Raw genomic sequence first — 177,015 nt, forward strand, 5'->3', positions numbered from 1 at the left:
CGACGGTGCTCAGACAGCTCTTCACGCAGACGAATCGTGGCTTCAAGATTCTGGCCCCACTCCAGGTTCGACTGGAGATCGGCAAACTGCAGTTCACGCTCGCGCACCAGGTAGCGAATACCGTACAGCGCCACGCGGCGATAGTCACCGATGATACGGCCACGACCATAGCCGTCCGGCAGACCGGTCAGCACGCCGGATTTACGGCAGCGCAGCATATCCGGAGAGTAGGCGTCGAATACGCCCTGGTTATGGGTTTTACGCAGTTCAGTAAACTGGTATTCAAAATCAGCATCCATCTCACGACCATAAGCATCAAAAGAGCTTTTGATCATGTTGATGCCACCAAACGGATGCAGAGCGCGCTTGAGCGGCTTATCCGTTTGCAGACCAACGATTTTTTCCAGTTCTTGTTCAATATAACCCGCATCATGCGCGGTTATCGTGGTAGCAATATTAGTATCGAAATCAACCGGCGCGTGCGTCGAGTTTTCAATACGGATGCCCGCCATCACTTTTTCCCACAATGCAGTGGTCGCAGGCGTTGCTTCGGCGAGGAAAGATTCATCCCCTTCATAAGGCGTATAGTTGTGCTGAATAAAATCACGGACATTAATTTCTTCTTTCCAGTCCGTACCTTTAAAGCCATTCCAGGCTTCGGCATACAGCATATCGCTGGTATCGATATTTACCTTCATGAAAAATAATCTCTCTGCTGAAAATTAATTATGCAAATGCTACTGGAGTATTAATTTTGCCTAACGCAATGGCATCACGTGCAATCATTTTCTCTTCATTTGTGGGAATAACCGCACAAATAACACGAGCATCTTTATTTGAGATAATTCTTTCACCATGGGAATTTGGCAGACTATTCATTTCGTTGTCGATATTCACGCCTAAAACGGCAAGGTGCTCAATAACCAGACGACGAATTAATACCGAGTTCTCACCTATTCCACCAGTGAAAATAATCCCATCAAGACGATGCAACGATGCGGCATGCCCGGCGATATGACGCGCGATACGATGCACAAACGTTTTAATCGCCAGCTGCGCACGCTCATGTCCCTCGTGCCAGGCTTTTTCTAACGTACGTAAGTCAGAGGACAAACCGGAAATACCCAGTAAACCGGACTCTTTATTCACTACGCGCTCAAGGTCGCTCAGCGTCTGGTTGGTTTCGCTGGCAATCCACGCCATCGCGCCGAAATCGACGTCGCCGCTGCGTGTCCCCATCATCAACCCTTCCAGCGGCGTCATGCCCATTGAGGTATCAACGCTCTGCCCGTTACGCACCGCACAGATTGACGCACCGTTCCCCAAGTGAGCCACAACCAGACCCGAGTCATCACTCTGCAGGTCAAGAAGGTTATGCGCTTGCTGAGAAACATAGCGATGCGACGTGCCGTGGAAGCCGTAACGACGAACGCCCAACTCTTCGAAATATTTCCACGGTAAACCGTACAAATAGGCTTCAGGGGCCATCGTCTGGTGGAAGCTGGTATCAAATACCGCGACCTGCTGTCGGCCAGGGAAAAGGTGCTGAGCAGATTCGATCCCACTCAGGTTCGCATAATTATGTAACGGAGCTAAAGGCGATACCCGGCGGATATTATCGATAACTTCGTCAGTAATAATTGCTGATTCGGTAAAGATATTTCCGCCGTGGGCAATGCGGTGGCCAATTAAGGCCACGCTGTCCATTAAATTACGTTTCTCTAGTTCAACGGCAATTGCTTTTAATGCGTCTTCGTAGCTGTGGTGAGCCAGCTTAGCTGGCTCTCCTCCATTAATTGCTATGAACGCATTTTCAGAGTTAATACCGTCCGCGATTCCCGCCATTAAAACTTCACAGTTAGCTGCATCCAGCACTGAGAATTTAATGGAAGACGAACCACAGTTAATAACCAGTACTACCGGAAACTCATTCATTTCACTACTCCGCTCATCCTGAGCTTAAGGATTAAAACAGTTTGTAGACAATGTTCAGGATGGTCAGCAGACCAATCACGGTAACAAACACGTTATCCAGACGGCCACGGTATTTCGCCAGTGATGGCGCTTTACGGATGGCATACATCGGCAGCAGGCAGAGCAGAGAGGCAATAATCGGCGCGCCCATTGCTTCAATAAGGTCCAGGATGTTCGGGTTGGCGTAAGCCACAACCCAGGTGGAGCCCATGATGAAGATCATGCTGATGGTGTTCAGTTTGCCGGCGGAAACTTTGGTCTTATCGCCTTTGTAACCAAACTTCAGCACCAGACCGTTCAGACCTTCCAGCGTACCCAGGTAGTGGCCGAAGAACGATTTGAAGATAGCAACCAGGGCGATAATAGAAGCACCGTATTCCAGAACGGTCGCGAAGGTGGACTTCGTCCCGGACAGTGAAGCGAAGTGGTTCGCCAGATAAGACAGTACTGGAATGTTCTGCGCTTTCGCATCCGCCATGTTTGCCGGAGACAGCGTGAACAGGCAGCTAAAGGCGAAGAACATTACCACCGCAACCATCAGCATACTGGCGCGGGAGATGATTTTAGAACATTTCTGCTCGGTAAATTCGCGACCGAAATCTTTCTCATACTCTTCGCGTTTAGAGACCACGAAGGAAGAAACGATTGGCGAGAAGTTGAAAGAGAACACCATGATGGAAATACCCAGCCATACGGTAACCAGGATGCCGTCATGGCCAGTCAGAGCGATATTGCTGATATCAACCTGATCGATAACCGCTGAGTTCCAGTAAGGAATCAGTGACAGAGAGATAAGCACCAGGCTGGCAATGAACGGCCATACCAGGTAGCTCATCACTTTAACCATCAGATCTTTACCAAACCAGATGACGAATGCCATCAGCAGCAACAGGAACAGCGCCACGAAGCCACGGTTCAATGCTGGCATTTGCAGCTGGTTTTCCCAGAAGGTCATAAAGGTGTTGGTGATGGTGACGCCATAAATCCACAGCAGCGGACAAATCGCAAAGAAGTAGAGGAACGTGATAACCACGCCGCCCGTTTTACCAAAGTGCTCTTCAACCGTTTCTGTGATGTTACCGGAAGGATTAGAACCGGAAAGACACAGGCGTGCCAGCGCACGGTGGCAATAGAACGCGATGGGGTATGCTAACACCAGCATGATCAGAATGGGGATCAGTCCGCCAAAACCTGCGCGGATAGGGAAGAACAGCACCCCAGCGCCGATGGCTGTACCAAATAAACCCAGTGTCCAGGTGGTGTCCGATTTGCGCCAGGACGACTGTTTTGTCTGGCTGGATACAATGCTATCAGTAGTACTCATATCCTATCCTCAACGAAGTATATTAAGCGTCAACTAAACCAGTAATTTGAGATACACGAGAAAGGTCGATATTACCGCCAGAAATAATGCTGACTGTTTTTCTGTTCTGGATATAGCTATCTAATTTCCCGCTTAATAATGCTGCGCATGCCAGCGCACCGGCACCTTCAGTTACAACTTTATTTCGCTGAATTAATGCCACCATGCTGTTGCGAATTTCATCTTCGCTGACCAGGACAATGTCATCCACCAACTCACGAACGATTTCATACGTTAAAGTACCCGGGCGAGAGACGTCACAACCATCTGCCAGGGTGCCGGTCGTTCGGTGCGTGGTTATTTCTCCAGCGTGGAAAGAAGCCGCCATGCCGTGAACGTTTTCAGACTGCACGCCAATAATTTTAATGGTCGGGTTAATAGATTTAATTGCCACCGCAATACCCGCAATCAGTCCACCACCGCCAATTGGCACAATCACGTTATCGACATCGTACAGATCTTCCAGAATTTCCAGACCAATAGTGCCCTGACCAGCAATAACTTTCGGGTCATCATATGGTGGAATAAAGATACGGCCTTCCGTTTCCACAATCTCGCTAACCTTAGCGATGGTGTCGTTGAAGTTGTCGCCATGCAGCACAACTTCCGCGGAATAATCGCAGGTTGCCGCTACTTTAGACTTCGGTGCGCCTTTCGGCATCACCACTTTGCCGTCGATACCGAGCATAGCGCAGGAGAGAGAAACCCCTTGCGCATGGTTACCTGCAGAGCAAGCCACCACGCCCTTCATTCTTTCGGCTTCTGTTAAGGAACTGAGCTTGTTAAAAGCGCCACGGATTTTAAATGAACCGGTACGCTGCATGTTTTCAAACTTGAGGAAAATTTCCCCTTTGCAACGTTCACTAAAATAGTTAGAGCGAGGCATTCCCGTTTTATAAATTTTCCCCGCCAGTCTTTTTTTCGCTTCGAGGATATCTTCAATTGCAACTGGGAGATCGTATGTAATGTGCATTAGAACCTCTTACTAGGGTATTAAAGTAAATAGATAGCCGTGACCATTGTCAGATATAGACAGATGGCGTTTATTTTTTGTTAAAACAATTTCAATCTTTAATCAATTTCAATTAATTGCCTTCGTCTCCGACAATTATATGATGAATACTCTTTGGCTAATTCCACCAAAATAGATGCTGCTTTTTTAATTCGATAATTTTTCGACCACACGGCGGCATAACGCGCGACGGGTAAAGTTTCTTGTACCGGGATAGTAATAAACTGGTTTGAGCCAAACGGTGTGGTCATATCGCAGGGAATTACTGTTAAGAAATCAGCATTGAGAACAAGATTATAAATGGTGACGACGGAGTCAGTATTAACGATGTTTTCACTGCTGATGCCATTATTCTGTAACGTGGTAAGAAGTTCGCTGTAGTACCCCATATTCGTTTGTGGCAACACCCACTGTTCGTTTTTCAACGCGCTCAGCGAGGTGATGCCGGTGCATGTTCGGGACTTGCTGGCAACCAGGATAAAGTCTGACTCAAAGAGCGGCTCCACATGCAGATCGTGCAATTTCATCTCATCGCTCAGCGTACCGATGGCAAAATCCAGACGCCCGTCACGGATTGCCGGTAAGAACGAGGAGAGCTGAGCTTCATACATAGAAACCTGTGCTTTCGGGAATACCTCTTTGAATTTTTTAATCATGCCGGACATGATGGTGAAGGCAATCAGTGAAGGAAAACCAAACGACACATCAACGACCGCATTGCTCGTCATGCTGTTCATCTCATCAACCATGTTTTTCATTTCACGGGTAATTGATTCAGACCATGAGAGCATCACCTGACCTGCCTGAGTCAATGTCACACCAGTATTTTTACGCACAACTAACTCAATACCAAAATAAGCCTCAACATCGTTGATGATTTTACTGACAGCGGGTTGAGTTAAACCTAATTCTTTTGCAGCTGAGCCGATAGAACCGCTTCTAATGACTTCCTGAAAGACCACTAAGTGCTGTGTTTTAGGGAGTGTAATAGTATTCATATCGACCTGCGTTAATTACTTTGTTGACGGCAGGAAGTGTATCAAATTAAGCAAACAAGGATATGTGCTACCCCTCACAAATCCCCTTGACTTACATTTTGTAAGACTATTATGAGAATTGAAATCCTTTATTAATCAGATAGATATTAAATACCAATCTCACTTTACCCTGACTTTAATCAAAAAAAGATGGGGGGATAACGATTTTTTATGGCTATAACATCGCCATTTTATCTGTTATTTCTAAAAACCAGGAAAGGCTATATTTCAATCAATTACAGCGCAATTATCGGGCAGAATGACACTTAAATTTAATGAGTAATTTATCAAATATAATTATATTTTACCGTTTGTGGTGATTAAATAACGCCATGCATCACATTTTTTCGCCATATTTGTTTGTAAAGAAACATTGCGTTTATTAAAATTCAATCTATATAATACAAATAATTATCATATGCAACATCATATTAACACTAATTTTGTACACTTTATTAGCGCGTAATTTTGTGATGGCGATCGATTGCGTTCGATTATTCTCGATAAAAACGTATCGCGCAGCGTTTTGTGCTAGTCATCACAAAACCAGAAATCTCTTTTAGAGACCTATATACCATTTGTATCCAAATCGTCTCAATTATCATCTTCCGGCAGTAGTTACTCAAAAAAGAAAGCTACCAGGAAATGAGTGCGGAATAGAGTCACGAGAAAATTTCCATGTCAGTTAACATGCGCACCTGACGACGCTAACGGTGATGGAGGGGTATGGCTAATTGGCGAGTGTTTCTTTACGGCAACAGAGGGTTCCCCCCATCGGATAATCGTTAGTCCCTCGCCCCTTTACTGATACTCGCAAGAAGACAAAGTTTGCTCAAGTCAATGCTTTTTAAAGTCATTTTCTTTACATGGATAAAATACCTCTATAGGGGGATATACATTCTAATTTTTAAGTGTTCTAAAAATTCATTTCACACATTTCCTTTTTAGCTAAGTTTTTGAAATTCGCATCTGCTATTATTTATTTAGGGAGACAACTGAATAATAAAATATTGAATATGATTTATTCAGCAAATGATTCATCCCTATCAGTTGCTATGCCGATTTTAGCGGTTATCCGCATTTATATTTTATAAGGATTAAGATTAATGAAACTTGTCAAATCAATTAACAATATTCACTTAGGAAAGGATTTCAAATTAAAGTTTGGTGAAAACGATCTGACACTGGATCAAGGTTTCATGTCCGTAGGCGGTAAACTGCCAGCAGCACACGATCTGGTGACTCCAGAACTGGATGTTTTTAAATTACCGAAAGGTGTTAGGAAGATTATTTACACCGTACCATCACTAGATACACCAGTTTGTGAAACCCAAATAAAACAACTCAGTGAGTCTCTAACTCATGAGGATATTAGTACTACAAAATATTATGTCATTAGCATCGATACTCCATTTGCTCAAAGTCGATTTATCAAAGAGAACAATATCAGTCCGAAAATCCAATTTGTCTCGGATTATGCAAACCATCGCTTTATGATTGAAACAGGATTGCGGATTATTGAATTAAATCTTTTCGCCCGCTCAGTGATTGAGTGTGATGAAACCGATACAGTTCTGAACGTCACAATCCCTGTCGACATCACCCATATCCCTTAAGTTATTTGCGTACTCCTGGTTGTACAACGCCCGACGACGCATCATAAGACGGTTGAATTCATTTTGAATTTCAGGTTCAACGATATTACCGGGCCTGATCGGGCGTTTTTTAATCGCATGTATCTTTTTTACTCTGTATGCATGGCTTCCATCACTCATAAAATCCCCTCACACCATTCAGAAGATATCTTTCGTTGATCGTGCTTTTTTATGACAACTGAGATGGCCATAACTCAAATATTGAGGTTTTAGTTAATGCAATACTACAGCACCAACTCTGCATATTAATATCAGCTGTAATTTTTTCACTATCAGACCAACCCTCTCAAATAACCATAGAAAAAATCATTACTTGATAATATGTATATTAACCACATAAAAACAAAGGTGCTGCAATGCAAAATTCGATGAACCAAAGAAAATGTTCAGACATGGTCAATTGTAAACAACAAAGTGTGAGTAATAGTAACTATTATCAATCAACCGAAGGCGTAGTTTTAAATCATCTCTACGTTGCCAATACAACACTCATCAAATTAAGCAAGGGAGAACTCACCATTAACTCCAGCAATAATGATATGCTGAAATGCACTGGAGAAAGCCTTATTCTTATCGAGAAAAACCAAACAATTAACATAAAGTGCAGTGATATCGATAATCATTTAGAATTCAAACTAATCGATATTTCATATGAGTTAATGAGTAAAATGTACTCATTGCTGATCACCGGTAACAAACTGGAATATATGTCAGGCGCGCACAAAAGCATAAGCTCGCGCATGCTTTGTTCACCGTTGCGTCCAGGGATGAATGAAGCCTTTGACAATGTTTTTGGCTGCCTGCAAAAATCAGAGCGCAGTGAGTGTGGGCATTGCACACGCTGTGACACCGGAACTGAAGGTTCACCGCTGGATTTTACGTTAATGTTTCTGCTTTCGGCCTTTACCGTTCACGAGGACGGTATTGGCATACTAACTCGTACGGTTAAATCAAGCCTGAGAGAAAAAGTATATAATATGGTGAAAAATGCTCCATCCAAATCATGGAGCCTGGACGATGTTGCAGCCAGGCTGTATATGAGCCGTTCCACACTAAAACGTAAACTTGCGATAGAACAAACATCCTTCAGCGAGATCTATCTCGATGCCAGGATGTGTATGGCTGCAAGGCTACTACGTACAGGCGATTATAATATTACTCAGGTTTCGGTAATGTGTGGATACAACCATACGTCTTATTTTATCACCACATTCAAGAAATACTTCCAGATGACCCCTTATACTTTTATGAGTCTGGTAAACCACTGAAAGTACGCTTCACTATCAATACAATGGCAAACGTTAATCTAGTAGAATTGTCTTCATCAAGACCCTTGACCTTTCCATTCCTACAGTAACTAAGCACCCTCATCATAGCCAGAACCCCGTTAATAATTATACTTTAGCGGGACGAGGGCATTCGCCACCTTCTCCTTCATTATTGGCTCCAGACCAACTAAACAGGCAATAGATAAATCGACGCACTTTCATGTCGATGCTCATTACCCTATCAACTACAGATTCTCACATTTTCTATTTGTCAATCTGGTAAGCCTTATAAGCTAAGGAGGTTAATATCTTCAGTGCTCATACTATTAAAAATAACATACCAGAATGAAACGCAAAATATTACACATTTAGCCCAATCCTCTGTTGAGCCATTGTCATTCACCATTCAAAAGATAATATGACCACATCCCTTAAGTGCGCTGATTAGCACTTACAGGTAATCACAAAAAGTTAATCCCTGGAGTTAAAATGAAAAAACTATTTATTCTTGGAGCACTGGCTTCGGCGGTAGCATTCTCTTCTGTCGCATCAGCAAACAGCGGTACAATTAATTTTACCGGTACGATTACCTCTGCAACCTGTACGGTAAGTCCGGTTGTGGGAGGTGGTGTAGCAAGCTCAATCGATTTGGGAACACCGGGCACGGATTTAACCGCAGCCAAAACCGTCCAATTTTCACTGACGCCAGCAGGCCCTTCTGCCGCCGACTGTCTGGCTAAAACCGCTGCTGACGTGAGCTGGAGCGCACCAAACATGGATGCAGCAGGACTGGGTAACAGCGGCGGTTCGGCAACCGGCGTATCCCTGCAGCTAAAAGCCAAGAATGCCGCTACAGCTGACGAACTGGTGACCGACACCAACCGTACTATTGCATATGCAGGTACTGGCACCCCAGCCACACCTTTGACAACGTTTGACTATGAAGCTCAGTTGGTTAAAACGGTTAAAAGCGGTACGGTCAAGGCCGGTAGTTTTGCCACTTCAGCATCCTATACCGTAGCCTATAAATAATCGTATTACCCTCATGCGCCTTTGGGCTGCATAAAATATGCAGCCCGTTTATTTTACAGTTGAAATAATATATAACATGCTTAAAAATAAAATATTATTGCTACTGATTTGCTCTGCATTACAGCCTGTATTTACTGTAATGGCAGATGACGAATTTAACATGAGTTTTATTCGTGGTGGTGCACAGGATGAATTACCAGAAGTCTTTGATAAAAACGTTAACTTTGTTCCTGGTGAATATCTGGTTGACGTTGAGGTTAATGGCGAAAAGGTCGGTAGCGGTTTTATTACCGTTACCGACAGCGAAAAGCAAGCTCTTTGCCTGGCAAACGAATGGTTAAGCGAACAAGGCGTTTTTATCAAGGAGGACTTTTATGCACAGGAATTCGACGCAACCCGAAAGTGTTATGTATTAAGCAATAATAAAACAACAAAAGTTGAGCTGGATAATAGTACACAAACGCTGAAATTACGTATTCCTCAGGCAGCCTTGTTGTCTGGTGAACGTAGTCAACGCCCTTGGGATTATGGCAATTCCGGATTTCAATTAGCATACAACGCGAACACCAGTAAAAGCTCAGGGCAACAGCGTACTAACTATCTGGGTGTGAATGGTAATGCGAACATTGGCAAATGGGTGCTTTCATTTACCGCAAATGCCACCGATGAAAGTGGTTTTAACACCAGCGATCTACGTTTAACCCGTGCGCTGGAATCCATTAAGGCCGATCTAAGCATTGGGCAGGCACAGAGTACCTATAGCCCGTTAATGAATGGTTTTGGTTTTCGCGGGATTCAGTTGACCTCGAATGCGAACATGTCGTCATGGTTAAGCAGAACCTATGCACCTAAATTGCAGGGAATTGCAACCAGTAATGCCAGGGTGACCGTAGAGCAAAATGGGCGCGTATTAGAATCTATTGTTGTCCCCCCGGGGCCGTTTGAAATTAACAATCTGGGCGCAATCAATAGCGGGGATCTGATTATGACCATTACGGAGGAAAATGGCAGTAAAAGAACAGAACATTTTCCTGTAACCATAATGGGTAACCTCCTGCGCCCCGGTGCCATGGATTATGGTTTGGCCGTGGGTAAAAAAATGGCGGGCAATAATAAAAGTTCCGCCGATGGTACCTTCGGGCTGGGCAGCCTGGATTACGGCTTCAACTATGCAACGTTTAACTCAGCATTGTTGTTGAGTCAGAACTATCAAAACATGGGCATTGGTAGCACCCATTCGCTCGGATGGTTTGGCGCATTATCGACCAGTTTGAACCTGTCAAAAGCCAGGTTTAAACAGAAAGATGAACAGAAAGGGTATAGCGCTTCCGTTAAGTATGCTCGCTCACTAACCGATACGACAGATTTACAGTTAATCGGCTACCGGTTTACGGACCGCGGATATGTCGAGTATGCCAATTATGATTACCTGAGCTACAGCACGGATGAGTTTAAGTCAAAAAATCGCTATGAGGCGATCCTGGCTCACCGTATACCGGAACAAAATATTTATCTCAGTATGAACGGATGGATGCAGCAATATTGGGATAAGCCACAGGAGAGTGGAGTGAATTTTATGCTCAGCAAGTCATTTAGCCGCTTTTCGGCCTCGCTGAGTGGAAGCTACAGTAAGAGAGGGGAGAATGGCGGAGAATATATGACCAGCCTCTCCTTTAACATCCCGTTCAGTGCATTCGATGTGATGCATTATAGTAATACCTCGATGACCTATACCCGTGAAGGCGGAATGAGTTATATGGCGGGTAGCTCTGCAAATCTTAACGATCGACTGAGTTACAACGTTAGTATGAATCGAGACAATAACGGAAATAATATTTCGTTATCCACTGGCTATGCTTCGGATTATGCCCAATTAAACAGCATGTATTCGAAAGGTTCTACCAGCCAAAACCTGAGCTTGCAGATGAGCGGATCAGTACTGGGGGTTTATGGTGGTGGGCTGATGTTATCACAGAATAGTAATGGTACGCTGGCAGTGATTGACATGGATGGAATTAGTGGTGCGGTAATTAATGGCGGCCTTCCGACAGACAGCAACGGGAGAGCGGTGATCTCTCTGGCGAGTTATTCACCGAACTCTATTAATATCGATGTCGATAAGTTGCCAACAGATATTGAAATACAGGGCAATGTGATTAATGTTATACCAACCGAGAAAGCTATTATCTACAGGAAGATAAAGTATCGTCGTGTTCATCACTATATATTACGCATTTTTAGTAAAAATAAGTACGTCATTCCTATGGGAACAATTGCAAAGGATGATGCAGGCAAGGAAGTGGGTTTTGTCAGTAATGGTGGCGTATTGTTACTTAACGTTGATAGTAAAGTAAAAAATATCACACTCGATCAGTGTGTCATTAATTTAGAAAAATTGAGTCCAACCAAGAGAACAATTCAAGATGTTTACTGTAAATAACAAAATCAAAGCTTTTATTGCTGTTGCCATGCTATCTGTAAGCCTGAGCAGTAATGCCGCGTTTAGCCTTAATGGGACTCGCTATGTTTATGAAGGTGGGAAAAAAAGCCTGTCCGTAATGGTCTCTAATGAAAGCGAGCAAAAATATGCCGGACAGGTATGGATTGATAATGACAACGAAAAAGATAAAGACGTTTACTTCACAACCAGTCCAACATTTTTTAAAGTAGACCCGAAAAGCAGACAGACGATCAGGATTCTGGATATCAACCCTAATCTGCCGCAAGATCGTGAGACGTTAACTTGGCTTAATGTACAGGAGATCCCACCGGCCCCTAAATCAGGTGGAAATGTTCTGGCTATTGCGTTGAACACTCGCGTTAAGTTGATTTATCGCCCACAAACGCTGGTCGATGGACGTAAAGAAGCAGAAAAGCAGGTCAGGCTGTTAAAGACTGATGGAAAATATTTTCTTGAAAACCCCACTCCCTACTATTTTGCTATTACCGGGATAAAAGTGAATGGTAATGAGGTAAAGCTCACTAAAAATGAAGGGGCACAGCTAGCCAAATTTGCGCCGTTTAGCAAAGTACAGATCAGCAACTCATTAACCGGAAATGTGTCGGTGAACGCGATTGATGATTACGGCGCAAATAATCAATATCAGGTTAAGTAAATGAGAAAAATATATTTTTGGGTTTTCTTGCTATCAATACTAGCAGCACCTTCAGCATATGCAGGGTGTTTTGCGGCGGGCAATGCAGCTTACTATTGGGGATCGCCTTCTAGCAAAATAGAGGTTTCTTACTCGCAAAGCACCCTCACGACAGAGACTGCTGCGGGTACAAGGATAGGAACAATGAAGGTAACCTTTAGCTGCCCATATTATGTCGGACCAAATTCCTGGCAAATTGATCAGTACTTAGGAGGTTCCGCAGGATATATATATGTACCACTTCCAGAATTTAACTTTATCAATAATAATAGATTAGAGCATAACAGTGGATGGATATATTTAGCGCCAGAAGGAATAGCATCTTCTAAAGCTAAATTCTTTGATAGAAATGGTAACTCTTGGAATTTCCCAAATATTTTCTTAGGATTTTCAGATGCTCTGGGTGGAAACCCAAGAAACAATACTGGTCCGACATTTACTTATGGCATATATACCAACAGAAGTATTGGAGGTAATGTCGCATCCAATAGTAAAATTATATCAATGATGACTTCAGCTACCGGAAACCAAATAACCTACAGATCAGGCGGGCTTATCCCAGGTAATAGATCCGTAACACCTACAGTAACAAATAATAGTGTTACGCTGAATTATACAAATACAGTAACATGCTCTATCACAAGTAATACAAACAACCTGAATTTAGGAGTGGTTAATATTCATGGTGATTTAAACACACCATTGGCGACTATTGTTTTGACGATGAAATGTGGCTTGGGGCCTAGTGGTGGGAATATGACATCAAATTATCCATCATTCATTATTGCAGGGTCTGCCAGAATGAATTCAGTCACACCAAAAAATGCCACTAGTGAGTGGCTGGCAGCATCAAATAGTGTTGGTCTTCGCTTAGGGAATGGATGGGGGCTACGATTTAGAACAGGGGATGCTGTAAATATCAATAGCTTAAATAAGATCTCAATACCTGTTTATCCGTATAAATACGGTTCGACTCAAGGAAATAGTGTTGACTGGAATGGCGCTGTGAGCTTTGAAATTGCCTATAACTAAACGGAGATACTGTAATGCGCGTAATACTTGTTTTACTATCTTTACTATGCATCATCACCATCGAGGCATCCGCTAAAGTAACAAGTACTACGGTTGCTCTCTCGGTTAAATTCCGAGAATTTACATGCAATATAGCCTCCAGCAGAGGGAATAATTTAAGCTTTGGTGATGTTAATATTACAACCTTAACACTTACTGAAGGACCGGAAATCGAAGCCGATTTGACGTTAACGTGTCGTCTTGATAGCGCCACGCCAGAGTTAACCGGGAATAACGCAGTCACAGCTTTGCAATCGGCGAATTTGCGTTTCACCTCCCCCGTAAGTACCGGGGGGTCAGGAGGCGCTTTTTTAGATGCCGGGCATAATGTTGCGATCCTTCCCTTTTTCAATAATTCCCGGATGCAGTTTAACTCCGATTATAATTTAAAAGCATTGAGTGGTTCGGGTTATAAATTAAAATTTAAACTTGTTAAAAAAAGTAGCAGTGGAACGATATCTTCAGGTTCGGTATCCGTCGTACTTAACGCTGAGCTGACTTATACATAGAGTGCAAATATGACAAGAGTATTCCTGTTTACACTGCTGCTATGCGGTCATAGCGTCTCGGCCAAGACCAGCACATTAAGCATAACCGTAGGGGCAAGCCTAATTATTCCGACCTGTACATTAACTGCCCCTGCGGTGATTAATTTTGGGGATATTAACAGAAATGATTTTTTAAATGGTAATCCAGATTTACGAATCAGGAATTTTGATATTACCGCATCTTGCCACAATGCTTCACGGGTCGAGTTAATGTTTATTCCACGAAATGGCATAGTAAGCGGTAGAAATGATGCAGCATTAACCAGTAACGCCAGTGTAATGTATACAGTTTCATTGACAGCCCTGGGGGTTAATAATGTTAACTTTAACAGTAATATAGTTTGGCCATCACCAGGGACGACATCTGTCAGGATGCTCTTGGGTGCAAATGGTGCGATAACCAAAGGGGTTTTTAACACCTCAATGACAATTCAGTTAACTTATATCTAATATAAGGATGAAATATGAAAAAAGTAATTCCGGTCGTTTTTCTGCTGGGTATATCTCCTTATTCTTATGCCAAAACGGCGGATACAACTGTCGCAATTAAAGCCAGCGTAACAGGCGCTACCTGTAATATTGTACCAACGCCTACTGAAATTAACTTTAATACCCTGACCGCAGGAGATATCGGCAATAACAGAATTGCCGCCAAAGAGGTAAGTCTTGCCCTGGACTGTGACTGGATTGCTAAAAATGTAAAAGTGACATTTACCCCTACGGAAGGTACCGTTACCGGCAACACCAGCGTAATGCGCTCGGGTAAAACGGGTTTAGGATTCAAGCTCCAATTTGCTAATACTGCGGGAGGTACATTAACTGATACCCCCTTTGGCGTAGAGCAAACCTGGGCAAGTACGACGACAACAGCATCACCTTACAATTTAGGTGGTAAAATTGCGCTTAAACCATTCTATATCAGCGGCGAGGATATCGCAGCCGGTAATGTTGATACCAACCTGGCCATTAGTGTTCAGTATGATTAAGGAAGAATATGAAAAGAATAGGAATGATAATTTCCCTTTTTTCATCCTCTGTATTTGCATCTACGGCAACGGTAAATGTCCCTGTGAAAGGTACCATAACGTCTACCACCTGTACCTTCACAGCAGACTCAGAGGTTAATTTTGGTTCTATTACCGCATTAAATGTTAATAACAATACCGTTCCAGAGAAAGATATTAATATGACGGTAAACTGTGACTGGACGGCAACCAATATTAAACTTACTTTTATTCCAGGTGCAATCGTGACGGGTGATCCGAAAATAATGAAATCCGGATTAGCGGGTGTTGGATTTAAATTGCCTACTATGGGTAGCATTAGCAATTTATCATTTAATACTGAACATATCTGGTCTTCCGTGGGGATCCCAAACGGCGGTCAACGCTCGATGCCGGTCAAAATTAAACCGGTAAAAATACCTTCAGAGGATATTGCTGCTGGTAATATTGATACGACTTTAATCATACGCCTGTCTTACGATTAGTGATAACCCTGGCAAGGAATTTAAGCAATGCCATTCAGAGTATATTTCTTTGTTGCATTTTTTTTTGCTTGTCTCGCTAACGCACAGCAAACGGATACAGTTGTTAATATAAATGGTGCAATTACCGAAGCTACCTGTTCCATTAGTATCTCTTCTGAGGTTAATTTTGGCTCTGTTTCTGCACATGATCTACTTGCTGGAAAGGTAGAAAAGTCAATTAAATTCACACGTAACTGTGATTTGGCCGAGGCAAATACTAAGATGAGGTTTGTTCCCGCACAAGGGATCGTATCAGGTCAAACAAATTTCGGGAAATCAATAATGAAATCAGGGCTGAATGGTATTGGTATTGGTGTAATGAAAATGGGGTTGTATGGTGCCCTAAATTTTAATGAGGATTATCCTTATCATGAAAAAACTATTGACCTTAAATTCAAGTTATTACCAATAACGGCTGAACAGATGGCAGCTGGAAATATTGATACGTCTGTTATTTTAAGGCTGAGTTATGATTAAACAGGTGCTGTTACTATGCTCGATAATTTTATTGTCATCACTATGCTCATCAACTGCGATCGCTGGTAACAGCACATCCAGTATCGGGGTAAAAATGAAAATCACCCATGCTAATTGTACTGTTAATGGCGGAAAAGGTATTTCTGGAGCATATAACTTGCCGCTAATGAACGAAAGCGGTAACGTCACTGATCGCGTTAGCGCTACTGATGTACCGCTCATTATCGACTGCAGCAAAGGCGTCAAGCCCAGCGCACTCACGATTTCTTTTACTGCCGCGACCCCTGGTTTTCAGAATGCAGCGAAAGGTTTGGTGAATACCACAATGGCAAACATTGCTCTCCTTACCCGTTGGAAACGTAATGGTGCAAGCGTGATTGATTTGTCCACTGCTACAGATATATTGTCAGTTAAAGATGCTGAGATTCAACCCAGCATATATGATAGCTCGTTTAAAGTATATCCAACTGTTATCAATACTGCTTCTGCATCATTAACTCCGGGCCGCTACCAGGCTGATTTGACAATTAACATCACCTATTACTAAACATTGTTCTGTTTACGGGGAACTAAATGCAAATGTCATTTCATAGCAATGATTCAATTGACAGTTATATCCATAAAATGGACAAACTATTAAATAAAGAAATCAACAAGGAATGGCGAGTCATTGAATCAGTGTGTGTTGATGAGGGAGAATATCTTCTTATCCTTGAAAGTAACATGCAAAAAATCATGGCGCGGGTATTATCAACTCACGCACCTAATCCCATGGATATTTTATCACCAACATCGAGGAAACTATATACTATTAACAACATTAGCCAGCAGATGCTCAGATTTATTAGTGCAATAGAGTTAAATTATAATGAATGGTGCACATTAACGCGATGACTAATTATATATTATTAGGCTATGAATTTTAACGAAAGTCTGAAACCGTTCGACTTGAGATAATATGAACAGACAACATTTTATGTGCCCTATTATTTTTGGCACAATGATACTGCTTTCCGGATGTACGATATTGCCAGGACAAGGGCTCCCTGTTCAGGGGAAAAATGGCACTGGTTTGCCGCACAATCGTGATGCACTGAATGACAGGATCAATATTATTATGCTGACTCCCGGACTTGTCGACACACTGCGTCCGGCTAATATCGTTTCTCGTCCAAACCCTCAATTAGAAAAACAGTTGCTGTCTTATAACTATCGTATCGGTGTGGGTGATGTCTTAATGGTTACCGTCTGGGATCATCCGGAGCTGACTACGCCAGCGGGCCAATATCGTAGTGCCAGTGATACTGGCAACTGGGTCAGTGCTGACGGCACTATTTTTTATCCTTACGTCGGGCGCCTGCATGTGGCAGGTAAAACCTTAAATGAAGTTCGCGACGCCATATCTACCCGCCTGAATGCATTTATCGAGAACCCACAGGTAGATGTCAGTATTGCCGCCTTCCGCTCACAGAAAATATACGTTACAGGCGAAGTGATGCGTTCAGGTGTGCTACCTGTTACCAATATTCCACTTACGGTAATGGATGCAGTCAACGCTGCAGGTGGTCTGACTGCAGACGCCGACTGGCGAAATGTCACTCTCACCCATAATGGACAGAAATCTCACCTTTCTTTATATGCACTATTACAGCGCGGTGATCTGACGCAAAACCGTCTGCTTCATCCTGGTGACATTTTATTTATACCCCGTAATGATGATTTGAAAGTTTTTGTCATGGGTGAGGTCGGCAGACAAGCCACCCTCAAAATGGACAGAAGTGGAATGACGCTGGCAGAAGCGCTGGGAAATGCCGAAGGTATGAAGCAAGAGAGCTCAGATGCAACCGGTATTTTCGTGATTCGGGCGTTGAAAGGAAAGCCCGATGGCAAAATAGCCAACATTTATCAACTGGATGCTCAGGATGCTTCCGCAATGGTACTCAGTACCGAATTCCAGTTGGAACCATACGATATCGTCTACGTAACGACAGCGCCTCTGGCACGCTGGAATCGGGTTATATCACAGTTACTGCCCACCATTGTTGGTGTGCGCGATTTGACTGAAACCACGCGGTATATCAGAACATGGGCCCGATAAATTTCACATCGATATTGGTGCTGTGTACTGGGAACATTTGCCGTTCGGTCATTGCAGAACGCTTACTATGCCAATTTTTGCCACCAACAATTTCTGTCACCTCTGCCGGGATCCATGCCCATCATGGGCATCCGGCGGAAAACATGAGCGCGGCAGTGGCGTTCGAACATGGCGTGTCACTGAGCGGACACATCGCGAGAAATGTCACCCTGGAAATGCTACGTGACTCCGGGCTTATCCTGGCGATGGAACCAAAGCATATTACGTTTGTTACATCAATGGCGCCAGAAGCCAGAGGCAAAACATTATTATTCAGCTATTGGTCCAGTAAACAAGCAATCCCCGACCCTTATCGAAAAAGTCATGATGTTTATGAGTATGTGTTTCAACAACTGGAACTGGGTGCACAAAGATGGGCCCAACATCTGGTGTAAAAAAGGACAGTTTAATCTTGAATGAGAATTCGAAATATCCGCGCACTTCCTCGGCGGAAAAAGAATTGGATCTTATCCAGCTACTGCATATTTTATTTTTGCAATGGAAAATAATCCTCTGCATAACCATCGCCTTTACCCTGGCTGCATCACTATACACTTTTTTATCTCCCACAGTGTATCAAGCAGATGCCCTAATTCAGGTTGAGCAAAAGCAAAATCAGGCATTTTTGAACCGCTTGAAGAATATTTTACCAACCGACACATCTGCTGTATCAGCTGAAATTGAGTTGCTTAAATCACGAATGATTCTGGGAAAAACAGTTGATGACCTTAATCTAAGAATACAATCGGAACAAATTTATTTTCCTGTCACAGGATACCTCTGGGCTAAGCTGAAGGGAGAATCATCAGCAGAAATTACAATACAAGATCTCAGTTTGCCGCAGACTAACGATCAAAACTCGGAGGTTATTCTTACAGTGCAAGAGAAGGGATTATTTCATCTACAAGGAACAAACTTTTCTTTAGAAGGTAAGGTTGGAGAGCGACTGAAGAAAGAGAATATCATCATTGAAGTTAGCAACATACATGCTGTCCCTGGCTCTCGATTCAAGCTCCGTAAAATAAGTAAACTGGAAGCTATTAGCAATTTGCAACTGCAAATTGACGTGTCCCAACAGGGTAAAGAGAGCGGAATGATCGCACTTCGTATCACGGGACATAACCCAAATGAAATCGCACGCATTCTCGATACGGTAATGAACAACTACGTTCAGCAGAATATCAATCGTCAGGCGGCCCGCGACGCCAACAGCCTGGCTTTTTTACAACGCCAGTTGCCGAAAGTGCAGTCTGAACTGGATGATGCTGAAAGCAAACTTAACGTTTACCGACAGCAACAGGATTCTGTTGATCTCAATTTGGAAGCAAAAACGGTACTTGAACAGATGGTGAACGTAGAGAACCAACTCAACGCGTTAACCTTCCGGGAAGCAGAGATCTCGCAACTTTATAAGAAAAGCCACCCAGCCTACCGCGCATTACTCGATAAACGCCAAACGTTGGTGCAGGAAAAGGACAAACTTAACCAGCGTATATCTGCAATGCCATCCACTCAACAAGAAGTTCTGAAGTTGAGCCGTGATGTTGAAACAGGAAGAGAGATCTATTTACAGCTTCTAAGCCGTCAGCAGGAACTCAACATCTCCCGCTCCAGCAACGTGGGGAATGTACGCATTATCGATCCCGCAGTGACCTGGCCTTCACCTGTCAAACCTAAAAAAGCATTGATTATCATGCTTGGGACGATGCTTGGTCTGATCAGTTCATCGGGTCTGGCTATTGCTCGCGTAGCCCTGCGTCGTGGGATCGAATCATCAGAAACATTAGAAAATGCGGGAGTTCATGTGCTGGCAACTGTGCCGGTGTCTAAATCTCTGGAAAAAAAATATCGGCATCAGCAAAGGTCTTCAATCGTTAACTTCTTCCGACGAGATACGTCGCCACGATTTTGTCTGGCATTTGAAGAACCAGCTGATATTTCCATAGAAGCTGTTCGCGGATTGCGTACCACACTGCATTTTATCATGAAGGAGACACCGAACAGAGTGCTGATGATTTCTGGCGCAACAATGGGATGTGGTAAAACATTTATCAGCAGCAGCCTTGCGGCTGTTATTGCTCAGTCCGGCCAGCGCGTACTTTTTATTGATGCCGATATGCGGCGTGGATACACCCATATTTTATTCAACGTTGAGAACAAAAATGGCCTCTCTGATTTTCTAAGTGGAAACACAACATTAACGGAAAGTATTCAATATTGCCTGAAAGGCCAATTCGACATACTTACCCGTGGAACATTACTTTCTAGTCCTGTGGATCTTCTGGCGAACGAGCGATTTAAGCAGCTATTGAAATGGGCAAACAATGAATATGACATGGTGATCGTCGACAGCCCTCCAGTTCTCGCGGTTGCGGATGCAATCATCGCTGGGTACGAGGCAGGAACTTGTCTGGTAGTTACGCGCGCAAATCAGGATAGCTTGCAACAGGTGAACCGATGCCTGCGAAAATTTGAGCAAAATGGAATAAACGTGAAAGGCGTTATTCTTAATGGTATCACACGGGAAGATGCAAATTACTACGCATATGAATACACCACATCTTAGTGCCGTCTCAATAGAAATATGCTGTTCGTTCTAATGCAAAATCTATTATTTTCACACATTTATACTAACGATATGAGAGCAAACATGATACAAAAAATATTATCCTTTGTTGTTCTGGCATTCTGTACCTTTAGCGTTAGCGCTTTTCCTGTAGCGGAAGGTCAACAATATTCACGAATGGGAAGACCAGTTAAAGAAGCACCTATGGTAGTCGAGTTTTTTTCGTTCTATTGTCCACCCTGCATGGCATTTTCTCGTGAATATAAAGTGAGTGAGGCCATAAACCAGGTACTACCTGAAGGGACAAAAGTTGAAAAGTACCATGTTGGCGCAATGGGTAGTCTGGGACAAAATCTGACAACAGCGTGGTCGGTTGCAATGGCATTAGGAGTAACAGATAAGGTTGAGCATCCTCTATTTATTGCCGTACAGGATAAAAAATCTTTGCGCAATGAAGAAGATATTCGCCAGGTATTTATTGACGCAGGAATTTCAGCCACAGAATACGATGCAGCAAAAGACAGTTTTGTGGTTAAAGCGCTAACACAAAAACAGATACACGCCGCCCAAAGTTTTGAGGTTCAAGGCACACCATCATTCTATGTTAATGGTAAATACATTTTAAATAACAATGGGACAGGAGAAACGTCTCCAGGTAAGTATGGCGCTACCGTTGCTCAAATCGTGAAGGCTTTGCTTTTGGGCAAAGAATAGTGATAACAAAAGATACGACAGATTTGCAATTCTATGTTGTATCTTTTTGCTAACCCTGATCAATCTGCAACAAAACTGTATTAGTCGAAAGAGAAAAATTCATGTCCACACCGAAGCTATAATATTATAGCTCTTATGACTAATTCTATAGCTCAAACTTAACCCCCCTTAATTTTGCATGTATTATAATAACCATCAAATCTCGAATTTATATTAATCAATCATCAATTAACAATGAATAAATTAGCAGGCGAGCTCATGGCTGTATTATTTATATCACACTTTACATTGCGTAAAACAGCAAGAAAAAAATCATACTGGACGAAAGTTCGTTAATAATCGCATCTAATACTATGAGCATCAATAATTGGAAAAATCTAATCAATACTCACACCCGTCATTTATTACTGAATAAATTTCAAGAAAAATTTTATTTTTGGCATTATTTAAATTAAGATTTGTTTAGCCAGGAGCCTATGAAAAAGAAATTGCTTGCTGATATCATCCATTGGATCGAGGATAACATCGACGAAAAGATCTGTAGCTCAACACTTGAGAATATTAGTGGATATACTATTAGACACTTATCAAACATATTTATGCAGTATACAAACTTAACTCCAGCAAAATATATTAGACAACGAAAACTTTGTCGCGCTGCTTTTTTACTACGATTAACAAACCTCAAGATAATGGATATCGCATATCAATTGAAATTCGATTCACAGCAATCCTTCAGCAGAGAGTTCAGTAAATTATTCGGATATTCACCTCGCCAGTATCGAAAATCCAGAGAGTGGGATTTTAAATCTTTACAACTTCCAATTCAGCCAGAAAATGTACCTGATATAAAATTCGAGTATTGCATTTTAGAATCAAAAAAATATCATGGATACCGCTTTAGCTTTGAGCAGCAAATGTATTTCATTAGAGAAAAGGAAACCATCATCAGATATCAAAAGATCATTGATATCATGATGAAATATCATTCAGATTTATTTATAAGCAGCACTTTTTCTCCTCACGCTCAGAAAGATCGCCATTTGATCGTTAACTCATTCTTAGGTTTTCACGCTAAAAATGATCTTTTGATATCAACCGATGAGGAATTCACATCTGAAGATGGTAAGTATATAAAATTTTCATTTAATGGCAGCCTCAATGAATATATATATTTCCCAAGGAGCGTTTATTATTATTTACTTCCTAAACTTAGATTGAAAAGACGAGAGGGATCAGACATTGAGATTTTAAAATATATAGATACAGCATGTCCAGGTACAATATTTTGTGATTATTTTATTCCTGTAGTATAGCTAAAAATAGAAGAGGTTATTTAATGCATAAACAATACATTATGGATATTGTCAGAAACTATGGTTTTATAGAATGTGCTGATATATTATTCTTTTTGAAATATCTGAATAATGAAAAAGTTGAGCAAACATCTTTATCATGGATTTCATCGAAACTCAATGAATGTCTGGTTAATCATGATGATGGTAAAGATTATTTTATAGCATTACGGAAACTTAGAAACGATATAATTAATTTAACACATCACACTTAATTAAGTGTGAAAAATTAAGTTAGAAAAGGGAGATTATTTATTGTCGTACCAAATTACTATTATACAAAATAAAAAACTACCGAAGCGGGGTTTTATAAAGAGTGAAGCTGACCGATAAGCCGCGTTCTTTTGAGTATAGCGTCGTGGACAGTCATTCATCTGGCCTATCCGGAAAGCAAAAAACCCGCCGAAGCGGGGTTTCATAAAGAGTGGAGCTGACCGATAAGCCGCGTTCTTTTGAGCATAGCGTCGTGGACAGTCATTCATCTGGCTTATCCGGAAAGCAAAAACCCCGCCGAAGCGGGGTTTTATAAAGAGTGAAGCTGACCGATAAGCCGGGTTCTGTCGTGGACAGTCATTCATCTAGGCCAGCAATCGCTCACTGGCTCAAGCAGCCTACCCGGGTTCAGTACGGGCCGTACCTTGTGAACCCCTATTTGGCCTTGCTCCGGGTGGAGTTTACCGTGCCACGGACTGTTACCAGCCGCGCGGTGCGCTCTTACCGCACCCTTTCACCCTTACCTGATCCCACTTGCGTGGGCCATCGGCGGTTTGCTCTCTGTTGCACTGGTCGTGGGTTTCCCCCCCAGGCGTTACCTGGCACCCTGCCCTATGGAGCCCGGACTTTCCTCCCCTCCGCCCGTCTCCCCCGAAGAGGACGACGACGAAGCGGCGACTGTCTGGTCAGCTTCGGCGCGCAGTATAGAGGGTTTGCGGGGTAATGTCACCCCGCACTGCGCATTCCTATCGCTAACGTGGCGGCGATGTTTCTTGAAGCGCGATAAATATTATCAAATGCCCCACGGAAGGCCTCTTCCAGCGTGCTGATGCTGGTCAATACGCTAAACACCGCATCGATACCATATTGATGCACCACTTCCACATCGCGCGTCAGGCTGCCGCCAATACCAATTACCGGTTTGTAGTATTTCTTCGCGACATTCGCCACGCCAACCGGCACTTTGCCGTGAATACTCTGGCTGTCGATGCGTCCTTCGCCGGTCACCACCAGCGTACAGTCGTGAATATGCTCTTCCAGATTGAGGGCCTGAGTCACAATCTCTATCCCACTGCGCAGCTCCGCGCCTAAAAATGCCATTAACGCGGCGCCCATACCACCGGCAGCCCCCGCCCCGGGAACATCCTTCACGTCTACCCGCAGCGATTTTTTAATGATGTCGGCGTAGTGAGAAAGATTGCGGTCCAGTTCGAGAATGCGTTCTTCCGTCGCCCCTTTCTGCGGGCCGAAGATGCGCGAAGCGCCAGTATCACCTGTGAGCGGATTGGTCACATCGCAGGCCACGCGAATGGAGCAGGTTTTTAATCGCGGATCCAAACCGGAAATGTCGATGCTGTTGAGGCTCATCAGACTACCGCCCCCGTAGCCAATCTCTGTCCCGTTAGCGTCGCAAAGTTTCGCGCCCAGAGCCTGCACCATACCCGCGCCACCATCGTTGGTTGCACTACCGCCAATGCCGATAATAATGCTCTGCGCCCCGCTATCCAGCGCCTGCAAAATCAATTCCCCGGTACCACGTGACGTGGTGACTAACGGGTTACGCTTATCAGGAGGTACTAACGCCAGACCACTGGCTGCCGCCATTTCGATAAACGCAGTTTTACCATCTCCGGACATGCCCCAGCAGGCATTCACTTTTTCGCCCAGCGGCCCCGTTACCCACGCGGAATATTCACTCCCTTGCGTGGCGGCAATCATGGCTTCGACCGTTCCTTCGCCGCCGTCGGCCACCGGAACTGAAACATATTGCGCATCGGGAAATATTTCCCGAAATCCTTTTTCTATTGCCTGAGCGACCTCAGTGGCAGATAGACTTTCTTTATAAGAGTCTGGGGCAATTACGATTTTCATAGTTATGTAGCCTGACTGTGCCGCGCAAGGCAAGAAATACAGGGCGCACATCCGCGCCCTTCTTGTTAGCGTGTGACTTCCACTTTCGCCAGTTTTTCGTAGTAGCATGCGAGCGCGCTGTGATCGGCGGTGCCCAGCCCATCTGCGCGAAGTGCCTGCATCATCTCCATGACTGCAGCAGTCAGCGGCAACTGCGCGCCGACCCCATGAGAAGTGTCCAGCGCATTCGCCAAATCTTTGATATGCAGGTCAATACGGAAACCTGGCTTAAAGTTGCGGTCCATGACCATCGGCGCTTTCGCGTCCAGTACGGTGCTTCCCGCCAGCCCGCCACGGATCGCCTGATACACCAGATCCGGGTTCACACCCGCCTTGGTCGCCAGCGTCAGCGCTTCAGACATCGCCGCAATGTTCAGCGCCACAATCACCTGGTTCGCCAGCTTAGTGACGTTACCCGCGCCAATGTCACCGGTATGTACCACTGAACCAGCCATCGCTTTCAGCAAATCGTAGTACTTGTCGAAAATCGCTTTATCACCGCCAACCATCACCGACAACGTACCATCAATCGCTTTTGGCTCGCCGCCGCTGACCGGCGCATCCAGCATATCCACGCCTTTCGCTTTCAGCGCCTCGCTAATTTCACGGCTGGCCAACGGTGCAATGGAGCTCATGTCGATCAGCACAGTGCCCGGTTTCGCACCTTCAATAATTCCGCCTTCACCCAGCGCCACTTCCTTAACATGCGGAGAGTTCGGCAGCATGGTGATGATCACGTCGCACTGCTCAGCAATATCTTTCGCCGTGGCGGCGGTTTCTGCACCTGCGGCAATGACTTCCGCAATGGATTCCGGGTTACGGTCAGCAACCACCAACGAGTAACCTGCCTTGAGGAGGTTTTTACTCATTGGTTTACCCATGATACCGAGGCCAATAAAACCAACTTTCATTGTCATGTCTTTATCTCTCTCTACTGTCGATGGTGGTTATTTCTTAAAAGAATCAGCCAGTTTCTGCGTGGCTGAACGGAACACGCCAAGGTCGCTGCCAACGGCAACAAAGGTCGCGCCCCACTCCAGATAACGACGCGCATCCGCCTCTACCGGGGCCAGAATTCCGCTTGGTTTGCCATGTGCTTTCGCGCGGGCAAAAATGTGCTGGATAGCTTTCTGCACATCAGGATGTGACGCATTGCCGAGGTGGCCTAGCGCCGCAGCCAGATCGCTTGGGCCGACGAAGACACCGTCTACGCCTTCGGTCGCCGCGATGGCGTCAACGTTATCAACCCCCTGCTGACTTTCGATCTGCACGATGATGGTGATGTTCTTATTCGATTGCGCAAAGTAGTCCGGTACGGTGCCAAACATATTGGCGCGATGGGAGACGGACACGCCGCGAATACCTTCAGGCGGATAGCGGGTCGACGCCACGGCGTTTACCGCCTCTTCTTGTGTCTCAACGAACGGGATCAGGAAGTTGTAAAACCCAATATCCAGCAGGCGCTTGATAATCACCGGCTCGTTGGTCGGTACGCGTACGACCGGCGCGCTGGCGCTGCCTTTCAGCGCCATCAATTGCGGGATAAACGTCGAGATATCGTTCGGCGCGTGTTCGCCGTCCAGTACCAGCCAGTCAAAACCCGCCAGGCCTAAAACTTCGGTACTGATTGGGCTGGCCAATGCAGACCAGCAGCCAATCTGAATCTGTTGCGCCGCGAGGGCCGCTTTAAACTTATTCGGGAAAATCGTGTTATTCATCGCCTATACCTTTGTTTATTTCTGCAATTCCATACGTTTAATGTCACCGACAATAAACAGGTAGCAAACCATTGCCATCAGCGCCGAACACCCTACAAACATCAGCGCAGCATTAAATGAGTGCAGCTCACTCACCAGATAACCAATCACCAGCGGAGTGACGATAGAGGCTACGTTGCCAAATACGTTAAATACCCCACCGCACAGACCGACTATTTCTTTCGGTGCGGTATCGGAGATCACCGGCCAACCCAGCGCGCCGAATCCTTTGCCGAAGAACGCCAGCGCCATCAGCGCAACCACCAGAGTGGTGTTATCGGTGTAGTTACACAGAATAATGGTCGACGCGAGCAACATTCCGAGCACAATCGGCAGCTTACGTGCCAAAGTGATGCTGAAGCCACGTTTAATCAGATAATCAGAGAACACACCGCCGAGTACACCACCGGCAAATCCGCACAGCGCAGGAATCGACGCCACCAGACCGACTTTCAGGATCGACATGCCTTTTTCCTGTACCAGGTAAATCGGGAACCAGGTAAGGAAAAACCAGGTGATGGTGTTGATAAAATACTGTCCGAAGAACACGCCAAGCATCATGCGGTTGGTCAGCAACTGCTTGATATAATGCAGTTTAGGACCACCTGATTTCACATCGCCGGGCTTTTGATGGTCCATATCCACGACCGCGCCGTTTTCAGAGATAAACTTCAGCTCTTCCTGCGACATACGCGGGTGATCGGTTGGGTTATGAATAAACTTTACCCACAGGCCGGTGAGCACAAAACCGATCACGCCCATCACGGTAAAGACGTGCTCCCAGCCCCAGGCAAAGGTCAGCCAGCCCAGCAGCGGCGAAAACAGCGCCAGGGAGAAATATTGTGCGGAGTTAAAAATCGCAGATGCCGTACCGCGCTCTTTCGTCGGGAACCAGGCGGCCACAATACGGGCGTTCGCCGGGAAGGACGGTGCTTCCGAGAAGCCCAGCATAAAACGCATGATGAACATTGAAATACCCGCCCAGGCCAGCGGGAACATATCGACAAAACCCTGCAGAAAGGTGAACAGCGACCAGAAGAACAGACTGTAAGTGTAGACTTTCTTCGAACCGAACTTATCCAGCAGCCAGCCGCCAGGGATTTGCATCAACAGGTAAGCCCAACCGAAGGCGGAGAAAATGTAACCCATTGAGATAGCACTGAGCTGCAACTCTTTCGCCACTTCCGTGCCAGCAATAGATAGCGTGGCACGGTCCGCGTAGTTAACGGCGGTAACAATAAATATTATTAGCAATATTAAGTAACGGGTGTGCGTACCTTTCTTTTTCTCGACAACTGTATCCAGTATCATTCTAATTACCTCGGGTACATAAAAGTTTTTATTATTATTTGGCAGATATCCCTGGTGATAAATCACCGATAATAAAAACGTATAATAATTTATCAGACGCAATGAAACCGTGATTTAGTATAATCAGCAGTGCAACGTTAATCATTGTGCAAGCGCTCATTAAACATGCGTCATGAAAATAATTTTTTGGGCATATGCACACATGCATGGGCGCTAATCCACACATTTACGTATTGCTACCCCTGCTGGTGCGGTCTTGCTGAGTTTAAGTGATCATTGTCACATTCTTCACGATAAACTCCTGACATTCTTATTTCACGATACCGAATCTTTATTACTGACAATGAGATTCAAAATATAAATATCCACACTATTATCACCACTTGTTGGAGAATACTGGACAATGGCCGACATCGAAATTAGACAAGAATCGCCAACGGCGTTTTATATTAAAGTTCACGAAACAGATAATGTGGCGATAATTGTCAATGACAATGGTCTGAAAGCCGGAACGCGTTTTCCGGACGGACTGGAACTCATTGAACATATTCCCCAGGGTCATAAAGTGGCGCTCGTGGATATTCCTGTTCATGGCGAAATCGTGCGTTATGGCGAAGTGATAGGCTATGCCGTTCGCGATATCCCACGCGGCAGTTGGATTGATGAATCAATGGTTGAGCTGCCCAAGGCTCCGCCGCTGGAGACGCTGCCGCTGGCAACTAAAGTGCCTGAGCCGCTGCCGCCTCTCGAGGGTTATACCTTCGAAGGTTACCGCAATGCTGACGGTAGCGTTGGCACCAAGAACCTGCTCGGCATCTCCACCAGCGTGCACTGCGTGGCGGGCGTGGTGGACTATGTGGTGAAAATCATTGAACGCGATCTGCTGCCCAAATACCCGAATGTTGACGGTGTGGTGGGGCTCAATCATCTGTACGGTTGCGGCGTGGCGATTAACGCTCCAGCCGCCATCGTGCCCATTCGAACTATTCATAATATTGCGCTGAACCCTAACTTTGGCGGTGAGGTAATGATCATTGGCCTCGGCTGTGAAAAACTGCAGCCAGAGCGCCTACTGGAAGGTACGCACGATGTAAAAAGCATTCCGGTCGACAGCGCCAGCATCGTCAGCCTGCAGGATGAAAAACACGTCGGCTTTCAATCGATGGTTGCCGATATTTTGCAGGTGGCCGAACGCCATCTGGCAAAGCTCAATCAGCGCCAGCGTGAAACCTGCCCGGCATCAGAACTGGTGGTCGGCATGCAGTGCGGCGGCAGCGATGCGTTTTCCGGCGTGACGGCCAACCCAGCGGTAGGTTATGCCTCCGACCTGTTAGTACGTTGCGGCGCGACAGTGATGTTCTCCGAAGTAACTGAAGTGCGCGATGCCATCCACCTTCTGACCCCGCGCGCGATTAACGAAGAGGTGGGTAAACGCCTGCTCGAAGAGATGGCCTGGTACGATAACTACCTGGATATGGGCAAGACTGACCGGAGCGCCAACCCATCACCGGGCAACAAGAAAGGCGGTCTGGCAAACGTGGTAGAAAAAGCGCTGGGTTCTATTGCGAAGTCGGGCAAGAGCGCGATTGTCGAAGTCTTGTCGCCGGGCCAGCGTCCAACCAAACGTGGCCTGATTTACGCTGCCACCCCCGCCAGCGATTTTGTCTGCGGTACGCAACAGGTTGCTTCCGGGATCACAGTACAAGTCTTTACCACCGGTCGCGGTACGCCGTATGGCCTGATGGCCGTGCCGGTGATTAAAATGGCGACACGCACCGAGCTGGCCAATCGTTGGTTTGACCTGATGGACATCAACGCCGGTACCATCGCTACCGGAGAAGAAACCATTGAAGACGTGGGTCTGAAACTGTTCGAGTTTATTCTCGACGTCGCCAGCGGACGTAAGAAAACCTTCTCAGATCAGTGGGGACTGCATAACCAGCTGGCGGTGTTTAACCCGGCGCCAGTGACCTGATTATCGAAACGAAAGCCAACGAAAAAACGGGGATTTGTCCCCGTTTTTGATGTCGATGCTTCAACAAATATAGTGATAACGTTCGCATTTTAAGAGGTTTTTTTAAACATCTATTTTTTTCGATTCAAACCTACCAAATGAACCTAACGACATGAAATTAAAAGAAATAATACCACCATTGTTTTACGTTATATTTTCGTTTTGATAAAAGAGAAACCTACCGAAAGACGACCTTGTTTTAATGCGATAATCCCCTCTTTTTTACTGCTTTGACTTTCTCCGGTGTAAAACAGATTATTCATAGGCTCCTGTAATTTACCTCATAAGCATTCTGACCTGAATAAAGAGGGAAGTTATGTATACCCTGAATAAAAATAATGTCGCATTGGCTTGTCTTATTTCCTGTTTACTGGCAACTCCTGTCTTCGCGAGTGCTGGAGGCCAGTCGGACGCAAAGCCTGTTAAATTACGCTACACGTTATGGGACCGTAATCAACTCCCTGGCGAACAACAGCTCGTTAATGAATTTGAAAAAGACAACCCCGGAATTAAGGTCGAAATTGAACTAACTCCTTATGACCAGTATTTTATCAAACTCAGTTCAGCAGTCGGTGGAAATGTAGCACCGGATGTATTCTGGATGAACATGCCTAATTTCCAGCAATATGTGAAAAATGGCATGCTGGAACCACTAAGTAGTTATCTGAAAGATAAATCAGCGCCGAAACTGGATGATTTTGTTAAAAGCTCAGTCGATGCCTACCAATACCAGTCGCAACAATATGCCATCCCAAGGGATATTGATGCAATTGCCGTCTGGTACAACAAAAAAATGTTCGATCAGGCTGGTGTGAGTTATCCCGATAAAAACTGGACGTGGAACGATCTAAAACAAAAATCAGATCAGTTACGTAAAGGGCTGGATAAACAGTCTTATCCACTGGCAATGGAATTCAGCAGCGGACAGGATAGTTACTTTAACCTGCTATTACAGGCCGGGGATAAGATTGTACTACCTGAGGGCAAAACGGATGTTGCCAATGACAAAGCTATCGCCGTCTATCGCGATGTTCAAGGCATGCTGAACGCGGGACTAATCCAACCGCCAGGCGAGATGGAAGCCTCAGACGTCTTCCAGTCAAACCGGGTAGCCATGGTCTACGCAGGCTCATGGTGGGCATTACCCTTCTCTCAAAACGAGTTGATTAAAGATCACATCGGCGTAGTGCCAATGCCAAAAATGGCAGAGCAGGCAGGTGTATCCCATAGTCTGGCATTTGCTATGTCAGCCAAAAGTCAGCATAAAGATGCGGCGTGGAAGTTCATTGAGTTCATGAGTTCTGAGCATGCGCAGCAGACTCTGGCTACGGGAAAAGTCGTGATCCCCGCTAACCAAAAAGTGGCCAAAGAGTGGGCTGAAGGCTTTAAGGATATTGATGTTTCAGCCTATATCGATTCGTTGGCTTTCTCACATAAATATCCAACCGCGGGCTCCAATACCGCTAAGTGGAACAGCATTCTGAATGATGGCTTGAAAAAAGTGTGGACGGGTACTGACCCAGAGAAAGTCATGCCTGGTGTTGCTAAACGCGTTGAACGAGAAATGCAGAAATAATCCTGAGGGAGCCATGCTCCCTCTCGCTTTCGCCCGCGCAATATATTTTGGTTGCACAGTGAGTACCCCGGAGTCTGTATGAGCTATTCAGATGAAGCTGCATCCCCACAATTACCGGCCAGAGAAGTGCAAAAAAAATCCCTGACCAAGCTGGAAAAAGAAGAACGCTTCTGGGGATGGATAATGATTATGCCGTTACTGGCGGGGTTAATTGTTTTTTACTTTACTCCATTCTTCCAGAACGTTTTTTATAGTTTCACTGACCTGGGAGAGTTTCAGATCTGGACGACGATCAGCTTAGATAACTATATTAATTTATTCAGCGATGATGAGTTTCGTTCAGCAATATATAACACCTTGGCCTATGTTTTTATTTGCGTACCAATAATCACCGTTTTGTCATTACTGCTCGCAATTGGCCTGAATCAGGCGATTCGCGGTCAGTGGTTGTTTCGCACGCTGTTATTTCTGCCCGCTGTCACTATGCCTGCGGCTATTGCTATGGTCTGGCAGTGGTTGATGAACCGAAACTTCGGCTTAATTAATCAGATCCTGGCCTTTTTCGATCTTCCGGCCATCGGTTGGTTATCCGATCCCGATGTCGTCCGCCTGAGCGCCTCGTTGGTTATCATCTGGTCGGCTATTGCGCTGAAGATGATCATTCTGCTCGCTGGATTGCAGGGGATCCCCAAACAAATTTATGAAGCGATGTCGCTGGATGGCATCAGCAAATTGCGTGGATTCTGGTCTATTACCTTACCGCTAATGATCCCCACGTTGTTTTTCGTACTGGTGATCTCTTTTATCGAAACGCTGCAAATTTTCGATGTGGTTTATCTGCTGTTTGGCAGTTCATCCATGGTGGACGATCAGACGATGACTATCGCCTATCTCTTCTATAAATACGCCTTTATCTACCATGAAAAAGGGTATGCCTCAGCGATCGCCGTGGTGATTTTCGTTATCACGATGGTCCTGACGCTGCTGCAAATATGGATTGGTAAACGACTTAAAGCACAGTGAGGCAACCACGATGTTCATGACTAAACGTGAAAAATGGCTAATTTACGGCTTGATGATCCTCGCGACGCTGGTAACTGTGGTTCCCTTCATCTGGATGATCATCACCTCTTTTAAAACCCAGGCAGAAAGCATCGCCTTTCCGCCGATCCTGCTACCTGCCAACCCAGGGTTTCAGGCTTACGGTAAAATCTTGCATGAAATGCCTTTTGGCAGCTTTTACTTTAACTCGATCGTCTCCACGTTGGTCATCGTCATTTTGCAGACGCTGATTGCGGCAATGGCAGCGTACGGTTTCTCCCGACTGCGTTTTAAAGGGCGAGATGTCCTGTTTATGCTGTGTATTTCAATTCTGATGGTGCCCGGTCAGATCTTTTTAATCCCACAGTTTTTAACCGTTGAAAAAATCGGTTTGCTGAACTCAATTCCTGGACTGGTGCTACCGGGTTTATTCAGCATATATAGCGCCTTTTTATTGCGTCAGTTTTTTCTGTCAGTACCTAAAGAACTGGAAGAGGCAGCCATTATGGATGGGTATAACCATCTGACTATTTTCTTCAAAATTATGCTGCCATTAATTAAACCAGGGCTGATTGCCTGCGTCATTATTAACGGATTGTGGAGCTGGAATAACTTAATGTGGCCGCTGATCGTCAACACCTCCATGGATAAAATGACATTACCGGTGGGGTTAGCCTCACTTTCCGGACGCTCAGGCGTGGAATATCCGATGTTAATGGCGGGCGCATTGCTGGCGATTATCCCGATGTTGTTACTTTATATCTTCTTCCAGCGCTATTTTATTCGCGGCATCGCTGGTGCCGGAATTAAAGGATAAGGGGCAGTGTTATGTCAGGTATTCAATTACAGGCAGTAAGCAAAGTCTATCCCAATGGCTTCCAGGCGATCCATGGCGTTGATCTTGAAATCCACGATGGCGAATTCATGGTGTTTGTCGGGCCATCAGGCTGCGCCAAATCAACGCTGCTGCGCATGATTGCAGGTCTGGAAGATATCACTCATGGTCATATCGCAATCGGAGAGAAGTGCGTCAACGACCTGCTACCAAAGGAGCGAGGCGTTGCCATGGTCTTCCAAAATTATGCCCTCTATCCCCACATGACGATTTATAAAAATATGGCATTCAGTCTGTTAGGGAAAATGAGCAAAGAAGAGATTGATATCCGCGTACGGGAAGCTGCACACAAGCTGGAAATAGAGACATTACTCGATAAAAAGCCCGGCCAACTTTCGGGCGGTCAATGTCAGCGCGTTGCCGTTGGCAGGGCCATCGTGCGTAAGCCAGACGTTTTTTTGTTTGATGAGCCACTTTCCAACCTGGATGCAAAGCTGCGTGTTTCAATGCGCGTGCGGCTGACAGAACTGCATCGACAACTGCGTCACGAAGGCGTGAGCGCAACCATGGTGTACGTCACGCACGATCAGATTGAAGCGATGACGATGGGAGACAGGATTTGCGTTCTTAATGGCGGTCGTATTATGCAGGTGGATACCCCAGGAAATATCTACCATCACCCCAGGAATAAATTTGTTGCTGGTTTTATTGGTAATCCGGCAATGAATATTATGCTGCTTGATATTGAACCCGGCACTCGTGGTCTGCGCCTGGCTGATAATTTAATCCTGCCATTAAATACACGCTTGAGTAACCTACTGGAGCAATATCCGCACTCCAGCGTCTGGTTCGGCATCCGGTCAGAGGCCATTCAGTTAGCCTCGCAGCATGACGTCTCTGCGTTCGATGCGCACATTACCAACGTAGAAAGGATGGGCAACGAAGACCTTCTGCATTTTGATATTGGTGAGCAACATATGATCTTACGTATTAACTCCTCACCCGACTGGGCCCCTCTGCCCGGCGAATCTATCAAAGTGAAATTTAATCTGGAAGCCGCCTTTTTGTTTGATAAAAAAAATGAAGAAAATTTGGCCTGACCGTTATTCAGGCTAAGTGAAAAATGAGAGGTTTATATGTGTGCGAATAAAGTGACCGTATTAGTTGTAGGAGCCGGTGCGCGCGGAGAAATATATGCTCGCTATGCGCTTGAACACCCAGACAGAATGCAGGTAGTAGGCGTTGCTGAGCCCAGAGAGGCGTATCGCCAGCAGTTTGTCGCACAGCATAAGATTGCCCCAAATAACGTATTTTGCGACTGGCAAGAGGCTGCGGCCCAACCCAAAATGGCCGACGTAGTACTTATTTGTACGCAGGATAATATGCACAAAGATCCTGCCGTGGCGTTTGCCAATCTCGGCTATCACATTCTGCTGGAAAAACCGCTCGCCCCTACGCCAGAAGATTGCCGGATCATTATTGATGCGGTTAAACGCAACAACGTATTACTGGCCGTCGCGCACGTCCTGCGGTACACGCGCTATACGCAAAAGCTGAAATCACTGCTTGATGATGGCGTAATTGGCGATATTGTCAGTATGCAGCATCTCGAACCCGTAGGTTACTGGCATCAGGCGCACTCGTTTGTACGTGGTAACTGGCGCAATGAAGCAGAATCGTCATTTATGTTATTACAGAAATCCTGTCATGATTTGGACTGGATCCGCTACATCATGGGCGACAACTGCAAGGACGTAGGATCATTTGGCAGCCTGAGCCACTTTGTGAAAGAGAATCAGCCTGCTGGCGCCGCCGACCGCTGCCTTGATTGTCAGGTTGAAGCAACCTGCCCCTGGTCTGCCTGCAAAATTTATCTGGGTGAAAACCACAAATGCACTCCTCACTTCCGTCGGGTGCTGACTGCAGATCCCAGCGAAGAAAATGTCCGCCAGGCGCTGCGCGATGGGCCTTATGGTCGCTGCGTTTATCGTTGTGATAATGATGTGGTGGATCATCAGGTTGTTAACTTACGTTTTGCCCACCAGCAGACGGTGACCTTTACCATGACCGCATTTACCAAAATGGAAGATCGAAAAACGCGCCTGTTTGGCACCAGAGGTTATCTGGAAGGCGATGGCGAGCAGATCCGGGTGTTTGATTTCCTGACAGACAAAGAAACAGTGCATCAGATCGAGGAGATCGCCGCTGGAACACAAACCCAGATGGGGGGACATGGTGGTGGCGATTACTACCTGATGGATCGTTTTATCCATGCAGTGATGGCCAACGATCAAAATATGATCCTTTCTGGCCCGGATGAGTCACTGGAAAGTCACTTAATGGTCTTTGCCGCAGAACGCGCTCGCAAGGAAAACAGTCTGGTTACGCTGTGAAGCCGGAGGAGATGAGGCATGTTTTACGGTGTTGATATTGGTGGAACCAAAACTGAAATTGTCGCTTTTGATAAGGAAATGCAGGTTTGCTGGCGTAAGCGCGTTGCCACGCCAGTTCAGGATTATGAACTCTTTCTTTCGACCTTTACTTCACTTATTGATACCGCCGACTGGGCGACAGGAACGCAAGGAAAAATTGGCATCGGCATGCCCGGTCTTATGGACAGACATACCGGAAAACTACTGTCATCTAACGTGCCTTGCCTTACTGGACGCCAGGTGATGAACGATCTGGCCCACCGCCTCAATCGTTCGGTTGAACTGGACAATGATTGCTGCTGTTTTGCACTCTCGGAAGCCCATACCCAGCAGGCTCGCCAGTTCTCCAGAATTTTTGGTGCCATTATTGGCACCGGCATGGGTGGAGGGTTAGTCATTGACGGTCAGCTGTATCGGGGTCGCAACCGAATGGCCAGTGAATTTGGCCATTTACCGCTTCCGGCAACGTTTATGCGTCGTTATCATTTACCGGAACTGAAGTGCGGTTGTGGCTTACAAGGGTGTCTGGAACGCTATCAATCCGGCCCCGGTTTACTGTGGCTCCACAAACACTTCAGCGGAGAACAACTCAAAATGGAGACCCTGCTGGAGCATTATCGTCATGGCAATGCCAGCGCCGTTACTACCATAGAAGCATGGATTGATATGTTGGGTTGTACGCTGGCGCAATTGCAGTTGATTCTGGATGTCGATGCTTTTGTTCTCGGCGGTGGGGTTTCCAACATCGAAGAGATTTATACGTTGCTGCCGCAGGCCATGTCACGTTATTTGTTCCCGGGATTAGAACCTGCCCGCGTATTCCCGGCCATCCATGGCGCATCCAGCGGGGTTCGCGGTGCCGCATTGCTGCTGGTTGAACAGGGTACGCAGACCCACTAAAAAACTGCTGGCGGGGGAAACTCGCCAGCAATTTCAGTTATTCATCCGCAATCACCACATCCACCCCAAGCTGGATTAACGTCCGGTGGTAATTTTCTGGGATCCCGCTGTCGGTAATCACCCGGTCAATCCCGCTGATTTCGCTAATCATACAGAAACTTTTGCGGCCAAACTTGCTGGAGTCAGCGACCACCGTGACCTCCTGCGCAACTTCACACATTACCTGATTCAAATGTGCTTCTCCCGGATGTGGCGTGGTAATACCCGCTTCCAGGCAGAATCCGTCAACGCCTAAGAAAAGCTTATCAAACCGGTATTGTCTAAGCTGGTGTTCTGCTGAAGGGCCATACAATGAATAGACGCTTTGCCTGACATTCCCTCCCAGAATCATGACGTCTACGCGCTCAAAATTCGCCAGTTCCCATGCAATGTTGAGCGCATTGGTCATCACCACCAGATCGCGGCGATTTTTTAACATAGGAGGAATGAGCGTGGTGGTCGAACCGGAATCGAGGATTAACGTGTCACCATCTTTCACAAAGCTGGCCGCTTTTTCGGCAATACGCGTTTTCACATCGCGATTCAGCCGGTCCTTATCCTGCAAAGGCCGGTCAAGGGCAAAGTGCTGATTGAGAACCGCCCCGCCGTAGGAGCGCATGACACATCCCTTCTGTTCCAGATAACGTAAGTCGTTGCGGATCGTAACCGATGACACACCAAAATGGACGCTCAGTGGCTCGACACGAACGCTACCCTGATCGCATAGCAGATCAATTATTTGCTCGCGACGTCTTAAGTTATCCAGCATTTCTATTGCTCCATCAAATATTCATGTTGTTTTGTTTTAGCGCTTTAGCACTTTCGTTTTCTTTTGAATATATTACATCAGAAGCAATAAGGTGAATTTGTGCGCACTGGCCCAGCGTTGAATTTAACAAAAATTGACTATTTTCTTTCGTTTTAGCAAATCGAAACGAAGAAAACCGAAAAAATGAAAAGACTCAAAATGGGTAAGATGCGAGAAAGAGGCGGGAAGCATGCGAAAAAACGAAAGCGAGCTACTAAAAAAGCTCGCTTATGGTTTGTTTTTGTTTAATTGAAAGGGATCACATTTTTGAATTTTAGAGCGGGACTACTCAACAATGATCACTTCAACACCGCTGCGGCGTAGTTCCTGCAAGCTCTCCTCAGGGATGCCTTCATCAACAATGATGGTATGGATCCTCTGGGTATCAATGATCTTATGCAGGCTGGAGCGGTTAAACTTCGTCGAGTCGGTAACGACAATGATACGTTCAGCCACTTCACACATCCGGCGGTTGAGACGCGCCTCATCTTCGTTGTGCGTGCTAACACCACGCTCTAAATCGATAGCATCAACGCCAAGAAACAGCATGTCGAAGTGATAATTTTGTAGCGACTGCTCAGCCTGATCGCCATAAAACGATTGTGACTGACGACGCAAATGACCGCCGGTCATCAGCAGCTCAACCCCTTCGGCTTCCAATAACGCATTGGCGACATTCATACCGTTGGTCATAGCAATGACATTAGTATGCTGGCGCATCAGGCGGGCAATTTCATAGGTCGTGGTGCCGGAGTCAAGGATCACGCGGTGTCCCGGTTGAATTAACTCTGCGGCGGCTCTGGCAATACTGCGTTTTACTGCCGTATTAAGTGAACTCTTATCTTCTACAGAAGGCTCCACAACAGGCGCATTGCTCTCGCATATTAGCGCTCCGCCATAGGCACGTACCGCAATCCCCTGCTTTTCCAGAAAGGCGAGGTCGTTGCGAATAGTGACCGTGGAGACGCCAAAAAATAAGGAAAGATCGTTAACCTGAACGCTTCCCTGCTGCCGTAACCGCTGGATGATCTGCTCACGTCTTTCGCTGGTGCCAATAACGCGCTTGTCTGCAGAGGACTCGGTGTTACTCATAAGAAATCCTTTAGTTGAACCTTTCGTTTTATTTCGTTTTGTCTATTAACGCCTTTCTTTTGCGCGAATGCAAGCCCCGCAAGCAGCGAAGAGCCGGACGAACTTACGCTGAAACCTTTCATTGTGTTTCTTTTGTGAAACAGATCGGAAAACTATTATCTTTCGTTTTATTTTTATAACACCATGATGCAGTATTAAATGAAACAAAACGAAAGATTGATGTCGCAGTAATCTGACCTGGAGAGGAAAGTGAAACATCTAACTAAAATGGTCGAACAGCATAAACGGGGGAAGGCAAACGGGATTTATGCCGTTTGTTCCGCGCATCCAATCGTATTGGAAGCCGCAATACGCTACGCCCATGCAAACCATACACCGCTGTTGATCGAAGCAACCTCTAATCAGGTTGACCAGTTTGGCGGCTATACGGGTATGACACCAGCCGATTTTCGCAGTTTTGTCTGCCGTTTAGCCGACTCGCTTGATTTTTCTCAGGATATGCTGATTCTCGGCGGAGACCATCTCGGGCCAAACCGTTGGCAAAATCTGCCTGCGGAACAGGCAATGGCCAATGCAGACGATCTGATCAAGAGCTATGTCGCCGCAGGCTTTAAAAAAATCCACCTCGATTGCAGCATGTCTTGTGCTAACGACCCGGTTCCACTGACGGATGAAATTGTCGCTGAGCGCGCCGCACGCCTGGCAAAAGTCGCCGAAGAAACCTGTATGGCACATTTTGGCGAGTCTGACCTGGTCTATGTGATTGGTACAGAAGTTCCGGTTCCTGGTGGTGCCCATGAAGCGTTAACCGAACTGGCGGTAACAACGCCCGATGCCGCACGCGCAACGCTTCAGGCCCACTATCACGCCTTTGAAAAGCGCGGGCTGGAAGGTATCTGGCCGCGTATTATCGCCCTGGTGGTGCAACCTGGCGTTGAATTCGACCACACGCACATCATTGATTATCAACCGCAGAAAGCCGTGGCGCTCAGCAAAATGGTGGAAGACTACGACACGCTGGTTTTTGAAGCGCATTCTACCGATTACCAAACGCCACAGTCCTTGCGCCAACTGGTGATAGATCACTTCGCTATCCTGAAAGTGGGACCTGCGTTGACCTTCGCTCTGCGTGAAGCACTGTTTTCACTGGCCGCGATTGAAGAAGAATTACTGCCTGCAAAAGCTTGTTCAGGCCTACGACATGTGCTGGAAAGCGTGATGCTTGATCGCCCAGAGTACTGGCAGAGCCACTATCACGGTGATGGCAACGCACGCCGTCTGGCTCGCGGATACAGCTACTCCGATCGTGTTCGTTACTACTGGCCGGACAGCCAGATTGATGAAGCATTCGAACGTCTGGTACGTAACCTGGCGGATGACCCCATTCCACTGCCGCTGATTAGCCAGTATTTACCCTTGCAGTACGTAAAAGTGCGCGAGGGAGATCTCAGCGCCACGCCGCGAGAACTCATCATTAACCATATTCAGGACATACTGCAGCAATATCACTGCGCCTGCCTGGGTGCTCCAGCTCGTAACGCATAACAAAAAAGAGAAAAATACCATGCCAAACATTGTATTAAGTCGCATTGATGAACGTCTGATTCACGGTCAGGTTGGTGTGCAATGGGTCGGGTTTGCGGGGGCAAACCTGGTGCTGGTCGCTAATGATGAGGTGGCTGAAGATCCAGTGCAGCAAAACCTGATGGAAATGGTACTGGCAGAAGGGATCGCCGTACGCTTCTGGTCACTACAAAAAGTGATCGACAATATTCACCGTGCCGCCGATCGCCAGAAAATTCTGCTGGTCTGCAAATCGCCTGCGGATTTCTTCCGTCTGGTCGAAGGCGGTGTTCCTGTTAACCGTATCAACGTTGGCAATATGCACTACGCCAACGGCAAACAACAAATCGCCAAAACGGTTTCTGTAGACGCTGCCGATATTACGGCGTTCAACGGGCTCAAAGCCGCTGGAGTGGAATGCTTCGTTCAGGGCGTTCCAACAGAACCCGCCCAGGACCTCTATAAACTTCTCTGAGGGATTCACAATGGAAATCAGTCTGTTGCAGGCTTTTGCGTTGGGTATTCTCGCCTTTATTGCAGGCCTGGATATGTTCAACGGGTTAACGCACATGCACCGCCCGGTTGTTCTCGGGCCGCTGGTCGGCCTGATTCTGGGCGATCTGCATACTGGTATTTTAACAGGTGGTACGCTGGAACTGGTGTGGATGGGTCTGGCCCCACTGGCAGGAGCTCAGCCGCCAAACGTGATTATCGGCACTATCGTGGGAACCACGTTTGCCATAACGACCGGAGTGAAACCTGAAGTTGCCGTAGGTGTGGCGGTACCGTTCGCCGTAGCAGTACAGATGGGGATTACCTTCCTGTTCTCTGTGATGTCCGGGGTGATGGCTCGCTGCGATCGCATGGCAGCGAATGCCGATACAGCCGGGATTGAGCGGGTCAACTATCTGGCGTTGCTCGCGCTGGGGACCTTCTACTTTTTATGCGCGTTCCTGCCAATTTACTTTGGCGCGGAACATGCCAAAACCGCGATAGATGTTCTGCCGACGCGTCTGATTGACGGCCTCGGCGTGGCAGGCGGCATCATGCCAGCTATCGGCTTCGCCGTACTGCTGAAAATCATGATGAAAAACGTCTATATCCCCTACTTCATCCTGGGTTTTGTCGCCGCAGCCTGGCTCAAACTCCCTGTGCTGGCAATCGCCGCCGCAGCACTGGCAATGGCGCTGATCGATTTTCTGCGTAAATCACCTGAACCTACAGCTCCCGCAGCACAAAAAGAGGAATTCGAAGATGGCATCTAATCAAACGGCTCTGCCGAACGTTTCCGAAACCGAAGAAACGCTGCTGTCCGGCACCAATGAAAACGTCTACGAAGACCAGAATATCGGTGCCGAGCTGACGAAAAAAGATATCAACCGTGTTGCCTGGCGTTCAATGCTGTTGCAGGCCTCTTTTAACTACGAACGTATGCAGGCATCAGGATGGCTGTACGGCCTGTTACCTGCTCTGAAAAAGATCCACACCAATAAGCGCGATCTGGCGCGTTCGATGAAAGGCCATATGGGCTTCTTCAACACGCACCCATTCCTGGTCACGTTTGTTATCGGGATTATCCTGGCGATGGAACGCTCCAAGCAGGATGTGAACAGTATTCAAAGCACCAAGATTGCCGTGGGTGCGCCACTTGGCGGTATCGGTGATGCCATGTTCTGGTTAACGTTACTGCCTATTTGCGGCGGTATCGGGGCCAGCCTGGCGCTGCAAGGCTCTATTCTTGGCGCTGTTGTCTTTATTGTTATGTTCAACGTGGTTCATCTTGGTCTGCGCTTTGGGCTGGCACACTATGCTTATCGAATGGGCGTTGCTGCCATCCCGCTGATTAAAGCTAACACCAAAAAGGTTGGACATGCGGCATCCATCGTTGGGATGACGGTGATCGGCGCGCTGGTAGCGACCTATGTTCGCCTGAGCACTACGCTGGAAATCACTGCTGGCGATGCAGTGGTGAAACTGCAAACAGATGTGATAGACAAGCTGATGCCTGCTTTTTTACCGCTGGTCTACACATTAACCATGTTCTGGCTGGTCCGCCGTGGCTGGAGTCCTCTGCGCCTTATCGCCATTACCGTGGTGCTCGGCGTCGTAGGTAAGTTCTGTCACTTCCTGTAAACATAAGGGGTTGTAGATGTTAGGTATTATTTTGACGGGTCATGGCGGGTTTGCCAGCGGAATGGAAAAAGCGATGAAACAGATTCTGGGTGAACAATCACAGTTCATCGCCATCGACTTTCCGGAAACCTCAACCACCGCCTTACTCACATCGCAGCTTGAACAGGCGGTGAGTGAACTGGATGCGCAGCAAGACATCGTGTTTCTGACAGACCTGTTAGGCGGGACACCATTTCGCGTCGCTTCCACCCTGGCCATGCAAAGGCAAGGCACCGAGGTGATCACCGGCACTAATCTGCAACTACTGCTGGAAATGGTGCTGGAGCGCGATGGCCTGACCAGCGAAGCATTTCGCTTGCAGGCGCTGGAGTGCGGGCACCGTGGTTTAACTAGCCTGGTGGACGAACTGGGACGCTGTCGTGAGGAAAAGCCCGTTGAGGAAGGGATATGAGACAGCTACTTCGCGCCAGACGTCTACTGACCGAACGAGGCTGGCTGGACGATCATCAAATACACATTGAAGACGGCATCATTGCAGAAATAGAGCCAATCCCCTCTGGCGTTATGGTCCACGATGCAGAGCTGCTTTGTCCGGCTTACATTGATATCCACGTGCACGGCGGTGCGGGCGTCGATGTGATGGATGAAGCACCGGATACGCTCGACAAACTGGCGATGCACAAAGCACGTGAAGGGGTAGCCAACTGGCTACCCACTACCGTCACCGCTCCACTACCAGATATTCGCAAGGCGCTTGAGCGTATCGCCCATCGTTACCATTCCGGAGGGCCCGGCGCACAGGTGCTGGGCAGTTATCTTGAAGGCCCGTACTTTACGCCGCAGAACAAAGGGGCGCACCCGCCTGAGCTTTTCAGGGAACTGGAACTCAGTGAACTGGATGAACTGATTGCGATTTCCCAGCAAACATTGCGCGTCGTTGCGCTGGCACCAGAAAAACCCGGTGCATTACAGGCCATCGAACATCTGAAGCAGCGCAACGTACGGGTGATGCTGGGACACAGCGCTGCTACCTGGGAACAAACCCACGCGGCCTTTGACGCCGGTGCTGACGGACTGGTGCACTGCTATAACGGTATGACCGGCTTACATCATCGGGAGCCAGGAATGGTTGGCGCAGGGTTAACCGACCCTCGCGCCTGGCTGGAACTTATCGCTGACGGACACCATGTCCACCCAGCGGCCATGAAGCTCTGCTGCTGTTGCGCCAAAGACAGGCTGGTGCTGATCACCGATGCCATGCAGGCTGCAGGAATGCCAGACGGGCGCTATACGCTCTGCGGTGAGGAAGTGGAAATGCACAGTGGTATTGTGCGTACCGCTTCCGGTGGTCTGGCTGGTAGCACGCTCTCGGTTGATGCCGCCGTACGTAATATGGTCGAGCTCACCGGGATAACGGCAGAAGAGGCAATTCATATGGCCTCTCTCCACCCCGCACGTCTGTTGGGTATCGATCGCCACCTGGGATCGTTAGCAGTGGGAAAACGTGCCGACGCGATCGCGCTTAATAGCGGGCTGCATTTACAACAGATCTGGATTCAGGGTCAGGCTCTCCCCCTTTGACCTTTCATTTTGTCTCGTGTTGGCCTGCGGTCTTCGATCGCAAGGCCTTTCTTTTCCTTTCGCTTGAGTAAATACCTAACCATCATACAACAAGCGTACTTCTTATAGATCAATAAGATAATCATTCCTTTCGTTCTCACGATCACAAATTTCGTTTTATTTCATTTTGGATCATTGCTCTTTCGATTTCTTTCATATAAATTTTAATCAATCGACAAGATGAACAAGTGAAACGAAACGAAAGATAGCGACATTCTTGCCAGCGTCTTATGTGGAATTTACAAGACTAAGGACTTAAGTTATGCCAGAAACCTATACCCCTGTTACCGCGGTAACGGGCACCTGGACCGAAGAAGAGATCCGTCAACAACCTGCCAGTTGGATCCGTTCCCTTACGAATATCGACAACATTCGCTCTGCCATTGACAGCTTTCTCGCACCATTACTGCGCAAAAACGATCTGCGGATCATACTGACCGGGGCCGGAACATCAGCATTCATTGGCGACATCATCGCCCCCTGGCTGGCAAGCTATACCGGTAAAAACATCAGTGCTGTGCCAACCACCGATCTGGTCACTAATCCGATGGATTACCTGAATCCCGCACATCCGCTGCTGCTCATTTCTTTCGCTCGCTCAGGAAACAGCCCTGAAAGTGTTGCGGCAGTGGAACTGGCTAATCAGTTTGTACCTGAGTGCTATCACCTGCCAATCACCTGCAACGAAGCAGGTAGCCTCTATCAAAATGCAGTCGCAAGCGACAATGCCTTTGCTCTGTTGATGCCCGCAGAGACACATGACCGTGGTTTCGCCATGACCAGCAGCATTACCACCATGATGGCCAGCTGCCTGGCAGTATTCGCCCCGGAAAAAATCAACAGTCAGACCTTCCGCGACGTGGCCGATCGGTGCCAGGCGATTCTGACTTCACTGGGTGATTTCAGCGACGGCGTATTTGGCAATGAACCCTGGAAACGGATCGTTTACCTCGGTAGCGGTGGATTACAGGGAGCTGCGCGGGAATCGGCACTGAAAGTCCTGGAACTGACAGCAGGCAAACTGGCCGCATTCTATGACTCCCCTACAGGCTTTCGTCACGGTCCAAAGTCGCTGGTTGATAATGAAACGCTGGTAGTGGTCTTTGTTTCCAGCCATCCCTATACACGTCAATACGATCTCGATCTGCTGGCAGAGTTACGCCGCGATCGGCAGGCATTGCGGGTTGTCGCGATTGCCGCACAAACCCATGAGACGATTGAAGCTGGCCCACATATTCTGCTGCCACCAGCACGCTCTTTCATCGATATGGAATTGGCATTCTGCTTCCTGATCTACGCCCAGGTCTTTGCTTTGACGCAATCCATCAATATCGGCAATACACCGGATACGCCTTCTGCCAGCGGCACTGTGAACCGCGTTGTACAGGGCGTTGTTATTCATCCCTGGAACGCCTAAAAGGATCGTTTTATGAGCATTATTTCCACGAAATACCTCCTGCTGGATGCCCAAAAAAAGGGTTATGCCGTACCCGCCTTTAACATTCATAACGCCGAGACGATCCAGGCGATCCTTGAGGTGTGCTATGAAATGCAATCGCCGGTGATCCTTGCCGGAACACCGGGCACCTTTAAGCATATCGCGCTGGAAGAGATCTACGCGCTGTGCAGCGCTTATTCCACCAGCTACGGTATACCGCTGGCGCTGCACCTCGATCACCATGAGTCGCTGGACGATATCCGTCGTAAAGTGAATGCAGGAGTGCGCAGCGCAATGATCGACGGCAGTCACTTTCCGTTTGAAGAAAACGTGAAGCTGGTGAAATCCGTTGTGGATTTTTGCCATGCCAAAGATTGCAGCGTGGAAGCTGAGCTGGGCCGCCTCGGTGGCGTAGAAGATGATATGAGCGTGGATGCAGAAAGCGCCTTCCTTACCGATCCACAAGAAGCTAAACGGTTTGTTGAGCGTACCGGCGTAGACAGCCTTGCCGTAGCCATCGGCACTGCACACGGGTTGTATACCAAAACGCCCAAAATCGATTTCCAACGGCTGGGTGAAATTCGTGAAGTGGTGGATATTCCGCTGGTACTACATGGCGCAAGCGATGTTCCTGACGAATACGTCCGCCGCACGATCGAGCTTGGCGTGTGCAAAGTTAACGTCGCTACTGAACTGAAAATCGCTTTTGCCGATGCGGTCAAGGCGTGGTTTGCGGAGAATCCGCAGGGCAACGATCCTCGCTATTACATGCGGGTCGGTATGGATGCGATGAAAGAAGTGGTGCGTAGCAAAATCACTGTATGCGGGTCAGCAAACAAATTGGTGGCCACCTGCGAATTATCGTGACCGTCGTTAGATTTCAATTTTTATTCACGAGTGCTATCTGCGTAATATCAGGTAGTGCTCATTGTTCAAATAAAATAGATGTATGATTTTTAAATCACGCTGAATAAATTTATGAAGTTGATGCTGCAACAATAATATATTTCAATAATCTATGTCATTCAATCTTTTTATGGTGAGGATTTAAATATGAGCAGTCCAAATATTCTATTAACCCGCATTGATAACAGATTAGTCCATGGGCAGGTTGGCGTGACATGGACATCAACAATTGGTGCTAACTTGTTAGTCGTTGTTGATGATGACGTTGCTCAGGATGAGATTCAGCAAAAATTAATGGGTATCACTGCCGAAACCTACGGTTTTGGCATCCGCTTTTTTTCCATAGAAAAAACAATCAACGTTATCGGTAAGGCCGCACCACATCAGAAAATCTTCCTGATTTGCCGGACGCCACAAACGGTAAGAAGATTGCTTGAAGGCGGTATTAAGCTGAACGACGTCAACGTAGGCAATATGCATTTTTCTGAAGGCAAAAAACAAATCAGTAGCAAAGTTTATGTTAACGATCAGGATCTTGAAAATCTTCAGTTTATTAAGAAACAAGGCGTTAATATTTTTATTCAGGATGTCCCTGGTGATCAAAAAGAACAGATTCCTGAGTAAGGAATAAATCAGATTTTTCATAATAAAAGGATTTATTTATTTGAGGTATCCGACATGCATGAAATAACACTACTTCAGGGTATATCCCTGGCTGCATTAGTCTTCTTCCTTGGAATAGATTTTTGGCTGGAAGCCTTGTTTTTATTCCGGCCAATCATTGTATGTACGCTAACCGGCGCTATTCTCGGCGATATTCATATTGGCCTGATAACAGGTGGTCTGACAGAACTGGCTTTTGCCGGTTTGACACCTGCAGGTGGTGTACAGCCACCTAATCCAATCATGGCTGGTTTAATGACCACGGTAATCGCATGGTCTACCGGTGTGGATGCTAAAACAGCTATCGGTCTTGGCTTACCTTTCAGCCTCTTGATGCAGTACGTCATATTGTTTTTTTACTCAGCCTTCTCATTGTTCATGGCAAAAGCCGATAATTGTGCGAAAGAAGCAAACACAGGCGCATTTACGCGTCTGAACTGGCTGACAACGCTGATTGTTGCTTCTTCTTACGCCATCATCGCCTTCCTGTGTACGTATCTGGCACAAGGTGCTATGCAGTCACTGGTAAAAGCCATGCCCGCCTGGTTAACACATGGATTTGAAGTGGCCGGGGGCATTTTACCCGCAGTCGGTTTTGGTTTGTTGCTCCGCGTGATGTTCAAAGCACAGTACATTCCATACCTGATTGCTGGCTTCCTTTTCGTTTGCTACATCCAGGTTAATAACCTTCTGCCCGTCGCCGTATTAGGCGCAGGCTTCGCCGTATATGAGTTTTTCAATGCGAAAGCCAAACAGCAGGCTCAACCTCAGCCTGTCGCCAATAAGAACAATGAAGAAGAGGACTACAGCAATGGGATCTGAAATCAGTAAAAAAGACATTACTCGCCTGGGGTTTCGATCATCCCTTCTTCAGGCTAGCTTTAACTATGAGAGGATGCAGGCGGGAGGTTTTACCTGGGCGATGCTCCCGATCCTGAGAAAAATCTATAAAGATGATAAAGCCGGTCTGAGCGCGGCGATGAAAGATCATTTGGAATTTATCAATACCCACCCAAACCTGGTTGGCTTCCTGATGGGACTACTAATCTCAATGGAAGAGAAGGGAGAAAATCGCGACACGATTAAGGGCTTGAAAGTGGCGTTGTTCGGACCCATCGCCGGGATCGGCGATGCCATTTTCTGGTTCACCTTGCTGCCCATTATGGCGGGGATCTGCTCTTCTTTCGCCAGTCAGGGGAACATCCTGGGGCCAATTCTGTTTTTCGCCGTTTATTTGATGATCTTTTTTCTGCGTGTCGGCTGGACGCACGTTGGTTATTCGGTCGGGGTTAAGGCTATCGATAAAGTGCGGGAAAACTCGCAGATGATCGCCCGCTCAGCAACGATCCTCGGGATAACCGTTATCGGTGGGCTCATCGCCTCCTATGTGCATATCAATGTTGTAACTTCCTTCGCGATCGACAGTACCCACAGCGTGGCGTTACAACAGGATTTTTTCGATAAAGTATTCCCGAATATTTTACCGATGGGCTACACGCTGCTGATGTACTACCTTTTGCGGGTGAAAAAAGCACATCCAGTATTGTTAATCGGCGTAACGTTTGTACTGTCAATTATCTCGTCAGCACTTGGCATTCTTTAAACGAAAAGAGGATGAAGCGGCCTGCAACATCCTCCTTCAAAAGGACTCGAAAAATGCAATATACCCAGTACTGCGACAATTATGACGTATTGAGCGATCGCGCCAGCGAGCAGTTAATTACGCTGATTCAAAAGAAGCCTGATGCCACCATCTGTCTGGCAACAGGAGGCACGCCGCTTCTCACCTATAGCTACTTTGTCGAGAAAATTAACCAGCGTCAGATCAATATTGAGCAGGTAGTTTTCGTAAAACTGGATGAGTGGGTTGGCATTCCCCTGAACTCTCCAGCAACGTGCGAATATTTCCTGCAACAACACATCGTTCAACCATTGGGTTTACGAGCAGAACAGCTGGTCGGTTTTCAATCTGAAAATGTTAACGAGCAGGAATGCGAACGCATCACAGAGATTATTGCCAGCCGGGGCGGCCTCGATTTATGTCTGCTCGGAATCGGCAAAAATGGCCATTTGGGGTTGAATGAACCCGCGGAGTTACTGGAACCGTTTTGCCATATCAGCGTACTTGATGAGAAAACGCGCCATCATGACATGTTAAAAACGGCCGCTAATCCTGTAACTCGCGGCATTACGCTCGGGCTGAAGGACATTCTGAATGCAAAAGAGATCTTGTTGCTGATAGCAGGTGAAGGGAAGCATGATGCGGTAGAAAAATACCTGGCGGCCACCGTTACAACAGCCATTCCTGCTTCATTTTTATGGCTACACTGCAATGTGGGTTGCCTGATTGACGGCTCACAATACTCTGATAAATAAAACTTACAGCACCCGCCACATCCCTCCTTTCGTCGAGCCAACACGTTGCAGTTTACCTTTTAGCTGCAACGCTTTCAGATAGCGTTCAACTGTTCGGGGTGAGATTTCACACTCATCAGCAATACTTTTGGCGGTTCTGCCTGGTTGGTTCGACAAAATCTGTAGAATGCGCTTTTCCATATCCAGTAAATCAGACGGCATTTCTTCCGACATTTCTTCCGACATTTCTTCCGACAGGGTCGATGATTGTCCTAATCCCTCTTGCAAAGCAGAGATAATGTTTTCCAGAATAAATTCTATAAATGGCGTACAGCTGCTTTGCCGATCGCACACTCCTAGCACCTGGTAATAGCGATCCTGCTGGTAGTGGATCAGCGTTTCCACCGGCAACCAGGCTAATTCTGAACGCCACTCACTCAGGATTAATGTCTGCCACAATCGCCCCATCCGTCCATTGCCGTCGGCAAAAGGATGAATAAATTCGAACTCATAATGGAATACAGCACCAGCGATAAGCGGGTGAAGTTCTGTCGTTTTTAACCAGTCCAGTAAGTCATTCATCAAGCGAAGAACTTGTGAGACCGGCGGGGCCATATGAATCAGCTGTTTTTCCCTGTAAACACCGACATTGCCAGATCGCAATTGGCCCGGGTTATCGACAAGCCCCATCATCAGGACTTGATGTGCCTGTAAAAGATCGGAGAGTTTTTCACTTTTCCACTCCGACATTTTTTCATATGCCAGAATCGCATTTCTGACTTCCTGTATATCTTTAGCCGGAGCCAAAATACGCTTACCGTCCATCAGGGCTGTAACCTGATCCTTCGTCAACGAATTATGCTCAATCGCTAAAGAAGCCTGGATAGTACGAATACGGTTCTCTTTGCGCAAAAGAGGAGATATCCTGCCCGCCATCGCCGCCCAATGCCCCATCAGCTCACCAATCTCAATGACTTGATTGAGGATCAATGGCGTAACGGTAAAAGGCGGTTGGTAGGTGCTCACGTCTACTCCCCCTGCTGTTCCAGTGCGTGCTTATACAGTGCATTCTTTTTCACGCCGTGGATTTCAGCGGCCAGCGCGGCGGCCTTTTTCAGCGGCAGTTCTGCCTGTAATAAAGCCAACGTACGCAGCGCATCGGCAGGGAGATCGTCTTCCTGCGCTTTATGCCCTTCGACAATCAGCACCATTTCACCTTTACGACGGTTTTCATCTTCCTTGACCCACGCAAGCAGTTCGCCGACCGGTGCGCCGTGAATGGTTTCCCAGGTTTTGGTCAGCTCGCGCGCCAGCACCACGTAACGGGATTCGCCCCAGACGGCAACCATGTCTTCCAGGCTATCCAGCAAGCGGTGGGTTGATTCATAAAAAATAAGCGTACGCGGCTCTGCCTCAATGGCTTTCATCGCATCACGACGCCCTTTCGATTTGGCAGGCAGAAAACCTTCATAGCAAAAGCGGTCTGAAGGCAAACCAGCAGCGCTCAGGGCAGCAATCGCCGCACAAGGACCTGGCAGCGGAACAACGCGGATCCCCGCTTCGCGACAGGTGCGCACCAGATGGTAGCCAGGATCGTTAATCAGCGGCGTTCCGGCATCGGAAACCAGCGCAATGTTTTGCCCTTCTTTGAGCTTCGCCACCAGCGTTTCCGCTTTTTGTTGCTCATTGTGATCGTGTAACGCGAACAAACGGGCGTTAATCGCGAAATGTTGTAACAATAATCCTGTATGACGAGTGTCTTCAGCGGCAATCAAATCAACGACTTGTAAAACTTCGAGCGCTCGTTGGGTAATATCAGCCAAATTTCCTATAGGAGTAGGTACAATAAAGAGTTGGCCTTGAGAATTATCCGCCGATTCGTGTTGTTTCATTGTGTCGTCCGTATTGCCGATTTAATATTGAGCATTGAGTAAAAAAATATCACTGGATACAGTATGGTACCCTCAACATTTTCTCGTTTGAAAGCCGCGCGCGCGCTACCAGTCATTCTGGCAGCACTGATTTTCGCAGGCTGTGGCACCCAGGCGCCAGACCAGAGTGCAGCCCATATGCAGGGCACTGCACAGGCTGATTCCGGCTTTTATCTGCAACAAATGCAGCAAAGCTCAGATGATAGCAAGACCAACTGGCAATTACTCGCCATTCGTGCACTGCTGAAAGAAGGCAAGAGCCAGCAGGCTAGCGAGCTGTTCAACCAGCTGCCGCAGAAACTAAACGACACTCAGCGTCGTGAGCAGTCTCTGCTGGCCGTCGAGATCAAGCTCGCACAGAAAGATATCGCTGGCGCTCAGGCCCTGCTGGATAAACTCACTCCTGCCGATTTCGATCAAAACCAGCAGGCCAGATACTGGCAGGCGCAAATCGACGTCAACCAGGGTCGCCCATCGTTGACACTACTGCGCGCCCTGATCGCTCAGGAACCGCTGCTGTCCGCGAATGCTAAGCAGAAAAACATCGATGCCACCTGGCAGGCGCTGTCATCCATGACCCAGGAGCAAGCACAGGCACTGGTCATCAATGCGGATGAAAACGTGCTGCAAGGCTGGTTGGATCTCCAGCGCGTCTGGTTCGATAACCGTAACGATCCAGACATGATGAAAGCCGGTATTGCGGACTGGCAGAAACGTTATCCGCAAAACCCGGGCGCAAAAATACTGCCAACGCAGTTGGTTAACGTCCAGAGCTTTAAGCCCGCCTCCACCAGCAAAATTGCGCTGCTGCTGCCGCTGAACGGTCAGGCCGCTGTATTTGGCCGGACTATTCAGCAAGGCTTTGAAGCGGCAAAAAATATGGGTACTCAACCCGTAGCGGCCCCTGCTGTAGCTGCGCCTGCGGTGGATACAACATCTGCGACGACCACAGAACAGCCGCAAACGACTGACGGCGTTGCCAGCCCTTCTCAGGCGTCAGTCAGCGATCTGACTAACGAGACGCCAGCACAGCCGGAAACACCTGCTGCGCAGCCCGCAGCACCCGCTCAGCCAACAACCGCCAGCGCACCGGCGAATCCATCAGCAGAGCTGAAAATCTACGACACTTCATCACAGCCTCTGAACCAAATTCTGACTCAGGTTCAGCAGGATGGTGCCAGCATCGTGGTTGGTCCGCTGTTGAAAAACAATGTTGAAGAGCTGATGAAAAGCAATACGCCATTAAACGTGCTGGCACTTAATCAGCCGGAGTCGGTGAAAAACCTGCCGAACGTCTGCTACTTCGCTTTGTCGCCAGAAGATGAAGCGCGCGACGCCGCGCGTCACATCCGCGATCAAGGAAAACAGACGCCGCTGTTGTTGATCCCTCGGAGTTCATTAGGCGATCGCGTTGCCAACGCCTTTGCACAGGAATGGCAAAAGCTGGGCGGCGGCGTAGTGTTGCAGCAGAAGTTTGGCTCCACCGCCGAGCTGAAAATGGGCGTCAACGGCGGCTCGGGAATTTCCCTGACGGGCAGCCCGGTGGCCTCCTCTGTACCTGCGCAACCTGGCGTGACGATTGGCGGCCTGACGATTCCGGCTGCGCCCACCGATGCGCAGATCACCGGCGGCAGCGGCCGTGTTGATGCCGTGTATATTCTGGCGACGCCGGAAGAAATTGCCTTTATTAAGCCGATGATCGCTATGCGCAACGGCAGCCAGAGCGGAGCGACGCTGTACGCCAGCTCCCGTAGCGCGCAGGGAACTGCTGGCCCGGATTTCCGTCTGGAGATGGAAGGCTTGCAGTACAGCGAAATACCGATGCTTGCAGGTGCTAACGCTCCTCTCATGCAGCAGGCGCTTGGCGCGGTTCGTAACGACTACTCACTGGCACGTATGTATGCGATGGGCGTCGATGCCTGGTCACTTGCCAACCACTTCTCGCAAATGCGTCAGGTACAGGGTTTCGAAATTAACGGCAACACCGGGGCCTTAACCGCAACGCCGGATTGTGTGATTAACAGGAAGTTATCATGGCTCAAATACCAGCAAGGACAAGTCGTCCCCGCCAGTTAACGAGTAAACAGACCGGTGACGCGTGGGAATCCACCGCGCGTGACTGGCTGCAAAGCAAGGGACTGCATTTTATCGCCGCCAACGTGCGTGAACGTGGCGGCGAAATCGACCTGATAATGCGTGAAGGCAGCACCACCGTCTTTGTTGAAGTCCGCTATCGGCGCTCGGCCCAGTTTGGCGGCGCAGCGGCGAGTGTGACCCGGAGCAAACAACACAAATTATTACAGACCGGCCGCTTGTGGCTTGCGCGCCACAATGGGAGTTTTGATACTGTGGATTGCCGGTTCGATGTGTTAGCCTTCACCGGAAATGATGTTGAGTGGTTTAAGGACGCGTTCAACAACCGCTCATAGTTGAAGATTCAGAGCCTGGTTCTTAAGGATTAGCGTGTTAGATAGAATTAAAGTCTGCTTTACTGAAAGCATTCAAACTCAGATAGCTGCGGCTGAAGCACTTCCGGATGCGATCTCCCGTGCCGCCATGACGCTGGTTCAGTCCCTGCTCAATGGCAACAAAATTCTCTGTTGTGGTAATGGGACGTCCGCTGCCAACGCACAGCATTTTGCTGCCAGCATGATCAATCGTTTTGAAACAGAACGCCCAAGTTTACCTGCGATTGCACTAAATACTGATAATGTGGTCTTAACTGCGATTGCCAACGATCGCCTGCACGACGAAGTTTATGCAAAACAAGTCCGTGCGCTGGGACATGCAGGAGATGTTCTGCTGGCAATCTCTACGCGTGGTAATAGCCGCGATATCGTAAAAGCCGTTGAAGCCGCCGTGACACGCGACATGACAATCGTCGCGCTGACCGGGTATGACGGAGGGGAACTGGCCGGATTACTGGGGCCGCAGGATGTTGAAATCCGTATCCCCTCACACCACAGCGCCCGCGTTCAGGAAATGCACATGCTGACGGTCAACTGCCTTTGCGATCTCATCGATAACACGCTTTTCCCTCACCAGGATGATTAAGGAGTACACATGAAGGCATTTTCGCCGCTTGCTGTGATTATCGCTGCACTGCTGCTGCAAGGCTGTGTCGCTGCTGCCGTTGTCGGAACTGCTGCTGTCGGCACCAAAGCCGCGACGGATCCTCGCAGCGTCGGCACCCAAGTAGATGATGGAACCCTGGAATTACGCGTCAATACGGCGTTGTCGAAAGATGCCCAGATCAAGAAAGAAGCGCGAATCAACGTGAGCGCATATCAGGGTAAAGTGCTGCTGGTCGGTCAGTCGCCAAATAGCGAACTGTCTGCACGAGCAAAACAGATTGCGATGGGCGTAGAAGGTACGACTGAGGTCTTTAATGAGATCCGTCAGGGCCAGCCAATCGGTCTGGGCGATGCGTCCAACGATACCTGGATAACCACCAAAGTACGTTCCCAGTTACTGACCAGCGATCAGGTGAAATCCTCTAACGTGAAAGTCACGACCGAGAATGGAGAAGTGTTCCTGTTAGGTCTGGTGACCGAACGCGAAGCGAAGGCGGCGGCAGACATCGCCAGCCGGGTAAGCGGCGTGAAACGCGTCACGACGGCCTTTACGTTTATTAAGTAATACTGATGCCGGATAGCGACGCCTGAGCGTCTCATCCGGCCTACAGGACGTTATCGTTTGTAGGTCGGATAAGCGTCAGCGCCATCCGGCATTTTATTTAGCCCTTTCGCGTAACTCGGAAGAGGTCAGGATCGAAACCCCTTCATGCCCAGGCGCCAGCGCTTCTGCCAACATTGCCCGCGCAACATCGCGCGCTTCAATCGACTTCCAGTTACCCGGCAGCAGCCTGAACAACGGCGCTAAAAACATCTCATTCGCCCGCTGTTTGTCCCTATCACCCAGTAGCATTGAAGGCCGGGCAATGGTCAGCCGAGGCCAATTCTGCGCAATCAGCGCCTGCTCCATTTCACCTTTCACCCGGTTATAAAAAAACGGTGAATTGGCATTAGCGCCCATCGAACTCACCACCAGCATATGCTGTGCCCCCAGCCGACGCCCCGTCAGAGCTGTATCCACTACCAGCGTATAGTCAGCGTGGATAAATGCTTCTTTGCTGCCCGCTTCACGTCGGGTCGTTCCCAGACAACAAAAGACAATATCGACCGGATCGGTAACCTGCGCCAGAGCATCGGTTAGCTGCGGATCGTGGGGATTATAGATGCCAACCGTATCAGCCAGCGGTCGACGCGTCGGCGCCGTAATGGCATTGATCCGGGGTTCATTCAGTAGCATCCGCAATAAATGTCCACCCACCAGACCCGTTGCACCGGTTATTAACACCTGACTCATCGTTTATTTTCCCCTGACGCTTCAATCACTCTTTTAACTATAGATCACGTAGCCAGTGCATCTTTTTACCGAAGCCCAGCGTGTTGTCCGTAAATTTGACTTCATCCAGTCGAATCTCCCACACGGGCGCTGGCAACATTCTGGCGACGGGGAAACGGCGGTTGTAGGCGTTACGCGCGGCTTCACTCTCCTGCCCTTCAAGACGGCGAATCTCCCCCTTAAACTGCACGCCACGAATCAGGGCGACAGTTTTGGGCTGACCATTTACCGTGCCGGCAATCGGTGCACACGGTCCCGACATCTGCGCATGGCGCGTTTTATCTTCGGTCAGCACATAGAATGCCATCTTCTGCGCATCAAACAGGTAAAACGCATTGGCGCACCACAATTCACCTTCGTGGTGTACGCACCAGGTCACGACGTGCTGTTTTGCCAGCCAGCGAGACACTGCAGTCAGTGTTTCCATTTCTGTTCTCTTTTATACTGTAGGCCTGAAAATTATCATGTCGATGGTGACAATGACACCCTGGTATCTGTACCTGATCCGTACCGCTGACAACGCCTTATACACCGGAATAACCACCGATGTGCAGCGCCGCTATAAGCAGCATCAAAGTGGGAAAGGCGCGAAGGCGCTACGTGGAAAGGGGGAACTCACGTTGGCATTTGCGGCGCAAGTTGGCGACCGTTCGCTGGCCCTGCGCATAGAGTATCGCGTCAAACAGCTCACAAAGCGTCAGAAAGAGCGCCTTGTAGAAGGCGAAGGGCTTGAGGCTCTACTGAACAGCCTGCAAGCCCCGGATGTTAAAAACGATTGAAGTGGTCGTGGTATTCCACCAGGCCCGTCACGCCCTCCAGCGCATCGTCCGCCAGGCGATGAACCTGGAACGCGCTTTCGGTGCCCGGCCAGCGGCAACGCAGGTCATGATGCGCTGCCAGCTCAAAGCCAAAGCGGCTGTACAGTGCCGGATCGCCCAGCGTAACCACCGCGGCGTAGCCAAACTCGTTCAGGGAATCGAGTCCTTCATAGACCAGTTGACGCGCCAGGCCCTGCCCCCGGTAGTTTTCATCCACCGCGAGCGGCGCCATGCCGACCCATTGCAGATCTTCACCCTGAACATCGACAGGGCTGAACGCGACGTAACCCACTACCTGACCTTCATCATCGGTAGCAACCAAACCCAGCGTTAAGAAACCATCTTCACGCAGGTCGTGCACTAATTTTGCTTCCGCATCGCTCTCAAATGAACGGCGCAGCAACGCATCAATACCAGGGGCATCAATGGGAATCTCAACTCGAATCAGCATGGCTCACCTACCGAGGTCTGTTTGGTTTCTGGCGACGTTTTCATCCCCGCCTCAACAAAATCCGCCAACTGCATCAGCATGACGCGCAACGCTTTAGGCATCTGCTCCAGTTCGATGGCATCCATCAGATTTTTTACGTATAGCCCTAATTCTGTATCACCTTCAATCACCAGGCGACGCTGGAAGAAAAGCGTATCCGGATCCTGCTTGCGGGCCACGATCATCAGGAGATCGCTGGCATCGGCGCTAAAACTCACATCCGCATCTGCATTCTGGCTGACGATAAGTTTATCGTTTTCAACAGAGGTATACCATTTGAGGTCAATGTCACGCACATGAATGCTCAGCCAGCGACCTTCGAGAAACTCCAGCTCCCCATCGGCCAGCGCCTGACTAAACTGCCAGCTCAGGACCTGCTCCAGAACCTGGCGCTTCAGCGCAAAGGGCGTCAGTTTAACCGGTACACTCATCAGAGAAGGACCTAAATGTACTAAGCGTGAACGCAGTTTATCCAACACGAGCTTTACTCCCTGTTTCAATAGTCCTGCTATTTTGCCATATCAAATAAACGACATAGCGGCATAAATCAACAATTCGCTACGAAATTGTTACCTCTTTATTGGTGTCACCAATACGACTTTAACTGCCTCAAATCAAAAATTGTCTCAGCAAGGTTAACTAAAATCCCTCTTCGTTAACATTTCTGCGCCCTACATGGCGCAACGTTCAGGATAAATTATGGAGCTGCTCTGCCCTGCCGGAAACCTCCCGGCGCTTAAGGCGGCCATCGAGAACGGCGCTGATGCTGTCTACATCGGGCTGAAAGATGATACCAACGCCCGTCATTTCGCCGGCCTTAATTTTACCGAGAAAAAATTGCAGGAAGCGGTGGGTTTCGTTCATCAACATCGCCGTAAGCTGCACATTGCGATTAACACCTTTGCGCACCCGGATGGTTACGCGCGCTGGCAGCGTGCCGTTGATATGGCTGCGCAACTGGGTGCAGACGCGCTGATCCTCGCCGACCTCGCCATGCTTGAGTATGCCGCAGAGCGCTACCCGCATATTGAGCGCCATGTCTCTGTTCAGGCATCTGCAACCAATGAAGAGGCGATTAATTTCTACCATCGCAACTTTGACGTCGCCCGCGTGGTTCTGCCGCGCGTGCTGTCTATTCATCAGGTGAAGCAGCTTGCTCGCGTCACGCCAGTTCCTCTGGAAGTGTTCGCCTTTGGCAGCCTGTGCATTATGGCGGAAGGCCGCTGCTATCTTTCGTCTTACCTGACGGGCGAATCTCCTAATACCGTCGGTGCCTGCTCCCCTGCCCGTTTTGTTCGCTGGCAGCAGACCCAACAAGGGCTGGAATCCCGTCTTAATGAAGTGCTGATCGACCGCTATCAGGATGGAGAAAATGCCGGTTATCCGACGTTATGCAAAGGCCGCTATCTGGTTGATGGCGAGCGCTACCATGCGCTGGAAGAACCCACCAGCCTGAATACGCTAGAGCTGCTGCCGGAACTGCTGGCAGCCAATATTGCCTCGGTGAAAATCGAGGGACGTCAGCGCAGCCCGGCCTATGTCAGCCAGGTGGCGAAAGTGTGGCGTCAGGCAATCGACCGCTGTATGGCCGACCCGCAAAACTACGTCCCGCAGGCCGCGTGGATGGAAACGCTCGGTTCAATGTCCGAAGGCACACAGACCACACTTGGCGCGTATCACCGTAAATGGCAGTGAGAGAAGCAATGAAATATTCCTTAGGGCCGGTGCTATGGTACTGGCCGAAAGAAACGTTGGAAGATTTTTATCAGCAGGCCGCCGTAAGCCAGGCCGACATTATCTATCTTGGCGAAGCGGTATGCAGTAAACGCCGTGCCACCAAAGTAAGCGACTGGCTGGATATGGCGAAATCACTCGCTGGCAGCGGTAAACAGGTAGTGCTGTCGACGCTGGCGCTGGTGCAGGCCTCTTCTGAGCTGGGAGAACTGAAGCGCTATGTTGAAAACGGCGACTTCCTGCTGGAAGCCAGCGATCTCGGGGTGGTAAACATGTGCGCCGAGCGTAAGCTGCCGTTTGTCGCCGGGCATGCGCTCAACTGCTACAACGCAGTAACCCTGCGTTTGCTGCTCAAGCAGGGCATGACGCGCTGGTGTATGCCGGTAGAGTTATCCCGCGACTGGCTGGTAAACCTGCTCAACCAGTGTGATGAGCTGGGTATTCGCAATCAGTTTGAAGTCGAGGTGCTGAGCTACGGGCATCTGCCGCTGGCATACTCCGCCCGCTGCTTTACCGCACGCTCTGAAGATCGTCCAAAAGACGAATGTGAAACCTGCTGCATCAAATACCCGAACGGACGCGATGTGCTGTCGCAGGAGAATCAGCAGGTCTTTGTGCTCAACGGGATCCAGACCATGAGCGGCTACGTTTACAACCTCGGCAACGAGCTGACATCGATGCAGGGTCTGGTTGATATTGTGCGCCTGTCCCCCTCGGGCAGCGAAACATTCGCCATGCTTGATGCGTTCCGCGCCAATGAAAATGGCAGTGCTCCATTACCGCTTGCCGCCCACAGTGACTGCAACGGCTACTGGAAGCGACTGGCTGGTCTGGAGCTGCAGGCGTAAAAAAGCTCACTTTGTTAACAACGGTAATCAAATTTTAATGCAGTATTAAAAGATTAACCGGTAACAAAGTGAGCCGTTATGACTGACAAAACTATTCCGTTCTCGGTGCTGGATCTGGCGCCAATCCCTGAAGGGTCTTCGGCAAAAGAGGCCTTCACGCACTCGCTTGATCTCGCCCGACTGGCCGAAAAGCGCGGCTACCACCGCTACTGGCTGGCAGAACATCACAACATGGTCGGTATCGCCAGCGCGGCAACTTCAGTGCTGATTGGCTATCTGGCTGCCAATACCACCACGCTGCATCTCGGTTCCGGTGGCGTGATGCTGCCCAACCATTCGCCGCTGGTGATCGCCGAGCAGTTCGGTACCCTGAATACGCTGTATCCGGGACGCATCGATCTTGGGCTTGGCCGCGCGCCGGGGAGCGATCAGCCAACGATGCGTGCGCTGCGCCGCCATATGAGCGGTGATATAGATAACTTCCCACGCGACGTCGCTGAACTGGTGGACTGGTTCGACGCCCACGATCCTAATCCCCATGTACGCCCGGTTCCCGGCTACGGCGAACAGATCCCGGTCTGGTTATTAGGCTCCAGCCTGTACAGCGCACAGCTGGCGGCCCAGCTCGGCCTGCCGTTTGCCTTCGCCTCGCATTTTGCTCCGGATATGCTGCATCAGGCGCTGCATCTGTATCGCACCCAGTTCAAACCCTCAGCGCGGCTGGCAAAGCCGTATGCGATGGTGTGCATCAACATCATTGCCGCTGACAGCAATCGCGATGCCGAGTTTCTTTTCACCTCGATGCAGCAGGCGTTTGTGAAACTGCGTCGTGGCGAAACCGGCCAGCTACCACCGCCGGTAGAGAATATGCATCAGCTGTGGTCCGCTTCTGAACAGTACGGCGTACAACAGGCGCTGAGCATGTCGCTGGTTGGTGATAAGGCAAAAGTGCGTCACGGTCTTGATGCCATTTTGCGTGAAACCCAGGCCGATGAAATTATGGTTAACGGCCAGATTTTTGATCATCAGGCACGTCTTCATTCGTTTGATTTGGCGATGGATGTGAAGCAGGAATTGTTGGGGTAGCGCGCTTTGTGCCGGATGGCGGCTACGCCTTATCCGGCCTACACGGTACTGTAGGCCGGATAAGCGTAGCGCTACCGGGCAACGGTTTTACTGATAGACCGGTAACAGATCCACGCTCGACAGAATATGGATAACCGCGTTGCCGATACCGAACACCAGGATCAGCGCAATCATCGGCTTACCGCCCCAGACACGGAATTTCGGGCTACCGAAACGCTCGCGGGATTTACGTGCCAGCAGCGCCGGAACAATGGCAGCCCAGATGGTTGCTGCGAGTCCTGCATAGCCAATGGCGTACAGGAAACCGTTCGGCCACAGCAGGCCACCGATAATTGGCGGGACAAACGTCAGCAATGCCGTTTTGAAACGTCCCATTGCCGAGTCATCAAAGCCAAACAGATCCGCCAGATAGTCAAACAGACCGAGCGTAACGCCGAGGAATGAACTCGCCACCGCAAAGTTGGAGAACACCACCAGCAGCAGATCCAGACTGCGGCTGTTTAGTACGCCGCTCAGCGCCTGTACCAGCACATCAATGTTACCGCCCTGTTGCGCAATACCGATAAATTCTGGACGCGGAATGTTGCCCATCGTTCCCAGCAACCATACGGTATACAGCACCAGCGCCAGCAGCGTGCCGTACACCAGACACTTAACGATGGTCTTCGGATCTTTGCCGTAGTACTTCATCAGGCTCGGAACGTTGCCGTGATAGCCGAATGAGGCCAGACAAAACGGCAGCGTCATCAGCAGGTACGGCGTATAAGAAGCATTGCTTTCCGCCACGTTAAACAACGTTGTGGGCTGAACGTGTCCCAATAAACTGCCGAAGGTCAGGAAAAAGGTAATTACCTTCGCACCCAGCACAATCGCCGTCATGCGGCTAACCGCTTTGGTGCTTAACCACACCACAAATGCCACCAGCAGCGCAAAGCCAAGACCCGCCGCGCGCGCCGGAACATTCAGCGACATCTCCGAGAAGGTGTGATGCAGAATCGACCCGCTCGCTGAGATATAGGCGTAGGTCAGGATATAGAGAACGAAGGCGATCGAGATGCCGTTCACTACGTTCCAGCCTTTACCCAGCAGATCTTTCGTGATGGTGTCAAAGCTGGAACCAATGCGGTAATTGAGGTTAGCTTCGAGGATCATCAGTCCGGAATGCAGCATGCAGAACCAGGTGAAGATCAGCGCCGCCATTGACCAGAAAAACCACGCCCCGGACATGACCACTGGCAGAGAAAACATCCCCGCGCCAATAATGGTGCCGCCGATAATCACCACGCCGCCGAGCAGCGAAGGTGACGTTTGGGTGGTGGTTAGTGTTGCCATTTAGCCATCTCTCCAGTCATTTATATTGTGACTACATCTCAATGTGCTGCACTGTACCAGTACACGAGTACAAATGAAATAAAAAAAGCCCCGATTGTTGAGATCGGGGCTGTATATATTACTTTACGCTTTTATACCGTGAGGCTTATGCGTCACCGCCGAAACGACGACGACCAGCGGAGTCATCACGACGCGGAGCAGAAGAATCGTCACGACGCGGACCACGGTTGCCTTCACGACGTTCGCCGCTAAAACGACGACCATCGCCACGACCGCCTTCACGACGTTCACCGCTAAAGCCACGACCTTCACCGCGACCGCCTTCACGACGCTCACCGCTGAAACGGCCACCGCCACGACGCTCACCACCGGTGTGCGGAACTGCATCGCCAACCAACTGCATGTTCATCGGCTTGTTCAGGATGCGAGTACGGGTAAAGTGCTGCAGCACGTCGCCCGGCATACCTTTCGGCAGCTCGATGGTGGAGTGGGAAGCAAACAGCTTGATGTTACCGATGTAACGGCTGCTGATATCGCCTTCGTTAGCAATCGCGCCAACGATATGACGAACTTCAACACCGTCATCACGGCCCACTTCAATGCGGTACAGCTGCATGTCACCAACGTCACGACGTTCACGACGCGGACGATCTTCACCACCACGGTCATTACGGTCACGAGGGCCACGATCGTTACGATCGCGCGGACCACGGTCATCACGATCGCGGAATTCGCGTTTCGGACGCATCGGCGCATCTGGCGGCAGAATCAGCGGACGTTCGCCCTGAGCCATTTTCAGCAATGCTGCTGCCAGCGTTTCGATATCCAGCTCTTCTTCCGGCTGCATTTTTGCCAGCAGAGCACGGTACTGATCCAGATCGCTGCTTTCCAGCTGCTGCTGTACTTTAGCGGCGAATTTTTCCAGACGGCGTTTGCTCAGCAGGTCTGCGTTCGGCAGTTCTACTTCCGGAATAGTCAGCTTCATGGTGCGTTCGATGTTACGCAGCAGACGACGCTCGCGGTTCTCAACGAACAGCAGCGCACGACCCGCACGACCCGCACGACCAGTACGGCCGATACGGTGAACGTAAGACTCGGAATCCATCGGGATGTCGTAGTTAACAACCAGACTGATACGCTCAACGTCCAGGCCACGGGCCGCAACGTCGGTAGCAATCAGGATATCCAGGCGGCCATCTTTCAGACGTTCCAGAGTCTGCTCACGCAGGGACTGGTTCATGTCGCCGTTCAGTGCAGCACTGCTATAACCGCTACGCTCCAGCGCTTCTGCCACTTCCAGGGTCGCATTTTTGGTACGAACGAAGATAATCGCTGCATCAAAATCTTCTGCTTCCAGGAAACGCACCAGCGCTTCATTTTTACGCATGCCCCAGACAGTCCAGTAGCTCTGGCTGATGTCAGGACGCGTGGTAACGCTGGACTGAATGCGTACTTCCTGCGGCTCTTTCATAAAGCGACGGGTAATACGACGAATCGCTTCCGGCATGGTTGCAGAGAACAGAGCGGTCTGATGACCTTCCGGGATCTGCGCCATGATGGTTTCAACGTCTTCGATGAAGCCCATACGCAGCATTTCGTCAGCTTCGTCCAGTACCAGACCGCTCAGTTTGGAGAGGTCCAGAGTACCGCGCTTCAGGTGATCCAGCAGACGGCCCGGCGTACCGACGACGATCTGTGGTCCCTGACGCAGGGCACGTAATTGCACGTCATAACGCTGGCCGCCGTACAGGGCAACCACGTTCACGCCGCGCATGTGTTTAGAGAAATCCGTCATGGCTTCTGCTACCTGAACCGCCAGTTCGCGGGTCGGTGCCAGCACCAGAATCTGAGGTGCCTTCAGCTCAGGATCCAGATTGTTGAGCAGCGGTAAAGAGAACGCTGCAGTTTTGCCGCTACCTGTCTGGGCCATACCCAGAACATCGCGGCCGCCCAGCAGATGCGGAATGCACTCTGCCTGGATTGGAGATGGTTTTTCGTAACCCAGATCGTTAAGGGCTTCAAGGATAGGAGCCTTCAGGCCCAGATCTGCAAAAGTGGTTTCGAATTCAGCCATGTAGTACGTGTGCCTCAAAATTAATGGCGGCCAGTCTACATAACTCATCATGAAATTGATCTGCAATTTTCATTGAAAAGTGTGAACCGGCTCAAAGTAGGTGTATTAACGAACAACAACGCCCTCACCCGTGAAGGTGATGGCAATCAAAAAAGATTACGGGCTGATGTGTACGTCAGCTATTGCTGGTCCGATTCTGCCAGGTCATCTTGGTCCTGGCCCAGGAGCGATAATTCCAACAATGCGTATCGGTGCTCAACAAAGTTATGAACGTTGTTAGCCACCGCCAGTTTGAACAATGCCGTAGCGTTGTCCAAATCCCCCAGACTTAGGTAGTACTTACCTAAATAGAAGTTGGTTTCACTGAGATGCTCAGCGAGCGAGGTGTTATCCGTTGCGTCCGCCTTCAGGCGTTCCATCAGCGTTGCTTCGCTAATGTTGCCCAGGTAGAACTCGACAATGTTCCATCCCCATTGCTCTTTATCCGATTTCTCAAAGCGTTGCTTCAACGCTTCTTTAGCCTGCTTCTCATCGAGCTTCTGCTCGGCAAGATAAAGCCACAGACTACGGAAAGGATCATTGGGATCGTCTTGATAAAACGCTAGCAGATCATCTTGCGCTAACTTGTCGCGACCGCCGTAATACAATGCGATACCGCGATTTAAGTGCGCGTAGTTGTAAGTTGGATCAAGCTCAAGTACAGAATCAAACGCTTCATAGGCAGCATCAAAATTGCCTGCCTGCGTTAAATATATACCTAAGTAATTGAATACTTCAGGCATATCTGGTCGGATTGCCAGCGCTTGTGAAAAATCATTTCGCGCCAGTGCCCTCAGACCGAGACTATCATACAACACTCCGCGCTCATATAAAAGCTGTGCGCGTTCGTCATCGGTTAAAGCCCGACTGGCAAGAATTTGTTCCATACGTGCCAGAATCACTTCCTGCTGCAAAGTCGGTTGCAATGGTACTGCGAGGACTTCACTCTTTCGCCAGGCGGAATTACTGCATCCAGCCAGCGTGAGTGCTGTCGCAACGAAACACCAGCGCAAAAAAGGCTTCATTTCCCACTCCCGAAGACAACGATTGAATGAACGTCCAGGTTCCCCGGTTGCTAACAAGGCATCCTGCCGGGTTAAAGGCCCTCCGCTTTCACGGAGGGCAATGGCAACCTTACTCGCCCTGGCTTGCCGGAGCTTCCGGTTCGCCTGCAGGCTGAGACTGCTCAGTTGCTTCTTTAATGCTCAGACGTACACGGCCCTGGCGATCAACTTCCAGAACTTTGACCGGTACTTCCTGGCCCATCTGCAGGTAGTCGGTCACTTTCTCAACGCGCTTATCAGCGATCTGAGAGATGTGTACCAGACCTTCTTTACCGCCACCGATGGCAACGAATGCGCCAAAGTCAACGATACGGGTCACTTTACCATTGTAGATACGGCCTACTTCGATCTCTGCGGTGATCTCTTCGATACGACGGATAGCATATTTCGCTTTTTCTCCGTCGGTCGCAGCAATCTTCACGGTACCATCATCTTCGATTTCAATGGTGGTGCCGGTTTCTTCGGTCAGAGCACGGATAACAGAACCGCCTTTACCGATAACGTCTTTGATCTTGTCCGGGCTGATCTTGATGGTGTGGATACGCGGAGCAAATTCAGAGATATCGCCACGCGGTGCGTTGATCGCTTGTTCCATCACACCCAGGATGTGCAGACGCGCACCTTTAGCCTGGTTCAGAGCAACCTGCATGATCTCTTTGGTGATACCTTCAATTTTGATATCCATCTGCAGTGCAGAGATACCATCGCGGGAACCCGCCACTTTGAAGTCCATATCGCCCAGGTGGTCTTCGTCGCCCAGGATGTCAGACAGAACAACAAAGTTGTCGCCTTCTTTCACCAGACCCATCGCGATACCCGCAACGGCGGCTTTGATCGGCACGCCTGCGTCCATCAGCGCCAGGGAAGCACCACATACGGAAGCCATGGAAGAAGAACCGTTAGATTCGGTGATTTCAGAAACCACACGCACGGTGTACGGGAATTTATCCAGTTCCGGCATTACTGCCAGTACGCCACGTTTCGCCAGACGGCCGTGACCAATCTCACGACGCTTCGGAGAACCGACCATACCGGTTTCACCTACGCAGTACGGAGGGAAGTTGTAGTGGAACAGGAAGTTGTCAGTGCGCTCGCCCATCAATTCGTCAAGGTTCTGCGCATCACGAGTGGTGCCCAGGGTCGCAGTAACCAGCGCCTGAGTTTCGCCACGGGTGAACAGTGCGGAGCCGTGGGTACGCGGCAGAACGCCAGTACGCACGTCCAGACCACGGATCATGTCTTTTTCACGGCCATCGATGCGCGGCTCGCCTGCCAGTACGCGGCTACGAACAACGTTTTTCTCGATAGCGTGCAGGATTTCACCCAGTTCGTTAGCGTCCAGGGTTTCGTCTTCAGCCACCAGAGTCGCGATGGTTTCAGATTTGATTACGTCAACCTGAGCATAACGCTCTTGTTTGTCGGTGATGCGGTAAGCATCGCTCAGGCGAGCTTCTGCCAGTGCGGCAACGCGTGCGTTCAGCGCTTCGTTGACGGCTTCTGGCTGCCAGTCCCAACGCGGTTTGCCAGCTTCTTTCGCCAGCTCGTTGATAGCCTGAATCACAACCTGCTGCTGTTCGTGACCGAACACAACAGCACCCAGCATCTGATCTTCGCTCAGCAGTTCTGCTTCGGATTCAACCATCAGTACAGCTGCTTCAGTACCCGCAACAACCAGGTCCAGCTTGCTTTCTTTCAGTTCGTCCTGAGTCGGGTTCAGTACGTACTGGTCATTGATGTAACCAACACGTGCAGCACCGATCGGGCCGTTGAATGGAATACCAGACAGAGTCAGCGCAGCAGATGCACCAATCATTGCCACGATGTCCGGGTTAACCTGCGGGTTAACGGAAACAACGGTCGCGATAACCTGAACTTCGTTAACGAAGCCTTCCGGGAACAGCGGGCGAACCGGGCGGTCAATCAGACGCGCGATCAGGGTTTCGCCTTCGCTCGGACGGCCTTCACGACGGAAGAAGCTACCCGGGATACGGCCAGCAGCGTAGGTACGCTCCTGATAGTTAACGGTCAGCGGGAAAAAGTCCTGGCCTGGTTTCGCTTTTTTCTGGCCAACAACGGTAACGAATACCGCGGTGTCATCCATGCTAACCATAACAGCGGCAGTCGCCTGACGCGCCATCATGCCGGTTTCCAGCGTAACGGTATGCTGACCGTACTGGAATTTACGAACGATCGGATTAAGCAAAATAATATCCTTTCTCTATTTTTTTGACGGCACATTTTGCGCCATCGTTAATACCCGATCTTCTGCGCATCCTCGCGACTAATGACAACCCTAACCCATAAGCATGAGTAAAGCCTCTCATTAGCCGCGCGAACCTCTGCAACGGAAGATCATTCTTAGCAACAATACATTAGTTTCCAGCGAATTGCTGCCATCTGCTGGAAAAAAGGGGCCATGAAGGCCCCCTCTTTCTGAAACTCGAAAGAATTAGCGACGCAGGCCCAGACGCTCGATCAGCGCGGTGTAACGTGCAACATCTTTACGTTTCAGGTAGTCGAGCAGTTTACGACGCTGAGAAACCATGCGCAGCAGACCACGACGGCTGTGGTGATCTTTTTTGTGCTCTGCAAAGTGACCCTGCAGGTGGTTAATCTGTGCAGTCAACAGAGCAACCTGAACATCGGTAGAACCGGTGTCGTTTGCATCACGACCAAACTCAGAAACGATTTTAGCGGTAGCTTCAGTACTTAGAGACATTTTAAAACTCCAAAGTGATAAGAATGAAAGGATGCCGATCTCTAATTCAGCTATCCCAGTGTATACACTTTATCCTTCAAACTGACTCTGCGTTGGCTGCGTCCGCTCACCTCAGTCACTTACTTAAGTAAGCTCCTGAGGATTCTCAGACTTGCCGCCTTGATGCAGCTCGAATGATTTTGTGTATACGTCGCGTAGATTGTTAAACAATTTACGCGACGTTAAGCGGCAGTATTCTACTCGCAGCGCCCTTTTATCGCAAGACAGAGAGCGCTATGCAGGATACTCAACCACCAGGCGACGGGGGGCGACACGACCTTCATCGTCCATCTCCCCCATGCCAATAAACTTGCCGTCATCGCCTTCCGTCACGCGGACCAGCCCTTCCAGCGGCGCGCCTGATGTCCGTACCGGGTTACCGTTTTTAAAGTAAACCGAGGATGTTAAAGGCAAATTAACAACAGGATAGTCCGATGCAGGACTGTCCATTGGCATCAGCAAAGGATCAAGCAGCTGTGCCGCCGGAATGTTCTGCTGCTCGGCCTGTTCAACCAGCTCACGCAGATGTTCCAGCGTCACCATTCGATCCACCGGATACTTGCTGACCGTCAAACGACGCAGATACGTGACGTGCGCGCCGCAGCCCAACTTCTCACCGAGATCGTCAACAATGGTGCGAATATAGGTGCCTTTGGAACAGTGAACTTCCAGCTCCAGTTCGTTACCTTCGTGACGGATAAACAGCAGCTCATAGACGGTAATCGGTCGCGCTTCACGCGGCACTTCAATACCCTGACGCGCATATTCGTACAGCTTCTTACCCTGATACTTCAGCGCCGAATACATTGACGGGATCTGCTCGATATCGCCGCGGAAAGTTTCCAGCGCGCTCGCCAGTTGTTCTGCGGTGAAGGTTACCGGACGTTCCTGCACGATTTGCCCATCGGCATCGGAAGTGTCTGTACGCTGGCCCAGACGGGCAACCACACGATAGCGTTTGTCAGAATCCAGCAAATACTGTGAAAACTTAGTCGCTTCACCGAGGCAAATCGGCAGCATGCCTGTCGCCAGCGGATCCAGCGCGCCGGTATGTCCTGCGCGATTGGCATTGTAGATGCGTTTTACTTTTTGCAGTACATCATTGCTGGACATGCCCTGCGGCTTATCCAGCAGCAGGACACCGTGAATGTCGCGACCACGACGACGAGGACGACTCATCAGTCCTCCTTGCTGTCGTCCGCTGGGTTCACACGACGCTCATCGTCATGTTTCACCACGCTGGTCACCAGGTTGGACATGCGCATCCCTTCAACCAACGAGTTGTCGTAGAAGAAGGTCAGCTCAGGCACGATACGCAGACGCATGGCTTTACCCAGCAGAGAACGGATAAAACCAGAGGCTTCCTGCAGTGCCTTGATGCCGTTTTTCACAGCAGCTTCGTCCTGATCGTTGAGGAAAGTCACGAATACTTTGGCATATGCCAGATCACGAGACATCTCAACACCCGATACGGTGGTCATCATACCAACACGCGGGTCTTTGATTTCGCGTTGCAGGATGAGTGCGATCTCTTTCTGCATCTCTTGCGCGACACGCTGCGGGCGACCAAATTCTTTCGCCATAATAAATTCTCCAGAATAAAGACAAAAAAGGGGCTATCAGCCCCTTTTTAAATTTCTTGCCGGGTGGCGCTTCGCTTACCCGGCCTACACCTAATCATCTTCTAAGGATTTTGGGCTGCAAATTGCGGCCCAAAAGACGACGAAGATTAAGCGATAGTACGTTGGATCTCGATAATCTCGAACACTTCGATCATATCGCCAACGCGAACGTCGTTGTAGTTCTTAACGCCGATACCACATTCCATGCCGTTACGGACTTCGTTAACGTCATCTTTGAAGCGACGCAGGGATTCCAGCTCGCCTTCATAGATAACCACGTTGTCGCGCAGAACGCGGATTGGGTTGTGACGTTTAATCGTGCCTTCGGTAACCATACAGCCTGCGATAGCGCCGAATTTCGGTGATTTGAACACATCACGAACTTCAGCCAGACCAATGATCTGCTGTTTCAGCTCCGGAGACAGCATGCCGCTCATCGCTGCTTTCACTTCGTCGATCAGATGATAGATGACGGAGTAGTAACGCAGATCCAGGCTTTCAGATTCGATAACTTTACGTGCAGAGGCATCAGCACGGACGTTGAAGCCAACCAGAATCGCGTTGGATGCCGCAGCCAGGGTCGCGTCGGTTTCGGTGATACCACCTACGCCAGAACCGATGATCTTCACTTTGACTTCGTCGGTAGACAGTTTCAGTAAAGAGTCGGAAATCGCTTCTACAGAACCCTGAACGTCAGCCTTCAGGACGACGTTCACTTCGTGAACTTCGCCTTCGGTCATGTTAGCGAACATGTTCTCGAGTTTAGATTTCTGCTGACGAGCCAGTTTAACTTCACGGAATTTGCCCTGACGATACAGTGCAACTTCACGGGCTTTCTTCTCGTCACGAACGACAGTAACTTCGTCACCTGCAGCCGGAACACCGGACAGACCGAGGATTTCCACCGGAATGGACGGACCTGCTTCCAGTACTTCCTGACCCAGTTCGTTACGCATAGCACGAACGCGACCGTATTCGAAGCCACACAGTACGATGTCGCCTTTGTGCAGCGTACCTTCACGCACCAGTACGGTAGCAACCGGACCACGACCTTTATCCAGGAAGGATTCGATAACCGCACCGCTAGCCATACCTTTACGCACAGCTTTCAGTTCCAGTACTTCGGCCTGCAGCAGGATAGCGTCCAGCAGCTCGTCGATACCGGTACCCGCTTTCGCAGAAACGTGAACGAATTGGCTCTCGCCGCCCCACTCTTCCGGCATGATGCCGTACTGGGACAGTTCGTTTTTAACGCGATCCGGATCCGCTTCCGGCTTATCGATTTTGTTGACTGCAACCACCACCGGCACACCCGCCGCTTTCGCGTGCTGGATAGCTTCGATGGTCTGTGGCATCACGCCGTCGTCTGCTGCAACAACCAGAACAACGATATCCGTTGCCTGAGCACCACGAGCACGCATGGAGGTAAACGCGGCGTGACCCGGGGTATCCAGGAAGGTGATCATACCGTTGTCAGTTTCAACGTGGTACGCACCGATGTGCTGAGTAATGCCGCCCGCTTCACCAGAAGCCACTTTCGTGGAACGAATGTAGTCCAGCAGGGAGGTTTTACCGTGGTCAACGTGACCCATGATGGTCACAACTGGTGCGCGCGGTTCAGCCGCAGCACCGGTGTCACGGTCGCTCATTACCGCTTCTTCCAGCTCGTTTTCACGACGCAGGATAACTTTGTGGCCCATCTCTTCGGCAACCAGCTGTGCGGTTTCCTGGTCGATGACCTGGTTAATGGTAGCCATTGCGCCCAGTTTCATCATCGCTTTGATGACCTGAGAGCCTTTAACTGCCATTTTGTTCGCCAGATCGCCAACGGTGATGGTTTCGCCGATCACAACGTCACGGTTAACGGCCTGAGCTGGCTTCTGGAAGCCCTGCTGCAGAGCGGAACCTTTACGCTGCTTACCGCCTTTACCGCCGCGAACCGCTGCACGTGCTTCCTCACGGTCAGCTTTAGATTCAGCGTGTTTGTTGCCTTTCTTCGCCGGACGCGCTGCTTTAGCGCTGCGAGTACGACCACGACCGCCTTCGACTTCACGATCGTTCTCGTCTTCAGCCTGGCGAGCATGCTGAGAAGTTGTGACGTGATAATCGCTGGTGTCTTCGACAGGTTCAACGTTATTCACACCATTTTTCTCGTTTTCTTCCGCCATACGGCGAGCTTCTTCCGCTACGCGGCGCGCTTCTTCTTCAAGCTTGCGACGTGCTTCTTCTTCCGCTTTACGCTTCAGTTCTGCGGCTTCATTTTCACGGCGGGCTTTTTCGGCCTGGGCGGTTTTAGTCATATCGTCGGTCTGTTGATTGCTCACTTTGTCTTTTTCCGCAGCTTCACGTTTCGCTTTATCAGCGGCTTCACGCTTAGCTTGTTCTGCGGCCTCACGTTCGGCTTTTTGTTGCGCCTCGCGTTTGGCAGCTTCTTCTGCCTCACGACGGGCTTGCTCTTCCGCTTCACGCTGCGCCTGCTCTTCCGCGGCAAGGCGTTCAGCCTCTTGCGGATCGCGTTTCACAAAGGTGCGTGTCTTGCGGACTTCGATTTGTACCGATTTGCTTTTTCCACCGGTACCTGGAATATTGAGAGTACTGCGCGTTTTACGCTGCAATGTCAACTTATCCGGCGCTGAGCCGTTTTCACGGTTCAAATGCGCCAGTAAGGTTTGTTTCTCTTGTGCGGACACAGAGTCGTCAGCAGACTTCGGGATACCGGCATCAGCAAATTGCTGTACCAGGCGATCCACGGAAGTCTGTATCTCTGCAGCCAGCGTTTTTACGGTTACATCTGTCATACTGTTCCTTCCTGCTACAGTTTATTACGCTTCGTCGCCGAACCAGCAAATATTACGGGCAGCCATAATCAGCTCACCGGCTTTTTCGTCGGTCAACCCTTCGATATCAGCCAGATCATCAATGCCCTGTTCAGCGAGATCTTCCAGCGTACAAACACCACGGGCCGCCAGTTTGAAGGCCATCTCACGATCCAATCCTTCCAGATTCAGCAGATCGTCAGCCGGTTTGTTATCACCGAGGCTTTCTTCCTGGGCCAGTGCCAGAGTGGTCAGTGCGTTTTTAGCACGCTCGCGCAGCGCTTCAACGGTCTGTTCATCCAGGCCGTCAATTTCCAGCAGCTCTTTCATTGGCACGTAGGCCAGTTCTTCCAGCGTCGCAAAACCTTCTTCCACCAGAACGGTCGCGAAATCTTCATCGATATCGAGATATTTGGTGAAGGTATCGATGGCTGCATGTGCTTCAGCCTGATGCTTCGCCTGCAGGTCATCAACGGTCATCACGTTGAGTTCCCAACCGCTCAGTTGTGAAGCCAGGCGGACGTTCTGACCATTACGTCCAATCGCCTGAGCCAGGTTACCGGCTTCAACCGCGATATCCATGGTGTGCTTGTCTTCATCCACCACGATAGAAGCAACGTCTGCTGGCGCCATTGCGTTAATCACGAACTGCGCCGGGTTATCATCCCACAGGACGATATCGATACGCTCGCCGCCCAGTTCGGTAGAAACCGCCTGAACGCGCGCACCGCGCATACCAACACAGGCGCCGACCGGATCAATACGCTTGTCGTTGGTCTTAACGGCGATTTTCGCACGCGATCCCGGATCACGGGCAGCCGCTTTAATTTCGATAACTTCTTCGCCAATTTCCGGTACTTCAATGCGGAACAGCTCAATCAGCATTTCCGGTTTGGAACGGGTTACAAACAGCTGCGCACCGCGCGCTTCCGGGCGTACAGAGTACAGAACACCACGAATACGGTCACCTGGGCGGAAGTTTTCACGCGGGAGCATGTCTTCACGCAGGATAACAGCTTCAGCATTGCTGCCCAGATCCAGAGAAATGTTGTCGCGGTTTACTTTCTTTACCACACCGGTGACGATTTCGCCTTCGTGTTCGCGGAACTGATCGACAACCATTGCGCGTTCAGCTTCACGTACTTTCTGTACGATAACCTGTTTCGCGGTCTGGGTGGTGATACGGTCAAAGGTGACAGATTCAATCTGATCTTCAACATATTCGCCCACGTTCAGACTTTCGTCTTCGAAGCGTGCCGCTTCCAGCGTAATTTCTTTGGTCGGCTGAGTAACTTCTTCTACGATTACCCAACGACGGAAGGTATCGAAATCACCGCTTTTACGATCGATTTCTACGCGAACGTCGATCTCTTGCTCATATTTTTTCTTTGTTGCTGTAGCCAGCGCACTTTCCAGTGCTTCAAAAATTTTCTCGCGTGGCAGCGCTTTTTCGTTGGATACGGCTTCAACAACAGCCAAAATTTCTTTGTTCATCGCGGGCTTTTCACCTCAATCCAGACTGTTAAAAGTGGGGAACCAGGTTCGCCTTCTGGATATTACTCAGCGCGAACACTTCATCTTTGCCTTCGACTGTGACCGTGATCATCTCACCGTCCACCGCTTTGATAACGCCCTGCCATTTACGACGGTTTTGTACCGCCATACGAAGAACCAGCGTGACTTCTTCACCCAGGAAACGCACGTAGTGTTCAGCTGTGAACAGAGGACGGTCGAGACCCGGAGAGGAGACTTCCAGGTTATAGGCAACGGTGATTGGGTCTTCGACATCCATCACGGCGCTTACCTGATGGCTCACATCAGCACAATCATCAACATTGATGCCATCTTCACTATCAATATAGATGCGCAGTGTGGATGTGCGACCACGAATAAATTCGATGCCGACCAGTTCGTAGCCCAGGGCTTCAACTGGCGCTGTAATCATCTCTGTTAATTTTTGCTCTAATGTGGACAAGCCCACCCCCAAGACATAAAAAAAGGGCCTAAAGCCCAGTTATTCTGTAGTCAGATAACAAAAAACCCCGATAAATCGGGGCTTTAGATAACTGAACCCTATAACCGCACCTGCGGTTCGGAGAACCTTCCGAAAGAATTTTTTTCAAATCCAGCTACGAAGGCCTAAGTCTTCACAGTATATTTGAAAAAGAACTCTAAGGGAAAGTGGTTGCGGGGGCCGGATTTGAACCGACGACCTTCGGGTTATGAGCCCGACGAGCTACCAGGCTGCTCCACCCCGCGCCTGAAACGTGGCAAATTTTACTCGTTTTGGGTAAAAAATGCAAATACTGCTGGGATTTGGTACCGAGGACGGGACGTAAAATCTGCGCACAGTATATTGATTCAATATGTGTTATGTCAACCTTGTTACGACTATGCAAATCAATGAATGCTGCCCAGCACTAGCCCAGCAAGATAAATATGCCACCCACGCCGTTATTTAACGAAATTATCACTAAACTCTTCCTGTCATCCAGAAAAGATGATTAAATGAAAACTCATTTATTTTGCATAAAAATGCAATTAGCATAATAAGCGACCTCTTCACCAGTCTATCAAGCAGGGTTTTATTTTATGACGACGATTCTCAAGCATCTCCCGGTAGGTCAACGTATTGGTATCGCTTTTTCCGGCGGCCTGGACACCAGTGCAGCACTGCTGTGGATGCGACAAAAAGGGGCTGTCCCATATGCATATACTGCGAATTTGGGCCAGCCGGATGAGGATGACTATGACGCCATTCCTCGCCGTGCAATGGAATATGGTGCTGAGAATGCTCGCCTGGTAGATTGCCGTAAGCAGCTCGTTGCCGAAGGGATCGCTGCCATTCAGTGCGGTGCATTCCACAACACCACTGGCGGACTGACCTACTTCAATACCACCCCGCTGGGCCGTGCCGTGACCGGCACCATGCTGGTTGCCGCCATGAAAGAAGATGGCGTAAATATCTGGGGTGACGGTAGCACCTATAAAGGTAACGATATTGAACGTTTCTATCGTTACGGTCTGCTGACCAACGCCGAACTGCAGATTTATAAACCATGGCTGGATACCGATTTTATCGATGAACTCGGCGGTCGCCATGAGATGTCCGAATTTATGATTGCCTGTGGTTTCGACTACAAGATGTCCGTTGAGAAAGCGTACTCAACAGACTCCAATATGCTCGGGGCGACCCACGAAGCAAAAGATCTGGAATTCCTGAACTCAAGCGTCAAAATCGTCAACCCAATTATGGGCGTGAAGTTCTGGGATGAGAGCGTGAAGATCCCGGCAGAAGAAGTGACCGTGCGTTTTGAACAGGGTCATCCGGTTGCACTGAACGGTAAAACCTTCAGCGACGACGTTGAGATGATGCTGGAAGCCAACCGTATCGGCGGTCGTCACGGTCTGGGTATGAGCGATCAGATTGAAAACCGCATCATTGAAGCGAAGAGCCGTGGCATCTACGAAGCCCCGGGGATGGCATTGTTACATATCGCATACGAGCGTCTGCTGACCGGTATTCACAACGAGGATACCATCGAGCAGTATCACGCACATGGTCGCCAGCTTGGTCGTCTGCTGTATCAGGGCCGCTGGTTCGACTCTCAGGCGCTGATGCTGCGTGACGGTCTGCAGCGTTGGGTTGCCAGCCAGATTACCGGTGAAGTGACGCTGGAACTGCGCCGTGGTAATGACTACTCGATCCTCAACACCGTATCTGACAATCTGACTTATAAACCAGAACGTCTGACGATGGAAAAAGGCGATTCCGTATTCTCTCCGGACGACCGTATCGGTCAGTTGACCATGCGTAATCTGGATATCACCGATACCCGCGAGAAGCTGTTCGGCTATGCGCAGTCTGGTCTACTGACCGCTTCTTCCACAACCGGCCTGCCGCAGGTTGAGAATCTGGAAAATAAGGCGAAGTAAAGATACACCATCTTAAGGCCGCGAAAGCGGCCTTTTTTATGTGCGGAATATAGGCCTGATAAGCGTAGCGCCATCAGGCGTTGTAATAATGTCGGATGGCGGCGTAAACGCCTTATCCGACCTACTGGGCCGCAGAGCTACAGGACAGCCAAAAATAACAGACAAAAAAAAGACGCTTTGCAGCGTCTTTTTTTTGGAATTTGGTACCGAGGATGGGACTCGAACCCACAAGCCCGTTAGGGCACTACCACCTCAAGGTAGCGTGTCTACCAATTCCACCACCTCGGTACAGAATACTTAGCGTGGGATATCGCTGGTCGGCTGAGCCGGAGCATCTGGCTGAGTTTGCTCGGTTTTCGCCGGTGCACTCAGATTTTCCCACTCACTTCCTTTATTGGTCTTGTTGCTGTTCATGTTACCCAGCACCAGACTGATGATGAAGAACAAGGTTCCCAATACAGCTGTCATACGGGTCATGAAGTTACCAGAACCACTTGAACCAAACAGAGTACCAGAAGCGCCTGCGCCAAAAGAGGCTCCCATATCAGCGCCTTTGCCTTGCTGCAGCATGATCAAGCCTACCAGGCCAATTGCCACAATAAGGAAAACTACTAAAAGAGCTTCGTGCATAATCAACCTGTTCCTTGCGGAGTTGCCGCGTACAATGCTTCGACCATTAAAGCGGGAATATTTACTGTTTCCCACTGAAGCGGGTGTGAATACTAACCAAAGCGAATAACCTTCGCAAGGGCAATTTGTTAGCATTGTATCAACTGCGGAAAAAATCGCCATATCAATCAAAAACGCAGCAACTTCTCCCAGCATCTCTGCATGACGGCGCGTTGATCGTCAAGATTCGCCCATACCACAACGGGGATTTCACAAATCAGATCTGCATTTTGTGGCCAGCAGTGAATAATTTGCTGATTCACCAACTCTTCCGCCACCATCGATTCAGGTAACCAGGCCATTCCCATATGGCGCAACACCATTTCTCGTATCGTTTCGCTTAAACCAGTCTCAAACACTTTCTTCAACCGTGGTCGCACTCGTTGTTCTGCAAGATCAATAATACGTCTGACAAAGGTATAGTCGCTGTAACATAGCCAGGGGATCGGAGTATGCGGATCGTCAAGCGTATCCACCAACTGTGCAGAAATCACAGGAATAAATCGCTCATACCGCCATAGTGAACGTTTTAACCCTCCGGCAATCTCCAGCCCTGGTTGTGAAGAGGGTAAATCGTAAGTCACCAGCATATCAATTTGCCGGTTTATCAGGGCATTGAAGTGGTTGTCTATCCCCTGGATACTTGCGTTTACCGTAAAGTTTAGCTGCGGCTCACTCTGTCGCAGGTAGTTGATCATATCCGGCAGGATATTCACCGACAGCGTATGCAGGCTGACCATCACCAGCGTGTTATCCGTTGCTGGCGTCATCGCCGACAGCTCATGGCGTGCCTCTGTTAACGTACTGAGGACGTGCCGGGCATAAGGTTCAAAGCGTTCACCATAGCGCGTCAGCGTGACGGGGGTCGTTGTCCGATCAAACAAAGGCACGCCCAGCACCTCTTCAAGCGCCTTTATACGCCGACTCAGCGCAGGTTGAGTAATATGCCGCTGCGCCGCGGCCTGAGAGTAGTTTCCATGCTGGCTCAAGGCCAGAAAATCCTCCAGCCACTTACAATCCACGTTGTGCTCTCCGCCATGCCATAACCGCATCCTCCAATAACAAATCGGTAATAGTCATAGTTATAGTAATGGCTTTATGGTGGGCATCATAACAACAATATTCCGTTTCACCTGCCGACTCTCACCTTCGACGTTTGACAGGACCGCTATGTTTACTTTATTGACCAATGCCCGTGTTTTTTCTCCTGAGGATTTAGGCCTCTGCTCCCTGCTCATTCATGCCGACCGAATTGTGGCGGTAGAAAAAGATATTTCATTGTTTGATGGCGTCAACGAGGTCATCGATTGTCGGGGTAAATGGGTTATCCCTGGCATCATCGATCAGCATGTTCATCTTACCGGTGGCGGTGGCGAAGCCGGATTTGCCAGCCGGACACCCGCCGTCAAGCTGCGCGATCTGATTCAGGCGGGTATTACCACGGTGGTTGGCGTGTTAGGCACCGATGCCATTTCTCGTTCGCCCAAAGACCTCTACGCTAAAATGCAGTCTCTCAACCTTGAGGGATTACGCGCGTTTATGCATACGGGAGCCTACGCCGTTCCCAGCCCAACCATTACGCGATCCATCCGCGATGATATGGCCTTCATTCCGGCAATTCTTGGTGTAAAAATCGCCCTCGCCGATCACCGCGGCTCTTACCCCTCTTTCCAGGAGTTGCTGAGGATAGTGAGCGATATTCGCGTCGCTTCCCTGCTGGCAGGGAAAAAAGGCTTGCTGCATGTGCACCTGGGGAATCTGCCGGAAGGGATGTCGCAACTTATTGAGTTGTGTGATGCGGGTATTCCGATTCACCATATTTCACCGACCCATGTTGCAAGAACAGAGCCCTTGTTCGAACAGGCTATTGCTTTCGCCCATCGTGGCGGCCATATCGATGTTACGTCTGGTGGCAGTCGTTTTATGCCTCAGGAGCAAGCGATTCTCCACGCACTCGAAGCACAGGTTCCGGCGGAGCGCATCACGATCAGTTCTGACGGCAATGGCAGCGTTCCGCGCTTTAACGCTCAGGGTATCGTTGAAGGTTTAAGCGCGGCACCGGTCGCAGGCAATCTTAACCTACTTCCTCGCCTGATTGATGTCGGTATTCCGGTGCCGCAGGCCATCGCAATGCTGACGGCAAACGTTGCACGCTCGCTGGGTATTTCCGGGGGTGTGCTCTGCGCCGGAGAACGTGCCGATATCTGTGTACTCAATGATGATCTCTCGCTGGCCCATCTGTTTGCCGCGGGTAAACCGTTGCTGCGGGATGGCGAGTGCCTGGTTACCGGCAACTTCGAGTAAGGGGGCAAGAATGTCATTACTACTGGCGCTAATCGCCATCATTTTTGCCGGACGTCTGATCCTCAAAAAATATCACCCCCAGTCGGTACTGTTATTGACCGGGATTGTGCTGTTGCTTATTGCGCATTTTAGCGGAATGACCTCACTCAGTGGTCTGGTGAAAAAGAGCACCGGATTTGGCCCCTTTGACGCCTTTGAGTTTATTCGCGATACCCTGAGCGTGCGTCTCGGCGGCCTCGGGCTGCAAATTATGCTGATTGGTGGTTTCGCCACGTACATGTCAGCCATTGGCGCAAGCCAGGTACTGGTTCGGGTAACATCTCGTCCTCTACAACGGCTGAACTCGCCTTATCTGCTGCTGGGACTGGCACTGCTATTAGGCCAATTCCTGTCGCTGTTTATCAGCAGCGCCACCGGATTGGGTCTGCTGTTGATGGCGACGCTTTACCCATTGCTTACCCGTCTTGGCTGTAGCCGCGCCGCAGTTGCCGCAGTTATCGCCAGTACCTGTGCGGTTGAGTTTGGCCCAGGATCCGGCAACTCGGTTCTCGCCGCCAAAACCGCAGGTATTGAGGTGGTGAACTATTTTGTGCAGGATCAGTTGCCGATCGTTGTGCCCGTCATTCTTTTCATCGCCCTGTTGCATATTGTTGTGCAACGCTTTTTTGACCGTCGGGAAAGTGGCGACAATGCAGCTCAGCAGATGCAGACATTAACGGCAACTGATGAAGCCGACGCACCTATCGCCTGGCTGTTTCTGCCCATGCTGCCGCTGGTATTGATGTTGGTGTGTAGCGATTTAGTATTTAGCTCGCTTAAGATTACGCTGGATACCGCCGTACTGATAAGCCTCGCTATTACGCTGGTTTTTGAGTACTGCCGTCATCGCAAAGCGCGCGAGGTGATGGCTGGCGTACAAAAGGTTTTCGACAGCATGGGCAGCGTTTTTGCCACCGTCGTGACGCTGATTATCGCCGGTGAAGTTTTTTCCGCCGGGCTGAAAGCCATTGGCGCCGTCGACGCGCTGCTGTCGCTTTCTGGCGAATTTGGCCTCAGCGCCGCCTCTATTATCCTGCTGATGACCCTGATCACCTTCGCTATTTCAGCGCTGATGGGCTCCGGGAATGCGGCATTTTTCTCCTTCGCACCCATGGTGCCGGAGATCAGCCGTCATATCGGTAGCGATATCGCAGTCATGATGTTGCCTATCCAGATATCGGCGGGTATTGGTCGTACGTTATCGCCGATTGCCGGCGTCATCATTGCTATCGCAGGGATTGCAGGCGTCTCGCCTGTGGATATTGTTAAGCGCACCGCGATTCCGATGCTGGGCGGTTGGCTACTGATGATTGCGCTAACTTTTGCCCGGTCTGGGCATTTGCTGGCGGTTCTGCCGTGGCTGGCAGTCCTTGTACTACTGATGGTCGGTGGTTATTTCTGGCAGCACCGACGTAAACAGCCGCTTGCCGTATAGTAAAAAAAAGCCGGAGTCTCAGACTCCGGCTCTCACTTTCTTCGGGATTACGCCGCTTTCACAGCATCGGCAATACGGTGGGCGAATTCAGTCACCTGCGCTTCGTCTTCACCTTCAACCATCACACGAATTAACGGTTCGGTACCAGACTTACGCAGCAGGACGCGTCCACGGTTACCCAGTGCCGCTTCCACTTCCGCCATCACCGCTTTCACATTTTCATGTTCCAGCGGATCGCCGCTACCTGCGGTGTAACGTACGTTAACCAGCAGCTGTGGGAACATTTTCATGCCGCTGCACAGGTCGTGCAAACTCATATGGTTACGCACCATCGCCGCCAGCACCTGCAGGCCCGCCACAATGCCGTCACCAGTGGTGGTTTTGTCCAGCAGGATCACATGACCAGAGTTTTCGGCACCGATACGCCAGCCTTTTTCCTGCATTTTTTCCAGCACATAGCGGTCGCCAACTTTCGCCCGAGCAAAAGGAATACCCAGCTGTTTCAGCGCCAGCTCGAGGCCCATGTTGCTCATCAGCGTACCTACCGCACCACCACGCAGCTGTCCCTGACGCAGGGCTTCACGGGCGATGATGTACATGATCTGATCGCCATCGACCTTATTGCCTTCGTGGTCAACCATAATAACGCGGTCGCCATCGCCGTCCAGCGCAATACCCAGATCGGCTTTTTCCGCAATCACGCGCGCCTGCAGGGCACGGACGTCAGTGGCGCCGACTTCTTCATTGATGTTCACACCGTTTGGCTCACAGCCAATGGCAATCACGTTTGCACCCAGCTCACGCAGTACATTTGGTGCAATGTGGTACGTTGCACCGTTAGCGCAATCCACCACAATTTTAAGCTCACTCAGACTCAGTTCGTTCGGGAAGGTGCCTTTGCAAAACTCGATATAGCGACCGGCAGCATCAACGATACGGGTAGCTTTACCCAGTTCAGCCGAGTCCACGCAGGTGATCGCTTTTTCCATTTCGGCTTCGATAGCTTCTTCAACCGCATCCGGCAGTTTGGTCCCATCGATGGAGAAGAATTTAATCCCATTGTCATAGAATGGGTTGTGCGAAGCGGAGATAACAATCCCGGCCTCAGCACGGAAAGCACGCGTCAAATAAGCAACAGCAGGTGTTGGCATTGGCCCTGTGAATGAGGCTGAGAGTCCGGCGGCTGCCAGGCCCGCTTCCAGCGCGGACTCCAGCATATAGCCGGAAATACGCGTATCTTTACCGATAATAATTTTACGTGAACCATGACGAGCCAGCACTTTCCCTGCAGCCCAGCCCAGCTTGAGCACAAAGTCAGGAGTAATTGGGGCATCACCTACGCGACCGCGGATCCCATCAGTGCCAAAATATTTACGATTACTCATAGCGTTTTTTTTCCTTTGCAGACAATGTGGCTTCCACCACACGCATCGCTTCTACGGTTTCTTTGACGTCATGGACACGAACGATCTGCGCCCCCTGCATTGCGGCAATCACCGCGCACGCCAGACTGCCACTCAGGCGTTCGGATGGCCCCACATTCAGCAACTGGCCAACCATTGATTTTCGTGACATCCCAACCAGCAGCGGCAGATTAAAATGATGAAACTCCGCCAGACGTGCCAGTAATGTGTAGTTGTGAGTGAGATTTTTACCGAATCCGAACCCGGGGTCGAGCAACAATTTATCTTTTGTGATTCCAGCCCGCTCGCAACGTGCTATTTGCTCAACAAAGTAACGATCTACCTCAGCAAAAACATCCTCATACTTTGGCGCTTCCTGCATGGTTTTCGGCTGCCCCTGCATATGCATCAGGCAAACCGGCAATCCGGTCTCCGCTGCGGCTTCCAACGCTCCAGGCTCCGAGAGTGAGCGAATGTCATTGATGATATGCGCGCCAACTCTGGCGCATTCGCGGATCACTTCGGGCTTTGAGGTATCAACCGAAATCCACACTTCAAAACGCTGAGCAATCGCCTCCACCACAGGGATCACTCGCTGCAACTCTTCTTCAACACTCACATCAGCCGCGCCCGGACGCGTGGACTCACCACCCACATCAATGATAGTCGCCCCGGCGTTAATCATCAGGTTTGCGTGTTTTACCGCCTCAACCAAAGAGTTGTGCGCTCCACCATCGGAAAATGAGTCTGGCGTGACGTTCAAAATCCCCATGACGTGCGGATGGCTGAGATCCAGTGAAGACCCCTGAGCAAAGAGTTTCATAGTTTTATCCCTGGTAAAATCTTGAATATGCAGATAAGAAAAACCCCGGAGCAAGCCCCAGGGTTTTCAATTAAAACACGGTCATCATCAACGATAACTTATTTGTCGCCCAGCTGCTCTGACATAGTGCCAGAGTCCGGCGCACGCGGTTCATCAACCGGACGCGGTGCACTCGGCTTGCCGGTGCTGCCAGAGTTGTTGTTAGAAGAACCCGGTTCTTCCCAACCCGCAGGCGGACGCACATCGCGGCGAGCCATCAGATCGTCAATCTGCGGCGCATCGATAGTCTCATATTTCATGAGCGCATCTTTCATCGAGTGCAGAATGTCCATGTTTTCGTTCAGCAAACGACGTGCACGGTCATAGTTACGCTCAATCAGCAGTTTAACTTCCTGATCGATAATGCGAGCGGTTTCATCGGACATGTGTTTCGCTTTCGCCACAGAACGTCCCAGGAACACTTCGCCTTCTTCTTCAGCGTACAGCAACGGACCGAGTTTATCGGAGAAGCCCCACTGAGTAACCATGTTACGCGCCAGGTTAGTCGCGACTTTAATGTCGTTCGACGCACCGGTAGAAACATGTTCAGCACCGTAGATGATCTCTTCCGCCAGACGGCCACCGTACAATGTGGAGATCTGACTTTCCAGTTTCTGACGGCTGGCGCTGATTGCATCGCCTTCAGGCAGGAAGAAGGTCACACCCAGCGCACGACCGCGCGGGATAATCGTCACTTTGTGCACCGGATCGTGTTCCGGCACCAGGCGACCGATAATCGCGTGGCCAGCTTCGTGATACGCGGTAGATTCTTTCTGCGCTTCCGTCATCACCATGGAGCGACGTTCCGCACCCATCATGATTTTGTCTTTCGCTTTTTCGAACTCAACCATCGACACTACGCGCTTGTTGCCACGAGCAGCAAACAGTGCCGCTTCGTTGACCAGGTTCGCGAGGTCCGCACCGGAGAAGCCAGGCGTACCACGTGCAATGATTGCCGCATCGATATCCGGAGACAGCGGCACGCGACGCATATGCACTTTCAGGATCTGTTCACGACCGCGAACGTCCGGCAGACCAACCACAACCTGACGGTCGAAACGGCCTGGACGAAGCAGCGCAGGGTCAAGAACGTCCGGACGGTTAGTCGCTGCGATAACGATAATACCTTCGTTACCTTCGAAGCCGTCCATCTCAACCAGCATCTGGTTCAGCGTCTGTTCACGTTCATCGTGACCACCGCCCAGACCTGCGCCACGCTGGCGGCCTACGGCGTCGATTTCATCGATGAAGATGATGCACGGTGCCGCTTTTTTGGCTTGTTCGAACATGTCACGCACACGAGATGCACCGACACCCACGAACATTTCCACGAAATCAGAACCGGAAATTGTGAAGAATGGAACCTTCGCTTCACCTGCGATAGCTTTCGCCAGCAGGGTTTTACCCGTACCCGGAGGACCGACCATCAGGACGCCTTTCGGGATTTTACCGCCCAGTTTCTGGAAACGGCTCGGTTCGCGCAGATACTCAACCAGCTCAGCGACTTCTTCTTTTGCTTCGTCACAACCCGCAACGTCAGCAAAAGTCGTTTTGATCTGATCTTCCGTCAGCATGCGCGCTTTGCTCTTGCCGAACGACATGGCACCTTTGCCACCACCGCCCTGCATCTGACGCATGAAGAAGATCCAGACACCAATCAGCAGCAGCATTGGGAACCAGGAAATGAAGATAGAAGCCAGCAGGCTCGGCTCTTCAGGTGGTTCGCCAACAACCTTGACGTTTTTGGTCAGCAGGTTATCAAGCAGCTTCGGATCGTTAACCGGGATGTAGGTCGTGTAACGGTTACTATCTTTCTTGGTAACGTTAATCTCACGTCCGTTGATCTTCGCTTCACGAACCTGGTCCTGATTGACCTCTTGCAGGAAGGTAGAGTAATCAACCTTACGGCCATTAGACTCGCTGGGCCCAAAGCTCTGGAATACTGACATCAGCACAACGGCAATGACCAGCCAGAGAATTAGGTTTTTCGCCATGTCACTCAAGGGATTAACCTCATATTACAACTGTGTTAAAAACAGCGTCAGGATACTCTATATCCAGTTTCTTTCAAACTTTCGTTTGAAATCTGCCGGTTATAGTTTACGCCCGGTCGCTACAATATACACTTCACGCGAACGGGCGCGAGAAGAGTCCGGCTTACGAACTTTGACCTTCGTAAACAGGGAGCGAATCTCTCTTAGATACTCATCGAAGCCTTCGCCCTGGAACACCTTCACTACAAAACTACCACCTGGCGCTAATACATCACGAGCCATTCCAAGCGCCAGCTCTACCAGATACATGGCCCGGGGAATATCCACCGCCGGTGTTCCACACATATTTGGCGCCATATCAGACATGACAACTTGTACTTTACTGTCACCTACGCGTTCAAGTAACGCTTTCAGGACTAATTCATCACGAAAGTCGCCCTGAAGGAAGTCCACACCAACGATTGGATCCATAGGTAAAAGATCGCAAGCGATAATGCGGCCGGTGTTGCCGATCTGCGTAACTGCATATTGCGACCAGCCACCGGGTGCAGCACCGAGATCAACTATCGTCATCCCCGGTTTAAAAATTTTGTCACTTTGCTGTATTTCATCAAGTTTAAACCAGGCACGGGAACGTAACCCCTTTTTCTGCGCCTGTTGAACATATTTATCGCTAAAGTGTTCCTGAAGCCAGCGACTCGAGCTGGCAGAACGCTTTTTACCTGTCATTTCACATTCCCAAAGGGCAGTTCATCGTAACCAATGGTGTAAATTTCTACACAGCTATTTGGTGATATATGGGAGATGGCGGTAGAATGACCCGTTTTCAATCCCAACGTAAGCAAAAATATACGATGAATCTGAGTACTAAACAAAAACAGCACCTGAAAGGTCTGGCACATCCGCTCAAGCCTGTAGTTATGCTTGGCAACAATGGTTTGACCGAAGGGGTACTGGCCGAGATTGAACAAGCGTTAGAGCACCATGAACTTATCAAGGTGAAAATCGCCTCGGAAGATCGCGATACTAAAACCTTGATCGTGGAAGCTATCGTACGCGAAACCGGCGCCTGTAATGTGCAGGTCATCGGCAAAACGCTGGTACTGTATCGCCCGACTAAAGAACGTAAAATCTCGCTGCCACGCTAAGAATATCCCAAAGTTGCACACGAAGTTTGTGTAAAACGCGGGGTTTTCCGCTAGCAGGAGAGCAAAATGCCACGCTCTCTTCGTTGATAAAAGGCCGCTATGCGGCCTTTTTCCTTTCTTTACAATGTATCAACATCTTAACCAAGATGCGAATTACAGGTATTCTACCTTCGTCACTTCATATTCCACTTCGCCGCCCGGCGTTTTGATAACCACGACGTCATCCTGCTCTTTACCGATAAGGCCACGAGCGATAGGCGAGTTCACTGAAATCAGGTTCTGTTTAAAATCGGCTTCATCATCGCCGACAATACGCCAGGTCTGCTCTTCATCGTTATCGAGATTCAACACGGTAACCGTCGCGCCGAAAACAACGCGGCCATTGTTCGGCATTTTAGTAACGTCGATTACCTGCGCGTTGGACAGTTTAGCCTCGATATCTTTAATGCGTCCTTCGCAGAAACCCTGCTGTTCGCGCGCCGCGTGATACTCCGCGTTCTCTTTCAGGTCACCGTGCTCACGCGCTTCAGCGATAGCGGCAATAATTTCAGGACGGCGCACAGATTTCAGAAAATCCAGCTCTTCGCGCAGTTTTTCAGCACCACGTAAGGTCATCGGGATAGCTTGCATTTGTTATACCTCTTGAACATTCCTGTAGGGGGCAGTTGCTCTCACCCCGGCTGCTAAGCCCACCCTGGCGAATGTCATGCCAGAGTCAGAAGCAAAAAAATACCGACCCGGGGCTCAAGGTCCCAGGTCAGCTACAATTCTCTATTTGATGATCATTTTACCCTGGAGTTCCTTATGGGTCATCGTTTACTTTTTGGGGCGTTGCGCCGTAGTATGACGGCCTGTTTCCAGGTTGTTAGCGCGAGATTATGCGATTTTCCAGATTTACCATCGGATTGACTGCCAGTATAGCGTTCAGTGTTCAGGCTGCGAACGTCGACGAGTATATCAATCAGCTCCCTGCCGGGGCCAACCTCGCCCTTATGGTACAGAAGGTTGGCGCACCTGCACCCGCTATTGATTTTCATAGCCAGCAGATGGCGCTGCCGGCCAGTACCCAGAAAGTGATCACCGCGCTGGCGGCATTGATTCAGCTCGGGCCTGACTTTCGTTTTACCACTACGCTTGAGACTAAAGGCAACGTGGAAGGCGGCGTATTGAAAGGTGACTTAGTGGCACGATTTGGTGCTGATCCGACGCTAAAACGCCAGGATATTCGCAATATGGTGGCAACCCTGAAAAAATCAGGCGTGACGCAAATTGCCGGAAATGTCCTGATCGATACCTCTATTTTCGCCAGTCATGATAAAGCGCCCGGTTGGCCCTGGAACGACATGACGCAGTGTTTTAGCGCACCGCCCGCAGCGGCTATTGTCGATAGAAACTGTTTCTCGGTTTCACTCTACAGCGCGCAAAAACCCAACGATCTCGCCTTTATTCGCGTGGCATCTTATTACCCGGTCACCATGTTCAGTCAGGTGCGTACTCTCGCCCGAGGTTCTGCGGAAGCGCAATATTGTGAACTGGATGTGGTTCCCGGCGATCTCAACCGCTATACGCTGACCGGATGCCTGCCCCAACGAGCCGATCCGCTGCCGCTGGCGTTCGCCATTCAGGACGGAGCCAGCTATGCCGGGGCGATTATCAAAGATGAGCTAAAACAAGCAGGTATCACCTACAGCGGTACGCTGCTGCGCCAGACGCTGGTCAACGAGCCGGGAACGGTGGTCGCCAGTAAGCAGTCAGCGCCACTGCATGACCTGCTTAAGATTATGCTGAAAAAATCGGACAACATGATTGCCGATACCGTTTTCCGTATGATTGGTCATGCCCGATTTAACGTGCCAGGCACCTGGCGGGCGGGTTCTGATGCCGTACGCCAGATTTTGCGTCAGCAGGCGGGCGTTGATATCGGCAACACCATTATTGCCGACGGTTCAGGCCTCTCCCGGCATAACCTGATTGCTCCGGCGACCATGATGCAGGTGCTGCAATATATCGCTCAACACGATAACGAGCTGAACTTTATCACTATGCTGCCTCTGGCGGGGCACGACGGCTCCCTGCAATACCGTGCGGGTCTGCATCAGGCTGGTGTGGATGGCAAAGTATCGGCGAAGACAGGCTCGCTGCAAGGAGTCTATAACCTTGCCGGCTTCATTACCACGGCAAGCGGCCAACGCATGGCATTCGTGCAGTATTTGTCTGGTTATGCGGTAGAGCCGGCTGACCAGCGTAATCGCCGTATTCCGTTGGTGCGCTTCGAGAGCCGGTTGTACAAGGATATTTATCAGAACAATTAGATGGGTAGTTTGATTGCCGGATGGCGGCACTAACGTGCCTTATCCGGCCTACAGAGAAACCTGAAAACAATAACCCCGGCAACATGGCCGGGGTTTTTCATGCGATTAACGCTTGTAGATGAACTCGACGCCTTCGTCGTCTTCTTCGTCCCAATCGTCATCCCAGTCATCTTCCGCTTCGTCTTCGACTTCAGCGAGCTGCTGGCGGTGATAATCATCCCACATGAACTCAACTTTCTCTGGCTGTTTCGCTTCTTCAGCCTGAACAATCGGGTTCTCGATGATAAAGGTCATCACATCCCAGCAAAGATCCTTCACGCCCAGCTGGCTGGCGGCAGAGATCAGGTAATATTTACCTTCCCAGCCCAGCGCTTCGGCGATCGCTTTCGCTTTCTCTTCCGCTTCAGCCTTGTCCATCAAATCAATTTTGTTGAACACTAACCAGCGCGGTTTAGATGCCAGATCCTGACTGTATTTTTCCAGTTCGCCAATAATGATACGGGCGTTTTCTACCGGATCGGAACCGTCAATCGGATCGATATCGATGAGGTGCAGCAACACGCGGCAACGTTCCAGATGCTTCAGGAAGCGGATACCCAGGCCTGCGCCTTCAGCCGCACCTTCAATCAGACCCGGAATGTCGGCAACCACGAAGCTCTTTTCGTTGTCCATACGCACCACGCCCAGGCTCGGCACCAGGGTGGTGAACGGATAATCAGCGACTTTCGGCTTCGCCGCAGATACTGCACGGATAAACGTCGATTTCCCGGCGTTTGGCATACCCAGCATACCCACGTCTGCCAGCAGCATCAGCTCCAGCATCAGATCGCGCTTATCACCCGGCGTACCCATTGTTTTCTGACGCGGAGTACGGTTAACCGATGATTTGAAACGGGTGTTGCCCAGACCATGCCAGCCGCCTTTAGCGACCATCAGACGCTGACCGTGTTTGGTCATGTCGCCCATGGTTTCGCCCGTGCCCTGATCGATAACACGCGTACCAACAGGCACTTTGATCGTGACGTCTTTGCCACGCTTACCGGTGCAATCACGGCTCGCGCCATTCTGACCACGTTCCGCACGGAATGATTTTTCAAAACGGTAATCGATCAGCGTGTTCAGGTTTTCGTCGGCTTCCAGCCAAACGTCACCACCGTCACCACCATCACCACCGTCCGGACCGCCTTTTGGGATGTACTTTTCGCGGCGGAAGCTGACGCAACCATTACCGCCATCACCTGCAACGACCAGAATCGATGCTTCATCAACAAACTTCATTTTACTCTCCGTAAATCATTCGCCTGAGCGGGGTTGCGAAACCACCGTTTCATGCTTACGTAAACCGCCCCAAATTCGATGACCAATGGCGGAATACATCGCGCCCGCAACCACGATAAACGCACCGAGATAACCTAATAGGTTTAGCATCGGTCTGGCGAAGAAATCGGGCCAGGCCAGTGATAATAAATCTGAAAATAACAACGTAAACAGCGGTGTGAGCGTGATAATAGCGCTCACCTGCGCCGCCTGCCAACGCGCCATCGCTTCCGCAAGAGCGCCGTATCCTACCAGCGTATTCAGGCCGCAGAATACCAGGCATGCCAGCTGCCAGTCGCTGAGCTGCGTGATGACACCGGGTTTAGCCAGCGGCAACAACGCAATCGTACATAAAGTGTACAGTAAAAACAGGATCTGCGGTGATGCCAGGCGGCGCAATAACACCTTTTGCGCGACCCCATAGCTCACCCAAACCATCGCCGCACCGACACCAAAGATAACGCCCCAGGTGTAATCGGTGAGTCGGGTAAAAATTTCGATCAGACTGGTATTAAAAAACAGGACCAGGCCGCTCAGAAGCATAATGGCGCCAATCACCTGCGTGCCGCGCATCTTTTCTTTCAGGATAAAGACGCTGGCGATCATCATACCAACCGGTGACAGCTGACCGATAACCTGCGAAGCCGTTGGGCTCAAATACTGCAAGGATGAACTAAACAGAATGAAGTTACCGAACAGCCCACCGGTTGCGATAGCCAGCAACACCAGCCAACGCGCTTTGCGAAAAATACGCAACGGAGGGAGCTTTTTTTTAACCGCAAGAATAGCGCCAAGGCCAATGCTTGCCATTAAAAAACGGTAGAACACCACGGTAGGAGGCTCCATCACCTCCAGCACTTGCTTCATTGCTATTGGCAAAGCCCCCCAACATACTGCCGTTGTGAGTGCTAACAGAATACCAATGCCTGCCTGTTGCTTCATGCCGTATTCCCTGCAAGGGCTCGTTTCCGGGTTGTCACGGCGTGACGAGCGTATTTACCGGCCGTCGAATGTAAAAAGCCCCGCAACGTGTTGCGGGGCTTTTATCCGTTACCGGGACGCGAAAAACTTATTCAGCAACGATGCTGATGAATTTACGGTTTTTCGGGCCTTTCACTTCAAATTTCACTTTACCGTCTGCTTTAGCAAACAGAGTGTGGTCTTTGCCGCAACCAACGTTGGAGCCAGCGTGGAATTTAGTACCACGTTGACGAACGATGATGCTACCAGCCAGAACTGTTTCACCGCCGAAGCGTTTTACGCCCAGACGTTTAGCTTCTGAATCGCGACCGTTACGAGTCGAGCCGCCAGCCTTTTTATGTGCCATTTAATCTGCTCCCCTTAACTTAAGCGCTGATGCCAGTGATTTTCACATCAGTGAACCACTGACGATGGCCCTGCTGCTTACGGTAGTGTTTACGACGACGAAACTTAACAATTTTAACTTTCTCGCCACGACCGTGAGCAACAACTTCAGCTTTGATAACGCCGCCATCAACGAAAGGAACGCCGATTTTGACTTCTTCACCGTTTGCGATCATCAGAACTTCTGCGAATTCAACAGATTCGCCAGTTGCGATGTCCAGCTTTTCCAGGCGAACGGTCTGACCTTCGCTTACTCGGTGTTGTTTACCACCACTTTGGAAAACCGCGTACATAAAAAACTCCGCTTCCGCGCACACCTTTTTGATGATTCAGAGTGCGCTATAAATATTCACAATAGGGCGCGAATATTACGCAAAACGCGAGCCTTTGACAAGTGCTACCGTCAATACATGAAGAAAAAAAACACAACACGTACGGTAACGTTTATCTACGGCGTTTTTTCAGTACAATCAGCATATATTTATAACCCTAAACCCGACGTTACCTTCTCACACAGTAAGGTAATCGGGGCGAGAAGCCCGGCTTTTGCGATGAATTTAGAAAAAATCAATGAGTTAACCGCGCAAGATATGGCGGGGGTCAATGCGACAATCCTTGAACAGCTCAATTCTGACGTTCAGTTGATCAATCAACTGGGGTACTACATCGTTAGCGGCGGCGGAAAACGCATTCGCCCAATGATCGCCGTCCTCGCAGCGCGGGCCGTTGGTTACCAGGAAAATGCGCACGTTACGATCGCGGCCCTCATCGAGTTTATCCACACAGCGACCCTGCTGCACGATGATGTTGTGGATGAGTCAGACATGCGCCGTGGGAAAGCTACGGCAAATGCGGCGTTTGGTAATGCGGCCAGCGTGCTGGTTGGCGATTTTATCTATACCCGCGCATTTCAGATGATGACCAGCCTTGGCTCGTTGAAAGTGCTGGAAGTCATGTCGAAAGCAGTCAACGTCATCGCCGAAGGTGAAGTCTTGCAGCTGATGAACGTCAACGACCCAGACATCACCGAAGAAAACTATATGCGCGTCATCTACAGTAAGACGGCGCGGTTGTTTGAAGCGGCAGCCCAATGTTCAGGCATTCTGGCTGGCTGTAGCGAAGAACAAGAAAAAGGGTTGCAGGATTATGGCCGTTATCTCGGTACAGCTTTCCAGTTAATTGACGATTTGCTGGATTACAGCGCGGATGGCGAGCAGCTGGGTAAAAACGTCGGTGATGACCTCAACGAGGGTAAACCTACGCTGCCGCTGCTGCATGCCATGCGCCACGGTACTCCAGAACAAGCGCAAATGATCCGCCAGGCCATTGAGCAAGGTAATGGTCGTCACCTTCTGGAGCCGGTTCTGGAAGCGATGAACGCCTGTGGTTCCCTGGAGTGGACGCGCCAACGTGCAGAAGAAGAGGCTGATAAGGCCATCGCTGCGTTGCAGGTGCTGCCTGATACGCCGTGGAGAGAAGCGCTGATTGGTCTGGCACATATCGCCGTACAGCGCGACCGTTAATTCCCTACAGCATCCTCCCTCATCCCGTGCTCTGCACGGGATTTTTTTATAAGTTCTAGTAACCCCCCCCACCTTCCTCCGGATAATCAAGCAGAACCTTGGCATATTCTGAATATATACACACTTTACATGAACATTTTAGAACATTCGTTCTTCGGGCGTTATAGTGTCGCCACAACCGATCGTGGAACCGTAAGTCGTTAACCAAAGGAGAGATGAATTTATGGAAAACAAGCTGATTGACTGGCATCCGGCCGACATCATCGCCGGACTGCGCAAGAAAGGGACCTCAATGGCCGCTGAATCACGTAAAAATGGATTGAGTTCATCAACGCTGGCAAATGCGTTAACGAGACCATGGCCAAAAGGTGAGTTGATTATCGCCCGGGCACTGGGAACTGATCCCTGGGTGATTTGGCCGTCACGCTATCACGATGCCAAAACGCATGAGTTCATCGACAGAACGCGGATGATGAGGAGTCGCAGAGAGAAAAAGAATCCGGAATGAACATTGAGCTGTAACCCCCGGCCAACTGAACTGGGGGTTACAAGAGACGTTGACGATTACTCGCCTTTCACGCGCTCAATGTTTGCGCCCAGCGCACGCAGTTTATCTTCGATGCGCTCATAGCCGCGATCGATGTGATAAATACGATCGACCACTGTTGTACCTTCAGCAATACAACCTGCCAGCACTAAACTTGCAGATGCACGCAGATCGGTCGCCATAACCTGTGCGCCTGAGAGTGTTTCCACGCCGTGGCAAATCACGGTATTGCTTTCGATTTCTGCGTGAGCGCCCATACGGCTCAGCTCAGGCACGTGCATAAAGCGGTTCTCAAACACGGTTTCCGTGATGAAGCCGGTCCCTTCTGCCACCAGGTTCAGCAGCGTGAACTGGGCCTGCATATCGGTAGGGAACGCCGGATGCGGCGCAGTACGCACATTGACCGCTTTCGGACGTTTGCCGTGCATATCAAGGCTGATCCAGTCGTCGCCGACTTCGATATCCGCACCCGCATCACGCAGTTTCGCCAGAACGGCATCCAGTGTGTCCGGTTGTGCATTACGGCAGATAATTTTGCCACGAGAAATTGCCGCCGCCACCAGGAAGGTACCGGTTTCGATACGGTCTGGCAGAACGCGATACACACCACCGCCGAGACGCTCAACGCCTTCGATCGTAATACGATCTGTGCCCTGGCCAGTGATCTTCGCGCCCAGCGCAATCAGGAAGTTCGCGGTATCCACAATCTCCGGCTCGCGCGCGGCATTTTCGATGATGGTGGTGCCTTCGGCAAGCGTTGCTGCACACATGATGGTGACAGTCGCACCGACGCTCACTTTGTCCATGACAATATGCGCGCCTTTCAGACGGCCATCAACGGACGCTTTCACATAGCCTTCTTCCAGCTTGATAGTCGCGCCTAACTGCTCCAGACCGGTAATGTGCAGGTCCACCGGACGCGCGCCGATGGTGCAGCCGCCCGGCAGTGAAACCTGGCCCTGACCAAAGCGGGCAACCAGCGGCCCGAGCGCCCAAATGGATGCACGCATGGTTTTCACCAGATCGTACGGCGCACAGAAGACGTTCACATCACGCGCATCAATGTGCACGGAACCATTACGCTCAACTTTCGCACCCAGCTGGCTCAACAGCTTCATTGATGTGTCAACGTCCTTCAGTTTCGGGACGTTTTGGATCTCTACAGGTTCTTCAGCCAGCAGCGCCGCAAACAGGATCGGCAGTGCGGCGTTTTTAGCGCCTGAAATTGTGACTTCGCCCTGGAGCTTGGTTGGCCCCTGAACACGAAATTTATCCATTATTCTGTTCTCTGTTAAGAATTTATCTTCGCTACCGGCACATCACCCGTAGCTCAAAAACCGTTAAGTTTGCGATCGCGCGCCCATTCCGCTGGGGTAAACGCCTTAATCGACACGGCATGAATGCGGTTATCCGCAATGTACTCCATCAACGGGCCATAGACCGATTGCTGCTTCTTGACCCGGCTCATGCCTTCAAACATCTCACCCACGGCAATAACCTGAAAGTGACTGCCGTCGCCAGAAACGTGGACTTCCTGGAGGGAGAGTGCATTCATCAGCACGCTCTGAATTTCATTATTTTCCATGGGCTCTTCATTCGTCAGATAGTGAAAACAGCCCAACATCTTAGAGCAAAGTGGCGCTGTCATAAATAAGCAAAAAGCCTCGCTGATAAATCAGACAAGGCTTTAGTGGCAGATCCCCCTCAGGGGTTTTGCCGGATAGCGGCACAAGACCTTATCCGGCCTGGAAAAATTAACGCGGAAGGACGTCGTCAGGCAGATTGTAAAGCTGCGCCAGCGTGTACACTTTATCGTTAACACCAGTGAGCGAAACGCTGTTTCCCTGCTGCTTGCCTTGATTAATCAGATGCAACAGTAACGCCAGACCGCCGGTATCTACCCGGGATACCTGGTTCAGATCGATGCAGGATACCCCTTTCATCGCCTCAATTCGCGCATCCCATAAGGGATTTAACACGTCCTGATCCAGCTCTCCCACCAGCACCAGCTTGTCGCCTTCGCGCGTCCAGGTGAGTGACTGCGTCATTATTTTTTCTCTTCCAGCGTGATTTTCTGCTGAGAAATAGATTTCAGCTGTGCCGTCAGGCCATCAATACCTTTGGTACGCAGCAGGTCGCTCCACTCATTTTGTTTGGTGGTGATCATACTTACGCCTTCGGCGATCATGTCATACGCCTGCCAGTTACCGGTCTGGGAGTTTTTACGCCACTGGAAATCCAGACGTACCGGAGGACGACCGTTTGGATCGATGATGGTTACGCGGATAGGTACGATGGTCGCATCACCCAACGGCTGCTCAGGGGCAATCTGATAGGTCTGGCCGTGGTACATCGCCAGTGCCTGGCCGTAAGCCTGCTTCAGATATTCACGGAATGCAGCAAAATAGGCTTCACGTTGGGCAGGAGTCGCATCTTTGTAGTAACGACCCAGCACCAGCGCACCGGCATACTTAACCTGCACATAAGGCAGCAGTTCCTGATCGACGACCTGACGCAGGTAATCGGGGTTGGAACGGATTTTTGGTTGCTCGTTTTTCAGACGGTCAAAGGTCTTTTGCGCCGCCTCATCCATCAGTTTGTACGGGTTAGTCTGGTCTGCTGCGGTTGCCGCGCTAAGTGGAGCAATCACCAGCATAGCCACCATCATCAATCGTTTAAACATACGTCGATTCTCCTGATATTATTTCGTTGCGCCCGCAGGCGTAGTGGCTTCATTATTGCCTTCAGTTGCGGCTGGCGCATCGCCAGAATTCTTATTGTCATCACCTTTGCTGTTGCTGTTGTAAAGGAACTGACCAATCATATCTTCCAGCACCATCGCGGATTTCGTGTCCTGAATCGTACCGCCATCTTTGAGGATAGACGTTCCCAGCTCAGGATCTTCAAAACCCACGTTCAATGCCAGATACTGTTCGCCCAGCAGACCGGAAGTACGGATGCTCAGAGAACTGGTGTCAGGAATATGGTTAAAACGCGATTCGATTTCCAGCGTCACGCGCGGCAGGTACGTTTTCGGATCTAACGAGATGTCCGATACGCGTCCAACTACCACCCCGCCAATCCGCACCGGAGAACGCTCTCTCAGGCCGCCGATATTATCAAAGGTCGCATAAATCGTGTAAGTCGGTTCAGTACGCATTGAGGTAACGTTCGCCGCCTTCAGGCAGACAAACAGCGCAGCCAGCAGCGCAACCAGCAGGAATAACCCGACCCAAATTTCATTTTTTTTCGTTTGCATGAACTCAATTCCCAAACATCAGTGCGGTCAGCACAAAATCCAGCCCCAGAACGGCAAGAGAGGCGTGCACAACGGTGCGTGTCGTTGCCCGGCTAATCCCGGCAGAGGTCGGGATCGCATCATAACCATTGAACAATGCAATCCAGGTGACCGTAATGGCGAACACCACGCTCTTAATCAGACAGTTGACCAGGTCCAGACGCCAGTCGACGGCATTTTGCATAGCCGACCAGAAAAAGCCCGCATCAATACCCTTCCAGCTTACGCCAACCAGAGAACCACCCCAGATCCCCACGGCGACAAATATAATCGTTAGCAGCGGCAATGAAATGACACCGGCCCAAAAACGCGGAGAGATCACCCGGCGCAGTGGATCGACGGCCATCATTTCCAGGCTGGAAAGCTGCTCGGTCGCTCTCATCAGACCAATCTCTGCAGTTAAGGCCGATCCGGCCCGCCCGGCAAACAGCAGCGCCGCAACAACCGGCCCCAGCTCACGTAACAATGACAGCGCCACCAGCATACCGAGGCTGGTTTCCGCACTGTAGGTCGTCAGCACCAGGTATCCCTGCAATCCCAACACCATACCGATGAATACGCCTGACACAATAATGATCAGCATCGATAAGACACCGACATTATAAAGCTGGCGTATCAGCAGCGGCGCATGTTTGCGAAACTCCGGTTTGCCGACAACCGCATTGAACAACATTAATCCGGCTCGCCCGAACGTCCTGAGGGTTTTTATTCCTCGATGTCCGAGTGATGCCAGCGCATTTAACAACATGGGTGGCTTAACTCCCTGTTTAGAGTAAATCGATATGGTAGTCACCCGCCGGGTAACGGAACGGAACCGGTCCATCGGCAATGCCGTCAAGGAACTGGCGTACGCGCGGATCGGCATTTTCTTGTAGCGCCTGAGCACTACCGTAGGCCACTATTTTTTTGTCCGCCATTATATAGGCGTAATCCGCAATACTCAGTACTTCAGGCACATCATGGGATACCACCACACAGGTGACACCCAGCGCGCTGTTCAGTTCTGAAATCAACTTCACCAGCACGCCCATGGTGATGGGATCCTGACCGACGAACGGCTCATCAAACATAATGAGGTCAGGCTCCAGCGCGATAGCACGCGCTAACGCAGCGCGGCGCGCCATCCCACCGGATAATTCAGAAGGCATTAATTTGGCCGCACCCCGCAGGCCGACGGCCTCGAGCTTCATCATCACCGTGCTCTTCAGCAACGGCGCTGGCAACGTCGTATGCTCGCGCAGAGGGTACGCAACGTTGTCAAACACATTCATGTCGGTAAATAGCGCACCTGACTGAAACAGCATACTCATGCGCTTACGCACGGTAAATAAACGCGAACGGGACATGGCCGGGACGTTCTCACCGTCAAACAGAATCTCGCCCTTATCCGGTGAGATCTGTCCGCCAATCAGACGCAACAGCGTCGTTTTGCCGATGCCTGATGGCCCCATGATTGCCGTCACCTTACCGCGCGGTACCGTCAGGGAAATATTATCAAAGATGCAGCGGTCGCCCCGGGAAAAGCTGACATCGCGCATATCGACTAGATTCGCCACAGACTGCCCCATTGATTCATCCTTTACTATTGCCTTGTTGATCGAAGAGTTTGGCGCTCAATTTAGCCCTGAACTCAACATATTTACAGATTATTGCCTGTCCTGGTTAGCGAAAGCTGGCATTTGTTTTACTTTTTAGCCGCATAAAGTCAAAATTAAGACTTCGTTACGGCTTCCAGAAGATCCTTCAAGAGGACCGGCGAGTATACCTGAAGAAAGGACTTTAGATGCTTTTAGCGACGGCGCTGTTAATAATTGGTTTACTTCTGGTGGTCTACGGTGCCGACCGTCTGGTATTTGCCGCATCCATTTTATGTCGAAACGTCGGTATTCCCCCCATTATCATCGGAATGACCGTGGTCAGCATTGGTACGTCGTTACCGGAGATCATTGTCTCCGTTGCCGCATCGATGAATGGGCAACTCGATCTGGCTGTAGGGACCGCCATAGGTTCTAACATCACCAACATTCTGCTTATTTTAGGCCTGTCGGCGCTGATTCATCCTTTTACCGTGCATTCTGATGTTCTGCGTCGTGAATTACCGCTAATGTTGCTGGTAAGTATTTTAGCTGCATCCGTCCTGTATGACGGGCAGTTGAGCCGCAGCGACGGTTTCTTTCTTCTGCTCCTGGCCGTGCTATGGCTGCTATTCATTGTTAAAATCGCTCGTCTGGCCGAGCGACAAGGCAATGACAGCCTGACACGCGAGCAGATAGCTGAGCTGCCGCGCGAAGGCGGGTTACCCGTCGCATTTTTGTGGTTGGGTATTGCGCTGATTATTATGCCTATGGCTACGCGTATGGTGGTAGATAACGCTACCGTACTGGCGAACTATTTCGCCATGAGCGAACTCACCATCGGGTTGACGGTGGTCGCCATTGGTACCAGCCTGCCGGAACTGGCAACGGCGATTGCGGGTCTGCGTAAAGGTGAAAACGATATTGCCGTCGGTAACATTATCGGCGCGAACATTTTTAATATTGTTATCGTCCTCGGGCTACCGGCGTTGATTACGCCGGGCGAAGTCAATCCGATGGCCTTCGTCCGGGACTACAGCGTCATGCTGCTGGTGAGCGTTATTTTTGCATTACTCTGCTGGCGACGTCCGCGCCAGATTGGTCGCGGCGCGGGCGCGCTGCTGACCGGCGGTTTTATCATATGGCTGGCGATGCTGTATTGGTTATCGCCACTTCTCGTTGGATAACTGGAAACGCATTATGTCGCACTTAGAGTTGCAACCGGGTTTTGACTTTCAGCAAGCAGGCAAGGAAGTCCTGGCAATTGAACGTGAAGGCCTGGCGGAGCTTGATCAGTACATCAACCAAAATTTTACCCTGGCATGCGAGAAAATATTCAGTTGCCCGGGCAAAGTCGTGGTGATGGGAATGGGGAAATCCGGCCATATCGGGCGGAAAATGGCAGCCACATTTGCCAGCACCGGCACCCCCTCATTTTTTGTACACCCAGGCGAAGCTGCACATGGCGATCTGGGTATGGTCTCGCCGCAGGATGTGGTCATCGCCATCTCTAACTCCGGTGAATCCAATGAGATAGCGGCGCTGATCCCGGTATTAAAACGTCTTCATGTACCGCTTATCTGCATGACCGGTCGTCCGGAAAGCAGTATGGCGCGTGCAGCAGATGTGCATCTGTGTGTTAAAGTGCCCAAGGAAGCTTGTCCGTTAGGCCTGGCGCCGACCAGCAGCACGACAGCAACACTGGTGATGGGCGATGCCCTTGCGGTGGCATTATTAAAAGCGCGCGGCTTTACCGCGGAAGATTTTGCATTGTCTCATCCCGGTGGCGCACTGGGCCGTAAGCTTTTACTGCGCGTTAACGATATTATGCATACGGGCGACGAGATCCCGCATGTAACCAAAAACGCCAGCCTGCGTGACGCCTTAATTGAGATCACGCGTAAAAATCTCGGCATGACCGTCATTTGCGATGATGCCATGAAGATTGACGGTATTTTCACCGATGGTGATTTACGTCGTGTCTTCGATATGGGCGTTGATGTACGCCAGTTAGGCATTGCCGATGTGATGACCCCTGGAGGCATTCGCGTGCGTCCGGGTATTCTTGCCGTCGATGCCCTGAACTTAATGCAGTCCCGCCATATCACCTCGGTAATGGTTGCTGATGGCGACCAGTTACTCGGTGTGTTACATATGCATGATCTGCTACGTGCAGGTGTAGTGTAAGAAACTCAAGGATAACGAAAATGAGTAAAGCAGGTGCGTCGCTTGCGACCTGTTATGGACCCGTCAGCGCAGACGTTATCACCCGGGCAGAAAACATCCGTTTGCTGATCCTGGATGTGGATGGCGTACTGTCTGATGGTCTGATTTATATGGGCAACAACGGTGAAGAGCTGAAGGCTTTTAACGTCCGCGATGGTTACGGAATTCGCTGTGCGCTCACTTCCGGTATTGAGGTTGCCATTATTACCGGACGAAAGGCTAAACTTGTAGAAGATCGCTGTGCCACTTTGGGGATCACCCACCTGTATCAGGGACAGTCAGACAAACTGGTTGCTTTTGGCGATCTCCTTAGCAAACTGGCGATCGCGCCGGAGAATGTCGCCTACGTTGGCGATGACCTGATCGACTGGCCGGTGATGGCACAAGTGGGATTGAGCGTCGCGGTGGCAGATGCCCACCCTTTGCTGATCCCGCGGGCCGATTATGTCACCCGTATTAATGGGGGACGTGGCGCTGTGCGTGAAGTCTGCGATTTATTACTCCTGGCGCAGGGCAAACTGGACGAGGCCAAAGGGCAATCGATATGAGCAAAACCAGACGTTGGGTTATCATTCTACTGTCTCTGGCTGTCCTTGTGATGATTGGTATTAATCTGGCAGACAAAGAGGACACCGCTCAGGTCGTCGTCAATAACAACGAGCCAACCTATAAGAGCGAACATACTGATACCGTCGTGTATAGTCCGGAAGGCGCGCTGAGCTATCACTTGATCGCACAACACGTTGAATATTATTCGGAACAAGCGGTTTCGTGGTTTACTCAACCAGTATTAACCACATTTGATAAGGATAAAGTACCGACCTGGACGATCAAGGCCGATAAAGCCAAATTGACCAACGATCGGATGCTGTATCTGTACGGCCATGTTGAGGTTAACGCCCTGGTGCCTGACTCTCAACTACGCAGAATTACGACCGATAACGCGCAGATTAACCTGGTGACACAAGATGTCACTTCCGATGATCTGGTGACGTTGTATGGCACAACATTTAACTCCAGCGGACTGAAGATGCGCGGCAACTTACGCAGCAAGAACGCCGAGCTGATTGAAAAGGTTAGAACCTCATATGAAATCCAAAACAAACAAACTCAGCCTTAATCTTGTACTTGCCAGCTCACTTCTGGCCGCCAGCATTCCGGCATTTGCCGTCACCGGCGATACCGAGCAGCCGATTCACATTGAGTCGGACCAGCAGTCCCTGGATATGCAGGGCAACGTGGTAACGTTTACTGGCAACGTGATTGTGACTCAGGGCACCATCAAAATTAACGCCGATAAAGTCGTCGTGACCCGTCCTGGCGGCGAAGACGGCAAAGAAGTGATTGACGGCTATGGCAATCCAGCGACGTTTTACCAGATGCAGGACAACGGTAAACCGGTTAAAGGCCGCGCCTCGCAGATGCACTATGAACTGGCGAAAGACTTTGTCGTGCTAACCGGCAAGGCGTATCTGGAACAGCTCGATAGCAACATCACGGGCGATAAGATCACCTATCTGGTAAAAGAGCAGAAAATGCAGGCCTTCAGCGATAAAGGCAAACGCGTCACCACCGTTCTGGTTCCGTCGCAGTTGCAGGACAAAAACAAGGCTCCGGCAGAGAAAAAAGGTAACTGATTCGTTATGGCAACATTAACTGCAAAGAACCTTGCAAAAGCCTATAAAGGCCGTCGTGTGGTGGAAGATGTCAGTCTGACCGTCAACTCCGGGGAGATCGTCGGTCTGCTCGGTCCTAACGGTGCAGGCAAGACAACAACCTTTTACATGGTGGTCGGCATTGTCCCGCGCGATGCGGGTAACATTATCATTGATGACGAAGACATCAGCCTGCTGCCTCTGCATGCGCGCGCGCGTCGCGGCATCGGCTACTTACCGCAGGAAGCATCGATTTTCCGTCGCCTGAGCGTGTTTGATAACCTGATGGCGGTACTGCAAATTCGTGACGATCTGACCAGCGAGCAGCGGGAAGATCGCGCCAACGAGCTGATGGAAGAATTCCACATAGAGCACCTGCGTGACAGTATGGGGCAGTCGCTCTCCGGTGGTGAACGACGCCGCGTGGAGATCGCCCGCGCACTGGCCGCTAATCCGAAATTTATCCTGCTGGATGAACCGTTTGCCGGTGTTGACCCGATTTCCGTTATTGATATCAAACGGATCATCGAACACCTGCGCGACAGCGGCCTTGGCGTGCTGATTACCGACCATAACGTCCGCGAAACGCTGGCAGTGTGTGAGCGCGCCTATATCGTGAGTCAGGGGCACCTGATCGCGCACGGCACGCCAACAGAAATACTGCAGGATGAGCACGTTAAGCGCGTATACCTTGGGGAAGACTTCAGACTCTGATAGGGTAGAAGACTTCACGTCACCGCAGGAGAAAACAACTCTGAACATGAAGCAAGGTTTGCAACTCAGGCTTAGCCAACAACTGGCGATGACGCCTCAGCTACAACAGGCTATCCGTCTGTTGCAGCTGTCCACGCTGGAACTTCAGCAAGAACTTCAGCAAGCGCTGGAAAGTAACCCACTGCTCGAGCAAACCGATCTTCACGACGAAATTGATACCCAGGAAAAACAGGACAGCGAAACCCTCGACACCGCTGATGCTCTCGAACAAAAAGAGATGCCTGAGGAGCTGCCACTCGATGCCAGTTGGGATGAAATTTATACCGCCGGGACGCCTTCGGGCACCAGCGGAGATTACATCGACGACGAGCTGCCTGTGTATCAAGGTGAGACCACGCAATCACTACAGGATTACCTGATGTGGCAAGTGGAACTGACCCCGTTCTCGGATACCGATCGCGCCATTGCGACATCCATTGTGGATGCGGTAGACGAAACCGGTTATCTCACCGTGACCCTGGACGATATTCTCGAAAGCATGGGCGATGACGACGTCGGTATGGACGAAATCGAAGCCGTGCTTAAACGCGTTCAGCGCTTTGATCCCGTAGGCGTGGCCGCTAAAGATCTCCGCGACTGCTTACTGATCCAACTTTCGCAGTTTGATAAAGCCACACCGTGGCTGGAAGAAGCGCGCCTGATCATCAGCGATCATCTCGACCTGTTAGCCAACCATGACTTCCGCACGCTGATGCGCGTGACCCGACTGAAAGAAGACGTGCTAAAAGAAGCCGTCAATCTTATTCAGTCACTGGATCCAAGGCCTGGGCAGTCGATCCAGACTGGCGAACCAGAATACGTTATTCCGGATGTGCTGGTGCGTAAGCATAACGATCGCTGGGTGGTCGAACTCAACAGCGACAGCATCCCACGACTGCAGATTAACCAGCACTACGCCGCTATGTGCAATAGCGCGCGCAACGATGCCGACAGTCAGTTTATCCGTAGCAATCTACAGGATGCGAAGTGGCTGATTAAAAGCCTGGAAAGCCGCAATGATACACTGCTGCGCGTAAGTCGTTGCATCGTTGAACAACAGCAAGCCTTCTTTGAGCAAGGCGAAGAGTTTATGAAACCGATGGTGCTGGCGGATATCGCCCAGGCCGTCGAGATGCACGAATCGACCATTTCCCGTGTGACCACGCAAAAGTATCTGCACAGTCCGCGCGGCATTTTTGAATTGAAGTATTTCTTTTCCAGTCACGTTAACACTGAAGGTGGAGGCGAAGCCTCATCCACGGCGATCCGTGCGCTGGTGAAGAAATTAATTGCTGCGGAAAACCCCGCGAAACCACTGAGTGACAGCAAGTTAACCTCTATGCTGTCAGAACAGGGTATCATGGTGGCACGCCGCACCGTTGCGAAGTACCGAGAGTCTTTATCCATTCCGCCGTCTAACCAGCGCAAACAGCTGGTCTGACCCAACCGATAAGGAAGACACTATGCAGCTCAACATCACTGGAAACAACGTCGAAATCACTGAAGCCCTGCGCGATTTTGTTAATACAAAATTTGCCAAGCTTGAACAATATTTCGACCGGATTAATCAGGTCTATATTGTGTTGAAAGTGGAGAAGGTTACACATATCTCGGATGCAACGCTGCATGTGAACGGTGGCGAAATTCATGCCAGCGCGGAAGGTCAGGATATGTACGCCGCCATTGACGGTTTAATTGATAAACTGGCTCGGCAGTTAACAAAACATAAAGATAAACTGAAACAGCACTAACTTGTCCGGGCAGTTAGCGGGTGCAGGACGGCCTGTTGTGTAGCACAACGGGCCATTTGTACAGTTAGCGCTTAGGTGAAATTATGACAAATAACGATACGACTCTACAACTGAGCACTGTTCTTAACCAGGAATGTACACGCGCAGGCGTTCACTGCCAAAGCAAGAAACGCGCACTGGAAATCATCAGTGAACTGGCGGCAAAACAGCTCAGCTTGCCTTCTCAGGTGGTATTTGAGGCCATTCTGACGCGTGAAAAAATGGGCAGTACCGGCATCGGTAATGGTATTGCTATCCCGCATGGAAAGCTGGAAGAAGACACGATGCGCGCGGTTGGTGTGTTTGTGCAACTTGAAACGCCTATCGCCTTCGACGCTATTGATAATCAGCCAGTCGATCTGCTGTTCGCCCTGCTGGTTCCGGCGGACCAAACCAAGACGCATTTGCATACGTTGTCACTGGTCGCAAAACGTCTGGCGGATAAAACCATCTGTCGTCGTCTGCGCGCCGCACAGAGTGACCAGGAGTTGTATCAAATCATCACGGACACCGAAGGTGGACAGGATGAAGCATAACAACCCAATGGCATCCTTTTTTGTCGTTGTGAGGAGAAACAGTACATGGTACTGATGATCGTCAGCGGCCGTTCAGGGTCAGGTAAATCTGTCGCTCTGCGTGCGCTGGAAGATATGGGTTTTTACTGCGTGGATAACCTTCCCGTAGTGCTGTTGCCCGATCTGGCTCGTACTCTGGCCGATCGCCAGATTTCTGCGGCCGTCAGCATTGATGTGCGCAACATGCCTGAGTCCCCGGAGATTTTCGAGCAGGCCATGAACAATCTGCCTGAAGGTTTCTCACCACAACTGCTGTTCCTTGATGCTGACCGTAACACGCTGATTCGTCGCTACAGTGACACGCGTCGCCTGCACCCACTCTCCAGCAAGAACTTGTCTCTGGAAAGCGCTATCGATAAGGAAAGCGATTTGCTTGAGCCTTTGCGCTCTCGCGCTGACCTGATCGTTGATACCTCCGAAATGTCCGTGCACGAACTGGCGGAAATGTTGCGTACCCGACTGTTGGGCAAACGTGAACGTGAATTGACGATGGTTTTCGAATCCTTTGGTTTCAAACACGGTATCCCGATTGATGCGGATTACGTCTTTGACGTGCGCTTCCTGCCTAACCCGCACTGGGATCCGAAGCTGCGCCCAATGACCGGTCTTGACCGCCCCGTCGCCGCGTTCCTCGACAGGCACACAGAAGTACACAATTTTATCTACCAGACGCGCAGCTATCTTGAGCTATGGTTACCCATGCTGGAGACCAACAACCGTAGCTATCTCACCGTAGCCATCGGTTGTACCGGCGGGAAGCACCGTTCGGTGTATATTGCAGAGCAGCTGGCAGACTACTTCCGCTCACGCGGTAAAAACGTGCAGTCACGCCATCGTACGCTGGAAAAACGTAAATCATGACCGTGAAGCAAACCGTTGAAATCACTAATAAGCTGGGCATGCATGCCCGTCCAGCTATGAAACTGTTTGAATTGATGCAGGGTTTCGAAGCAGAAGTTTTGCTGCGTAATGATGAAGGAACGGAAGCCGAGGCCAACAGCGTTATCGCTCTGCTGATGCTGGATTCAGCCAAAGGGCGTCAGATAGAAGTTGAAGCCACGGGTCCGCAGGAAGTTGAAGCCCTTGCCGCAGTGGTTGCCCTGTTTAATTCAGGTTTTGATGAAGATTAGTCAAGTGGTTTTAACACGTAGCCAGTAGGTCGGATAAGGCGTTTACGCCGCATCCGGCAATGCCATTGTGTCGTATTGTGCCTGATGCGCTGCACTTAAATCAGGCCTACAAAAACAGCGACAGCAGCAATTAATACAGCTTATTTTCCCGCATAAACGACTCACCGCCTAACTGGCGCATTTGACGCATGATCCACGCCTGACGGCTACGCACATAACCAGAAGGCGCATTCGCTTTAAAACGCAAAGGATTAGGTAATACCGCCGCCAGCAAGGCCGCTTCAGACAGACTCAACCGACTGGCAGGCTTATGGAAATAGCGCTGCGCCGCCGCCTCCACGCCGAAAACCCCATCGCCAAACTCAGCGATATTTAGGTAAACGGTCAGAATACGTTTCTTGCTCCAGACGGTTTCCATACCCAGCGTTAGCCCGGCTTCAAGACCTTTACGTACCCAGCTACGTCCATCCCACAGAAAGAGGTTTTTCGCCGTCTGTTGCGATAACGTCGACGCTCCGCGAATACGGTTTTCATTGCGTTCATTGTGCGCCAGCGCTTTCTCTATGGCGGAGACATCGAATCCCCAGTGCTCGGGAAACTTCTGGTCCTCCGCGGCAATGACGGCCAGTCCCATCCAAGGTGAAATCTCGTCCATGCTCACCCAGTCTGAGTGCGCCACATAACCAAAATCACCGGACAGCCATGCGCCCAGTTGCCGTTCAACCATCACCGCCGAGAAAGGCACAGGCATCACGCTGAAAAGTGCGATGCCCCCGCCCCAGAATACGCCGAGGACAATGACCGCCCGCAGAAAGATACGTCGCAGAAAGGCGGTAACTCCTGTTCTCATTCAGCCAGCACCAGCACACGCGATACCAGTTTATCGATGCCACTCGCAGCCTGAGCGATATCCTGCGCCAGCATATAGGCGGGCGTGGTGACAATTTTGTTGTCCTCATCGACGACAATGTCATCAACCGGACAAGGCACATGCTCAGCGCCCATCTCTTCCAGCACCTCTGCCGTATCGATATCAGTACCAATGGTCAGACGCAGAGGGAAATCAAAAATTTTAGGTAACATAGCGGGCGCAATGCACATAAATCCTAGCGGCTTACCCGCCTGATGCATGGCCACCGCCAGCGCGGCTAAATCGCTGTCAACCCGGCATTCGCTGCCCTGACTGGCAAAATTGCTCAGATTTTTGGCCGCACCAAACCCACCCGGCACGATCAACGCATCCAGTTCCGCTGAGACTGCCTGAGCGAGCGGGCGAATTTCACCGCGTGTTAGACGTGCGGCTTCAATCAGTACATTACGCGTTTCCAGCATCGGCTCGCCGGTCAGATGATTAATCACATCCGCTTGCTGTTTATCCGGAGCAAAGCAGACGGCCTGAGCGCCGTTGCGGGCAATGGCCAGAAGCGTGAGAACAGTTTCATGGATCTCTGCACCGTCATACACGCCGCATCCGCTGAGCACTACACCCACTTTTTTCATCGTGATACTCCTTTCTCAACTGGCTGAAACATATTAGTTATTATGATTTAAATGCTACGCTTCACACATTTAACTGATTCATGTAACAAATTATTTAAGATTTGCTATCTTAACTGCGTGCGGCCTGAAAATTAGGGCTGCGCCCTTGTAAACAATGATAATAATTTACGGCGCAGCCACGATTTCCCTGGTGTTGGCGCAGTATTCGCGCACCCCGGTCAAGCCGGGGTCATTTTTTTTCCACGCTCGCCACCCAGGCTTTTAATACCGCCACGTCGTGCTGCCACTCCTGCTTCATCTCTTCAATCCATTCAGCAACGTTATCTTCCCAGGCGGGAAGGTCCGGCGACTGGATTTGCTGACCTAACTGTTGCAGATGACGCAGCCCCACTGAACCTGCTGCGCCTTTAATTTTATGACCTTCCTCAACCACGCCTTTTTTATCCCGTGCGGTCAAGTTTGACTCCAGCACGCTCAAATATCCCGGCATCATCTTCTCAAACACCGCCAGCCCGTCGGTAATTAACTTCGGTCCCACCAGCTCGAGGTATTGTTCCAACATAGGAATATCTAACAGCGCTTGCGATTTACTGCTTTCTTCAGATGTCACAGTGCTCTCCTCTTCGTTTCTGGTATCCCAGTATTTTTTGATCATGGCGGTTAGCGCCGGAACCGACAGCGGCTTACTCAGCACGTCATCCATCCCCGCGTCCAAATACTCTTTTTTATCTTTCAGTACGTTGGCGGTGAGTGCAACCAGCGGCGGAAGGTCCTCAGGAGCGTATTTTTGCGTGAGCTCCCGCGAGATATCCAGACCGGTCATATCCGGTAGCTGAATATCCAGCAGCACCAGGTCATATTCACCCGGCGTAAACATTTCCAGCGCGGCTTTCCCGGTCATCGCGACATCCACGCTGTTGCCTAATTTTTCCAGCACGGAACGCGCAACAATAACGTTCAGTTCAATGTCTTCCACCAGCAGCACATTCAGGGCTGGCAGCGGCATGTCATCGTCTTCAAAGGCGTCTTCAATCTCTTCCGCTACCGCAGGCGCATGTACGGTCAGCGTAAAGATGGAGCCTTTACCTGCCTGGCTGGAAACCGTAATATCGCCGCCCATATTTTTCGCCAGACGCTTCGACACGGCCAAACCAATCCCGGTTCCTGTGGCCGGTTTACCGCCGTTGCTGTCCTTCACCTGATAATACATGGCGAAGATTTTATCCTGCTCATCCTGCGGAATGCCGATCCCAGAATCTTCAACCTCGAAATGCAGCATATCGCCCTGGTCATAGCGCGCCCGCACGGTCACCTGTCCCTGCTGAGTGAACTTCACGGCGTTGCTGATCAGATTCCACAGAATCTGGCGCAAACGCGTGCCGTCGGTAATGACCTTATGCGGTAGCGGTAATGTTGGCTCAAGTACAAAACGCAGCCCTTTTTGCTGCGCCTGCAGGCCAGAAAGGTTTTCCAGATCCGCCATAAAGCTGGTGAAATCAACAGGCTGGTTATCGAGCTGGACTTTACGTCGCTCCATCTTATCCATATCTATGATATCGTTGAAAATATTCCCCAGCGTCACGGCAGAGACATGGATGGTTTTCAGGTATTTTTCCTGCTCAGCGGTCAGGTCTGTATCCAACAGGATCCGGCTTAAGCCGACAATGCCGTTAAGCGGAGTGCGCAGCTCGTGGCTGATGGTGGAAATGAAGGTGGTCTTATCACGGCTGGCACGTTCAAGCGCGTCCTGATAACGCTTACGCTCGGTAATATCGCGCCCAAAACCCATCAGGCCATGTCGCTTACCTACGCGGTCATAGTACGGCACTTTACGAATTTCAAAGCAGGCTTTGCGCCCGTCCGGGTAGTCCAGCCACTGTTCGTAGGTGAGTGAGACGTTATGACGGAATACCTTCTCGTCGGTTTCAATTACCTTTTCAGCCGCTTCAGGAGAGTAAACGTCAGCCGGTTTTAAGTTCACCAGTTGCTTTTCGCTTTTGCCAGTCAGCAGTTCCATGGCACGGTTACAGCCGGAAAATTCTTTATCTTCATTGCGATAAAAAACCAGATCCGGCGAGGCATCAAGGAAAGAGCGTAAAAAGGAAGACTGTTGCTCGAGCTGGATCTGCGTTTCTTCGCGCTCTTTGATTTCAACCTTCAGTTGCTCGAACGTTTCCTGGCGCTCCGCTTCGGCTTTTTCGCGCTCAACAATTTCCTGATTGAGCTGGGCTATATTATCTTTCAATTGCACATTGAGCTTGAGATCGCGCTCGCGCATCTCTTCCAGCTTTTGTACCAGTCGTGACAGGCGTTGCCGGGACTCTTCCAGTTGCTCCACCACCACTGACAGGAAATAGACAGCCCAAGGGGTAATTAACAGACCAAAAAAGATAGAACGGATAACATCAATGCTTTCTACCTGGCCATGCAGCACCATGGTGACAGCCATCTGCACCACAATTGCCAACACGACCAGAGCCAGCGCCAACAGCAGCGAAAAGCGCACCAGACCCAACTTCATCATTAGGTCGACGTAATATTGCGCCAGCATACGGATTTGCTTCATAGAGGGTTCCTTCACGACAACTTGGCACAATAATACTCAATTCTTGGCGTGACGTTTGAGAATGTGCAAGAAATGCGGAGGTTATCAGTGAAATGACCGTAGAGAGGTTAATCGTAGGCCTGATAAGCTAAGCGCCATCAGGCAAGCAGGCGCAGATTGCCGGATGTCGGCTTTGCCTTATCCGGCCTACGAGGGTTAGATCACCGGCTGCACCCATGGCGTACCCAGCGCCGAGCCTTGCACGCCGTGCTCGTTAAGGTACTTATCCAGTTCAACCATCCCAGTCCAGCGATTTTCACACCATAGCGGTGCTAACAACGTTGGGCGACGCGCGCTGGCGGAAATGCGATGATAAATCACCTCTGGCGGCGTATGGCGGATCATCTCCCCGGCGGTAACCGTATAATCGTCCAGTTCAATTCCGTTCAGCCGCCCGGCTTCCCAGGCTTTCGCCATCGTACTGCCTTTCACAATATGCAGCGGATGCAGCTTAATACCGTCGACACCCGTCTCCACCACACGTTCTATGGTTTGCAGGCATTCTGCCTGCCCTTCTCCCGGCAGACCGACAATCAGGTGCGAACAGACTTTCAGCCCGCGTTCACGCGCCAGTCGCGTGGTGTTCTGGTAGCAGGCAAAATCATGACCGCGGTTAATACGGTGCAGGGTTTTGTCATGTGCGGTTTGCAGACCAAGTTCCAGCCATACCTCATAACCCAGGTCTTTATACTCGCAAAGCAGATCGAGTACCGCATCCGGCACGCAGTCAGGGCGCGTCCCAACGCATAACCCGACGATACTGGCCTGGCTGACCGCCTGCTGATACATCGAACGCAGCACCTGTACTTCAGCAAAGGTGCTGGTATAGGCCTGGAAATAGGCCAGATAGCGTCTGGCGCGATTGACCAACTGCGCCTGATGCTCAAGCTGCTCGGCAATGGAATGATGCTGCTGAGTTTCATCGGCAAACGAGGCGACATTACAGAAAGTACATCCGCCACGTCCGATGGTGCCATCACGATTTGGACAGCTAAAGCCGCCGTGCAGCGTGAGTTTATGAACCTTTTGCCCATAACGGCGAGAAAGATCCCCACCAAACATATTGACTAATTTCTGTAACTGCATAATCTGGTAGACCGCGCCTTGAAAAGAGGCCAAAGCCTGCCATTTTTTGCCCCAGTCGGCGATGACCTGGATCAATCGCCCTGGCGAGCCTTTATTTATTGCATAACAAATCAAAATAATTGGAATTTCATTCACTCAAAATCTAATTACTTTTCCTTATATTCAGCGGTTTTTTTTATCTTCTTATACTCTGAGCGTAAAAACAGTATCTTTAAGACGCCTGAACTCCAAAAACCAGCATAAAATGCCAGTCATCTCGATAAATAAAGGGAGGACGAGGGATATCCAGCCTTTCTTACAGTGAGACAGATCACACTTCCTGGGGGATTCCTCTTAGGTTAAATCAATGTAAAAAATCCTTTTATTTCAATATTTTCATAAAGTTAATTGCCCTATAGCACATTTTTGCATAAATAAGATTGCCATTTGACCTGTGTGTGGATTCCCGATAACTTGGAAATCCGCTGGAAGCTTTCTGGATGAGCAGTCTGCTCATCATATTTATGCAGTAATTGAGATTCCCTCTGAAGCAAGTCCTCAAACTTGTTTGACCTGTGCGAAAAGGATAAAGAGGGCGAATGCGAGGTAAGCGTATGACACGCAAACCCCGTCGCCATGCTCTTGGTGTGCCCGTGCGCAACGGTCCAGATGGGAATCCCTCAGAGCCTGGGGAGGTTCACTGATATGTTGTACGATAAATCCCTTGAGAGGGATAACTGTGGTTTCGGCCTGATCGCCCACATAGAAGGCGAACCTAGCCACAAGGTAGTGCGTACCGCCATACACGCACTGGCCCGTATGCAGCACCGTGGCGCAATTCTTGCCGATGGAAAAACCGGCGATGGTTGCGGCCTGCTGTTACAAAAACCTGACCGCTTTTTCCGCATCGTGGCGCAAGAGCGCGGCTGGCGTTTAGCCAAAAACTACGCCGTCGGCATGATCTTTTTAAATAAAGACCCTGAACTGGCTGCGGCTTCTCGTCGCATTGTTGAAGAAGAATTACAGCAGGAGACCCTGTCGATTGTCGGCTGGCGCGACGTGCCGACCAACGAAGGTGTTCTCGGTGAAATTGCGCTCTCCTCCCTGCCTCGTATCGAGCAAATTTTTGTTAACGCCCCTGCGGGCTGGCGTCCGCGTGATATGGAGCGTCGCCTGTTCATCGCGCGTCGTCGTATCGAAAAACGCCTCCTGCAAGACAAAGATTTCTACGTCTGTAGCTTGTCGAATCTGGTCAATATCTATAAAGGTCTGTGTATGCCGGCGGATCTGCCGCGCTTCTACCTGGACCTGGCAGACCTGCGTCTGGAATCGGCCATCTGCCTGTTCCACCAGCGCTTCTCTACCAACACCGTACCGCGTTGGCCGCTGGCGCAGCCGTTCCGCTATCTGGCGCACAACGGTGAAATCAACACCATCACCGGCAACCGCCAATGGGCGCGCGCCCGTACCTATAAGTTCCAGACCCCGTTGATCCCGGATCTGCACGACGCCGCGCCGTTTGTTAACGAAACCGGCTCAGACTCCAGTTCGATGGACAACATGCTGGAACTGCTGCTGGCAGGCGGGATGGACATCATCCGTGCCATGCGCTTACTGGTTCCACCGGCATGGCAGAACAACCCGGATATGGATCCGGAGCTGCGCGCGTTCTTTGACTTTAACTCCATGCACATGGAACCGTGGGACGGCCCAGCGGGCATCGTCATGTCCGACGGCCGCTTTGCCGCCTGTAACCTTGACCGTAACGGCTTGCGTCCGGCACGCTACGTCATCACCAAAGACAAGCTGATTACCTGCGCCTCTGAAGTCGGGATCTGGGATTATCAGCCGGATGAAGTGGTAGAGAAAGGCCGCGTCGGCCCTGGCGAGCTGATGGTTATCGATACCCGCAGCGGGCGCATTCTCCACTCCGCCGAAACCGATGATGACCTGAAAAGCCGTCACCCATACAAAGAATGGATGGAGAAAAACGTCCGCCGTCTGGTGCCGTTCGAAGACCTGGCTGACGATCAGGTCGGCAGCCGTGAACTGGACGATGACACCCTCGCCAGCTATCAGAAACAGTTTAACTACAGCGCTGAAGAGCTGGATTCCGTGATCCGCGTGCTCGGCGAAAACGGCCAGGAAGCGGTCGGTTCAATGGGTGACGATACCCCGTTTGCCGTACTCTCCAGCCAGCCGCGCATCATTTATGACTACTTCCGCCAGCAGTTCGCGCAGGTCACCAACCCGCCGATCGACCCGCTGCGTGAAGCGCACGTCATGTCGCTGGCCACCAGCATCGGTCGTGAGATGAACGTCTTCTGCGAAGCTGAAGGTCAGGCACACCGCCTGAGCTTTAAATCGCCGATCCTGCTGTACTCCGATTTCACCCAGCTTACCACCATGAAAGAGGAGCATTATCGCGCTGACCGTCTGGATATCACCTTCGACGCGACCGAAACTACGCTCGAAGAGACCGTCAAAGCATTGTGCGATAAGGCGGAACAGATGGTGCGCAACGGCACGGTGCTGCTGGTACTCTCTGACCGCAACATCGCTAAAAATCGTCTGCCGGTTCCGGCGCCGATGGCCGTGGGCGCAGTGCAAACGCGTCTGGTAGAACAAAGCCTGCGCTGCGACGCCAACATCATCGTTGAAACCGCCAGTGCCCGCGATCCGCACCATTTTGCCGTCCTGCTCGGTTTTGGCGCGACGGCAATCTATCCGTATCTCGCGTATGAAACATTGGGACGTCTGATCGACACTCAGGCGATTGCCAAAGATTACCGGACCGTGATGCTGAACTACCGTAACGGCATCAACAAAGGTCTGTACAAAATCATGTCCAAAATGGGCATCTCGACCATTGCCTCCTACCGCTGCTCGAAGCTGTTTGAAGCCGTTGGTCTGCACGATGATGTGGTTGCGTTGTGCTTCCAGGGCGTGGTCAGCCGTATTAGCGGTGCAGGGTTTACCGACTTCCAGCAGGATCTGCTGAACCTCTCCAAACATGCATGGCTGGCGCGTAAACCTATCAGCCAGGGCGGTTTGCTGAAGTACGTCCACGGCGGCGAATACCACGCCTACAACCCGGACGTGGTACGCACTCTGCAGCAGGCGGTACAAAGCGGCGAGTACAGCGACTATCAGGAATACGCCAAGCTGGTTAATGAGCGTCCGGCGGCCACACTGCGCGATCTGCTGGCGATTACGCCTGGCGATGAAGCCGTAAGCATTAGCGAAGTAGAACCCGCGACCGAACTGTTTAAACGCTTTGATACCGCCGCCATGTCTATCGGCGCATTAAGCCCGGAAGCACACGAAGCGCTGGCCGAAGCCATGAACAGCATCGGCGGCAACTCGAACTCCGGTGAAGGCGGCGAAGACCCGGCGCGCTATGGCACCAATAAAGTGTCACGCATTAAGCAGGTTGCTTCCGGTCGCTTTGGCGTAACCCCGGCATACCTGGTCAATGCCGATGTCATTCAGATTAAAGTCGCTCAGGGCGCGAAACCTGGCGAAGGTGGTCAGTTACCGGGTGATAAAGTCACCCCGTACATCGCCAAACTACGCTATTCCGTACCGGGCGTGACGCTGATCTCCCCGCCGCCGCACCACGATATCTACTCTATCGAGGATTTAGCGCAGCTGATTTTCGACCTGAAACAGGTCAACCCGAAGGCGATGATCTCGGTGAAGCTGGTTTCCGAACCAGGCGTTGGTACCATCGCCACTGGCGTAGCGAAAGCCTATGCGGATCTGATCACCATTGCTGGCTACGATGGCGGCACAGGCGCAAGCCCGCTCTCATCAGTGAAATATGCGGGCTGCCCGTGGGAACTAGGCCTGGTGGAAACCCAGCAGGCGCTGGTGGCTAACGGTCTGCGTCACAAGATTCGTCTGCAGGTCGATGGCGGTCTGAAAACCGGCGTCGATATCATTAAAGCGGCAATTCTGGGTGCAGAAAGCTTTGGCTTCGGTACCGGCCCGATGGTGGCGCTGGGCTGTAAATATCTGCGTATTTGCCACCTGAACAACTGCGCAACCGGTGTTGCAACTCAGGATGAGAAACTGCGTAAGAACCACTATCACGGCCTGCCGTTCAAAGTGACCAACTACTTTGAATTTATCGCCCGTGAAGTGCGCGAGCTGATGGCCGAGCTGGGCGTCACCCGCCTGGTGGATCTGATTGGTCGCACCGACCTGCTCAAAGAGCTGGAAGGGTTTACCGCCAAGCAGCAAAAGCTGGAGCTGTCTCGTCTGCTGGAAACAGCCGAACCGCATCCTGGTAAAGCGCTGCATTGCACCGAGAACAACCCGCCGTTTGATAATGGCGTGCTGAACGCCCAGCTGTTACAGCAAGCGAAGCCGTTCGTCGACGAGCGCCAGAGCAAAACCTTCTGGTTCGATATCCGCAACACCGACCGTTCCGTCGGCGCATCGCTGTCGGGCTATATCGCTCAGACGCATGGCGATCAGGGGCTGGCGTCTGACCCGATCAAAGCGCACTTCAGCGGTACTGCAGGCCAGAGCTTTGGCGTGTGGAACGCGGGCGGCGTGGAGTTGTATCTGACCGGCGATGCCAACGACTATGTCGGTAAAGGCATGGCGGGCGGCCTGCTGGCGGTACGCCCTCCGGTTGGCTCTGCTTTCCGTAGCCATGAGGCGAGCATCATCGGTAACACCTGCCTGTATGGCGCCACCGGTGGTCGCCTGTTTGCTGCGGGTCGTGCGGGTGAGCGCTTTGCAGTGCGTAACTCTGGCGCAATCACCGTGGTTGAAGGTATTGGCGACAACGGCTGTGAATACATGACCGGCGGCATCGTCTGTATTCTCGGCAAAACCGGCGTTAACTTCGGCGCGGGCATGACCGGCGGATTCGCCTACGTGCTCGACGAAGACGGTGAATTCCGCAAACGCGTAAACCCGGAACTGGTCGAAGTGCTGAGCGTGGACTCGCTGGCGATCCACGAAGAGCACCTGCGTGGCCTGATTACCGAGCACGTACAGCATACCGGCTCTTCTCACGGCGAAGAGATCCTGGCGAACTGGCCAGCATTCTCGGCGAAATTCGCGCTGGTAAAACCAAAATCCAGTGATGTGAAAGCACTGTTGGGTCACCGTAGTCGTAGCGCAGCAGAGCTGCGTGTGCAGGCGCAGTAAGGGGTAGCAGCAATGAGTCAGAACGTATACCAATTTATCGACCTGCAGCGTGTTGATCCGCCGAAGAAGCCGCTGAAGATCCGTAAGATCGAATTTATCGAGATCTACGAGCCGTTTTCTGAAGGTCAGGCCAAAGCACAGGCAGATCGCTGCCTGTCCTGCGGTAACCCGTACTGCGAGTGGAAGTGCCCGGTGCATAACTACATCCCGAACTGGCTGAAGTTGGCGAATGAGGGACGTATTTTTGAAGCGGCAGAGCTTTCGCACCAGACCAACACCTTGCCGGAAGTCTGTGGCCGTGTATGCCCGCAGGATCGACTGTGTGAAGGATCCTGTACGTTGAACGATGAGTTTGGCGCGGTAACCATTGGCAACATCGAGCGCTATATCAACGATAAAGCGTTCGAGATGGGCTGGCGTCCGGATATGACCGGCGTTCGCCAGACGGACAAGCGCGTGGCGATTATCGGTGCGGGGCCAGCGGGCCTGGCCTGTGCTGATGTGCTGACCCGCAACGGCGTAAAGGCGGTGGTATTTGACCGTCACCCGGAAATCGGCGGCTTGCTGACCTTCGGTATCCCGGCCTTCAAGCTGGAAAAAGAGGTCATGACCCGTCGCCGTGAAATCTTCACCGGCATGGGCATTGAGTTCAAACTGAACGTGGAAGTAGGCCGTGACGTACAGCTCAACGATTTGCTGAAGGATTACGACGCCGTGTTCCTTGGCGTAGGAACCTATCAGTCGATGCGCGGCGGGCTGGAAAACGAAGACGCTGATGGCGTGTTTGATGCCCTGCCGTTCCTGATTGCCAATACCAAACAGTTGATGGGCTTTGGCGAAAGCAGCAATGAGCCATACATCAGCATGGAAGGCAAACGTGTCGTCGTGCTCGGCGGTGGCGATACCGCGATGGACTGCGTGCGCACCTCCGTACGTCAGGAAGCATCACACGTTATCTGCGCCTATCGTCGCGATGAAGAGAACATGCCGGGTTCGAAACGCGAAGTGAAAAACGCGCGCGAAGAAGGCGTCGAGTTCCAGTTCAACGTCCAGCCTTTAGGTGTGGAAGTGAATGCCAACGGGAAAGTGTGCGGCGTGAAAATGGCGCGTACTGAAATGGGCGAACCGGATGCGAAGGGACGTCGCCGTGCGGAGATCGTCGCTGGCTCCGAGCACGTTGTTCCGGCTGATGCCGTGGTCCTGGCGTTTGGTTTCCGCCCACACAGCATGGAATGGTTGAAAGAGCACAGCGTCGAACTGGATTCACAGGGGCGCATTATTGCCCCGGAACGTAGCGACAACGCTTTCCAGACCAGCAACCCGAAAATCTTCGCAGGCGGCGACATCGTGCGCGGTTCGGATCTGGTGGTCACCGCGATTGCCGAAGGTCGTAAAGCGGCAGACGGGATTCTGAATTACCTGGAAGTGTAATACATCTGGCTCCCCTGACGCTGATCGATGGGGAGCCAATATTCCTCCACTAAATACATGCGGTATCATTTTTCGAAAACCGCTCACAAATACAGCTGTATATTCAGTACATTGAAATTCTGCAGACAGTGTCTGCAGAATCTTACCATTTGGCGCAACTGGCTAAATCTTTCACACAACCCTGGTCGGTGTATGTCCGCCTCTGGTCGGTTAAAAATGCCGATGCCCGAAAATCAACGCAATCATCAACACCATAAATAATAACCATGTAAAGATTATACGTAATCGTTTGCTTTATTCTGAGAACTGTATATTATGCGGCGGATTTTTTGGGCAAAATTCATGGAGGCGTTGTGTCGCAGGACAACAATTATAGCCAGGGCCCCGTCCCTCTGGCGGCGCGGAAAGGCGTGGTCCCACTAACATTTGTCATGTTGGGGCTTACATTTTTTTCCGCCAGTATGTGGACCGGTGGCACACTCGGTACCGGTCTTTCCTATAATGATTTCTTCCTGGCAGTTCTCTTCGGTAATCTTCTCCTCGGTATTTACACTGCATTTCTCGGTTTTATCGGCGCAAAAACAGGGCTCTCAACCCACCTTCTGGCGCGTTACTCATTTGGTTTGAAAGGTTCATGGCTTCCCTCACTGTTGTTAGGCGGTACGCAGGTAGGCTGGTTTGGCGTGGGTGTGGCTATGTTTGCTATCCCGGTGGGCAAAGCGACAGGAATTGACGTCAATATCCTGATTGCGGTTTCCGGTCTGTTGATGACCCTGACCATCTTTTTTGGCATCTCGGCGCTGACCGTTTTATCTATCATCGCCGTGCCTGCCATCGTCGTTCTTGGCAGCTACTCCGTCTGGCTGGCGGTGAGTGATGTCGGCGGTTTAGACCATTTAAAAGCGATAGTGCCGCAGACGCCGCTGAATTTCTCCACCGCCCTGGCGCTGGTGGTCGGTTCGTTTGTCAGCGCAGGAACATTAACCGCCGACTTCGTGCGCTTTGGTCGCAACGCCAAAGGCGCGGTGCTGATTGCCATGGTGGCGTTTTTCCTTGGCAACTCCTTGATGTTCATCTTCGGCGCTGCGGGCGCGGCTGCGGTTGGACAGGCGGATATCTCTGACGTGATGATTGCCCAGGGACTGCTGCTGCCCGCGATTGTAGTGCTCGGTCTGAACATCTGGACGACTAACGACAATGCGCTGTATGCCTCAGGTCTGGGATTTGCCAATATTACCGGCCTTTCCAGCCGTACGCTGTCGGTGGCTAACGGTATTATCGGCACATTGTGCGCGCTATGGCTTTACAATAACTTTGTCGGTTGGCTGACTTTTCTGTCGGCAGCAATTCCCCCGATTGGCGGGGTGATCATCGCCGACTATCTGCTGAACCATCGTCGCTATGCCGACTTCAGCAAAGCGCAATTTATTTCCGTAAACTGGATAGCGATCCTGTCCGTTGCATTGGGCATTGCCGCAGGTCACTATATTCCCGGTATTGTGCCCGTCAACGCCGTACTTGGCGGCGTATTCAGCTATATCCTGCTGAATCCACTTTTCAATCGCAGCCTTGCTAAATCACCAGAGGTCAGCCATGCAGAATAATAACATCACCCTTCGTCAGGCACGTTTACAGGGACGCGAAGGATTGTGGCAGCTCACGATTGAAAACGGGCGCTTCAGCCGGATTGAGCCACAGGACACCGCCACGTTACCGCAGGGCGAAGTGCTTGATGCCGAAGGCGGCCTGGCCATTCCACCGTTCGTTGAGCCACATATCCATCTGGACACCACGCAAACCGCAGGCGAGCCGAGCTGGAACCAGTCTGGTACGTTATTTGAAGGCATTGAGCGTTGGGCCGAACGTAAGGCAATGCTCACGCACGAAGACGTCAAAGCGCGCGCCATGCAGACGCTGAAGTGGCAGATGGCCAACGGCATCCAGTATGTCCGCACGCACGTTGACGTTTCCGATCCGACGCTGACTGCACTGAAAGCCATGCTGGAGGTGAAGCAAGAAGTCGCGCCGTGGGTAGAGCTGCAAATTGTCGCCTTCCCGCAAGAGGGCATTCTTTCTTACCCCAACGGTGAAGCGCTATTAGAGGAAGCCGTGCGTTTGGGCGCAGACGTCATTGGCGCGATCCCCCACTTTGAATTTACGCGTGAATATGGCGTTGAGTCGCTGCACAAAATTTTCGCTCTGGCGCAGAAATACGATCGGCTTATCGATGTGCACTGCGACGAAATTGACGATGAGCAGTCACGCTTTGTTGAAACCGTCGCGGCGCTGGCGCATCGTGACAATATGGGCGAACGCGTGACCGCCAGCCATACCACGGCAATGCATTCCTATAACGGCGCGTATGCTTCCCGCCTCTTTCGCCTGTTGAAAATGTCCGGCATTAACTTTGTCGCGAACCCACTGGTAAATATTCACCTGCAAGGGCGCTTTGATACGTATCCTAAACGTCGCGGCGTAACGCGCGTCAAAGAGATGCTGGAAGCGGAGATCAACGTCTGCTTCGGCCATGATGACGTCTTCGACCCGTGGTATCCGCTGGGCACCGCCAATATGCTGCAGGTACTGCATATGGGATTACATGTGTGTCAGCTGATGGGATACGGACAAATCAACGATGGGCTGAACCTGGTTACCACCCACAGTGCGAAAACCCTGCACCTGCAGGATTACGGTCTGAACGTGGGAAACTCCGGAAATCTGGTGATTTTAGCGGCAGAAAATGGGTTTGACGCAGTTCGTCGCCAGACGCCTGCACGTTATTCCATTCGTCACGGGCGAGTCATTGCTGAGACAGTGCCAAGCCAGACCACGCTGCATCTGGCGCAGCCGGAAGCGGTGACGTTTAAGCGCTAAGTTGTTCTATCCAGTGTCGGATGGCGCAAGCCTTGCCATCCGACACGGTCTCTCATCGTCAGGCTTGTAATAAGCTGGCGCGCACCTTGATCACGACCTTTTTGATTTCCCTCGGCCCCCCCACCATACAGCCCGGTTTATGCGGCTCGCCCGGCATAAAAATCGCAAATCTTCCCGGCTTCAGTACGATCGCCTGCTCATCGGCAATCTCGCTGCACAACTGATAGTCATCCTCAACATGCATCTCATCGCACTGGCGAGCAGAATCGGTCATCCCGAACAGAATGCGTTCTTCGCCAGACAACAGCACCTGAATATCAATGTACTGCTGATGCAGTTCCGCTTTCTTTTGCTCTGGGCTCTGCGTCGCAAACTGCATGACATTCATAAAAATAGTATCGCCCTGCAACGCGTAGCGCCCTGGCGTTTTCTCCTGCGGATTCGTCGCAATGGCAAGCGTTAATGCCTGCTGTAAGACCGGATGTAATCCGGCAGAAGGCAGTGAACGCAACTCATCTGATATCATCATCATTCTCCCTGGGCCAACAGCGCGGCCCCCAGTAATCCAGCGTCATGGCGGTAATGCGCCGCCAGTAATTCCACGTGATAGGCCAAGGGCTCTTGTGCCAGATAATGTTCAACCAGCGCCAGATATCCTTCAGCCAGCCCAACGCTGCCGCCAATCACCACAATCTGGCAATCGGTCGTGGCCTTCACATCGCCGATAAGCCTTGCCAAAGTACGCGCCGAGCGATGGATCAACCTGCTTGCCTGCTCATCTCCTTGCCCGGCGCGGCTAAAAATGGTTTTGGCGTCGCATCCAGCAAGCGTACCTTCGGCTGCAGCCGCGATCCCTCGACCGGAAGCAATCGCCTCGACGCAGCCCACACGTCCGCAGCCGCAGGCCGGTCCATTGGGATCCGCCAGCGTATGTCCTAAGTGCCCAGCCAGACCACCAGACCCGGTGAGTAACTTGCCGCTGCTGATCACGCCGCCGCCGACGCCTGTCGACACGGTGATAAACACCATGTCGCTTATCTCATCTGCCATAGCGTGGTATTCCGCCCAGGCCGCCGCCTGTGCGTCATTGACTGCCAGCGTCGGCAGGCCGGTGATTTGTTCCAGCGTTTGTGTTAGCGGAAAATGCATCAACCCGCCAAGGTTATGCGGGTTCAGCGCCAGTAAAGCCCCCTCACGGATAATCCCCGTCGAGGCGATCGCCACCCGATTAGCACGCCCCTGTAGCGGTGCAACCAGTGCCTGTAGCGCAGCGCGCAGCGCCTCCGGCGTTTTGCTGGCGGGCGTCGGCAATTCACGCCGCTCGCGAATTTGCAGATTACTGTCTAACAGCGCGGCAGCCAGTTTGGTACCGCCGATATCCATTGCCAATGTGGTCATGACACCGCCTTCTGCATCGCAGTGATACGCTTTTTATCCCGTTGCTCAAGTAACGACATACTTCTTCCCTTTCGCTAATTGCCCGGTTCAACACCGGGCAATGGGATTAACTTTTGGATTTCACCATGGTGCTTTTGTCACCGCCGAACGGCACAGCCCCGCTGAACGGTCGACCATCAATGGCATCATGCGTACGTAACGCTTCAGGACGCAGCCAGCGCTGTACGCGGGACGGCATATCGAGACCAATCAGCAGGATCACCACAAATGTCAGACCGAAAGAGAGCGATCCCAGCGAGGTGCCCAGATCCAGACGTTGGGCAATCAGCGCGCCGATGATCGGTGCCAGAGCCCCACCCAGTGCGCCCACGTTATAGGTGAAGCCCAGGCCCGCCGCACGCTGGTCGGTATCGAAATAGCCGCCAATCAGTTTTGGTAAGATCCCGGAGATCCCCTGGCCGAGCATTTGCTGGAAAAACAGCAGCAAACCCAGTACCCAGACGTTTGAACCGCCTATCGCAAACACCGGAATAATCAGCAACTGCGAGGCCAGCAAACTGCAGACATAGGCTTTACGCGTGCCCAGCCAGTCGCCAAGAAAACCGCCGACGCAACAACCGACCGCCGCACCAAAACCGCTAAAGAAGAGCACTCTGGCCACCGTGGAAGGATCGTACAGCAGTTCGGTTTTCAGATAGGTTGGCAACAGTGCCTGAATCGGCCACGAGTACAGGAAGGCGAATAGTACGACCACCATCAGCATGACGCCCGTCGGCCAGCGCTTCCCGCTGCTTTGCACCATAAAGCTAATGAAAATAAACGCACATATCAGGCCGAGGACCGCCACTATAGCCGCATTTTGCAGGTCGCCAGCAAAGCAGAACCACAGCGCGGTTGCAGCGGCGATCGTCATCAGAATATTAATTACCCGATGCTCGCCCCGGTAGAGAATATCCACCATCGTGCGCACTGGCGCTTTGCCTTCGTGTTTCTCTTTCCAGTCTTCCGCTTCCGGAATATTTTTACGCAGCCAGAGGGCGAAGATAATTGGCAGAATGCCGATGAAGAACAGCGCGCGCCACCCCCAGACCGGAACCACCAGGCTGTAGACCTGCGCGGCGATCACCGCGCCAACAGAGAAACCGGAAATCAGGAAGCCACTGGCTTTATTTCGCAGGTGTTTAGGCCAACTTTCAATAACATAGGTTGCACTGGAGCCGTACTCACCCGCCATTCCCATACCGATAACCAGACGGGCGATAAACATGGTGGTGTAGCCCGGCGCGAAGCCGCAGGCCAGCGTCCCCACGGAGAACAGAATGATGCTGGTGACCATTGCCAGACGGCGTCCGTAACGGTCGCCCATTGCCCCCAGCACTAACCCGCCAAACCAACGGGAGATAAAGGCGGCCGAGATCAGGCTGGCGGCCTGCACCGTCGTCAGTCCGAATTCGCCCTGCACTTCTGTCAGCACCAGGGCGATTAACACAAAATCGAAACCATCAAGCAAATATCCCAGCCAGGCGGCGGAAAATGCCCGCCATTGTGCCCGATTGAGATGGCGATACCACGGGATGCTCTGGGTAGAAATACTCATTTTACTCTCCCGACGATCTTTGTTGTTGTGCCGGGTGGTGGCTTTGCCTTACCCGGCTTACGGTCGAAAAATCCAGGCCGGGCAAGCGAAGCGCCCCCGGCGACCCGCGATTACGCCTTTTCCGCCAGCAGTTGGTTTGCCAGCGCTTTCAGTTCCGGCAGATAGCGTTCATCTACTGGAGCAAAGGGTTTACGGCACAGTGGAACAGAAACCACATCCATATAGTGCAGTACTGTTTTCAGGCCGCGGAACACGCCAACTTTAATGAGCAGATCGATAACCTTATTGCACTCGGTTTGCAGTTTTTGCGCCGTGCGAATGTCACCTTCTTTGAGCGCTTTCACAATTCCCTGATAACGCCATCCCATGATGTTGTAAGTGCTACCGATACCACCATCTGCGCCTGCTAGCAGTCCAGAAGCGAAGATCTCGTCATAACCGTTATAAAGCACCAGATCGGGATGAGCGCGGCGGATCTGTTCCATCTGATAGAGATCGCCAGAAGTTTGCTTCAGTGCGCCAACGCCCGGCAACGTCACCAGCGTGTTGATCTGATCCAGCGTCAGTTTTACGCCGCTCAGTGCCGGGATGTTATAGACCACCATCGGTAAGCCATCGGCGGAATCCATAATTGCGCGGTAGTGATCGCAGTGCTCTTCAAAGCTGAACGGATAGTAAAACGGCGTGACGGCCGAAACCGCATCAAATCCGTATCGATGCGCAGCGCTCGCCAGCTGTTGGCTCTCTTCGGTGCTCACCGTGCCAACATGGGCGATCAGCGTCACCTTGCCTTTTGCTTCTTCAGCAACAATTTCCAGAACCTGCTCTCTTTCAGCGCGGTTCTGGACAAAAGCCTCACCCGTTGAGCCACCAACGTAGAGCCCATCGATCCCCTGCCCAATATTGAAACGCACCAGACGGCGCAGGCTCTCGATGTCCAGTTTCTGTTGGTTATCGAATGGAGTTAATAACGCTGGCATTACGCCTTTTAAATTTCTTGCCATAACGACCTCTGACGATGATTAGTGTTATCTTACTGCATACCTTTATACCTGTTATACCAGATCAAATAAGCAGCAATACAATACAGAACGCTTATAGTGCGATCTACCTCACTAAACACTTCATCCTTCGAGCCGCCTCTGCGTTGGCTGCGTTCGCTCACCCCTGTCACATAGTTATCTATGCTCTAGGGGACTCGCTCTCTTGCCGCCTTGATGCAACTTGAATGATTTTGGGTTTAAAAGATCGTCAGGATCGCGATTACTTACGCAATTTTTTACTTTTGCTGAAGGCGTGCCAGGTTGCGGAAACGCTATTGAGATGTTCTTGCAGTGCGCGGTCTGCTTCTTCAGGATCGCGCTGACGAATCGCGTCAACGATAGCGATATGCTGCTGATAACTCACGTTATTGTGCTCATACAATTCTTGATCGGCAACGGCCGGACGGGCAGCAATTAACCAGTCTAACAGCGCAACATGGATCGCCATAAAGATGGGATTGCCCGGGATCTCCGCCAGTACGCGGTGAAAATCAACGTCCGAACGGATGAACAACGTATTGTCATCGAGCGACTGGCTGTTGATCTCCAACGCTTTCGCCAGCCTGTCGATTTGCTCATCTGTCGCATGTTCGGCGGCGTATCGAACCAGGCTTGATTCAAAGAACAGTCGCAACTGCTCGAAGTGGGCAATGCCGCCGGGATGTGCGAGGAAATCTTTCGCCATACCAGACAGCTCGCTGATGATGGTATCAGCTGAAGGACGCGAAACGCGGGCGCGCTCGCCGTTGTTGATTTGTACCAGACCTTTGCGTTTTAACGCGGCCAGCGCTTCTCGTACAGAAGGACGGCCCACGTTAAAGAAGGCCATCAGCTCCCGTTCAGACGGCAACTGTTCGCCCTCGCCAAATTCCCGACGACGAATCATCTGCTCCAGTTCTTCCTCAACCATTTCAGACAGTTTTTTACGCGCCAGCGGGCGATTGCGTAAGCTACGGCCAATGGTGGATGGAGAGTCTTCAGCTTGCGAATCAAATGCGTTCATAGGGTCCATTCAGCTAAGTCGTGGTGACAAACAACAGCGGGTTTATCCTAACACAGGATCGAAAGCAGGGTGAAATGATGGTCGATCCGCCCCCGCTGGCTTATTGATAATATACGTAACAGCAATATTATTTTAAGCGAGTATCTTCCGCCTATTTTTAATTTAATAGAGTTATATCATCTTCATGAAATTTATGAACATTAACGTGATAATTTATCATAACCATCTATTTTATAACGATAAATAATTAAACCCTTGAATTAAAAATAAGATATTCACTCCATAAAAAATGCCCAGAAAAATATAACATCCGTTGGGATAACAGCGTTATTACCGGATTTATCTTCTTCTCTGGCATGGAGTGAAACAATGTTCGGCATCATTATCTCTGTCATCGTTTTATTAACGATGGGTTACCTGATCCTCAAAAACTACAAACCGCAGGTCGTGCTGGCCGCCGCCGGGATCTTCCTGATGATCTGCGGCGTCTGGCTGGGCTACGGCGTGTTGGTCGCTGACGATAAGAGCAGTGGCTATCTACTGGTCGATATTTACAACGAAATTTTGCGTATGCTCTCCAACCGCGCGGCCGGACTGGGGTTATCAATCATGGCGGTGGGTGGTTATGCCCGTTATATGGACAGAATGGGAGCCAGCAGAGCGATGGTTAGCCTGTTAAGCCGCCCGCTCAAGCTAATCCGCTCACCCTATGTTGTGCTTGCCGCCACCTATGTGATTGGTCAGATCATGGCGCAATTTATTACCAGCGCATCCGGGTTAGGTATGTTGCTGATGGTGACGCTATTCCCAACGCTGGTCAGTCTTGGCGTGAGCCGTTTATCCGCTGTTGCGGTCATTGCCACTTCGATGTCGATTGAATGGGGCATTCTGGAAACCAACTCTATTTTTGCCGCGCAGGTCGCGGGTATGAAAATCGCCACTTATTTCTTTCAATACCAGTTGCCCGTCGCGTCGTGTGTCATTGTCGCCGTCGCCATTGCGCATTTTTTCGTTCAGCGTCAGTTTGATAAAAAAGCCGCACCGGAAAGCAACGGATTTGCTGAACAAAAGACGCTGGAAAACGTACCTCCGCTCTATTACGCCATTCTACCCGTCATGCCGCTGATCCTGATGCTGGGCTCGCTTGCCCTTGCGCAAATGGGGCTAATGAAAGCAGAGTTGAATCTGGTGGTGGTGATGTTGATGAGCATGACGCTGACTATGTTTGTTGAATTCCTGCATAAACATAATCTGCGCGAAACGATGGATGATGTGCAGGCTTTTTTTGACGGCATGGGGACGCAGTTTGCCAACGTTGTCACGCTGGTGGTCGCCGGTGAAATCTTTGCGAAAGGGTTGACGACTATCGGGACTGTCGACGCCGTAATAAAAGGCGCAGAGCATTCCGGTCTTGGCGGCATTGGCGTGATGATCATCATGGCGATGGTCATCGCCGCCTGTGCGATTGTCATGGGGTCAGGCAACGCACCGTTTATGTCTTTTGCCAGCCTCATTCCGGATATTGCCGCCGGTCTGCATATTCCTGCAGTAGTGATGATTATGCCGATGCATTTTGCCACTACGCTTGCCCGCGCGGTGTCACCCATAACCGCTGTAATTGTCGTGACATCAGGTATTGCCGGCGTATCGCCCTTTGAAGTGGTAAAACGTACAGCAATCCCGATGGCAGTAGGATTTGTGGTGAATATGGTAGCCACCATCGCGCTGTTTTACTGATCCCGAAGCCAGAAAACAGAACAGGCCCGAAAGGGCCTGTTTTTTTATTTCACTATTTATTTCACTACGCGCAGCGCTGGACGCCCACCGCGAGGTGGCGGCGGAGTGTCATCAGGATCGTTGTCGTCGCCATTGTCAGGCTTATCGCCATCAATGACCGACATGACTGTTTCACTCTCAAAACCAGACGCGTCGTTGTCGTCATCATTTAAGCTGGCAACATCTTCGTCGTAGGCGGCTTCCGGTTCGAACATCGTACCAGCGCCATTTTCACGTGCATAAATTGCCAGAACAGCAGCCAACGGCACAGACACCTGACGCGGCACACCACCGAAGCGCGCGTTAAAGCGCACTTCATCGTTAGCCAGTTCCAGGTTGCCCACCGCACGCGGTGCAATATTCAGAACAATTTGCCCGTCACGCGCATATTCCATTGGAACCTGCACGTCCTGGAGCGTCACATCCACCACCAGATGCGGCGTGAGCTGGTTGTCTAGCAGCCACTCATAGAACGCGCGCAGCAGATACGGACGGCGTGGTGTTAGCTGTGGCAAATCCATACAGGTTAACCCCGGCCCAGACGCATTTCACGTTCAGGCTCAGTCAGAGAAGCCAGGAAAGAGTCACGTTCGAAGACGCGAGTCATGTACCCTTTCAGTTCTTTCGAACCTGCACCGTTGAATTCAATACCCAGCTGCGGTAAACGCCACAGCAGCGGCGCCAGGTAGCAGTCTACCAGGCTGAACTCATCGCTCAGGAAGTAAGGTTTCTGGCCAAATACTGGCGCAATTGCCAGCAGTTCTTCGCGCAGACGCTTACGCGCGACTTCGGCTTCAGATGCAGAACCGTTCACGATGACATTCATCAGCGTGTACCAGTCTTTTTCAATACGCTGCATGTACAGGCGGCTTTCACCACGCGCAACCGGGTAAACCGGCATCAGCGGCGGATGCGGGAAGCGCTCATCCAGGTATTCCATAATGATGCGAGATTCCCACAGGGTCAGCTCACGATCCACCAGTGTCGGTACGCTCTGATTCGGGTTGAGGTCGATCAGATCCTGAGGTGGATTGTCCTTCTCCACGTGCTCAATCTCGAAACTAACACCTTTCTCAGCCAGCACAATGCGGACCTGATGGCTATAGATGTCAGTAGGACCAGAAAACAGCGTCATTACCGAACGTTTGTTGGCAGCGACAGCCATGAAAACCTCCAGGTATATTCAGAATTTTTACTGCTACCAGCCACTCAGTGGCCAGCCAGAAGTGATGTCACCCAGACTCGGGAAAGTCATTGCTGTTCAAAATACAAACAAAAAATGAACGATACCGGACATTTGGGCAGAAAATTGGATGATAGTTTACCAGATTTTGTGACCTTTGTGGTGAGTCGATTCTTGAAATGGGGAAAAAGAGGTGGCAATCAGCGGATTACCGTGGATCTGAGGCGAGAAATAACGATAAAAAAACCCGCCAAAGCGGGTTTTTTCGCAAATTGTCGTCTGCCGAAGCAGAGTACAATTAACGTTTGGAGAACTGAGGACGACGACGTGCTTTACGCAGACCGACTTTCTTACGTTCAACCTGACGAGCATCACGGGTAACGAAGCCAGCTTTACGCAGTTCGCCACGCAGGGACTCGTCGTACTCCATCAGAGCGCGGGTGATACCGTGACGGATCGCACCAGCCTGACCAGAGATACCACCACCTTTAACAGTGATGTACAGATCCAGTTTCTCAACCATGTCGACCAGTTCCAGCGGCTGACGAACTACCATGCGGGCAGTTTCACGACCGAAGTACTGTTCCAGAGAACGTTGGTTGATTACGATTTTACCACTGCCCGGTTTGATGAAAACGCGAGCTGCGGAACTTTTGCGGCGACCAGTGCCGTAGTATTGATTTTCAGCCATTGCCTATAATCCCGATTAGATGTCAAGAACTTGCGGTTGCTGTGCCGCGTGGTTGTGCTCGTTGCCAGCGTAAACTTTCAGTTTACGGAACATAGCACGACCCAGCGGGCCTTTTGGCAGCATGCCTTTAACCGCGATTTCAAGCACACGCTCAGGACGGCGAGCAATCATCTCTTCAAAGGTCGCTTGTTTGATACCACCGATGTGGCCGGTGTGGTGATAGTACACTTTGTCAGTACGCTTGTTGCCGGTTACAGCAACTTTGTCAGCGTTCAGAACGATGATGTAATCACCGGTATCTACGTGCGGAGTGTATTCCGCTTTGTGCTTACCGCGCAGGCGCAGAGCCAGTTCGGAAGCCAGACGGCCCAGAGTTTTACCGGTCGCGTCAACAACATACCAGTCGCGTTTTACGGTTTCTGGTTTAGCTGTAAAAGTTTTCATTAAAAGCTTACCCAAATAAATAAGTTACACGTTGGTGAACACCCAAACGTTTTGTCAGTTGAGGTTCACACGACATTGTCCAGCAAACCTACCCCTTCGAATAGCCTATGCCGGCGCATAGAAAGTTTTGGGAAAAAAACTCTCTCGTAACGTGGGGTCGCAAGATTATAGAGAAGTCAGGGTCAAAGATCGACCCCTTTATGTGATTTGCGGCAGGTTTAACCGGCTAAATGTTCCCGCTTCAGATACTCTTCGCTTTGCATCTCCTGCAAACGCGACAAACAGCGCTGAAATTCAAACTTCAGACGCTCGCCCTGATAAATTTCATAGAGTGGCGATGCCGCGCTGACCACCAGCTTGACGTGGCGTTCGTAGAACTCATCCACCAATGCGATAAAGCGCCGCGCTTCACTCTCCATCAGCGGAGTCATGACCGGCACATCAGACAACAGTACCGTGTGAAACAGACGCGACAGCGCAATATAGTCATGCTGGCTACGCGCATCGACACAGAGCGTGGTAAATGACACCGCCAGCGTTTGGTTTTCGACGGCCAGCGTCTGCATCGGACGATGATTGATCTCCAGCGTCGGCGCATGTTCACCTTTGGCTCCCGCTAATGCCAGCCAGAGTTTATCCATCTGTTGGCGGGTTTCCTCATTCAGTGGCGACAGCCACAAATGCGCCTGCGTTAAGGTGCGCAGACGATAATCGACGCCAGCATCAACATTCATGATGTCGCAATGCTGTTTGATAGCATCAATGGCAGGAAGAAAACGCGCGCGTTGTAAACCGTTGCGATACAGCTCGTCTGGCGGAATATTGGAGGTCGCCACCAGCGTAATGCCACGGGCAAACAGTGCCTTCATCAGGCCGCCGAGTAGCATGGCGTCGGTAATATCAGAAACAAAAAATTCGTCAAAGCACAGCACGTCCGTTTCGGCCTTAAAGCGATCAGCGATGATTTCCAGCGGATCGCTCTGCCCCTGTAAGGCAGTAAGCTCTTCATGCACACGCAGCATAAAGCGGTGAAAGTGCAAACGCTGTTTACGTTCGCCCGGCAGACTATGGTAGAACAGATCCATCAGCCAGGTTTTTCCGCGCCCAACTCCTCCCCACATATATAAACCACGCACCGGTGTGTTGATCGGCGACTCACGCTTGCCCAGCAATTTGCCAAAACGCGCCATCAGTCCGCTCTCCTGCGGCGCAGGACGTGCTGGCGTCGTAAGTGCCTGGAAAATTGTTTCCAGTCGATTCACGGCTTCTTGTTGTACATTGTCGGGCTGATGACTGCCGTCGTTGAGGGCTTGCTGGTAACGCGATGTCGGGGAAAGGCTTTGCATGATGTTATTGTTATTCCTTGAGAATCGATGTGCCGTCGCTCACGGTTGACGAAAAAAAGGCCGTTCTACATTACGTGATATAAACACGGGATTCCACTTCTACGGGATTAGCGGTTATAGTGGCATAATCAGGCGCAGGCATGGAGCCTAAAGCCAACACCCTACGGAAACACAAGACAACGGGAGATGTTCATGACCTGGGAATATGCGCTAATTGGGTTAGTCGTCGGTATCATTATTGGTGCTGTAGCCATGCGTTTTGGTAATCGGAAATTACGCCAACAGCAGGCATTGCAGTACGAACTGGAAAAAAATAAAGCTGAGCTGGAAGAGTACCGTGAAGAACTGGTGAGCCACTTTGCCCGCAGCGCTGAATTGCTGGATAACATGGCGGACGATTATCGTCAGATTTACCAGCACATGGCGAAAAGCTCCAGCAACCTGCTGCCGGGTATGTCGCCGGAAAACAACCCGTTCCGTAATCGTCTGGCAGAGTCTGAAGCAGGCAACGATCAGGCGCCGGTTCAGATGCCACGTGACTATTCTGAAGGGGCATCTGGCCTGCTGCGTAGTGGCGCAAAGCGCGACTAACCGCACATCGTTAAGAAATTTATTGGGCGCAGCAATTGCGCCCTCCGCTTCTCTTCCCGTCCCAGCTATTATTTAGTCGTTAGCCTCATTGTGACCAAACCGAAAATTCAATAACATCAAACTGTTTTGAATCATCTTCCGTTTACTCAAGGTACGAGAGCAGGATCCATGAAAAAACAAACCCAGCTGTTGAGTGCATTAGCGTTAAGTGTCGGGTTAACTCTCTCGGCGCCATTCCCGGCCGTTGCGTCGATTCCCGGCCAGGTTCCCGGTCAGGCTGCGCTCCCCAGCCTCGCCCCGATGCTGGAGAAAGTGTTGCCAGCCGTGGTGAGTGTAAGGGTCGAAGGCACCGCCACTCAGGGGCAGAAAGTCCCGGAAGAGTTCAAAAAGTTTTTTGGTGATGAACTTCCCGATCAACCTTCCCAACCTTTTGAAGGACTGGGTTCAGGTGTCATTATTGATGCCGCCAAAGGCTACGTCCTGACCAATAACCACGTTATTAATCAGGCGCAAAAAATCAGCGTTCAGCTTAATGATGGTCGTGAGTTCGACGCAAAGCTTATTGGCAGCGACGATCAGAGCGATATCGCACTGCTACAAATTCAACACCCCAGCAACCTGACGCAAATTGCCATTGCTGACTCTGATAAACTCCGCGTGGGTGATTTCGCGGTGGCTGTGGGTAACCCGTTCGGTTTGGGTCAAACAGCCACCTCCGGGATTGTATCGGCTTTGGGTCGCAGTGGGTTGAACCTGGAAGGTCTGGAAAACTTTATTCAGACTGACGCCTCTATCAACCGCGGTAACTCCGGCGGCGCATTGCTTAACCTCAACGGTGAGCTGATCGGTATTAACACCGCGATTCTGGCCCCCGGTGGCGGCAGCATCGGTATTGGTTTTGCAATCCCGAGCAACATGGCGCGCACGCTGGCACAGCAGTTGATGCAGTTTGGTGAAATCAAACGCGGTCTGTTGGGCATCAAAGGCACCGAGATGACTTCCGATATCGCCAAAGCGTTCAAACTGGACGTACAGCGTGGCGCGTTTGTCAGTGAGGTTCTGCCTAACTCCGGCTCCGCAAAAGCGGGGGTGAAATCAGGTGACGTCATTACCAGTCTCAACGGTAAACCGCTTAACAGCTTCGCCGAACTTCGTTCACGTATTGCGACAACCGAACCAGGGACCAAAGTCAAACTGGGCCTGCTACGTAACGGTAAACCGCTGGAGGTTGAAGTCACCCTCGATACCAGCACATCATCGTCCGCCAGCGCAGAGATGATTGCGCCTGCGTTGCAAGGGGCCACGCTCAGCGACGGTCAGTTAAAAGACGGTACCAAAGGCATCAGAATTGATAACGTAGAAAAAAGCAGCCCTGCCGCACAGGCCGGACTGCATAAAGATGACGTTATTATTGGCGTTAACCGCGATCGCGTAAACTCGATCGCTGAAATGCGTAAAGTGCTGGAAGCGAAACCGTCGATCATTGCCCTGCAGGTGGTGCGCGGTAACGAGAGTATTTACCTGCTCCTGCGTTAACGCATGCAACCGGACATCAGCCCCTCGTGTGATGTCCGGTAAACTCGTGATATGCTGCAGCCGTTCCCTTTATTAATGACGCCGCCATCATGTTTGTGAAGCTTTTACGTTCGGTCGCGATTGGTTTAATCGTCGGCGCTATTCTGCTGGCCGCGATGCCCTCGCTGCGCAAAATTAATACGCTTACCGCACCGCAGTTCGACAGTGCAGATGAAACGCCCGCCAGCTATAACCCGGCGGTTCGCCGTGCAGCACCTGCCGTCGTTAACGTTTATAACCGCAGTATGAACAGCACAGCGCATAACCAGCTTGAGATCCGCACGCTCGGCTCAGGCGTTATCATGGATCAGCGCGGCTACATCATTACCAATAAGCACGTCATTAACGATGCCGACCAAATCATCGTCGCATTGCAGGACGGTCGCGTATTTGAAGCGCTGCTTGTGGGGTCTGATACGTTAACCGACCTTGCGGTGCTGAAAATCAACGCCACTGGTGGACTGCCGACAATTCCGATTAATAACAAACGCGTACCGCACATTGGCGATGTGGTTCTCGCCATCGGGAACCCGTACAACCTCGGGCAAACCATCACTCAGGGGATTATCAGTGCCACCGGTCGTATTGGCCTGAACCCGACGGGGCGGCAAAACTTCCTGCAAACCGATGCCTCCATCAACCACGGTAACTCCGGCGGCGCGCTGGTCAACTCGCTGGGCGAGTTGATGGGTATTAACACCCTGTCATTTGATAAGAGCAACGATGGCGAAACCCCGGAAGGGATCGGCTTTGCTATTCCTTTTCAGCTGGCAACCAAAATCATGGATAAGCTGATTCGTGACGGGCGCGTGATTCGCGGCTATATCGGCATCAGCGGCCGAGAAATTGCGCCACTGCACGCCCAGGGCGGCGGAATGGATCAAATTCAGGGGATTGTGGTTAACGAAGTAGCCCCGGACGGTCCGGCAGCGCAGGCAGGTATTCAGGTTAACGATCTGATTATCTCGGTAAATAACAAACCGGCGGTATCTGCACTGGAAACGATGGACCAGGTGGCAGAGATTCGACCAGGTTCAGTTATCTCCGTGGTCGTGATGCGCGATGACAAGCAGTTGACGCTGCAGGTCACGATTCAGGAATATCCGGCGACCAACTAATACGGATATAAAAAAACCGGAGCAAGTGCTCCGGTTTTTTACTTTTGGGCAGTTCGTTACTTAACGAACTCTTCGCCCAGAGTGATATCTTTCTTCAGCGTATCCAGCATACCTTCCAGCGCAGCTTGTTCAAACGCGCTCAGCTTGCCGATAGACTGACGCTCTTCTACGCCGTTTTTGCCCAGCAGCAGCGGCTGAGAGAAGAAGCGAGCATACTGGCCATCGCCTTCAACGTAAGCACATTCAACCACACCTTTTTCGCCGCTCAGTGCGCGAACCAGTGACAGTCCGAAACGTGCTGCGGCCTGACCCATAGACAGGGTTGCAGATCCGCCACCGGCTTTAGCTTCCACAACTTCAGTACCCGCATTCTGGATACGTTTGGTCAGGTCAGCTGCTTCTTGCTCGGTGAAGCTTACGCCAGGAATTTGTGACAGCAGCGGCAGAATGGTCACGCCAGAGTGGCCGCCAATAACCGGGACTTCAACGTCGCCAGGCTGCTTGCCTTTCAGTTCCGCAACAAAGGTGTTGGAGCGGATGATGTCCAGCGTGGTCACGCCAAACAGTTTGTTCTTATCGTATACGCCTGCTTTTTTCAGGACTTCTGCAGCGATAGCAACTGTCGTGTTCACCGGGTTGGTGATGATACCGATACATGCTTTCGGACAGGTTTTAGCAACCTGCTGCACCAGATTCTTCACGATACCGGCGTTAACGTTGAACAGGTCGGAACGATCCATACCCGGTTTACGTGCGACGCCCGCGGAGATCAGTACTACATCAGCACCTTCCAGTGCAGGGGTAGCGTCTTCGCCACTGAAGCCTTTGATTTTCACAGCAGTAGGGATATGGCTCAAATCAACGGCCACACCAGGCGTTACTGGAGCGATGTCGTACAGGGAGAGTTCTGAACCTGAAGGCAGTTGGGTTTTTAACAGTAATGCTAGCGCCTGACCGATACCACCAGCAGCGCCGAGGACTGCAACTTTCATCCTAAACTCCTTATTATATTGATAAGCAAAGTGTCTATTGCTCCGCGGCGGCGACCTTAATTCACAAATCCAACGAATACAACAACCACGCGTCAAGAATGCGTAGTCACGCAAATTTGGCTTTTATGCATTTAACTTACGTAAAATAAAACCTAAGTTACGTAATTCAAAACCACCCGCACAGTAGAGCAACTTTCCAACAGGTGCTGACAATATACCCTACCCACCTCTCAAAACAACATCAATTTGATAACATTTAATTTACTTTTAACCTTATTTGCGAGCCGTGACACAGGCATGTTTCTTGATAACGAAATTTGATAAAATTCCGCTCTTTCATAACATTATTTCAGCCTTGAACAAGGCAGACTGTTTGCATAAAAATTCATCTGTATGCACAATAATGTTGTTTCTACCGCCATATTACGGGTGACTTATGCGAAGCTCGGCAAAACAAGAAGAATTAGTAAAGGCGTTTAAAGCGCTGCTTAAAGAAGAAAAGTTCAGCTCTCAAGGCGAAATCGTCCTCGCATTGCAGGATCAGGGCTTTGATAATATCAATCAGTCCAAGGTTTCACGCATGCTGACCAAATTTGGCGCCGTGCGTACCCGCAATGCGAAAATGGAAATGGTGTACTGCCTTCCGGCGGAGCTGGGCGTGCCTACGACCTCCAGTCCGCTGAAAAATCTGGTGCTGGATATCGACTATAACGATGCGGTCGTGGTTATTCATACCAGTCCTGGCGCTGCTCAGTTGATTGCACGTCTGCTGGACTCATTGGGGAAAGCGGAAGGTATCCTGGGTACGATTGCCGGTGACGATACCATCTTCACCACCCCAGCTAAGGGTTTTACGGTAAAAGATCTGTACGAAGCCATTCTGGAACTGTTCGAACAAGAACTGTAATACCGCCTCCCCGTCGCCTTGCGGCGGGGGAAAACACTCTCTTTCTACCACCTTCCGTCTATTTTTAACTGCTATGCATTTAACAAATGGTGCGTTTAACCGTCAAAAACCATTCACATAGTGAATGCGAAGGCTTAAAAACGCACATTTTGCAAAAAATCATATCCATTTGATTTTATTTAATTTATTTCTTTTAAAATGTTCGGAACGCTCTTTTTAATTCCATTTGGTTATAAAAAATATTTTCCTTAACACCTAATACCCACAGAAACAATTAGCGTGGTATTAATTTATTAAGTTATTAGTGTATACTTGATTTTGTGATGAGGGTCACGAAACGCAGACCCCTATAAAAGAATTCGACGAGGTAAATATCATGAAAATCAAAACCACTATTGCAACCTTAAGCCTTCTTTCTGTTCTCTCCTTCGGTGCAAGCGCCGCGGTTACTCAGGTGAACTCACAAGAAGCACAGAATCTGCAATCCATCGGTAGCATCTCCGTCTCTCAGATCGGTAGTTCACCAATGGACATGCGTCAGGCCATCGCCGCTAAAGCTGAAAAAGCAGGTGCCAGCAGCTATCGCGTGACCGAACTCCGTGAAGGTGCTCACTGGCACGCAACTGCAGAACTCTACAAATAAACCCTCGTCGTCTAAGTCCGACGACTTGCCCCCGCCTGCCGGGGGCTTTTTTATGTCTTACATTGAGTGACGAACGTTAAAACGCAACTGCCCTTCCAGCTCTTCTTCCGCTTCATCGAACAGTAAAATCAGCGCGCCGTATCGCCTGCGCAGCTTGTCCGGTAAATGGACAAATTCAATCTCCAGCGGCAACGGTAAAACTTCCCCGATAACCACCTCCCACAGAGAATCTAAATCAACCACCTTCTCCCTGGCGAGACCGAACGTGCGCGTAAACTCGCGATAGAAATCACCCTGGTCTTCTATCTCGTCAAAATCAAATGTATAGATATTCATCTATAGCCACCATCCCGACGCCAGCCACTCTACAGACCGCCAATATGTAGGGGTCTCTCGCATTTTCAGGTAAGTATAGCCATAAAAAAACCGACGCTTTTAGCGTCGGTTTTCAACTCTTAATTACTGACCAGCGCATGCTGGTATTTGTGCAACATCCCACTGAGTCGTTTTACCGGCTCGGTCACCTGTGGTGGTGCTTGCCAGATGATTAATTTCTCCTGATAGATCTCAAGCTCTTCCAGCAACTGGCTAAAGTAGCGTCGGCGCTTGTCGTCATTTCCTGCAGAAATCACGCGATCGGCAGTGCGTCGAAGCTGGCGATGGAATGCGGAGAGATCTTCGTTTACCGGCACCGGCGCATCGCGCAGGCGCTGATGCGCGATGATCATGGTCAGCGCCAGGCGAAACTTCGCCAGGTCGCCCGGAAATTTGTTCATCAGCAAAAACAGCTGCTGATAAAGCGCCGGGAGGTGGTTTTCTTTACGACGTACCACGTTGGTGGTCATCGCTGAAACCGCCGCCGAGACAAACTGGTTGAGCAACACACGACCCGTTCTGTCACGAGAGTTATCACGCACCAGCAGAATAACGATAAACGCCAACATGCAGCCAACAATCTGCCCCAGCGCACTGTCAAGGAACTGGCTAAAGTGGAAGGTCATCGGGTTATCCAGCACGATGATATTAATGGTGCTGGCCAGCGCCCCCATCGAACCCAGCCGTCGTTTCTGTACTTCAATCCCCAGAAAGAATCCCAGCACTGCCAGGCTCAGGCACAGCAACAACATGCTTTGCTGCGTATTAGGGATAATCACCAGGAAATAGAGTGCCCCGAGCGGTAACGCCGCCAACGTACCGTAGATAAAGTCTATCGCCACCATGCGCGGGTTGGGCAAACGCATTGCCAGCGAGGTGACGACCGCAATCATCACCATTGCGCCGCTGCCGGATGTCCAGCCGGTCCACAGCCAGAATAAGGTTCCCAGCACACAAGAAAGCGTGGTGCGCCAAAAGTTAACCATCGCATGGTGACGCTCGGCAGATTCCACTTTCACCACCGGTTCACCTTGCAGGATCTCTTCTTCGATAGCGCTAATTTTGGTGTTGCTGACAACTCCACGTTTAAGTAACAGATAGCGCGTTGCCGCCCCGGCCCAGGTGTAAATTGTGACAGGTGTGTCACGTTCACCGGTCCATGCAATCACCCGACGCATCCGCTTCAGCTGTTTATGGACATCCTGTACCGTTTCAACCGGCGTATCGAACAACTCGCGGAAGGTATCGGTGATCAGTTCTGGTCGGGTATTCTGAATAAGATAGGTTTCGCAGGATTGTGTGATAAGCGTAAGTGACAGCGTATTCAATGCCTTGAGTCTGCGGTTAGCCCGCACCCAGCGCGAGGACTCCATATTCAGGTTACTACGCATGCCTTCCAGCGCCGCCGTACGCCGGACTAAATCTCCCCAGGCTTTGTCCACTTCCTCACTGTCGCCATGCTTAATGCACAGCTGCATAAGCTGATATTGCGCCACCAGCAGGCTATCCAGTTCGACATCAATCTCCTGTTTCACCGAACGGGGCGAAAAGAGCAGGTCGGCAACAATGGCACAGACAATACCCATCACAATTTCACTACAGCGTTCGAGCGCAAATTGCGGCGTCAGCAGCGGTTCAGCCTGGATAGTAATGACGATGATCAGCGCCGTATAGCCTGAAAGCCCCCAGGCATAAGAGTTTTCGATCTTCACTAACGACGAGATCCAGGTACAAAAACCGGCCCAGATACAACACACCAGGATCATCAATAGCGGGGCGCGGATCATGCTGATGATAATGATCAGGGCGGCAATACAGCCGATAAATGTCCCGACAATACGCAACATGCCTCGATAGCGGATAGCACCTGAATAAGGTTCTCCGCCAGCGGCAAAGGCCGGACCTGCAGCCACAATGGCCGCGGTCAGCACCGCCCAGCGCGGGGTCTCAAGCTGGAAGTGAAAGCCAACGAACAGCGCCAGTACAATCGCGCAGGCCAGTTTTACCGCAAAGCGGATATGCTGGTTGGCAATGGAGAAAATACCCATCGCGATTAACCAAATTCGCGCAGGCGGTGCGCCATTTTACGGAAGAAAGATTCCTGGCTGGCATCGCGATCCTGCTTGCCGGTAATGACGACGGTCGCCGTCGTCCCGGCAGGCCACAAGGTTCCCTGCTGCTCATCAAGACGAATTCGCACCGGCACACGCTGCGCCAGACGCACCCATTCAAGATTGGAATCAATGGTCGCCATACCCTTGGCGTCCCGCGTGCTGCTGGCATTCGTTACGCCAGCCGCCACACTATCAACCGTGCCCTTCAGCACATTATTACTGCCAAGCGGGGTGATTTCAGCGCGATACCCAGGGCGGACGCCTTCCAGTTTGGTTTCTTCCATATACGCCAGCACATAGAAAGAATGCTGTTTGACCAACGCCACCGCCGTGGAACCGCGCGTGATAAATTCGCCGCTATAGACGTTCAGGTTAGTCACCCAGCCGTCTGCTGGCGCGCGGATAACGGTACGTTCCAGATCTAATTTCGCCAGGTCGCGGGTCGCTTGTGCCTTCGCAAGCTGGTGTAATACGGTTTGCAGGACGTTGTTTGATTGGTCAATCTCTTCACGAGACATAGCCTGCACGCCCAGTCGGTTACGACGACCGGCCTCCTGGCGTTTTTCCTGCGCCAGTACCTGATAATAGGCCACGTCAGCTTCGGCCTGCTCAAGGGCTTTCTTATAGCGTGGCTGGTCGATAGTGAACAGGATCTGATCCTTTTTCACCAGTTGGTTATCATGGATGTTAACGTTGGTAATAAGGCCCGCAACATCCGGCGCAATCGCGACGACATCGGCGCTGAAACGCGCATCACGCGTCCACGGCGACTCGGTGTAGAACACCCATGCGCGGAAAATAGCGATGAAAGCCAGAATGACCAGTATCACGGTAATGGCCGTGCGGGAGAGTTTTCTTGTTAGTGTTTTCACTTCAACCTCAAACGAACAGGCGCGTTATTAAATAGAACAGGCAGCAATACAGCGCGGTGTTAAACAGAGCCGGATGCCAGACAAAATCATAGATGCCAGTCGGAACAAGCACCCGGCGCACCAGCCAGAAAATCGCCAGTGACAAAAGTAATTCGAAAAAAATCGGTGGGAAGGACAGACCAAACACCACGATAACGGGAAACAGACTCATGTTGACCTTGGTAACGTAAGAGAGTGCAGATGATAGATTTTCTAGCGTATGTCACCGCAGAGAAGGGCAAGGATGAGCCAGGCGAGAGCGACATAGCCGTTATTTGAATAATAATATATTAACGTAACTGTTATGCTGTTATCTATATTATGTGATCTAAATCACTTTTAAGCCAGAGTGAACAATGGAACGATTAAAACGTATGTCGGTGTTCGCCAAAGTTGTCGAAATGGGCTCCTTCACCGCCGCCGCAAGACAGCTACAAATGAGCGTTTCATCGATAAGCCAGACGGTCTCAAAGCTGGAAGATGAACTACAAGTCAAGCTGCTAAACCGCAGCACGCGTAGCATTGGGCTAACTGAAGCCGGTAAAATTTATTATCAGGGCTGCCGGAGAATGCTGCACGAAGCGCAGGATGTTCACGAGCAACTCTATGCCTTTAACAACACGCCCATCGGCACCCTGCGCATTGGCTGTTCTTCAACTATGGCACAAAATGTCCTCGCCGGATTAACCGCCACGATGCTGAAAGAGTATCCGGGATTAACGGTAAATCTGGTGACCGGCATCCCGGCCCCGGATTTAATCGCTGATGGTCTGGACGTGGTTATCCGCGTCGGCGCGTTGCAGGACTCCAGCCTGTTTTCACGCCGTCTGGGAGCTATGCCGATGGTGGTCTGCGCGGCAAAAAGCTATCTCGCACAGTTTGGCGTCCCGGAGAAACCCGCCGATCTCAGCAACCACTCGTGGCTGGAATACAGCGTGCGCCCGGATAATGAATTCGAGCTTATCGCTCCGGAAGGAATTTCCACCCGTCTGATCCCTGAGGGCCGTTTTGTGACTAACGATCCGATGACATTGGTGCGCTGGCTGGCCGCAGGCGCGGGCATTGCCTATGTACCGCTGATGTGGGTGATCAATGAGATCAATCGTGGCGAAGTGGAGATACTGCTTCCCCGCTACCAGTCGGATCCGCGTCCGGTCTATGCGCTGTATACCGAAAAAGACAAATTGCCGCTCAAGGTGCAGGTGGTGATTAACTATCTGACAGACTATTTTGTCGATGTAGCGCAGCTGTTTCAGGGAATGTACGGTCGGGGAAAAGAGAAATAAAAAAGTGTAGGCCGGATAAGGCGTTGACGCCGCATCCGGCAAGATGCCCGATGGCACTGGTGCTTATCGGGCATACATCATGATGTTATGCAGTACCACCCACCGTCAGGTTATCCACCTTCAGCGTCGGCTGGCCCACGCCCACCGGCAGGCTCTGCCCTTCTTTACCGCACACACCAACCCCGTTATCCAGTTTCAGGTCGTTACCCACCATCGAAATCTGCTGCATCGCTTCGATACCAGAGCCAATCAGCGTCGCGCCTTTCACCGGTTTGGTGACTCTACCGTTTTCAATCAGATATGCTTCAGACGTAGAGAACACAAATTTTCCGGAGGTGATATCCACCTGGCCGCCGCCGAAGTTAGGCGCATAAATACCGTATTCAACGGATTCGATGATTTCCTGCGGCGTAGATTTCCCCGGCAGCATATAGGTGTTGGTCATACGTGGCATCGGCAGGTGCGCGTAAGATTCGCGGCGACCGTTACCCGTTGGCGCAACGCCCATCAGGCGCGCATTCAGTTTGTCCTGCATGTAGCCTTTCAGAATACCGTTTTCGATCAGCACGTTGTACTGACCCGGCGTGCCTTCATCATCAATAGCCACAGAGCCACGACGGTCCGCCATTGTGCCATCATCCACAACGGTGCACAGTTCTGACGCTACCAGCTCACCCATGTGACCGCTGAATACCGAGGTACCACGGCGGTTAAAGTCGCCTTCCAGACCATGACCGACCGCTTCATGCAGCAGAACGCCAGGCCAGCCAGCGCCGAGTACTACCGGCAGCGTACCAGCAGGCGCAGCTACCGCTGAGAGATTAACCAACGCCATGCGTACGGCTTCTTTCGCCCATGCGTCAGCACGAACTTCACCATCAAGGTCGCCCAGGAAATAGTCATAGCCAAAACGACCGCCGCCACCGCTGGCGCCGCGCTCGCGCTTACCGTCCTCTTCCACCTGTACGCTTACGGACAGGCGTACCAGCGGGCGAACGTCAGCGGCCAGCGTACCGTCGGTCGCTGCTACCAGGATCAGTTCATAAACACCGGTCAGGCTGGCGGTTACTTCCTGGACGCGCTTGTCGGCGGCACGCGCCACGCTGTCTACGCGGCGCAGAATATCCAGTTTCTCTTCGCGGCTCATGCTCTGCAGGGGATCAACCGAGGTGTAAAGTGCCTGATGCTCCACAGCTCCCAGCGTTTTTACTTTGCCGTCACCGCTGTCACGCACGATAGTACGGGCAGCATGAGCACTCTGCTCCAGCGCCAGCAGGCTAATCTGGTCTGCATAGGCAAACCCTGTTTTTTCGCCGCTGATGGCGCGCACGCCAACGCCCTGATCGATATTGTAAGAACCATCTTTAATGATGCGGTCTTCTAAAACCCAGGATTCGTGATAGCTCGACTGAAAATAGAGATCGCCGTAATCAAGACGGCGTTCGGCCAGTTGGCCCAGGATGGCAAACAGATCCTGATGTTTCAGGCCATTTGCCGCTAGCAATTGTTCACTTACCAGGTTCAGACTCATCGTTTTGCTACTCATTAGTTACTGTTGTAGGCCTGATAAAACGCGCCAGCGTCGCCATCAGGCACTTCAATGCCGGATGGCGGCGTGAACGCCTTATCCGGCCTACGGACTGCGGTAGAGGATCTATGTTGAGATTGGGGCAATTACTCGCCCCCGTCAAATTATTGCTGGCTTTCTTTGCGCGGCTGACGCAGAACTTCGTTAATCTGCGGCTTATCGACCGGACCGGTGATGCGATAGCGCAGAATCGACACTTTGCTCCACAATGGTCCCAGAACCTTACTGGCAGCAAACACCGCCGCGCCGACAATCGGATTGACAGCAAACGCAGCGGCAACGCCTACGGTGGCAGAAATTTCCGGCGCGACTATGGCTTCCATATCCAGCTCCCGACGGACCAGGTTCACTGAGCCTTTCATCGCAATGTCTGCCTCCAGACCGTCCACCAGCGTGTCATCGGTATGCATCACGCCATCTTTGATCCAGGCCGTGCTGCGAATCGAGTCGAAATAGAAACCCTCGCTGAAAGTATCGCTAAAATCAAAACGCAGTTTACGCAGCAACGCATCAAAGCTTAGCAGTCGCAATAGTTGCCCCGCATGTCCGGTGCTGAGTTCAGTAAGCTCACCTTTGCCCAACCGGGTACGCAAAATCCCATTCAGCGAAGCTTCATCTGGATCCCATGGAGGGTTACGCCAGTGCAGGTCATACTCCACGTTGAACGAAGAGTTACGAATCGGGGTCGATACGCCAAAGAAACTGGCAGCGGAGTCAATTTTACTTCCGCTCAGTTTACCCTTCAGTGACGTTCGTTCTTTGCCCGGCGCGTTCACCCACACGCCATCGGTGGTCAGTCTGGCAAAGCCTGTATCCAACAGACCGTTACTCAGCGTTAGCGTGTCGCCTTTAATCGCCACATCGGCGTCAATGCGCCCGTATTTCTGTCCCCACATCCAGCACTCGACACAGCGTAACTGAACATCCGGCCAGCCGCGGAAGCTGAAGTTGTCCACGGCGGAAAACGGCGAGGCTGGAGTACTATTCAGTGGTGCTTTTGTCGGCGAAGCTTTCACCGCGCTGGGGTTGTAATAAAGATACTTAATATTGGCCAGCCACGGCGCATTATTGCGCATAGCCAGCGTGGCATTAATTTCACGTCCCTGCGCCTGCACGATGGAGCCATTGCTCGCAGGCTCAGACACGATACTCAAGTTATTCCACTGCTGACCGCCCAGGGATAACGATGGCGTACGTACCGTGATGCGCTGCGGGAAGTTGGCGTTGGTGCCAACGTTATCTGCTGCGCCTTTCTGGAACAACGCCAGCCATTGCGCGCCATCCATAGGGGGAAGGTTAAGCTCAATACCTTGCTGATCGGGTAACGCGGGCACGGTGCGGCTTTCCGACGTCCAGATTGCGCGGTCAAGCGTCAGTTTCTGATTCAACAACCAACGGCTGTTAAAGTGATTCTTACTGCCCGCGTTGCCGGTCAGATCAAAACTGCGCAGATTGCCGTTGGCCTTAACGTTCACCGGTAACGCTTCACCGGCTGCCTTATTCAGCGGAGCAGGTAAGTGACTACTTACATTCTTCAGGTCGCCTTTTAGCTCAATGTCGTAGGTCGGTCCGGCATGATACGGAAGATCGATACCCACCTTGCCATTCCACGCCATGCTGCCGCTTAAGGCATCGTTGACCTGCGCCGGTAAAATCCCCATGCGGGTTGGCTGCCAGTCGCCTTGCAGGTTCACGGCTACCTGATAGGCTTTCGCCCCTTCGGTGGTGGAGAAGTCGACGTTCAGCGGCTGATTAAACCAGTTCGCCGTCATCGACTCGCTCTTCAGATCGCCGTTGATAAAGCTGAATTTACCATTCAAATTCTTCAGCGTGCTGTCGAGCGGTTTAATAAACAGGCTGTTATTACGCAGGTTGACATCGCCTTTGGCGGTAACCAGCGAGCCGTCTAGCGGAATATCCAGATGTAAGCGAGCATTCACATCGCCGTCAATCTGCAACTGCTCAAGCGTAGCGCCGAGGGAGTCCTTCAACGGCGTCTCATCAAAATAAGGTCCGACCGCCTTGCCCGGCCCGTTGATATCGGCATCAATCAGCAGTTTTTCTTTAGCATAGTCGGGAATATTAGCCGTCAGGTTACTGGCCTTCACGCCGCCTAAATTGACGCTATCCGTCTTCATCCACAGACCATCGTTAATGAAGTTCAGTTCAATATTGAGATCGGTTAGCGCAGGCCAGTCGGGTTGGAAAGCAAATTTCGCGTTACGTAGCGGCACCAGAACCTGAAATTGCCCTTCGTTGTGCAGATACGGGAACAGATGCGGGTTACCGCCATACACCAGCGTGGCGTTATCCGCTTCGCCGCCCTGAATAGCGCCGCTGAGGTAGTCAACCAGCTCTTTGCCCATCAAGTTTTCCGGGAAATAGCGCCAAGCCTGAGAGCCGTCGTCGGTGCTAATGCCAGCCAGAATGCCTAACCACGGTTCATCTCCAGTGGGCTGCAGATAGCGGAAACCACCGCGCGCGCGTACCGCTTTCGCTTTAACATCGATGTTGCGCCCATCTAACTGAAAACCTTTATCATTTTTCAGCCAGCTTAGCGTCGCCACGCCGTTCTCTATTTCCAGCGGCGCGCGGAAGACAGTTTCATACGGCATTTTGGCTTGCTTCATGGAGGCGGTGAGCGCCCCATTTTCAACGCTACCCGCAAGCGTACCCGAGAAATGTTCTGCCCCCGGCAGCAGCTTCCACTGTTTCCAGGCCAAATTGGTCCATGCGGACTGGAAGCGGGTTTTTTCTGTCGCCTGTAACGGGATATCCAGCGCCAACACATCGATCTTGCCACTTGGCTGCGTGGCCCGCCAGATATCACCCAACGCTGGTGATAACCTGGACGCCATCGGACGTAGCCCTTCTAACCCGGCCAGTTCCAGATTGCTGGCGCGAATGCGTAACTCGTCGCTGCGTTTGTTATTCTCGCCACCGACTTCCTGCTCAGGGATCCAGGCCAGCGTTAATGCACCGCTCGGCCAGGGTTTATCATCCATGGTAATACGAGTATCGGGAATAAAGAATTGCCAGCCCGCCTCTTCACGGCTGATGTGCGCTGTCAGATTATCGACGGAGAGTGTGTGCGTATGATTTTCACCCAGCCAACTTGCTCCACCTTTTTTCAGCCAGACATCGCCACCAGAAACGACGCCTTTACTGATCGTCATCCATGCTTCCAGGCTAAAACGCGCGGTTTGTAGCGCGACATTATCCTGCATCCATTTGCCCAGCCATGGTTTGACGTCGATGTCGTCTGCCTGCAGCCAGACCCGACCGTTATTCAATAGCCCTTCGTCATCACGCAGATCCATACGCACCTGCATAACGCCGTGCTGTCCGGTCAGGCTGGAGAGGCTGACCTGACCCTCGGCGCGATGCCGATTTTTACCGTTCAGCCAGGTAAGCTGTGGGATCGCCAGTTCAGCACGTTGACCTGAGAGGGTTATAAAGCTGATATGACTGTCGCGTAGATCGAAATGATCAAACTGACGCAGGAAGAGATTGCTGAGATGGTCGGTTTCAATTCCATCTCCGCCTTCACTACGCTGGATAGGAGTATTGGTGCGCAACTGCAGTTGCCAAAAGGTGAGATCGCGAAACTGCCAACGCATGTGCAGCAAACTTTGCCAGACATCCAGCGTCAGCGTGACGCGTTTTACCGAAAATTCTCCCCCATCTTTTAGCTGCGCATGGATATTACGCGCTTCAAGCGTAGGACCGAAATTTTGCCAGCTGGCAGAAAGCTGACTGGCGGAAACAGGTAGACCTGTAGCGGATTCAATCTTGCCAAGAATGGCTGGACGCCAGCTATCAAGATGAGGTAACGCAAGGCGCAGTCCACTGACCAGCAGCGCTGCGATGACAACGAATGCGGCTCCAGTGAGCAGTAATATCCCCGGCAATCGCCTCACGCACCTCTCCTTGTCTACCAAAAAATATGACTCACACCCCTTGAGTGAATATTGCCGGATGACGGCGCTTGCGCCTTATCCGGCCTACATGCGCGGGTGCCACTACACGATTTACATCATGACGACGTCGAACTGCTCCTGGTTATACAGCGGTTCGATTTGTACTTTGACCTGTTTGCCGACAAAGATCTCAACCTCCGCCAGCGCATGTGACTCTTCACCTTTCAGGGTTTCAGCCACTGCCGGAGATGCATAAACCAGGAAACGATCGGAGTCATATGCATGATGTACCCGCACGATTTCGCGCATGATTTCATAACATACGGTTTCCACCGTTTTCACCGTACCACGCCCATGGCAGGTTGGACACTCGTTGCACAATACATGTTCCACGCTTTCACGTGTGCGTTTGCGCGTCATCTCCACCAGGCCCAGCTGTGAAAAACCGTTAATGCTGGTTTTTACACGATCCTTGCTCAGAGCCTGCTCCAGGGAGTGCAGTACCCGGCGACGGTGATCTTCATTATTCATGTCGATAAAATCGATAATGATAATGCCGCCGAGGTTACGCAGACGCAGCTGACGAGCAATGGCCTGCGTTGCTTCAATATTAGTATTAAAGATAGTGTCGTCGAGATTACGATGCCCAACAAACGCGCCGGTATTGATGTCGACGGTGGTCATCGCTTCAGTTTGATCGATGATCAGATAACCGCCGGACTTCAGCTCAACCTTGCGTTCCAGCGCGCGCTGGATTTCATTCTCTACGTCAAAGAGATCAAAAATAGGCTGACGCCCGCTGTAATGTTCCAGCTTGCTGGTCATCTCGGGGATATATTCCGCCGTAAATTCCAGTAACGCCTCATAGGTCAGACGGGAGTCGACGCGGATGCGGTCAAGCTGCGCATCAGCAAAGTCACGCAACACGCGCTGTGCCAGTGCCAGTTCACCGTACATCTGGTAGCGCGTTTGCGGGCGCTTTTTACGCTCCATGACTTTTGTCCAGACGCGCTTCAGGTAGGCAGCATCCGAGGCCAGATCCTCTTCGCATACGCCTTCTGCCGCCGTGCGAATGATGAAGCCACCCTGCTCATCGCAGTAATCCGCCACCACTTTTTTCAGACGTTCGCGTTCCGTTTCGCTTTCGATACGTTGGGATACGCCAACATGCGAGGCCCCCGGCATAAAAACGAGATAACGGGAAGGAAGCGTGATGTCCGTCGTCAGGCGTGCGCCCTTCGTTCCCAAAGGATCTTTTACCACCTGCACCATCAGATCCTGACCCTGGCGCACCAGTTCAGAAATGTCGCGTACGGTGAACTGTTTTTGTTCTTCACCCGCCACGCATTCGGTGTGCGGCATGATGTCAGAAGCGTGAAGAAATGCGGCTTTATCCAGTCCAATATCTACAAAAGCCGCCTGCATACCCGGAAGTACACGACTTACACGACCTTTGTAGATATTGCCTACGATTCCGCGTCGCGCCTCACGTTCAATATGAATTTCCTGCAGAATACCGCCATCAATGTAAGCCACCCGAGTTTCCGATGGCGTTACGTTTACCAACAATTCAGCCGTCATGTTTATCCCTTTTCTCACGCAGTGCGTTAAAATTGGTCAGCAACTCATACGTTTCTACCAGCGGTAAGCCGACTACGGCGTGATAGCTGCCATTTATCTTCCTGACAAAACAGCCACCCAACCCTTGAATACCGTATGCACCTGCTTTATCCATTGGTTCACCGCTGGCAACATAACCCGCGATGTCCTCATCGGTTAGTGCTCTGAATGTCACTTCCGTCACTACCAGGCAGTCCAGACTGTGCTGGCAATCGGCCAGTGCCACGGCCGTCATAACTTGATGCGTTTTGCCCGACAGTTTGCGCAGCATTGCTGCGGCGTGGGCAGCGTCGTGCGGTTTTTCCAGCACTTCGCCATTAAGGATAACGATGGTATCAGCACCCAATACCGGCAAATCGCGCGGTGCCAGTGCTACACCAGCCTGCGCTTTTTCGCGCGCCAGACGCGAAACGTACTGCTGCGCACTTTCCTGCGGGTGCCGCTGTTCTTCAATCCCAGGGATCAGTCGTTCAAACGTAACACCAAGCTGAGCGAGCAACTCCTGACGACGTGGAGAACCTGAAGCAAGATACAGAGTATTCATATCAACCTTATTGCACCGCAAACTGCTGACGGACTTTACGCATCAGTAAGAATAGCCATGGCCAAAGCACGCCATTCACTACACTACTCCAGAACACTTCAGGTCTGAAAGAGACGTTGATCACTAAAAACTCGGCCCAGAAAACAATAATATCCACGACCAGTGATAACAACATGACCACCAGCGCCTGTTGCCAGAGCGCGAGGTTTCGGAATAGCTGGAATTTCAGCGCGACCAGATAAGCAATGATACTCATCGACAATGCGCGCACGCCAAGCGTGGAGCCGCTGATGAGATCCAGTATGGCACCCACCACAAATCCCGTGCCCACATTTACGCGATGCGGCAGCGCCAGGATCCAATACAACAAGATGAGCAGTACCCAGTTTGGCCGGAAAACCAGAATGTCATCCGGCCAGGGCATGACTTGCAGCAACAGTGCAATAAGGAACGAGAGCCAAATAACCCAACGTCCCTGGCTACGATAGCTTGCCACTTACTGTCCTCCCGGCTTACGCGGAGCAGGTTGTGGCGGCGTGGTATCCACAGGCGCAGGAGTCACACCTGTTGCAGGAGTTGGCACTGGCGCAGGCGGCCCCATGGCATCTGGTGCTGGCAGAACTTGCGGCATCATTTGCATCAGACGTTCATTGGCAACGCGGTGTACTTCTTCCGGCGTCATCGGGTTCGCGCCATTACGATCGGCACCCCACAACAGCAACAGATAGCGCAAACGCTGCAGACCCGCGGTCGGGCGAGCCTGAATCACGGTATAAGCGCGCTGAGTGTCCAGCTTAACGGAAGAAACAACAGCAACCGGATAACCTTCTGGGAAACGTCCGCCCAGACCCGAGGTGACCAGCACATCGCCAACGCGAATGTCGGTATTGGCCGGCAGGTGTTCGAGCTGAAGATCGTCAGTGCAGCCGTTACCCGCAGCGATCACGCGAATATCGTTACGCAGAACCTGAATGGGCAGCGCATGCGTTGCATCGCAAATCAGCAGCACACGGCTCGTCAGTTTAGCCACCGCCACGACCTGACCCACAACGCCTTTGTCACTAATAACCGGCTGACCTTCGTAGACGCCGTTAACGCTCCCTTTGTCGATCACCACCTGATCGCTGTAAGGGTCATTAACCGTTGAGATGACTTGCGTCACCATCTTTTGTTCGTCCTGACGCAATGGCGATCCCAGCAGCTCACGCAAACGCGCGTTCTCCTGTTTGTATTGCCCCAGCATCAGCAGTTCGCTATTTTTCAGCAGCAGTTCCTGACGCAATGCCCGGTTTTCAAGTTCGAGTTGGTCACGCGAAGCCAGCGTTTGCGACACGCCGTCAAGTAATTCACGAGGACCATTTGAGATAAAGTAGAAAGGACTGACGGCGGTATCCATGTACGTTCGGATTTGACTAAACGTACCCAAGCGGCTGTCGGCAATAATAACGCCGAGCGCCACCAGCACCGCCAGAATAAGGCGAATCTGTAGCGAAGGGCCACGGCTAAAAATTGGCTTCATAGTCTATGCGTATTCTCGTATCAGAGCGGAAGGGCAACCCGCGGGGGCTACCCAACCTGCATCCGATTACTCTTCGCTGAACAGGTCGCCGCCGTGCATGTCGATCATTTCCAGCGCCTTGCCGCCGCCGCGCGCCACGCAGGTCAGCGGATCTTCAGCAACAACAACTGGAATACCGGTTTCTTCCATTAACAGACGGTCAAGGTTACGCAGCAGCGCACCGCCACCGGTCAGCACCATACCGCGTTCGGAGATGTCAGACGCCAGTTCCGGCGGGCACTGTTCCAGTGCAACCATTACCGCGCTAACGATACCGGTCAGCGGTTCCTGCAGGGCTTCCAGAATCTCGTTGGAGTTCAGGGTAAAGCCGCGCGGAACGCCTTCAGCCAGGTTACGACCGCGAACTTCGATTTCGCGCACTTCGTCGCCCGGATAAGCGGAACCGATCTCGTGTTTAATACGTTCTGCGGTCGCTTCACCGATCAGAGAACCGTAGTTACGACGAACATAATTAATGATGGCTTCATCAAAGCGGTCGCCGCCAATACGAACAGAAGAGGAGTAAACCACGCCGTTCAGGGAGATAACGGCAACTTCAGTGGTACCACCACCGATATCAACAACCATTGAACCGGTTGCTTCAGAAACTGGCAGACCCGCACCGATCGCAGCCGCCATCGGCTCTTCGATCAGGAAGACTTCACGAGCACCTGCGCCCTGAGCTGATTCACGGATCGCACGGCGTTCAACCTGAGTTGCTCCAACCGGTACACACACCAGTACGCGCGGGCTTGGGCGCATGAAGCTATTGCTGTGCACTTGCTTGATAAAGTGCTGGAGCATTTTTTCAGTCACGAAGAAGTCAGCGATAACGCCGTCTTTCATTGGGCGAATTGCAGCGATATTGCCCGGCGTACGACCCAGCATCTGCTTCGCATCATGACCTACTGCAGCCACGCTTTTCGGCGAACCGGCACGATCCTGACGAATGGCCACAACAGAAGGCTCATTCAATACGATGCCTTGTCCTTTTACATAAATAAGGGTATTCGCGGTACCCAGGTCAATGGACAGGTCATTGGAAAACATGCCACGAAATTTTTTCAACATACTAAGGGATAATCCTGAAAGCTGGGGCGGAAAACAAAATCCGCTTACTTTACCAACCACACGCAGCAGCGACAAGGCGCAAAAATCATCTGCTACGGTGAAAATTAGTGCAGTTCGTTTCCTTTGTTACAAAACCGGCCTGAGTCCATCAGGGCTGAATAAATCAGCAGCACTCCTCGCTTTTGTTTGCAACCTGTCAAAGGTCATTCACCTGCATGTTTGCTGTTACAACCTGGCGAGCAGGCAAGCACACCCCCAGAAGGCACAGCGCGCGTTATTCTACGTGAAAACAAATTAAACGGCAGGTTAAACCGAGTATCTTTGCGAATATTTTTTCACGTTAGTGTCAAGTGGTTGTGATGCAGCAAAAAAATCCCCTTGCCCACCCGCAACTCCGCGTTCTGTCAGCGTATGCCACTCACTACGCGAACGTACGCCCGTAGCGTAAACCTGCGTGGGTGTTCCCGAACAGGCCTCCACCAGGCTTTGAACCAGAAGCTGATTTTCCGTTCGCTTATCAATGTTCCTCACCAGACTTGGATGCAGCTTCAATAACTCAACGTTAAGCTCTTTAATCCAACTGGTGCTCACCAGCGTTAACCCCGCCTGCGTAACGGCAATACGCACGCCCAGCGCATTCATCAATCTGATGACAGGCTGTAACCGGCTGATATGTTGACAGACATCTGCCTCAGCAAGTTCAATAATTATGCGTTTGCGTAATGATTTTTCGCACTGCATCAGCGTATCACGCAGCCAGCGCTGAAAACGTGGGCGAATAAGCGATTCAACCGTTATCTGCATCGCCAGATTTTCCTGCGGCCAGTAACCCAAAAGCAGGATCAGACGGCTTATCTGCAAACGGTCATACTCTTCAGCCAGGCCAAATTGAAGGACCATCGGCATATATTCCGCCGAAATGACCTCTTCGTTACCATCAAAAATACGGCACATCAGCTCCCGATGGTGCACCCGCCCTTCACGGGTTACTGCTGGCTTTTGATAAATTCTCGGCCCACCCCGGCTGAGCATCTGTTCGATCAGCGTTCGCCAGCGTACGTTGCCCCGCCCTTTTTCCGGCAGCGAGTCATCATAGACCGACCAGCTATTTCCGCCCTGCAAAACCGAATTCCGCGTGGCTGCTTCAGCATGATCCATCACTTGCTCCGGCGACTGACCGCTGCGGCAAACGCAAATACCAATATGAACCATATCGGCACGATCGATCATTTTATTAGCCGGAAGTGCATCTACCGCTTTTAATAATTGCCCGGCAATGCTTTCCGCCTCTTTCAACGTGCGGTGTGGCAGCAGGATGGCAAAATCGCTACGGTGGTAACGCGCCAGCAACGCGCCCGGATAGCGCGTCATAAAAGTCGACAACAAATTGATCAGCGTCGAGATTTGTTCTTCCGCGAGGGTGATTCCCCAGCTATCGCGCAGCAGCGTAAAGTCCGGCAGGCGCACCATCATCACGACGCCATGCGAGCCTACTTTTTCCTGATCTTCCAGCAGCGTGGCCAGTTGGTTATCAAAGAACAGGCGGTTGCTTAGCCCAGTTTTTGTATCCTGCGCGACATAGGAACGAATCAGCGTATCCAGGCGGCTGCGTTGCTCGCGAGCATTTTGAATTTCAGTCAGCAGCATATCGAGCGCACTGCTGGTGCGCGCAGGCCATTCATAGACCGTTCCCCGCACGTTCGGTCCACGTTCGCCGTTCAGAATACGTGTGGAACGAATCTCCAGCAGCTCCTGACCCGAAAGCTGGCGCTGAAGCCAGCGCACAGACAAAAAGAGCATCAGAATAATGAAAGCAATGGCTATCGTGAGCGGTGCGGTGGTCAGTAGCGAATGGAAATAGTTACCCATCGGATCCTGATAAACCAGACGCAATGACATGCCCGGATGCTTGACCAACGGTACGGTGATCTCGCGGTAGAGATTGTTCGTCCCTGCCGGTCGGTAGCTACTGGTGCGCGAATGGTCATACACCACGTGTTCGCCCTGCAACAGTTCGATGCGCACGATATCAACAGAAACCATCAGCTCATCGATTTGCGGGGTTAACGCAACGACATCTCTGGAGACCAGATGCGTATCAATCGCCGTCGCGACCGCCTGCACGCGCGTGGTGAACTTATATTGAATAGCGTTATAGAAACTCAGCGAACAGCCGATCAGAGTCACGAAGATCGTTAACCCAGTAAGCAGCGTGACAAAAGCTGAAAATTTCGTCGTTAATCGCATCCTTGTGTTAACTCCGACAGTTATGAAACAGGCCTGAAAGTGATAAAGCGACCCAAAAATGCAAAACTGAACGCAAAATCCGTCCATTTATACATACAGTGTGGGCATACTACCAAATCAGGTATATCTGGCAATTTATTGCGCAGAATCGGCATCATGTTTTGATTAGCGAGTATAGTCTTCATTAATAATTTTCCAATCCACTATACGAATTGAGGACAGGTTATGCAGGCTTTGATCTTAGAACAGCAGGACGGAAAAACCCTCGCATCCGTTCAACCCCTCGACGAAAATCAGCTACCTGAAGGCGATGTTACGGTGGATATCCACTGGTCAAGCCTGAACTATAAAGATGCTCTGGCTATCACTGGCAAGGGTAAAATCATTCGTAATTTTCCGATGATTCCTGGTATCGATTTCGCCGGTACCGTACGTGCAAGCGAAGATCCCCGTTTTCATGCGGGTCAGGAAGTGTTGCTGACCGGCTGGGGCGTGGGTGAAAATCATTGGGGTGGACTGGCTGAGCGTGCACGCGTGAAAGGCGACTGGCTGGTTGCGCTGCCAAAAGGACTGGATGGACGTAAAGCCATGGTCATCGGTACCGCCGGCTTTACCGCTATGCTGTGCGTTATGGCGCTTGAAGATGCAGGTATTCGCCCGCAAGACGGTGAAATTGTCGTCACCGGCGCCAGCGGCGGCGTGGGCAGCACAGCCGTTGCGTTACTGCATAAGCTGGGTTATCAGGTTGCGGCGGTTTCGGGCCGTGAAAGCACCCACGACTACCTGAAAAGCCTGGGCGCTAACCGTATTCTTGGCCGCGATGAGTTTGCCGAGTCTCGTCCGCTGGAAAAACAGCTGTGGGCTGGCGCGGTGGATACCGTTGGCGACAAAGTTCTGGCAAAAGTTCTGGCGCAGATGAACTACGGTGGCTGCGTTGCCGCCTGCGGCCTGGCGGGTGGTTTCGCTCTGCCGACCACGGTGATGCCATTCATTCTGCGTAACGTTCGTTTGCAAGGAGTGGACTCGGTGATGACCCCGCCGGCACGCCGTGCAGAGGCTTGGGCGCGTCTGGTTAAGGATCTGCCGGAATCGTTCTATGCTCAGGCGGCAACGGAAATTACGCTGGCGGATGCGCCGAAGTTCGCCGATGCCATCATCAATAACCAGGTGCAAGGCCGTACGCTGGTGAAGGTGAAGTAACAGGCCCTGGCGCAGAAATTTACACTTAATTAACCAAATTTCGCGGCATATCTACAGACTCCCTGCCATATTAACTACGCGTCCCCTGTCAGTTATGACGTATAAGCCGGGAGTCTGTTATGAAGAAATTACGTCCATTTACAGAAGCCGACGTCACTGACGAGTCGGCTTTTTTTATGCAGCGTCGCCAGGTGCTGAAAGCACTAGGGATCAGCGCAGCCGCGTTGTCTTTACCCCACCCTGCACAGGCTGACCTTCTGAGTTGGTTTAAGGGTAATGACCGCCCGCCCGCACCTGCAGGTAAGCCGCTTGATTTCAGTAAGCCCGCAGCCTGGCAAAATTCACTTCCTTTAACGCCTGCGGATAAGGTTTCTGGCTACAACAACTTCTACGAGTTCGGTCTCGATAAAGCGGATCCGGCAGCCAATGCAGGCAGCCTGAAAACCGATCCGTGGACGTTGCAAATCAGTGGCGAGGTGGCAAAACCACTCACCCTCGATCACGATGCGCTGACCGCCCGTTTCCCGCTGGAAGAACGGATTTATCGGATGCGCTGCGTGGAAGCCTGGTCAATGGTCGTGCCGTGGATTGGCTTTCCGTTACATAAACTGCTGGCGCAGGTTGAACCCACCAGCAACGCAAAGTATGTCGCGTTCGAAACGCTATACGCACCGGATGATATGCCGGGACAGAAAGATCGCTTTATTGGCGGCGGGCTAAAATATCCCTATGTTGAAGGACTGCGTCTGGATGAAGCAATGCACCCACTCACACTGCTTACTGTGGGGGTTTATGGTAAGACCCTTCCGCCACAAAATGGCGCGCCCATTCGCTTAATTGTGCCGTGGAAATATGGATTTAAAGGCATTAAGTCGATCGTGAGTATCAAACTCACGCGCGAACGCCCTCCGACAACCTGGAATCTGGCCGCGCCCAATGAATACGGATTTTATGCCAACGTGAATCCGCATGTCGATCACCCCCGCTGGTCCCAGGCCACTGAGCGTTTTATTGGCGCAGGCGGTATCCTGGACGTACAGCGTCAGCCCACGCTGATGTTTAACGGCTATGCCGAAGAGGTTGCGTCACTGTATCGCGGACTCAATTTGCAGGAGAATTTTTAAGTGCGTCTGACCGCAAAGCACATTATCGGGCTGAAAGTTTGCCTGCATCTTGCCGGTTTATTGCCGTTTGTCTGGCTATTTTGGGCGGTAAATCACGGCGGCCTGAGCGCCGATCCGGTCAAAGATATCCAGCACTTTACCGGTAGGACAGCTCTGAAATTCTTGCTGGCGACCTTGCTGGTCTCTCCACTCACGCGCTACGCTAAACAGCCATTATTGATACGCACACGTCGTCTGTTAGGGCTATGGTGTTTCGCCTGGGCAACGCTGCATTTAACCAGCTACGCGTTACTCGAGCTGGGCATTAATAATCTGGCGTTATTAGGGCGGGAATTACTTACGCGACCTTATTTAACATTGGGCATTGCTAGCTGGGTCATATTATTCGCCCTCACCTTAACGTCTACGCAAGCTGCACAGAGAATGCTGGGTAAAAAATGGCAGTATCTGCACAACTTCGTCTATCTTGTGGCGATCCTGGCACCCATACATTATCTGTGGTCGGTAAAAATTATCTCCCCTCAACCGATTATTTATGCAGCGCTCGCGGCGGTGCTGTTAGCGTGCCGTTACAAGAAGTTTCGCCAGTGGTGGCGGTAGTTTCACGTTATGTGCAGTGCGTTGCAAAACACGGACGATCCGATTTTCTTTACATGTTAACGGTTGATTATCTTCCCTGATAAGACCAGTATTTAGCTGCCAATTGCTACGAAATAGTTATAATGTGCGACTTTGCTATCCCCGGTAGCGTTTTTAAAGCGCGGAAAGGGTGACAATCGCGTATTGAAGGTATATTTTGTCTTTTACCCGAAAATGGCAGAAGATAGCCGCACAATGACTAACAAGTCTGGCAATCTCATTTAATGGCAGCAGCACCCAGTGCAGCGCCTGAGATGCGTGGCATCTTGTCACTCACTGTTATAAAAATGCTATACAGACGGCGGTAAAACGCTTGTCACAATCTCACTAAACAAAGAGTACGGAACCCACTCATGGATATTCGTAAGATTAAAAAACTGATCGAGCTGGTTGAAGAATCAGGCATCTCCGAACTGGAAATTTCTGAAGGCGAAGAATCTGTACGCATCAGCCGTGCAGCGCCAGCTGCAAGTTTTCCGATGATGCAACAGGCTTATGCTGCACCAGTGATGCAGCAGCCAGCTCTGTCTAACGCTGTCGCACAAACTGCCTCTCCAAGTATGGAAGCTCCGGCAGCAGCGGAAATCAGTGGTCACATCGTACGCTCCCCAATGGTTGGTACGTTCTACCGCACCCCGAGCCCGGATGCGAAAGCGTTCATCGAAATCGGCCAGAAAGTGAATGCGGGCGATACCCTGTGCATCGTTGAAGCCATGAAAATGATGAACCAGATCGAAGCCGACAAATCCGGCGTAATTAAAGCGATTCTGGTAGAAAGCGGTCAACCGGTAGAATTTGACGAGCCGCTGGTCGTCATCGAATAACGAGGCGAACATGTTGGATAAAATTGTTATCGCCAACCGCGGCGAGATTGCCTTGCGTATTCTTCGTGCCTGTAAAGAACTGGGCATCAAGACTGTCGCGGTGCATTCAAGCGCGGATCGCGATTTAAAACACGTATTGCTGGCGGATGAGACGGTCTGTATTGGCCCGGCAGCATCCGTAAAAAGCTATCTGAACATCCCGGCTATCATTAGCGCTGCTGAAATCACCGGCGCGGTGGCAATTCACCCGGGTTATGGCTTCCTCTCTGAGAACGCCAACTTTGCTGAACAGGTAGAACGTTCCGGCTTTATCTTCATCGGCCCGAAAGCCGACACCATCCGCCTGATGGGTGACAAAGTGTCCGCAATCACCGCGATGAAGAAAGCAGGTGTGCCAACAGTCCCAGGCTCTGACGGCCCGCTGGGTGATGACATGGACGCTAACCGCGCTCATGCTAAACGCATCGGTTATCCGGTTATCATCAAAGCCTCCGGCGGCGGCGGCGGTCGCGGTATGCGCGTCGTGCGTAGCGATGCCGAACTGGCACAATCCATCTCCATGACCAAAGCGGAAGCAAAAGCGGCTTTCAACAACGACATGGTTTACATGGAGAAGTACCTGGAAAACCCACGCCACATCGAGATTCAGGTGCTGGCAGACGGTCAGGGTAACGCAATTTATCTGGCAGAGCGTGACTGCTCCATGCAGCGTCGTCACCAGAAAGTTGTCGAAGAAGCACCAGCACCGGGCATTACTCCGGAACTGCGTCGCTACATCGGTGAGCGTTGCGCCAAAGCCTGTGTTGATATCGGCTATCGCGGGGCGGGTACTTTCGAGTTCCTGTTCGAAAACGGCGAGTTCTACTTCATTGAGATGAACACCCGTATTCAGGTTGAACACCCGGTAACCGAAATGATCACCGGCGTTGACCTGATCAAAGAGCAACTGCGCATCGCAGCGGGTCAACCGCTGTCCATCAAGCAGGACGAAGTTGTGGTTAAAGGCCATGCGGTAGAATGCCGTATCAATGCCGAAGACCCGAACACCTTCCTGCCAAGCCCGGGTAAAATCACGCGTTTCCACGCGCCGGGTGGTTTTGGTGTGCGTTGGGAGTCTCATATTTACGCAGGCTACACCGTACCTCCGTACTATGACTCAATGATCGGTAAGCTGATCTGCTATGGCGAAAACCGCGACGTTGCTATCGCCCGTATGAAAAACGCCTTGCAGGAACTGATCATCGACGGTATCAAAACCAACGTTGACCTGCAGATCCGTATCATGAATGACGAGCACTTCCAGCACGGTGGAACCAATATCCACTATCTGGAGAAAAAACTCGGACTTCAGGAAAAGTAAGCGTGCGTTAACCAAAAAGGCCGGAAATTCCGGCCTTTTGTTTTTCTCCCCTCCCGCACGTGCCATAAGGTACAATCCCCGCTTTCTTTATCCACAAGGGACAAAAAATGGACGCTCGTTTTGTTCAGGCCCATAAAGAGGCGCGCTGGGCGCTGTGGCTAACCCTTTTATATCTGGTCACATGGTTAGTGGCCGCTTACTTACCTGATTCAACGCTGGGTTTTACCGGCTTACCGCACTGGTTCGAAATGGCCTGCCTGCTAACACCGCTGGTTTTCATCGTGCTGTGCTGGGCGATGGTGAAGTTTATCTATCGCGACATTTCGTTGGAGGATGACGATGCAGCTTGAAGTTATTTTACCGCTGGTCGCCTATCTTCTGGTGGTCTTCGGTCTTTCTGTTTACGCCATGCGTAAGAGAGTGACCGGTACCTTCCTGAATGAATATTTCCTTGGCAGCCGTTCCATGGGCGGGGTCGTGTTAGCGATGACGCTAACGGCAACCTACATTAGCGCCAGCTCGTTTATTGGCGGTCCTGGCGCCGCTTACAAATACGGACTGGGATGGGTGCTGCTGGCGATGATCCAGTTGCCTGCCGTCTGGCTCTCATTGGGGATTCTTGGTAAGAAATTCGCGATTCTGGCGCGTCGTTATAATGCTGTTACCCTCAACGATATGCTGTTTGCGCGCTACCAGAGCCGCCTGCTGGTGTGGCTGGCGAGCCTTAGCCTGCTGGTCGCGTTTGTCGGAGCAATGACCGTACAGTTTATTGGCGGCGCACGTTTGCTGGAAACCGCCGCGGGCATTCCTTACGAAACCGGTCTGCTGATCTTTGGCGTCAGTATCGCATTGTATACAGCGTTCGGCGGATTTCGCGCCAGCGTACTGAACGACACCATGCAAGGCATGGTAATGCTGATTGGTACTATCGTTTTGTTGGTCGGCGTCGTCCATGCTGCCGGTGGCCTTAGCAATGCGGTGGTAACCCTGCAGACTATCGATCCTAAACTGGTCTCGCCGCAGGGCGCGGATGATATTTTGTCACCCACGTTTATGACCTCATTCTGGGTGCTGGTATGCTTTGGCGTGATTGGCCTGCCGCATACGGCGGTACGCTGCATCTCTTATAAAGACAGTAAAGCGGTACACCGCGGCATTATCATCGGCACCATCGTAGTGGCGATCCTGATGTTTGGTATGCATCTGGCGGGTGCTCTGGGACGGGCGGTAATCCCTGACCTGACGGTACCAGATCTGGTTATCCCTACGCTAATGGTCAAAGTCTTGCCGCCGGTCGCTGCCGGGATTTTCCTCGCGGCCCCTATGGCTGCGATCATGTCGACGATCAATGCCCAATTGCTACAAAGTTCCGCTACGATCATTAAGGATCTGTACCTGAACCTTCGCCCGGAACAGCTGGAAAACGAAACCCGGCTCAAGCGCATGTCGGCAGTGATTACCCTGTTGCTGGGCGCGTTACTGTTGCTGGCCGCCTGGAAACCACCAGAGATGATTATCTGGCTGAATCTGCTGGCGTTTGGCGGGCTGGAAGCCGTCTTCCTGTGGCCGCTGGTGCTGGGCCTCTACTGGGAGCGGGCAAACGCGTCAGGCGCATTGAGCGCGATGATTGTCGGCGGCGTGCTTTATGCTTTACTCGCCACCTTTAACGTTCAGTTCCTGGGCTTCCATCCGATCGTGCCCTCGTTACTGATAAGCTTGCTGGCTTTCCTGATCGGCAACCGTTTCGGTTCCGCCGTCCCGCAAGTCGCCATATTGACTACTGATAAATAAAGAGTTTTGCCATGCCATGGATCCAACTGAAACTGAACACGACCGGTGCCAACGCTGAAGAGTTGAGCGATGCGCTGATGGAAGCGGGCTCCGTTTCCATTACTTTCCAGGATACGCATGATACGCCGGTATTTGAACCTCTGCCGGGCGAGACTCGCCTGTGGGGTGATACCGACGTTATCGGCTTGTTCGATGCAGAAACCGACATGAAAGAAGTTGTTGCCATCCTGGAACAGCATCCGCTGCTGGGTGAAGGCTTCGTGCATAAAATCGAACAGCTCGAAGACAAAGACTGGGAACGCGAATGGATGGATAACTTCCACCCGATGCGCTTTGGCGAACGTCTGTGGATTTGCCCGAGCTGGCGCGATGTCCCGGATGAGAATGCTGTCAACGTGATGCTGGATCCGGGTCTGGCGTTTGGTACAGGCACGCACCCCACCACCTCTCTGTGCCTGCAATGGCTGGACGGTCTCGATCTTAACGGTAAAACGGTTATCGACTTTGGCTGCGGCTCCGGCATTCTTGCCATTGCGGCATTGAAACTGGGTGCAGCGAAAGCCATCGGCGTGGATATCGATCCACAAGCGATTCAGGCCAGCCGTGATAACGCCCAGCGTAATGGCGTTTCTGAGCGTCTGGAGCTTTATCTGCCGAAGGACCAGCCAGAAGCCATGAAAGCCGACGTGGTGGTCGCCAACATCCTCGCGGGCCCATTACGTGAACTGGCGCCGTTAATCAGCGTACTGCCCGTTGAGGGTGGTCTACTGGGGCTTTCTGGTATTCTTGCCAGCCAAGCGGAAAGCGTCTGTGAAGCCTATGCCGATCTCTTTACGCTCGATCCGGTTATCGAGAAAGAAGAGTGGTGCCGCATTACCGGTCAGAAAAAATAATCCCTTCCGGCGTGGTTATCTGACCACGCCTTTTTCAGACAATAGACCAGCATACCGACACTGTCCTCAGCGATATAATAATCAATTGATTTTGTTAATTTTTATATTGTTTTCGTTGAGTGTACGTATGCATTTCTATCGTTTTACAACAACTTTACTAACAGCATGCTTGATGCCCCTGACAACGCTTGCCGCATCATGGGGATATATCGGAGAGACCGGCCCTGCACGGTGGGGAGAAATCAGCAAAGCGTATGCAACGTGCCAGACAGGCATAAACCAATCCCCTATAGACATCCAGACCACCACAACCAGTAAACTCGGTCTTCCCGCGCTCAACATGCAGTACTTCGATGGCCCAACTAGATTTCGGAGCATTAACCATACGTTGCAGGCAACGATGAGTAGCTATACATCTAATTCCATTGAAATTGATGAAACGCTTTATTATTTAAAACAATTTGATTTTCACGCCCCGAGTGAACATACCCTTAACGGTAAAACCTATCCGCTGGAGCTGCAGTTAGTCCACAAAAACCAACACGGAGACATCGCCATCGTAGCGGTCATGTTTGATGTCGATGAACCTAACCAGGCGATTCAAAATTTGTGGGAGTCCTTTCCAGCCATGGAAGACAGCAGTATGCCCATCTTCTCACCAGTTAATATCAATCAGCTTTTACCCGACAATAAAACCTACTGGCGCTACCGTGGTTCGCTAACAACGCCTCCCTGCACCGAAGGCGTTACCTGGGCTGTCCTGAAAACGCCTGTTGCTCTTTCAGCCGAACAGTTGGATAAATTTCACTACACTGTTGGGCCTGCAAACAATCGCCCGCTGCAGCCGTTGAATGAACGCAAGATTACGGAAAGCTATTCTGGGGATACCGAGATCCTGTACTAAAATGAGGTAGCGATCACACAATGGCGAGGTAATTTGCTGATTAATTCAGCAGAATATCTTGTCAGTACCTTCTGCAGCTGAAGAAAAAATGAGAAGTTACGCAAAATTATATGTGTATATAAAATAGACACATTTTTATAATGCAATGATTTATATGATTAAATATTTTCATGCGTTCACATTTACGGCAATTCATTGATCCACCTCAGTGGATTGGTCAAAGTTTGGCCTTTCATCTCGTGCGAAAAATGCGTAATATACGCCGCCTTGCAGTCACAGTATGGTCATTTCTTAACTCATGCGCATCGGACAATACCAGCTCAGAAATCGCCTGATCGCAGCACCTATGGCTGGCATCACTGACAGACCATTCAGGACGCTGTGCTATGAGATGGGAGCAGGATTGACGGTATCCGAGATGATGTCTTCTAACCCGCAGGTTTGGGAAAGTGACAAGTCTCGTTTACGGATGGTGCACGTTGATGAGCCAGGAATTCGCACGGTGCAAATTGCCGGTAGCGACCCTGTTGAGATGGCCGATGCCGCACGTATTAACGTGGAAAGCGGCGCCCAGATTATTGATATCAATATGGGGTGTCCGGCTAAAAAAGTGAATCGCAAGCTCGCAGGTTCAGCCCTCTTGCAGTACCCGGATTTAGTGAAGTCGATACTAACCGAGGTCGTCAATGCAGTGGACGTTCCTGTCACACTCAAGATTCGCACCGGCTGGGCTCCGGAACACCGTAACTGCGTAGAGATTGCCCAACTGGCTGAAGATTGTGGCATTCAGGCTCTGACCATTCATGGACGCACCCGCGCCTGTTTGTTCAATGGAGATGCTGAGTACGACAGTATTCGGGCAGTTAAGCAGAAAGTTTCCATTCCGATTATCGCGAATGGCGACATTACTGACCCGCATAAAGCCAGAGCTGTACTCGACTATACGGGGGCGGATGCCCTGATGATAGGACGTGCAGCTCAGGGAAGACCCTGGATCTTTCGGGAAATCCAGCATTATCTGGACACTGGGGAGCTGCTGCCCCCGCTGCCTCTGGCAGAGGTGAAGCGCTTGCTTTGTGCGCACGTTCGGGAACTGCACGACTTTTATGGTCAGGCAAAAGGGTACCGAATTGCGCGTAAACACGTATCCTGGTATCTCCAGGAACACGCTCCGGATGACCAGTTTCGGCGCACATTCAACGCCATTGAAGATTCCAGCGAACAGCTGGCGGCGTTGGAGGCATACTTCGAAAATTTTGCGTAAACAGAAATAAAGAGCTGACAGAACTATGTTCGAACAACGCGTAAATTCTGACGTACTGACCGTTTCTACCGTTAACTCTCAGGACCAGGTAACTCAAAAGCCCCTGCGTGACTCGGTTAAACAGGCACTGAAGAACTATTTTGCTCAATTGAATGGTCAGGATGTTAACGATCTCTATGAGCTGGTACTGGCTGAAGTAGAACAGCCCCTGTTGGACATGGTGATGCAATACACCCGCGGTAACCAGACCCGTGCTGCCCTGATGATGGGCATCAACCGTGGTACGCTGCGTAAAAAACTGAAAAAATACGGCATGAACTGATACTAATCAGTTAAATGTTTGTTTTAAAAGGCGCTACTCGGCATGGGGAAGCGCCTTTTTTATTAACTTCACACGGGAGGCTTTGGCGATGAACGCAAGATGTGAACCTGTCTATTTTGGCGATGAATCTAAAAAGATAATCCTGGGTGATGCACTGACCGAACTGAAAAAACTGCCTTCTGAAAGCGTCGATCTCATTTTTGCCGATCCACCTTATAACATCGGTAAAGATTTTGACGGGATGGTGGAGTCCTGGGATGAAGAGGCTTTTCTGGCGTGGCTGTTTGAGTGCATTGACGAGTGCCATCGCATTCTCAAACCGCACGGCACCATGTACATCATGAACAGTACGGAGAATATGCCGTATATTGACCTCAAATGCCGCCAGCTCTTTACTATCAAGAGCCGTATCGTGTGGTCATACGATAGCTCAGGGGTACAGGCTAAAAATTACTTTGGTTCGATGTATGAACCTATCCTGATGATGGTAAAAGATCAGAAAAACTACACATTTAATCGTGACGATATTCTGGTTGAAGCCAAAACCGGGGCTCAACGCGCGCTAATAGACTACAGAAAAAATCCACCACAGCCATACAATCAGAAAAAAGTGCCGGGAAATGTCTGGGAGTTCCCACGCGTTCGCTATCTGATGGACGAATACGAAAACCACCCCACCCAGAAACCCAAAGCCCTCCTGGAGCGTATAATTCTGGCATCCTCGAACCCAGATGACAGGGTACTGGATCCGTTTGCCGGCAGCTTCACCACCGGTGCCACCGCCGTGGAATTGGGTCGCAAGTTTGTCGGGATTGAGATCAATGTTGAATACGTAAAAATGGGGCTCAGAAGACTGAGTATCGGTTCTCATTTTTCAGAAATTGAGCTTGCCAAGGTGAAAAAACGTAAGACAAAAAACCTGTCTAAAAAGAGTCGATTGACGGCAAAGAGCGGCGATCTTTCAACAAAGTAAAGGCATTGTAAGTCTGCTTTTCAGGTTACAGATTTCGTGTATATTCCCTGCACGCTTGGGCATGAATACACAGGGTTTGGTAATGATTCGTAAGTATTGGTGGCTGGTTGTTTTTGCAGTATTCGTTTTTCTTTTTGATGCGCTGCTCATCCAATGGATAGAGCTGATGACAACAGAGCACGATAAGTGCCGGAATATGAACTCAGTGAATCCCCTTAAGCTGGTCAACTGCGTCGACCTCGAATAGCGCCACCAACCCCACTTCAGCAGCCGTCAGGCCTGGCGGCTAAAACTACCCCACCTGACTCTCACTCTGCGCTAATTGCCTTACGCTACCATCTGGGCTTAACATTTTTAATACATTATCAACTAATACTGGCGCTTGTTTATAAAGATCATAACTCATTGGATTAATGAGCCAGTTTTTAACAATGCCACTAAAACTCCCATGAAGAATAATTATTATAACGTCTAAATCAAGGTTGGTTGCGATAAGTCCGTCATCCATACATTTCTGCAAGGCAATGCGCATACCCAGATGATTGATACCAATTTTTTCACGAATAGCCTGTTCCGATATCATATCGTTATGGAATTCACATTTATGATATAAAATCTGCATTAATGCCTGCTGGCGAGGATTCTGCGCAATATATTGCAAACCCACAACTAACTTTTCACGCAGTCGCTGTAAAGGATTATCTCCCCAACGGCCAATAAGCTGGTCCTGAATAAGATCGCGCAATGGCGGTTGTTGTAACCATAGTTCATTAAACAATTGCGTCTTGTTTTCAAAATGCCAATACAGCGCCCCCCGCGTCACACTGGCGGCATCTGCAATGTCGTTTAGCGTCGTATTGCTTACGCCACGTGCGGCAAACTGTACAATCGCTGTTTCTATCAGGTGCTGCCGCGTTTTGAGGGCATCAGCTTTCGTTTTTCTGGCCATGGTTTCAGCTGTCTGAGGTAAGGGTAAGGTAGAGAATGATTAACTTTCTTATCTAATATTTGCGGTATGGAACAAATGTATCACTTAGCATTTATTTAAACGAGCCCTAAAGAATATTATTACTGACTTTGCACACGAATAAACAAAACAAATACCAACAATCAATATATTCACAAACCAAATACTTATTTCAATTTGTGTTTATACGCATCATAGTATTGCTATTAACACCACAATGAAACAGCAGTCGATTAATCTATTTTTGCTTTTACGTGCCGTGAATCGCACCCATAAATAAGTATTGCTTACATCGCTAGCTAATAATTTGTAGGATAGCCAACTATTATTTTCTCTTGTGCGCGTTATCGCCCCTGCGTTACCCGGTTAATAACGAGCGTTCGGTTTTTTAAGGAATTGAAATGACGAAAAATGCCAGGTTTTCACTCCTGCCCTCATTCATCATCGTCTCCGCTGCATTACTCGCCGGTTGTAACGATCAGGGAGAAACACAAGCTCATCCCGCAGAACCGCAGGTGACTGTCCATGTCGTCGAAAAGGCTCCTTTAGCCGTAACGACCGAATTACCCGGGCGCACAACGGCATTCCGAATTGCAGAAGTCCGTCCCCAGGTCAGCGGGATAGTGCTTAAACGGAATTTCACTGAGGGAAGCGATATTGACGCCGGACAGTCGCTTTATCAGATCGATCCCGCGACTTACCAGGCCGACTATGACAGCGCCAAAGGTGAACTGGCGAAGAGTGAAGCGGCGGCTGCAATCGCGCATTTAACGGTAAAACGCTATGTGCCATTGGTTGGCACCAAGTACATCAGCCAGCAAGAGTACGATCAGGCAATTGCTGATGCTCGTCAGGCCGATGCCTCCGTGATCGCGGCAAAAGCGGCGGTCGAAAGCGCGCGTATCAATCTTGCCTACACAAAAGTGACATCGCCGATTAGCGGACGCATCGGTAAATCTAACGTCACCGAGGGCGCATTAGTCACGAATGGCCAGGCTACAGAGCTTGCTACCGTTCAACAGCTCGATCCCATTTACGTCGACGTAACACAGTCCAGTAACGACTTTATGCGCCTCAAACAGTCTGTTGAACAAGGGAATCTGCATAAAGACAGCGCCAGCAGTACAGTCGAACTGGTGATGGAAAATGGTCAGTCATACCCACTAAAAGGCTCTTTGCAGTTTTCTGATGTGACGGTTGATGAAAGCACCGGATCAATCACCCTCAGAGCCGTGTTCCCTAACCCACAGCATACGCTGTTGCCGGGCATGTTTGTGCGCGCACGCATTGATGAAGGTGTTCAGCCAAATGCCATTCTCGTTCCGCAGCAGGGGGTAACGCGTACGCCTCGCGGCGATGCCACCGTAATGGTCGTCAATGACAAGAGTCAGGTTGAGTCTCGCGCAGTCGTTGCCGCACAAGCCATTGGCGACAAATGGCTCATCAGCGAAGGCCTACAACCGGGTGACAAAGTTATCGTGAGCGGCTTACAGAAAGCACGTCCAGGCGTTCAGGTTAAAGCAACCGCCGATACCGAAACTCCTGCCACGAAAGCCCAATAAGGTAACCGGACATGGCTAACTTTTTTATCAGGCGTCCTATCTTTGCCTGGGTACTGGCTATCATTCTGATGATGGCGGGCGCTCTGGCAATCATGCAACTGCCCGTGGCACAGTACCCGACCATTGCGCCTCCTGCGGTCGCCATTTCTGCCACCTATCCTGGTGCAGATGCGCAGACGGTTCAGGATACAGTCACACAGGTTATCGAACAGAATATGAATGGTATCGATAACCTGATGTATATGTCCTCCACCAGCGACTCAGCCGGGAGTGTGACTATTACGCTGACTTTCCAGTCCGGTACCGATCCCGATATCGCGCAAGTACAGGTGCAAAATAAACTGCAGCTCGCCACTCCCTTACTGCCGCAAGAAGTTCAGCAGCAAGGGATCAGCGTCGAGAAATCGAGTAGCAGCTTTTTGATGGTCGCGGGTTTTGTTTCTGACAACCCCCAAACCACACAGGATGACATTTCCGACTACGTCGCTTCGAACGTTAAAGACTCAATCAGCCGTCTGAATGGCGTGGGTGACGTGCAGCAGTTTGGTGCACAGTACGCCATGCGCATCTGGCTGGATGCAAACTTATTGAACAAATATCAGCTCACGCCAGTTGATGTGATCAATCAGTTGAAGGTACAGAACGATCAGATTGCCGCAGGTCAGTTAGGGGGGACGCCTGCATTACCTAACCAGCAGTTGAACGCCTCTATCATTGCGCAAACGCGACTGAAAGACCCTGAAGAGTTCGGGAAAGTGACTTTACGCGTGAACAGCGATGGTTCGGTTGTTCACCTGAAAGACGTCGCGCGTATCGAGTTGGGTGGGGAAAACTACAACGTCGTGGCGCGTATTAACGGTAAGCCTGCATCCGGCCTTGGGATCAAGCTGGCAACCGGGGCAAACGCGCTGGATACCGCGAACGCTATCAAAGCCAAGCTGGTTGAACTGCAACCATTCTTCCCGCAGGGAATGAAGGTGGTCTACCCGTACGACACGACGCCGTTTGTGACCATCTCCATTCATGAAGTGGTAAAAACGCTGTTTGAAGCGATCGTGCTGGTGTTCCTGGTCATGTATTTGTTCCTGCAAAACATCCGGGCAACGCTCATTCCAACCATCGCTGTCCCCGTCGTATTGTTGGGCACATTCGCCGTACTTGCCGCGTTTGGCTACTCGATAAACACCCTGACGATGTTCGGCATGGTGCTCGCCATCGGTCTATTGGTCGATGATGCGATAGTGGTGGTGGAAAACGTGGAACGCGTGATGATGGAAGATAATCTGCCGCCTAAAGAGGCGACGGAAAAGTCCATGTCACAAATACAGGGAGCACTGGTTGGTATTGCCATGGTGCTGTCTGCGGTATTTATCCCGATGGCCTTCTTTGGCGGTTCAACTGGGGCTATCTATCGGCAGTTCTCCATTACCATCGTTTCCGCCATGGCGCTTTCTGTACTGGTAGCGCTGATCCTGACTCCTGCGCTTTGTGCAACGTTGTTGAAGCCGGTATCGGCTGAACATCACGAGAAAAAAAGCGGTTTCTTTGGCTGGTTTAATGCCAAATTCGATCACAGCGTCAATCACTATACCAATAGCGTCAGCGGTATTGTGCGTAAAACAGGGCGTTACCTTATCGTCTATCTGATCATCGTGATCGGAATGGCGGTTCTGTTTATGCGCCTGCCGACCTCCTTCCTGCCAGAGGAGGATCAGGGTGTGTTTATGACAATGATTCAACTTCCGGCAGGAGCTACGCAAGAGCGCACCCAGAAAGTACTGGATCAGGTTACTCAGTACTACCTGACCAATGAGAAAGCTAACGTCGAAAGCGTCTTCACGGTTAACGGTTTTAGCTTCAGCGGTCAGGGGCAAAACTCAGGTCTGGCATTCGTTAGCCTCAAGCCCTGGAATGAACGTAGCGGCGAGGAAAATAGTGTTGAAGCGGTCATTGCACGCGCCACACGCGCGTTCAGCCAGATCCGCGATGGGTTAGTCTTCCCCTTCAATATGCCCGCTATTGTTGAACTGGGTACCGCAACCGGCTTCGATTTTGAGCTGATCGATCAGGGCGGTCTGGGACATACGGCGTTGACGCAAGCGCGTAACCAACTACTGGGAATGGTGGCTAAACACCCCGATCTGTTGGTTCGCGTTCGTCCTAACGGACTGGAAGATACTCCGCAGTTTAAGCTGGATGTTGATCAGGAGAAAGCACAGGCACTGGGGGTATCGCTGTCGGATATCAACGAAACTATCTCCGCATCACTGGGCGGCTATTACGTCAATGACTTTATTGACCGCGGTCGTGTGAAAAAAGTGTACGTTCAGGGGGATGCAAAATACCGCATGCTGCCAGCGGACATCAATAATCTGTATATCCGCAGCTCCAATGGCGAAATGGTTCCGTTCTCTGCGTTCAGTGCATCACATTGGATTTATGGTTCACCGCGACTGGAACGTTACAACGGTATGCCATCCATGGAAATACTGGGCGAAGCGGCACCAGGGCGAAGCACTGGTGAAGCAATGGCGCTGATGGAAAGTCTGGCGGAAAAACTGCCGAATGGTATTGGTCATGACTGGACGGGTATGTCTTATCAGGAAAGGCTGTCGGGTAACCAGGCGCCTGCGCTGTATGCCATCTCGTTAATCGTAGTATTCCTTTGCCTTGCCGCATTGTATGAAAGCTGGTCTATTCCGTTCTCGGTGATGCTGGTTGTACCGCTCGGTGTTGTAGGCGCATTGTTAGCAGCATCACTGCGCGGGATGAATAACGATGTTTATTTCCAGGTTGGCTTACTAACCACTATCGGCCTCTCGGCTAAGAACGCCATCCTGATCGTCGAGTTTGCCAAAGACCTGATGGATAAAGAAGGCAAGGGGTTGATTGAAGCGACGCTGGAGGCATCGCGTATGCGTCTTCGTCCTATCCTGATGACATCCCTGGCCTTTATTCTGGGGGTTATGCCTCTGGTTATCAGTCACGGAGCAGGTAGTGGTGCACAGAATGCGGTCGGTACAGGTGTTATGGGAGGAATGCTGACCGCAACATTGTTGGCTATCTTCTTCGTCCCCGTCTTCTTTGTTGTCGTGAGACGGCGTTTTAGTCGGCACAACGATTAATTTGTAAAATAAAGGCGTCTACGGACGCCTTTTTTACCTACGATGCTCCTCTTTATTTATTAGTAAGATAGCCATTTATTTCATTTTAACTATCCCTCTAAACTCGCCTACGACCTTTCTTTTTATCCATTATTTTTACAATCCACATGAATTGAGATTATTCCTCATGTCAGTCCTTTTTTAAGAAGTGGTAAAATAATCACCGAGTTCGCAGATGGCTTAGCGTTTGTCTTTGCTTAATTAGCGAAACGCTTATTTTGAGGTAACACCATGAAAAGATTAATATCCGTTGCATTGCTTACCGCATTCCTGGCTGGCTGTGCACACGATTCTCCTTGCGTACCTGTATACGACGATCAGGGGCGCCTGGTTCATACCAATACCTGTATGAAAGGCACTACCCAGGATAACTGGGAAACAGCCGGAGCCATCGCCGGTGGTGCTGCAGCCGTTGCCGGACTGACACTTGGGATTGTCGCCCTGACCAAATAAATCATCTCAAAAGCGCGGTTATTACCGCGCTTTGAGCACTAAGCATAAAATCTACATATAAGACAAAACGTTGCTTAATAGCGACTGACATATAATAAAATTATTATAGATTTCCCTCACACATCCACGATTTAAAATTAGCATTTTTTCTGTTTTTCGTTACACCACAGTTTCTTTTCATTATTCTCACGCCATTAATATTAACGCCAGAAATCGTTATCACGCGTCCTGTCTGATTTTTAAATTTTTTGCGCCGAAATGTGGCTTACGTTTCAAATTTGCACCACTTCAGGGCGCTGCATTTATTTTTTCCTGTCTACACTCTGCATATTGCGTCGAATAATCAGGCGCAAAAAACTGGCACTACCTTTGCTTAAAAGAGTATGGCCAAAGCCACAGACAGGTAAAAGACGTTTTCAGAACGTTTCCATAACAATAATTCCTCCACACAGGATGCTCTATGAAAAAGATGATAATCGCCAGCCTGGCTGCGGCCGGCGTGCTGCTTGCTGTTGCAAATCAGGCGCATGCCGGCGCAACACTTGATGCCGTAAAGAAAAAAGGGTTTGTGCAATGTGGGATCAGCGACGGCTTGCCTGGCTTTTCTTATGCCGATGCAAGCGGCAAGTTCTCGGGTATTGATGTTGATATATGTCGTGGCGTTGCCTCCGCCGTATTTGGCGATGATAGCAAAGTAAAATATACCCCGCTCACCGCCAAGGAACGCTTTACTGCATTACAGTCTGGTGAAGTCGACATGCTCTCTCGTAATACCACGTGGACCTCCTCTCGTGATGCCGGTATGGGTATGTCCTTCACTGGCGTAACGTATTATGACGGCATTGGTTTTCTTACCCACAATAAAGCAGGTCTGAAGAGCGCTAAAGAGCTGGATGGCGCAACGGTCTGTATTCAGGCGGGAACCGATACCGAACTGAACGTGGCCGACTACTTTAAAGCCAACAATATGAAGTACACCCCCGTCACCTTTGACCGCTCGGATGAATCAGCCAAAGCTCTGGAATCTGGACGTTGCGATACGCTGGCTTCCGACCAGTCTCAGCTGTATGCCCTACGCATCAAGCTGAGCAATCCTGCGGAGTGGATCGTCCTGCCAGAAGTTATTTCTAAAGAACCGCTGGGACCTGTCGTACGTCGTGGGGACGATGAGTGGTTCTCCATTGTTCGCTGGACGCTGTTCGCCATGCTGAATGCGGAAGAAATGGGTGTTAACTCGAAAAACGTCGATGAAAAAGCGGCTAATCCGGCAACTCCGGATATGGCTCACCTGTTAGGTAAAGAAGGGGATTATGGCAAGGATCTGAAGCTTGATAACAAATGGGCCTACAACATTATCAAGCAGGTTGGTAACTATTCGGAGATCTTTGAACGTAACGTTGGATCGGAAAGTCCGCTGAAGATCAAACGTGGACAGAACAACCTCTGGAATAACGGTGGCATCCAATATGCGCCACCGGTGCGCTAATGCGTAGTGATGTAACGGGCGCCGCAACTGCGGCGCTCAGCCCAGAGTCATAGTTACTGAGGTTTTCTTATGTTCCATCGCCGCTCAACCGTAAAAGGATCGTTATCCTTTTCTAACCCTGCGGTCCGCGCCTGGTTATTTCAAATACTCGCCGTCATTGCGGTTATCAGCATTGCGGTCTATCTCATTCATAACACGATAAATAACCTGAACAATAGCGGTATTACCTCGGGGTTTTCTTTTCTCGATCGCAGTGCCGGATTTGGTATTGTCCAGCATCTGATTGATTACGAGCAAGGCGATACGTATGGTCGTGTCTTTGTGGTCGGCCTGCTCAATACGCTATTAGTTTCTGCATTATGTATTGTTTTCGCATCAATTCTCGGTTTCTTTCTCGGACTGGCACGCCTGTCAGATAACTGGTTATTGCGAAAACTCTCGACGATCTACATCGAAACGTTCCGCAATATACCGCCGCTGCTGCAGATCTTCTTCTGGTATTTCGCTGTATTACGTAACCTGCCCGGCCCACGCCAGGCTGTTAACGCACTGGATTTGATGTTCCTGAGTAACCGGGGGCTCTATATACCAGCCCCGCAAATGGGAGAAGGTTTTTTTGCCTTTTGCACCGCTGTCGTTATCGCTATCGTCGTCACCATCGGATTATTTCGCTTCAACAGAATGCATCAGACCAAAACCGGCCAGCTACGTCGGACCTGGCCCATGGCTCTGGCGTTGATCGGACTTTTACCGGTGATTTCACAGTGGATGTTTGGCGCTGCGCTTCACTGGGATATTCCCGCGCTTCGTGGTTTTAACTTCCGTGGCGGTATGGTGCTTATTCCCGAACTGGCGGCACTGACTCTGGCGCTTTCGGTGTACACCTCGGCATTTATTGCAGAAATTATTCGGGCGGGAATTCAGGCCGTTCCTTATGGCCAACATGAAGCCGCACGCTCGCTGGGTCTGCCAAATCCGGTGACGCTACGCCAGGTAATCATCCCACAGGCGCTACGCGTCATCATTCCCCCACTGACCAGCCAGTACCTGAATATCGTCAAGAACTCTTCTCTTGCGGCCGCCATTGGCTATCCGGACATGGTTTCACTGTTTGCCGGCACGGTACTCAATCAAACAGGGCAAGCCATTGAAACGATCGCCATCACCATGTCGGTATACCTGATCATTAGTCTGAGTATTTCTTTGCTGATGAATATTTATAACCGCCGTATTGCACTGATTGAGCGCTAAGGAGCCATGATGACAAAAGCCCTGCTGTCTCACCCCTCACGCCAGCACAGTAATCCGGCAAGCCGCAGCCTACTCTGGGTGCGTAAAAACCTGTTCTCCAGTTGGTCAAATAGCCTGCTCACCCTACTATGCATATGGCTGATTTGGTCATTTCTTCCGCCACTGTTGAACTGGGTATTCTTTCAGGCCAACTGGGTAGGTTCAACCCGAGCAGACTGCACCAAAGCCGGAGCCTGCTGGGTGTTCATTCATGAACGCTTTGGGCAATTCATGTATGGACTTTATCCCCACGATCAGCGCTGGCGTGTAAATCTGGCCCTGATAATTGGTTTGCTGTCTATCGTTCCCATGTTCTTGAAAACAATCCCGCATCGTGGCCGCTATATCGCTGTCTGGGCCGTCGTTTATCCAGTGGTGGTTTGGTGGCTGATGTATGGGGGTTTTTTCGGGCTGGAGCGCGTAGAAACCCGGCAGTGGGGTGGATTAACACTGACGCTAATTATCGCATCCGTGGGGATTGCAGGCGCGCTTCCATGGGGCATTTTACTGGCGCTGGGACGTCGTTCCCATATGCCAGTCGTGCGGGTTTTATCCGTCATTTTCATTGAGTTCTGGCGCGGTGTGCCGTTGATTACCGTTCTGTTTATGTCCTCGGTCATGCTTCCTCTGTTTATGTCCGAAGGAACCAGTATCGACAAGCTTATCCGGGCCCTGGTCGGCGTTATTCTTTTCCAGTCGGCCTATGTCGCAGAAGTGGTTCGCGGAGGGTTACAAGCCCTACCAAAAGGTCAGTATGAAGCCGCTGAATCACTGGCGTTAGGATACTGGAAAACTCAGGGGCTGGTCATTCTTCCGCAAGCCCTCAAGCTGGTTATCCCTGGCCTGGTTAACACGATTATCGCCCTGTTCAAGGATACCAGTCTGGTCATTATCATCGGTCTGTTTGATCTCTTCAGTAGCGTGCAGCAAGCAACTGTGGACCCTGCGTGGCTGGGTATGTCGACAGAAGGATATGTTTTCGCTGCACTGATTTACTGGATCTTCTGTTTCAGTATGTCGCGTTACAGCCAACATCTGGAAAAACGTTTTAACACCGGGCGTACACCGCACTGAGGAATTTATGAGCCAATTATTAATGCCGTCTACCGACGCGATGATTACGCTGGAAAACGTCAACAAATGGTACGGACAGTTTCACGTCCTGAAAAACATCAACCTGAAGGTAAAACAGGGAGAGCGCATCGTATTATGCGGGCCTTCCGGTTCGGGGAAATCGACAACTATCCGCTGTATTAACCATCTGGAAGAACATCAGCAAGGACGCATTGTGGTGGATGGGATTGAACTCAATGAAGACATCCGCAATATTGAGCGCGTCCGACAAGAAGTTGGCATGGTCTTTCAGCACTTTAATCTCTTTCCTCATTTAACTGTCCTGCAAAACTGCACACTGGCGCCTATCTGGGTGCAAAAGATGCCGAAAAAAGAGGCTGAAGTACTGGCAATGCACTACCTCGAGCGGGTCCGCATTGCCGAACATGCGCATAAATATCCCGGGCAAATCTCTGGTGGACAACAACAGCGCGTGGCCATTGCACGCTCGCTGTGTATGAAACCCAAAATCATGTTATTTGATGAACCCACATCAGCGTTGGATCCTGAAATGGTAAAAGAAGTGCTGGATACCATGATAGGTCTGGCACAATCGGGCATGACCATGCTATGTGTAACCCATGAAATGGGCTTTGCCCGCACAGTAGCTGACCGGGTGATCTTTATGGATCTTGGCGAGATTGTGGAACAGGCACCACCGGATGAGTTTTTTGCTCACCCCAAATCTGAACGCACTCGTGCGTTTTTATCGCAGGTTATTCATTAAAGCCATATGCCGGATACAGTTCCGGCTTATTTCCGCGTATAAACGCAAAAAGGCCATCCTTTCGGATGGCCTTTCGCTTTTATTTGATGTCTGGCAGTTCCCTACTCTCGCATGGGGAGACCCCACACTACCATCGGCGCTACGGCGTTTCACTTCTGAGTTCGGCATGGGGTCAGGTGGGACCACCGCGCTACAGCCGCCAGACAAATTCTTTTCTAAGTGCCGAACTTTAACCGAAAAACTGGTGCTGATACCCAGAGTCGAACTGGGGACCTCACCCTTACCAAGGGTGCGCTCTACCAACTGAGCCATATCAGCACACTAAATTTGATGCCTGGCAGTTCCCTACTCTCGCATGGGGAGACCCCACACTACCATCGGCGCTACGGCGTTTCACTTCTGAG

Annotated in this window: 169 protein-coding genes, 3 tRNA genes, 1 rRNA gene, 1 other RNA gene and 1 pseudogene (1 of these 175 cut by a window edge); 96 read left to right on the forward strand and 79 right to left on the reverse strand. The window is 50.8% G+C overall.

Going from position 1 to position 177,015, the window contains the following annotated elements:
* The 5 genes from pflB to tdcA all read right to left on the reverse strand — a co-directional run.
* On the reverse strand, positions 1-698 hold the beginning of the coding sequence (gene pflB / locus OGV71_RS19935) for a formate C-acetyltransferase (RefSeq protein WP_003024871.1). Its footprint begins 1,597 nt before the window's first position; the window shows 698 of its 2,295 coding nt (coding positions 1-698); the start codon lies at positions 696-698; the stop codon falls past the left edge of the window.
* Positions 699-726: 28 nt separating this feature from the next.
* Complete coding sequence (gene tdcD / locus OGV71_RS19940) at positions 727-1,935, reverse strand: propionate kinase (protein ID WP_057063540.1); 1,209 nt, start codon at positions 1,933-1,935, stop codon at positions 727-729.
* A gap of 31 nt (positions 1,936-1,966) precedes the next feature.
* Positions 1,967-3,298, reverse strand: a complete 1,332-nt coding sequence (gene tdcC / locus OGV71_RS19945; protein WP_003024875.1) for a threonine/serine transporter TdcC — start codon at positions 3,296-3,298, stop codon at positions 1,967-1,969.
* Between the two features lie 22 nt (positions 3,299-3,320).
* Positions 3,321-4,310: a bifunctional threonine ammonia-lyase/L-serine ammonia-lyase TdcB gene (tdcB, locus tag OGV71_RS19950; RefSeq protein ID WP_003024877.1), complete on the reverse strand. Its 990-nt coding sequence runs from the start codon at positions 4,308-4,310 to the stop codon at positions 3,321-3,323.
* A gap of 98 nt (positions 4,311-4,408) precedes the next feature.
* Complete coding sequence (gene tdcA, locus OGV71_RS19955) at positions 4,409-5,347, reverse strand: transcriptional regulator TdcA (protein WP_003024882.1); 939 nt, start codon at positions 5,345-5,347, stop codon at positions 4,409-4,411.
* A gap of 1,145 nt (positions 5,348-6,492) precedes the next feature.
* Here tdcA and OGV71_RS19960 point away from each other — a divergent pair.
* From OGV71_RS19960 to OGV71_RS20045, 18 genes are all read left to right on the forward strand, one after another.
* Entirely contained in the window at positions 6,493-7,002 is a 510-nt protein-coding gene (locus OGV71_RS19960) for a redoxin family protein (protein WP_286533910.1), read from the forward strand.
* A 395-nt stretch (positions 7,003-7,397) separates the two neighbouring features.
* Positions 7,398-8,309 carry a helix-turn-helix domain-containing protein gene (locus tag OGV71_RS19965; protein ID WP_213749839.1) on the forward strand — a complete coding sequence of 304 codons (912 nt, stop codon included), beginning with the start codon at positions 7,398-7,400 and terminating at the stop codon, positions 8,307-8,309.
* 489 nt (positions 8,310-8,798) lie between these two features.
* The gene (locus tag OGV71_RS19970) at positions 8,799-9,341 is read left to right on the forward strand and encodes a fimbrial protein (protein WP_060854949.1); all 543 of its coding nucleotides are present in this window, start codon (positions 8,799-8,801) and stop codon (positions 9,339-9,341) included.
* A gap of 76 nt (positions 9,342-9,417) precedes the next feature.
* On the forward strand, positions 9,418-11,781 hold the full coding sequence (gene pefC / locus OGV71_RS19975) for a PefC/AfrB family outer membrane usher protein (RefSeq protein WP_286533913.1): 2,364 nt from the start codon (positions 9,418-9,420) through the stop codon (positions 11,779-11,781).
* Positions 11,765-12,457, forward strand: a complete 693-nt coding sequence (locus OGV71_RS19980; protein WP_003842067.1) for a fimbrial chaperone — start codon at positions 11,765-11,767, stop codon at positions 12,455-12,457. The genes pefC and OGV71_RS19980 overlap by 17 nt, the downstream gene beginning before the upstream one ends.
* The gene (locus tag OGV71_RS19985; protein ID WP_286533915.1) at positions 12,458-13,528 is read left to right on the forward strand and encodes a hypothetical protein; all 1,071 of its coding nucleotides are present in this window, start codon (positions 12,458-12,460) and stop codon (positions 13,526-13,528) included. It abuts the gene before it with no gap.
* A gap of 14 nt (positions 13,529-13,542) precedes the next feature.
* Entirely contained in the window at positions 13,543-14,076 is a 534-nt protein-coding gene (locus OGV71_RS19990) for a fimbrial protein (RefSeq protein ID WP_213749836.1), read from the forward strand.
* A 9-nt stretch (positions 14,077-14,085) separates the two neighbouring features.
* Positions 14,086-14,565, forward strand: a complete 480-nt coding sequence (locus OGV71_RS19995; RefSeq protein ID WP_003842063.1) for a fimbrial protein — start codon at positions 14,086-14,088, stop codon at positions 14,563-14,565.
* A 14-nt stretch (positions 14,566-14,579) separates the two neighbouring features.
* Positions 14,580-15,101: a fimbrial protein gene (locus OGV71_RS20000; protein ID WP_003842060.1), complete on the forward strand. Its 522-nt coding sequence runs from the start codon at positions 14,580-14,582 to the stop codon at positions 15,099-15,101.
* Between the two features lie 8 nt (positions 15,102-15,109).
* Positions 15,110-15,604 carry a spore coat protein U domain-containing protein gene (locus OGV71_RS20005; protein ID WP_286533919.1) on the forward strand — a complete coding sequence of 165 codons (495 nt, stop codon included), beginning with the start codon at positions 15,110-15,112 and terminating at the stop codon, positions 15,602-15,604.
* A gap of 27 nt (positions 15,605-15,631) precedes the next feature.
* A complete protein-coding gene (locus OGV71_RS20010) occupies positions 15,632-16,120 on the forward strand; it encodes a fimbrial protein (RefSeq protein ID WP_003842057.1) in 489 nt (162 codons plus the stop codon).
* On the forward strand, positions 16,113-16,667 hold the full coding sequence (locus OGV71_RS20015; protein ID WP_213749834.1) for a type 1 fimbrial protein: 555 nt from the start codon (positions 16,113-16,115) through the stop codon (positions 16,665-16,667). Before OGV71_RS20010 ends, OGV71_RS20015 begins: the two co-directional genes overlap by 8 nt.
* A 26-nt stretch (positions 16,668-16,693) precedes the next feature.
* Positions 16,694-17,014: a hypothetical protein gene (locus OGV71_RS20020; protein WP_003842056.1), complete on the forward strand. Its 321-nt coding sequence runs from the start codon at positions 16,694-16,696 to the stop codon at positions 17,012-17,014.
* Positions 17,015-17,078: 64 nt separating this feature from the next.
* Complete coding sequence (locus OGV71_RS20025; RefSeq protein WP_286533922.1) at positions 17,079-18,218, forward strand: polysaccharide export protein; 1,140 nt, start codon at positions 17,079-17,081, stop codon at positions 18,216-18,218.
* Complete coding sequence (locus tag OGV71_RS20030) at positions 18,206-18,652, forward strand: arsenate reductase/protein-tyrosine-phosphatase family protein (protein WP_286533925.1); 447 nt, start codon at positions 18,206-18,208, stop codon at positions 18,650-18,652. The genes OGV71_RS20025 and OGV71_RS20030 overlap by 13 nt, the downstream gene beginning before the upstream one ends.
* Positions 18,653-18,666: 14 nt before the next feature.
* Positions 18,667-20,823 carry a polysaccharide biosynthesis tyrosine autokinase gene (locus OGV71_RS20035; RefSeq protein ID WP_374115215.1) on the forward strand — a complete coding sequence of 719 codons (2,157 nt, stop codon included), beginning with the start codon at positions 18,667-18,669 and terminating at the stop codon, positions 20,821-20,823.
* A gap of 84 nt (positions 20,824-20,907) precedes the next feature.
* On the forward strand, positions 20,908-21,537 hold the full coding sequence (locus OGV71_RS20040; protein WP_286533929.1) for a DsbA family protein: 630 nt from the start codon (positions 20,908-20,910) through the stop codon (positions 21,535-21,537).
* 476 nt (positions 21,538-22,013) lie between these two features.
* Complete coding sequence (locus OGV71_RS20045) at positions 22,014-22,853, forward strand: helix-turn-helix domain-containing protein (protein WP_286533931.1); 840 nt, start codon at positions 22,014-22,016, stop codon at positions 22,851-22,853.
* A gap of 569 nt (positions 22,854-23,422) precedes the next feature.
* Here OGV71_RS20045 and rnpB read toward each other — a convergent pair.
* The 5 genes from rnpB to garP form a co-directional block, all read right to left on the reverse strand.
* Positions 23,423-23,799: RNase P RNA component class A (gene rnpB, locus OGV71_RS20050), an RNA gene on the reverse strand.
* A 32-nt stretch (positions 23,800-23,831) separates the two neighbouring features.
* Entirely contained in the window at positions 23,832-24,977 is a 1,146-nt protein-coding gene (gene garK / locus OGV71_RS20055) for a glycerate 2-kinase (protein WP_204583248.1), read from the reverse strand.
* A gap of 65 nt (positions 24,978-25,042) precedes the next feature.
* On the reverse strand, positions 25,043-25,933 hold the full coding sequence (gene garR / locus OGV71_RS20060) for a 2-hydroxy-3-oxopropionate reductase (RefSeq protein ID WP_003024889.1): 891 nt from the start codon (positions 25,931-25,933) through the stop codon (positions 25,043-25,045).
* A 30-nt stretch (positions 25,934-25,963) separates the two neighbouring features.
* Positions 25,964-26,734: a 2-dehydro-3-deoxyglucarate aldolase gene (gene garL, locus OGV71_RS20065; RefSeq protein ID WP_003840018.1), complete on the reverse strand. Its 771-nt coding sequence runs from the start codon at positions 26,732-26,734 to the stop codon at positions 25,964-25,966.
* Between the two features lie 15 nt (positions 26,735-26,749).
* Complete coding sequence (gene garP / locus OGV71_RS20070) at positions 26,750-28,084, reverse strand: MFS transporter (RefSeq protein WP_204583247.1); 1,335 nt, start codon at positions 28,082-28,084, stop codon at positions 26,750-26,752.
* Positions 28,085-28,487: 403 nt separating this feature from the next.
* Here garP and garD point away from each other — a divergent pair, with 403 nt between their 5' ends.
* From garD to OGV71_RS20105, 7 genes are all read left to right on the forward strand, one after another.
* A complete protein-coding gene (gene garD, locus OGV71_RS20075; protein ID WP_204583246.1) occupies positions 28,488-30,059 on the forward strand; it encodes a galactarate dehydratase in 1,572 nt (523 codons plus the stop codon).
* A 355-nt stretch (positions 30,060-30,414) separates the two neighbouring features.
* The gene (locus OGV71_RS20080) at positions 30,415-31,674 is read left to right on the forward strand and encodes an ABC transporter substrate-binding protein (RefSeq protein WP_204583245.1); all 1,260 of its coding nucleotides are present in this window, start codon (positions 30,415-30,417) and stop codon (positions 31,672-31,674) included.
* A 78-nt stretch (positions 31,675-31,752) separates the two neighbouring features.
* Positions 31,753-32,697 carry a carbohydrate ABC transporter permease gene (locus OGV71_RS20085; protein WP_003024905.1) on the forward strand — a complete coding sequence of 315 codons (945 nt, stop codon included), beginning with the start codon at positions 31,753-31,755 and terminating at the stop codon, positions 32,695-32,697.
* A gap of 10 nt (positions 32,698-32,707) precedes the next feature.
* Positions 32,708-33,532 carry a carbohydrate ABC transporter permease gene (locus tag OGV71_RS20090; protein WP_003024907.1) on the forward strand — a complete coding sequence of 275 codons (825 nt, stop codon included), beginning with the start codon at positions 32,708-32,710 and terminating at the stop codon, positions 33,530-33,532.
* Positions 33,533-33,543: 11 nt separating this feature from the next.
* A complete protein-coding gene (locus OGV71_RS20095) occupies positions 33,544-34,650 on the forward strand; it encodes an ABC transporter ATP-binding protein (RefSeq protein ID WP_032938308.1) in 1,107 nt (368 codons plus the stop codon).
* A gap of 36 nt (positions 34,651-34,686) precedes the next feature.
* Positions 34,687-35,943 carry a Gfo/Idh/MocA family protein gene (locus OGV71_RS20100; RefSeq protein ID WP_003840006.1) on the forward strand — a complete coding sequence of 419 codons (1,257 nt, stop codon included), beginning with the start codon at positions 34,687-34,689 and terminating at the stop codon, positions 35,941-35,943.
* An 18-nt stretch (positions 35,944-35,961) separates the two neighbouring features.
* The gene (locus OGV71_RS20105; protein ID WP_003840003.1) at positions 35,962-36,882 is read left to right on the forward strand and encodes an ROK family protein; all 921 of its coding nucleotides are present in this window, start codon (positions 35,962-35,964) and stop codon (positions 36,880-36,882) included.
* A 37-nt stretch (positions 36,883-36,919) separates the two neighbouring features.
* Here the strand turns inward: OGV71_RS20105 and agaR are convergent, their stop codons facing one another.
* Both agaR and OGV71_RS20115 read right to left on the reverse strand, forming a co-directional pair.
* Positions 36,920-37,690: a transcriptional repressor AgaR gene (gene agaR, locus OGV71_RS20110; protein ID WP_003024920.1), complete on the reverse strand. Its 771-nt coding sequence runs from the start codon at positions 37,688-37,690 to the stop codon at positions 36,920-36,922.
* A gap of 324 nt (positions 37,691-38,014) precedes the next feature.
* Positions 38,015-38,821 carry a DeoR family transcriptional regulator gene (locus OGV71_RS20115; RefSeq protein ID WP_003024922.1) on the reverse strand — a complete coding sequence of 269 codons (807 nt, stop codon included), beginning with the start codon at positions 38,819-38,821 and terminating at the stop codon, positions 38,015-38,017.
* Between the two features lie 249 nt (positions 38,822-39,070).
* On the opposite strand from OGV71_RS20115, the gene kbaZ reads away from it, so the two are divergent.
* The 12 genes from kbaZ (at position 39,071) to OGV71_RS20175 (ending at position 49,520) form a co-directional block, all read left to right on the forward strand.
* Positions 39,071-40,366 (forward strand): tagatose-bisphosphate aldolase subunit KbaZ, encoded by a 1,296-nt coding sequence (gene kbaZ, locus OGV71_RS20120; RefSeq protein WP_192468442.1) that lies wholly within the window; start codon positions 39,071-39,073, stop codon positions 40,364-40,366.
* 19 nt (positions 40,367-40,385) lie between these two features.
* A complete protein-coding gene (gene agaV, locus OGV71_RS20125) occupies positions 40,386-40,859 on the forward strand; it encodes a PTS N-acetylgalactosamine transporter subunit IIB (protein WP_003024925.1) in 474 nt (157 codons plus the stop codon).
* A 10-nt stretch (positions 40,860-40,869) separates the two neighbouring features.
* Positions 40,870-41,649: a PTS N-acetylgalactosamine transporter subunit IIC gene (gene agaW, locus OGV71_RS20130; RefSeq protein WP_003839998.1), complete on the forward strand. Its 780-nt coding sequence runs from the start codon at positions 40,870-40,872 to the stop codon at positions 41,647-41,649.
* Positions 41,639-42,517: a PTS N-acetylgalactosamine transporter subunit IID gene (gene agaE / locus OGV71_RS20135; RefSeq protein WP_003024929.1), complete on the forward strand. Its 879-nt coding sequence runs from the start codon at positions 41,639-41,641 to the stop codon at positions 42,515-42,517. Before agaW ends, agaE begins: the two co-directional genes overlap by 11 nt.
* 16 nt (positions 42,518-42,533) lie before the next feature.
* Positions 42,534-42,968 (forward strand): PTS galactosamine/N-acetylgalactosamine transporter subunit IIA, encoded by a 435-nt coding sequence (agaF, locus tag OGV71_RS20140; protein WP_003024930.1) that lies wholly within the window; start codon positions 42,534-42,536, stop codon positions 42,966-42,968.
* Positions 42,965-44,098 carry an N-acetylglucosamine-6-phosphate deacetylase gene (nagA, locus tag OGV71_RS20145; protein WP_032950301.1) on the forward strand — a complete coding sequence of 378 codons (1,134 nt, stop codon included), beginning with the start codon at positions 42,965-42,967 and terminating at the stop codon, positions 44,096-44,098. The genes agaF and nagA overlap by 4 nt, the downstream gene beginning before the upstream one ends.
* A gap of 301 nt (positions 44,099-44,399) precedes the next feature.
* On the forward strand, positions 44,400-45,554 hold the full coding sequence (locus OGV71_RS20150; protein ID WP_086504602.1) for an AgaS family sugar isomerase: 1,155 nt from the start codon (positions 44,400-44,402) through the stop codon (positions 45,552-45,554).
* Positions 45,555-45,566: 12 nt separating this feature from the next.
* Positions 45,567-46,442 carry a tagatose-bisphosphate aldolase subunit KbaY gene (gene kbaY / locus OGV71_RS20155; RefSeq protein ID WP_286533937.1) on the forward strand — a complete coding sequence of 292 codons (876 nt, stop codon included), beginning with the start codon at positions 45,567-45,569 and terminating at the stop codon, positions 46,440-46,442.
* A 186-nt stretch (positions 46,443-46,628) separates the two neighbouring features.
* Positions 46,629-47,105, forward strand: a complete 477-nt coding sequence (agaB, locus tag OGV71_RS20160; RefSeq protein WP_049015903.1) for a PTS galactosamine transporter subunit IIB — start codon at positions 46,629-46,631, stop codon at positions 47,103-47,105.
* Positions 47,106-47,159: 54 nt separating this feature from the next.
* A complete protein-coding gene (agaC, locus tag OGV71_RS20165) occupies positions 47,160-47,966 on the forward strand; it encodes a PTS galactosamine transporter subunit IIC (protein WP_096889930.1) in 807 nt (268 codons plus the stop codon).
* Positions 47,956-48,747, forward strand: coding sequence for a PTS galactosamine transporter subunit IID (gene agaD / locus OGV71_RS20170; protein ID WP_005131762.1), 792 nt, complete (start codon positions 47,956-47,958; stop codon positions 48,745-48,747). The genes agaC and agaD overlap by 11 nt, the downstream gene beginning before the upstream one ends.
* Before the next feature lie 53 nt (positions 48,748-48,800).
* Entirely contained in the window at positions 48,801-49,520 is a 720-nt protein-coding gene (locus OGV71_RS20175) for a galactosamine-6-phosphate isomerase (RefSeq protein WP_286533940.1), read from the forward strand.
* Between the two features lie 3 nt (positions 49,521-49,523).
* Here OGV71_RS20175 and OGV71_RS20180 read toward each other — a convergent pair whose 3' ends face one another.
* The gene (locus tag OGV71_RS20180; RefSeq protein WP_257651762.1) at positions 49,524-50,525 is read right to left on the reverse strand and encodes a Fic family protein; all 1,002 of its coding nucleotides are present in this window, start codon (positions 50,523-50,525) and stop codon (positions 49,524-49,526) included.
* Positions 50,526-50,527: 2 nt separating this feature from the next.
* Positions 50,528-51,391 (reverse strand): 16S rRNA (cytidine(1402)-2'-O)-methyltransferase, encoded by an 864-nt coding sequence (rsmI, locus tag OGV71_RS20185; RefSeq protein WP_204583243.1) that lies wholly within the window; start codon positions 51,389-51,391, stop codon positions 50,528-50,530.
* A 63-nt stretch (positions 51,392-51,454) separates the two neighbouring features.
* On the opposite strand from rsmI, the gene OGV71_RS20190 reads away from it, so the two are divergent.
* The 4 genes from OGV71_RS20190 to dolP are packed head-to-tail and all read left to right on the forward strand — an operon-like array spanning position 51,455 to position 55,069.
* Positions 51,455-53,506, forward strand: a complete 2,052-nt coding sequence (locus tag OGV71_RS20190) for a penicillin-binding protein activator (protein ID WP_204583242.1) — start codon at positions 51,455-51,457, stop codon at positions 53,504-53,506.
* Positions 53,464-53,859, forward strand: coding sequence for a YraN family protein (locus tag OGV71_RS20195; protein WP_204583241.1), 396 nt, complete (start codon positions 53,464-53,466; stop codon positions 53,857-53,859). Before OGV71_RS20190 ends, OGV71_RS20195 begins: the two co-directional genes overlap by 43 nt.
* A 34-nt stretch (positions 53,860-53,893) precedes the next feature.
* Positions 53,894-54,484: a DnaA initiator-associating protein DiaA gene (gene diaA, locus OGV71_RS20200; RefSeq protein ID WP_003024948.1), complete on the forward strand. Its 591-nt coding sequence runs from the start codon at positions 53,894-53,896 to the stop codon at positions 54,482-54,484.
* A gap of 9 nt (positions 54,485-54,493) precedes the next feature.
* Entirely contained in the window at positions 54,494-55,069 is a 576-nt protein-coding gene (gene dolP / locus OGV71_RS20205) for a division/outer membrane stress-associated lipid-binding lipoprotein (protein WP_003024954.1), read from the forward strand.
* 93 nt (positions 55,070-55,162) lie between these two features.
* On the opposite strand, the gene OGV71_RS20210 is transcribed toward dolP, so the two are convergent.
* Together OGV71_RS20210 and OGV71_RS20215 are read right to left on the reverse strand one after the other, a co-directional pair.
* Positions 55,163-55,798, reverse strand: coding sequence for an NAD(P)H-binding protein (locus OGV71_RS20210; protein ID WP_003024957.1), 636 nt, complete (start codon positions 55,796-55,798; stop codon positions 55,163-55,165).
* Between the two features lie 37 nt (positions 55,799-55,835).
* On the reverse strand, positions 55,836-56,264 hold the full coding sequence (locus OGV71_RS20215) for a YhbP family protein (RefSeq protein ID WP_003839984.1): 429 nt from the start codon (positions 56,262-56,264) through the stop codon (positions 55,836-55,838).
* Between the two features lie 37 nt (positions 56,265-56,301).
* Between OGV71_RS20215 and OGV71_RS20220 the strand changes: the two genes are divergently transcribed.
* Positions 56,302-56,616, forward strand: a complete 315-nt coding sequence (locus tag OGV71_RS20220) for a GIY-YIG nuclease family protein (protein ID WP_204583240.1) — start codon at positions 56,302-56,304, stop codon at positions 56,614-56,616.
* Here the strand turns inward: OGV71_RS20220 and OGV71_RS20225 are convergent.
* Together OGV71_RS20225 and ubiT are read right to left on the reverse strand one after the other, a co-directional pair.
* A complete protein-coding gene (locus OGV71_RS20225; protein ID WP_003024966.1) occupies positions 56,603-57,106 on the reverse strand; it encodes a GNAT family N-acetyltransferase in 504 nt (167 codons plus the stop codon). The genes OGV71_RS20220 and OGV71_RS20225 overlap by 14 nt on opposite strands.
* The gene (ubiT, locus tag OGV71_RS20230) at positions 57,100-57,624 is read right to left on the reverse strand and encodes a ubiquinone anaerobic biosynthesis accessory factor UbiT (RefSeq protein ID WP_003024968.1); all 525 of its coding nucleotides are present in this window, start codon (positions 57,622-57,624) and stop codon (positions 57,100-57,102) included. Before ubiT ends, OGV71_RS20225 begins: the two co-directional genes overlap by 7 nt.
* Before the next feature lie 220 nt (positions 57,625-57,844).
* On the opposite strand from ubiT, the gene ubiU reads away from it, so the two are divergent.
* The 3 genes from ubiU (at position 57,845) to OGV71_RS20245 (ending at position 60,813) form a co-directional block, all read left to right on the forward strand.
* Entirely contained in the window at positions 57,845-58,840 is a 996-nt protein-coding gene (gene ubiU / locus OGV71_RS20235) for a ubiquinone anaerobic biosynthesis protein UbiU (protein WP_204583239.1), read from the forward strand.
* 8 nt (positions 58,841-58,848) lie between these two features.
* The gene (locus OGV71_RS20240; protein ID WP_127790455.1) at positions 58,849-59,727 is read left to right on the forward strand and encodes a U32 family peptidase; all 879 of its coding nucleotides are present in this window, start codon (positions 58,849-58,851) and stop codon (positions 59,725-59,727) included.
* Between the two features lie 78 nt (positions 59,728-59,805).
* Complete coding sequence (locus OGV71_RS20245) at positions 59,806-60,813, forward strand: luciferase-like monooxygenase (RefSeq protein ID WP_071696766.1); 1,008 nt, start codon at positions 59,806-59,808, stop codon at positions 60,811-60,813.
* Positions 60,814-60,900: 87 nt separating this feature from the next.
* On the opposite strand, the gene mtr is transcribed toward OGV71_RS20245, so the two are convergent.
* From mtr to OGV71_RS20305, 12 genes are all read right to left on the reverse strand, one after another.
* A complete protein-coding gene (mtr, locus tag OGV71_RS20250; RefSeq protein ID WP_071696765.1) occupies positions 60,901-62,145 on the reverse strand; it encodes a tryptophan permease in 1,245 nt (414 codons plus the stop codon).
* Positions 62,146-62,290: 145 nt separating this feature from the next.
* Positions 62,291-64,219 (reverse strand): DEAD/DEAH family ATP-dependent RNA helicase, encoded by a 1,929-nt coding sequence (locus OGV71_RS20255; protein ID WP_048218712.1) that lies wholly within the window; start codon positions 64,217-64,219, stop codon positions 62,291-62,293.
* Entirely contained in the window at positions 64,212-64,292 is an 81-nt protein-coding gene (gene yrbN, locus OGV71_RS20260; RefSeq protein WP_010723222.1) for a protein YrbN, read from the reverse strand. The genes OGV71_RS20255 and yrbN overlap by 8 nt, the downstream gene beginning before the upstream one ends.
* A gap of 106 nt (positions 64,293-64,398) precedes the next feature.
* Positions 64,399-65,283: a lipoprotein NlpI gene (gene nlpI, locus OGV71_RS20265; protein ID WP_003024982.1), complete on the reverse strand. Its 885-nt coding sequence runs from the start codon at positions 65,281-65,283 to the stop codon at positions 64,399-64,401.
* A gap of 109 nt (positions 65,284-65,392) precedes the next feature.
* Positions 65,393-67,525, reverse strand: a complete 2,133-nt coding sequence (gene pnp / locus OGV71_RS20270) for a polyribonucleotide nucleotidyltransferase (protein WP_003024984.1) — start codon at positions 67,523-67,525, stop codon at positions 65,393-65,395.
* A gap of 246 nt (positions 67,526-67,771) precedes the next feature.
* Positions 67,772-68,041 carry a 30S ribosomal protein S15 gene (gene rpsO / locus OGV71_RS20275; protein WP_000059465.1) on the reverse strand — a complete coding sequence of 90 codons (270 nt, stop codon included), beginning with the start codon at positions 68,039-68,041 and terminating at the stop codon, positions 67,772-67,774.
* A gap of 273 nt (positions 68,042-68,314) precedes the next feature.
* The gene (gene truB / locus OGV71_RS20280) at positions 68,315-69,259 is read right to left on the reverse strand and encodes a tRNA pseudouridine(55) synthase TruB (RefSeq protein ID WP_003024986.1); all 945 of its coding nucleotides are present in this window, start codon (positions 69,257-69,259) and stop codon (positions 68,315-68,317) included.
* Positions 69,259-69,663 (reverse strand): 30S ribosome-binding factor RbfA, encoded by a 405-nt coding sequence (gene rbfA, locus OGV71_RS20285; protein WP_003024988.1) that lies wholly within the window; start codon positions 69,661-69,663, stop codon positions 69,259-69,261. Before rbfA ends, truB begins: the two co-directional genes overlap by 1 nt.
* A 146-nt stretch (positions 69,664-69,809) precedes the next feature.
* On the reverse strand, positions 69,810-72,500 hold the full coding sequence (infB, locus tag OGV71_RS20290) for a translation initiation factor IF-2 (RefSeq protein ID WP_204583238.1): 2,691 nt from the start codon (positions 72,498-72,500) through the stop codon (positions 69,810-69,812).
* A 24-nt stretch (positions 72,501-72,524) separates the two neighbouring features.
* Positions 72,525-74,012 (reverse strand): transcription termination factor NusA, encoded by a 1,488-nt coding sequence (gene nusA, locus OGV71_RS20295; protein ID WP_003024992.1) that lies wholly within the window; start codon positions 74,010-74,012, stop codon positions 72,525-72,527.
* A gap of 28 nt (positions 74,013-74,040) precedes the next feature.
* Positions 74,041-74,493: a ribosome maturation factor RimP gene (rimP, locus tag OGV71_RS20300; RefSeq protein ID WP_003024996.1), complete on the reverse strand. Its 453-nt coding sequence runs from the start codon at positions 74,491-74,493 to the stop codon at positions 74,041-74,043.
* A 207-nt stretch (positions 74,494-74,700) separates the two neighbouring features.
* Positions 74,701-74,777: transfer RNA gene (locus tag OGV71_RS20305), tRNA-Met, on the reverse strand.
* Positions 74,778-75,110: 333 nt separating this feature from the next.
* Between OGV71_RS20305 and argG the strand changes: the two genes are divergently transcribed.
* Positions 75,111-76,454 (forward strand): argininosuccinate synthase, encoded by a 1,344-nt coding sequence (argG, locus tag OGV71_RS20310; RefSeq protein WP_003024998.1) that lies wholly within the window; start codon positions 75,111-75,113, stop codon positions 76,452-76,454.
* 201 nt (positions 76,455-76,655) lie between these two features.
* On the opposite strand, the gene OGV71_RS20315 is transcribed toward argG, so the two are convergent.
* The 3 genes from OGV71_RS20315 to OGV71_RS20325 form a co-directional block, all read right to left on the reverse strand.
* Positions 76,656-76,742: transfer RNA gene (locus OGV71_RS20315), tRNA-Leu, on the reverse strand.
* Positions 76,743-76,751: 9 nt separating this feature from the next.
* A complete protein-coding gene (gene secG / locus OGV71_RS20320; protein WP_204583237.1) occupies positions 76,752-77,084 on the reverse strand; it encodes a preprotein translocase subunit SecG in 333 nt (110 codons plus the stop codon).
* 167 nt (positions 77,085-77,251) lie between these two features.
* Positions 77,252-78,145 (reverse strand): LysR family transcriptional regulator, encoded by an 894-nt coding sequence (locus OGV71_RS20325; protein WP_204583236.1) that lies wholly within the window; start codon positions 78,143-78,145, stop codon positions 77,252-77,254.
* Between the two features lie 148 nt (positions 78,146-78,293).
* On the opposite strand from OGV71_RS20325, the gene iadA reads away from it, so the two are divergent.
* Together iadA and dcuC (OGV71_RS20335) are read left to right on the forward strand one after the other, a co-directional pair.
* Positions 78,294-79,427 (forward strand): beta-aspartyl-peptidase, encoded by a 1,134-nt coding sequence (iadA, locus tag OGV71_RS20330; protein ID WP_003025004.1) that lies wholly within the window; start codon positions 78,294-78,296, stop codon positions 79,425-79,427.
* A gap of 10 nt (positions 79,428-79,437) precedes the next feature.
* Positions 79,438-80,901 (forward strand): C4-dicarboxylate transporter DcuC, encoded by a 1,464-nt coding sequence (dcuC, locus tag OGV71_RS20335; protein WP_204583235.1) that lies wholly within the window; start codon positions 79,438-79,440, stop codon positions 80,899-80,901.
* Between the two features lie 47 nt (positions 80,902-80,948).
* Here dcuC (OGV71_RS20335) and glmM read toward each other — a convergent pair whose 3' ends face one another.
* The 4 genes from glmM to rlmE form a co-directional block, all read right to left on the reverse strand.
* The gene (gene glmM, locus OGV71_RS20340) at positions 80,949-82,286 is read right to left on the reverse strand and encodes a phosphoglucosamine mutase (RefSeq protein ID WP_003025008.1); all 1,338 of its coding nucleotides are present in this window, start codon (positions 82,284-82,286) and stop codon (positions 80,949-80,951) included.
* Complete coding sequence (folP, locus tag OGV71_RS20345; RefSeq protein ID WP_003025010.1) at positions 82,279-83,127, reverse strand: dihydropteroate synthase; 849 nt, start codon at positions 83,125-83,127, stop codon at positions 82,279-82,281. The genes glmM and folP overlap by 8 nt, the downstream gene beginning before the upstream one ends.
* Before the next feature lie 98 nt (positions 83,128-83,225).
* Entirely contained in the window at positions 83,226-85,160 is a 1,935-nt protein-coding gene (gene ftsH / locus OGV71_RS20350; protein WP_003025013.1) for an ATP-dependent zinc metalloprotease FtsH, read from the reverse strand.
* A 99-nt stretch (positions 85,161-85,259) separates the two neighbouring features.
* A complete protein-coding gene (gene rlmE / locus OGV71_RS20355; RefSeq protein ID WP_286533945.1) occupies positions 85,260-85,889 on the reverse strand; it encodes a 23S rRNA (uridine(2552)-2'-O)-methyltransferase RlmE in 630 nt (209 codons plus the stop codon).
* A 125-nt stretch (positions 85,890-86,014) separates the two neighbouring features.
* On the opposite strand from rlmE, the gene yhbY reads away from it, so the two are divergent.
* Positions 86,015-86,308, forward strand: a complete 294-nt coding sequence (gene yhbY, locus OGV71_RS20360) for a ribosome assembly RNA-binding protein YhbY (protein ID WP_003025016.1) — start codon at positions 86,015-86,017, stop codon at positions 86,306-86,308.
* A gap of 153 nt (positions 86,309-86,461) precedes the next feature.
* Here the strand turns inward: yhbY and greA are convergent, their stop codons facing one another.
* Positions 86,462-86,938, reverse strand: a complete 477-nt coding sequence (gene greA / locus OGV71_RS20365) for a transcription elongation factor GreA (RefSeq protein ID WP_003025019.1) — start codon at positions 86,936-86,938, stop codon at positions 86,462-86,464.
* Between the two features lie 248 nt (positions 86,939-87,186).
* On the opposite strand from greA, the gene dacB reads away from it, so the two are divergent.
* A complete protein-coding gene (dacB, locus tag OGV71_RS20370) occupies positions 87,187-88,620 on the forward strand; it encodes a serine-type D-Ala-D-Ala carboxypeptidase (protein ID WP_003025021.1) in 1,434 nt (477 codons plus the stop codon).
* A 105-nt stretch (positions 88,621-88,725) separates the two neighbouring features.
* On the opposite strand, the gene cgtA is transcribed toward dacB, so the two are convergent.
* From cgtA to rplU, 4 genes are all read right to left on the reverse strand, one after another.
* On the reverse strand, positions 88,726-89,898 hold the full coding sequence (gene cgtA, locus OGV71_RS20375; RefSeq protein WP_003025024.1) for an Obg family GTPase CgtA: 1,173 nt from the start codon (positions 89,896-89,898) through the stop codon (positions 88,726-88,728).
* Positions 89,899-89,913: 15 nt separating this feature from the next.
* Positions 89,914-90,879: a DMT family transporter gene (locus tag OGV71_RS20380; RefSeq protein ID WP_003025028.1), complete on the reverse strand. Its 966-nt coding sequence runs from the start codon at positions 90,877-90,879 to the stop codon at positions 89,914-89,916.
* A gap of 127 nt (positions 90,880-91,006) precedes the next feature.
* Positions 91,007-91,264: a 50S ribosomal protein L27 gene (rpmA, locus tag OGV71_RS20385; protein ID WP_003025030.1), complete on the reverse strand. Its 258-nt coding sequence runs from the start codon at positions 91,262-91,264 to the stop codon at positions 91,007-91,009.
* Between the two features lie 19 nt (positions 91,265-91,283).
* Positions 91,284-91,595, reverse strand: coding sequence for a 50S ribosomal protein L21 (rplU, locus tag OGV71_RS20390; RefSeq protein ID WP_003025032.1), 312 nt, complete (start codon positions 91,593-91,595; stop codon positions 91,284-91,286).
* Positions 91,596-91,853: 258 nt separating this feature from the next.
* On the opposite strand from rplU, the gene ispB reads away from it, so the two are divergent.
* Both ispB and sfsB read left to right on the forward strand, forming a co-directional pair.
* Positions 91,854-92,825, forward strand: coding sequence for an octaprenyl diphosphate synthase (ispB, locus tag OGV71_RS20395; RefSeq protein ID WP_003025033.1), 972 nt, complete (start codon positions 91,854-91,856; stop codon positions 92,823-92,825).
* Between the two features lie 223 nt (positions 92,826-93,048).
* The gene (gene sfsB / locus OGV71_RS20400) at positions 93,049-93,333 is read left to right on the forward strand and encodes a DNA-binding transcriptional regulator SfsB (RefSeq protein WP_003839952.1); all 285 of its coding nucleotides are present in this window, start codon (positions 93,049-93,051) and stop codon (positions 93,331-93,333) included.
* A gap of 56 nt (positions 93,334-93,389) precedes the next feature.
* On the opposite strand, the gene murA is transcribed toward sfsB, so the two are convergent.
* The 7 genes from murA to mlaF all read right to left on the reverse strand — a co-directional run bounded on the left by murA (position 93,390) and on the right by mlaF (position 98,238).
* Positions 93,390-94,649, reverse strand: a complete 1,260-nt coding sequence (gene murA / locus OGV71_RS20405) for a UDP-N-acetylglucosamine 1-carboxyvinyltransferase (protein WP_003839949.1) — start codon at positions 94,647-94,649, stop codon at positions 93,390-93,392.
* 53 nt (positions 94,650-94,702) lie between these two features.
* Positions 94,703-94,957, reverse strand: a complete 255-nt coding sequence (gene ibaG / locus OGV71_RS20410) for a BolA family iron metabolism protein IbaG (protein ID WP_003025040.1) — start codon at positions 94,955-94,957, stop codon at positions 94,703-94,705.
* A 169-nt stretch (positions 94,958-95,126) separates the two neighbouring features.
* On the reverse strand, positions 95,127-95,420 hold the full coding sequence (mlaB, locus tag OGV71_RS20415) for a lipid asymmetry maintenance protein MlaB (RefSeq protein ID WP_003025045.1): 294 nt from the start codon (positions 95,418-95,420) through the stop codon (positions 95,127-95,129).
* Positions 95,420-96,055, reverse strand: a complete 636-nt coding sequence (gene mlaC, locus OGV71_RS20420; RefSeq protein WP_003025047.1) for a phospholipid-binding protein MlaC — start codon at positions 96,053-96,055, stop codon at positions 95,420-95,422. The genes mlaB and mlaC overlap by 1 nt, the downstream gene beginning before the upstream one ends.
* Positions 96,056-96,073: 18 nt before the next feature.
* Positions 96,074-96,631: an outer membrane lipid asymmetry maintenance protein MlaD gene (gene mlaD / locus OGV71_RS20425; RefSeq protein WP_003025050.1), complete on the reverse strand. Its 558-nt coding sequence runs from the start codon at positions 96,629-96,631 to the stop codon at positions 96,074-96,076.
* A 4-nt stretch (positions 96,632-96,635) separates the two neighbouring features.
* Complete coding sequence (gene mlaE, locus OGV71_RS20430) at positions 96,636-97,418, reverse strand: lipid asymmetry maintenance ABC transporter permease subunit MlaE (RefSeq protein ID WP_003025053.1); 783 nt, start codon at positions 97,416-97,418, stop codon at positions 96,636-96,638.
* Positions 97,419-97,437: 19 nt separating this feature from the next.
* Complete coding sequence (gene mlaF / locus OGV71_RS20435; protein ID WP_003025057.1) at positions 97,438-98,238, reverse strand: phospholipid ABC transporter ATP-binding protein MlaF; 801 nt, start codon at positions 98,236-98,238, stop codon at positions 97,438-97,440.
* A gap of 215 nt (positions 98,239-98,453) precedes the next feature.
* Between mlaF and OGV71_RS20440 the strand changes: the two genes are divergently transcribed.
* The 11 genes from OGV71_RS20440 (at position 98,454) to npr (ending at position 106,373) form a co-directional block, all read left to right on the forward strand.
* The gene (locus OGV71_RS20440; RefSeq protein WP_003839941.1) at positions 98,454-99,431 is read left to right on the forward strand and encodes a calcium/sodium antiporter; all 978 of its coding nucleotides are present in this window, start codon (positions 98,454-98,456) and stop codon (positions 99,429-99,431) included.
* Positions 99,432-99,444: 13 nt separating this feature from the next.
* The gene (gene kdsD / locus OGV71_RS20445; protein WP_003025063.1) at positions 99,445-100,431 is read left to right on the forward strand and encodes an arabinose-5-phosphate isomerase KdsD; all 987 of its coding nucleotides are present in this window, start codon (positions 99,445-99,447) and stop codon (positions 100,429-100,431) included.
* Positions 100,432-100,451: 20 nt separating this feature from the next.
* The gene (kdsC, locus tag OGV71_RS20450) at positions 100,452-101,018 is read left to right on the forward strand and encodes a 3-deoxy-manno-octulosonate-8-phosphatase KdsC (protein ID WP_003025065.1); all 567 of its coding nucleotides are present in this window, start codon (positions 100,452-100,454) and stop codon (positions 101,016-101,018) included.
* Positions 101,015-101,590 (forward strand): LPS export ABC transporter periplasmic protein LptC, encoded by a 576-nt coding sequence (gene lptC / locus OGV71_RS20455; RefSeq protein WP_003025068.1) that lies wholly within the window; start codon positions 101,015-101,017, stop codon positions 101,588-101,590. Before kdsC ends, lptC begins: the two co-directional genes overlap by 4 nt.
* Positions 101,559-102,107, forward strand: coding sequence for a lipopolysaccharide ABC transporter substrate-binding protein LptA (gene lptA, locus OGV71_RS20460; protein WP_003025070.1), 549 nt, complete (start codon positions 101,559-101,561; stop codon positions 102,105-102,107). Before lptC ends, lptA begins: the two co-directional genes overlap by 32 nt.
* Before the next feature lie 6 nt (positions 102,108-102,113).
* Positions 102,114-102,839 (forward strand): LPS export ABC transporter ATP-binding protein, encoded by a 726-nt coding sequence (lptB, locus tag OGV71_RS20465; protein WP_003025073.1) that lies wholly within the window; start codon positions 102,114-102,116, stop codon positions 102,837-102,839.
* Between the two features lie 46 nt (positions 102,840-102,885).
* Positions 102,886-104,319 (forward strand): RNA polymerase factor sigma-54, encoded by a 1,434-nt coding sequence (rpoN, locus tag OGV71_RS20470; RefSeq protein ID WP_003025074.1) that lies wholly within the window; start codon positions 102,886-102,888, stop codon positions 104,317-104,319.
* Positions 104,320-104,341: 22 nt separating this feature from the next.
* Complete coding sequence (gene hpf, locus OGV71_RS20475; protein ID WP_003025078.1) at positions 104,342-104,629, forward strand: ribosome hibernation promoting factor; 288 nt, start codon at positions 104,342-104,344, stop codon at positions 104,627-104,629.
* An 83-nt stretch (positions 104,630-104,712) separates the two neighbouring features.
* Entirely contained in the window at positions 104,713-105,204 is a 492-nt protein-coding gene (ptsN, locus tag OGV71_RS20480; RefSeq protein WP_003025083.1) for a PTS IIA-like nitrogen regulatory protein PtsN, read from the forward strand.
* A 45-nt stretch (positions 105,205-105,249) separates the two neighbouring features.
* Positions 105,250-106,104, forward strand: a complete 855-nt coding sequence (gene rapZ / locus OGV71_RS20485; protein WP_003025085.1) for an RNase adapter RapZ — start codon at positions 105,250-105,252, stop codon at positions 106,102-106,104.
* A complete protein-coding gene (gene npr / locus OGV71_RS20490; protein ID WP_003025086.1) occupies positions 106,101-106,373 on the forward strand; it encodes a PTS phosphocarrier protein NPr in 273 nt (90 codons plus the stop codon). The genes rapZ and npr overlap by 4 nt, the downstream gene beginning before the upstream one ends.
* Before the next feature lie 130 nt (positions 106,374-106,503).
* Here the strand turns inward: npr and mtgA are convergent, their stop codons facing one another.
* The 4 genes from mtgA to mnmL all read right to left on the reverse strand — a co-directional run bounded on the left by mtgA (position 106,504) and on the right by mnmL (position 111,564).
* Positions 106,504-107,223 carry a monofunctional biosynthetic peptidoglycan transglycosylase gene (mtgA, locus tag OGV71_RS20495; RefSeq protein ID WP_003025087.1) on the reverse strand — a complete coding sequence of 240 codons (720 nt, stop codon included), beginning with the start codon at positions 107,221-107,223 and terminating at the stop codon, positions 106,504-106,506.
* Positions 107,220-107,873: an isoprenoid biosynthesis glyoxalase ElbB gene (gene elbB / locus OGV71_RS20500; protein ID WP_016151059.1), complete on the reverse strand. Its 654-nt coding sequence runs from the start codon at positions 107,871-107,873 to the stop codon at positions 107,220-107,222. The genes mtgA and elbB overlap by 4 nt, the downstream gene beginning before the upstream one ends.
* A 229-nt stretch (positions 107,874-108,102) precedes the next feature.
* Positions 108,103-110,439, reverse strand: a complete 2,337-nt coding sequence (gene arcB / locus OGV71_RS20505) for an aerobic respiration two-component sensor histidine kinase ArcB (RefSeq protein WP_286533947.1) — start codon at positions 110,437-110,439, stop codon at positions 108,103-108,105.
* Between the two features lie 195 nt (positions 110,440-110,634).
* A complete protein-coding gene (gene mnmL, locus OGV71_RS20510; RefSeq protein WP_127785892.1) occupies positions 110,635-111,564 on the reverse strand; it encodes a tRNA modification radical SAM protein MnmL/YtqA in 930 nt (309 codons plus the stop codon).
* Between the two features lie 684 nt (positions 111,565-112,248).
* Between mnmL and gltB the strand changes: the two genes are divergently transcribed.
* The 5 genes and pseudogenes from gltB (at position 112,249) to OGV71_RS20535 (ending at position 121,014) form a co-directional block, all read left to right on the forward strand.
* Positions 112,249-116,709, forward strand: a complete 4,461-nt coding sequence (gene gltB / locus OGV71_RS20515; RefSeq protein ID WP_003025093.1) for a glutamate synthase large subunit — start codon at positions 112,249-112,251, stop codon at positions 116,707-116,709.
* Between the two features lie 12 nt (positions 116,710-116,721).
* The gene (locus OGV71_RS20520; protein ID WP_003025096.1) at positions 116,722-118,140 is read left to right on the forward strand and encodes a glutamate synthase small subunit; all 1,419 of its coding nucleotides are present in this window, start codon (positions 116,722-116,724) and stop codon (positions 118,138-118,140) included.
* 95 nt (positions 118,141-118,235) lie between these two features.
* Positions 118,236-118,391, forward strand: a pseudogene (locus tag OGV71_RS20525) (DUF1016 domain-containing protein); the annotation flags it as partial.
* A 102-nt stretch (positions 118,392-118,493) separates the two neighbouring features.
* Positions 118,494-119,744, forward strand: coding sequence for a cytosine permease (gene codB / locus OGV71_RS20530; protein ID WP_003844832.1), 1,251 nt, complete (start codon positions 118,494-118,496; stop codon positions 119,742-119,744).
* Entirely contained in the window at positions 119,734-121,014 is a 1,281-nt protein-coding gene (locus OGV71_RS20535) for a cytosine deaminase (protein WP_003025105.1), read from the forward strand. The genes codB and OGV71_RS20535 overlap by 11 nt, the downstream gene beginning before the upstream one ends.
* 58 nt (positions 121,015-121,072) lie before the next feature.
* Here the strand turns inward: OGV71_RS20535 and nanQ are convergent, their stop codons facing one another.
* From nanQ to nanR, 5 genes are all read right to left on the reverse strand, one after another.
* Entirely contained in the window at positions 121,073-121,540 is a 468-nt protein-coding gene (nanQ, locus tag OGV71_RS20540; RefSeq protein WP_204584373.1) for an N-acetylneuraminate anomerase, read from the reverse strand.
* 2 nt (positions 121,541-121,542) lie between these two features.
* On the reverse strand, positions 121,543-122,412 hold the full coding sequence (gene nanK, locus OGV71_RS20545) for an N-acetylmannosamine kinase (protein WP_060854936.1): 870 nt from the start codon (positions 122,410-122,412) through the stop codon (positions 121,543-121,545).
* Positions 122,413-122,518: 106 nt separating this feature from the next.
* Positions 122,519-124,009: an MFS transporter gene (locus OGV71_RS20550; RefSeq protein ID WP_204583233.1), complete on the reverse strand. Its 1,491-nt coding sequence runs from the start codon at positions 124,007-124,009 to the stop codon at positions 122,519-122,521.
* A gap of 110 nt (positions 124,010-124,119) precedes the next feature.
* Entirely contained in the window at positions 124,120-125,013 is an 894-nt protein-coding gene (gene nanA, locus OGV71_RS20555; RefSeq protein WP_204583232.1) for an N-acetylneuraminate lyase, read from the reverse strand.
* Between the two features lie 259 nt (positions 125,014-125,272).
* Positions 125,273-126,064 (reverse strand): transcriptional regulator NanR, encoded by a 792-nt coding sequence (nanR, locus tag OGV71_RS20560; RefSeq protein WP_003844825.1) that lies wholly within the window; start codon positions 126,062-126,064, stop codon positions 125,273-125,275.
* A 360-nt stretch (positions 126,065-126,424) separates the two neighbouring features.
* Here nanR and dcuC (OGV71_RS20565) point away from each other — a divergent pair, with 360 nt between their 5' ends.
* On the forward strand, positions 126,425-127,792 hold the full coding sequence (gene dcuC / locus OGV71_RS20565) for an anaerobic C4-dicarboxylate transporter DcuC (RefSeq protein ID WP_046670199.1): 1,368 nt from the start codon (positions 126,425-126,427) through the stop codon (positions 127,790-127,792).
* 56 nt (positions 127,793-127,848) lie between these two features.
* On the opposite strand, the gene sspB is transcribed toward dcuC (OGV71_RS20565), so the two are convergent.
* The 5 genes from sspB to zapE all read right to left on the reverse strand — a co-directional run bounded on the left by sspB (position 127,849) and on the right by zapE (position 131,495).
* Complete coding sequence (gene sspB / locus OGV71_RS20570; RefSeq protein ID WP_003025130.1) at positions 127,849-128,352, reverse strand: ClpXP protease specificity-enhancing factor; 504 nt, start codon at positions 128,350-128,352, stop codon at positions 127,849-127,851.
* A 5-nt stretch (positions 128,353-128,357) separates the two neighbouring features.
* Positions 128,358-128,996, reverse strand: coding sequence for a stringent starvation protein SspA (gene sspA, locus OGV71_RS20575; protein ID WP_003025132.1), 639 nt, complete (start codon positions 128,994-128,996; stop codon positions 128,358-128,360).
* 316 nt (positions 128,997-129,312) lie between these two features.
* Positions 129,313-129,705, reverse strand: a complete 393-nt coding sequence (rpsI, locus tag OGV71_RS20580; RefSeq protein WP_003025138.1) for a 30S ribosomal protein S9 — start codon at positions 129,703-129,705, stop codon at positions 129,313-129,315.
* Positions 129,706-129,720: 15 nt separating this feature from the next.
* Entirely contained in the window at positions 129,721-130,149 is a 429-nt protein-coding gene (gene rplM, locus OGV71_RS20585) for a 50S ribosomal protein L13 (RefSeq protein WP_003025141.1), read from the reverse strand.
* A 218-nt stretch (positions 130,150-130,367) separates the two neighbouring features.
* Positions 130,368-131,495, reverse strand: a complete 1,128-nt coding sequence (gene zapE, locus OGV71_RS20590; RefSeq protein ID WP_071697444.1) for a cell division protein ZapE — start codon at positions 131,493-131,495, stop codon at positions 130,368-130,370.
* Between the two features lie 192 nt (positions 131,496-131,687).
* On the opposite strand from zapE, the gene zapG reads away from it, so the two are divergent.
* The 3 genes from zapG (at position 131,688) to degS (ending at position 134,779) form a co-directional block, all read left to right on the forward strand.
* On the forward strand, positions 131,688-132,086 hold the full coding sequence (gene zapG, locus OGV71_RS20595; RefSeq protein WP_003025147.1) for a Z-ring associated protein ZapG: 399 nt from the start codon (positions 131,688-131,690) through the stop codon (positions 132,084-132,086).
* 168 nt (positions 132,087-132,254) lie between these two features.
* Positions 132,255-133,622 carry a serine endoprotease DegQ gene (gene degQ, locus OGV71_RS20600; RefSeq protein ID WP_003025151.1) on the forward strand — a complete coding sequence of 456 codons (1,368 nt, stop codon included), beginning with the start codon at positions 132,255-132,257 and terminating at the stop codon, positions 133,620-133,622.
* Positions 133,623-133,711: 89 nt separating this feature from the next.
* Positions 133,712-134,779, forward strand: coding sequence for an outer membrane-stress sensor serine endopeptidase DegS (gene degS, locus OGV71_RS20605; protein WP_003025154.1), 1,068 nt, complete (start codon positions 133,712-133,714; stop codon positions 134,777-134,779).
* Between the two features lie 56 nt (positions 134,780-134,835).
* Here the strand turns inward: degS and mdh are convergent, their stop codons facing one another.
* Positions 134,836-135,771 carry a malate dehydrogenase gene (mdh, locus tag OGV71_RS20610; RefSeq protein ID WP_003025158.1) on the reverse strand — a complete coding sequence of 312 codons (936 nt, stop codon included), beginning with the start codon at positions 135,769-135,771 and terminating at the stop codon, positions 134,836-134,838.
* A gap of 436 nt (positions 135,772-136,207) precedes the next feature.
* Between mdh and argR the strand changes: the two genes are divergently transcribed.
* Together argR and yhcN are read left to right on the forward strand one after the other, a co-directional pair.
* The gene (gene argR, locus OGV71_RS20615) at positions 136,208-136,678 is read left to right on the forward strand and encodes a transcriptional regulator ArgR (RefSeq protein WP_003025162.1); all 471 of its coding nucleotides are present in this window, start codon (positions 136,208-136,210) and stop codon (positions 136,676-136,678) included.
* Positions 136,679-137,054: 376 nt separating this feature from the next.
* On the forward strand, positions 137,055-137,321 hold the full coding sequence (gene yhcN, locus OGV71_RS20620; RefSeq protein ID WP_079938247.1) for a peroxide/acid stress response protein YhcN: 267 nt from the start codon (positions 137,055-137,057) through the stop codon (positions 137,319-137,321).
* A 57-nt stretch (positions 137,322-137,378) separates the two neighbouring features.
* Here the strand turns inward: yhcN and OGV71_RS20625 are convergent, their stop codons facing one another.
* From OGV71_RS20625 to aaeX, 4 genes are all read right to left on the reverse strand, one after another.
* On the reverse strand, positions 137,379-137,657 hold the full coding sequence (locus tag OGV71_RS20625) for a barstar family protein (protein ID WP_003025168.1): 279 nt from the start codon (positions 137,655-137,657) through the stop codon (positions 137,379-137,381).
* A 119-nt stretch (positions 137,658-137,776) separates the two neighbouring features.
* Positions 137,777-139,744: a p-hydroxybenzoic acid efflux pump subunit AaeB gene (gene aaeB / locus OGV71_RS20630; RefSeq protein ID WP_003025171.1), complete on the reverse strand. Its 1,968-nt coding sequence runs from the start codon at positions 139,742-139,744 to the stop codon at positions 137,777-137,779.
* A 5-nt stretch (positions 139,745-139,749) separates the two neighbouring features.
* A complete protein-coding gene (aaeA, locus tag OGV71_RS20635) occupies positions 139,750-140,682 on the reverse strand; it encodes a p-hydroxybenzoic acid efflux pump subunit AaeA (protein WP_003025174.1) in 933 nt (310 codons plus the stop codon).
* A 7-nt stretch (positions 140,683-140,689) separates the two neighbouring features.
* Entirely contained in the window at positions 140,690-140,893 is a 204-nt protein-coding gene (aaeX, locus tag OGV71_RS20640; RefSeq protein WP_003025177.1) for a p-hydroxybenzoic acid efflux pump operon protein AaeX, read from the reverse strand.
* 184 nt (positions 140,894-141,077) lie between these two features.
* On the opposite strand from aaeX, the gene aaeR reads away from it, so the two are divergent.
* Entirely contained in the window at positions 141,078-142,007 is a 930-nt protein-coding gene (gene aaeR, locus OGV71_RS20645; RefSeq protein ID WP_071697443.1) for an HTH-type transcriptional activator AaeR, read from the forward strand.
* An 85-nt stretch (positions 142,008-142,092) separates the two neighbouring features.
* Here aaeR and tldD read toward each other — a convergent pair whose 3' ends face one another.
* From tldD to mreB, 7 genes are all read right to left on the reverse strand, one after another.
* Positions 142,093-143,538 (reverse strand): metalloprotease TldD, encoded by a 1,446-nt coding sequence (gene tldD / locus OGV71_RS20650; RefSeq protein WP_044701339.1) that lies wholly within the window; start codon positions 143,536-143,538, stop codon positions 142,093-142,095.
* A 161-nt stretch (positions 143,539-143,699) separates the two neighbouring features.
* Complete coding sequence (yhdP, locus tag OGV71_RS20655) at positions 143,700-147,515, reverse strand: AsmA2 domain-containing protein YhdP (RefSeq protein WP_286533953.1); 3,816 nt, start codon at positions 147,513-147,515, stop codon at positions 143,700-143,702.
* A gap of 111 nt (positions 147,516-147,626) precedes the next feature.
* Positions 147,627-149,096 (reverse strand): ribonuclease G, encoded by a 1,470-nt coding sequence (gene rng / locus OGV71_RS20660; RefSeq protein ID WP_003025190.1) that lies wholly within the window; start codon positions 149,094-149,096, stop codon positions 147,627-147,629.
* Positions 149,086-149,679, reverse strand: a complete 594-nt coding sequence (locus tag OGV71_RS20665; RefSeq protein WP_003839891.1) for a Maf family protein — start codon at positions 149,677-149,679, stop codon at positions 149,086-149,088. Before OGV71_RS20665 ends, rng begins: the two co-directional genes overlap by 11 nt.
* Before the next feature lie 7 nt (positions 149,680-149,686).
* Positions 149,687-150,175 (reverse strand): rod shape-determining protein MreD, encoded by a 489-nt coding sequence (mreD, locus tag OGV71_RS20670; protein WP_003025196.1) that lies wholly within the window; start codon positions 150,173-150,175, stop codon positions 149,687-149,689.
* Positions 150,176-151,198, reverse strand: a complete 1,023-nt coding sequence (gene mreC, locus OGV71_RS20675) for a rod shape-determining protein MreC (protein WP_003025198.1) — start codon at positions 151,196-151,198, stop codon at positions 150,176-150,178. It lies immediately after the preceding gene.
* 66 nt (positions 151,199-151,264) lie between these two features.
* Positions 151,265-152,308 (reverse strand): rod shape-determining protein MreB, encoded by a 1,044-nt coding sequence (gene mreB / locus OGV71_RS20680; protein WP_000913396.1) that lies wholly within the window; start codon positions 152,306-152,308, stop codon positions 151,265-151,267.
* Here mreB and OGV71_RS20685 point away from each other — a divergent pair.
* On the forward strand, positions 152,286-152,606 hold the full coding sequence (locus OGV71_RS20685; protein ID WP_153752135.1) for a hypothetical protein: 321 nt from the start codon (positions 152,286-152,288) through the stop codon (positions 152,604-152,606). The two genes, mreB and OGV71_RS20685, sit on opposite strands and share 23 nt — an antisense overlap.
* Before the next feature lie 8 nt (positions 152,607-152,614).
* Here OGV71_RS20685 and csrD read toward each other — a convergent pair whose 3' ends face one another.
* Complete coding sequence (gene csrD, locus OGV71_RS20690) at positions 152,615-154,555, reverse strand: RNase E specificity factor CsrD (RefSeq protein ID WP_003025202.1); 1,941 nt, start codon at positions 154,553-154,555, stop codon at positions 152,615-152,617.
* A gap of 225 nt (positions 154,556-154,780) precedes the next feature.
* On the opposite strand from csrD, the gene acuI reads away from it, so the two are divergent.
* The 13 genes from acuI (at position 154,781) to OGV71_RS20755 (ending at position 166,096) form a co-directional block, all read left to right on the forward strand.
* Positions 154,781-155,755 carry an acrylyl-CoA reductase (NADPH) gene (gene acuI / locus OGV71_RS20695; RefSeq protein WP_016151069.1) on the forward strand — a complete coding sequence of 325 codons (975 nt, stop codon included), beginning with the start codon at positions 154,781-154,783 and terminating at the stop codon, positions 155,753-155,755.
* Between the two features lie 119 nt (positions 155,756-155,874).
* Positions 155,875-156,879: a protein-methionine-sulfoxide reductase catalytic subunit MsrP gene (gene msrP, locus OGV71_RS20700; protein WP_204583230.1), complete on the forward strand. Its 1,005-nt coding sequence runs from the start codon at positions 155,875-155,877 to the stop codon at positions 156,877-156,879.
* A complete protein-coding gene (gene msrQ / locus OGV71_RS20705) occupies positions 156,880-157,479 on the forward strand; it encodes a protein-methionine-sulfoxide reductase heme-binding subunit MsrQ (protein ID WP_057063162.1) in 600 nt (199 codons plus the stop codon).
* Between the two features lie 392 nt (positions 157,480-157,871).
* Complete coding sequence (gene accB / locus OGV71_RS20710) at positions 157,872-158,342, forward strand: acetyl-CoA carboxylase biotin carboxyl carrier protein (RefSeq protein ID WP_204583229.1); 471 nt, start codon at positions 157,872-157,874, stop codon at positions 158,340-158,342.
* A 10-nt stretch (positions 158,343-158,352) separates the two neighbouring features.
* The gene (gene accC / locus OGV71_RS20715; protein WP_003025213.1) at positions 158,353-159,702 is read left to right on the forward strand and encodes an acetyl-CoA carboxylase biotin carboxylase subunit; all 1,350 of its coding nucleotides are present in this window, start codon (positions 158,353-158,355) and stop codon (positions 159,700-159,702) included.
* A 107-nt stretch (positions 159,703-159,809) separates the two neighbouring features.
* On the forward strand, positions 159,810-160,052 hold the full coding sequence (locus OGV71_RS20720; protein WP_044714552.1) for a YhdT family protein: 243 nt from the start codon (positions 159,810-159,812) through the stop codon (positions 160,050-160,052).
* Positions 160,042-161,493, forward strand: a complete 1,452-nt coding sequence (gene panF / locus OGV71_RS20725) for a sodium/pantothenate symporter (RefSeq protein ID WP_071697440.1) — start codon at positions 160,042-160,044, stop codon at positions 161,491-161,493. Before OGV71_RS20720 ends, panF begins: the two co-directional genes overlap by 11 nt.
* 11 nt (positions 161,494-161,504) lie before the next feature.
* Complete coding sequence (prmA, locus tag OGV71_RS20730; protein ID WP_003839878.1) at positions 161,505-162,386, forward strand: 50S ribosomal protein L11 methyltransferase; 882 nt, start codon at positions 161,505-161,507, stop codon at positions 162,384-162,386.
* A gap of 127 nt (positions 162,387-162,513) precedes the next feature.
* The gene (locus tag OGV71_RS20735) at positions 162,514-163,290 is read left to right on the forward strand and encodes a carbonic anhydrase (protein ID WP_204583228.1); all 777 of its coding nucleotides are present in this window, start codon (positions 162,514-162,516) and stop codon (positions 163,288-163,290) included.
* Between the two features lie 298 nt (positions 163,291-163,588).
* Positions 163,589-164,554 (forward strand): tRNA dihydrouridine synthase DusB, encoded by a 966-nt coding sequence (gene dusB / locus OGV71_RS20740; RefSeq protein WP_003025224.1) that lies wholly within the window; start codon positions 163,589-163,591, stop codon positions 164,552-164,554.
* Positions 164,555-164,579: 25 nt separating this feature from the next.
* Positions 164,580-164,876 carry a DNA-binding transcriptional regulator Fis gene (fis, locus tag OGV71_RS20745; RefSeq protein WP_000462905.1) on the forward strand — a complete coding sequence of 99 codons (297 nt, stop codon included), beginning with the start codon at positions 164,580-164,582 and terminating at the stop codon, positions 164,874-164,876.
* Between the two features lie 88 nt (positions 164,877-164,964).
* Complete coding sequence (gene yhdJ, locus OGV71_RS20750) at positions 164,965-165,849, forward strand: adenine-specific DNA-methyltransferase (RefSeq protein WP_003844806.1); 885 nt, start codon at positions 164,965-164,967, stop codon at positions 165,847-165,849.
* 82 nt (positions 165,850-165,931) lie between these two features.
* Positions 165,932-166,096 (forward strand): DUF2556 family protein, encoded by a 165-nt coding sequence (locus OGV71_RS20755; RefSeq protein WP_003025279.1) that lies wholly within the window; start codon positions 165,932-165,934, stop codon positions 166,094-166,096.
* Between the two features lie 45 nt (positions 166,097-166,141).
* Here OGV71_RS20755 and envR read toward each other — a convergent pair whose 3' ends face one another.
* Positions 166,142-166,798, reverse strand: a complete 657-nt coding sequence (gene envR, locus OGV71_RS20760) for an acrEF/envCD operon transcriptional regulator (RefSeq protein WP_204583227.1) — start codon at positions 166,796-166,798, stop codon at positions 166,142-166,144.
* A gap of 419 nt (positions 166,799-167,217) precedes the next feature.
* On the opposite strand from envR, the gene OGV71_RS20765 reads away from it, so the two are divergent.
* The 7 genes from OGV71_RS20765 (at position 167,218) to OGV71_RS20795 (ending at position 176,611) form a co-directional block, all read left to right on the forward strand.
* Positions 167,218-168,378 carry an efflux RND transporter periplasmic adaptor subunit gene (locus OGV71_RS20765; RefSeq protein WP_204583226.1) on the forward strand — a complete coding sequence of 387 codons (1,161 nt, stop codon included), beginning with the start codon at positions 167,218-167,220 and terminating at the stop codon, positions 168,376-168,378.
* An 11-nt stretch (positions 168,379-168,389) separates the two neighbouring features.
* Complete coding sequence (locus OGV71_RS20770; protein WP_204583225.1) at positions 168,390-171,503, forward strand: efflux RND transporter permease subunit; 3,114 nt, start codon at positions 168,390-168,392, stop codon at positions 171,501-171,503.
* 270 nt (positions 171,504-171,773) lie between these two features.
* Positions 171,774-171,995: a lipoprotein gene (locus OGV71_RS20775; RefSeq protein ID WP_003025292.1), complete on the forward strand. Its 222-nt coding sequence runs from the start codon at positions 171,774-171,776 to the stop codon at positions 171,993-171,995.
* Between the two features lie 460 nt (positions 171,996-172,455).
* The gene (locus tag OGV71_RS20780) at positions 172,456-173,481 is read left to right on the forward strand and encodes an amino acid ABC transporter substrate-binding protein (protein ID WP_057064879.1); all 1,026 of its coding nucleotides are present in this window, start codon (positions 172,456-172,458) and stop codon (positions 173,479-173,481) included.
* A 69-nt stretch (positions 173,482-173,550) separates the two neighbouring features.
* The gene (locus OGV71_RS20785) at positions 173,551-174,732 is read left to right on the forward strand and encodes an amino acid ABC transporter permease (RefSeq protein WP_032950346.1); all 1,182 of its coding nucleotides are present in this window, start codon (positions 173,551-173,553) and stop codon (positions 174,730-174,732) included.
* Between the two features lie 9 nt (positions 174,733-174,741).
* Positions 174,742-175,845, forward strand: coding sequence for an amino acid ABC transporter permease (locus OGV71_RS20790; RefSeq protein ID WP_032950347.1), 1,104 nt, complete (start codon positions 174,742-174,744; stop codon positions 175,843-175,845).
* Positions 175,846-175,852: 7 nt separating this feature from the next.
* Positions 175,853-176,611 (forward strand): amino acid ABC transporter ATP-binding protein, encoded by a 759-nt coding sequence (locus OGV71_RS20795; protein ID WP_003025300.1) that lies wholly within the window; start codon positions 175,853-175,855, stop codon positions 176,609-176,611.
* Between the two features lie 88 nt (positions 176,612-176,699).
* On the opposite strand, the gene rrf is transcribed toward OGV71_RS20795, so the two are convergent.
* Together rrf and OGV71_RS20805 are read right to left on the reverse strand one after the other, a co-directional pair.
* Positions 176,700-176,815, reverse strand: a 5S ribosomal RNA gene (rrf, locus tag OGV71_RS20800).
* Positions 176,816-176,853: 38 nt separating this feature from the next.
* Positions 176,854-176,929: transfer RNA gene (locus OGV71_RS20805), tRNA-Thr, on the reverse strand.
* Between the last annotated feature and the right edge of the window lie 86 nt (positions 176,930-177,015).

This window comes from Citrobacter sp. Cf088, from assembly GCF_030334295.1.
Lineage (GTDB): Bacteria > Pseudomonadota > Gammaproteobacteria > Enterobacterales > Enterobacteriaceae > Citrobacter > Citrobacter freundii.

Coding starts and splice junctions, on each gene's coding strand:
- tdcD (WP_057063540.1), bottom strand. CDS start 1,935: ATGAATGAGTTTCCGGTAGTACTGGTTATTAACTGTGGTTCGTCTTCC.
- tdcC (WP_003024875.1), bottom strand. CDS start 3,298: ATGAGTACTACTGATAGCATTGTATCCAGCCAGACAAAACAGTCGTCC.
- tdcB (WP_003024877.1), bottom strand. CDS start 4,310: ATGCACATTACATACGATCTCCCAGTTGCAATTGAAGATATCCTCGAA.
- tdcA (WP_003024882.1), bottom strand. CDS start 5,347: ATGAATACTATTACACTCCCTAAAACACAGCACTTAGTGGTCTTTCAG.
- OGV71_RS19960 (WP_286533910.1), top strand. CDS start 6,493: ATGAAACTTGTCAAATCAATTAACAATATTCACTTAGGAAAGGATTTC.
- OGV71_RS19965 (WP_213749839.1), top strand. CDS start 7,398: ATGCAAAATTCGATGAACCAAAGAAAATGTTCAGACATGGTCAATTGT.
- OGV71_RS19970 (WP_060854949.1), top strand. CDS start 8,799: ATGAAAAAACTATTTATTCTTGGAGCACTGGCTTCGGCGGTAGCATTC.
- pefC (WP_286533913.1), top strand. CDS start 9,418: ATGCTTAAAAATAAAATATTATTGCTACTGATTTGCTCTGCATTACAG.
- OGV71_RS19980 (WP_003842067.1), top strand. CDS start 11,765: ATGTTTACTGTAAATAACAAAATCAAAGCTTTTATTGCTGTTGCCATG.
- OGV71_RS19985 (WP_286533915.1), top strand. CDS start 12,458: ATGAGAAAAATATATTTTTGGGTTTTCTTGCTATCAATACTAGCAGCA.
- OGV71_RS19990 (WP_213749836.1), top strand. CDS start 13,543: ATGCGCGTAATACTTGTTTTACTATCTTTACTATGCATCATCACCATC.
- OGV71_RS19995 (WP_003842063.1), top strand. CDS start 14,086: ATGACAAGAGTATTCCTGTTTACACTGCTGCTATGCGGTCATAGCGTC.
- OGV71_RS20000 (WP_003842060.1), top strand. CDS start 14,580: ATGAAAAAAGTAATTCCGGTCGTTTTTCTGCTGGGTATATCTCCTTAT.
- OGV71_RS20005 (WP_286533919.1), top strand. CDS start 15,110: ATGAAAAGAATAGGAATGATAATTTCCCTTTTTTCATCCTCTGTATTT.
- OGV71_RS20010 (WP_003842057.1), top strand. CDS start 15,632: ATGCCATTCAGAGTATATTTCTTTGTTGCATTTTTTTTTGCTTGTCTC.
- OGV71_RS20015 (WP_213749834.1), top strand. CDS start 16,113: ATGATTAAACAGGTGCTGTTACTATGCTCGATAATTTTATTGTCATCA.
- OGV71_RS20020 (WP_003842056.1), top strand. CDS start 16,694: ATGCAAATGTCATTTCATAGCAATGATTCAATTGACAGTTATATCCAT.
- OGV71_RS20025 (WP_286533922.1), top strand. CDS start 17,079: ATGAACAGACAACATTTTATGTGCCCTATTATTTTTGGCACAATGATA.
- OGV71_RS20030 (WP_286533925.1), top strand. CDS start 18,206: ATGGGCCCGATAAATTTCACATCGATATTGGTGCTGTGTACTGGGAAC.
- OGV71_RS20040 (WP_286533929.1), top strand. CDS start 20,908: ATGATACAAAAAATATTATCCTTTGTTGTTCTGGCATTCTGTACCTTT.
- OGV71_RS20045 (WP_286533931.1), top strand. CDS start 22,014: ATGAAAAAGAAATTGCTTGCTGATATCATCCATTGGATCGAGGATAAC.
- garK (WP_204583248.1), bottom strand. CDS start 24,977: ATGAAAATCGTAATTGCCCCAGACTCTTATAAAGAAAGTCTATCTGCC.
- garR (WP_003024889.1), bottom strand. CDS start 25,933: ATGACAATGAAAGTTGGTTTTATTGGCCTCGGTATCATGGGTAAACCA.
- garL (WP_003840018.1), bottom strand. CDS start 26,734: ATGAATAACACGATTTTCCCGAATAAGTTTAAAGCGGCCCTCGCGGCG.
- garP (WP_204583247.1), bottom strand. CDS start 28,084: ATGATACTGGATACAGTTGTCGAGAAAAAGAAAGGTACGCACACCCGT.
- garD (WP_204583246.1), top strand. CDS start 28,488: ATGGCCGACATCGAAATTAGACAAGAATCGCCAACGGCGTTTTATATT.
- OGV71_RS20080 (WP_204583245.1), top strand. CDS start 30,415: ATGTATACCCTGAATAAAAATAATGTCGCATTGGCTTGTCTTATTTCC.
- OGV71_RS20085 (WP_003024905.1), top strand. CDS start 31,753: ATGAGCTATTCAGATGAAGCTGCATCCCCACAATTACCGGCCAGAGAA.
- OGV71_RS20090 (WP_003024907.1), top strand. CDS start 32,708: ATGTTCATGACTAAACGTGAAAAATGGCTAATTTACGGCTTGATGATC.
- OGV71_RS20095 (WP_032938308.1), top strand. CDS start 33,544: ATGTCAGGTATTCAATTACAGGCAGTAAGCAAAGTCTATCCCAATGGC.
- OGV71_RS20100 (WP_003840006.1), top strand. CDS start 34,687: ATGTGTGCGAATAAAGTGACCGTATTAGTTGTAGGAGCCGGTGCGCGC.
- OGV71_RS20105 (WP_003840003.1), top strand. CDS start 35,962: ATGTTTTACGGTGTTGATATTGGTGGAACCAAAACTGAAATTGTCGCT.
- agaR (WP_003024920.1), bottom strand. CDS start 37,690: ATGCTGGATAACTTAAGACGTCGCGAGCAAATAATTGATCTGCTATGC.
- OGV71_RS20115 (WP_003024922.1), bottom strand. CDS start 38,821: ATGAGTAACACCGAGTCCTCTGCAGACAAGCGCGTTATTGGCACCAGC.
- agaV (WP_003024925.1), top strand. CDS start 40,386: ATGCCAAACATTGTATTAAGTCGCATTGATGAACGTCTGATTCACGGT.
- agaW (WP_003839998.1), top strand. CDS start 40,870: ATGGAAATCAGTCTGTTGCAGGCTTTTGCGTTGGGTATTCTCGCCTTT.
- agaE (WP_003024929.1), top strand. CDS start 41,639: ATGGCATCTAATCAAACGGCTCTGCCGAACGTTTCCGAAACCGAAGAA.
- agaF (WP_003024930.1), top strand. CDS start 42,534: ATGTTAGGTATTATTTTGACGGGTCATGGCGGGTTTGCCAGCGGAATG.
- nagA (WP_032950301.1), top strand. CDS start 42,965: ATGAGACAGCTACTTCGCGCCAGACGTCTACTGACCGAACGAGGCTGG.
- OGV71_RS20150 (WP_086504602.1), top strand. CDS start 44,400: ATGCCAGAAACCTATACCCCTGTTACCGCGGTAACGGGCACCTGGACC.
- kbaY (WP_286533937.1), top strand. CDS start 45,567: ATGAGCATTATTTCCACGAAATACCTCCTGCTGGATGCCCAAAAAAAG.
- agaB (WP_049015903.1), top strand. CDS start 46,629: ATGAGCAGTCCAAATATTCTATTAACCCGCATTGATAACAGATTAGTC.
- agaC (WP_096889930.1), top strand. CDS start 47,160: ATGCATGAAATAACACTACTTCAGGGTATATCCCTGGCTGCATTAGTC.
- agaD (WP_005131762.1), top strand. CDS start 47,956: ATGGGATCTGAAATCAGTAAAAAAGACATTACTCGCCTGGGGTTTCGA.
- OGV71_RS20175 (WP_286533940.1), top strand. CDS start 48,801: ATGCAATATACCCAGTACTGCGACAATTATGACGTATTGAGCGATCGC.
- rsmI (WP_204583243.1), bottom strand. CDS start 51,391: ATGAAACAACACGAATCGGCGGATAATTCTCAAGGCCAACTCTTTATT.
- OGV71_RS20190 (WP_204583242.1), top strand. CDS start 51,455: ATGGTACCCTCAACATTTTCTCGTTTGAAAGCCGCGCGCGCGCTACCA.
- OGV71_RS20195 (WP_204583241.1), top strand. CDS start 53,464: ATGGCTCAAATACCAGCAAGGACAAGTCGTCCCCGCCAGTTAACGAGT.
- dolP (WP_003024954.1), top strand. CDS start 54,494: ATGAAGGCATTTTCGCCGCTTGCTGTGATTATCGCTGCACTGCTGCTG.
- OGV71_RS20210 (WP_003024957.1), bottom strand. CDS start 55,798: ATGAGTCAGGTGTTAATAACCGGTGCAACGGGTCTGGTGGGTGGACAT.
- OGV71_RS20215 (WP_003839984.1), bottom strand. CDS start 56,264: ATGGAAACACTGACTGCAGTGTCTCGCTGGCTGGCAAAACAGCACGTC.
- OGV71_RS20220 (WP_204583240.1), top strand. CDS start 56,302: ATGTCGATGGTGACAATGACACCCTGGTATCTGTACCTGATCCGTACC.
- OGV71_RS20225 (WP_003024966.1), bottom strand. CDS start 57,106: ATGCTGATTCGAGTTGAGATTCCCATTGATGCCCCTGGTATTGATGCG.
- ubiU (WP_204583239.1), top strand. CDS start 57,845: ATGGAGCTGCTCTGCCCTGCCGGAAACCTCCCGGCGCTTAAGGCGGCC.
- OGV71_RS20240 (WP_127790455.1), top strand. CDS start 58,849: ATGAAATATTCCTTAGGGCCGGTGCTATGGTACTGGCCGAAAGAAACG.
- OGV71_RS20245 (WP_071696766.1), top strand. CDS start 59,806: ATGACTGACAAAACTATTCCGTTCTCGGTGCTGGATCTGGCGCCAATC.
- mtr (WP_071696765.1), bottom strand. CDS start 62,145: ATGGCAACACTAACCACCACCCAAACGTCACCTTCGCTGCTCGGCGGC.
- OGV71_RS20255 (WP_048218712.1), bottom strand. CDS start 64,219: ATGGCTGAATTCGAAACCACTTTTGCAGATCTGGGCCTGAAGGCTCCT.
- yrbN (WP_010723222.1), bottom strand. CDS start 64,292: ATGAAAATTGCAGATCAATTTCATGATGAGTTATGTAGACTGGCCGCC.
- nlpI (WP_003024982.1), bottom strand. CDS start 65,283: ATGAAGCCTTTTTTGCGCTGGTGTTTCGTTGCGACAGCACTCACGCTG.
- rpsO (WP_000059465.1), bottom strand. CDS start 68,041: ATGTCTCTAAGTACTGAAGCTACCGCTAAAATCGTTTCTGAGTTTGGT.
- truB (WP_003024986.1), bottom strand. CDS start 69,259: ATGAGTCGTCCTCGTCGTCGTGGTCGCGACATTCACGGTGTCCTGCTG.
- rbfA (WP_003024988.1), bottom strand. CDS start 69,663: ATGGCGAAAGAATTTGGTCGCCCGCAGCGTGTCGCGCAAGAGATGCAG.
- infB (WP_204583238.1), bottom strand. CDS start 72,500: ATGACAGATGTAACCGTAAAAACGCTGGCTGCAGAGATACAGACTTCC.
- nusA (WP_003024992.1), bottom strand. CDS start 74,012: ATGAACAAAGAAATTTTGGCTGTTGTTGAAGCCGTATCCAACGAAAAA.
- argG (WP_003024998.1), top strand. CDS start 75,111: ATGACGACGATTCTCAAGCATCTCCCGGTAGGTCAACGTATTGGTATC.
- secG (WP_204583237.1), bottom strand. CDS start 77,084: ATGCACGAAGCTCTTTTAGTAGTTTTCCTTATTGTGGCAATTGGCCTG.
- iadA (WP_003025004.1), top strand. CDS start 78,294: ATGTTTACTTTATTGACCAATGCCCGTGTTTTTTCTCCTGAGGATTTA.
- dcuC (WP_204583235.1), top strand. CDS start 79,438: ATGTCATTACTACTGGCGCTAATCGCCATCATTTTTGCCGGACGTCTG.
- glmM (WP_003025008.1), bottom strand. CDS start 82,286: ATGAGTAATCGTAAATATTTTGGCACTGATGGGATCCGCGGTCGCGTA.
- folP (WP_003025010.1), bottom strand. CDS start 83,127: ATGAAACTCTTTGCTCAGGGGTCTTCACTGGATCTCAGCCATCCGCAC.
- ftsH (WP_003025013.1), bottom strand. CDS start 85,160: ATGGCGAAAAACCTAATTCTCTGGCTGGTCATTGCCGTTGTGCTGATG.
- rlmE (WP_286533945.1), bottom strand. CDS start 85,889: ATGACAGGTAAAAAGCGTTCTGCCAGCTCGAGTCGCTGGCTTCAGGAA.
- yhbY (WP_003025016.1), top strand. CDS start 86,015: ATGAATCTGAGTACTAAACAAAAACAGCACCTGAAAGGTCTGGCACAT.
- greA (WP_003025019.1), bottom strand. CDS start 86,938: ATGCAAGCTATCCCGATGACCTTACGTGGTGCTGAAAAACTGCGCGAA.
- dacB (WP_003025021.1), top strand. CDS start 87,187: ATGCGATTTTCCAGATTTACCATCGGATTGACTGCCAGTATAGCGTTC.
- cgtA (WP_003025024.1), bottom strand. CDS start 89,898: ATGAAGTTTGTTGATGAAGCATCGATTCTGGTCGTTGCAGGTGATGGC.
- OGV71_RS20380 (WP_003025028.1), bottom strand. CDS start 90,879: ATGAAGCAACAGGCAGGCATTGGTATTCTGTTAGCACTCACAACGGCA.
- rpmA (WP_003025030.1), bottom strand. CDS start 91,264: ATGGCACATAAAAAGGCTGGCGGCTCGACTCGTAACGGTCGCGATTCA.
- rplU (WP_003025032.1), bottom strand. CDS start 91,595: ATGTACGCGGTTTTCCAAAGTGGTGGTAAACAACACCGAGTAAGCGAA.
- ispB (WP_003025033.1), top strand. CDS start 91,854: ATGAATTTAGAAAAAATCAATGAGTTAACCGCGCAAGATATGGCGGGG.
- sfsB (WP_003839952.1), top strand. CDS start 93,049: ATGGAAAACAAGCTGATTGACTGGCATCCGGCCGACATCATCGCCGGA.
- murA (WP_003839949.1), bottom strand. CDS start 94,649: ATGGATAAATTTCGTGTTCAGGGGCCAACCAAGCTCCAGGGCGAAGTC.
- ibaG (WP_003025040.1), bottom strand. CDS start 94,957: ATGGAAAATAATGAAATTCAGAGCGTGCTGATGAATGCACTCTCCCTC.
- mlaB (WP_003025045.1), bottom strand. CDS start 95,420: ATGACGCAGTCACTCACCTGGACGCGCGAAGGCGACAAGCTGGTGCTG.
- mlaC (WP_003025047.1), bottom strand. CDS start 96,055: ATGTTTAAACGATTGATGATGGTGGCTATGCTGGTGATTGCTCCACTT.
- mlaD (WP_003025050.1), bottom strand. CDS start 96,631: ATGCAAACGAAAAAAAATGAAATTTGGGTCGGGTTATTCCTGCTGGTT.
- mlaE (WP_003025053.1), bottom strand. CDS start 97,418: ATGTTGTTAAATGCGCTGGCATCACTCGGACATCGAGGAATAAAAACC.
- mlaF (WP_003025057.1), bottom strand. CDS start 98,238: ATGGGGCAGTCTGTGGCGAATCTAGTCGATATGCGCGATGTCAGCTTT.
- OGV71_RS20440 (WP_003839941.1), top strand. CDS start 98,454: ATGCTTTTAGCGACGGCGCTGTTAATAATTGGTTTACTTCTGGTGGTC.
- kdsD (WP_003025063.1), top strand. CDS start 99,445: ATGTCGCACTTAGAGTTGCAACCGGGTTTTGACTTTCAGCAAGCAGGC.
- kdsC (WP_003025065.1), top strand. CDS start 100,452: ATGAGTAAAGCAGGTGCGTCGCTTGCGACCTGTTATGGACCCGTCAGC.
- lptC (WP_003025068.1), top strand. CDS start 101,015: ATGAGCAAAACCAGACGTTGGGTTATCATTCTACTGTCTCTGGCTGTC.
- lptA (WP_003025070.1), top strand. CDS start 101,559: ATGAAATCCAAAACAAACAAACTCAGCCTTAATCTTGTACTTGCCAGC.
- lptB (WP_003025073.1), top strand. CDS start 102,114: ATGGCAACATTAACTGCAAAGAACCTTGCAAAAGCCTATAAAGGCCGT.
- rpoN (WP_003025074.1), top strand. CDS start 102,886: ATGAAGCAAGGTTTGCAACTCAGGCTTAGCCAACAACTGGCGATGACG.
- hpf (WP_003025078.1), top strand. CDS start 104,342: ATGCAGCTCAACATCACTGGAAACAACGTCGAAATCACTGAAGCCCTG.
- ptsN (WP_003025083.1), top strand. CDS start 104,713: ATGACAAATAACGATACGACTCTACAACTGAGCACTGTTCTTAACCAG.
- rapZ (WP_003025085.1), top strand. CDS start 105,250: ATGGTACTGATGATCGTCAGCGGCCGTTCAGGGTCAGGTAAATCTGTC.
- npr (WP_003025086.1), top strand. CDS start 106,101: ATGACCGTGAAGCAAACCGTTGAAATCACTAATAAGCTGGGCATGCAT.
- mtgA (WP_003025087.1), bottom strand. CDS start 107,223: ATGAGAACAGGAGTTACCGCCTTTCTGCGACGTATCTTTCTGCGGGCG.
- elbB (WP_016151059.1), bottom strand. CDS start 107,873: ATGAAAAAAGTGGGTGTAGTGCTCAGCGGATGCGGCGTGTATGACGGT.
- arcB (WP_286533947.1), bottom strand. CDS start 110,439: ATGAAGCAAATCCGTATGCTGGCGCAATATTACGTCGACCTAATGATG.
- mnmL (WP_127785892.1), bottom strand. CDS start 111,564: ATGCAGTTACAGAAATTAGTCAATATGTTTGGTGGGGATCTTTCTCGC.
- gltB (WP_003025093.1), top strand. CDS start 112,249: ATGTTGTACGATAAATCCCTTGAGAGGGATAACTGTGGTTTCGGCCTG.
- OGV71_RS20520 (WP_003025096.1), top strand. CDS start 116,722: ATGAGTCAGAACGTATACCAATTTATCGACCTGCAGCGTGTTGATCCG.
- OGV71_RS20535 (WP_003025105.1), top strand. CDS start 119,734: ATGCAGAATAATAACATCACCCTTCGTCAGGCACGTTTACAGGGACGC.
- nanQ (WP_204584373.1), bottom strand. CDS start 121,540: ATGATATCAGATGAGTTGCGTTCACTGCCTTCTGCCGGATTACATCCG.
- nanK (WP_060854936.1), bottom strand. CDS start 122,412: ATGACCACATTGGCAATGGATATCGGCGGTACCAAACTGGCTGCCGCG.
- OGV71_RS20550 (WP_204583233.1), bottom strand. CDS start 124,009: ATGAGTATTTCTACCCAGAGCATCCCGTGGTATCGCCATCTCAATCGG.
- nanA (WP_204583232.1), bottom strand. CDS start 125,013: ATGGCAAGAAATTTAAAAGGCGTAATGCCAGCGTTATTAACTCCATTC.
- nanR (WP_003844825.1), bottom strand. CDS start 126,064: ATGGACCCTATGAACGCATTTGATTCGCAAGCTGAAGACTCTCCATCC.
- dcuC (WP_046670199.1), top strand. CDS start 126,425: ATGTTCGGCATCATTATCTCTGTCATCGTTTTATTAACGATGGGTTAC.
- sspB (WP_003025130.1), bottom strand. CDS start 128,352: ATGGATTTGCCACAGCTAACACCACGCCGTCCGTATCTGCTGCGCGCG.
- sspA (WP_003025132.1), bottom strand. CDS start 128,996: ATGGCTGTCGCTGCCAACAAACGTTCGGTAATGACGCTGTTTTCTGGT.
- rpsI (WP_003025138.1), bottom strand. CDS start 129,705: ATGGCTGAAAATCAATACTACGGCACTGGTCGCCGCAAAAGTTCCGCA.
- rplM (WP_003025141.1), bottom strand. CDS start 130,149: ATGAAAACTTTTACAGCTAAACCAGAAACCGTAAAACGCGACTGGTAT.
- zapE (WP_071697444.1), bottom strand. CDS start 131,495: ATGCAAAGCCTTTCCCCGACATCGCGTTACCAGCAAGCCCTCAACGAC.
- zapG (WP_003025147.1), top strand. CDS start 131,688: ATGACCTGGGAATATGCGCTAATTGGGTTAGTCGTCGGTATCATTATT.
- degQ (WP_003025151.1), top strand. CDS start 132,255: ATGAAAAAACAAACCCAGCTGTTGAGTGCATTAGCGTTAAGTGTCGGG.
- degS (WP_003025154.1), top strand. CDS start 133,712: ATGTTTGTGAAGCTTTTACGTTCGGTCGCGATTGGTTTAATCGTCGGC.
- mdh (WP_003025158.1), bottom strand. CDS start 135,771: ATGAAAGTTGCAGTCCTCGGCGCTGCTGGTGGTATCGGTCAGGCGCTA.
- argR (WP_003025162.1), top strand. CDS start 136,208: ATGCGAAGCTCGGCAAAACAAGAAGAATTAGTAAAGGCGTTTAAAGCG.
- yhcN (WP_079938247.1), top strand. CDS start 137,055: ATGAAAATCAAAACCACTATTGCAACCTTAAGCCTTCTTTCTGTTCTC.
- OGV71_RS20625 (WP_003025168.1), bottom strand. CDS start 137,657: ATGAATATCTATACATTTGATTTTGACGAGATAGAAGACCAGGGTGAT.
- aaeB (WP_003025171.1), bottom strand. CDS start 139,744: ATGGGTATTTTCTCCATTGCCAACCAGCATATCCGCTTTGCGGTAAAA.
- aaeX (WP_003025177.1), bottom strand. CDS start 140,893: ATGAGTCTGTTTCCCGTTATCGTGGTGTTTGGTCTGTCCTTCCCACCG.
- aaeR (WP_071697443.1), top strand. CDS start 141,078: ATGGAACGATTAAAACGTATGTCGGTGTTCGCCAAAGTTGTCGAAATG.
- tldD (WP_044701339.1), bottom strand. CDS start 143,538: ATGAGTCTGAACCTGGTAAGTGAACAATTGCTAGCGGCAAATGGCCTG.
- rng (WP_003025190.1), bottom strand. CDS start 149,096: ATGACGGCTGAATTGTTGGTAAACGTAACGCCATCGGAAACTCGGGTG.
- OGV71_RS20665 (WP_003839891.1), bottom strand. CDS start 149,679: ATGAATACTCTGTATCTTGCTTCAGGTTCTCCACGTCGTCAGGAGTTG.
- mreC (WP_003025198.1), bottom strand. CDS start 151,198: ATGAAGCCAATTTTTAGCCGTGGCCCTTCGCTACAGATTCGCCTTATT.
- OGV71_RS20685 (WP_153752135.1), top strand. CDS start 152,286: ATGCCACGAAATTTTTTCAACATACTAAGGGATAATCCTGAAAGCTGG.
- mreB (WP_000913396.1), bottom strand. CDS start 152,308: ATGTTGAAAAAATTTCGTGGCATGTTTTCCAATGACCTGTCCATTGAC.
- csrD (WP_003025202.1), bottom strand. CDS start 154,555: ATGCGATTAACGACGAAATTTTCAGCTTTTGTCACGCTGCTTACTGGG.
- acuI (WP_016151069.1), top strand. CDS start 154,781: ATGCAGGCTTTGATCTTAGAACAGCAGGACGGAAAAACCCTCGCATCC.
- msrP (WP_204583230.1), top strand. CDS start 155,875: ATGAAGAAATTACGTCCATTTACAGAAGCCGACGTCACTGACGAGTCG.
- accB (WP_204583229.1), top strand. CDS start 157,872: ATGGATATTCGTAAGATTAAAAAACTGATCGAGCTGGTTGAAGAATCA.
- accC (WP_003025213.1), top strand. CDS start 158,353: ATGTTGGATAAAATTGTTATCGCCAACCGCGGCGAGATTGCCTTGCGT.
- OGV71_RS20720 (WP_044714552.1), top strand. CDS start 159,810: ATGGACGCTCGTTTTGTTCAGGCCCATAAAGAGGCGCGCTGGGCGCTG.
- panF (WP_071697440.1), top strand. CDS start 160,042: ATGCAGCTTGAAGTTATTTTACCGCTGGTCGCCTATCTTCTGGTGGTC.
- prmA (WP_003839878.1), top strand. CDS start 161,505: ATGCCATGGATCCAACTGAAACTGAACACGACCGGTGCCAACGCTGAA.
- OGV71_RS20735 (WP_204583228.1), top strand. CDS start 162,514: ATGCATTTCTATCGTTTTACAACAACTTTACTAACAGCATGCTTGATG.
- dusB (WP_003025224.1), top strand. CDS start 163,589: ATGCGCATCGGACAATACCAGCTCAGAAATCGCCTGATCGCAGCACCT.
- fis (WP_000462905.1), top strand. CDS start 164,580: ATGTTCGAACAACGCGTAAATTCTGACGTACTGACCGTTTCTACCGTT.
- yhdJ (WP_003844806.1), top strand. CDS start 164,965: ATGAACGCAAGATGTGAACCTGTCTATTTTGGCGATGAATCTAAAAAG.
- OGV71_RS20755 (WP_003025279.1), top strand. CDS start 165,932: ATGATTCGTAAGTATTGGTGGCTGGTTGTTTTTGCAGTATTCGTTTTT.
- envR (WP_204583227.1), bottom strand. CDS start 166,798: ATGGCCAGAAAAACGAAAGCTGATGCCCTCAAAACGCGGCAGCACCTG.
- OGV71_RS20765 (WP_204583226.1), top strand. CDS start 167,218: ATGACGAAAAATGCCAGGTTTTCACTCCTGCCCTCATTCATCATCGTC.
- OGV71_RS20770 (WP_204583225.1), top strand. CDS start 168,390: ATGGCTAACTTTTTTATCAGGCGTCCTATCTTTGCCTGGGTACTGGCT.
- OGV71_RS20775 (WP_003025292.1), top strand. CDS start 171,774: ATGAAAAGATTAATATCCGTTGCATTGCTTACCGCATTCCTGGCTGGC.
- OGV71_RS20780 (WP_057064879.1), top strand. CDS start 172,456: ATGAAAAAGATGATAATCGCCAGCCTGGCTGCGGCCGGCGTGCTGCTT.
- OGV71_RS20785 (WP_032950346.1), top strand. CDS start 173,551: ATGTTCCATCGCCGCTCAACCGTAAAAGGATCGTTATCCTTTTCTAAC.
- OGV71_RS20790 (WP_032950347.1), top strand. CDS start 174,742: ATGACAAAAGCCCTGCTGTCTCACCCCTCACGCCAGCACAGTAATCCG.
- OGV71_RS20795 (WP_003025300.1), top strand. CDS start 175,853: ATGAGCCAATTATTAATGCCGTCTACCGACGCGATGATTACGCTGGAA.